General features: G+C 59.5%; 146 protein-coding genes, 5 tRNA genes and 2 pseudogenes (1 of these 153 running past the window's edge). 61 read left to right on the forward strand and 92 right to left on the reverse strand.

The window, feature by feature from the left end; translation table 11 throughout:
* Positions 1 to 7: 7 nt before the first annotated feature.
* From asnB (DVJ77_RS00200) to DVJ77_RS00255, 11 genes are all read right to left on the reverse strand, one after another.
* Entirely contained in the window at positions 8 to 1,864 is a 1,857-nt protein-coding gene (gene asnB, locus DVJ77_RS00200) for an asparagine synthase (glutamine-hydrolyzing) (RefSeq protein WP_318530888.1), read from the reverse strand.
* 81 nt (positions 1,865 to 1,945) lie between these two features.
* Positions 1,946 to 2,218 carry an acyl carrier protein gene (locus DVJ77_RS00205; RefSeq protein ID WP_114843473.1) on the reverse strand — a complete coding sequence of 91 codons (273 nt, stop codon included), beginning with the start codon at positions 2,216 to 2,218 and terminating at the stop codon, positions 1,946 to 1,948.
* A 92-nt stretch (positions 2,219 to 2,310) separates the two neighbouring features.
* On the reverse strand, positions 2,311 to 3,315 hold the full coding sequence (locus DVJ77_RS00210; protein WP_114843474.1) for an AfsA-related hotdog domain-containing protein: 1,005 nt from the start codon (positions 3,313 to 3,315) through the stop codon (positions 2,311 to 2,313).
* A gap of 496 nt (positions 3,316 to 3,811) precedes the next feature.
* Positions 3,812 to 4,759, reverse strand: coding sequence for a hypothetical protein (locus DVJ77_RS00215; RefSeq protein WP_114843475.1), 948 nt, complete (start codon positions 4,757 to 4,759; stop codon positions 3,812 to 3,814).
* A gap of 156 nt (positions 4,760 to 4,915) precedes the next feature.
* On the reverse strand, positions 4,916 to 5,386 hold the full coding sequence (locus DVJ77_RS00220; RefSeq protein ID WP_114843476.1) for an acyl-CoA thioesterase: 471 nt from the start codon (positions 5,384 to 5,386) through the stop codon (positions 4,916 to 4,918).
* 4 nt (positions 5,387 to 5,390) lie between these two features.
* Positions 5,391 to 7,007: a class I adenylate-forming enzyme family protein gene (locus DVJ77_RS00225; protein ID WP_162791295.1), complete on the reverse strand. Its 1,617-nt coding sequence runs from the start codon at positions 7,005 to 7,007 to the stop codon at positions 5,391 to 5,393.
* 82 nt (positions 7,008 to 7,089) lie between these two features.
* Positions 7,090 to 9,975 carry a 3-deoxy-7-phosphoheptulonate synthase gene (locus DVJ77_RS21335; protein ID WP_225427673.1) on the reverse strand — a complete coding sequence of 962 codons (2,886 nt, stop codon included), beginning with the start codon at positions 9,973 to 9,975 and terminating at the stop codon, positions 7,090 to 7,092.
* Between the two features lie 87 nt (positions 9,976 to 10,062).
* On the reverse strand, positions 10,063 to 10,752 hold the full coding sequence (locus DVJ77_RS00240; protein ID WP_114844163.1) for an iron-containing redox enzyme family protein: 690 nt from the start codon (positions 10,750 to 10,752) through the stop codon (positions 10,063 to 10,065).
* 568 nt (positions 10,753 to 11,320) lie between these two features.
* On the reverse strand, positions 11,321 to 13,450 hold the full coding sequence (fusA, locus tag DVJ77_RS00245; protein ID WP_114843478.1) for an elongation factor G: 2,130 nt from the start codon (positions 13,448 to 13,450) through the stop codon (positions 11,321 to 11,323).
* A 118-nt stretch (positions 13,451 to 13,568) separates the two neighbouring features.
* Positions 13,569 to 14,201 (reverse strand): response regulator, encoded by a 633-nt coding sequence (locus tag DVJ77_RS00250; protein ID WP_114843479.1) that lies wholly within the window; start codon positions 14,199 to 14,201, stop codon positions 13,569 to 13,571.
* Complete coding sequence (locus tag DVJ77_RS00255) at positions 14,198 to 17,290, reverse strand: sensor histidine kinase (RefSeq protein ID WP_114843480.1); 3,093 nt, start codon at positions 17,288 to 17,290, stop codon at positions 14,198 to 14,200. The genes DVJ77_RS00250 and DVJ77_RS00255 overlap by 4 nt, the downstream gene beginning before the upstream one ends.
* 138 nt (positions 17,291 to 17,428) lie before the next feature.
* On the opposite strand from DVJ77_RS00255, the gene DVJ77_RS00260 reads away from it, so the two are divergent.
* The 8 genes from DVJ77_RS00260 to DVJ77_RS00295 all read left to right on the forward strand — a co-directional run bounded on the left by DVJ77_RS00260 (position 17,429) and on the right by DVJ77_RS00295 (position 24,553).
* Positions 17,429 to 17,803, forward strand: coding sequence for a hypothetical protein (locus DVJ77_RS00260; RefSeq protein WP_114843481.1), 375 nt, complete (start codon positions 17,429 to 17,431; stop codon positions 17,801 to 17,803).
* Positions 17,804 to 18,045: 242 nt separating this feature from the next.
* The gene (locus tag DVJ77_RS00265) at positions 18,046 to 18,699 is read left to right on the forward strand and encodes a hydrolase (RefSeq protein ID WP_114843482.1); all 654 of its coding nucleotides are present in this window, start codon (positions 18,046 to 18,048) and stop codon (positions 18,697 to 18,699) included.
* A gap of 62 nt (positions 18,700 to 18,761) precedes the next feature.
* Positions 18,762 to 19,040, forward strand: a complete 279-nt coding sequence (locus tag DVJ77_RS00270; protein WP_114843483.1) for a XapX domain-containing protein — start codon at positions 18,762 to 18,764, stop codon at positions 19,038 to 19,040.
* Positions 19,037 to 20,917 (forward strand): amidohydrolase, encoded by a 1,881-nt coding sequence (locus tag DVJ77_RS00275; RefSeq protein ID WP_114843484.1) that lies wholly within the window; start codon positions 19,037 to 19,039, stop codon positions 20,915 to 20,917. The genes DVJ77_RS00270 and DVJ77_RS00275 overlap by 4 nt, the downstream gene beginning before the upstream one ends.
* A gap of 31 nt (positions 20,918 to 20,948) precedes the next feature.
* Positions 20,949 to 21,380 (forward strand): DoxX family protein, encoded by a 432-nt coding sequence (locus DVJ77_RS00280; RefSeq protein WP_114843485.1) that lies wholly within the window; start codon positions 20,949 to 20,951, stop codon positions 21,378 to 21,380.
* 72 nt (positions 21,381 to 21,452) lie between these two features.
* Positions 21,453 to 22,373, forward strand: a complete 921-nt coding sequence (locus DVJ77_RS00285) for a glyoxalase (RefSeq protein WP_225427675.1) — start codon at positions 21,453 to 21,455, stop codon at positions 22,371 to 22,373.
* Between the two features lie 11 nt (positions 22,374 to 22,384).
* On the forward strand, positions 22,385 to 23,809 hold the full coding sequence (locus DVJ77_RS00290; RefSeq protein WP_225427677.1) for an alginate export family protein: 1,425 nt from the start codon (positions 22,385 to 22,387) through the stop codon (positions 23,807 to 23,809).
* A gap of 72 nt (positions 23,810 to 23,881) precedes the next feature.
* Positions 23,882 to 24,553 carry a YoaK family protein gene (locus DVJ77_RS00295; RefSeq protein ID WP_114843486.1) on the forward strand — a complete coding sequence of 224 codons (672 nt, stop codon included), beginning with the start codon at positions 23,882 to 23,884 and terminating at the stop codon, positions 24,551 to 24,553.
* Positions 24,554 to 24,605: 52 nt separating this feature from the next.
* On the opposite strand, the gene DVJ77_RS00300 is transcribed toward DVJ77_RS00295, so the two are convergent.
* Positions 24,606 to 25,430: an alpha/beta fold hydrolase gene (locus tag DVJ77_RS00300; protein WP_114843487.1), complete on the reverse strand. Its 825-nt coding sequence runs from the start codon at positions 25,428 to 25,430 to the stop codon at positions 24,606 to 24,608.
* A 444-nt stretch (positions 25,431 to 25,874) separates the two neighbouring features.
* Here DVJ77_RS00300 and DVJ77_RS00305 point away from each other — a divergent pair, with 444 nt between their 5' ends.
* The 7 genes from DVJ77_RS00305 (at position 25,875) to DVJ77_RS00335 (ending at position 73,716) form a co-directional block, all read left to right on the forward strand.
* Positions 25,875 to 27,518, forward strand: a complete 1,644-nt coding sequence (locus DVJ77_RS00305; protein WP_114843488.1) for an acetolactate synthase large subunit — start codon at positions 25,875 to 25,877, stop codon at positions 27,516 to 27,518.
* 30 nt (positions 27,519 to 27,548) lie between these two features.
* Positions 27,549 to 28,994, forward strand: a complete 1,446-nt coding sequence (locus DVJ77_RS00310; RefSeq protein ID WP_114843489.1) for an aldehyde dehydrogenase family protein — start codon at positions 27,549 to 27,551, stop codon at positions 28,992 to 28,994.
* 261 nt (positions 28,995 to 29,255) lie between these two features.
* Positions 29,256 to 30,131, forward strand: a complete 876-nt coding sequence (locus tag DVJ77_RS00315; RefSeq protein ID WP_114843490.1) for an efflux RND transporter periplasmic adaptor subunit — start codon at positions 29,256 to 29,258, stop codon at positions 30,129 to 30,131.
* Between the two features lie 117 nt (positions 30,132 to 30,248).
* Positions 30,249 to 69,971: a tandem-95 repeat protein gene (locus DVJ77_RS00320; protein ID WP_114843491.1), complete on the forward strand. Its 39,723-nt coding sequence runs from the start codon at positions 30,249 to 30,251 to the stop codon at positions 69,969 to 69,971.
* Positions 69,972 to 70,079: 108 nt separating this feature from the next.
* Positions 70,080 to 70,784 (forward strand): hypothetical protein, encoded by a 705-nt coding sequence (locus tag DVJ77_RS00325; RefSeq protein WP_162791298.1) that lies wholly within the window; start codon positions 70,080 to 70,082, stop codon positions 70,782 to 70,784.
* A gap of 108 nt (positions 70,785 to 70,892) precedes the next feature.
* On the forward strand, positions 70,893 to 72,317 hold the full coding sequence (locus DVJ77_RS00330) for a hypothetical protein (RefSeq protein ID WP_114843493.1): 1,425 nt from the start codon (positions 70,893 to 70,895) through the stop codon (positions 72,315 to 72,317).
* A 4-nt stretch (positions 72,318 to 72,321) separates the two neighbouring features.
* Positions 72,322 to 73,716, forward strand: coding sequence for a hypothetical protein (locus tag DVJ77_RS00335; protein ID WP_114843494.1), 1,395 nt, complete (start codon positions 72,322 to 72,324; stop codon positions 73,714 to 73,716).
* 229 nt (positions 73,717 to 73,945) lie between these two features.
* On the opposite strand, the gene bamE is transcribed toward DVJ77_RS00335, so the two are convergent.
* Positions 73,946 to 74,260, reverse strand: coding sequence for an outer membrane protein assembly factor BamE domain-containing protein (gene bamE / locus DVJ77_RS00340; RefSeq protein ID WP_114843495.1), 315 nt, complete (start codon positions 74,258 to 74,260; stop codon positions 73,946 to 73,948).
* 387 nt (positions 74,261 to 74,647) lie between these two features.
* Here bamE and DVJ77_RS00345 point away from each other — a divergent pair, with 387 nt between their 5' ends.
* From DVJ77_RS00345 to DVJ77_RS00370, 6 genes are all read left to right on the forward strand, one after another.
* Positions 74,648 to 76,057, forward strand: a complete 1,410-nt coding sequence (locus tag DVJ77_RS00345; protein WP_114843496.1) for a TolC family outer membrane protein — start codon at positions 74,648 to 74,650, stop codon at positions 76,055 to 76,057.
* Positions 76,054 to 77,979, forward strand: coding sequence for a GAF domain-containing protein (locus DVJ77_RS00350; protein WP_114843497.1), 1,926 nt, complete (start codon positions 76,054 to 76,056; stop codon positions 77,977 to 77,979). Before DVJ77_RS00345 ends, DVJ77_RS00350 begins: the two co-directional genes overlap by 4 nt.
* Before the next feature lie 24 nt (positions 77,980 to 78,003).
* Positions 78,004 to 80,148, forward strand: coding sequence for a peptidase M50 (locus DVJ77_RS00355; RefSeq protein WP_114843498.1), 2,145 nt, complete (start codon positions 78,004 to 78,006; stop codon positions 80,146 to 80,148).
* Complete coding sequence (locus DVJ77_RS00360) at positions 80,141 to 82,129, forward strand: preprotein translocase subunit SecA (protein WP_114843499.1); 1,989 nt, start codon at positions 80,141 to 80,143, stop codon at positions 82,127 to 82,129. The genes DVJ77_RS00355 and DVJ77_RS00360 overlap by 8 nt, the downstream gene beginning before the upstream one ends.
* Positions 82,130 to 82,259: 130 nt before the next feature.
* A complete protein-coding gene (locus tag DVJ77_RS00365) occupies positions 82,260 to 82,652 on the forward strand; it encodes a hypothetical protein (protein WP_114843500.1) in 393 nt (130 codons plus the stop codon).
* A 17-nt stretch (positions 82,653 to 82,669) separates the two neighbouring features.
* Positions 82,670 to 83,449 (forward strand): hypothetical protein, encoded by a 780-nt coding sequence (locus tag DVJ77_RS00370; protein WP_114843501.1) that lies wholly within the window; start codon positions 82,670 to 82,672, stop codon positions 83,447 to 83,449.
* A 20-nt stretch (positions 83,450 to 83,469) separates the two neighbouring features.
* Here the strand turns inward: DVJ77_RS00370 and DVJ77_RS00375 are convergent, their stop codons facing one another.
* From DVJ77_RS00375 to DVJ77_RS00430, 12 genes are all read right to left on the reverse strand, one after another.
* Positions 83,470 to 84,381, reverse strand: a complete 912-nt coding sequence (locus tag DVJ77_RS00375; RefSeq protein ID WP_162791299.1) for a type II secretion system minor pseudopilin — start codon at positions 84,379 to 84,381, stop codon at positions 83,470 to 83,472.
* The gene (locus DVJ77_RS00380) at positions 84,378 to 85,088 is read right to left on the reverse strand and encodes a prepilin-type N-terminal cleavage/methylation domain-containing protein (protein WP_225427679.1); all 711 of its coding nucleotides are present in this window, start codon (positions 85,086 to 85,088) and stop codon (positions 84,378 to 84,380) included. The genes DVJ77_RS00375 and DVJ77_RS00380 overlap by 4 nt, the downstream gene beginning before the upstream one ends.
* Positions 85,089 to 85,138: 50 nt before the next feature.
* Positions 85,139 to 85,579 carry a prepilin-type cleavage/methylation domain-containing protein gene (locus DVJ77_RS00385; RefSeq protein ID WP_225427681.1) on the reverse strand — a complete coding sequence of 147 codons (441 nt, stop codon included), beginning with the start codon at positions 85,577 to 85,579 and terminating at the stop codon, positions 85,139 to 85,141.
* 125 nt (positions 85,580 to 85,704) lie between these two features.
* Positions 85,705 to 86,994 carry a substrate-binding domain-containing protein gene (locus DVJ77_RS00390; protein ID WP_162791300.1) on the reverse strand — a complete coding sequence of 430 codons (1,290 nt, stop codon included), beginning with the start codon at positions 86,992 to 86,994 and terminating at the stop codon, positions 85,705 to 85,707.
* Between the two features lie 278 nt (positions 86,995 to 87,272).
* On the reverse strand, positions 87,273 to 87,668 hold the full coding sequence (locus tag DVJ77_RS00395) for a hypothetical protein (protein ID WP_114843505.1): 396 nt from the start codon (positions 87,666 to 87,668) through the stop codon (positions 87,273 to 87,275).
* A 120-nt stretch (positions 87,669 to 87,788) separates the two neighbouring features.
* A complete protein-coding gene (locus tag DVJ77_RS00400; protein WP_162791301.1) occupies positions 87,789 to 100,295 on the reverse strand; it encodes a filamentous haemagglutinin family protein in 12,507 nt (4,168 codons plus the stop codon).
* Between the two features lie 742 nt (positions 100,296 to 101,037).
* The gene (locus DVJ77_RS00405) at positions 101,038 to 101,664 is read right to left on the reverse strand and encodes a hypothetical protein (protein WP_114843507.1); all 627 of its coding nucleotides are present in this window, start codon (positions 101,662 to 101,664) and stop codon (positions 101,038 to 101,040) included.
* 8 nt (positions 101,665 to 101,672) lie between these two features.
* On the reverse strand, positions 101,673 to 103,421 hold the full coding sequence (locus DVJ77_RS00410) for a putative porin (protein WP_114843508.1): 1,749 nt from the start codon (positions 103,419 to 103,421) through the stop codon (positions 101,673 to 101,675).
* 61 nt (positions 103,422 to 103,482) lie between these two features.
* Positions 103,483 to 104,154, reverse strand: coding sequence for an energy transducer TonB family protein (locus DVJ77_RS00415; protein WP_225427683.1), 672 nt, complete (start codon positions 104,152 to 104,154; stop codon positions 103,483 to 103,485).
* Positions 104,155 to 104,159: 5 nt separating this feature from the next.
* Positions 104,160 to 104,564, reverse strand: coding sequence for an ExbD/TolR family protein (locus DVJ77_RS00420; RefSeq protein WP_114843510.1), 405 nt, complete (start codon positions 104,562 to 104,564; stop codon positions 104,160 to 104,162).
* Positions 104,565 to 104,576: 12 nt separating this feature from the next.
* Positions 104,577 to 106,415 carry a DUF2341 domain-containing protein gene (locus DVJ77_RS00425; protein WP_114843511.1) on the reverse strand — a complete coding sequence of 613 codons (1,839 nt, stop codon included), beginning with the start codon at positions 106,413 to 106,415 and terminating at the stop codon, positions 104,577 to 104,579.
* Between the two features lie 98 nt (positions 106,416 to 106,513).
* On the reverse strand, positions 106,514 to 108,139 hold the full coding sequence (locus tag DVJ77_RS00430) for a ShlB/FhaC/HecB family hemolysin secretion/activation protein (protein ID WP_225427684.1): 1,626 nt from the start codon (positions 108,137 to 108,139) through the stop codon (positions 106,514 to 106,516).
* A 694-nt stretch (positions 108,140 to 108,833) separates the two neighbouring features.
* On the opposite strand from DVJ77_RS00430, the gene DVJ77_RS00445 reads away from it, so the two are divergent.
* Together DVJ77_RS00445 and DVJ77_RS00450 are read left to right on the forward strand one after the other, a co-directional pair.
* Positions 108,834 to 109,145 carry a hypothetical protein gene (locus DVJ77_RS00445; RefSeq protein ID WP_191983645.1) on the forward strand — a complete coding sequence of 104 codons (312 nt, stop codon included), beginning with the start codon at positions 108,834 to 108,836 and terminating at the stop codon, positions 109,143 to 109,145.
* A gap of 61 nt (positions 109,146 to 109,206) precedes the next feature.
* Positions 109,207 to 111,006, forward strand: coding sequence for a GGDEF domain-containing protein (locus DVJ77_RS00450; RefSeq protein ID WP_225427686.1), 1,800 nt, complete (start codon positions 109,207 to 109,209; stop codon positions 111,004 to 111,006).
* Here the strand turns inward: DVJ77_RS00450 and DVJ77_RS00455 are convergent.
* Positions 111,003 to 111,845 carry a helix-turn-helix domain-containing protein gene (locus DVJ77_RS00455; RefSeq protein ID WP_114843515.1) on the reverse strand — a complete coding sequence of 281 codons (843 nt, stop codon included), beginning with the start codon at positions 111,843 to 111,845 and terminating at the stop codon, positions 111,003 to 111,005. The genes DVJ77_RS00450 and DVJ77_RS00455 overlap by 4 nt on opposite strands.
* Positions 111,846 to 112,001: 156 nt before the next feature.
* Between DVJ77_RS00455 and DVJ77_RS00460 the strand changes: the two genes are divergently transcribed.
* Positions 112,002 to 112,994 (forward strand): alpha/beta fold hydrolase, encoded by a 993-nt coding sequence (locus DVJ77_RS00460; protein WP_114843516.1) that lies wholly within the window; start codon positions 112,002 to 112,004, stop codon positions 112,992 to 112,994.
* Positions 112,995 to 113,118: 124 nt separating this feature from the next.
* Positions 113,119 to 113,424, forward strand: a complete 306-nt coding sequence (locus tag DVJ77_RS00465) for a hypothetical protein (protein WP_162791303.1) — start codon at positions 113,119 to 113,121, stop codon at positions 113,422 to 113,424.
* A gap of 33 nt (positions 113,425 to 113,457) precedes the next feature.
* Here DVJ77_RS00465 and DVJ77_RS00470 read toward each other — a convergent pair whose 3' ends face one another.
* The 4 genes from DVJ77_RS00470 to DVJ77_RS00485 form a co-directional block, all read right to left on the reverse strand.
* On the reverse strand, positions 113,458 to 114,480 hold the full coding sequence (locus tag DVJ77_RS00470) for a FecR family protein (RefSeq protein WP_114843518.1): 1,023 nt from the start codon (positions 114,478 to 114,480) through the stop codon (positions 113,458 to 113,460).
* Between the two features lie 5 nt (positions 114,481 to 114,485).
* Complete coding sequence (locus tag DVJ77_RS00475) at positions 114,486 to 115,031, reverse strand: RNA polymerase sigma factor (RefSeq protein ID WP_114844168.1); 546 nt, start codon at positions 115,029 to 115,031, stop codon at positions 114,486 to 114,488.
* 10 nt (positions 115,032 to 115,041) lie between these two features.
* The gene (locus DVJ77_RS00480) at positions 115,042 to 115,704 is read right to left on the reverse strand and encodes an STN domain-containing protein (protein ID WP_162791304.1); all 663 of its coding nucleotides are present in this window, start codon (positions 115,702 to 115,704) and stop codon (positions 115,042 to 115,044) included.
* Positions 115,705 to 115,888: 184 nt separating this feature from the next.
* Positions 115,889 to 117,433, reverse strand: coding sequence for an MFS transporter (locus DVJ77_RS00485; protein ID WP_114843520.1), 1,545 nt, complete (start codon positions 117,431 to 117,433; stop codon positions 115,889 to 115,891).
* A 225-nt stretch (positions 117,434 to 117,658) separates the two neighbouring features.
* On the opposite strand from DVJ77_RS00485, the gene DVJ77_RS00490 reads away from it, so the two are divergent.
* A complete protein-coding gene (locus DVJ77_RS00490; RefSeq protein ID WP_114843521.1) occupies positions 117,659 to 118,585 on the forward strand; it encodes a LysR substrate-binding domain-containing protein in 927 nt (308 codons plus the stop codon).
* Here DVJ77_RS00490 and zipA read toward each other — a convergent pair.
* The 16 genes from zipA to abc-f all read right to left on the reverse strand — a co-directional run bounded on the left by zipA (position 118,552) and on the right by abc-f (position 141,345).
* The gene (gene zipA / locus DVJ77_RS00495; protein WP_225427688.1) at positions 118,552 to 119,562 is read right to left on the reverse strand and encodes a cell division protein ZipA; all 1,011 of its coding nucleotides are present in this window, start codon (positions 119,560 to 119,562) and stop codon (positions 118,552 to 118,554) included. The two genes, DVJ77_RS00490 and zipA, sit on opposite strands and share 34 nt — an antisense overlap.
* A gap of 12 nt (positions 119,563 to 119,574) precedes the next feature.
* Positions 119,575 to 123,084, reverse strand: a complete 3,510-nt coding sequence (gene smc, locus DVJ77_RS00500) for a chromosome segregation protein SMC (protein WP_114843522.1) — start codon at positions 123,082 to 123,084, stop codon at positions 119,575 to 119,577.
* A gap of 146 nt (positions 123,085 to 123,230) precedes the next feature.
* Positions 123,231 to 123,494, reverse strand: a complete 264-nt coding sequence (locus DVJ77_RS00505; RefSeq protein WP_114843523.1) for a BolA family protein — start codon at positions 123,492 to 123,494, stop codon at positions 123,231 to 123,233.
* Positions 123,491 to 123,796, reverse strand: coding sequence for a YciI family protein (locus DVJ77_RS00510; RefSeq protein ID WP_114843524.1), 306 nt, complete (start codon positions 123,794 to 123,796; stop codon positions 123,491 to 123,493). The genes DVJ77_RS00505 and DVJ77_RS00510 overlap by 4 nt, the downstream gene beginning before the upstream one ends.
* Before the next feature lie 75 nt (positions 123,797 to 123,871).
* Positions 123,872 to 124,309 carry a hypothetical protein gene (locus tag DVJ77_RS00515; RefSeq protein WP_114843525.1) on the reverse strand — a complete coding sequence of 146 codons (438 nt, stop codon included), beginning with the start codon at positions 124,307 to 124,309 and terminating at the stop codon, positions 123,872 to 123,874.
* Between the two features lie 6 nt (positions 124,310 to 124,315).
* On the reverse strand, positions 124,316 to 125,860 hold the full coding sequence (gene lysS, locus DVJ77_RS00520) for a lysine--tRNA ligase (RefSeq protein ID WP_114843526.1): 1,545 nt from the start codon (positions 125,858 to 125,860) through the stop codon (positions 124,316 to 124,318).
* A gap of 73 nt (positions 125,861 to 125,933) precedes the next feature.
* A protein-coding gene (gene prfB / locus DVJ77_RS00525) for a peptide chain release factor 2 (RefSeq protein WP_114844170.1) occupies positions 125,934 to 127,059 on the reverse strand; the annotation gives its coding sequence in 2 pieces (ribosomal slippage) (positions 125,934 to 126,983 and positions 126,985 to 127,059; 1,125 coding nt in all).
* Positions 126,982 to 127,143: a hypothetical protein gene (locus tag DVJ77_RS21305; RefSeq protein WP_191983662.1), complete on the reverse strand. Its 162-nt coding sequence runs from the start codon at positions 127,141 to 127,143 to the stop codon at positions 126,982 to 126,984. Before DVJ77_RS21305 ends, prfB begins: the two co-directional genes overlap by 78 nt.
* 110 nt (positions 127,144 to 127,253) lie before the next feature.
* On the reverse strand, positions 127,254 to 127,874 hold the full coding sequence (locus DVJ77_RS00530; protein ID WP_162791306.1) for a TetR/AcrR family transcriptional regulator: 621 nt from the start codon (positions 127,872 to 127,874) through the stop codon (positions 127,254 to 127,256).
* A gap of 27 nt (positions 127,875 to 127,901) precedes the next feature.
* Positions 127,902 to 131,060 (reverse strand): efflux RND transporter permease subunit, encoded by a 3,159-nt coding sequence (locus tag DVJ77_RS00535; protein ID WP_114843528.1) that lies wholly within the window; start codon positions 131,058 to 131,060, stop codon positions 127,902 to 127,904.
* A gap of 29 nt (positions 131,061 to 131,089) precedes the next feature.
* Complete coding sequence (locus tag DVJ77_RS00540) at positions 131,090 to 132,253, reverse strand: efflux RND transporter periplasmic adaptor subunit (RefSeq protein WP_318530889.1); 1,164 nt, start codon at positions 132,251 to 132,253, stop codon at positions 131,090 to 131,092.
* 217 nt (positions 132,254 to 132,470) lie between these two features.
* Positions 132,471 to 133,931 (reverse strand): DUF1996 domain-containing protein, encoded by a 1,461-nt coding sequence (locus DVJ77_RS00545; RefSeq protein ID WP_225427689.1) that lies wholly within the window; start codon positions 133,929 to 133,931, stop codon positions 132,471 to 132,473.
* A gap of 573 nt (positions 133,932 to 134,504) precedes the next feature.
* A complete protein-coding gene (asnB, locus tag DVJ77_RS00555) occupies positions 134,505 to 136,175 on the reverse strand; it encodes an asparagine synthase B (RefSeq protein ID WP_114843530.1) in 1,671 nt (556 codons plus the stop codon).
* A gap of 318 nt (positions 136,176 to 136,493) precedes the next feature.
* Complete coding sequence (locus tag DVJ77_RS00560; protein ID WP_114843531.1) at positions 136,494 to 138,311, reverse strand: DHH family phosphoesterase; 1,818 nt, start codon at positions 138,309 to 138,311, stop codon at positions 136,494 to 136,496.
* Positions 138,308 to 139,321: a phosphoglycerate mutase gene (locus tag DVJ77_RS00565; RefSeq protein ID WP_225427691.1), complete on the reverse strand. Its 1,014-nt coding sequence runs from the start codon at positions 139,319 to 139,321 to the stop codon at positions 138,308 to 138,310. Before DVJ77_RS00565 ends, DVJ77_RS00560 begins: the two co-directional genes overlap by 4 nt.
* A gap of 56 nt (positions 139,322 to 139,377) precedes the next feature.
* Positions 139,378 to 141,345: a ribosomal protection-like ABC-F family protein gene (abc-f, locus tag DVJ77_RS00570; protein WP_114843532.1), complete on the reverse strand. Its 1,968-nt coding sequence runs from the start codon at positions 141,343 to 141,345 to the stop codon at positions 139,378 to 139,380.
* A gap of 210 nt (positions 141,346 to 141,555) precedes the next feature.
* Here abc-f and DVJ77_RS00575 point away from each other — a divergent pair, with 210 nt between their 5' ends.
* The 4 genes from DVJ77_RS00575 to DVJ77_RS00590 all read left to right on the forward strand — a co-directional run bounded on the left by DVJ77_RS00575 (position 141,556) and on the right by DVJ77_RS00590 (position 145,299).
* A complete protein-coding gene (locus tag DVJ77_RS00575) occupies positions 141,556 to 141,897 on the forward strand; it encodes a hypothetical protein (RefSeq protein WP_114843533.1) in 342 nt (113 codons plus the stop codon).
* A gap of 94 nt (positions 141,898 to 141,991) precedes the next feature.
* On the forward strand, positions 141,992 to 143,029 hold the full coding sequence (locus DVJ77_RS00580; protein WP_114843534.1) for an agmatine deiminase family protein: 1,038 nt from the start codon (positions 141,992 to 141,994) through the stop codon (positions 143,027 to 143,029).
* 51 nt (positions 143,030 to 143,080) lie between these two features.
* The gene (locus tag DVJ77_RS00585; RefSeq protein WP_114843535.1) at positions 143,081 to 143,971 is read left to right on the forward strand and encodes a carbon-nitrogen hydrolase; all 891 of its coding nucleotides are present in this window, start codon (positions 143,081 to 143,083) and stop codon (positions 143,969 to 143,971) included.
* 92 nt (positions 143,972 to 144,063) lie between these two features.
* Positions 144,064 to 145,299 carry a TraB/GumN family protein gene (locus DVJ77_RS00590; RefSeq protein ID WP_114843536.1) on the forward strand — a complete coding sequence of 412 codons (1,236 nt, stop codon included), beginning with the start codon at positions 144,064 to 144,066 and terminating at the stop codon, positions 145,297 to 145,299.
* Positions 145,300 to 145,341: 42 nt separating this feature from the next.
* Here DVJ77_RS00590 and DVJ77_RS00595 read toward each other — a convergent pair whose 3' ends face one another.
* Entirely contained in the window at positions 145,342 to 146,553 is a 1,212-nt protein-coding gene (locus tag DVJ77_RS00595) for a glycoside hydrolase family 18 protein (protein ID WP_162791307.1), read from the reverse strand.
* Positions 146,554 to 146,703: 150 nt separating this feature from the next.
* On the opposite strand from DVJ77_RS00595, the pseudogene DVJ77_RS21340 reads away from it, so the two are divergent.
* A pseudogene (locus DVJ77_RS21340) lies at positions 146,704 to 147,021 on the forward strand (c-type cytochrome); the annotation flags it as partial.
* 78 nt (positions 147,022 to 147,099) lie between these two features.
* Positions 147,100 to 147,381 (forward strand): annotated as a pseudogene (locus DVJ77_RS21345) (c-type cytochrome); the annotation flags it as partial.
* A gap of 67 nt (positions 147,382 to 147,448) precedes the next feature.
* On the opposite strand, the gene DVJ77_RS00605 reads toward DVJ77_RS21345, so the two are convergent.
* Positions 147,449 to 148,057 carry an NfuA family Fe-S biogenesis protein gene (locus tag DVJ77_RS00605; protein ID WP_114843538.1) on the reverse strand — a complete coding sequence of 203 codons (609 nt, stop codon included), beginning with the start codon at positions 148,055 to 148,057 and terminating at the stop codon, positions 147,449 to 147,451.
* 168 nt (positions 148,058 to 148,225) lie between these two features.
* On the opposite strand from DVJ77_RS00605, the gene DVJ77_RS00610 reads away from it, so the two are divergent.
* Both DVJ77_RS00610 and DVJ77_RS00615 read left to right on the forward strand, forming a co-directional pair.
* Positions 148,226 to 148,567: a 4a-hydroxytetrahydrobiopterin dehydratase gene (locus DVJ77_RS00610; RefSeq protein WP_114843539.1), complete on the forward strand. Its 342-nt coding sequence runs from the start codon at positions 148,226 to 148,228 to the stop codon at positions 148,565 to 148,567.
* Between the two features lie 2 nt (positions 148,568 to 148,569).
* Positions 148,570 to 150,093, forward strand: coding sequence for a CPBP family intramembrane glutamic endopeptidase (locus tag DVJ77_RS00615; RefSeq protein WP_114843540.1), 1,524 nt, complete (start codon positions 148,570 to 148,572; stop codon positions 150,091 to 150,093).
* Here DVJ77_RS00615 and DVJ77_RS00620 read toward each other — a convergent pair.
* Complete coding sequence (locus DVJ77_RS00620) at positions 150,064 to 151,062, reverse strand: RluA family pseudouridine synthase (RefSeq protein ID WP_114843541.1); 999 nt, start codon at positions 151,060 to 151,062, stop codon at positions 150,064 to 150,066. The genes DVJ77_RS00615 and DVJ77_RS00620 overlap by 30 nt on opposite strands.
* Positions 151,063 to 151,262: 200 nt before the next feature.
* Here DVJ77_RS00620 and DVJ77_RS20975 point away from each other — a divergent pair, with 200 nt between their 5' ends.
* Positions 151,263 to 151,400 (forward strand): hypothetical protein, encoded by a 138-nt coding sequence (locus DVJ77_RS20975; protein ID WP_162791308.1) that lies wholly within the window; start codon positions 151,263 to 151,265, stop codon positions 151,398 to 151,400.
* Entirely contained in the window at positions 151,397 to 154,612 is a 3,216-nt protein-coding gene (locus DVJ77_RS00625) for an Rne/Rng family ribonuclease (protein WP_114843542.1), read from the forward strand. Before DVJ77_RS20975 ends, DVJ77_RS00625 begins: the two co-directional genes overlap by 4 nt.
* Before the next feature lie 86 nt (positions 154,613 to 154,698).
* Here DVJ77_RS00625 and DVJ77_RS00630 read toward each other — a convergent pair whose 3' ends face one another.
* A complete protein-coding gene (locus DVJ77_RS00630; RefSeq protein ID WP_114843543.1) occupies positions 154,699 to 155,355 on the reverse strand; it encodes a response regulator in 657 nt (218 codons plus the stop codon).
* A 246-nt stretch (positions 155,356 to 155,601) separates the two neighbouring features.
* Here DVJ77_RS00630 and DVJ77_RS00635 point away from each other — a divergent pair.
* A tRNA-Leu gene (locus DVJ77_RS00635) sits at positions 155,602 to 155,688 on the forward strand.
* Between the two features lie 134 nt (positions 155,689 to 155,822).
* Here the strand turns inward: DVJ77_RS00635 and DVJ77_RS00640 are convergent.
* The 11 genes from DVJ77_RS00640 to DVJ77_RS00690 form a co-directional block, all read right to left on the reverse strand.
* Positions 155,823 to 155,896, reverse strand: a tRNA-Cys gene (locus DVJ77_RS00640).
* A 79-nt stretch (positions 155,897 to 155,975) separates the two neighbouring features.
* Positions 155,976 to 156,051 (reverse strand) — tRNA-Gly (locus DVJ77_RS00645).
* 144 nt (positions 156,052 to 156,195) lie between these two features.
* A tRNA-Gly gene (locus DVJ77_RS00650) sits at positions 156,196 to 156,271 on the reverse strand.
* A gap of 60 nt (positions 156,272 to 156,331) precedes the next feature.
* The gene (pgsA, locus tag DVJ77_RS00655; RefSeq protein WP_114844175.1) at positions 156,332 to 156,934 is read right to left on the reverse strand and encodes a CDP-diacylglycerol--glycerol-3-phosphate 3-phosphatidyltransferase; all 603 of its coding nucleotides are present in this window, start codon (positions 156,932 to 156,934) and stop codon (positions 156,332 to 156,334) included.
* Positions 156,935 to 157,281: 347 nt separating this feature from the next.
* A complete protein-coding gene (gene uvrC / locus DVJ77_RS00660) occupies positions 157,282 to 159,108 on the reverse strand; it encodes an excinuclease ABC subunit UvrC (RefSeq protein ID WP_114843544.1) in 1,827 nt (608 codons plus the stop codon).
* A 34-nt stretch (positions 159,109 to 159,142) separates the two neighbouring features.
* On the reverse strand, positions 159,143 to 159,601 hold the full coding sequence (locus DVJ77_RS00665; RefSeq protein WP_114843545.1) for a low molecular weight protein-tyrosine-phosphatase: 459 nt from the start codon (positions 159,599 to 159,601) through the stop codon (positions 159,143 to 159,145).
* 2 nt (positions 159,602 to 159,603) lie between these two features.
* Positions 159,604 to 160,380, reverse strand: coding sequence for a 3-deoxy-manno-octulosonate cytidylyltransferase (gene kdsB / locus DVJ77_RS00670; protein ID WP_114843546.1), 777 nt, complete (start codon positions 160,378 to 160,380; stop codon positions 159,604 to 159,606).
* Positions 160,381 to 160,384: 4 nt separating this feature from the next.
* Complete coding sequence (gene aroA, locus DVJ77_RS00675; RefSeq protein ID WP_114843547.1) at positions 160,385 to 161,695, reverse strand: 3-phosphoshikimate 1-carboxyvinyltransferase; 1,311 nt, start codon at positions 161,693 to 161,695, stop codon at positions 160,385 to 160,387.
* Complete coding sequence (pheA, locus tag DVJ77_RS00680) at positions 161,692 to 162,795, reverse strand: prephenate dehydratase (RefSeq protein WP_114843548.1); 1,104 nt, start codon at positions 162,793 to 162,795, stop codon at positions 161,692 to 161,694. Before pheA ends, aroA begins: the two co-directional genes overlap by 4 nt.
* A gap of 78 nt (positions 162,796 to 162,873) precedes the next feature.
* Positions 162,874 to 163,959, reverse strand: a complete 1,086-nt coding sequence (gene serC, locus DVJ77_RS00685; protein ID WP_114843549.1) for a 3-phosphoserine/phosphohydroxythreonine transaminase — start codon at positions 163,957 to 163,959, stop codon at positions 162,874 to 162,876.
* 154 nt (positions 163,960 to 164,113) lie between these two features.
* On the reverse strand, positions 164,114 to 164,881 hold the full coding sequence (locus DVJ77_RS00690; protein ID WP_114844176.1) for an FHA domain-containing protein: 768 nt from the start codon (positions 164,879 to 164,881) through the stop codon (positions 164,114 to 164,116).
* 99 nt (positions 164,882 to 164,980) lie between these two features.
* Here DVJ77_RS00690 and DVJ77_RS00695 point away from each other — a divergent pair, with 99 nt between their 5' ends.
* Both DVJ77_RS00695 and infA read left to right on the forward strand, forming a co-directional pair.
* On the forward strand, positions 164,981 to 165,256 hold the full coding sequence (locus tag DVJ77_RS00695; protein WP_114843550.1) for a polyhydroxyalkanoic acid system family protein: 276 nt from the start codon (positions 164,981 to 164,983) through the stop codon (positions 165,254 to 165,256).
* An 83-nt stretch (positions 165,257 to 165,339) separates the two neighbouring features.
* Complete coding sequence (infA, locus tag DVJ77_RS00700; protein WP_114843551.1) at positions 165,340 to 165,558, forward strand: translation initiation factor IF-1; 219 nt, start codon at positions 165,340 to 165,342, stop codon at positions 165,556 to 165,558.
* A gap of 140 nt (positions 165,559 to 165,698) precedes the next feature.
* Here infA and clpA read toward each other — a convergent pair whose 3' ends face one another.
* Positions 165,699 to 167,969, reverse strand: coding sequence for an ATP-dependent Clp protease ATP-binding subunit ClpA (gene clpA / locus DVJ77_RS00705; RefSeq protein ID WP_114843552.1), 2,271 nt, complete (start codon positions 167,967 to 167,969; stop codon positions 165,699 to 165,701).
* A 63-nt stretch (positions 167,970 to 168,032) separates the two neighbouring features.
* Positions 168,033 to 168,359: an ATP-dependent Clp protease adapter ClpS gene (clpS, locus tag DVJ77_RS00710; protein ID WP_114843553.1), complete on the reverse strand. Its 327-nt coding sequence runs from the start codon at positions 168,357 to 168,359 to the stop codon at positions 168,033 to 168,035.
* A gap of 145 nt (positions 168,360 to 168,504) precedes the next feature.
* On the opposite strand from clpS, the gene DVJ77_RS00715 reads away from it, so the two are divergent.
* From DVJ77_RS00715 to hflD, 3 genes are read left to right on the forward strand one after another with little or no spacing between them, the layout of a single operon-like run.
* On the forward strand, positions 168,505 to 168,993 hold the full coding sequence (locus DVJ77_RS00715) for an NUDIX hydrolase (protein ID WP_114843554.1): 489 nt from the start codon (positions 168,505 to 168,507) through the stop codon (positions 168,991 to 168,993).
* On the forward strand, positions 168,990 to 170,141 hold the full coding sequence (gene mnmA / locus DVJ77_RS00720; RefSeq protein WP_114843555.1) for a tRNA 2-thiouridine(34) synthase MnmA: 1,152 nt from the start codon (positions 168,990 to 168,992) through the stop codon (positions 170,139 to 170,141). The genes DVJ77_RS00715 and mnmA overlap by 4 nt, the downstream gene beginning before the upstream one ends.
* Before the next feature lie 10 nt (positions 170,142 to 170,151).
* On the forward strand, positions 170,152 to 170,775 hold the full coding sequence (gene hflD / locus DVJ77_RS00725; RefSeq protein ID WP_114843556.1) for a high frequency lysogenization protein HflD: 624 nt from the start codon (positions 170,152 to 170,154) through the stop codon (positions 170,773 to 170,775).
* A 35-nt stretch (positions 170,776 to 170,810) separates the two neighbouring features.
* Here the strand turns inward: hflD and DVJ77_RS00730 are convergent, their stop codons facing one another.
* Positions 170,811 to 171,743, reverse strand: coding sequence for a LysR family transcriptional regulator (locus tag DVJ77_RS00730; RefSeq protein ID WP_114844177.1), 933 nt, complete (start codon positions 171,741 to 171,743; stop codon positions 170,811 to 170,813).
* 273 nt (positions 171,744 to 172,016) lie between these two features.
* Here DVJ77_RS00730 and acnA point away from each other — a divergent pair, with 273 nt between their 5' ends.
* Together acnA and DVJ77_RS00740 are read left to right on the forward strand one after the other, a co-directional pair.
* Positions 172,017 to 174,767, forward strand: coding sequence for an aconitate hydratase AcnA (gene acnA, locus DVJ77_RS00735; RefSeq protein WP_114843557.1), 2,751 nt, complete (start codon positions 172,017 to 172,019; stop codon positions 174,765 to 174,767).
* Between the two features lie 246 nt (positions 174,768 to 175,013).
* Positions 175,014 to 176,708 carry an AMP-binding protein gene (locus tag DVJ77_RS00740; RefSeq protein ID WP_114843558.1) on the forward strand — a complete coding sequence of 565 codons (1,695 nt, stop codon included), beginning with the start codon at positions 175,014 to 175,016 and terminating at the stop codon, positions 176,706 to 176,708.
* Between the two features lie 65 nt (positions 176,709 to 176,773).
* On the opposite strand, the gene DVJ77_RS00745 is transcribed toward DVJ77_RS00740, so the two are convergent.
* Positions 176,774 to 177,082 carry a PilZ domain-containing protein gene (locus DVJ77_RS00745; RefSeq protein WP_225427789.1) on the reverse strand — a complete coding sequence of 103 codons (309 nt, stop codon included), beginning with the start codon at positions 177,080 to 177,082 and terminating at the stop codon, positions 176,774 to 176,776.
* An 837-nt stretch (positions 177,083 to 177,919) separates the two neighbouring features.
* Here DVJ77_RS00745 and DVJ77_RS00750 point away from each other — a divergent pair.
* The 4 genes from DVJ77_RS00750 (at position 177,920) to arsC (ending at position 181,737) form a co-directional block, all read left to right on the forward strand.
* The gene (locus DVJ77_RS00750; RefSeq protein WP_225427692.1) at positions 177,920 to 178,822 is read left to right on the forward strand and encodes a segregation and condensation protein A; all 903 of its coding nucleotides are present in this window, start codon (positions 177,920 to 177,922) and stop codon (positions 178,820 to 178,822) included.
* An 81-nt stretch (positions 178,823 to 178,903) separates the two neighbouring features.
* Positions 178,904 to 179,830 carry an SMC-Scp complex subunit ScpB gene (gene scpB, locus DVJ77_RS00755; RefSeq protein WP_114843560.1) on the forward strand — a complete coding sequence of 309 codons (927 nt, stop codon included), beginning with the start codon at positions 178,904 to 178,906 and terminating at the stop codon, positions 179,828 to 179,830.
* On the forward strand, positions 179,827 to 181,377 hold the full coding sequence (locus DVJ77_RS00760; RefSeq protein ID WP_114843561.1) for a pseudouridine synthase: 1,551 nt from the start codon (positions 179,827 to 179,829) through the stop codon (positions 181,375 to 181,377). The genes scpB and DVJ77_RS00760 overlap by 4 nt, the downstream gene beginning before the upstream one ends.
* Positions 181,378 to 181,383: 6 nt before the next feature.
* Positions 181,384 to 181,737: an arsenate reductase (glutaredoxin) gene (gene arsC, locus DVJ77_RS00765; RefSeq protein ID WP_114843562.1), complete on the forward strand. Its 354-nt coding sequence runs from the start codon at positions 181,384 to 181,386 to the stop codon at positions 181,735 to 181,737.
* A 53-nt stretch (positions 181,738 to 181,790) separates the two neighbouring features.
* Here the strand turns inward: arsC and DVJ77_RS00770 are convergent, their stop codons facing one another.
* From DVJ77_RS00770 to DVJ77_RS00780, 3 genes are all read right to left on the reverse strand, one after another.
* Complete coding sequence (locus tag DVJ77_RS00770) at positions 181,791 to 182,594, reverse strand: amidohydrolase (protein WP_114843563.1); 804 nt, start codon at positions 182,592 to 182,594, stop codon at positions 181,791 to 181,793.
* On the reverse strand, positions 182,582 to 183,727 hold the full coding sequence (locus DVJ77_RS00775; protein ID WP_114843564.1) for a pyridoxal phosphate-dependent aminotransferase: 1,146 nt from the start codon (positions 183,725 to 183,727) through the stop codon (positions 182,582 to 182,584). The genes DVJ77_RS00770 and DVJ77_RS00775 overlap by 13 nt, the downstream gene beginning before the upstream one ends.
* Before the next feature lie 87 nt (positions 183,728 to 183,814).
* The gene (locus tag DVJ77_RS00780) at positions 183,815 to 184,774 is read right to left on the reverse strand and encodes a LysR substrate-binding domain-containing protein (RefSeq protein WP_114843565.1); all 960 of its coding nucleotides are present in this window, start codon (positions 184,772 to 184,774) and stop codon (positions 183,815 to 183,817) included.
* A gap of 114 nt (positions 184,775 to 184,888) precedes the next feature.
* Here DVJ77_RS00780 and DVJ77_RS00785 point away from each other — a divergent pair, with 114 nt between their 5' ends.
* Positions 184,889 to 185,488 carry an FMN-dependent NADH-azoreductase gene (locus DVJ77_RS00785; RefSeq protein ID WP_114843566.1) on the forward strand — a complete coding sequence of 200 codons (600 nt, stop codon included), beginning with the start codon at positions 184,889 to 184,891 and terminating at the stop codon, positions 185,486 to 185,488.
* Positions 185,489 to 185,511: 23 nt separating this feature from the next.
* On the opposite strand, the gene DVJ77_RS00790 is transcribed toward DVJ77_RS00785, so the two are convergent.
* The 3 genes from DVJ77_RS00790 to DVJ77_RS00805 form a co-directional block, all read right to left on the reverse strand.
* On the reverse strand, positions 185,512 to 187,191 hold the full coding sequence (locus DVJ77_RS00790; protein ID WP_114843567.1) for an amidohydrolase: 1,680 nt from the start codon (positions 187,189 to 187,191) through the stop codon (positions 185,512 to 185,514).
* Positions 187,192 to 187,893: 702 nt separating this feature from the next.
* The gene (locus DVJ77_RS00800) at positions 187,894 to 188,502 is read right to left on the reverse strand and encodes a hypothetical protein (RefSeq protein ID WP_114843568.1); all 609 of its coding nucleotides are present in this window, start codon (positions 188,500 to 188,502) and stop codon (positions 187,894 to 187,896) included.
* 116 nt (positions 188,503 to 188,618) lie between these two features.
* Positions 188,619 to 190,760, reverse strand: coding sequence for a rhamnosyltransferase WsaF family glycosyltransferase (locus DVJ77_RS00805; protein ID WP_162791309.1), 2,142 nt, complete (start codon positions 190,758 to 190,760; stop codon positions 188,619 to 188,621).
* Between the two features lie 702 nt (positions 190,761 to 191,462).
* On the opposite strand from DVJ77_RS00805, the gene DVJ77_RS00810 reads away from it, so the two are divergent.
* From DVJ77_RS00810 to DVJ77_RS00845, 8 genes are all read left to right on the forward strand, one after another.
* Positions 191,463 to 192,272: an ABC transporter permease gene (locus tag DVJ77_RS00810; RefSeq protein WP_162791310.1), complete on the forward strand. Its 810-nt coding sequence runs from the start codon at positions 191,463 to 191,465 to the stop codon at positions 192,270 to 192,272.
* Positions 192,273 to 192,288: 16 nt separating this feature from the next.
* Complete coding sequence (locus DVJ77_RS00815; protein ID WP_114843571.1) at positions 192,289 to 193,056, forward strand: ABC transporter ATP-binding protein; 768 nt, start codon at positions 192,289 to 192,291, stop codon at positions 193,054 to 193,056.
* Positions 193,053 to 194,468, forward strand: a complete 1,416-nt coding sequence (locus DVJ77_RS00820; RefSeq protein WP_114843572.1) for a class I SAM-dependent methyltransferase — start codon at positions 193,053 to 193,055, stop codon at positions 194,466 to 194,468. The genes DVJ77_RS00815 and DVJ77_RS00820 overlap by 4 nt, the downstream gene beginning before the upstream one ends.
* A gap of 66 nt (positions 194,469 to 194,534) precedes the next feature.
* Complete coding sequence (locus DVJ77_RS00825; RefSeq protein ID WP_162791311.1) at positions 194,535 to 196,232, forward strand: AMP-binding protein; 1,698 nt, start codon at positions 194,535 to 194,537, stop codon at positions 196,230 to 196,232.
* Position 196,233: 1 nt separating this feature from the next.
* A complete protein-coding gene (locus tag DVJ77_RS00830) occupies positions 196,234 to 196,485 on the forward strand; it encodes an acyl carrier protein (protein ID WP_114843574.1) in 252 nt (83 codons plus the stop codon).
* A complete protein-coding gene (locus tag DVJ77_RS00835) occupies positions 196,482 to 197,951 on the forward strand; it encodes a tetratricopeptide repeat protein (RefSeq protein ID WP_114843575.1) in 1,470 nt (489 codons plus the stop codon). The genes DVJ77_RS00830 and DVJ77_RS00835 overlap by 4 nt, the downstream gene beginning before the upstream one ends.
* 24 nt (positions 197,952 to 197,975) lie before the next feature.
* Positions 197,976 to 200,255, forward strand: coding sequence for a glycosyltransferase family 2 protein (locus DVJ77_RS00840; protein WP_114843576.1), 2,280 nt, complete (start codon positions 197,976 to 197,978; stop codon positions 200,253 to 200,255).
* Positions 200,256 to 200,455: 200 nt separating this feature from the next.
* A complete protein-coding gene (locus tag DVJ77_RS00845; protein ID WP_225427694.1) occupies positions 200,456 to 201,010 on the forward strand; it encodes a GNAT family N-acetyltransferase in 555 nt (184 codons plus the stop codon).
* A gap of 107 nt (positions 201,011 to 201,117) precedes the next feature.
* On the opposite strand, the gene DVJ77_RS00850 is transcribed toward DVJ77_RS00845, so the two are convergent.
* Positions 201,118 to 201,408 (reverse strand): hypothetical protein, encoded by a 291-nt coding sequence (locus tag DVJ77_RS00850; protein WP_114843577.1) that lies wholly within the window; start codon positions 201,406 to 201,408, stop codon positions 201,118 to 201,120.
* Between the two features lie 859 nt (positions 201,409 to 202,267).
* Here DVJ77_RS00850 and DVJ77_RS00855 point away from each other — a divergent pair.
* Complete coding sequence (locus DVJ77_RS00855) at positions 202,268 to 202,696, forward strand: hypothetical protein (RefSeq protein ID WP_225427696.1); 429 nt, start codon at positions 202,268 to 202,270, stop codon at positions 202,694 to 202,696.
* 651 nt (positions 202,697 to 203,347) lie between these two features.
* Here the strand turns inward: DVJ77_RS00855 and DVJ77_RS00860 are convergent.
* The 13 genes from DVJ77_RS00860 to tpiA form a co-directional block, all read right to left on the reverse strand.
* Positions 203,348 to 205,576: an eCIS core domain-containing protein gene (locus tag DVJ77_RS00860; protein WP_114843579.1), complete on the reverse strand. Its 2,229-nt coding sequence runs from the start codon at positions 205,574 to 205,576 to the stop codon at positions 203,348 to 203,350.
* A gap of 1,326 nt (positions 205,577 to 206,902) precedes the next feature.
* Entirely contained in the window at positions 206,903 to 207,412 is a 510-nt protein-coding gene (locus DVJ77_RS00870) for a tetratricopeptide repeat protein (protein ID WP_114843581.1), read from the reverse strand.
* Between the two features lie 113 nt (positions 207,413 to 207,525).
* Positions 207,526 to 212,127, reverse strand: coding sequence for an RHS repeat-associated core domain-containing protein (locus DVJ77_RS00875; protein WP_225427698.1), 4,602 nt, complete (start codon positions 212,125 to 212,127; stop codon positions 207,526 to 207,528).
* Positions 212,128 to 212,988: 861 nt separating this feature from the next.
* Complete coding sequence (locus DVJ77_RS00880) at positions 212,989 to 213,561, reverse strand: hypothetical protein (protein WP_162791313.1); 573 nt, start codon at positions 213,559 to 213,561, stop codon at positions 212,989 to 212,991.
* A 23-nt stretch (positions 213,562 to 213,584) separates the two neighbouring features.
* Positions 213,585 to 216,371: a class I SAM-dependent DNA methyltransferase gene (locus tag DVJ77_RS00885; protein ID WP_114843584.1), complete on the reverse strand. Its 2,787-nt coding sequence runs from the start codon at positions 216,369 to 216,371 to the stop codon at positions 213,585 to 213,587.
* Between the two features lie 161 nt (positions 216,372 to 216,532).
* Complete coding sequence (locus tag DVJ77_RS00890) at positions 216,533 to 217,051, reverse strand: hypothetical protein (protein ID WP_191983646.1); 519 nt, start codon at positions 217,049 to 217,051, stop codon at positions 216,533 to 216,535.
* A 25-nt stretch (positions 217,052 to 217,076) separates the two neighbouring features.
* Positions 217,077 to 217,304 carry a helix-turn-helix transcriptional regulator gene (locus tag DVJ77_RS00895; protein ID WP_114843585.1) on the reverse strand — a complete coding sequence of 76 codons (228 nt, stop codon included), beginning with the start codon at positions 217,302 to 217,304 and terminating at the stop codon, positions 217,077 to 217,079.
* 188 nt (positions 217,305 to 217,492) lie between these two features.
* Positions 217,493 to 218,188, reverse strand: coding sequence for a hypothetical protein (locus DVJ77_RS21350; RefSeq protein ID WP_225427700.1), 696 nt, complete (start codon positions 218,186 to 218,188; stop codon positions 217,493 to 217,495).
* A gap of 10 nt (positions 218,189 to 218,198) precedes the next feature.
* Complete coding sequence (locus tag DVJ77_RS00905) at positions 218,199 to 218,474, reverse strand: hypothetical protein (protein ID WP_114843586.1); 276 nt, start codon at positions 218,472 to 218,474, stop codon at positions 218,199 to 218,201.
* Between the two features lie 140 nt (positions 218,475 to 218,614).
* Complete coding sequence (locus tag DVJ77_RS00910) at positions 218,615 to 219,844, reverse strand: tyrosine-type recombinase/integrase (protein WP_114843587.1); 1,230 nt, start codon at positions 219,842 to 219,844, stop codon at positions 218,615 to 218,617.
* Between the two features lie 181 nt (positions 219,845 to 220,025).
* Positions 220,026 to 220,110 (reverse strand) — tRNA-Leu (locus tag DVJ77_RS00915).
* 22 nt (positions 220,111 to 220,132) lie between these two features.
* The gene (gene secG, locus DVJ77_RS00920) at positions 220,133 to 220,576 is read right to left on the reverse strand and encodes a preprotein translocase subunit SecG (protein ID WP_114843588.1); all 444 of its coding nucleotides are present in this window, start codon (positions 220,574 to 220,576) and stop codon (positions 220,133 to 220,135) included.
* Between the two features lie 24 nt (positions 220,577 to 220,600).
* Complete coding sequence (gene tpiA / locus DVJ77_RS00925; protein WP_114843589.1) at positions 220,601 to 221,350, reverse strand: triose-phosphate isomerase; 750 nt, start codon at positions 221,348 to 221,350, stop codon at positions 220,601 to 220,603.
* 129 nt (positions 221,351 to 221,479) lie between these two features.
* Between tpiA and DVJ77_RS00930 the strand changes: the two genes are divergently transcribed.
* Complete coding sequence (locus DVJ77_RS00930; RefSeq protein WP_114843590.1) at positions 221,480 to 222,286, forward strand: SDR family NAD(P)-dependent oxidoreductase; 807 nt, start codon at positions 221,480 to 221,482, stop codon at positions 222,284 to 222,286.
* Between the two features lie 15 nt (positions 222,287 to 222,301).
* Here the strand turns inward: DVJ77_RS00930 and DVJ77_RS00935 are convergent, their stop codons facing one another.
* The 6 genes from DVJ77_RS00935 to orn form a co-directional block, all read right to left on the reverse strand.
* Complete coding sequence (locus tag DVJ77_RS00935) at positions 222,302 to 222,805, reverse strand: hypothetical protein (protein ID WP_114843591.1); 504 nt, start codon at positions 222,803 to 222,805, stop codon at positions 222,302 to 222,304.
* 80 nt (positions 222,806 to 222,885) lie between these two features.
* Positions 222,886 to 223,821 (reverse strand): isopenicillin N synthase family dioxygenase, encoded by a 936-nt coding sequence (locus DVJ77_RS00940; protein ID WP_114843592.1) that lies wholly within the window; start codon positions 223,819 to 223,821, stop codon positions 222,886 to 222,888.
* A gap of 108 nt (positions 223,822 to 223,929) precedes the next feature.
* Positions 223,930 to 225,288 carry a phosphoglucosamine mutase gene (gene glmM, locus DVJ77_RS00945; protein ID WP_114843593.1) on the reverse strand — a complete coding sequence of 453 codons (1,359 nt, stop codon included), beginning with the start codon at positions 225,286 to 225,288 and terminating at the stop codon, positions 223,930 to 223,932.
* A 130-nt stretch (positions 225,289 to 225,418) separates the two neighbouring features.
* On the reverse strand, positions 225,419 to 226,327 hold the full coding sequence (gene folP / locus DVJ77_RS00950) for a dihydropteroate synthase (RefSeq protein WP_380037805.1): 909 nt from the start codon (positions 226,325 to 226,327) through the stop codon (positions 225,419 to 225,421).
* A gap of 24 nt (positions 226,328 to 226,351) precedes the next feature.
* Positions 226,352 to 226,981, reverse strand: coding sequence for a YiiX family permuted papain-like enzyme (locus DVJ77_RS00955; protein ID WP_114843595.1), 630 nt, complete (start codon positions 226,979 to 226,981; stop codon positions 226,352 to 226,354).
* Complete coding sequence (orn, locus tag DVJ77_RS00960; RefSeq protein WP_114843596.1) at positions 226,978 to 227,535, reverse strand: oligoribonuclease; 558 nt, start codon at positions 227,533 to 227,535, stop codon at positions 226,978 to 226,980. The genes DVJ77_RS00955 and orn overlap by 4 nt, the downstream gene beginning before the upstream one ends.
* A gap of 95 nt (positions 227,536 to 227,630) precedes the next feature.
* On the opposite strand from orn, the gene sbcB reads away from it, so the two are divergent.
* Positions 227,631 to 229,079 (forward strand): exodeoxyribonuclease I, encoded by a 1,449-nt coding sequence (sbcB, locus tag DVJ77_RS00965; RefSeq protein ID WP_114843597.1) that lies wholly within the window; start codon positions 227,631 to 227,633, stop codon positions 229,077 to 229,079.
* Between the two features lie 15 nt (positions 229,080 to 229,094).
* Positions 229,095 to 229,781: a DUF2461 domain-containing protein gene (locus DVJ77_RS00970; RefSeq protein ID WP_114843598.1), complete on the forward strand. Its 687-nt coding sequence runs from the start codon at positions 229,095 to 229,097 to the stop codon at positions 229,779 to 229,781.
* Here the strand turns inward: DVJ77_RS00970 and DVJ77_RS00975 are convergent.
* Positions 229,770 to 230,686, reverse strand: the 3' portion of a protein-coding gene (locus DVJ77_RS00975; protein WP_114843599.1) for an MFS transporter. Its footprint extends 400 nt past the window's final position; 917 of the gene's 1,317 nt are visible here — the last part of the coding sequence; the start codon falls outside the window, past its right edge; the stop codon is at positions 229,770 to 229,772. The two genes, DVJ77_RS00970 and DVJ77_RS00975, sit on opposite strands and share 12 nt — an antisense overlap.

Here is a 230,686-nt window from a genome sequence, read left to right on the forward strand (position 1 = left end):
TGCCCTGTTACACCGCAAGATCCACGGCGTACTCGCTCATCCACCTATTGAGCGACAAGGTGGCCTCAAGGCTTCCCCGGTTATAGGGCTGACTAGTGGCTGCCTCGGTGCGCTTTATCAACGCACCCGCCTTTTTCATATCCAGCAATGCATGAGTCGGAGCGTTATGGTCAGCCACCAGCTCTGCCAATTCCTCGCGCAATCCATTTTCGTACTGTGGATCCTGGGTGGCGGGGTACGGGCTCTTGACGCGGTTATAAATCGCGCTCGGCAACACGTCTTTGGCGGCGGCACGAAGCAGACTCTTCTCGCGGCCGTCGACATTCTTCATGTGCCACGGGACATTGAACACATACTCGACCAGTCGGTGATCGCAGAACGGAACCCGAACCTCCAGGCCTACCGCCATGCTCATCCGATCGTTCCGATCGAGCAGCGTCTGCAGGAATCTCGTCAGATTGAGATAGGTGATCTCCCGCATGCGCCGATCGGTTGCCGATTCACCGGGCAATACCGGCACTTCTTTCAAGGCATCGCTATATCGATCTTTGCGATAGGTTTCGATATCAAGCTGGCCGAGCAGCTCCGGGGCCAGCAGGCCCAGGCCGCCGAAATAACGGGCGGAGCCGGAGGTCAGCCACGGAAAGGTATTAGCCTGGACCGCCGCCGGATTATGGAACCATCGATAGCCACCGAAGATCTCATCCGCCGCCTCGCCCGACAACGCAACGACCGAATGGCGCTTTATTTCGCGGAACAGAAGATAAAGCGATGGCCACATATCGCCCCAATACACGGAGGGCATATCCAGGGCCCGCAAGACTTTGTCCCGCACCGATTTGTCTAGAAGCTCGCTGCTGTCGAGCAGAACTTCGGTGTGTGCCGCACCGACATGCCGCGCAAGCTCTCTGGCGAACGGCGCATCGGGTGCGCCGCGAACCGCGTCCACCTCGAAACTTTCCATGTTCGACTTGAAGTCCACCGAGAACGAACGAATCTTTTCGGGTGAGCGATTCTTCGCGGCAAACGCAGTGACCGCGGAGGAATCGAGCCCGCCGGACAGCAGTGTGCATACCGGGACATCGGCTACGAGCTGGCGGTTTACCGCATCGGAAAGAATATCCCTGACCGTGCGGACGGTCGTATCGTAGTTGTCCACATGCGGAGTCGCCTGCAGGGACCAATAGGCCTCTTTCGACAAACCCTTCCTGCTGAATCTGACGATATACCCTGGACGAACTTCGTACATGCCGTCGTAGACCGTCTGCTCGGGGGTCTTGACCATGTCGAAAATTTCTCTGAGCCCGTTCAGAGAAACACGCCGTTTCACCGAGGGATTGGCCAGTATGGCCTTAGGCTCCGAGCCGAACAGGATCCCCTGCTGCGTCTGGTAGTAATACAAGGGCTTCACGCCCATGCGGTCCCGTATCAGCACGAGTTCGTCGCGGCGGCGGTCCCATATGCCAAGTGCATACATGCCATTCAACCGGGTTGCCATACCCTCGCCCCATTGCAGATACGCTTTGAGGAGAACCTCCGTATCGCTTTCGGTTTCGAACGTAAAGCCGGCTGACTGCAACTCCTTCCGCAGATCGCGGAAGTTGTATATCTCGCCGCAAAAAGTCACAACCGCCTGATCCGCCCCTATCGTACCGGCCTCCATCGGTTGCCGGCCGCCGGCAAGATCGATGACCGACAAACGGCGGTGTCCCAAGGCGGCATGCGAGTCATGCCATATGCCCTCTGCGTCCGGCCCGCGGCTGGCTAGTGACTTCGTCATCTCCTTGAGCACACCGAGCTGAAAATTCATATCTAATTCAAAGTCAACCCAACCGGCAATTCCGCACATTTCGCCTCCGAACATGTTTTACGAAGAGACTGCACCATCACGCCTTAAGCAATCAGGCTTAAGAAATCAGGCCTTAAGAAATAAGACCCTGGGCAATCAGGCAATCTTCCTTTTAGCCATCAGATGCGATTGAACCAATAGAAACAGTTCGTTCGGCGTTTTCGCATCGGTGACCGCGGCAAAGCCAATACCGATGGAGTATTTTTTCTCGATATGAACGACCACATTAAGCAACGTAAGCGAGTCCAGGCCAAGCTCTTCAAAGCTTGAATCGGCATCGTCTTCGCTGACGACAACCGTGGCCGACTCGTCTTGTTCGCCAGCCTCTTTAAGCAGTTCGATCAAATCATCAAGTCGAAAACTTTCCATTTTATTATCCTAGATTAAATTTATGATGCGTCCGCAAGTAACCGATAAGAACATCGGTGCTTATGGGCGTATGGAATTTACGGGCACCGCGGTCAGGCAATAGGCCTTACGCCCACTTCAAAAACGGAAATCTGCCTATCCTGCTGGCTTATCGCCAAGGACACGGATGCCCGATGCGTGCCGGAGTCATCCGCCTTCACGGTTGCCTGCACCCTGGCAGGAAGATTCAGCTCGCCAACCGTAAGAAAGGTGGAATCGCACTTCCAGACTTCCAAATCAAAAGCTTCGATGCCCAGAGCCTTGGAAGCGGCATACAAAGCCAGTTGGCGACACACCTCAATCTGGATCATTGCGTAAATGTGCTCGGTCGAACGATCAAACAGCACCGGATGCCGAGTATCTATCCTGGCTTCGGCCTCGTACGAATGTTCGCCAAGCCGGCGCAGGCCGTGCAAAACGACATTGTGCGGGTTGGTACGTGCCACTTCACTTGGCATCAACTCGCTGTTCGGCGCAGCCGGAATCTCAAGATGAGAAGATATGCCGCGCTCGCGACGCATGATCTCGCGTATTTGCCGCCATGCGCTCCTTTCGAGCCAGGTCTGCTTGATCTTGATCTGAGCGACTTGCACTCCATCCGGGGTGGCCAATGAATAAAACCATTGCAGCCCGAATGTTACGCCGCTCTTCTTTTTCCATTCTTTCTCGATCGTGCTTCTTACAACGAGTTGAATGGGCTGGCTTCCCGCTTTCTCGCCGAAGGCTTCCGATCGCGTACTGACCATGGTCGCGACCAGCTCCTGGAACAGGAATTGATATCCGTTGCCCTCCAGCGGAACGCCAAACTGGGTGTGTGCAACGACAAAGCAGGCTTGCCGACATATTTCAATCAACGCCGCTATATCGTAGTTTTTGGCCTCAACCATGTTTTCGCAATAGAAACCGTGCGATCGCGGAAGCTGCGCTGAAAGCAAGGTTCCATTATCCGGCTCCGGCATGTACCCGGTCAGAAGCACTTGGTCAATAGATGCCTTATGAACCAGCTTCTTTGAAAGTGTCCCATCGAAATCAAGCTTAGCGATTGACTCAACAGTCATAAACCGTCTCCATTTTGTTTCAATTCGAAGAAACCTGCCTGCACTTCTAAATCAAAAAAACATTTCCACCAGTACCACCAGCATGCAAATGAAATCGGCGCACGTGCACAAAATAGAGGTTACGAATTATTTATAAAATAGACGTTTAGGCATACATCGCATCGCCATAATTTACGCATCTTAAAATTCTCGACAGCCGCCATCGACGCGCCATTTCAATTAGCGGAAGTTATTTTCCCCACAGCGACACTCCTGGATGGACAGCGTTCATATTCCAGGCAAATTAGACTTTGACCAGATTTGCACTGAAGTATTCGTCAGATGCAGGTCGCTTGGTAGACGCATGAAAGGTATAACAGTTATCAAGAAATTCTGTAGGTCCAAGCTAGCCGCCGCGGCTATCGCACCTGGCGCACAGTCAGGCGCTGCGTCACGCACCATCGCCTGACGGCGCTGGCAGCTCGACGCGGGTTACTCGGAAATCTTGAACAGGCTCTTAGAGCCTCCCGCCACACATGCCGATCATGATGGCCGTAGCGATGCAAGCTGCAAACAACGCGCCACCGATCATGACGCGATTGGCAAGTTTCGCCTGCGCACCGTGCGTCAGCATTACCTGGCGCGCCCCAGCGAAGAGGTGCGATAGAACGAAGAATATGCCGAGCGCATAGTGCGGCAACAATCGTATGTTCCAAGCATCCTCAATCAGGCCGGTCGGCGCGCCTATGGCGAAGTTCCAGCCGGTGTCGATGCGCTGATAGGTGCGGGCGTAAATGAAAACAGAGTTCATGTGCCCGATGATGTAGAAAGCCAGATAGACGCCCGAGACGAGCTGGAACGTGCGGAAGCGATCCGAGGGTGAGCGGGTGTATTGCCCGACAAAATAAAGCCCGCTGCCAACCTGAAACAGAAACAGGCCGACGATGACGGGCTCCACCAGTCCCGCACGGTAGATCACCCGGAAAGCCTTCATCACAGCCATGTGGTTTTCCGAACCGATCAGGCCGACCAGGTGGTTGACCAGATGGAGTCCGAGGAAAAGAAACAGAATCAATAGTGCGGATATGCCATGAGCCATGCGCCATTTCGCGCTGAACGGCCTGGCGCTGTTGTGTACCTGAGCAGGCCATGGCGAGCGGTTCCCCGCACGCACCACGACCACGGCAACCAGACCCCAGAAAGCAACCAGGCTCCAGACGTCGGAAACCGGGTCACCAAGCATGTACAGCACGACGCCTGCGAAGGTAAATATCGTGGGTGCGGCAACGGCCAATATCGCCGCCCGCCTCGCATACAACTGCGCCATGGTTGGCGAGCTGATGACCGAGAACCGCATGGCAAGCGCCATGGCCATGGCCGGTACCGCAAACGCCATGACCAGAAAGAGGACGACCCCCATCCATGGCAGGACACCACCCTGCCCCGGCATGGAATGCAGCGCCATCACGCTTGCATGAAACCCCTTCAGAGAGAAAGGGTAAAGCGCAGCTGCCAGCGGAGACGCGACCTGAAGAACCCGCTCCCTCCATGTAGGCGAATCCGATTCGACGGAAGTTCGGACTATCGTGTCCAAGGGCTTGCTCCGATTCGCGCCCATGCCTTATCCGACACGCCCCACCCGGCGCAGCGACGATCCAAGAACATCTTGCGGTGCTTCTTCGACGAGTTCATTCAACTCCGGCGGCAACGGCCGCGCCTTGAGGGATTGCGCCGACTCACTCCACGAAGCGCAGGCTACAACGATTCGCGCCTGTGCAACGAGCGTTGCCGCTGCCGCGCCGAGTACGTGAATGGCGTACATGTATTCGATCGTCTTCTCGGATTTGCGCACCACCAAGAGGTGAATTTCCAGCTCGTCGCCAAACCGGGCAGGCTTCAGGAACGAGCATTGAGCGTCTATGCGCGGCCAGACCCATGCATGGTCGGCGCGATGCAGCGTCAATCCCAAACTGCGCAGGAATGCCGCCTCGGTGATCTCGCAGTAGCGGAAAAAGTTCGAGAAATGAACCACGCCGGCGCTATCCGTCTCGTGGAACTCCACCAGGCGTCTTAGTTTGAATTCGAATGCCATAGTGTTAGCGAGAACCGATCGGTGTCGTTGAGGATTCGCTGCGCAGTTTTCGCTTCAACTTCTTTCCGGTCAGCCCCACATGCTCATGGGCGCTTTGCTTGAGTATCGAAGTGAATACCGGGTGCCCCCAGCTTTCCATAAGCTTGTTGATGCGTGGCGCAAGCTCGCCGACGGTGTCTTCTTCGCGTGGCTGCAATTCAACCAAAAGGGTCAGCGCCTTGCCTTCCGAACCACTCACTTCGACCACCGTACATTCAAATACTTCAGGTACGTGGCGCATGATCCGTTCTTCCAGTGCGCAACTGAACAGGGTGTCGGCACTCAGGTCGATCCGGTCCGAAATACGGTCGACATGGAAGTATTGGCCATCGTCCGCACGATAAGCCAGGTCGCCGGTAAGCCAATAGCCTGCCAGCCGGGTGCGCTGGGTGGTCACTGAGTCGTTCCAGTATCCAGCGGTCACCGATGGCGAACGCACACCAAGCAGACCGACCTGACCAGGCTTGACCAGTGTGCCCTGCGTGTCGAGGATGGCCACGTCGATCCAGTCGAACGGCAGGCCGATGCAACGGCCATAGTTGTCAGTGTCCAGGGAGTGGACATTGCGGAAAATGGCATAGCCGAATTCCGAGGCACCGAAGTTATCGATGAAGAGCGAGCCTTTGCGGCGTATGCCTTCGACGGAACGACTGCCTTGGCGCACCAGTTTCCGAATGTGAGACTCGTGGTTGGCATCGCCGGTACTCAGCCACCACGACACCGAACTCAGGTCATAGGCGTCCAGATCGAGACGGCAAAGATCGACAAAGACTTTAGGAAATGCGGCGAACATCTCCGGCTTGAACTTCTCGATGGCGGCGACCAGGCTCGCCGGATCGCGCTGGCTCTGCAGCAATATCTGACCGCCGCGTAGCAAGATCGACATCAGCACCGAAATGCAGGATGCGTGAGACAGCGGCAGCGTGCACAAAACCCGTCCGCCCATCGTCTTGCCGAACTGGCGCCGCACTCCGTGGAAGAATCCCTGATGATTGAATTGAACGGCCTTGGGGATCCCGGTTGTCCCGGAGGTATGGGCCAGCAGTACCGGATCGTCATCGTGATGGCGGTAGGCGGCGACCGATTTGGAGGCATCGGCGAGCTCAATGACGCCGAAGTCGTATAAAGAAACAGTTTCTGGCAAAGCTTCGGTATGGCTCAAGATCTCGATGCGTGCGGCATCGGCGATGACGGCTACAGCACCGATGCGGGCGATATAGGCACTGGCGATATCGCCCGATAGACCGCTATTCAAGAAGGCAGGGATCGCACCGATATGGTTCAACGCCAAGTAGCACAGCAGATAGCCGGCACTTTCATCGAGATAGACCGCCACCGGATCTTTGGCGCGGATGCCTAAATCGAACAGGCTTGCCGCGAGCCGGCAGCTCAGCACCTTGATTTGCAATAGCGACAATTCATCAAGGCTTTGCTCTCCCTGCACCACCAATGGTTTATCGAGAAAGATCTTGGGCGCCCTGACATCGGTGGTGGCGCAAGCATGATCGAGAAAATTTCCCGCACCGATCGTCTCAGGCGGTGTGGAAATGGTCGTCGCAGAGAGCGATCGCGTCGGTGTCACTGTTGTGCGCCTTTTCATAGGGTGATGATCGAGGTCGACGCCATCGATTCCATGTCAACGATCTTGCTTTCGTGAAGGAAGCCTAGGCTTCCAACTCGGCGGGAACGGCCTCACTACTGCCCAGCATCTGGGTGGCCAGGGCACTCAGCGCACGGCGATTGGGCTTATTGTTTGCGGTCAACGGCATGGTCTTGAGAGCCAGGTAGAAGGCTGGCCGCTGATAGCGATCGAAATGCTGTTCCAAGATGTCTGCCGCCGTACTTGCCATCACTTCAAAACCGCCCTGGTCGAAACCGCCCTGGCCGGCATGCAGAAAGAGCACCGAGCGCAACTCGCCAGCGGCATCCTGCGCACTCACTAGATAGGTATCGCCGAGCTCCGGTGCGTGCCGGGCCAGTGTGTTCTCGATTTCTACCGGCACCACCCAGCGTCCGAAAATCTTGAAGCGGTCATCCTCCCTGCCATGGAAATACAACCGGCCGGAGAGATCCTGGCTAAACAGATCGCCAGTCCGGTACCAGCCTGGACCGAGCAGCGAATCGGCAAACTGCCTGTAGCTTGCATCGCGCTTGCTCCAGTAGCCAAGGGCTGCGCTGGATGCCTTCACCAGCAATACACCTACCTCGCCAACGGCAACCGTTTGGCCATCCGCATCCACAATCGCCGTCTGCCAGTCGCCGACGATGCGGCCGATGCTTCCGGCTCCTGCAGCATCTGGATAGGTGGTAGCGAAAACGTGACACAGTTCGGTCGCACCGATACCGTCATGCAGGGGAAAGCCGAAGCGCGCCGACCAGGCGCGCGAAATCACCTCCGACAGAGGCGCACCCGCCGAAAATGCCAGGCGGACCGCGCATTCATCCGCCTGCAGCGGGCTGTCCAGCAGCATGCGATAAATCGTTGGCACCGCGAAGAAAACATTCGGACGACAGCCGCGAAGATTCTCGACCACGCTATCGATCGTCGGCCAGCGCGAATCGAGCAGCGCGGTCGCCCCGAGATACAGCGGGAAGAACAAACTATTACCCATGCCGTAGCCGAAGAACGTCTTGGGGACGGAATACAACACGTCATCCGTCTTCAACCCAAGCTGTCGACTGGCAAACTGTTCGCAGGCGGCGAGAATGTTTCCAGCCGAATGAACAACGCCCTTGGGCATTCCCGATGTGCCGGATGTGTATTGAATGCAAACCGGATGCTGTTTCTCACTGCGCACATAGGCATCCCAGGTGACGCCGGCGCCCAGCGGTTGCCACGCTGAAAAATCACGCATGCCCGCCGCGTCGACGCAGGTATGCGCAATCTTGCCCGCCGCCTCGCAAGCAAGCCTTGAAACCTCAACGCGGCTGCTCTTTCCGAACAATCGTATCGGCGCACAATCTCGCAGCACATAGGTCAGTGCATCCGTATCCATGCTCGGATTTAGTACGACCGGCATCGCGCCCATCGCCAGACTGGCGAAGAAAATCACCGCAAGCTCAGGACTATCGTCCATGGCAATCGCTACGCGATCGCCGGCAACAACACCTAGCAACAACAACGCCGAAGCAGCACGCCGAACTTCCGCGTCCAAACGTGCGTAGCTGATATCGCCTGCCGGTCCGATAAAACAGCTCTTCTCACGCCACCTGTTCATGGAAACCAGCCGCTCGGCCAGGTTGACGCCAGCATTCAACTCCGGCCCTTGCGCAAGCTGAGAGGCAGTGATGCCGCCAGACGCGAGACTTGATCCAGATACCGACGGCAAAGCCGGCAACCGGCTCGTGCCCGCCAAGGCCGAAGCGAGCCATTGCGCGACTTCGATCGACTGCTCGGCATTCAGTCGCGGATCGCACAGTGTTGTGTAGGTGCGCTCCAGGTCGGCTTCAGAAAGACCGGTACTGCCGCCGATGCACTCGGTCACCGGCTGGCCGGTCATTTCAAGATGCACCCCACCGGGATATGTACCTATGTTGCGATGGTGTCGCACATAAGCTTCGATCTCCGCGACGATAGTGCCGAAATCCCTGGTCTTGATGCCCTTCGCCGTCTTCAAGCCATTGCCGTGCATCGGATCACAAAGCCATCCCACCTTGCGTCCCGCGCGGTTAACCGCCTCAAGCAGCGAGGGCAGCCGATCAATCGCATTGAAGCCGAGGCGGGCGATCAAGGTCAGGCGCCCTGGCGTGTTGTCTGGGTCGAGTCGCTCGATCAAGCGCAACAGTTCGCCCTCATCCATGCCCGGACCGACTTTGAGCCCGATGGGATTCGCCACGCCGCGCAGAAATTCGACGTGAGCCCCGTCAAGTTGCCTGGTTCGATCACCGATCCACAGGAAATGTCCCGAACACGCATACCAGCGCCCGTCATCCTCATTGAGGCGCAGCAATGACTGCTCGTAAGGGAGCAGCAGTGCCTCATGGCTGGTGAAGTAGCCGGCCGCATCCAGTTGCTCGTCGTCCGAACCCAGGATACGCAGGGAGTTCAGCGTAGCGGCGGCCATGTAATAGGCGATTTCCATCCGCGCCGGATCGTGACGCCGCGCCTCGGGCGAAAACTGATTGCCGTTGATGATGTCCCCGCGATAGCTGGGCAGTTCGATATCCCCCAGGCGCTCGCTCTGCTGGCTGCGTGGCTTGGCGTACTGGCCGGCTATGCGACCTATCCGCACGACGGGGCGTTGTGTAGCCTGGCTTATCCGCGTCGCCATATCGCTCAGCAAGCGGTAATGGCTACCGATCATTTCCGGCTGAAAGTCGTTGAAGCTTTCGGCGCAGTCGCCGCCTTGAAGCACGTATGCATGCCCTGCCGCCGCCTGCGCCAACCAGCCATGCAACTGTTGAATTTCAGCCACCGACACAAGGGCGGGATAACCGCGCAAACGTTCCTCTACGCTGGTGCAATCGGCTGACGATAAATAGTGCGGAATCTGGTCGCTGCGATACGCTCGCCAACTATCCGCAGACCATCGTGAAAGATCAGTAGCCATAGTCGACACGCATATGATGTGTATGGCCCCGACGTCCCGTCTCCCAGGCAAACCACCCCAGATTTAGACTTCTATCGGAGAATGAAATTACTGCTCCAGTGCGTGCCGGAGGTTCGGCGCCGCATGGCTGTCAGGTAACGGCAGGGTGAGGCCGGGCGCTGCAAGAGATAGGTTCTGGATACCGCTCCAGACGGCATCGAGCATGCCGCTGCGTTTATTGATGATGTCGATGCCCACAGCCTTGGCACGTGCGCGTGCATCCCGATCGTGCCGCGTCATCCTGGTAAGGATGGAAAGCATGGTCAGCGCATGGTTTTCATCTTCTTCAATGTGAAGCTTGAAGAATTCAGTCGCATCGCTGCCGAAATCGTGAGCGACCAAGGCGCTCTGGATCGGGCGATAAATCAACGGGACAATCGCCTCCGCCCCAAGGCACAAGGCCGCCAGACCGTTGATCGGGTCCGGCGAGCGACAGTATCCAATCATCGTACGCACCACATCTTGCGTTTCAGCAAGGGGCGGCTGACTGGCTGGATCGGCCCCGACGGTGCGCAGCGATCGCTGGAAAAGTTCGGCGTGGGTGACTTTATCGTCGCCATCAAGCCCCATTTCCTCAAGCAAATTCTCCATCAGACAGTGGATATCGTCCATGCTCGACATCCGACTTATCAATGCGCAGAGATAACGCGTGAAGTGCCGTGAGTAGTGGTAATGCTGAATAAGCAATATCCGTAAATCGGATATATCGACCTCACCCCTGGACATCGCATTGAGCATGGGATGATCGGCCAGGCACGTTAAATCCGCACTTTCGAACCATTCGGACCAGATCGGACTCAGCACCGATACGGCAGCGACCGGTGCGTCACTTATTATGCTGTTCACTGTGCATGCCTTTTAATAATGCGATGGCGTGGCGAAATTGACCTGACTAATGAGTAATCAAACAAGAGTGAGACACCTGCTGACACCACCCATCCATCAAAAACAAATGCCGGCAGCCAATGATCGATACGGCATAAATTCAAACGATTATTTATCCCGGTTATAGTTGCGCAACTTCTTGCCGCCTGGTAGACGCGTCGTAGACATAAGCGGTATTCAAAAAACGCATAGCAGTCCGCGCCCCGTATTTCCAAGTCGCTTGGAAATAGAGCGTGGTGGCGAGGCGGCGCTAACCGGAGTTTTGGACAGTTCTAAACGAGAGTCGGGCCGCTTCCGGGTCGGTCAGCAGCAGATCCAGGCGATGGACGTGTGTGCCGATCGAATCGACCACAAAAAAAAACCGATAGCGCCTGGGCGCTATCGGTTTTTGGTACCGCTAAAGCAAACGGACGGCGATGTCTTACTTCGCCTCCTTCTCCATCAGCTTGTCGACCAGGTTGGCCGGCACTTCTTCGTAATGATCGAATTCCATCGTGAACGTGCCGCGGCCACGGGTGGCCGAGCGCAAGAAGTTGATGTAGCCGAACATTTCCGCCAGCGGCACGAAGCCCTGCACGGACGCCTGCAAGCCCTTCTGCCCCTGGTCGCTGACCGTACCGCGGCGGCGGTTGATATCACCGATCACGTCGCCCAGGTAATCAGCCTCGGTGACCACTTCAAGACGCATTACCGGCTCAAGCAGCTTCGGCTTGCTCATGCGCTGCGCTTCGCGGAAGCACTGACGGCCGGCGATTTCAAACGCCAATGCCGACGAGTCGACATCGTGGTATTTGCCGTCGATCAGGCGTGCCTTGAAATCGAGCACTTCGTAGCCGGCGATCTGGCCTTCGCGGGACTCGACCATGATGGCGTGCTCAACGGCCGGGATGTACTCGCGCGGCACGCGGCCGCCGACGATTTCGTCAGAGAACACCACACCGGTGCCTGCCGGCATCGGCTCGAAGATCACCTTCACTTCGGCGAACTGACCCGAACCACCGGACTGCTTCTTGTGCGTATAGGTGTGTTCGACGGTGTTGCCGAACGCTTCGCGGAAGCTGACCTTGGGCTTGCCCATCGTCGCATCCACGCCCAGCTCGGTGCGCATACGGTCGATGGTCACTTCCAGGTGCAGCTCGCCCATGCCCTTGAGCACGGTCTGTCCGGTTTCCTTATCCACTTCCAGGCGCAGCGAGGGGTCGGCCTTGACCATCTTGTATAGCGCGGTGGACATCTTGTCGATGTCGTTGCGGGTCTTGGGCTCGACCGAGACGCTAATCACCGGATCGGGGAAGCGCATGCGCTCCAGCAGGGCCGGATGAGCAGGGTCGGACAGCGAGTCGCCGGTCTCGGTCTCTTTCATCGAGACGAACGCGCAGATGTCGCCGGCGCGCACTTCATCGATGTCCTTGGAGGCGTTGGCCTGCACTTCGACGATACGTCCCACGCGCTCTTTCTTGCCGCGGGTAACGTTGAGCAGGGTGTCGCCCTTCTTGATGACGCCGGAGTAGATACGGCAGAAGGTCAAGGTACCGAACTGGTCGTTGATGACCTTGAAGGCCAGCGCGCGGGCCGGGGCTTCGTCGATCACGCCTTGGTCGCCGATGATATGGCCGTCCTCGTCCACCATCGCGATACCGCCGTTCTCACCCGGATACGGCAGGTAATCGACAACCGCGTCCAGCAATTGCTGCACGCCCTTATTACGGTAGGACGAGCCGCAGAACACCGGCACCAGTTTGCCGCTGACGCAGCCCTTGCGGATGCACTTCTTGAGCGTCTCCTGATCGTATTCGCCGCTCTCGATCAGTTTCTCGAATGCGGCGTCGTCCATAGCCAGCGCGCGCTCGATGGTTTCCTCGCGCAACTTGGCCAGGTCGGCTACCCATTCCTTATCTACCGTGGCGGTAAAGTTCACGCGGCCGGCGATCTCATCCAGCGGCACGGTGTCCCACGGGCTGTCTTTGTCGTCGCCCTTCCAGATATAGCCGACGCCGGCAACCAGGTCGGCCATGCCGATGAACTCATCGTGGCTACCCAGCGGCACCTGGCAAAGCAGCACATTGGCGCCCAGGCGCTCGCGGATGCCTTTTACGCAATGCGCGAAGCTGGCGCCGATGCGGTCCATCTTGTTGATGTAGCACACGCGCGGGACGTTGTACTGGTCAGCCAGGCGCCAGTTGGTTTCGGTCTGCGGCTCCACGCCGGCCACGCCGTCGAACACCACCACGGCGCCGTCGAGCACGCGCAGGCTACGATTCACTTCGATGGTGAAATCGACGTGCCCTGGGGTGTCGATGACGTTGATCTGGTGGCCCTTCCACTCGGTGGACACGGCCGCCGACTGAATGGTGATGCCGCGTTTGCGCTCTTGCTCCAGGTAATCGGTGGTGGTGGAGCCTTTACCGTCCTTGGTGTCGTGTACGTCGACGATCTGGTGCTTTTTGCCGGTGTAGTACAGGACACGTTCGGTGGTGGTGGTCTTGCCGGCATCGATATGAGCAATGATGCCGATGTTGCGGTAAAGCGAAAGCGGTTTCTGACGCGCCATGAGGCCGGTTCCGATTGGGTTTGGGTAAACGGCTGATTTTACGCCAAACCGCGACTTACCGCAGCGGTCTATGTATTACACCGATATCCCCCGTCCAAATAGCATGCTCCCTACCCCTTTACGGGCCGATGACGCCTCTACGCAGCCCAATCGTGACCGCATGGGTCCGGTCCTTGGCATCAAGCTTGGCCAGAATACTTTTCATATGGGCCTTGACCGTTTCCTCGGAGATCGCAAGCTCAGCGGCGACCGCCTTGTTGGAGTTGCCGGCGGCGACGCAAGTCAGCACGGCGATCTCGCGCGGAGTAAGCGCGTCATCGACGGCATGGTCGGCGATCTCCATGGCGATCTCCGCTGGAATGGCCCGCTTGCCCGCATATAGATGGCGGATGGTGTCCAGCAACTCTTTGCGGAGCGCGCTTTTCAGCAGATATCCCTGGGCGCCGGCTTTCAACGCGCGCAGCGCCTGCACATCGCCCTTGTAGGTGGTCAGGACCAAGATGCTGGCCGCAGGAAATTCCTTGCGAATGAGGGTGATAGCATCGATCCCGTTCATCTCGGGCATCTGCAGATCCATCAAGGTCACATCCGGCCGATAGCGGCGAAACTGCTCCACGGCCTCACGGCCGTTGCTGGCTTCAGCCACCAGCACCATGTCCGGCTGCCCTTCGATGACGGCGGCGATCCCCTCCCGCAGCATCGGGTGATCGTCAACCGTAAGGATTCGAATGCGCGATTCGGCCTGACTCATGTATACCTTCCTCCGCTTACGATACGGCGTAACCAGTTCAACCACGATCGATTGCCGTCGCAGTAAACGGCATGGGCGGGAACGCGCAAGTCCACTTCGGTGCCCGAACCTGCGCCTGCCCAGATATCGAGGGTGGCGCCTATTCGCGTAGCGCGCTCGCGCATCCCGGCCAGACCCCAATGTCCCGGCTTGCGGCCGTGCTCAAGAATAATCGGATCGATACCTTGGCCATCATCGCGCACACGCAGGCGCAAATGATCGGTGGCGTGATCTATCTCCACTTCAATGGCGTGGGCCTTGGCATGCTGGAATGCGTTGAGCAGCGCCTCTCTCCCGATTCGATAGATTTCCTCGCGCACGATGGGGTTCAGTACGCGCGTGGCGCCTCCCACGATGACGCGAAAGGCTACCGGATAATCCTGCGCCAGTTCCTCGCCAACCAGGGCCAGCGCGCGCGGAAGATCCCGAATGGTTTCAGCGGTTGTACGCAAGTCGCGCACCCGGTCGCGGCCTTCGATCAGCACGTCGTCGGCGCGGTCGAGCGCTTTATCGATCATCAAGCGAATAGGATCTCTGGCGGGAATCCGCTCCGCCACCGCCTGGAAGCGCAACACCAGACCTTGAACGGCCTGCAGCAAGGTGTCATGCAATTCACGGGCAATTCGTTCGCGCTCAGCGTGGCGCTCCTCCAAGCGGTCATGCAGCAGCATGGTCATTTGCCGCAGACGCAGTAAGAAAAGCATCAGCAACAAGGCAAGGCCAACGAGTACGCATAGCACAGTGAACCAGCGCGTCTGGAAAAACATCGGCGTAATGGTGAAATCTATGGATGCGCCTTGCCGGTTCCACAAGCCATCGTCATTGGCCGCGATCACGCTGAAATGGTAAGCACCCGGTTCGAGGTTGGTATAAAACGCTTCGCGGCGATGGCCGGCGTCCTGCCACTGATCGTCGACACCATCGAGTTTGTAGCGAAACTGCACGCGTTCGGGAATCGACAGACTCATGGCGGTGTATTCGATACGCACATTGGTGGTGCGTTCGGGCAAAGTCAGTACAGCAGACGGCATATAACTGCGGCCCATCGCCGTAAGCGAGCGGATCGCAACCGGCGGAGGGACCATGTTGCTGCGGATCTTCGCCGGGTCGATCCACGCCACGCCTTGATTGGTGACAAACCAGAGCCGCCGGTCCGAGTCCACCGCCACGGTGGGCGTTTCATTGGCCTGCAGCGCCACGCCGGGTAAGCCGTCCTGGTAATCGAATAGCCTGTAATCGAAGCGTTCGCCAGGGTGATCGAAAGCGTGCTGAAAATCCTTGGCGAAGATGCGTACCACCCCTTTGCTGGTGTTCAACCACACGTCGCCGTTCTCAAGCTGGATGATGCCCGAGATACCGCTAAATGCATCGATAGTCTGGGATGGAATCGATTGAAAGCGCCCGTGATAGAAACGAGCCAACCCGGATTCGCCACCGACTAAGGGGATGGCCCGCGTGGGATCGATCACGGTGATATTGCCTATCTGCAAGCCATCCCTGGAGGAAAAGCTACGCACCGCGGTACCGTCGAATACGGCGACGCGGCTATCGGAGTAGCCAAACCACACATCGGAACCGGTGCCCATGGCAATGCTGCCTGGAATCAGCGAAGTCAGCTTGGGATCGACGCGCCACGGGGACCATTTTCCTGCGCTGAAATGGAAAACACCCCGATCTACCGAAGAAACCCAAAGTCCGCCCTGGCGATCGGACGTCATCGCCCGGCGCTTTGTATACGGCTCGCTATCAAACAACGGAATCTTGGCGGACCGGCCATCGGCCACGCGCAGTAGCTCAAGGCCGCTTAGCCACAGCACCCCGCGCTCCCCTTCGAGAACGGCCTGAACGTCTGGCAAGCCGTGCATCACGGCGACCGGCTGGGTGTGGTCCATGCGATACAGCGTGCCGCGATTGGCAATCCATACCACCCCCTGGCTGTCTGCTGTCAAGCCAAGACCCGACGACGGCCCCACCACGCTAAGGTCTTTAAGCACCCCCACGCTGTTGCGGCGGAAGCTGCTGAGACCGAGATTGCTGCCAACCCAGATGGTCCCCTCCCTGTCTTGCAGCACCGGTACGGCGATATCCGAAGGTAGGCCGTTCTGCCGATTGAACACCTCCGTCATTTCATCGGAACGCACCGCATGTCCGTCGTGGTTACGCTCAGGTGCGGCCAATTGATAAACGCCGCCGCGATTGGCATCCGTGGCCCAAAGCTGCCCTTCGTCATCGAACAGCATCCGCTTTGCGTGAGCAAAGGCGGTACGCGGCAAGTCATTGCCTGCATCGATGTCCCGATCTACGGCGGATAGTCCAGGCAAAGGCCGGGTGCCATGAACGTTATCGGATATCCATAACAGCCCATTCGGTGCGCGTGCGAGTATCGCGTAGCGCCCCGTCTCGATGCCGGTGCGCTCGAACTGCCGCGAACCTTTGCGCAGGAAAACCATGGTCTCGCCGGTCGTGACCCAAAGCGTTCCGTCGGCATCCAGCAAGAGCCAGTCCGCCCGTTTCACCGGGAAATTCCAGTCCTTCCCAACGACCTGCCAGCGCCCGCCTTCGAAACGCACCAGACCGCCTGATGTCGCAGCCCAAAGTGTCCCGTCGCGGTCCTGCGCGAAGGCGAAAACCATGGCCTCGGGGAAGCCGTCCTGCAAGGCATAGTTCGTCATCCGGTCGCCCTTGATGACGCATGCCCCGCCGGAGAAGAAGCCGATCCATAGGTCGCCATTGGGCAACTGGGTCAGTGCGGTAATGTTGTTCGACGGCAGTCGTTCGCCGGAGGGCAGTTCAAAGCGCTCGAATTTCACGCCGTCGAACCGGTACAGGCCACTGCCGGTACCCAGCCACAGATAACCATCCTTGCCCTGGATCATGGCCCAGATGTCAGCCGGCGCACCGTCTTTAAGTGTCCAGGTGGAATGATGAAACAGGCCACTGTCGCGATTGGCTTCGGCGGCGAAAACCGGGCACGCGAACGAGATCGACAGCACCAGGGCATATACAGCAGCAAAGACATACCCGATTGCCGATGTTCGTTTATTAATCATGACCGCCTTGATGTGTTCGTCGTCGTGAAAGCGATCTGGATAGCCTGTCTGGCCCGAATCGAAATCACCCTAATGGGTTATCCACCACTCCCCCGCTTACGGATTTACGCCCTGGATTGGCACCGTTAGCCTCCTGGGATGCAACGCCTCTTCTCCATGTTTCCCCTCGGTGGTCCGGGCATGGGCCTGGTGCTGTTGCGGCTCTCGCTGGCCAGTTTGCTTGTGCTCGATCGCGATAGCGTGGGCAGCGCACTGCCCGATCAGGTCATCCTAGCTTGCCTGATAACCGTGGCCGCAGCGGTACTGCTTGGCCTGCTGACCCCTATCGCGACATCGATCAGTTTTCTTGTCGGCTGTCTCGCACTTTTCCATGCGGGCATTTTCGGTACGTGGTACGCCTCGCTGACTCTACTCAATGCCATCGCCTTGTTTTTGCTTGGGCCAGGAGCGTACTCGCTGGATGCGCGTATTTATGGGCGCCGCATTCTGGTTCTCCCATCCAAGAAAAGCTAGGCCAATGCATAAGCCAAAACACTGTCTTTGCTTTTGATCTCCCTAAATCGAGGTAGTCATCACCCCCGCTAACCGGGATTTTGCGACGGCGCCGATCGCGTCACCATCTGCGCAGGCCACTCCAGACGCCCTGACTTCGCCTCAGATGCGATCGAGGGGCTCAAGCGTTTTCGGCAACCATCTGTCATTCGAGCAATGACCTCGCGATCGCTCTTGATCGGTCCATCCCAAGGAGACTAAGTATGTCCATCACCGCTACTCCCACTCCCGGCTCCCAGCTACTGACGCCGAAAGATCACGCGCTGATCCTGATCGATTTCCAGTCGCAGATGGCCTTTGCAACACACTCCATCGACGCAACTACGTTGCGCAACAATGCTGCACTGGTGGCGCATGCGGCTGCCAGCTTCCAGGTACCGACCATTCTCACCACGGTCGCGGAGAAAAGTTTTTCGGGGCCGATGTTTTCGGAAGTGACCGATCCTTTTCCCGGGCTGCCGTTGCTTGACCGTACGTCGATGAACACCTGGGAAGATGCCGCCGTCATCAAGCGCGTCAACGAGATCGGCAAGGGCCGCCTGGTGTTCGCCGGCCTGTGGACCTCGGTGTGCATTGTCGGCCCGACGCTTTCGGCGATCGAACAGGGTTACGAGGTCTATGTCATCGCCGATGCCTGTGGCGATGTCTCTGCCGAGGCGCATAACCGTGCCCTTGAGCGCATGATCCAGGCCGGGGTGCGTCCGATGACGTCACTGCAATACCTGCTTGAGCTGCAACGTGACTGGGCGCGAACGGAAAGCTATGCCAGCACCACCGGTGTCGCCAAAATGTTTGGTGGCTCCTATGGCCTTGGCATCATTTACGCGCAAAGTATGTTCAGCGCGCACGAAGGCTGACGACTGCCTGGGCGGCCGTTCACGCGGCCGTCGATTTCTTCTACCGCAGACGGGATGCTCCGATGAAACCCTATCTTTTCTCGCTTGCCGCCGGCTTGCTCGTAGGCATTATCTATAGCCTGCTCAATGTCCGCTCGCCGGCACCGCCGGTGATTGCGCTGGTCGGCTTGTTTGGCATTCTCGGCGGCGAACAGATTCCACCGCTGGTCAAGCACTTGCTGCACCGGGATACCTCCACTGCGGCCTGGGTGGGCGATCAGGTCAAGCCCCATATGTTCGGCCAGCTTCCCGTGTGCAAGCGTACGTCCGACACACCCCCGGATAACGAGTTGAAGTCATGAATGCGCCAAACCTGATTCTTCATCACGGTCTTTTCACGACACTCGATCCCTCGCTACCGAGCGCAAATGCCGTGGCGCTGACCAACGGCGTATTCACTGCCGTCGGACGCGATGAAGAGGTGATGCAACTCGCCGGCCCCCAAACGAAGCTGATCGACCTCAAGGGGCGCCGCGTACTGCCGGGTCTGATCGACAACCACCTGCATATCATCCGTGGCGGCCTCAACTTCAATATGGAGTTGCGCTGGGACGGCGTGCGCTCGCTCGCCGACGCCATGGCGATGCTCAAGCGCCAGGTAGCCATCACGCCACCGCCGCAATGGGTACGCGTGGTCGGCGGCTTTACCGAACACCAGTTCGCCGAGAAGCGTCTTCCCACGATCGACGAACTCAATACGGTCGCACCGGATACTCCGGTATTCCTGCTGCACCTGTACGACCGCGCCTTGTTGAATGGCGCCGCATTGCGCGCGGTGGGCTATACCAAAGAGACACCCGAGCCGCCGGGCGGCCAGATCATTCGCGACAGCGCAGGCAACCCGACCGGTCTGTTGCTGGCCAAACCCAACGCGGCGATTCTTTACGCCACCCTGGCCAAGGGGCCGAAGCTGCCGATCGAGTATCAGCTCAACTCCACTCGCCACTTTATGCGCGAACTCAATCGCCTTGGGGTCACCGGGGCGATCGACGCAGGCGGCGGCTTTCAGAACTACCCTGACGACTATGCCGTCATTCAGCAACTTGCCGACGATGGATTGCTGACCATCCGTCTTGCCTACAATCTTTTCACGCAAAAGCCCAAGGCGGAAAAGGAAGATTTCCTCAACTGGACCCGCACCTCCAAGTACAAGCAGGGTGACGATTACTTCCGTCACAACGGCGCCGGTGAAATGCTGGTTTTCTCGGCCGCCGACTTCGAAGACTTCCGGCAACCCCGACCGGACATGCCGCACGACATGGAAGGCGATCTTGAGCAAGTCGTGCGCGTGCTGGCCGAAAACCGCTGGCCCTGGCGCATGCATGCCACCTATGACGAGACGATCAGCCGTGCGCTCGATGTCTTCGAAAAGGTCAATCAGGAGATTCCACTGCAAGGGCTGAACTGGTTCTTCGACCATGCCGAAACGATTTCGGAGCAGTCGATCGACCGCATCGCGGCACTCGGCGGCGGCATCGCCGTGCAGCATCGCATGGCTTATCAGGGTGAGTATTTCGTCGAGCGCTACGGCGCAGGCGCGGCCGAGGCGACACCGCCGGTCGCGAAGATCCTGGAAAAAGGGGTCAAGGTATCCGCCGGCACCGATGCCACGCGCGTCGCTTCTTATAATCCATGGGTTTCGCTGGCATGGCTTATCACCGGCAAGACGGTCGGCGGTCTTAGCCTCTATCCGCGCCGCAATTGCCTGGATCGCGAGACAGCCTTGCGCATGTGGACAGAGAACGTCACCTGGTTTTCCAATGAGCAAGGCAAGAAGGGGCGCATCGCGGTGGGCCAGTTGGCCGACCTGATTGTCCCCAGTCGCGACTTTTTCACCTGCGCCGAAGATGAAATTGCCGATATGACCTCCGAATTGACCATCGTCGGCGGCAAAGTGGTGTACGCGGCTGGCGAGTTCTCGCGCCTGGACACTTCGGCTCCGCCACCGGCCATGCCCGACTGGTCGCCGGTGCGAACATTCGGCGGCTATGGCGGATGGGGGGATGCCAAGCGCGTTGCGTCTCCTTCGCTGCGACAAGCGGCCGCCATGCAGTGTGGCTGCACGCATGCCTGCGGGGTCCACGGTCATGACCATGCCAATGCGTGGTCGAGAAGTCTTCCCATCGCCGATCTCAAATCATTCTGGGGGGCATTGGGCTGTGCATGCTGGGCTGTTTGACTGCGCATCTATTCAAGCCGGGGATTAGGCCATGACTTCCAGGTCACCGAAGTACTTATCGCTAATTTCTCCACTGCGTGCCGCGTTCACGACTCGGGTCGTGCATGGGCTGGCTTTATTGGGATTGTGCGCGGCCTATCTGCAAGGTGGCATCGATAAGGTCATGGATTTCAACGGCGCAATCGCCGAGGTGAGTCACTTCGGACTTGCGCCGGCGATGCCCATCGCCGCTGCAACGATTTGCCTCGAACTCGGTGCGTCGCTATTGATACTTAGCGGCTTCTACCGTTGGGCCGGTGCGCTGGCACTCGCCGGTTTCACCGTCTTCGCCACCTTGCTGGCGAATCGCTTCTGGGACATGCCGCCCGCCGGGCGGCTGATGGCAGCGAACGGCTTTTTTGAGCATCTCGGCCTGGTCGGCGGATTCCTGCTGGTCGCGTGGCATGACTTGCGAGAACGCTAGTCGGCGCGAGACGCCATGCCGACTCATTTCAAAGATCTGATTCTTTCGTTTTACGCTACAGAGGATTTCCCGATGCGCATCAAGTCTCTCTTTCTTGCCACGATATGGAGTATCGGCACGCTCGCGCTAGGCCAGCTTGCCTTCGTAGCTCCGGTACAGGCGCGAACGACATCGAATACGGCCGCTGTTGCGGTGGGCTCGCAGTACGACACCACGCATGTTTACGTGGCGTCCGCAGATGTCGATCCATTCGTAACCAGTTTCCTGGCGACGTTTGGCGGCCAGAGCACCAAGCAGGTCGTGGCGACCGTTACGCCGACACCCAGCAGTACCACGTCGCAATTGCTGCAGACGCCGGTAGGGACGGTTTCTCTGTTCGGTTTCAAAACGGGTATTCCTTATCCGTTTGGCGCAGAGCGCACTGGTTACCTGGTAACCGATATGGACACGGCGATCACTGCCGCACGCGCCGCGGGCGCCGATGTGATCGTCTCGCCGTTTCCTGATCCGATCGGTCGTGACGCGGTGATTCAATGGCCGGGCGGCGTCAATATGCAGCTTTATTGGCACACCACGCCGCCGGCCTATGCGGCATTTCAGACCGTGCCGGAGAACCGCGTCTATATCTCACCGGATCGCGCGGCCACATTCATACGGAGTTTTGTTGCTTTCTCGCACGGCAAGATTGCATCCGACGACGCGCACGCGCCGGGTATCGAGATCGGCCGCCCCAACGATACGTATCGCCGCATCCGCATCGAGTCGACCTTCGGCAAGATGACGGTCCATGTCACCGATGGGCACCTCCCCTACCCCTATGGGCGTGAGCTGACCGGCTATGAAGTGACCCATCTCGGCGACACGCTGAGCAAGGCCAAAGCCAGCGGTGCGAAGGTCTTGGTGGAGCCATACAGCAGCGCTGGGCGCGATGCCGCCCTGGTCCAGTTTCCGGGTGGTTATATCGCTGAAATCCATGCCGTTGGCGGCAAGTAAAGCGCGTGCATGTGGGATCTCTCTTTAAAGAGACACCCTGGGTGCTGGTCTGCGCCGTACTGCTGCTGAGTCTTCCGGCAGCAGCGCAGACCAGTACAGCGCAAACGCCGGCCACCGCCTCGGTACGCCCATCGATCCGGTCCAATCGATGGCAAGAGGATTGGTCGCCACTGGCCGATCCGGCCTTGCGGACGCAACCCGGCGATAGCCTCAAGTACATCGCGCTGAATGCGGACAACTCCCAAAGCTATGTGTCGCTAGGCGTGAATCTACGCGAACGGCTGGAATACAACGGCGTGTCTGCCTTCGCGGTCGGCGACTCCCGCAAGAACACTTATCTGCTGCAACGGCTTCAACTGCATGCAGACGTCCATTTCAACAAGCAATGGCAGTTATTTGTTCAATGGGAGGACGCGCGGGCGGTCGGCAAGCAGATCACTACCCCGGTAGATCGCAACCCCGTCGATCTGCGCCTGGCCTTTCTTGCCTATTCAAACAGCTTTGCCGGCGGAACATTCAAGGCACGCGTGGGACGGCAGGATTTCGCTTTCGACCTGCAGCGCTTCGTGTCGCTGCGGGACGGACCCAATGTGCGTCAGTCGTTCGATGCGCTCTGGGCCGATTGGGAAACCGGAAGCTGGCGTTTCATCGGCTTCGTCAGCCAGCCCGTTCAATATCAGGACAAGACATCATTCGATGACACGTCCAATCGGCATTTTCGCTTTGACACCTTGCGGGTCGAGCGGCTGGTTTTCGGCCATGACGAACTGTCGGCTTATTACTCGCTGTATATGCGCGACAACGCCAAATATCTCGATGCCGCGGGTCGCGAGCGACGGCAAGTATTCGATGTCCGTTTTGCCGGTGGATGGCAAGCCTTCGATTGGGATCTCGAAGCCATGGGCCAGGGTGGCCAAATCGGCAACAAAGACATCCAGGCCTGGGCGGTCGGATGGCGCGCCGGCTACAGCCTCGCCGAACAAGCTTGGCAACCGCGCCTGGGGCTGCAATTCGACGTCGCCTCTGGCGATCGCCATCGAAACGATGGCACGGCTGGTACGTTCAACCCGTTATTTCCCAATGGCTATTATTTTTCGCTGGCGGGATACACCGGCTACGCCAACCTTATTCACGTGAAACCCTCGGTGACCCTCAAACCGTTGGCGAAACTCACCTTGCTGAGCGCCATCGGATTGCAGTGGCGGCAAACCACCGCCGATGCCGTGTACACACAGCCCAATGTACCGTTACCGCGAACAGCCGGAGAAAAAGGACGCTGGACGGGTTGGTACGGACAAGTGCGCGCGGACTATGCCTTCAATGCCAACATCGCAGCGGCCGTCGAGGCCGTGCACTATGCCGTCGGCGATGCCATTGCGCGGGTCGGCGGCCACGACAGCAATTACCTGGGCATCGAATTCAAATACACCTGGTGAGAGCTTTGATGCCCCAGGTGCAAGCAGTGCTGTTGAAAGCATGACGCCTATCAGCGAGACGGAAATAAAACCATGAAACCTACGGTTCCCCTACTTCTAAGCATCAATGCCGGCTATGTCGATACCGCCGGCTTTCTGGCACTGCATGGACTGTTTACTGCGCATGTCACCGGCAACTTCGTCACGCTCGGCGCTTCGCTGGTACTGGGTACCACCGGGGCCATCGCCAAGCTGCTGGCGCTGCCGATGTTCTGTGTCGTCGTCGTACTCGTCAGGCTGCTCAGGTATGGCTTCATCGCTCGCCATATACCCGTGATGAAAACGATGCTGATGCTGATGCTTCTGTTGCTCATCATCGGTGGAGCGTTGGCTATCGGATATGGTCCGTTTACCGAAGGCGATAGCGCAAGCGCGATCATTACCGGACTCACGCTGGTATCGGCCATGGCGATCCAGAATGCGGCCCATCGCGTACATCTGGCCAGCTCGCCGCCCTCGACCCTGATGACGGGTACCACCACGCAGATCATGCTTGATCTGGCCGACAAACTGCACGGGGTGCCCACTGACCAACGCGCCGCCATCCATACCCGGCTCTCGCATATGGCTGCGAGCGTGCTCGTCTTTGCGCTTGGCTGCGCGGCGGCGGCGCTGAGCTATGCGCTGGTCAATGTGTGGTGCTTCGCGATTCCGCCGCTGTTTGCGATCTTCGCCTATGCCACTTACGAGGAAACGCCGGCCTGATCGACCGGCGTTAGGTTTGCATCGGCTAAGACGTCGTTTAACGATGCCCTGCCTAGCCCTTTGCGAACGCCAGCAGATCCTTGTTGAACTCGTCCTGGTGGGTCGAGACCAGGCCATGCGGCGCGCCGGGATAGACCTTCAGCGTGCCGTGCTTGAGCAGCTTCACGCCAGCTTTGGCCGAAGCATCGATAGGCACGATCTGATCGTCATCGCCATGGATCCACAGCACCGGAACCTGGATCTTCTTGAGGTCTTCGGTGTAGTCGACCTCCGAGAACTGTTTGATGCAGTCGTACTGGCCCTTGAGGCCGCCCATCATGCCTTGCAGCCAGAACGAGTCGCGCAAGCCCTCCGATACCTTGGCACCGGCACGGTTGAATCCGTAGAACGGCGTGCTTAGATCTTTGAAGAACTGCGAACGATCATTCCATACTCCGGTGCGAATGCCATCGAACACATCTTTCGGAAGGCCGCCCGGATTGGCCGCCGTCTTGAGCATCAGCGGCGGTACCGCCCCTACCAGCAAGGCCTTGGCAACGCGCGAGGTGCCGTGACGCCCCATGTAATGCGCGATCTCGCCGCCGCCGGTGGAATGTCCGACCAGGATGATGTCTTTCAGATCCAGCTTCTCGATCAATGCCGCCAGGTCATCGGCATAGGTATCCATATCGTTGCCGGAGAACGTCTGAGTCGAACGGCCATGGCTGCGGCGGTCGTGGGCAATCGCGCGATAGCCGTGCTCGCTCATGAACATAAGCTGCGCATCCCAGGCATCGGCCGACAGCGGCCAGCCGTGCGAGAACACTACCGGCTGCCCCTTGCCCCAGTCCTTGTAGAAGATCTCGGTACCGTCTTTAGTCTTTATGGTGCTGCTCATCGGATGGTCTCCAGCATGGTTAGTAGCAGATGGTGAAGGGAATGCATTGGCCGTCATCGACAGTAACGGCATGGCTATACCGGCAGCGGTAGTAGCGGCCAGGCCAACAAGAAGCTTTCGTCGCGGCACACTGATCTGTTCGACGGTTTTGTCCGTACTCATACGGGTTGTTCCTCGCGGAATGGCTAGAAGGTGAACATCGATCGTCGACCGTCGCGAAGCTGAAGCTGCGTGGCGTAGCATCATTTATGGCGATTCAGCGGCAAACGAGAGCAAGGTGATGTTGCTCCGCTCAGGTCCAACTGCGCACCCCCAATAGACCTAATGAGACGATCCCCAAATCGAGGGATCGAACGGCGAATTCCACCGCCACTGGAAGCAGTGACCGCAGTCGACCACACTACCCCTGGGCGCAACCGATGCGCCCATCCCAAGGAGCCTTACATGAAGGCAGCGGAATTGTTCGTGAAGGCCCTGGAAGCCGAAGGCGTGCGCTGTATCTTCGGTGTGCCGGGCGAAGAAAACCTCGATATGGTCGAGGCACTGCATCACTCATCGATCCGCCTCATCGTCACTCGCCATGAGCAGGCCGCCGGCTTTATGGCGGCGACCTGGGGCAGGCTTACCGGCAAGGCCGGCGTCGCCCTGTCGACGCTTGGTCCCGGCGCCACCAACCTGGTCACCGCCGCTGCCTATGCCCAGCTCGGCGCGATGCCGATGTTGATGATTACCGGACAAAAACCGATCCGCACGCACAAACAGGGCTTGTTTCAATGGGTCGACGTCGTCGACATGATGCAGCCGCTGACCAAATACACTCGCCAACTGGTATCCGCGCCGACGATTCCGGCACGGGTCCGTGAAGCGTTCCGGCGCGCGGAGGAAGAACGCCCCGGCGCGGTACATCTTGAATTGCCCGAGGACATCGCCAGCGACGAAGTGGCCGAGGCGATCCTGCTGCCGACCGGATATGCGCGGCGCCCTTCCCCCGATGATGCCGCGCTGGTGCAGGCCGCCGAAGCGATCAGCAGCGCCAGGCATCCGATTCTGATGATCGGCGCCGCAGCGAATCGCCAGCGCACCACGGTGGCCTTGCGCGCCTTTATCGACAAACTGGGCATTCCATTCTTCACCACTCAGATGGGCAAGGGCGTTATCGACGAGGATCACCCACTGTGGCTGGGTAACGCGGCGTTGTCGGACGGCGACTTCGTGCATCGCGCCATCGACGCTGCCGACGTCATCATCAATGTCGGCCACGACGTGGTGGAAAAGCCGCCGTTCTTCATGCACAAGGGCCGGCGCACGGTGATTCACATCAATTTCTCCTCCGCCGAGGTGGACACCGTTTACTTTCCGCAGATCGAAGTGGTCGGCGATATCGCCCACACGGTAGAGCGGCTCACCGACGCGCTACAAGCGCAGGCGCATTGGAACTTCGCGTTCTTCGACAAGGTGCGCCAGGCATTTCATGCCCAGTTGTGCGGAAACGCCGATGACGCCCGCTTTCCGATGCACCCGGTGCGGATCGTCGACGATACCCGCAAATACATGCCCGACGACGCCGTGCTATGCCTGGACAACGGCATGTACAAGATCTGGTACGCACGTTATTACCGCGCGCGCCAACCCAATACGATCCTGCTCGACAACGCGTTGGCGACGATGGGTGCCGGCCTGCCTTCGGCGATGGCGGCCAAGATGGTCTATCCCGAGCGCAAGGTGCTGGCGATCTGCGGTGACGGCGGTTTCATGATGAACGCGCAAGAGCTGGAGACCGCCGTGCGCTTGAAGCTCGACCTGGTGATTCTGCTGCTGCGCGACGATGCCTACGGAATGATCCGCTGGAAGCAGGCCGAGCTTGGCTACGCCGACTACGGCATGGAATTCGGCAATCCCGATTTCGTCGCCCTCGCCAAGGCACATGGCGCGCATGGTCATCGCCCGGCCAGCGCCGATGAATTTCTGCCTACGCTGAAACACGCGTTCGATGCCGGCGGCGTGCACCTGATCGACCTGATGATCGATTACTCCGACAACCATCGCATCCTCAATGAAGAGATCCGCCAGCTCAGCGCGGCGGTCTGATCGTGTTCAGTTTCCCTTCTGGAGATCAGCATGCCAACTAACTTCAAGCTTGAGAAAAGCTACCCCTATTACCTGGCCAACAAAGCACAGACATCGAAAGAAAGCATGGATGTGCTGGACAAATACAGCGGCAAGCGCGCTACGCGAGTCGCGGTGCCGGATGCCGCGGCGGTAGAAAAGGCCATCGCCGCCGCGGCGAAAGCCACCGTACCAATGCGCGAATTCAAGCCGTGGGCGCGCCAGGCGGTACTACAGCATTGCGCCAAGCGCTTTGCCGAGCGGCGTGACGAGCTGGCCTATGCGCTATGCGTGGAGGCGGGCAAGCCGATCAAGGACTCGGCTGGCGAAGTAACCCGGCTGATCGAGACTTTCACCATCGCCGCCGAGGAGGCGGTGCGCATCAACGGCGAGACCATCAACCTGGAAATCGCCCAGCGCCTGGACGGCTATCACGGCTATACCCGCCGGGTGCCGCTGGGGCCGTTGTCCTTTATCACGCCGTTCAATTTTCCATTGAACCTGGTGGCGCACAAGGTGGCCCCGGCCATCGCCGCCGGCTGTCCGTTTGTACTCAAGCCTGCCGAACGCACCCCGATCGGCGCGTTGATTATCGGCGAAGTACTGGCCGAAACCGACTTGCCCAAAGGGGCGTTCTCCATTCTTACCCTGGACGGCAAACATGCCAGTCCGCTGGTCGAAGACCCGCGTTTCAAGCTGCTGTCATTTACCGGCGGCCAGATCGGCTGGGACTTGAAAGCGCGTGCCGGCCACAAAAAGGTGACCTTGGAGCTCGGCGGTAACGCCGCCTGTATCGTCGACGGCGACCAGGGCCCGCACCTGGATCGGGTCATCGAGCGGCTGATCTTCGGCGCCTTCTACCAGTCCGGCCAGAGCTGCATCAGCGTGCAGCGTATCTATGCGCACGACGCGATCTATGACGAATTGAAAAAGCGCCTGGTCGCGGCGGTGAAAAAACTTAAAGCCGGTGATCCAAAGGACAAATCGACGTTCCTCGGCCCGATGATCGACGAGGCCGCCGCCGAACGACTGCAGGGTTGGATTGAAGAAGCGCGCAAAGCCGGCGGCAAACTACTCAGCGGCGGCAAGCGCAAGGGTGCGATGCTGGAAGCCACGCTGATGGAAGACGTACCGACCGATGCCAAGGTAAATCGGCTGGAAGTGTTCGGCCCATTTGCCCTGCTCGCCCGCTACAAGAATTTCGATGCAGCCATCAGCATGGTCAACGACTCGGACTTCGGTCTGCAGGCCGGCATCTTTACCGACAGCCTGGCTCACGCGATGCGCGCCTGGAACGAGCTGGACCAAGGCGGCGTGGTGGTCAACGACGTTCCCAGCTTCCGCGTCGACAATATGCCTTATGGCGGCGTGAAACTTTCCGGTGTCGGCCGCGAGGGCGTGCGCTATGCGATCGAGGATATGTCCGAGCTGCGCCTGATGGTCATGCGCGAGCTGTAAAGCATGCGCTGCCGTCCCGGCTTCCCTCCGGGGCGGCAGTCGTGCGTGTCATCGGGCGAAACGTTTTTGGCGCATTAACTTGCGCTTATCTATGCCTGGTCGGCGCCAGGCACAGACGCATAGCGGGATTGCCGATAATCGCAACAAGTTACGCTCGATTGCCACTTGCCGGTCACAGAATTACTCGATAATTTACGGCACGCAGGGCTGCGATCAGCCGTGTGCTGACGCAATATCTACCGCGCTACAGGGGACAACGGAATGGTTCTTGGGCCCAGATCGGTTCTGGGGGTTGGATGTGCGCGGCATCGAGCTTCTCGACTCGCAATTCTTTGCGTGGCATCGCTGCTGGGCATCGGTCCTTCTCTGTTACATGCAACAGCGACGTATGACTGTTTGATCGAGCCCATGCAGATGGTTGAGCTCGGAGCACCGGTCAGTGGTCTGCTTGAGCGTGTCACCGTCAAGCGAGGCGATCGAGTCACTCGCAATCAAGTGCTGGCATCGCTGGAATCGCATGCCGAGCAGGCCGGGGCTGATCTCGCCCACTACAAATCACAGTTGGTCGGCCCTGCCCAACTCGCGCAAAGCAAGATCGAATTCTCATCGCGCAAGTTTGCCCGTCGCCGGGATATGGCGGCGGAAAAACTGATGTCCAAGCAAGACAGCGACGACGCCGAGGCCGAGCTCAAACAAGCTCAGGCCGAACAAGTGGTGGCGAAAGAGAATCGCGAGGTCGCTCGACTGGAATATGTCCAACAGTCGAGCCAGCTCAATCTGCGTACGATTCGCAGCCCGTTCGATGGCGTGGTGGTGGACCAGATGATGTGGCCCGGCGAAATTTTCGAGCCGGGGGCCACCAAACATGCCGTGCTCAAGCTGGCCCAGCTCAATCCGCTGCGCGTGCGCGTGGTATTGCCGATGCGTGCCTTCGGCGAGCCGGCACTTGGCATGGACGCCAAGGTCGCGCCAGAAATTCTTCCGAATACGACGTATAGCGCGAAGGTGTCGAGTATCGACCGCATCATCGATGCGGCGAGCGGCACCTTTGTCGTGTTTCTTGATTTGCCTAATCCCAAGCTGGACATGCCTTCGGGCGTGAAGTGCAAGACCACTTTCGGCAACACCGCTAAATAAGCCAATGCGGCGTCTACCGACGCCGCAACGTCGCACTCGTGTCCGCATTGGATCCGAGGCTCAAAGACATCAGACACGCATGACGCGGTTGTCTTGCGGGTCGTACAGGGGAACAACATGGAACAGTCGAACGGCAACAGCTCCGCTCCCGAAGTTATCGGCAACGCTGCATCAGGCAGTGTTGCACCCACCCCGGATTCGACCACGCGCAATAGCGCGCCGGCGATTCGCTTTGAAGCACTGGAGCCGCGAGTACTGCTTTCGGGCGATGTGAACCCCGCAGCCATCTCGATTACCGGGTCGCTGGATCTCCCAGGGCAGCAGAATCACTACCAGTTCAGCGTGCAGGACAGCAAACGCGTTGTCTTCGACAGCCTGACCAACCGCAGCGATATCAGTTGGACGCTATCGGGCCCGAACGGCCAGGTGGTGAATCGCCAGTTTTCCAATGACGGCAATGGCGCCTCGCCTGCATTCGATCTGACCACCGGCACATACACGCTTACCGTGAATGGATCGGGCGATGCCGTTGGCGGTTATGCCTTGCGCATCGTGGACGCCAGTGCGGCAGCCGATTTGACGCCAGGCACCAAGGTTACCGATTCGCTGACGCAGGGTAACGAAACCAGCGTATATCGCTTCAACGCCAATGCCGGCCAGAAGTTTTACTTCAGTGCGGGTGGCGTCACTGCCAGCTCCGGTTATGAGTACGCCAACTGGCGCCTGATCGATCCTTATGGCCAGCAGGAAGGCAACGTCAACAACGTCGCCAGTGATCTCAATACCTTTGCAGTAAAAAGCAGCGGCGAGTACCTGCTCCTGGTTGAGGGCGCGCAAAACAATACCGTGCCTCTCAACTACAGTTTCACCTTGAACCCGGTGAGCGATAGCAACACGGCGCTCACGCTCGATCAAGCCACCACGGCGGTGGTAAATCAGTCGGGCCAGACCAGCAATTTCAATTTCACGCTGAATTCGGCGACGTCGGTGATTTTCGACAAACTGACCAATGCGGATTTCAACTGGTCGTTGACCGGCCCGCTTGGCCAGGTAGTGCAGACACATCTTGCCGGTTATGGCGGTGAGCCGATCAATCGAATGAACCTCGTCGCGGGCAGCTATACGCTGGCCGTCAATGTCAATAACGGCGCCACCGGCAGCTACGCTTTCCGTCTGCTCACGGCGGCATCGGCGACGTCGCTGACCAGCAATACCCCGGTATCGGGCAGCCTCGACCAAGCCAATGGTTCGCAGATCTACAAAGTCGCACTGACCCAGGGGCAAAAGCTTTATCTGGACGGCCAAACGCCCACTGGCGGGTCGGTTAGTTGGCGCTTGTTCGATCCGTATGGCGTGAAGCTCACCGGCAACACCCTAGGCCAGAGTATCGATCCTTTCACCGTGACGGCCAGCGGCGATTACTGGCTGGTCATGGATGGCGCGGACTCCAATCCTGTTACCGCCACCGTGAACTATGCGTTCCAGTTGAATCTGGTTCCTGACCTGTCATCGACCCTCACCGTAGGTTCGGCAACCACCGGTTCGGTCGGTGTCGCCGGTCAGTCGGTGGTGTATACCTTCCATCTGGCGGCAGCGACGCAACTCGCGTTCGACACGCTTAGTGCGCGCGAAGACATGCTGTGGTCGCTCAGTGGCCCACGCGGACTCGAAGTACAACGCCGCCGCCTGGGCGACAGCGATGGCAATAGCAACTTCAGCGTGATGGCATTGCCCGCCGGCGACTACAGTTTGACCATGCAAGGCAGCGGCGACGCCACCGGCGCCTATGCGTTTGCCTTGATGGACTTGGCCAGCGCGTCAGCGGTATCGCTCGGTACCGCGTTCAGCGGCAGCTTGACTCCCGGTAACAGCAGCGCGGCGTACAGCTTCAGCGCATCGGCCGGAGACAGCATCAAGCTGCACAGCGTAAGTGTTGCCGGCGGTGCCGCAAGCTGGCGCCTGGTCGATATGTATGGCCGCAATGTCGGTGGCCCAGCGGATCTGGCAACGGACGGCACACCCATCACGGTTGCCGCAAGCGGCACTTACACCTTGCTGATCGAAGGTGCGGCAAGCAACACGGCAGCGGTCAGCTTTCAGGCCGAACTGGACAATACCGGCAACGTCGCGCCGACACCGCTTCCAGCCGGCGACGCATTGACCCTCGGCAGCGTAACGGCGGGCACGCTGGCTAGCTGGGATGCCACCAAGACCTATCGATTCACGCTAACGGCCAATACGCAGCTACTGCTCGACGGCCAGACCGTCAACAACGTCATCTGGACACTGGTAGGCCCACGCGGCGTCGAAATAAGCCAGCGCGCACTCTACGGCACCGATCCTGTCTTCGCCCTGCCCCCCGGCGATTACGCGCTGACCTTGCAAGGGGCGTTGTATCCCGGTTGGTACTCGGGCAATGGCGCCTATGCGTTCCGTGCGGTCGACCTCTCCAGTCTGCCGGCCTTGCAGCTTGGTCAGTCGACGACGGTCAATCGCTCACCGGCCAACGCCACCGTGGGCTATCGCGTGCAAGCCAGCGCCGGAACCCGGCTTATTTTGAATGTGGACCGCGTCAGCAGCTATTCGCCGAATTGGCAGTTGGTCAATCCGTATGGCCAGGTGCTTGCATCCTCAACGGGCGACGCTGTGGGCACCGCTTTCGACATTCCCGCCGATGGTGTCTATACCTTGCTCGATATGGGCCAGCCGTGGGACCAGGGCTCGTCGAGCAACGATACATTCACACTCAGCCAGCAAACGCTATCGACCGCGCCGCTTGCGCTCAACGATGCGATCAGCGGGTCGCTGTCCGGGCGACAGGATCTGGCGCAGTACAGCTTTACTCTCGACCATCCGAGTACCTTGTTCCTCGATGCATTGGCAGGATCGGCCGGCATTCCCAACAACGTGCAATGGATGCTGCGCTCCAGTTCGGGAAGCGTCGTCAACTACTGGAACTCGCTTAGCAACGACTTCGGCAGCGGCAACATGTTGGCGGCGGGCCAATACACCCTGGTCTTGCGCAACACGCAAGACACCCCTACCAATTTCAGCTTCCGCCTGCTCAACCGCGATGTCGCCAGCGACTTGGCGATGGACGCGCCGACACACGTTGTCATGGCGGGAGACAAGACCACGCTGTATCGCTTCAATGCGACGGCCGGCGATCATTTCTACTTACAGAGCGCCGCTAGCAATAACTACTACGGCGTCTATTGGCAGCTACGCGATCCGCTCGGCAACAGCATCGCCTCGAGTTACCTCAATCCGAATTACAACATTGCCGATATCGCCGCCACGTTCAGCGGCGAATACCTGCTCTCGCTCTATCCAAATCCAAACAATGGCTACTCCAGCAGCACCAGCTTTCCCGTCGATTTCACCGTGGGTCATCGCCGCACCGACAACGCGGCACTGACTATCGGCGCGGACAATACCGGCACCATCAGCCAGCCAGGCCAGAGCATCCAGTACAGCTTCACGCTGAATGCACCCACGACGTTGCTGATGAATACGCCGACGATAGGCACCTACAACCTGCAATGGAGCCTGCTCGGCCCGCGCGGCGTCGAGGCTTCCTCGCGCAGCTTCTCCGATAACAACAGCAACCTGATGTCGCTACCTGCCGGTACCTATGTGCTGACGGTCGGCTATGGCGATCTCTCTGTCGGCAACTTCGATTTCAGTCTGCTCGATCTTGCCGCCGTGAACAGTTTGCCCATCGCCGAGGTGAGCAGCGACCCGATCCAGAGCGTTACCATCAGCCAGACCGGCAAGGCGATACCGTACGCCTTCAGCATTGCCAACGACGGCGACTACAACGTCGATGTGCCCTATTCCAATACGGGCGCGCGCTGGGACATCAGGAATACCCAAGGGCAGAATGTCGTCAGCGGCTACACCAGCAATACCGGCATGGCCCCGTTTCACCTGGCCGCCGGGCGGTACTTTCTGACCTGGGAAAACACCTCGCAGGGCAGCCAGGACACGACGCTTAATTTCGCTTTGCGGCATATCGTCACCACCACTCAATCGCTGGTCCTGGGTACACCGGCAAGCGGCAGCATCGACCGCTTCGGGCAGCGTTACGAGTACGACTTCAATCTTGCCGCGCCCACGCGCGTGTTGTTCGACAGTCTCAGCGCCCGCACCGATATCACCTGGCAGTTGATCGGTCCTAACGGCAGCATCGTCAATGCCACCGAACTGGGCAGCACGGATGAAACAGCCGCAGGCGCGCCGCTGGTATTGAATGCCATCGGTGCTTATCGCCTGATGGTGATCCCCGACGGACATGCCAGCGGATCGTTCGCCTTCAACCTGATCGACCTTGCTACGGTGCCATTACTGCCGACCGGCAGCGCACAGCCGATCAAGCTCAGCCCAGGCAACGCAACGGCGGTCTATGCGATCGATGCCAATGCAGGCGATTACTTCAAGCTGCAGATCGACAGCCTTACCGGCGGTCGTGCCAGGGTCTGGTTGGTCGATGCCGCCGGAACCAAGATTATCGCGCCGACGCTGTTGAACGGATCCGATGCGCTCACCGTGGCATGGCCGCATAGTGGGCGTTACCAACTGGTGGTCGAAGGCGATATCGCCAACACCACAGAAACCGATATCACCTATGACGCGGCGCTAGTGACGCCAGCGCGCGCTGCGTTGACTGTGGGCAGCGATGTTCAAGGCACCACGACAACCGTGGGCGTGCCCGATCAATATCGCTTTGCGCTCAACGTACCTACGACGGTGATCGTCGATGGCCTGACAGGCCTTGGCCAACATTGGCTGCTTCGCGCCAGCGACGGCACCGTGGTGCAGTCCGGTCAATTGGGTACGGTCACGCCGAGCGTGCTCGGTCCAGATGTCTATACCCTCGAAGTGCAGGCCGACAGCGCGGCTGCGCTCGGTGCTTATGGTTTGCGCGTGGTCGACCTGGCCACGGCTGCCAACCTGCCTATCGGCCAGGCCACGAATGCCGGGGTGGTTGACGGGCATGCCTTGGTGTACCGCCTTGCCGCCACCGTGGATCAGGCCGCGCTGCAACTTCAGATCGATGCCGCCGCCGGGGCGGGTGCCTCGATCAGCGTGTTCGATGCTGCGGGGCATCTGGTGACCTCGGCCAGCGGGAGCCTGGCTCTCACGAGTATTGCCAATGGCGTCAATACCGGCGCCGTACGTTATGTGGTCATCGACGGCGGTACGACGGCCTCCTATACGCTCAATGCCACGCAGACGGTTGTGCCGCCACCGGCACCGCTCGCCTTGGGCAACCCCATCAGCGGGACACTGGTCCACAAGGGCGACATCGCGAGCTATCGCATCACCGTCGCTTATGGTCAATCGCTTCCACTTGCCCAGCTACTGCGCGATCTCGGCTCCCAGGGTATCCACTGGCGTTTTACCGCCGTGGGATCGGCGAGTGCGCCATGGCAGGATCAAAACCCTGCCGCCTATCAGTTTCTGCCGGTCGCCGGCGACTACGATCTGACCATCGAGGCGACCGCCGACGCCGCCAGTTACACGTTGCAAACGGTCGATAGCGCCCAAGTTCCGTCCATCGGTAGCAGCGCGACGAACGGCACGTTGGCCAGTGCGCAACAGGCAGCGATTTATCGCTACGACCTGAGCAGCCCCGCTGCGCTGCAAGTGACCTTGAACAGCGTCGATCAGACGGCAACATGGGCGCTCTACAACGCGCAAGGCGTGATGATCGCCAGCGGCCCCGGCGGCAGCATAGCCACCACGGCGCAGCTCGATCGCGGAATCTATTCGCTGTTGATCTCCCGAGCCGGAGATTTGAGCGCAAGCACAAGCTTTGCACTGACCGTGCAGCCGCAACCGTTGCCGGTTGCGGCCGCCAATGCGCTCATTACCGGCAACCTCGATGCCAACACAGCGTTCAGCGTGTACCGCATCGATTTGGCGACGGCGATACGCCTGCAATTGCACAACGCAGGCTCCGATGCCGGTTTGACCTGGAGCATCGTGCCGGTCGGCAGCTCGCCCAACTGGAATGCGCTTACCGGCCCGGAAGACAACCAGCCCTACACGCAAAACCTGGCGGCAGGCAAATACGAGCTATGGATTCGCGGCAATGGCAGCGCCGCGCACTACGCTGTGCAATGGCTGGATCTGACCGATGCCCCGCCGCTACCGGCCAGCGCAACCGCAGGCACCCTGGTCACCGGCTATACCGCGATTGCGTATAGCCTGAACCTGTCGCAAGCCAATGGCTTACACCTGAGCTTTGGCGCCAGCGATCCACTGTCATTGGGCTGGAGTCTGCTCAACGCCAGCGGGCAAGCGGTAGTACAGAGTTCAAACGCCGCCGATTTCGATACCGACGTGCTGCCGATCGGCAGCTATACCTTGGTGCTGCGGGCCAATCCTTCCAATGGAACGGCAAGCGACCTTAGCTACAACGTTTCGGTTAGCCCCTTCACGCCACCTTCTTGCAGCCTGGGCCAAACGCTGAGCGGTACCCTCGACAGCGCCAGTCTGAGTACCAGTTATCGGCTCAGCGTGCCCAGCGGCGGCACGTTATTGCTACAGGACAGCGGCAGCGACAGCTCGACCCGGATCGATATCTTCCAGGATGGCCAGCTCATCTACAGCAACAACGGATCGGGAGCTATCCGCGTACTCGCGCCGGGCAACTACGACATTCGCTTCAGCGGCAACACCACGGGACAGCATTACAGCTACGCGCTGATCGATTTCTCGGCCACGCAACCGCTGGCATCGAGTCCGCTGCAAGGGCAGCTCGCCGTGGGGCAAAGCGCGGCGCTTTATAGCTTCAGCAGCGATGGCATCACGCCGTTGAACTTGGGCGGCGCAACCACCGATAGCGCCGGCATAAGCTGGACGATATACGACGCGTCGAACAATCAGGTCAGCAACAGCTTGTCGGGCGGTATGACGCCCAAATTGCTGACGAGCGGCAGCTACACGCTGCTGTTGTATCGCAGCGGATCGACCAGCAACGCCCTCAGCTATAACGTGGCGGCCACTCCGATCGCGGTCCCCACCTTGCCGCTTTCTTTGGGCAGCAATCAGTTACTCACGCTGGACCCTGCCTCGGCTTACCGAGCGGACTACACCTTTACCCTGGCAGCGCCCGGCCGCTTCATCCTGGTCGCACCCGACGCATCGAATATCTATGCCAACTACAGCATTGTCGATGCTCAAGGCCAGAACTGGCTCAACGGCAATCGCAGCCTTTCCGGCGCCAATCCCACGCCGTTCCAGCTACCGGCGGGTACCTACACGCTCCGTTTCGGCGACAGCAATCAGAACAATACGGCAGCGGTCAGCGCAAACTTCCGCCTGGTCAATGTCGATGCCAGCACGGCGCTGACGGTTGGCACACCGGCATCGCTGACGATGACCTCCAACAGCGATGTCGAAATGCTGCGTATCGCCGCGAACGCCGGTGACACGCTCAATCTGTCGACCGTGGTTACGAACAGCAATACCGACAATATCTATGCGTACTGGATTGTCTTTGATGCCGACAATAATCAGGTCACCAGTAGTTATGTTTATCGGTCGGGCGGCAATGCCACCCTGCAACTGCAAAAGAGCGGCAACTATGTCTTGGTCGTGGCCTATGCCAGCGAGCCGCTGACTGTCACCTTCAATGCGACCTTGCAAGGGCACACCACCGTGCCCTCGCCCAGCACATCGGCGCTGGTGATCGGCCAGGACACCAAACAAACGCTCAACCCCAACGGTATCCAGCGCTATACCTTCAGCCTGACCGGCAAATCGCTGATCTCGGTGTCGGGCTCTTCAAGCCTGTACGGAACACAATGGCAGTTGCTCGGTGCCAGTGGTCAACTGTTGAGCGGCAACTTCAATCCTGGCTCCGCCTCGGTCGACACGACACTGCTGGCGGCAGGCGACTACACGCTGCAAATCACGCAGAACCAGTCGACTGCGGCCAATATCGATTTCACCGTCGCCACACAAGCACAGGTCAGCGTTCCCGCCGCCGGCGTCCTGGATCTTCCGGCCAGCCAAGGCATCTATGCCATTCCCGTCACGGCCGGACAGGACTACTACATCAGCGGCACCCAGTGGGTGCAGTACAACGTCTATCGCCCGGATCTCTCGCTCGCCCTGTCCGATAACACCAACTACAGCAACAACGTGCGCAAGATACACGCCGATGCGGACGGTGTCTGGTACGTAGCCGTGACACAGCGTGGCAATGGGACTCATACCTCGCTGCGAGTCGCACCATCGGCACCGATGACACTGGGACAAGTGGTCAACGGCTCAGTGCCCGGCGATGGCGGCTCGGACGTCCATACGCTACAGATCGACAGCGATCAGCTTATCTATCTGGCAGTGCCGTCGAACAATGGAAATTTCAACTTCATCTTGACCGGCAATGGCATCGCGCCGGTGACCTTCAGCAGCAACAACAGCACCACCATCCGGCTGCGCCAAGGCACTTATTTCATCGAGGCGGATTTCACCGGCAATGGCGGCGGCAACAACTTCGCGGCTACCGCCACGACCCATATCGTGTCCGGTGGCGGCACGGGAAGCACGACAGTCGCCTATAGCCTCTCGGCCTTGTCGTTGGATGCCGCGCCGCAGCTCACGCTCGACACCGCGCAAACGCTGTCGCTCGATCCCAGTCAGCTCGCTACTTATCGCATTCAGGGCCTTGCCGGGCAGCGGCTGTATTTCGTGCCGCAGGACGGCCAGTCCGCCGATGCACAGTGGACGCTTTACGATGCATTCGGCCGTTCGGTATATGGCGACATCGCGACAGCGACCGACACGCTTCCACGCTTCCCCGGTGACGGCACTTATTACCTGGTGTGGAACCGCACGCAAGGCGCCACCGGGACAGGCACCTATGGGTTTAGCCTGAATACGGCAGCGGCATCGACACCCACGCCGGTAACGCTTGGCAACACGCTCAGCATCGACGCATCGGGTCCGACCAGCACGCGCACGTACAGCCTGACGCTGAACGGTCCGACGCGTTTGGTACTCGATGCCCTGGCGGCCAGTGCCAGCGGCTTTGACTGGCAACTCACTCAGCTCGACTACTTCGCCGGTAGCGGTCATTGGTCCCCAAGTGCCTTAGGTCCGCAAACGTTCGACCTGCTTGCGGGCACGTATACATTGACCATACGTCCTACCGATGCCACGGCTGCGCATTTGTCGCTGTTGCTTGCCGACGCGGCGGCCGCAACCGCGTTGCAGAAAAACACTACGGTCAGCGATAGCGTGGCTCCCGGCAGCGCACGGGTGTACAGCTTCGATGGCGTCGCAGGTGAAAGTCTCAACGTTACGCCCATCGGCATCGGCACGTTGAGCGGTCAATGGACCCTGCTCGATCCGAACGGGCAAAGCTTGACCAGCGGCGACATCGCTACGACCGCCAGCCTCAATCTGTCGGTTAGCGGGCGCTATGTACTGGTGTGGAATACCAACACGTCCACCGATGCGACCCCGGTACCGTTCCAGTTTGCGATCGACTCGGCCCAGCTCACTCTCGGCGCCTGGCTCACGCCGCAACAGCCGCAGAGCTACAGCTTCACCCTGCCCGCCGCGACCCATCTGCTGCTCGACATCGGGCAGTTTGGCTATGGCTACTTTCCGTGGGCAATTACCCGCGATGGCCAGCAACTGTTCGGCAATAACCTGACCAATGCACAGCAAAGCGTTCCGCTTGAGCTTACCGCCGGCTCCTATCAATTCACCCTGCTGCCCTCGCCTTATGGCTTCAACAACTTAAAGCTTCGTCTGCTCGATCTCGGCAGCGCGACGCCACTGATTCTGGGCGCGGCCACCAGCGGCAATACCATCGCGGGCGAAGCCGACGCCTATCGCTTTACCGCTCAGGCGGGTGATGCGGTGTCGCTGAGCAGCAGCGATACCAATTTCAACTGGTCGCTGTACGACGAGTTCGGTCACCTCGTAAAACAAGTGCAAAACGTCGGTTCGATCACCGCTCTGCCGCGCAGCGGCACGTACTATCTGGTGCGCGATACGCAGGGCGACGGCACCACGACATCGCAGACGTTCAATTTCACGGTAACCGTCTCTCACGACTTACCCACGTTCACGGTCGGCCAGCCGGTTACCGGCCTGATCGAAAACGGCAACCTCAGCTATCGCTTCGACGTCGCCCAGGCCTCGACTCTGTGGTTCACCGCACTGAGTAGTTATCCCAACGTGCATGCGGATATCTACGATGCCCAAGGCGTGCTGGTTTACTCCGCCGATCCCATCGGCAGCCCGCCCAGCTTGAGCCGGGCGATGATTTTGCCGGCCGCCGGCAGCTACACGCTCAAGCTGAGCGATATCAATGGCTATACCGACGCACATCAAATCAATTTCATTCTGACGGATCTGGCTGCAGCCACGGCGATTGCCTCCGATACGCTGACCACCGGCAACTATGTGCCAGCCAACGGCATCGTTGCCTATAAGTTCAGCCTGGCTCAGGCGGGCAATTTCGCATTCGACACCGCAAACAATGTTTACGGCAACGGCATTCTGTCCTGGCGCCTGGTGTCGTCTTACGGTCAACAGATTGCGTCGGGGCGGATGAGCTACGAGGGTGCATCGCTGCCACTGGCTGCCGGCGACTATTTCCTCTTGCTCGATGGCGCTCAAGGCCAACAGTCGAACCCGATCAGCTATCACTTCGCGATCAATACCGGGCAGACCGTATTGCCGCTCAATACGGTCATCAACGGCACGTTGCCGATCGGTGACGTACCCATCCGCTACAGCCTGCATCTGGATAGCTCCGGCGTGCTGGCCTTCGACAACCTCGGCTTGTCGACCACGACGACCTGGCGCCTGGAGGGTCCGAACGGCACCGTCTTCAATCAGCCGATGAAGACGAATTACTACTACAGCAACTACTACAACTACGACTTTTCCGGCCTGCTTCCCGCCGGCGACTATGTGTTGACGATTGGCAGCACCGGCACCACGGCCGATCCATATAGCTTCCGCGTACTGGACCCCAGCGCAGCCACGGCCGTTACCGTGGGAACACCGGTAAATGCCAGCATGGCGCCGATCAACGGCATGCAGCTTTACAGCTTCGACGTGCAGGCGGGCGGGCATTATTTCCTCGACGCGGTGCCGGGGGCGCTCAGCACGGTCTATGGCAGCGTACCCACCTGGACCCTGCTCGATTCGCTCGGCCGCACTATCGTCAGCCAGCAGTCGATGGGCTATGAGTCGTCGCAGTGGAACAGCACGACCAACACGTACAACTATGTATTCAATGGCGGCGGTATCGACCTGGGCAACCTGGCGGTAGGCGGTCGCTATACCTTGGTCTTGGCCGAACCGAATGCGGTGACCGGCCCATCGGCGAATGTCGCCTTCAACGTAGTCAAGCTACCGGATAGCCCGCCGGTCATTCTGGACACCTTGGTGGTCACGCCGGCACCGGACCTGACCGTCAATAGCGTCAGCGTCACGCCGGCCGGTACCTTGCAAACGGGTCAGACCGTCGATGTGCAATGGGTGGTCGAGAACCGCGGCGCCTTGCCGACCAACGGCAGTTGGAACGACCGCGTGGTGGTGCGCAATACCGCCACCGGAGTCATCCTGGCCGATGTCACCCTGCCCTACGACGCCACCGATCCGGCGAATGGCCCGATGGCCGTGGGCGATGTACGCACCCGCCATGTACAGATACGTTTGCCCGATGGCGCGTTTGCCGCCGGCACGGTCAGCTTCACCGTGCTTACCGATTCGGACAATGTCATCAAGGAAAGCAATGCCAGCGGTACCGGCGAGAGCAATAACTCCGGCAGCGTGAATGTCACGGTACAACTGGCGCCGTACGCCGACTTGGCCGTACAGAACTTCAAGCTCGATCCAGGCGGCAACTATCAACCTGGGCAGACCGTCAACGTTAGCTGGACCACCAGCAATCTCGGCAATATCGATGTTGCGCATGCATGGAGCGAGACGCTCGAAGTGCGCAACCTGTCCACCGGAAAAGTGGTGGCCACGGTAACGCTGCGCGACACCCTCGATCAGGGCGCATTGACCGCTGGCGGCAGTCGTCAGCGCGCGACCAGTTTCGCGTGGCCGACCGGCGTGGATGCCTCCGGCAATTTCTCGATTCGAGTGATTGCGGACAGCCTCAACGAGATTCCCGAGTCGAACGCGCAAGGCACCGGCAAGACCAACAACGTCGCCGAGATCGATCAAGCCGTCGGGCCCGATCTGCAAGTCAAGAATCTGCAAGTACTGAGCACCGGCATTCAGGCCGGCGGCATGGTCACGATTAGCTGGGAAGATTGGAACCTGGGTGCGAGCGCCACCGGCGTCGGCTTCAACGACCGCATCACCGTCACCGGTGTCGATTCCGGGCTGACCCTGCTCGATACCAGCACGTTCTATGATCCGAGCGCACTGACCAACGGTCAGATGAATGGGCCGATCGGCGCAGGCGAACATCGTCTGCGCAGCTTTACCTTCCGTTTGCCCGATGGTCTACGCGGCACCGGCAATATCGGCATCACGGTGACCGCCGACGAAAACACCGCCGGCATCGGCGTGCTGTACGAAACCAATCTGACCCATGACGCCGAGAGCAACAACTCGGCGGCCACCGCCATGGTCTCCGCCGCGGTTCCCTATGCCGACCTGCAAGTAAGCAATGTCAGCGTGCCGCCCGCCGGCATCGGCGGCCAGCCGGTGAGCATTAGCTGGACGGTGAACAACCAGGGCCAGGCACCGACCAGCGCCGCGTGGAACGACGAGATCATCCTGAGCACCGACGGCGTTATCGGCAATGCCGACGACATTGTGATCGGCACGATCCGTCATAGCGGCGTATTAGCGGTGGGACAAAGCTATGCGCAGACGGCCATGGTCAATCTGCCGGTGCTGCCCGACGGGCATTACTTCATCGTGGTCCGCAGCGATGCGAATGCCGAGGTGCTCGAACCCGATACGCGCGCAGACAGCACCAGTGCGCTCAGTGCGATCACGGTCGCCGCGCCATACGCCGATCTTGGCGTAGTCTCGGTCAATGCGCCGACTACCGCCTTGAGCGGCGAGAACGTGCGCGTTACCTGGACCGTCAACAACACCGGCAATGCGCCGACCAACCTGGCGCTATGGAACGACCGCGTGGTGCTGTCGCGCACCGGCATACCGTCGGCCGATGACATCGTACTGGCCGGCTCGGTGACCCATGCCGGCATTCTCGCGCAAGGCGACAGTTATACCGGCACCGCCACGCTGACCCTGCCGCGCGACCTGACCGGCGATTACTACATCCTGGTCATCACCAATCTCAACAACCAAGTCATCGAGAACGGCCACACCGCGAACAATGCGCTCGCCAGCAGCGTGCCGTTGCATATCGCTCTGGCGCCGGTTCCCAATCTGACCGTCACCGACGTCAATGGCCCCACCGTGGCGCGACCGGGCGATGCCGTCAGCCTTACCTATGTGGCGCACAACATCGGCAACGCCGATGCCATCGGCGCCTGGCGCGACCGCATTTACCTGGACGAAGGCAACGGCAACCTCGTCGAGGTCGCCAACCAGTTCTATACCGACGGCCTTGTCGTCGGTGGCACAGCCACCCGCACGGTCAATTTCAATCTGCCTGCAGGCATGGCCGAGGGCGTGTTCATGTGGGTCGTGCGCACCGATGCCGACAACAGCATCTATGAGCGTGACGGCGAAAACGACAATGTGACGCGCGCAGCGAGTACGGTGACGATCGCTCGCCCGGATCTCGCCGTGACTGCAGTCAACGGACCGACCCTGTTGTCTTCGGGCAGCACGCTTCACGTGCAATGGAGCGTCAACAACCTTGGCGGCATCGCCAGCGGCAGTTGGGTCGACCAGGTATTCCTGTCGCACAACGGCAGCTTGCAGAAGATGGCCGAAGTGATTCACAGCGGTCCGCTGGCTACCGGCACGGGTTACGACGCCAGCGCCGATATCCAGCTACCGCTGGATGCCAACGGCGAATACGAAATCGTCGTGGTCACCGACGCCGGGCGCGTGCTGGACGATCATTCGCGCGACAACAACACCGCCCAGCAAGCGTTGACGGTGCAACTGGCGCCCTACGCCGATCTTGCAGTGAGCGCCGTGCAGGCGCCGGCCACCTTGATCGCCGACCCGGCCACTTTGAACGTGAGCTGGACGGTGACCAATAACGGTACCGGTGCGGGCAACACGTCGGCCTGGGTCGATCGGGTCATTCTTTCGACCGATGGCGTGCTCGGCAACGGCGACGATATCGTGGTGGGCGAGGTGAGCCACAACGGCGCGCTGGCGGTCGGCGCCAGTTACAACGGCCAGCTCAGCGTGATGTTGCCGCCGGGGATGACCGGCCGCTACAAATTGTTCGTGGTCACCGATGCCACCAAGCTGGTATTCCAGAACGGCGCGACGGCAAACGACAGTGTGATGCTCGATCACAATGTCGACGTCATGCCCAAGCCGTATGCCGATCTGCAGGTGCAATCGGTTACCACCCAGGGCAACCCCATCAGTGGGCAATCCCTGCAGGTGAGCTGGAACATCATCAACAACGGCATCGGCATCACCGATACGTCGGAATGGTCCGACCAGGTGTGGCTGAGCAGTAATGCCGATGGCAGCGGCGTTATCGCGCAATTCGGCAGCGCCAACCATATCGGCCAGCTAGCCGTGGGCGATGCCTATGCGCGCAGCATCAATATCACCTTGCCGAACGGCATTCAGGGCAACTACTACATCAATGTTCGCACCGGCGGGCCGTTCGAATTCATTTACGGCGACAACGATACCGGCCACAGCGTGGCGATTCCGGTGCAACTGGCGCCCTCGCCCGACCTGGTGGTGCAGTCGGTAAGCATGCCGAGCACCGCACTCGAAGGCTCGGTGGTCGATGTCGCCTGGACGGTGAACAACCAGGGCGCGGCCGATGCGGTCGGCCCCTGGGTCGATACGGTGAAATTGGTGCCGACCAGTGGTACCGGCGCAGCCATCGTGCTGGGCAATTTCACTTATGACCGGCCGCTCGCGCCGGGCATCAGCTATACCCGTACCGAACAGCTACGCCTGCCCTCGAAGATCGAGGGCCTGTATCGGCTTGAGGTCATTACGAACTCCAACCTTGGCGGCTCCGGCGCACAGGTTTACGAATACGGCAGCGCCGGCAACAACAATCTTTTCATTTCCAGCGACGTCACTCAGATCAGCTTGCAGAGTCGTCCCGACTTGCAAGTAGGCAGTGTGATCGTGCCCGCGCATGTCACGGCCGGCACCAATGTCGGCATTCAATACACCATCGAGAATCTGGGTGCGGCGCCGGCCAGCGGGCATTGGCGCGACAAAGTTTATCTGTCACTGAGCGGCACCCTCGACGGAACCGCGCAACTGGTCGGCGTGTTCGATAACGGCAGTGCCTTGGCGCCGACGGAGAGCTATTCCAATATCAGCGGCACGATTGATGTGCCGCTGCAGTTCCGTGGCGACGCCTATCTCATCGTGGTGACCGATGCAGACAATGTCATCGACGAATACCCGAACGAGAACAACAACATCAAGGCGGCCCACTTCTATGTGGACCCGGTGCCATTCGCCGATCTAGTGACCAGCAATGTGGTTGCGCCCGACCAGGCCGTGCACGGCGCCAGCATCGACGTGCGCTACAAAGTCAGCAACCTCGGCAGCGCCACCACGCGCGGCCTTACCGCCGACGTCAATAGCTGGACCGATACGGTATGGCTGGCTAAAGACCCGCGCCGTCCCGGCGCCAACAAGGGCGATGTGCTGCTGGGTTCGACCGTGCACACGGGCAACTTGGCGGTAGGCGACAACTATCTGGGCGACCTGCAAGTCACCATCCCGGACGACACCTTCAGCGGTCAGTACTACATCACCGTGTGGAGTAATGCCTACGGCACCATCCTGCAAGACACGCTGGCCTCCAACATCAATCCAGACGACCCCAACCAGGTCAACAACGACAATTACAAGGGCCGGCCGATCAGCGTGCTCGGCATCACGCCACCGGACCTGGCGGTAACTCAGGTCACTGCTCCGAGCACGATCGATGCCGGCGGCAACCTTAGCTTCAGCTATAGCGTGCAGAACCAGGGCGACCTGTTCACCGGGCAATGGACCGACACCGTCTATGTCGCCGACAACGCCGATCTGAGCCTGGCGACCAAGATCTGGACTATCGCCAGCTACACGCAAAGCCGCACGCTCAACAACGGCGAGAAGTACAGCGTCAATCAAACCGTGCAATTGGCGCCGTCGATCACCGGCCGCTACGTGGTCGTGAAAACCGATGCGTACAACCAGCTACGCGAGCTCAGCAAGGCCAACAACACCAATGCGGTCGCCGCCAATGTGCTGCCGCATCCGGCCGATCTGCAAGTCACTGCCGTGCAATGCCAGCCGCAGAATTTCTCCGGCGAACTGACGCCGATTACCTGGACGGTGACCAATCGCGGCGAAACGGTTTGGCCGGGGACGACGGGCTGGATCGATTCGGTCTACATCAGCACCGATCCGGTGCTGATCCCGAGCCGCGCCACCGCGCTGGGCGCGTTCACGCATTACAACGTGAACGGCCTGGCCGCCGGCGCCAGCTACACCATGACCGCCAATGTGCAGTTGCCGCCTGGAACCAACGGCCGCTACTACATCTACGTGGTTACCGACGCCGCCAATGACAACAACAGCCTGGCGACACCGGCGCCCACGCTCAGGCCCAGGCCGGCCGACGAAGGCCTTAACGGCGGCATCAATGACTCGCAGCTCGCCTTCTACGGCATCTCGGCTTATGAAGGTGCCCTCAATAACAACAATATCGGCAGCGGCGCGCTGGATATCACCTACCGCGAAGCCGATCTGCAGATCGACAGCATCAACATTTCCAATCCGCAGCCGCAATCGGGCGATCTGGTGACGCTGACCTGGACGGTGACCAATCGCGGCAACCGCGCCACCCGAGTCAGCCAATGGGCGGACGGCGTGTATTTGTCCAACGATGCTTCGCTGGACGTCACCGACTATCCGCTGATCGAGGGTACGCAATACGACAACCCAGGCCGGGTGCAGGCGATTTCGCTGACCGATGCCAACGGCAATCCGCGCTTCTTGCAGGCAGGCGAGTCGTATACGCAGTCCGCCACCTTCCATTTGCCGCAATCGATCAGCGGCAACTTCCATGTGATCGTCAAAACCGATACATCGACTGTGAAGGACTGGTACTTCAGCGAGCCCAGTTCGATCCGCAGCGGTCTGGACGTCGTCACGGGCGACGGCCCCGGCGCGGTGCTGGAGTTCCAGAACGAAGGCAACAACGTTGCCTCGATCCCCTTGCCGATCACCCTGGCCACACCGCCTGATTTGCAGGTGTCGCAGGTTACCGCGCCGGTGTCCGTCGTCGCCGGGCAAAGCTTTACCGTTGACTATCACGTCATCAACGCAGGCGGCGCCACGCCCAGCGATCAAAGCCAGTGGAGCGACCTGGTCTATCTTTCTCGCGACCGCTTCCTGGACGTCAACCAGGATCGCTATCTGGGTTATCTCTCGCACACCGGCGGACTTGCGGCAGGCACTGGCTACGACGGCCGCTTCACCGTCACCGCGCCGCGCGATCTGGATGGCCCTTATTACGTTTTCGTCATCACCGATCCGGCCAACGCATTCGGCAACGGCCCGTATGGTCAGGTGCTGGAATTTGGCAACGACCAGAACAATGCCACCGCCGCCGTGCAGCCGATGCTGGTGCAGACGCCGCCGCCGGCCGACCTCAAGGCCACCAACGTCACCGTGCCGCCGCATGCCAATGTCGGCGACCCGGTCACCGTGACCTACACCATCATCAATGACTCCACCAACCCGGCCTACGGCCAGTGGACCGACGCGGTTTATCTGTCGCAGAACAACACCTGGAGCATCAACGACATTCTGCTGGGCAAGGTCGCGCACGTCGGCGATCTCGCCGGCGGCGCGAGCTACAACGGCACGCTCACCGCCAAGCTGCCGCCGCTGAAGGACGGCAACTGGCGCATCATCGTGCGCCCGGATCTTTATAACGAAGTGTTCGAGGGCGCGATTACCTATGGCCCCAACGGCCTGGTCATGGCACCGGGCGAAGCGAACAATCTCACCGCGTCGGCCGCCACCATCCAGACCCAGGTACCGCCGCTGGGTATCGCCAACCCATTGCAAACGGTGCTCTCCGCCGGCGATGTGCAGTTGTACAAAATCACTGTAGCCGCTGGCCAGACACTGCGCGTCCTGCTCGACTCCAGCGCGGCCATCGGCGACAACGAGCTGTACATCCGCTATGGCGATATTCCCACCACGTTCGCCTACGACGCGTCTTACAGCAACGCGTCATCCGCCAATCAGCAAGCGTTGATCCCAAGCACCCAGGCCGGCGACTACTACGTACTGGTGCGTGCCCGCAGTGGCAACGCCGTGCCGGTGACGCTGCGTGCCGATCTGTTGCCGCTGTCGATCACCAAGGTGACACCGGACAACGGCGGCGTCAGCGATGACGCGCATCGTTGGGTCACGCTGGATATTTACGGCTCCAGTTTCCAGGCCGGCGCCATCGTGAAGCTCTCGCGTCCAGGCGTCTACGAGGCCGAGCCAGATCGCTGGCAAGTACTCGATGCCACGCATATCCGTGCGATTTTCGATACCCGCGCGTTCCCGCTCGGCTTGTACGACGTGAGCGTTATCAACCCGAACGGGCAAAGCGTCACCGAGGCGGATCGTTATCTGGTTCAGCGCGGTATCCAGGACGATGTCACCATCGGCATCGGCGGACCGCGCAATCTCAATCCGGGCGACAGCGCCACTTATACGGTTTCGCTACAAAGCCTGACCAATGTCGACACGCCCTACGTGCGCTTCGACATTGGCGCGGCGGAAATGGGCTACAACCAGTACCTGTTGGGTGGGCTGAACCTGCCTTATGCATTGTTCGGCTCGAACGTCGGCGGCTCGCCATTCGGCGATAGCAGCACTGCGCCGGCGAATACTCAGGCCTACGGCCAAACGCCCAGCACGCAATCGCGTACGGATATTCCGTGGGCATCGCTGGATGGCACGCTCAATACCAGCGGCTACAACCTGGCCCCCGGTTATGCCTTCGACGTCGCCGCGCATGGCTTCGTCGGCATGAGTTTCCGTCTGCAGACCTATCCCGGTTTCACCGCATGGCTCAACAGGGATTTCGACGGGCTGCGCGATGCGCTCTACGCCACCCATCCCGATTGGAAAGCACAGGGCATTCTCGACGGTGGCGTCAGTGGCCTGGACAAGATCTCGGCAGGGCTGACGGCGAGATTCCTGTCGCCGGACCCCGAGGATCGGCTGAGCAAGCTCGAAGCGCTGTCCGAGTCGTTCCAGATGAATGTGGTGGCCGCCGCTACCGCACTCACGCGCGATGAATTCGTCGCCGAACAAACCGCCTATGCCATGCGTTTGCGCACGGCGATACTGGCCGACGCCAGTGCGCCGAGCAATCTGGCGGTGTTGGCCGCGAATGCTTCGCAATGGGTCAACGGCTGGTTGGCCGCGCTGCAGACCGCAGGCATGTTGCTGCCTGCCGATCAGGCGCCGCCGATTACCACCAACCCGCAAGTCGTCAGCCTCAATGCCACGTTGGCGGCAGGCATCCTGTTGTCCAAGGGCGGCGACAATTACCGCACACAGGCCGACATCCTCGGCTTCTTCAACAAAGTGCAACAGTGGTATGGCGATACCGCGCGCTATTCGGGCGATCCCAATGCAGCCAAGGGGCCGATCGATCATTACGAAGAGCGCCACACCGACGAGGGCGACAGCATCGAAGTGCCGGTGCCGAGCCTGGCTAACCCGGCGGACTACGATCAACATGCCGGTCGCACGCTGCAATTTGAAAACTTCCAGATCTTCGTCGGCGGCCGCGCCGAATTGGAGTATCTGCGCCAACAAGGCCTGCTCGACGATCAGTTCAATCCGCTGCCCGGCAAGAGCCTGAACCTCGCGCAGTATTTGCAATTGGTGGCGCAACAAAAGGGCGTCGCCAATACGGCGATCAGCGTGCAAGGTCCGCAAGGCAGCGCCGTGGCAACCGACGGCAGTGTCTATGTGCCGGCGGCAACGCCGCTGCCCTACACCTTTGCCTTCGGTAACCCCGGCAAACAAGGTGTCGGTCAGATTCGTATCGTCACCCAGCTCGATCCCAGCTTCGATCCGCGCTCGCTGCGCCTGGGCGACTTGAAGATCGGCGACATCAATATCCACGTGCCGGCGGACCGCTCCAACTTCCAGGCCGATTTCGACTTCAGCGGCAGCAAGGGCTATATCCTGCGCGTCAGTGCGGGTATCGATGCCGAATCACGTATCGCGACCTGGTTGCTGCAGGCCATCGATCCGTCCACCGGCGAGGTCATGCAAGACCTCAGCCGTGCCCTGCTGGCGCCGTTGCAGAACAGCACCGCGCAGCAAGGCGGCTTCGTCAGCTTCACCGTGGCCGCGGCAGATGGCGCCGTATCGGGTGCGCATATCCAGACCCAGGCGCGCATCTTCTTTGACGGTGCGCCGCCGATCGACAGCTCCATCCTCAAGACCACCCTGGACAGCAAGGCGCCGACCACCACGGTGACAGTCACTTCGCTGGGCAACAACGCCCAAGGAGCGCCTACCTTCGACGTCAAGTGGAACGCGCAGGATGACGCCAGCGGTATCCGCTTCGTCACCGTCTACGTCGCCACCAATGGCGGCGACTTCAAGATCTGGCAGCGCCAGGTCGATCCGAGCCAGAGCGAGGCGGTGTTCACCGGCGAGGCCGGTAGCCATTACGAATTCCTTGCTGTCGCTACCGACAAGGCCGGCAACCGCGAAGCAGCCCTGGTCACCAACGCGGTGCTGCCCGACGACGGCGCGCGGCAAAAAGTACTCGATGGCCTTGGCGTCACACCGGGCGTGGATCAGAGTGCGACAGTGCCGCAGGCACCGGTCGATCGTCAGTACCCCAACAACCCGCTGTTCCAGCAATCGACCCAGCTATTGCCGGGCCAGGTGGCCAGCGTGGGCGCGGGCGATCTGAAGAACGTACTCGCCCCGTTCGCGGCGCGCGGTTTCGCCGATGGCTTTGCCACGGGTGCGGCCGATATCGGCGCGATGGCGATGGTGGAGCTGGCCGATCACAGCGTGCTGGTCAGTGCCGGTGCGCAGCGCAACGAGGTTTACCGCTACAGCAAAGACGGCGGCCACAGCACCACGCCGTTGTTCACGCTCGATTCGCCGGTACTCGACATGGCGGTCGATACGCTTGGCCAGCTATGGGTGATGACCGGCAACGAACTACTCCAGGTCGACGCCAATAGCGGTGCCATCGTGCGCCGCCTCCAGGGCCCGAATCAGCAACCGCTGACGCATGCCTTGGCGATCCAGCCAGGTACCGGCGACATCTTTGTGTCCGACGCCAGCGGTATCGAAGTGTTTCATCCGAATCAGGCCGATCCGAATCTGGCCTGGCAGCATTTCAGCAATACCCGCGTGGGTGATCTCGCCTTTGGTCCAGACGGCCGTCTGTGGGGCGTGCGCTGGACCGGCAGCGATATCACCGCGGCCGACCCGAATGGCACTACCGATATCGTCAGCTTCCCGATGAGCGGCATCACGCTTGGCCGGGCCGAACTCGAATACCGCTTGACCGGTGTCGTCGACAGCATCGCCTTCGGTGCAGCCGGCACCTCGCTGGATGGCTTGCTGATCGCTTCCGGCGGTTTGCCCCAGCATGTGCAGGTGGCCGGCGTTCCCGACACCACCCATGGCTCGTCCGTATGGATGATCGAGCTGCAGTCGCGGCGCGTATTACAGCTAGCCGGCGGCGGTACCCAAGGCGAAGCGCTGCTGACCACCGCCGATGGCCGCATCCTGGTCGCACAGACTAATCACATTGATGAACTGGCGCCGGCACATGCTCCCAAGGTACTCGCCACCAGCGTTCCCGACGGCGCACTCGTGCCCTTGCCGCTAGGGCAGATTGCAGTGCAATTCGATCAGGCGATGTGGTTGGGCAGCGATGCGCAATCGGCGCTTAGCGATGCCTCCTGCGTGCTCGACGCACAAAACTACACGCTGCTCTCCAGCGACACCGGCGCCACGGCGATCACACCCAAGAGCGTGCGTTGGGATGCGGTGACGCACACCGCCTATCTCGACGTCAACGGCCTGCCGGCCGGCCACTACCAACTGACCATCAGCGGCAATCTGCGCAGCAGCACGCAACTGCGCATCGGCCAGGATACGGTGAGCGGTTTCACCGCCTTGCTCGATATGAGTTCGCAGGTGCATCTGACCTTCGGCAACACCCGTGCGGATGTCAGCACCGGTGCGGTCAGCTATGACGTCAGCCTGACCAATATCGGCACCGACGATCTGCACGGGCCGTTGATGTTGCTGCTCGATCCGGGCATGTACTTCGGCAGCAGCATCGTGGGCGCCACCCAAGGCACGGGCGACCAGGCCAATCTATGGGTACTCGATCTCACTGCCGCGTTGCAGGCACTCGGCGGCAAACTCGCTGTAGGCGTGACACTCGCCCATCAGACCATCAGCGTAGTGCCGGCTAGTCATTTCGGTGGCCCGGGCGGCCTGGCCGATCTGGCCAAATTCAATCTCGGCCATGGCATCTACGCGGTGCCGTTGGCTAACTTGCCCCCTACCATCGGGCTAGTAGTGCCACCAGCGCCCGTAAGTGTCGATGACGGTAGCGGTAGTGACGACAATATCGGCGACCCCGTCGGCAACGGTGATCCGGTTGGCGCTACGATCGACTACAACGCCAACACCTTCAGTGCACCAGCGACCGTCGGTCAAAACTGGACCGCGCAAGTCGATGCCACCGACAGCGACGGCACCTTGTTCTATTGGCAAGTCGTGCAGGCGCCCGCCGGATTCACTTTGACTCCGCCCAGCAGCTATACCACCGCTGCCGATGGCACTTACCACTCCACCGCCACGCTGAGCTGGACGCCCGATGCAAACGCCTCGACCGACAGTGTGGTCGTGCTGCGTGTACAAGATAGCCGTGGCGGTGTCGCCATGCGCACGCTGCATCTGCCGGTGATCCATGGCAACCACGTGCCGACGCTGGCCGCGCAAGGCAATGTGACGCTGAACGAAGGTCAATCCCTTTCATTGCCGCTGAGCGCAGCCGATGCCGATGGCGATGTACTGACGCTCAGCGTGAGTAACCTGCCGCCCGGCGCCGTCTTTGACGCTCGCACCGGTACGCTCAATTGGACGCCTACCTACGACCAGGCCGGCACTTACAGCAATGTCACCGTCACCGTCAGCGATGGCAAGAGCACGGTCAGTGAACAATTTGATATCGTCGTCAAGCAAGCCTGGGCAAAGCCTGTGCTGGCTCCTGTCAATGCGCAGACGCTGCGTGAAGGCGATGCTTTTGCCTTGCAACTATCCGGCAGCATGCCTGGTGGCTTGCAGCGCGCCGATGGCTCGGTGGTGAAACTGAGCTATACGGTTGCCTCGTTACCCGGTGGCATGAACCTAAACAGCGATACCGGTTGGCTGAGCTGGACACCAGGCTATGACCAGCACGGCAACTACAGTGTGCAAGTTACGCTGACGGCTACGTGCACCTTGCCTACCGGCGAAACGGTAGTCACCAGCACGCAGCAGATCGTTCAACTGAATGTGCTCAATGCCAACGGCGCGCCTAGATTCGATGCCAATCTTGGTAGCCCGTGGAACCTGCTTGAAGGCCAGCCACTGCAGATCAGTGTGTTCGCGTTTGACCCTGACAATCCCGGTTTTGCACCCAAGATCCGTCTGTCACCCAATGCCCAGCCGGTCGATCAGGGCAGCAGCACCGCGCCCACGGTGACCTATCAAGTCATTGGCTTGCCGCAAGGTGCGACCTTCGACCCTGACACGTTGCAGATTATCTGGACCCCTGGTTACAACCAGGCCGGTACATATCACGTCACTGTCATCGCGACGGATGATGGCGACGGCACCGGCACACCGGCGGTTACCCAGGTAACGATCCCGATCATCGTGGCCAATAGCAATCGTGCGCCGGTTATCGCACCGATCAGCAACGCGTTTGTCGATAAGGGGGCCACGCTCGATATTCCTGTGGACATCACCGATGCCGACGGCAATCCGATCCTGCTGAACATCAACGGCCTGCCCCGTTTTGCCACTTATACCCAAAATCCGTCCAGCGGAAACGGGCATGTCACCGGCACGATTCATTTCGCGCCGGGCGACAACGATCGCGGCGACTACACCATCACCCTCATCGCACGGGACAATGGCGACGGCGATGCCAATCGCGTACTGGCCCAATCGGTGAGCTTCGTAGTGACCGCGCGCAGCGTCACCGAACCGCCGGTATTCAGTTTGCCGCAGCAGATCGTCGCCATCGCCGGTCAACCGATCAGCCTGCCGATCACAATAAGCGACGCCGATCAAGATGCGCTTCATCTCAGCGCCACCGGTTTGCCGCTGGGTGCGCAACTGAACCTGCTGACGCAGTACGGCCACGCCATGTTCAGTTGGACGCCGACCGCCGACGATATCGGTCCGCACGACATCGTGCTTACCGTGACCGACAGCGGTTTGCCGCCACAGGATCAGGGCTATACCAATCCGGCCAATCCGATACCGAACGTGGTCAGCCACACCATCCGCATCCTGGTACGCGCATCCGATACCGCGCCGCAATTGCTCGGCGTGCAGCTCAATGGCAATCCGGTCACCGACAGCGGCGATGCATCGATACCGGTCGTGCTCAACACCAGCGAAGGTGCTCCATTGGCACTGGACCTGTTCGCGCACGATGCCGAGGCAGACCTGATTAACTGGACCGCCACCGGCCTGCCCCAGGGCATGACGATGGATGTGCCCAGCGCCGCCAACGGTGGCCGCGCCACCTTGCGCTGGACCCCTGGCATGTTTGCCGCGCAGAGCGACAACATCGGCGGCACCAGCCCCGGCACCTATCGCTTCAGCATCACCGGCAGCGATGGCGCGGCCAGCTTCACGCGCAGCTTTGAAGTGCATGTGGCCAATGTCGACCAAGCCCCGGTGATTCTGCCGATGCCGCTGCAACTGGTGAACGAGGGCAGCACGCTGTCGTTCAATGTGCGCAGCCTCGATGCCGACGGCGACCCGGTACACGTCAGCTTGATCTATGACGACAACACACCGGCGGGAATTTCGTTCAATAACGCGACCGGCTACTTCGAATGGACACCTGGCTACGACGTGGTGAACAACGCCACTGCCAACAGTCGCGATTTCGCGCTTACCTTCAATGCTACCGACGGCACGCTGACCACGACCCAGACCGTGCATATCCGCGTGTTCGACGTCAATCGTGCGCCGATCGTTGCAGTAAGCAGCCATGCGGTAACCGTCGGACAAAGCCTGATTTTGCCGATTCAACTCGGCGGCACCAATAGCGGTCTTGGCATCTACGCCAATGACCCCGACGGCGCGGCGCAAACCCAGGCGCTGACAGTCAGCTTTAACGGCTTGCCGGAGGGGGCGAGCTATGACGCCCAAGCTCATCAACTCCATTGGATACCCGGCCCCGGCCAGGTCGGCGATTTTGTCATCGCCGCCCAAGTCGACGACGGCATGAGCACAGTGCAACAGACCTTTACCGTGCGTGTCGTCGCCGATGCCGCGGCGAATGCGCCAAGTATTTTGATCGATAGTGTGCCCAGCACACCTTCCCTGCCTGGCCAGACCGTGTTGGTCACGGTACGCGCAAGCAGCTTCAGCGCCATCGCCAACATGATGGTGCAAGTGCGCGGCAGCGCCCTCGGTAGCGACCAGTGGCAGACGGTGGCGTTGGATAACAGCGGACGCCTGCGCCTGCAATCGACTCAGCCAGGTTTGATCGATGTACGTGTCACGGCAACCGACACCGATGGTTTCAGCCGTACGCAAGACAGCCAGTTGCGGGTGAAGGATCCCGCCGACACACAGGCTCCGGCACTGGCCTGGAGTGGCGCGCTAGCGGGCGCGACTGCCAATGGCAAACCGGTCGAAGTCGATACGGCAGCCGCGTTGCAAGCCACCGTGCAAGAACTCCAATTAATGGGCTATCGCCTGCAGATCGCGGCGGCCGGCAGCGATAGCTGGCAGAGCTTGACCGAGCAAAGCCTGGATACGGCCAATATCAACCAAGCCTTGGCGCTGGCCACGCTGGACCCGGCGCAGTATCGCAATGGCGTGTATCAACTGCGTTTGACCGCATGGGATCTCAGTGGCCGCACCAGCGAGATCGATGCGCGCGTTATCGTCGACACCCTGCAAAAGAGCTTTGCTCAGAACAATGTTGCCGATGTCACCTACCAGCTTGGCGGCCATGCCTTCACCGTCAACCGCACACTCGACGGACGCAGCGGCGTCGATTTCGGCAATTGGGGTGTCGCCAGTTTCGCCACCGGCCTGTCGACCGATCAACTGGCTAGCACCGCCAGCGGTGCAACGGCGGCTTGGGCTGAAGGTGCACGTGTCTGGTTGCGGATGCCGAGCAACCTCGGTGATGCCAATGCGCCGATCCAGAACCTCAGCTTTACGCTTGGCACGATAGGTACCGCCTTGCCCGGCGGCCCAGGCGCGCCAATCGTTTATCGCGCCAATTTCGGCAGCGATCAAGGTTGGCAGTTACAAGCGATGGGGGGCGATACGCTGCAGCGTCAAGGCAGCCATCTATACAGCCAGATCACCGGCTTGCCCTGGGTGCCTGGCGGTTATGTGCTTACCGCCCCGGATGGTACCCACTACAGCCTCGATGCCAACGGCAAGCTCACCAGTGTCAGTTTCAGTGATGGTGCGCAGTGGCTGGTGTCCGATGCAGGTATCGCACTGGTCGGCGGCACCTTCGCCGATCGCATCAGCATCGTGCGCGATGCGTCGGGCCTGGTCTCCCGTATCACCGGCCCACTCGATGCCAGCGGCAATAGTCGCAGCATGATTTATCGTTACGATGCACAAAACCGTTTGATCTTCACCCGTGCGCTCGACAGCGGCAGCCTCGGTACGCCGTATGGCTATGACGGTACCGGTCAGTTGTATACCGACACCGTCACCGCCAACCTCGGAACGGCAGCAAGCTGGCTTGGCAACAGCACAGCCAATCAATGGAGTGGCAGCCTGCAAGCGGGGCAAACCACGACACTGGCCTTCCAGATACGCGACAGCGAACTGGCCTCGACCGTCAAAGTACCGGGTGGTGCGGGCGCGATCATCGTTGCGATCAGCGCACAGTTCGATAGTGCGCAATCGGATCTCCAAGTGATTGGCGCCGATGTACTCGGCAGCACGCTGCACAACGGTATGCGAACGGTACTGGTGCGGGTGACGGCGGCAGGGCTCAAGCTGATTCGCATCACTGGCAGCGGTAACGCGACGATCAGCGTATCCATTGCAGGCGACCTCAACCACGACGGTCGCATCGACGGCAGCGACAGCGCGGCATGGGCACAGGATGCCGCCAGCGGCAATCTCGCCGGCGATCTCAATGGCGACGGCGTGGTCGATCAAAGCGATCGGCAGATTCTGTATGCCAACTACGGTTGGCGTGCCAACCTTGCGCCGATCCAGGCCGCTACATTGCCTGCAGTGCTTACCCATACCGATCTCGGCACCAGCATTGCACTGGCATCGATCGCGCAGGACTACGAGGGCGATGCGCTGTTCTGGCGCGTGCTCAACACCACCCACGGTACGGCCAAACTCAGCAGCGACGGCCTCTCGGTGATCTTCACCCCAGAGCCCGGCTATAGCGGTGTGGCGAGCATCTTCGTCAGTGCCGACGATGGCTACAGCTCCAGCGCGCCAATTCAACTGAACATCACCGTGAGTGCGGCCAAGCTCACCGGCATTCACTTGCAGCCCTTACCCAACCCTGGCCCAGGTCAGGCGATGCAAGTGAAGGCCACAGTGGACTTCGAAGATCAGCTTGGTGTGGATGTCAGCGCCGATCCGGCCTACCTCAACCTGTCCATGGCCGATCTCAGCGGCATGGGCATGGTCGGGGCTGCACCGGCTAGCGTGAACAATAGTCGTGGCCTGATCCTTTGCAGCGCAACCGGCCCTGCCCTGCTCATCGCCACTCATACCGATGTCGATGGGCATGTGGTGCGCGCGGTGCAGGCGTTCAACATAACCCTGGCATCGGATACCGCCGACACCGGCACTCTCCTGGTTCAGCCCGACGTCTATCCGAATACGTTGTCGTTGACACCCGATGGCACACGGCAGCTCAAAGTGCATCTGGTCGAGCCGATTACCGGCGTACAAACCGATATAAGCCAGGTGCATCCGACGCCAACCAGCGGCACGATTTACCTGTCCAGCGACGATAGCATCGCCAGCGTCAGCAGCACCGGCTTGATTACCGCGCATCGCACCGGTGTAGTCACCATCACCGTGGTGTATCTGGGCAGCAGCCTTGCCGATGACGGCAGCGGTAACGTCGTCGCGCAGCGCATTGGTCAAGCCGATGTCACGCTACACATCGAGGCGGCGCAAACCACCGACCAGCAAATCGAAGTCAATAAAGACCAGGGCGGTATCGTCAGTTCGGCCACCGGCGAAACGGTGATGATCGGCGCCGGCGCACTTGCCGCCGATACAGCGGTATCGATTCACCGCATCGATCTGGCCAGCCTGCCGATGCCGGCTCCCGCACCGAATGTGCTGCAAGCCGTGGGAGCATTCACGCTCGATATGAGCGGTGCCACCAGCACCTATCCGCTGCAATTGGCCATTCCGGTACAGGCATCTGCCACGGCACAACCCGGCGATGAGGTGGTGTTCTTCCGCAAGGGAACCGTGCTGACCGCCGATGGCACATACAAAGACACCTGGTGGCTGGTCGACAATGGTTTCGTCGGCGCCGATGGTGTCGCTCGTACCGCAAGCCCGCCCTATAGCGGCCTGGATAGCTCGGGTCAGTACATGGTTTGCCGCCGTCTCCCCGGAGTCATCGGCAGCAGCTTCGATCTTGGTATCGGCGCCGGTGACTGGGCGTCGTTCGGCGGCCTGGGCATCAGCCTTGCCGGTGGCCTTGTCGGCGCCGATATTTACTCGGACATGATCGGCATCATCGCCAGTGCGGCGACGGGTATCACTGCGGGCAGCTATCACTTTGGCGTGCCGCAGTTCGCCGACATCACCTTGCCGCAGGTAGCACCAGGCGATATTTACCATCTCAACGTAAGTGCCGCGCTGCCGGCGGTGACTACGCCTTACGGCAACCTGGTCATTCCCAACCTCACTAGTGCCAGCGCCGACATCTCGCAGGGCGTGCTCAACTTTACAGTTGACAATCCCAATCCAGGTGCGTTCGCCGGCACGGTCGTGTTGCGTGCGATCTTCACCGATGGCTCGCACCGCGATGTGCAAACCCTTGCTGGTACCGTCAGCGGACAGATCACTATTACGCCACCGGCGGACCTAGCCGTGGGCAGCGTCCGTTGGCAATTGGTGCGGAAAATATCGACTCAGGTGTTGACCGGCTCGGGCAATATGTCCGACAGCGCGCCGCTGGAATTCGGTGGCAGCATCCTGAGTATTGCGCCGCAATCGGGTATGGCCGCGGTACTCACCCGTACCGGGGTGCAATTTGTTCGCGAACACGATCAATCGGTGGTTGCTCAGGTAAGCCTGCTCGATCTACTCGGCACGCCTAACGATTTCGGCGGTACCTACCTCACCGGTAATAAGGTGCAGGACGTGGCGTTCTCAGGTGACCTCTCCCGCTGCTATGTCGGCGGCAAAGGGGTCCTGTATGTCATCGACATGGTGACCTTCAAACTGATTAGCACCGTCACCATTCCCGCCGGTAAAAACATTACCAGTCTCGTCTCCGTTGGCGACCTGCTATTTATCGGCGAGGGACAAAGCTACGGCAGCGGTGCCGCCAACAATCAGCTACGCGTCATGGATATCGACCCCGGCAGCTCCACCTACAACCAGGCCGTTTCGATTCAGGGCACCGGCATCGAAAATTCACCGCTTGGTGTGAGCGGAATGACCATAGGTCCCGACGGCAGGACCTTGGTCGTCGCCGTACCGCAAAACCCAAACAGCGTCATGCTGGGCGACCGCAATAAGCGCGGCAATGTGTTTGTATTCGACCTTGCCACGCTCAACTTCCGTACCGGCAAGATCAACCCACCGGTGATCGCGCAGCTACCCGACGACGGTTTAAGCGGCAAGGCGCCGCAAATCATCAGCGCGACGAAGGATCCGGATCGTTTCCTGGTAACCGATGTCGCCGATTACAACCGTGGACTATCGACCCTGGTACTGACTCGCGATGCCAAGGGCGCCATCACCAGTGCCGTGATGAATGCGATCACCATGTCACAGCCCGACAGCGCCATTCGCATCGATCGTCTGGATATTCAGCGCGCGCAGAGCGCTGTGCTGGTTGAACAGGATGGTGTGGAGTACGCCATCGTTGCCGACGATAACTACAACTTCAATGATCCGTACTGGAAGGCGATGTTCGAAGTACCGGATTTCATCTACTCGCCGTTCGGTCCGCCGATCGCGGTAGGCGGTAGCGCCAGCGCCAGAAAAGTCGCCGTTGGCGGCAAACTCGGTATCGTCAAAGACCCCTTCGGTTTGAACGGAACACCGCAATACCTCGGTGCCACCCTGCCGCTGGATGGTTACGGAATCGTCAACCTAAGCGTTTCCGAGGACGGTCTCGTGCTGCTGGGGCAACTAAAAGGCGGCTTCGGCACCGATCTCTTCCAGAGTCAGCAAAATCCCAATCAGAACCACGCCTGGGATGTGAAAGCGTTGATCCAGGCCGCACTGGCTATGGACGAGCAAGATCGTCTATCCAAACATATAGTGTTGCCGACCAATGCCGAGCAATTGATTCCCTCTCCCACCGGCGGCGCGGTCGCGGCTCCTGCAAGCACGACCTTCGATCCCGCCGACGTGGCGGTTTCAGTCGATAACGGTCGCATGGGCGATGTCATCACCGTCGATCTGAAAAAACTGGTCGCTTACCAATTGCTTGGCCTGCCCTCGCCCAGCGGGCCGTTGACCGATGCGCAGAAACAGCTAATTGCCGGCAAGCAAGCGCAAATCGACGAATTGATGGCCAATCTGGACCAATTCAGTTTCGTCAGCGGACAAGTGGATAAATTCACCGGCGACGCCACCCAAGAAACCCGTGGCATGACCTTGGTGACACGCGGCACCGACAAGAGTGTCGTCAGTACCGGCACCGATGGTTTCGCCACGAACGGTACGTTCTATGTCACGCCGAATATCTCTAAAGCAGATGAAGCCGATCTACGGCTAGGCAAAGGTTTGCCGCCCAAGACCTCTGATTTCTTTCTTACCTATCACCTGAAAAAAGATGTCGCGGGCATTACCCAAGGCGATGGCAAGATCACTCTGACCGTCAAAGCAAGCGACGCGCCGGGCGCGGGTACCACGACATTTATCGGTGACCGTAACCTCGATAACCCGGGCTACAACAGCTTCCAACTGTCGGGTGATCTGAAAACCGGCGACGACATGACGACGGATGCGCAGGCACTCGATGTCTGGCGCGTCGAACAACGGCTTAAATATCTCGGCTTTCCAGCGATGGAGATGGCTGCAGCAAGCGCGGGTGCGCCGGCGGAATTCAAAGTGGGCGAAAAATTCGGCGAAGCCGAAGGTCGGGCCTTGCAGTTGTTCGAAAAGATCGTCAACTACGGCGGCACCACCACGACTTTTGGTGCCTATACCTCGGCCTCCATTGTTGCCAACTCCACCAATCTGGCGTGGCTCAACGCCTACAACGCGCCGCACTGGATGCAGTTCTTCGATAAAGGCAAGGACGCCAACGGCAACGATGTCTATATGTCGACCAATGATCGTCTGGGTGCGCATTGGAAAAACCTGCAAACATCGCTGGCCACCGGTGCGGTATTCGGCACCAGTTGGACGTTCGACCTGATGCGCGCCGCGGCCAATGCCATGGTGGCGTCACAAACCAACCAGTTGCTGTTCAATGGTGCAGACGATGCCAACGGCCAAAGCAAGGGCGCCAAGTTCGCTCTTGGCATGTCGCTGAACCTGGCGATCGATCCGCTCTATGTCTCCACCGACAATCAGACCCGAGTGGATGGCAAGGACAAGATTCTTGGCGTAGGCGCAGCACCGACCGGAACCGATCATCCCACCGTCGTCACCGGCGCCGACAATATCCAGGCTTACAAGGACAAAGTCTGGAGCTACGACAACGCGGTCAATCTGTCCAGCCTGCTGTTCAATCCAAACGTAGCCAACACTACCGGAAACACCGACAGCAACAGCCGCGGCTTGAATAATCAACGCGACGCACTGCGTGATTTTCTGTCGTTCTATACCGCGACACAGAGCGATACCAGCAGCACCCCGAACGGTTCGTGGGAGGAGTTACCGCTTGACCCATCGCACACGGCCGATGCCGATACCATCCGTAAAGCTTTGTTCGGCACAGGGCAACAAGCGAGTGGCCTGATCGACAAGGACAAGGTGAAGCTCGGTGGCGGCGCGGCAGGCGCCGGCTTCAAACTGACCAAGGACACCTTGGACGCGATCATGGGCACGCCCAATATGGCTTCGTGGGTCGAGCCGCTGCAAACGGCGATGACGCAATTCAACATTGTCACCCCGAGCGAAATTGCCGCGTTCCTGGCCCAGGTGAAGATCGAATCGGGCGGCATGAGCAAGATCAAGGAAAGCCTGATCTACAGCACCCCGGAACGCGCCGCGGCTATATTTGTCTCCGGCTTTACCAACAAGGGTCCGAATGACACCGATAATCCGCATGTGGCGGTTATCCCGGCGGGCAGCACCAGAGCTCAAATAAATGAACTCAAGTTACAGGCGCGCATTTTAAATGCCAGAGACTTCTATGCAGCGGTAATCACCCCAGCGGTTGCTGCAGAAGGTGGCTTTACCGACGCGGTGCAGGAGCTATTGGCAAACCGCGTCTATTCCAGCGACATCGGTGCCAAAACCAATGGCAACGGAGATCACACTACCCGCGATGGCTGGTTGTTCAGAGGCCACGGCTTGATTCAGCTCACCGGCCGAACCTTGACGGTGCGCTTCGCCAATTACATTCACGCCAACTACCCGACTCTGGATCCTAGCGGTTTTCTTGCCACCGACCCCGATCAGGTCTTTACAAACACCGATACCGGCAGGTTGCTTTCGACCTTGTCCGCCGCATGGTTCTGGAACCAGAAAACGATTGTATTGGAGCCCGATGGCAGGACTCCCTCGCCCGACAGCGGCAATTCGCTCAATACGGAAGCCAACAATATCGGCACGGCACTGTCCGATACGGCAGGACAAGACTTGCTTCGATTCAAAAGGATCACGCAATCGGTCAATGGCGGCCAGACCGGTGAAACCGAACGCGAAAATGCCTACAAGGTGGCCTGGAACGCGATCTTCAAAACCGGCACCCCCGCCGACAAAGTCGGCAATCCATTCGAAAGTATGCAAGATGTGCTTTCGCGGCTAGGCATCAAAACCACCAGCGCTCAGGATTACCAAAACCAGTTCGGTATCACCCTGCGTCGCCCAACCACGGCACCAGTGCCGATTGGCCCCAGCAAACTTAGCGATGGCGGCAACAACGTCGGCGCAGACGCGCCGGCGACGCCAAGCCAAGCAACCAGCTTCGAAACAGCCAGTTCGCTATGGAACGTGGCGGCAAGCAACGGCACCGGACTGGATGCGGTGATCGTGCAAGCCGGTGCTGCGGTCGGATCGTTCGTGCCGCTCGCTGCCGGTGCCATCGGCGAAACCACCGGTGAAGGCATGGATGCGCGTATTGCATTGGATTCCAATGCCGCTGGGCATGGCTGGTTCGTGGACCAAACACCGGACGACAACGCGGAGTTCTTACCCACCGCAGACCCGACCGTCTGGATAGCCAGGCCGGGTAGTGATGCCGCAGGAAAGATGGATTTACTCAGCGTACTGCTGCATGAGTACGGCCATGCGCTTGGCTTCGAGCACACGCTGGACGATCGCGACTTCATGGGCGCAACGCTCACCGCAGGCGTGCGCCGTCTACCGACGCCGGCCGAACTGACGCTGATGCGCCAACTTATCAGCCAACTGAAAAACAACGGCGTCACAGCTCCTGCCTCCACCAGCCCTCAAGGATTACCGGTAACGGCCGGTGCTGTTGTGGGCACTACGGCTCCGCCGACAACCGCGGTAACCGGAGGCGGCACGCAGAGCTACGAAACCGCCGCCAACCCAACCTTGCAGAACGGGCAGCTCAATGGTGTAACAAGTTGGACGACACAAGGTAGCGTGAGCTTCGGCAATGCTAGTGCGACCCTCAACGAAACCAGCAACAGCCAAACCCGCCTCAACCAGGTCTTCGTCGTCGGCGCGCAAGACAACTTCCTCCGCTTCACCGTCAGTGGCGTAGCGCTGCAGAACCCCGGCGATATGCCCGAGGACGCCTTCCAGGCAGCCCTGCTCGATGCCGGCACCGGCGCCTCGCTGGGTGGCGCGATCGGGCTGAGCCTCACCGACGCACTGCTCAACCTGCAGGGCGATGGGACCTCGTCGGTGGCGCAAGGCGTGAGCTTTGTGACCAACCCCGATGGCAGCCGCACCTATCTGGTCGATTTGCGCGGTATCGCGGCCGGCACGGCAGTGAATTTATCGTTCGACCTGATCGGCTTCGGTCCAAGCGGCAGTCATGTCAGCGTCAGCGATGTGGCGCTGATGGGTCTGCCGCAGGCAGTTAACGACACGACGACCGGTCTTGAAGACGGCGTCACTCACGTCGATGTGCTGAGCAACGACGTCAACGCCATCGGCTATACGCCAGTCGTGGTCACCGGGCCGACGCACGGCACGCTGAGCTTCAACCCGGATGGCAGCTTCAACTACACGCCGAATGCGCTCTACTACGGCAGCGACAGCTTCAGCTACGACCTCGACAACGGTAAGGCGCAATCCAATGTGGCCACGGTGAATCTGACCGTGACCCACGTGAATCACGCGCCGACGACCCACGATGTGTCGATGACCTTGGCCGAAGATGGCAGCGCCATGGTCGACCTACGCCCGTTGAGCGCGGATGTCGATGGCGATGCCTTGAGCTTCCGCATCGTCAATGCGCCGCTGCACGGCACCTTGAGCCAGAACGCCGATGGCACCTTTATCTACGTGCCTGGCCCGCTGTTCTACGGCAACGACAGCTTCAGCTACGTCGCCAACGATGGCACGGTGGATTCCGCGGCAGCCACGGTGAGCCTCACCGTGACTCACGTGAACCACGCACCCACCGCGGCGAATATGTCGGTGACGCTGGCCGAAGACGGCAATGTCGTGATGGATCTGCGTCCGCAGATCGCCGATGTCGACAAAGATCCGTTGAGTATCCGCATCGTCAGCGCGCCGCTGCACGGCAGCTTGACCCTGAACGCGGACGGCACTTTCACCTACGTGCCCGGCCCGTTGTTCTATGGCAGCGACAGTTTCAGCTATGTCGCCAACGATGGCATCGTGGATTCCGCGGCGGCTACAGTGAGCCTCACCGTGATGCATGTGAATCACGCACCTACCGCGGCGAATCTTGCAGTGACCCTGGCCGAGGACGGCAATGCCGTGATCGACCTGCATGCGCAAACCGCCGATGTCGATGGTGATCCGCTAAGCATCCGCATCGTCAATGCGCCGCAGCACGGCACGCTCACGCAGAACACCGATGGCACCTTCACTTACGTGCCCGGTCCGCTGTTCTACGGCAGCGACAGCTTCAGCTACGTCGCCAACGACGGCACCGTGGATTCCGCGCCAGCCACGGTAAGCCTCACCGTGACTCACGTGAACCACGCACCCACCGCGGCGAATATGTCGGTGACGCTGGCCGAAGATGGCAACGCCGTGATGGATCTGCGTCCGCAGATCGCCGATGTCGACAAAGATCCGTTGAGTATCCGCATCGTCAGCGCGCCGCTGCATGGCAGCTTGACCCTGAACGCGGACGGCACTTTCACCTACGTGCCCGGCCCGTTGTTCTACGGCAGCGACAGCTTCAGCTATGTCGCCAACGATGGCATCGTGGATTCCGCGGCGGCTACGGTGAGCCTCACCGTGATGCATGTGAATCACGCACCCACCGCGGCGAATCTGGCCGTGACCCTGGCCGAGGACGGCAATGCCGTGATCGACCTGCATGCGCAAACCGCCGATGTCGATGGTGATCCGCTGAGTATCCGCATCGTCAGTGCGCCGCAGCACGGCACGCTCACGCAGAACACCGATGGCACCTTCACTTACGTGCCCGGTCCGCTGTTCTACGGCAGCGACAGCTTCAGCTACGTCGCCAACGACGGCACGGTGGATTCCGGCGCGGCCACGGTAAGCCTCACCGTGACGCATGTGAACCACGCGCCGGTCGCTCATGACGCCAGCCTGCAAACACTGGAAGAGCAAGCGATCAATGGCCGCCTGACCGACTACGGCACCGATGTCGATGGCGACCCGCTCAAGGCCAGCGTCGTCAACGGTCCGCAGCACGGAGCGCTGAGCTTCAATGCCGACGGCAGCTTTACCTATACGCCTAACGCGTTGTATCGCGGCGACGACAGCTTCAGCTATCAATTGAACGATGGTTCGCTGAACTCCGGTATCGCCACCGTCACCATCCACATGGCCCCGGTGAACCATCCGCCTGTCGCCAACGATCTGGCAGCGACCGTCGCCGAGGAAGGCACCCTGCTGCTCGATCCGCGCACGCATGCCAGCGATCCCGATGGCGATGCCTTGACCACAGTGATCGTGAACGGACCGCTGCACGGCACGCTGACGCGCAACGCCGACGGCAGTTACAGCTATGCGCCCAATGCGCTGTATCGCGGTACGGATAGCTTCACTTACAAGGTCAACGACGGCACCGTCGACTCCAATATGGCCACCGTCACCTTGACGGTGACTCCGATCAACCACGCACCTACCGCGCAGAATGTCGCCCTCAGCGTCGCCGAAGAGGGTTCGGTCGCAGTGGATCTACGCCAGAGTGCCAACGATGTGGACGGCGATCCGCTCAGCACCATCATCGTCAGCGGCCCACTCCACGGCACCCTGAAACAAAACGCCGATGGCAGCTACACCTATCTGCCCAACGCGCTTTACCGTGGCATGGACAGCTTCAGCTACAAGGTCAACGACGGCACCGTCGACTCGAACATCGCCACGGTGAACCTGACCGTGACGCCGGTGAATCATGCGCCGGTGGCGCAGGACGCCAATGCCAGCCTTCCCGAAGATGGCTCACTGGTCGTCGATCCGCGCCTCGATGCACACGATGTCGATGGCGATCCGCTCTCCGTCGCGATCGTCAGCGGCCCGGCGCACGGCAATCTGGTGCGCAATGCCGATGGCAGTTTCACCTACACACCGACGACGTATTTCGCCGGTGGCGACAGCTTCACCTACAAGATCAACGACGGCACGGTCGACTCCAACGTCGCTACGATCGTATTGACCATCACCCAGGTGAATCACGCGCCGGTCGCGGTCAACGATACGGCGGCCACCGATCAAGGCAAGCCGGTGGTGATTAACGTGCTGGCGAACGATTCGGACATCGACAACAGCACGGGCCTGAATGCCGGCTCGGGCCGCGCGGCGAATGCCGGCCTCACGGCCCGCATCATCAGCCAGCCGGCAAACGGTGTGGTGAGCGTAAATGCCGATGGCACACTGACCTACACGCCGACAGCAGCCTTCAGCGGCACCGACAGCTTCAGCTATGTCGCCAACGACGGTCAGCTCGATTCAGCGGTGGCTTCGGTGACCATCACGGTCAAGGCTACCAACCATCCGCCGGTTGCCAATGACGATGTGTTCAACGGCAAGCAAGGCATTCCGTTGAGTTTCAATCCGCTTACCAACGACACCGACGCCGATGGCGATCCGTTGTCGCTGGTGCTGGTCAGCGGCCCCAGCCATGGTGTGCTAAGCCGCAATGCCGATGGCAGTCTCAGCTATACCTCGGACAGCAGTTGGAACGGTACCGATACCCTCACCTACCAGGCCAGCGACGGCAAATCGCTGTCGAATGTCGCCACGGTGCGTTTGATTATCGCAGCGGTTAATCATGCGCCGGTCGCGGTCAACGACAGCGCATCCATCCACAACAACCAGACCGCCATCATCAATGTGCTGGCGAACGACAGCGATGCCGACGGCGACAAGCTCACCACCCGCCTGGTCGATAAGGCCAAGCACGGTACGGTGACCCACAACGCCGATGGCAGCTTCAGCTATACCGCGTCGTGCGGCTATATCGGCACCGACACGTTCACCTACGTCGACAACGACGGCAAGGTCGATTCCAACCTCGCCACGGTGACCATCACCGTGCTTGGCCCGAACCTGCCGCCGATCGCCTTCGATGATTTCGCCCGCACTAACGAGAACGCCGCGGTGAAGATCGATCCGCTGGCCAATGATTGGGATCCGAACGGCGACGTGCTGCATACGCGCGTACTCTGCGGCCCCCAGCATGGCAGCCTGTCGCTCAACGCCGATGGCACTTACACCTATACGCCCAATGCGAACTGGTACGGTTTGGACGGCTTTACCTATGTAGCCAACGACGGTCAATTCGACTCCAATCCGGCCATGGTGTGGATCCGCGTGGCTTACGTGGAACAGCCACCCGTCGCCAACGACGATGCCTTTACCGTGCATGCCGGCCAGACCACACGCCTCGATGTGCTCAGTAACGATACTCACGATGAAGAGGACGACGACGAATTCAGCGCACGGGTGGTCACCGGGCCGAAACATGGCAAGGTCACCCAGAATGACGACGGCAGCCTGAGTTACACCGCCGTAGCCGGTTTCGTGGGCACCGATACGTTCACCTATGTAGCGAACGACGGCGAGGTCGATTCAAAACCAGCCGTCGTCACGCTGACTGTGCTGGCGCCCGATCGTCCGCCGGTAGCGCACGATGACAAGGCAACCACGGCGGAGAACACCGCTGTGCGGGTGGATCTGCTCGCCAACGACAGCGATCCCGACGGCGACGCGCTCAAGGCACGCATCGTCTGCGGTCCCTGCCACGGCACCCTGCATCTCAATGCCGACGGCAGCTACACCTACACGCCGGACAAGAACTGGTACGGCACCGACGGCTTCAGCTATCGCGCCAGCGATGGCCAACTGGAGTCGAACGTGGCGATGGTATGCATCACGGTTACCCCGGTAAGCCAGCCGCCCACGGCATGCAATGCCAGCTTCCAGGTTGAGCGCGATGGCCGTGTGCGCATCGACTTCGATGATCTGGTCAATGACGACGACGGCCATTGCCTCACACTCAGCCTGGGCAAGCCGGGTCAAGGCACGCTCACCCGTAGTCGTGACGGCGACTATATCTATCGGCCGAAGCCTGGCTTCACCGGCATCGATACCTTCACTTACACGGTAAGCGACGGCAAGCTCAGTGCCACCGCCACCATCACCTTGAAGGTGGTCGAAGACGACGATTGCTGGAATGAAGCCAGCGTGATGGTGGTGTCGGGCGCAAGGTCCACCAGCTATAACAAGCCTGACTACGGCTATATCGTCATCAATCAGGGCGGCAAACCGAAGAAGGACGATATGCCGGTTCTGGATTGGAGCTCGCATGGCGATAATGGAATCGGCCGGGCAGAACCTATCGGCGGAAGCTGGTGGAATGCACTACTGGACGAGCCGCTGTTGAGTTCGGCTGATTTGGCTAAGCAGAGTGGTCTGGTGGTGAAACGACCGAACTGAACTGGCCGCCATGGAGAAGCCCCTTGCTGGAGCGGGGGCTTCTTTGCGTCCATCCGATGCAGGGAGTGACTTGTGCCATATGCCCGACTAACCAAGGAATCTTCGCGGATGATGGCTGACTTGCTAACAAAGCATTTGCCTTGGCATAGGCTCTTCATAGGAGCATGCCTACTCGCCATGCCGATTCGCGGCATTACCGCCGATACGACCTATGCATCTATCGATGCGTTTCTTCGATCTCTGCCGAACGCGAGTCTCGAAAAACAAGCGCGAGGCGATCTGAATGGCGATGGGCGAGCCGACTGGGTCGGTTCCATACGGCGGCAACATACCGGTGAAAAGGGTAACGACGAGACCCGGCAAATCTATGTGCTTATGCAAATGCCGTCGGGCACTTATACGGTGGCGGCTCAATCACACGAGGCCATCATCGCCAGTGGAACAGCCAATAACGATTTCGATGAAATCACCCTGTCGGGTAGCAGCTTCTATCTGAGTCAAAGCAGTGCATGGCACGAGTGTGTGAACACCACCACCACCCAGGTTCAATGGCGCCACGGTATGTTGCGGTTGATTGGCGTGGATTATCAATCATCGTTGAGTAGTCAAGACGGGAGCCCGACTCCCCTGAAGACATTTCATCTCAGCAGAAACACACTGACCGGCGTTACGATCGAAGAGATCATTGCAAACGGCAAGCCTGCAGAAACGATTAAGTCGAAAACCGTCATGAAGCCGACTTATCTGCAGGATTATCCCGACGGCGATTTCAATCTGCGTGCAGAAGACTTCAAGCATGATCCTTGTCGCTAGAGGTGAAAGCTGCCGATATAACCGCATTCGAGCAACTCACATCACCTTCACACTCCCTAGATAGCGCGATAGCTACGTTTGCCGGCTATCAACTACGGGGAAACGTGTATGAACGCTACGGCTCTGCTCGACCGCGCACCGATAGAAATACTCAGTCAGCAATTGCGACAGCACGGCAGTTGCAATCTGTTATCGGAAGCACTGGCTGGACTGGTAACGCCGGATGCGCTGCGGCAGGATCAGCTCGACTATGCCAAGGCGCTGGACGGCTATGGCATTCGACACGAGCAGAAGCCTATTCCTTATCAAGGCTTGCCGTATGTCATGACACGGCGAACTTTCGAGAATGCGACGGACCGTTTCCATCGGCTGTTCGACATTCTCGAACGAGTGATCGACCTTTATCTTAATGAGCCGGTGGTACGCGATTTCTTCCGCCTGCAACCGCGGCACGATCGCCTGATTCGCATGGGCGCCGGTTATCGCCCACGCATCCAGTACTGCCGCTACGACTTCACTCTCAATGCTCGCGGAACGCCACGCATCTTCGAGTTGAACAGTCACTCGCCGGCCGCTTCGACTTACGCCGAATATTTCGCTCGCCTGCTGCAAGGCAGCCGCTGCCTGGCCCAATTGCGCAAGCAGGGCCTGCGGCCGGTGCAGACGCCGCTGGAAAGTCCCGGCGCTTTCGCCAAGGCGATGCTGCGTTCGGCCGAGCAGTCGGGTTATCTGCGTGCGGGGCGACAGGTGGCGGTGCTAAACAGCCGTTACCTCACCATGAACACCGAGCTGGATCATATTGCCGAGCAGTTTCGAGCCGAGGGCTGCAACGTCGTGCGCTGCTTCGTCGAAGACTTGCGCTTCGATGGGCAGCATCTTTTCTACGGCGATATTCCGGTCCAACTCACTTTCAACAAATTCGACGATACACATGGGCCAGATGCTTACGAGTGCGCCTTCAGCCGCACCACGGCCGAGGTACAGGCTTATCTGGATGCCTATGAGGCTGATGCGGTCTTCGGGGTCAACTCTTTCCCCAGCATGTATTTGCCCGAGCAGAAAAGCACGCTGGCATTTCTGTGGAGCCCATTACTGCACCCGTATCTTGAACGCGAGGAAATCGAACTTATCGAAGAAATCGTGCCGCACACCGTGCTAGTACGGCATATGTCCAGCAATGAGCTGGCCATAGTGGCTGCGCAACGCGAGCGCTATGTGCTCAAGCGTTCGCTGGATACGCGCGGACGTAGCGTATTGATCGGTCGAGGGGCGACCGAGGCCGAGTGGCGGCAGAGTTTGTCGGCGGCCCGTGCCGAGCCGGCCGGCGACGACTTCGTGCTGCAAGAGCTGGCTCCGGTAGAACATTGCACAACTCGACAGCTCAACGATGGCGAGCCTACCGAGGTATTCACTTCGCTGGCCTGCTTCCTTTTTCAGGGCGACCCGATGGGCGTCGTCGTACGCACGTCGACAGAAGAGACGACCAATGTAGGCCGGCAGGGTTTTGTGCAACCCGCGTTGATTGTCGAGTAATCGCATGGACTCCACCCCCGACCTTTTGTCGAGCAATGTCCTGGATCCCATCCTCTACCCGCTGCCGATAGCCTCGGCGACGGCGCCTGCGGCGTTGCTGAAGGACTTTCGCCAACGATTGCCGCGAACGACCTGGGCCAGCCAAACCCCGGATACCTTGATGGCGCCGGTATGGTCGGCGGCATCTTCGGTAGCGCATTTCGAAGCCCGCCTGCTCGCCCTGTTCCGCGCGCATCTTAAAATCCTCCATGCGCTGCAGACCGAAACCTCGCGTGAAGGAAGCTGGCGGCAATACGCCGATCTACTGAAGATCGTCCGCACCTACAATCGTTGGCCGGTATTGGGCGAAGGCGAACCCTTGCCGGCGGATAGCCTGGTATCGCCCGATGCCGCACGTTTGCTGTATGGACGTCCCGACATCGTACTCGGCGAGGCGGGGCCGATGGTGGTCGAGACCAACTTCGATACCGGGCTGGGAGGCTACACGCGGCCCGACGATATCTGGGCTATCGCCGCCGAGTTGTTCGCACCGCCGGCCGATTTTCTGGTCACCGGCCGTCCCTTGGATGGTTTCGCCGCTTACTTTGCCGAACTGGCAGACGGTTCGCCGTGCGATATCCACTGGATCATGAAAAACGACGACGCGGTCCGACGCGAGCTGGCCCCGGTATTGAACCGGCTCAACCGCCATACGACGGGGGTTGAACACATCATCCATTACGCCGGCGAACCGGTGCCGCCGCTACGCGGCGATCGAACAGCCTGGCTGCATCGGGCCTGCTCGATCTATTCGGTGAATCGCGACCGGGAACACTTCGCCACGTTGCTGACCGAACTGATGCCGCTAGTGCGCGGCTGTACCGTGCCGGTGTGGCTGTCGGTGCTGGACTCCAAATTGTTTCTGGCCTGGCTTAGCGATCCGGCGGCCAGACCCGCCTCGCTATCGGCCGAGGAATGTGAAGCGGTGGAGAGCCTGCTGCCGTGGACACGGGTGCTGTCCTTGTTGCAAGGCGAGGAGCTTGAGCAAGTGCGGCGCAACCGGGCCGATTTCATCCTCAAGAAATCCGATTCATTTCAGGCGAAAGAAGTTCATTTCGGCTGCAATCTTTCAAGCCAGGCATGGACCGATCTGCTGGAGCAGCGCCGCATGCAACCGGCCTGGATGGACGAAACGGCCAATATCTGGATCGTGCAGAAACGCGTACGCCCACGCGCTTACGACTTGATCGAATACACCGATGCGGGCCCGGTCGAACGCCGCACCGGCGTCTCATGCTGCCCTTACCTGCTGGGCGGCAAACTGCGCGGCCTGGAAACCTGGGTAACCCCATTCACCCCGGATATGTCGATGATTCACCGCATGCAGTTCGTGCCGCATTTCATTCGACCAGGGGTGTAGCGACCATCTGCTCCCTCCCCTGCCTGCAGGGGAGGGTTAGGGAGGGGTTGCAACCTTGCGACAAGAATTCACCCTCTTCCAGCCCCTGCAATCGAAGGAAGTCCCTTTTCGGAACAAGCAGAGGGATGGGCAAAACGCAGCAATGCTTTCAAACACATCAGGCATTCCTCACGGAAAGGCCATGGTGTTGCTTCTTAGTTGGCAGCATCGCCAAGCAGATCTACTCGACCTACGACTCCGGCGGTACGATCACCACGCTATGAATACCTTCGCGCTGTGCCAGGCCCGGCCCGAACTGAACCACGTGACCGTCTTTCAGAATCACCGTGTAGTCGGTATGGGTGACGGATATGCGGGAACGGTGGCGAGCGAGATAGGTATAGATCTCGAACTCGGCGACGGTACGCATGGCATCGGGACGGCCGAGCGTAGCGACGACCTGCTCGCGCGTGGTGCCTGGATCGAGTTGTGTGATCTTTTGACCGGTGGTGTGACAACCAGCCAGCGCGACCGCTAATGCGGCCATTCCTGTAATGCGCTTCATGACTCCCCCTGAGACTGGCAACACCGGTGCAACCAGCGCTGCGTTGTGCCAAATGGTAGCGTAAGTTTTGTGGCACGCAGCCCATCGGATTATCGCAATTTCTTGCGACTCGTTGAATGAACCAACAGGCTTGGCACTGTCATCGACGCGGTGCCAGAATGCCCATGCTGCAGGGGGACTACTGGAACAACGCAAGGCCTGTTGCCGCGCTGATAAGGCGTGGCTGTGCGGCTCTTCGTTGCGTTCCGTGATGGACCAGCCTCTCCCTGCGGCCACAGCGAAGGGATTTGAGGTGCGACGCGAAAGTCTTCATGTCTATGGCGTAAGTTCGGGTCACCGTTTTGCGCACGAGGTACTGCCACGCCGACACGTTCTGGGCGGTATGCCATGACGGAGGTTTGCCGCATCGCGCCCTTGCGACTGCTGATCTGCTCTTTAGCGCTGTTGTTTACCGTGCGCGGTGAAGCCACTACGGTGACCTCGCTAGGCGAACTGTTCGCTGTGGCGCACGAAAGCGAGCCAGGTTACCGCGCCGCCAGAGCCAACCTGACGGCATCGCAAGCACGCACACGCCAAGCCTTCGGTGCGATGTTGCCGCAGATCACCGGTACCGCGAACAGCAATGGCAACAAGCGCCGCTACGACACCCGCGATCGGGTGACGCGAACCTTGCATGACCGCTATCACAGCGATGGTGACCAACTGAGTTTGAACCAACCGATCTGGCGACCTGCCAATGTGGCCGCCTGGCGCGAGGCCGAGGAGAGTGCGCGGCAAGCCGGTTATCAACTGGCCGATGCCGAGCAGCAGTTGTATTTGAAGCTGGCCACCGCATGGTTCGACTTGATGGAGGCGCGCGACGGCGTGGAATTCACCACGGCGCAACGCGACGCCTTGCGGGCGCAATGGGATATAGCTCAGCGCGCCACCGAGCTTGGTGCACAGGGTCAACCGCAAGCCGACGAGGCCCGCGCGAAATACGAAGCGGCGGACGCCGACCAGGCCTCCGCCGAATGGGATCAAGCAGCCAAACTCGCCGCACTGGAGCAATGGATAGGCGCCGCCGGCGACATGGTGCAACCGTATTTGCGTGACGAGATGGAGATCCCCGATCTGCTTGGCGGCGATCTCGACGAATGGCTGGAACAAATCGACACGCATAACCCGGCGCTGCATGCCGCGAAGCGCGCCCTGGCCGCGGCCGAGGAAGAAGTGCACAAGCAACGCGCGGGTTATCAGCCGACCTTGGACATGGTGGCGACCTACGGCAATACGGATCAGGCCGTGGGTAACTTTCCCGGCCAGCCAGGCTATGGGATACGCCAACTCGCGGTCGGGCTGCAATTGAACGTACCGTTGTATTCCGGTGGCACTCAGTCGGCCAAAGTGGCCGAAGCCCTGGCTTTGCGCGACAAAGCCATGGAGGACATCGAAGCGACCCGGCGCACCGCCATACTGAATGTCAAAACCGCTTATCTGGGCTGGCGTGCCGGACGAGCCAAAGCCAGTGGCGCCAAGGCCGCCGTAGTCTCGGCGAAGACTGCGCTGGCGGTAGCCGATCGCGCCACGGAGCGTGGCCTGAAGATCAACGCCGATGTACTCACCGCGCGGCAACAACTTGCCGGCGCCCGCCGCGATCTGCGTAAGGGGCGTTATCAGCAGCTCACTTCGTATATCAAATTGCGCGCGGCGCTCGGCGAATTGACGGCGGCGGATGTCGATGACCTCGATCAGTGGTTCGGTGCCGCTCCCACTCAAGCCGTAACGGCAAGTACGACGGAGGCACCGCACCGATGAGCGCACTGCCACCACCGGCCGGCAGGGACAAAGCCGAGCTCGATAAGACTGACTTGGATAAGAGCAGTCCAGACGAGAGCGGTCCTGTCACCGACCCACGCCTGGCCAGTGCCCACGCTCCGAGCGCATGGGAACAGTTTCTGCTGGCGCGCAGCTCTGACGTCTTCTGCCGCGCCTGGCTGGCGCTGATTTGCGAGAAATTTCCGGCAGTGCGTCAAGGCGCCGTGCTGATTGAAGCCAGCGATGGACAGAGCTATGTGCCTATCGCGGTATGGCCGCTGGCTAATGCCGACATGGCCCGCATGGGTGGTGCGGTGCAGTTGACGCTGGCAGAACGCCGTGTCGCCGTGCAGGCCGTCGAGGAGCAACCAGGCTTATTGCATGTAGCGGTACCGATTGCCGTGCACGAGCGTATCGGCGGCGCCGTGGTGCTGGAAGTCGCCATGGAGCGGCAGGCGATCCAGCCGCTGCTGCGTGAAATGCATTGGGGTAGCGCCTGGCTTACCAACCTGCTCGGCAAGCGCGAGCTGGATCAGGCACTGGAAAGCAATGCGCGCTCGATGGGTATTCTGGAGACCATCGCGACCACGCTGCGGCATACCCGTTTTCAACAGGCGTTGTTCGATCTGTGCAATGAATTGCGGAGGCGCTTCGATGCCTCACGCGTGGCGATCGGCCTGGTTCACGACGCAAAGATCCGCCTGGTCGCCTTATCCGAGGCGGCTACCTTTGAAAAATCGTCGCCCTTGGTCCAGGCCTATACCGATGCCATGGGCGAAACCTGCGACCTCGCCCAGGTGGTTCACGCGCGCAAACCCGAAACTAGCGACGGCCCGGTCGAAAGCTATCGCGCGCATAGCGCATTGCTGCAGCGAGTCGGCGCCGATGCCTTACTTTCACTGCCGGTCAGTGAGCAGGCACGCACGGTTGCGGTACTGACGCTGGAACGCACCGGCGGCGAGGACTTCAGCGAGGCCGAGCGGCGCTGGCTGGAGACGTTCGCCGCCTTGTTCGCGCCGGTGCTGACGCAGCGGGTGGATGCCGAGCGCAGCTCATTGCAACGGATGCGCGATGAAGTGATGCGCTTCTGGGGCGCCCTGCTCGGCCCGCGATATTTGCTATGGAAACTGGCCGGCATCGTCGCATTCGTATGTATCGCGCTGGCGGTTTTTTTGCCGGTGTCCTATCGCGTCTCGGCCAAGACCGTCACCGAAGGAGCGATTCAACGCGTGGCCGCCGCGCCTTTCGAGGGTTATCTGGCCGCAGGGCTGGTGCGTGCCGGCGACACCGTGCGCAAAGGCCAGGTGCTGGCCCAACTGGACGATCACGAACTGTTGGTCGAGCGTGCGAAATGGGCCAGCGAACGCGATCAGTACGACAACAAGCTGCGCGAGGCGATGGCCAATCACGAGCTCAGCGCGATTCAAGTGACCAGCGCGCAATTGCAGGAAGCCCAGGCCCAGCTCGATCTGCTGGAAGACAAGCTGGCGCGCGTGCGCGTGCTGGCGCCTTACGACGGCGTGGTGGTCAGCGGTGATCTCAGTCAGCAGATCGGCACACCGGTGGAGGCCGGTAAAAAACTGTTCGAGATTGCCCCGCTCGGTAGTTACCGAATCATTCTGCAAGTTGACGAGCGCGATATTGCCCAAGTGCAAACGGGGCAGACCGGCGAGCTGGTAATGAGCGGACTAGCCGGCAAACCGATGCCGTTCTCGGTCGCGAAAATCATGCCGGTGGCGACCGCGCAGGACGGCAAGAATTTCTATCGTGTGGAGGCGAAGCTGCAACACGATTCACCACTGCTGCTGCCGGGCATGGAAGGTGTCGGCAAGATCGGCGTGGGACGGCGGCAGCTCGGCTGGGTGCTGCTGCATAGCACCTTGGATTGGCTGCGCTTGACGCTATGGAACTGGGGCTTGTGAAGCTGCCCGTACTGGCCAGTTGCCGTGGCGCGTAATCCGTTCAGCCCGTCGTGGCATAGCGTCGCGCTGCTGCGGCCGCGGCTGATGCCTTATGCGCTGGTGCAGCGGGTGGTGTTTCGGGGCAAGCCTTGGTACGTCGTGCAGGATCAGAGCGGTGGCCGCGTCTATCGACTTTCGGCGGCTGCCTATGCGTTTATCGCCGGCATGGATGGGCAACATACCGTGCAGGCGCTATGGGAGCGTGCCAATGGCTCCGAAGTACGCGATGCCTGCACCCAGCCGGAGGTCGTCGATCTATTAGTGCAACTGCATGCGGCCGATCTATTGCAGACCGATGTGGCACCGGATTCCGCGCTGGCCCTTGACCGTCATCGGCGCAAGCGCACCGAAACGCTGAAGCAGTGGCTGATGAATCCGATGAGCTTGAAGCTGCCCTTGCTCAATCCCGATCGCTTTCTCACGCGGCTATCGCCTTATGTTAGCTGGTGCTTCGGCCCGGTCGGCGCCTTGCTGTGGCTGGTCGTGATGCTGCCGGCGCTGTTTTTGGCCGCGCAACACTGGAGCGAACTGACGCATAACCTGTCCGATCGGGTGCTGTCGTCCAGCAATCTGCTGGTCATGCTCGCGGTCTATCCGGTGGTGAAGCTATTACACGAGCTGGGCCACGGCTTTGCGGTAAAACGCTGGGGCGGCGCGGTACGCGAGCTGGGCTTGATGTTTCTTATTTTTGCGCCGGTGCCTTACGTGGAGGCATCGTCGTCCTCCGCATTTGCATCCAAATATCAACGCGCCGCGGTAGCCGCGACGGGGATGTTGGTTGAGCTGTTTCTCTCGGCGCTGGCGCTGCAGGTATGGTTGCTGGCCGAACCGGGCGTACTGCGCGCGGTGGCGTTCAACGTGATGATTATCGGCGGTGTTTCCACCTTGATGGTCAACGGCAATCCCTTGCTGCGCTATGACGGCTACTACATTCTTTCCGACTTGATCGAAATGCCGAATCTGGCCCAACGCGGCCAGGCTTGGTGGACCTATCTGATGGATCGCTACGCCTTCGGCGCCACCGATGCGGTAGCGCCGGATGAAACCCCGGCCGAGCGCCGCTGGCTGGTGCTATACACGCCGCTGGCCTGGTGCTATCGCACCTTTGTGACGGTCTCGGTGATTTTTCTGGTTGCCGGTAAGTTCTTTATCGCCGGCGTGTTGATGGCTTGCTGGAGTGCGTTCAGCCTGATCGCCACGCCGTTGCGCAAAGGCTGGAAGCATCTCGCCAGCAGCCCGGTGTTGCAACGTTGCCGCACCCGCGCCATGCGCCGCACCGCAGTCGCCCTGCTCTGCACGCTAGTGTTGTTGCTACTGGTGCCGTTGCCATTGCGTACCCGTGCCGAAGGCGTGGTGTGGCTGCCGGACCACGCGATGCTGCACAACGGTGAAAGCGGTTTCTTTGCGCGCTGGATGGTTGAACCGGGCAGCGAAGTGAAGCGTGGCCAGCCATTGTATTTGCTGGACAATCCCACGCTGCGCGCCGAGCTGGCCGTCGATCGCGCCAAGGCGGAGGAGGCGCAAGCCCGTTACGATGCCGAGCATTTCAGCGACCCGGTCAAGGCCGCGGTCTCCGGCCGTCAGCTCGACGAGGCACGCGAGGTGCTGCATCAAGCCGAGGTACGCATCGAGCGGCTGGCAGGCTACGCCCAAACGGATGGCCGTTTGATTGTCGCCACCGCACAGGATATGCCGGGGCACTATTACAAAAAGGGTGAGTTGCTCGGTTATGTGCTGCAGGACCACGAGTTATTGGTGCGCGTCGTAGTGCAGCAGGACGACATCGACCTCGTGCATCAACGGCTCAGCGGCGTATCGCTGCGCCTGGCCGATTCACTTGCCCAAACGCATACATCGCGCGTGGTGCGCGAATTCCCCAGCGGTGTCGATGAGTTGCCGACGGCTGCGCTGGGTCTTAATGGCGGCGGTACGATTCCGACCAGCCCGAACGACGCGAACGGCCTGAAGGCTTTGCAGCGCATCTTTATTGTCGACCTCAGCCTGCCCACCGATGCCGCGCCGGCTTTTGGCGAACGCGTGCATATACGCTTCGAGCATGGCAGCGAACCGCTGGCCCGGCAGGCATTGCGGCGCTTGCGCCAGGTCTTCTTAAGTCACTTCAATGTCTGACGTACGCACCCTGCTCGCCTCACGCGACATCCTGCTGGGCGACGGGCCTTATCTTGAGCGGCTGGACAGTGTCCACGCGCCCTGGGAAGAGCGTCTGCGCGCATGGCTGGCACGGCTACCGCGTTTCGATGGTCAACGCGCGCGTACTTTTTTGCAGCACGCACAGACACTGGAAGCCGCCGCACATGGCTGTGATGACAGGCAATTGCATGCGCGTCTTGGTGAAGTCGCCCGGCACATGCATCGCGCCGGGTTTACCGACAATTTGCTGGCGCAAGCATTCGCGCTGATCCGCGAAGCGTCGCGGCGCACCCTGGGCATGCGTCATCACGACGTGCAGTTGCTGGCCGGGCGAACCCTGTTGCAAGGGCGACTGGCCGAAATGTCCACCGGCGAAGGCAAGACGCTTGCCGCCACCCTCGCCGCCTGCTCCGCCGCGGTCACGGGCGCGGCGGTTCATGTGGTAACGGTCAACGACTACCTGGCCGAGCGCGACGCCGAGACCAACCGCCCGCTATTCGACTTTCTCGGTCTGCGCATCGGTGTCGTACTGCAGGATATGGAAGTCGCCAAACGACGCGAAGCCTATGCCTGCGACATCACCTATGTCTCCAACAAAGAGCTGACCTTCGACTACCTCAAAGATTGCATCGCCCTGGGCGAAGCTTCGCGCACGCAGCAGCGGTTGCGCGAACTGGCCGGCGGCCGCCGTGGCGAAGCGCCGATCTTGCGCGGCCTGCATATTGCCATCATCGATGAGGCCGATAGCGTATTGATCGATGAGGCAAGTACGCCGCTGATTATCTCCGAGACCCTGCCGGACGACCTTGATCCGGCGATCTACGACCAGTCCATCGCACTGGCCCGCAGCCTGCAGTCCGGTTCCGAATATGTGCTGGGTACTCACCGCGACATCTGGCTTACGCCACTGGGCAAACAGCGGGTGCGTGAAGTGAGCGCCGGCTATGGCGGCCTATGGCAATCGCCATTATGGCGCGACGAATTCGTGCAAAAAGCGCTATCCGCCGTGTACTGTTTCCAGCGCGATCAGCACTACATCCTGGCCGAAGGCAAGGTGCAGATCGTCGACGAATCGACCGGGCGCGTGATGCCGGATCGGACCTGGGAGCGCGGCCTTCATCAAATGATCGAGTGCAAAGAGCAGGCCGAGATCACCGGCCAGCGACGCACGCTGGCGCAGATCACCTACCAGCGATTCTTCGGCCGCTACCTTTTGCTTTGTGGCATGACCGGCACGGCGCAAGAGGTCGCCACCGAAGTCAAACGCAGCTACGACTTGTCGGTAACGCGTATTCCGACCCACAAGCCGAGCCGCCGTGAACGCCTCACCGACAGCCTTTGCATCAATTCCGAACAGCGCTGGCAAGAGGTGGCCCGGCGCGCAGTGCAGATGGCCAGCACCGGTCGCGCTGTATTGATCGGCACCCGCTCGGTGGAGGCTTCCGAATACTTGAGCGGGCTGCTGGAGCGCGATGGCATCACGCATACCATGCTCAATGCGCGTCAGGACCAGACCGAGGCCGAAGCCATTGCACAGGCGGGTCAGCCTGGATCGATCACCGTGGCGACCAATATGGCCGGCCGCGGTACCGACATCAAACTGGCGCCGGCGGTGGAACAAGCCGGTGGCCTGCACGTGATTCTTACCGAGTTTCACGAATCGGCACGTGTCGATCGGCAACTGTTCGGCCGTTGTGCGCGCCAGGGCGATCCGGGCAGCACCGAAGCCATCGTCAGCATCGATGACGAGCTGTTTCGCCGTTTCATGTCAAGTGCCGAGCGCTGGCTTATGTGCCGATGGGTCACCCGTACCCGGCAAAGCCGCCTGTGGTTGCGCCATTGGGTAACCCATGTGCAGAACCGTGCCGAGCGCCACTACCGTCATCAGCGCACCGAAACCCAGCGCCGCGACGCCGAGTGGATGAAGGCGCTCGGTTTTGTCGGCAAGACACGTCGTTAACTGTGCGGGGCTTCGCAGGGATCGTAAACAGATTCTCTGCGTTTATCGATTAGCAGCGCTGCCTTCTAGTCAAAACGCGCAATCAATATAAAATCTTTGCTCCCCACCCCCACCCATCAAAAGATAAACCATGAAGCAGTTCAGCAGTTTTTCGCATGCCCGATCCAAAATTCTGGCGGGCACCGCGCTTGCGGCCATCATCGGCACCATGACGATGTCGTCTGCATATGCGGCCGCTGTATCCCCGCAACTCGTCAATCAGTACGCCGACATGTGCGCCAAACAGTCGATCAACATCCCATCGCCTTACGGTGAGGCGGATCTGAAAGGTAACCCGAAGCTGGACAGCTACTGCAAATGCTTCGCCGGAAAATTTGCCGAACGAGCCATGGCAACGCTACAAACGGGAGACACCGCGACCTTTACCCCGAACTCTCTTAATGACAGCGTGAAACAGGAAAACCAGATGCGTAACAGTTGCCGGCAACAAGTTGGCTTGCCGCTGCTTAAGTTCGCGCCATGATCGCGATGAAAGCACGGATGAAAGTACTTACCCGCTCGCTGCTGACCCTTGCGCTATGCGCCGCCGCGCCGCTCAGTGCATGGGCGGCAAGCCCCAATGCTCATGCGGTGGCTAACGCTTCGGCACCGCCGGGCGGCGTCTATCTGGGTTATTACCAAGAAGACCCGGCCACCAACCCCGAAGACCCGACCATGGGCTCGGTGTACCTGAACCTGCCGGCGTCCGACAGCAGCTTCTCCGGCAATATGTACTTCACCTATTTCGGCTGTCAGAGCAACAACCTTGGCACCATCTCCGGCACCAAGGCCGCGACATCGCTGAAGGGAACCTGGAGCGGCACCATCGATGGCACGCACCAGACCGGCTCGGTAGCCGGCACATACTCCGCGGCAAAAGGCGCCTACGCCGGAACCTTTACCGTAGCCGGCGGCAAGCAGCACATCGATATTCCATCGTGCATCAGTTACTACATCGCGCCGAACGGCACGTTCGAGCTGTTTGCAGTGGGCCAGAACGTACCGAGCGATTTCTCTGTTTCGCTTAGCGGCAATACGGTGAGCTGGAATCCCCCGAGCGGTGCGGTCATGACCTTGGTTTTTGTACTGGACCCGGCTATTGCAGCTAGCGGCCATGGCAATGCCACCGTGTGGCAGACCTTGGTGCTGGGCCCTCAAGGCACGGCAAACCTCGGCGATATCGGCTTAGTCAGTGGACACGCGTATGTGGTTGCCGTCGGTGCATCGGATGGCAGCTATCGACGACTGAGTTTTGCCAGCACTCGCTTCACGGCACCCTGATCGCTGCGGCCTGAGTTGCGCTACCTCTCTACACCATCCTGCCAGCGCAGGATGGTGTAGAGAGCACCGGTTTTCTTTTGACCAGGGCGCAGGGGTTCAAAACGCACGGTGACCTGCAGAGCCGATCGTGTGCCATCGGTGGTGCTGGCCATGGCATAAATGGTTCTTACATTACCGCTACGCCAGCTACCTACGGGCGTGCCGTTCGGCAAGGTGAGCAGCGGCGAGTGCGGTGCCGCAGCCTCGCGCGCCACGATAAAACGTTGCGCCTTGGCCATATCCATCCCCGGCAGCGTCGACAGCGCCAGTGCGGGCGCGAACAGCGCTGCCGGTTGCGGGCGACGTGACCAGAGTGTGATGGCCGGCTCCACCTTCTGATAAATCGTGGGGGTCATGCCCAGCACGGCCTGCAGATCTTCCAGGCTGACGAACTCGGCATAACGCGGCCCATGACTCAATCCGGCCTGTTTGTATCGCTGCTGTCCATAGACTTGGTTGTTCAACCTTTGCGAGTCGCGCGACTCGATCACGTTGGCTGCCAACGCAACGGCTGCCGCGGCATCGACGCCTGCCGCCTGAAATAGATTTTGCAGTATGTCCGGCGTCGCGGTGTTCAGATCGACCTTGCCGGTTTCGTCGCCGATCCGTATCTGGATATCAGTGTCATCGAGGCGATAGGTATAAAGACGTCCATCGGCAATCCATGACGCCCCTGCCCCTGGCGCAGCTCCGAGGCTCTGGGCCGATTCGTAGATCGCCCGCATCACTCCTGCTTCGGCTAAATAACGCACCTGGGTTTGCGCCAGTTGATAACGCACTTGCGTGGCTTCAAGCCGTGACACCGTGGCATAGCCGCCCAGCAGAATCGCCAGCAATGTGCACGCCCACAACACCACCAAAAGCGCTACGCCGCGCTGCGCTCCGACGTTCAATGAAGCCCCCTTCCGTACAGCAACGGCATCGCCACGGCACGGACATTGATGGCACTGGCCCCTTGCCGGATAGGAATATCCAGGCGCGGCCAGAACACCATGCCATCATCGAGCGTCACCTCGATACGTATCAGGCTGGGCAGCCGCATGGACGGGGGCCATGTCTCCAGCCACTGTTCAGGCTGTTGATCCTTGGTGCTGCCGTAGTAACTGAAATGAACGCTGCGGATATGCGAGACAAGCACCTCCGGTTCACTGCGGGTGTCGGCTGCGATACCGTCGGGCGAGAGCATGGCGAAGCTCATTGCCAAGTGGGTATTGTCTTTGCCTTCTTCGACCAGTGTAAGCGTCTGCAACTGCGGACCGAGCTTGCCGAGATAACCTGGCAGCGGCGCCACAAAGCGTATTTCTTTGGCGCTGCCGCTGAAAACAATCGGTTCATGCTGCGCATTCATATCCCATGGAATCGCCGATGTCTGCGTCAGCTCATGCCTGAGAAATTGTTGCGCCGATCGAATCTGGTCGAGCCTCTCGATCACCGCCGTCCCCGACCGCACGCTATGTGTCGCGGTGCTGATGCCGGCATACACGCCGAGCAGCAGTAAGGCCATCAGCGCGAGCGCGGCGAGCACTTCGAGCAGGCTGAAGCCGGTTGAGCGCAGGGAACAGGGAACGGGGAACGGGGAGCGATGAGCGCGTCGCAACACTACAGCGAGCGAGCTGTTGTTCCCCGTTCCCCGTTCCCCGTTCCCCTGCCTCATTGAACCCGCAACGTGGTGAAATGCGCCGAACGTTCGCGCCGGCCACTGCCCCAAAGCACGTCCAGATCCACGCGATATAGCTGCAGTGGCGTCGTGTCGGCGGCAGCGGATTCAGTGACCTTCAAACGCCAGCGATATTGCGTATCGAATTGCCCTTCGCTTACGCCAACGCGCAATGGCTCGATAACCGTCATGCCGTCGAGCTTGGATTGTCCCCATAGGGCCGCCTTGCTGGCTTCGGCAGCATGACCGGACAGCGCCATGGAGCCGCCGGCCACTTGCATCAAGGCAGTGAATGCAATCGCCAGCAACAGGATGGCAGCGATGACTTCGAGCAAACTAAAGCCGCCGATAAAGCGCGAATACAGAGCACGACGTGGCGTCGCATGGAGCGAGCTGTTGTTCCCCGTCCCCCGTTCCCCGTTCCCCAGCTTCATCCCACAACCCCACTAGCCATAGCCGTAAATTCAATACCAACAACGTGACATTCGCTTGACGCAGATATGCGAATGGGAGGGGTTGCCCCCTCCCATTCACGTTTATCTACTTATTGACGTAGTGCTTAGTTAACGACGCAGGTGTCGATCTGGCTCTGCACAAAACTGGTGCTGAGGAAAGCCAGACCCGTGCCGGAACCGATCGTGGTCGTGGCGCCAGTGATGGCCGAGTTGTACGGAGCGCCAAGCAATTTGCGGACATTGGCGGTATCCGTGCCATTGCCGTTGCTGTTGCCCAACAGGTACGAGACGGCAACGATCGGATAGCCGCTCGGATTCGCATAAGCCGAGGGCTTGACCAAAGCGATGCACGAGGTGCTGGGCAGCGGCGAAAGAGCTGCATACGTGGCTTGACCGGTGGTGGCATCGGCGCCAGTGATTACATTGTTATAGACAACGTCGGTGCTGTTGATCGTTACGCTGTTGGTCAGATCGGCGACCGGATCGAGACCATTAAGAGTTGCGAATTGAGCAAAAATGTTCGAAACGTTGGCCGTCTCGGCATAGCCGATCGCACCGTCGAGGGCTACCACTTTAGCGACCAGATTTGCGTTACCGCTCTGGGCATTCCAGTTAGCCGGGATGGTCGACTGGTATTTCGAAACAACGTTGGTGAACGCCTGATCGGTGATGAAATGCTGGCTGGCAGAGCCGGCGCAAATCGTCGCCAAGTGGTTGCTGAAGGCAAACGTAGTGCCGCTGTTGTCGCCGCGGTAGATCACATTGATCGCGCCAGAAACGCCTGCCGGCACGCCGGCGGCAGCGAGCTGGCTATCGCTCCAATCGCTGATCTGACCGGAGAAGATTTTGCAGACCAAGGCATCGGTAAGGGCCAACGAACTTACATTGGCTTTGTTGAAGGTGATCGCAACGGAACCGGCAACGGCTGGAAACTGCAACGGGCTGCTGCCCGAACGGTTAGTCGTATAGTGGCTGTAATCGAGAGAATTCAGCGGCGAATCCGCACCGACGAAGCTCGGCTGGGTCAGAGTGCCACGACCTGCTGCACCGGCATCGAAACCGTTCGGTGCCGTTGGGCCATCCGGGCAGGTAGTCTGCACGTTCGTGCCTGCAACACCGGCGAGGATATCCTTGCCCTTGCCGCTGCCGGTCTGGCAGTAGGTGGTCGCCGGATTACCCGTTTGAGCCGAGTACGCCGCCAGGAACGAGCCAGCAACGGGAGATGAGGTCAGCCGATGCGTAACGTCACCGGTGTAACCGAGCGCCGGCAACGTCGCGCCACCACCAACCAGGGTAGTGCTGGCCTGAGCAGCCGAAGCCAGTGTGATCATGCCAAGAAACATCGCACCCGCGAGGGTTTTCATGCGGTTCTTACCCGTATATCCGTAAGCCATGATGTACACCTTGCATAAATACCTCCGAATTGGAGGCTGATGCATTTATGCCCGATAACGTTTACATCATCGTTAAAGTAATAAGACTGGATATATGGATAGGCTGTTACATGACTCATGATAATTTAACCAAATGAGTTCATTACAGCTTATTTTACTTAATAATCCACCATGACATGGAATATGCCATATAAATTACATGACCGATCGGTGTTTATTTATGAAGAAAAATTTACTTTAATCTGCATAACCAAGACACGCCATTGACCCTGTCGCCGTCAATCGCCCATCTTGTACACAAGAACTTCACGCATGATGGATGCCACCTCGGGATCGATCTTCGGCTGCGCCGAAAGCTGCACCATGTCGGCATCATCGAGTTCGCGCAGTACACTACGAATCGCCGCACGCCGCCCCTCATTGCACCATGTATTAAATACAGGCGGTAAGGTTGCAATAAAAAGCCCGGCCTTTTTCTCACCTTCCGCATTGCGTCGGTGCAGTCGCTGCCTAATAACGTACGGTATCCGATTAGGTAGCCGATGATAATGCGACACCATCAGGTCGGTTAATGCACTTCGCGTGCAACGGTCGATAAGCCTCTCGGCTAATCGCTCCTGCCTTGCTTCGAATAATTGGCGTAATGTTTCCGCAAGCGCATCCAGGCTGCTCATCCAACCTCCGCGATAGATTCCATATTGCCCATGCCGCCGGCAGCCGCGCGGCTGCCGGCTCGACATGGACCATGTTTTGAATGTCAGCGAGATGCCATGGGCGTCTCGCTCCTTGAGACGCTACTCGGCCAGGCGCTGGCGTTCGGCCAAGGTCAACGTTTGTTTCTTGGCTTCGCTCAGGCGACCAGCGCCTAATATTTGTACCGGGCTATGCGGATCGTAATCAGCACCGCCTGGCCGGCTTTCGATGCTGCTGGTTTTATCGCCGTAACCCAGCACTTGCACCGAGATGATCGACGGCTGCTTATTGCGTGCGTCATCGTTCTGCTGTCGGCTCATGTCTTCGGCGGCTTTGCTTATCGCGCTTGCGGCGGCACTCGCGGCCGATAGCGCACCGACGTTGACCGATTGCACGATGGGCACACCGATCTTTTCGCCCTGCACCTGGATATTGTCGGCATTGGCGACCTGTGCCGCGGCAACCACGAGATTGCCCGATACCCGGATACCGGCGTCGCCCGCATCCACCGTACCGCGCGGCGCAATCAAGTAAACGCTGCCAGTAGGTGCGCCGGCCACACTTTGCAAGGTGGCAATACCGGCGCCGCTGACCTGGCCGCGCGCATCGATACGACACCATGCATCGAGGGAGCAGAGATAGGTCGGCGGTGGAATTTCGGCTGAAGTCTTGGCGCCCTGCCCGGCATTGATATCGCCGTTGGAACTCCACAGCACCAGATCGCCGCCTTGCTCTGTAAAAATGCGGCTTTGCGCCAGCAGCACACTGCGATCGGTAAACATATTCACATGGCCTTGCTCCAGCGTGAGCACACCCATGCTGTTAGGCCCGGCGAGTACCTTGCCTTGATTGTCGGTGATAACAGGAGGCGCCGAAGCACTACCTAGCAGAGCCTGTCCACCCGGCCCGAGAATGCCGATATTGCCGCCTTGCTGGGTCTGAATCGTGGAACTGCGAATATCCAGATTACCGGTATCCACCGTTTGCGCGGCACCATTGATACCGCCTTGGCCACTACCGTTGGCGGTGTAGCCCAGACTGGCCGGGAACAAGCTGCCCAGAGCCGCGTAGCCCCGTACATATTGCTGGTAATACGGGCTGGCCGGATTGTTGTAATCGGCACCGACGATAGCGAGGATCTTGAACAACGCCTGTTGCACAAACATGCGCTGCACATATTCGGGCTGCGCGGCGAACATGGTCCGCGCCTGCGCAGTCGATAGCTGCGTGTGTGGTTGATCTTTCGCATAACCGGTATCCACGACCTGGCCGTCGACACGCTGATTCATGAAGTCGACCAAGTCTGGCAACAAACTGCCTATGCCATCGACACCATTTGGACTATCCACATAGCGCGCAATGAAATCAGCCGTGGCGATACCTGGCTTGACGCCAAACAGTACGTCGATATTGGCGCTCTTATGCGGCAGGTATGGATTGAGTGCATTGCCGATGCTGTCGATACCCGTGGCATTGCTGCCCGTGATCGTATGGTTCGTGGCGATATCGGCCTGGCTGGTGAGCGGACCGATATTACGACCGGCTTCCACCTGAAGAGTACCTGGACCACCAAGCTGCAACGACGGTGCCTGCATATAGGCGCCAGGATCGTTCAAAGCTGGAGCAAAATTACGGTTGATCGCCGTATCGTAGATATCGCGGCCAGCGACAATACGGGTGACATCGGCATCGTGCGTATGCTGACCGGTCAGCGACAGGTTGACGATATCGCGACCGGCATAGAGCAACGCAGATTTGGCGGGTGAAATCACCAGTGATCGGTATTGATAACCGCTGGGCGCGGCGATGCCATCCGTGATATCGCCTTGCAGAGCGTAGATGCGCACCGGCGTGAAATCGTTGCCATGCAATGGTGCTGATTGATGCAGCAGTGCTGGGATACTATTAAAGACATTCGTGTTGATATAACCGAAGATCATCTGGTTGCTATAACTGCTGCTATCGAGACCACCATACGGCTGCAGCGGCGAAGGCAGGAATGCAGCAGGCGCATCAATCAAGCCGAAATTGTACGAACCCACTGCCCCCGTGGCAGTGGGAGTCCCCATGGTGTAGACCTGCTCCGAAAATCCGATCGCGCGATTGGCCAGCAAACTCAAATTTCCATTGGCCGATGGATACAGGCTGCCAGCCCCCAGGATGTTGATATTGCCCGAGAGTGCGGTAAGGCTGAGGCTGGCCGGCAGAATCGAGCCCGGATTGCCCATGCCGACCGAGCTGCCATAGCCAAACAAAAGGCCCGGCACACTTAAGCTATCTAATGTGACATCGCCCACGACCGAGCTTACGTTCAAGGCTGACGCACTGCTGAAACTTTGCGCATCAAAATGTCCGGCCGGGAGAATAGCGCTGACATGGCTGTTCAGCGCGGCATACGACGGGTTGTAGATGCCTCCGATATCGACACCTTGCAGGGCGCTCACATGCCATTGCGTATCCTGCGCCGCCAGCAAAGTCGATACCGGCGTGGTAATACCGCCAAAGGCATAAACCGAACCAGGCACGCTGTAGCTCAGTTCGGCGCCAATGCGCCCGCCTGCATGCAGACTGCCCTGCCCCTTGGCGACAAAATAGCTGCCGCTGAGAATATCGCCGCCAGCTTGCACGTCGAGATTGCCGCCGCCAACCGTGGTTACGCTATTGCCATTGGCTTGCGCATACCAAGTCGTAGGCAGCGATACCGACAACTGATGAATGTCCTGGCCCGCGGTAATGGCGACATTGCCGCCAAGACTCATGATGCCTTGGCCGAAATTGGCGAAATTGATCGACGAGGCCGAGCCGTCCTTACGGTTGCCGGTTTGCATCCAGGGCCACCAGAACTGCGCGATCAACGTGCCTTTGGCACCTTTGGTGACACTGCCATCGGCGTCGACCACTTGCTCGATAGCGTTAATACTGCCCAGCGCGTTCAGACGTAAATCACCCGCATGATCCGGGTTGACCTGACCGTTGACCAATATGCTCGGCACTGTGGCCGGGTCCCGTGAGGTAGTGGTATCGCGCTGCACTAAGACACCGCTACCGGCTGTTGTGCCAGGCTCAGGCTCACCGGAGGTGTAAATCACAGCCGGCGCAGTATGGTCGAGCCAACTGATGTTATTGCTCGATGCGATATCGATCGCGCCGGTGCCGGTACGAACCGTTGTCGGAAACAACAAGGTTTTTCCTGCATACGGACTTTTCAGGTTGACTACATTTGGATCGGTAAGCGTATCGACGACAGCGAAATGGCCGTCCAGATTGACGCTGCCGACGCTGGCCGTGTCGACGGCCAGCGGATTGGCGGCACTTAGCTGAGCACCGGAAACCAGCCGATAGGACGAGCTAGAGCCGCCTAATAGAGTTGCCGACGCCAACGAAGCCGGGTTGCCCAAGCCAGGCATATTGGTCGGGCTGTTATTGGCGGCAGCGGCGGAAATCGGAATTGAAGGCGGCTTGCCGCCGTTCGGATCGCTTGCCGCGTTGGCGGCGGGAGCGAATGGCGCATAAAACAATTGGCTACCGGCAGTGGCGTTGCCGACGTTAAGCGATACGTATTTGTAATACGCGGTATGACCGGCGATATACGCTGCGTAGTCGTTACTGTATTTACTGTAGTCAGTGTCGACCGGCTGCAATAGCGGCGTTGGCGTGGTGATGCGCTTGGCAACGGGGTTGGTGGCGAAATTGCTGGTCAGCCAAGACTGATACGCCGTGACATAGTCCGTATAGTTTGTATAGCTGCCCGGCAACGGTGCCGATAGCTTGGTCGGCTTGTAGACAAGAAAGCCCGTGGTATTGCGTGCAAACGAAGCATAAGCCCAGCCCCGATTGACGCCATCGCCAATCTCGCTGAGATAGGTCTCGTAGTTGGTGTAATAGTTGCTGGACTGCGTTTTCAGTGGCGCTTGTAGCGCTTGATAGGACGGATCGGCCGTGATGCTGATGTTGCCGCCGCCCGGGGTAAAGCCTTGCGCTGCGGAGCCTGCCTTGAGCTTGATCGTGCCAGTCCAGATGCCGTTGGCACTCATATAATTCTGTGACGTGGTGTACGCGGCAACCGCCGCGGCGTAGCCGTTATCGGAAGGCGGCGGCGCGGGCGGTGGCGGCGGATCGGTGAGCACCGCACCGTTGTTCTGCTGATAGAAACCATCGGTGAGGCTGGCCTTGATATCCAGGTCGCCCGCGGCTCGCACGGTCAGGATCGGCGCCATGCCTTGGTAACGATAGGCCAATGCGATGCTGCCATCTTTCTGCGTGATACCGGCGCCAAGGTTCCAATTGGTGAGTACGGCGATCGTGCCCTGTTGCGGACCGGTCGTTGGACTATTCAGTTCGATGCCTGGACGCACTTGTACGTTGGCGATACCGGCATAGCGATTGCCAAAGCTGAAACCTGGCTGCTGCACATAGCTCATCAAGCTGCCGGCGCCTTTGCCGGGATCCGCGCCGATATAACCGTAGAAACTCTGATGCGCGCTGTTCGCGGCGCTCGGAATGAAATAATTCTTGCTGAGGTAATCGCGCAGCGTGGCATCGTCGGCGGGTGCGGCCAACACTTTGCCGCTGGCATCGGCCCAGGTACCGGCCACCATGACTGGCTTGCCGTTCGCATCGTATTGATACCAACCCGAGGGATCGATCAAGCCATCGAAGTGCTTGTTCGGATCAGCCGATTTATCGGTGGTACTCCAGGTCGCATACGGCTCCACGGTGACCACGCGAGCGCCGACGATGCTGCGATTGCCACCATCGATGCTGATAGGCACGTCGCCGTTGCCAAGCAGCGGCGCGCGCAGGCTGACCGAACCGCCGGATGCATCGCTGGAGCCACCGGAGACGTCGATGCGTGCGTTCGGGCCAAGATGGATATAGCCCGCATCTTTCGCCTGGATATTCTGGTAGCCGTAAACGGCATTCAGCGTGCCGTCGCTGCTGCCGCTGGTACCCAGCACGACATCGCCGCCGCGCTGGGCGGGGATGGCGCTGGTTGCGATCAGGCTGCCCTGCACGTCCACGCCGTTGCGGCCATACAGTTCGATATGGCTACCGGCATCGGCGGAGGCATCGATATTGCCGTTTATCAGAATGTGTCCCTGGCTGCTGCCAGCGGCGCCAGCCGCGTTTGCGGCGAGAAAAACCTTTTGCGCGCGCAGGGTGTTCCCCGCGGCCAGCGAAAGGTCGCCGGCGCCGCTGGCAACCTGGATCATCCCGGTGATCCCAGCGCCTTGAGCGATGCCGGCAACGCCATTGAGATCGACAGCATTACCGCTGTTGAGCGTGAAGTAGCCGCTGCGGTAACCGCTGGAGGCATGGCCATCCAGATGTCCACCCAGCAGTGCACCGCTGCCGGCACTGATCGTCAGGCTACCGGCATCGCCGCCCAGGCCAGCGCCGGAGAAATCAATGCTTGAGCCGGGGCGAATATTGACTGAGCCATGATCGGCGCTTAACGAAAGATTGCCACCGGCTGCATACGTGGTGACGTCTTGAAAGGTTTTATTGACGCCAGCGGTGCTTAGCTGACTGCCGGCAGCCAGTTCGAGATCGCCTGTACTGGCGCGCACACTCAGGTTGCCGGCGGGCGCGGCAAGTGCCGTAGCCACTAAGACACTGCCGCCGCCAAGGCTTAGCGAGCCACCCATCGAGGCGCGCTGCAACGCCTGGCCGCCACCGCTTTGCAGGTTAAGCGCGCCGCTGGTGGTCAAGCTGGTATTCGCACCGCTATCGGCCATCAACAAGGGCGCGGTCAAGGTCACACCCAGATTGCCGAAATCCATGCCGCCAGCGCCTTGCCCGACGATGCCCTGGCTGGCCGTCGCCGCGACCTGGGAAAAACCGCGCAGCGTGCTGTTACCCGCACCGAAATCCAGTTCGCCCGCGTGCAGCGAAAGTTGCCCAGCGCCTGCGGCAAAGCCCGGCAGTGTCGCGCCTAATGCATTGCCCAGGCCCAGCGTGCCCGCAGCGATATTCACCTGCCCGCCATCGCTGGTAAACGCACCGGCGCTGAGGTTAAGGCTGTTCGCCAGACTGACATTCACGTTGCCGAGAAAATCGATGCTGCCGCGACTGCGCAGGCTGACTTGCTGAGCGCCGCGCAATAGATCCAGCGTGCGCGGACCGATCACCAATCCATCGCTGACGACGCTGTTGCTGTCGCCGGTAAAGGTGATGTGATTGCTATTGGCGTCGATGGCCTTGGCCGACAACGCGGCGCTGGCATCGACGCGCGTGCTGCCGGTGGCATCCAGGGTGAGTGCATTGCCACCGTCAACCAGTGCGCCGGCACCTATCGTGAGCTGTCCGGTCGTGGCGTTGGAAACCGCATGACGCAGCACCGACGCGGCGCCGTTCTGGGACACGCGCAATAACGCGCCATCACCGCTGATCGCCGCGATCGGATTGCCATTGGCATCCTTGCCGGCATCGCTGCCGAACGACAGCGGCAAGCTGCTTACATTGCTGCTGCCGCGAGCCTGGATATAGCTGCCGTCGGCCAGCACTACGCCCTGCGCGCCTGGGTGGCCACTGCCATTGGCGACCAGCAGAATCTCCGCGCCGGCCAAGGGATGATTGCTATCGTTGGACAGCAGCACGCTGTCGGCGATGCTGTTGATGGCATAGCCATCGCTGCTCAAGCTTCGCGTGCCGCCGATCAGCAGGCTGCCGCTGCCCAGCGTACTAAGACCATCGGCGGACAAGCCGAGATATCCCGCATTGGCCGACTGCTGGGTACCGAGAATCTGAATCGCCTGCGCCGCGATATCGACCTGCGAACTGCGTCCACCCGCTCCGGCCGATGCCGTCAGCGTCGCCCCCAGACCCAGCGATTGATTGGCTGCCAGAACCAGGCGGCCCGCATCGGCCGGCATATACGGCGCTACCGTGCCTGCCTTGCTGGCTTGCGCATTGAAAAAGGTATCCGCATCGCTGATGCGGTATTGCGAATATTGCTGCCAGACCGGTGCCGACTGCAGCAGGAACGAGGTATTGCGCGCCTGACGGGCGCCGTTGAGCGCATCGGCGAAATAACCGCTGACGTTGAGCGTGCCGTCGGGCAATGCTGTCGATAATCCCAATGCGCTGTCGAGTACACCGGTGTTCTGCACCACGCGGTAGGCACCCGGCAACGTCGCGTACTTCGCCGGCAACAAGGTGTAGTAGCCCGCCGGCAATCCTGCCGCACCCGAGAGATACACGCTCTGGCCTATCGCCGGACCCGCGCCGGCGCCTTTTTCCAGCGCGGCATCGTGCGCGCCGATGGCAGCGGTATAGCCTGGGATGATGGCGTAGACCGCGCGCCCGTCGCTGTACTGAGGTATCTGCGTACCACTGATGCCGTCGTTATAGCTGGTGCTGTATTGCGCAAGTACATCGCGACTGCCGCCCGTGCCGGCCGTCCATTCAGAGGCTTGCAGATGACCGCCACCCGACAGATTTACCCCGGCGCCTGCATCCAGCGACAAGTGATTGGCATTGAGGCTGAGTTGCTTCGCTGGCGGCGCGGCGAGGTCGGGCGAGCTGTTGTTCGGATCGCCGCTGTAGCGCCACTCCACCCCATCGACGGTGGTTCCGTAGGGCAGTGTCGCGCCCTCTAGCGATACTGAGCTGAGACTGCCGTTGGCGAGATGTACCGAGTCTGTGACAGCAAGCGGAACCTTGCTCGGGTCCAATCCGAATCCAGTCGCCCCAACGACGGGATCGCTGACACCAAGTACCAAGTTGCCGGAGGGTACACGGATTGTGCCTTGCTGCTCGATGCGATTGGCGCTGATAAGCAAGGCGCCGCCCGCCGACAGCGGCATGCTGGAAGGACCATTGGGAAGAATGCTTACCGTCGTCGTGCGTGCCTGGCCCGATGCATCGGCGATACCCGAAGCGTTTGCATCGATGGCGAAGTGATAGTCGCTGGCCGGATAAAGCTGCGCTGCCTTGAAACTTAGATTGCCGGTAGTGAACAACAGCCCCGGCACGTTCGCGCCCAACCGATAAGCGTAGAGCGCCGGCAAATAGAAGCGGATATCGCCGCTGCTGTTAAAGCTTGCATTCGCCCATTGCTGCAGATCGATCACGCCGCCCAAGTCGATAGCGCTCGCATTGATTTGCAGCGCGCCGTCACCGGCGCGCGCTACCGGCGCCGCGCTCAGTAGCGTATTGCTGGACAAATTGACGTAGGGCGCGTCGATACGCAGCGTGCCGTTGCCGGTGGCGTAGCCGCCTGTAACGCCGAGCCCGGTACTGCCTTGCGCAAGCGCGATGTAGCTTGGCGCGTTGGCGGTAAAGCTACGCCCCAGCGCCAGATTGATATTGCCGGCAAAACCTATCGGCACCGCCAACTGATTGCCCTGCGGCCCGCTGCTGACATCCGGGCCCAGGTTGACTGAGGTGATACCCGAGTCGGTCAGCCGATCAACCGCAAAATGCAGCAGCCCCGAGGGTGTTCCCGATTCAATCGCAACGCCAGGCTGCGAGCCCGCTGCAAGCAGACGCCCCGATGCCTGCAGCAAGATACCTTTGGCTTTGGCCTGGGTACCCAACGGCACCGCCGTACCGATAATGTTGAGACTGCCACCTTCCGCCTGCGCCGCCCCGCCACGCGCCACCAGAGTGGCATCGGCATACAGGCCTGCCGCCGCTGCCATCGTGATGCTGCCGGCGTCGCTCCACACCGGCGTCGCCGCATAGTTCATGCGCTGGCCGAACGTACTGGTCGAAGCGGTGGGCAGGTCGAACGTAGCGGCAGCGCCCGAGACATCGATACGGCTGCCTTGCTCGGCCAGTACATAGCTGGCATTACCGGTAAGCGACACAGCGCCGCCATTGAGTACCGTACCCGTACGTGGCGTAAGCGCGGCCGTCAGGCCCAATCCAGTGGTGTCGTTGAGCGCAACCGCAGCGGCCCAGGGGTCAAGCAAAGCAACACCGCTGGCATCGAGTGACGATAGCGCGCCCAGCCATAGTTGCGGCGTCACCGCTTGCAAGCCCGGCCGATTGACCAGCTTCTGCGTAGCGAGATTGATATGGCCGCCTGGCGCACTCACCGTGCCGAACACCAAGGTGTTCTGGGTGCCGGCCAAACTGACCGTGCTGCCGGCATCGGTAAGAATCGCCGCTCCGGGCGCCAGCGACAGTGTGCCGGTCACGCCAGCGTACTTTGCCGCCCCGGCATTCGGATTGCCGGTCTGGCTGTTCCAGTCGACAAAGCTGCCCGCGCTCAGCGCAAAGCCTGGACCATGGCCCGCGCTTTGACTGGCGGTGACGTAGCGGTGGTAGTCATCGAGCTGCCCCACATGGGTGTAGTCGCGCGAGGGCTGGGTCGCATCGTGAGCGTAAAGATCCGTGCCGCTGGGTGCGGTAAGCAAAGCCTGATAGTTCGGCAGCAAGTTGGCCCGGCTCACTTTGACCTGGCTGCCGGCGGCAACGTTGGCGTCCGTGATCGCGGTGAACGCATAAGCATCGAAACCCTGACCGGCAAAGAAGCCCGGATCGAGATACAAGCCATTGGCCAGCGCCATATCGGCAGGTTTACCACCAATCTGCAGTTGTGCCGCCTGCAGGCTCAATGTGCCGCCGCCACTGAAACCGTAGGCGCGCAATTGGCCGCCTAGCTGAATTGAGCCGCTGCTTAGATCGTTGGGCGCATTCTGGCTCCAGCCAAATTGCTGCCCGCCTTGAATGGAATAAGTCATCAGGCTGATATCGCCGCCGTGTCCGGCGGGAACGCCATGGCTCAAAGACACCTGCCCGTTGCTGCCGATGTAACCGCCACCCGATACATCCAGCATGCTGCCCGTCTGCAACACGATGGAACCGGTACCGTCGATGCTGGACTGACTGCCCGGCTGATAACCCTGCTGGGTGTTCAGACTGATGCTACCGCCGTTGATATAGCGATTGCCGACGATGTCATCCGCCGTGCGTCCGCTGTCGTTGACCCACAGACCGCGTGCGCTGAGCTTAGCTCCGCTACCGATGGTGATATCTGCGCGCAGAGGCTGACCATTCGCATCTTGCAGGCCTGGTACGTTGAGGCCGAATGGACCGGTCGAGGTCAGCGAGATCGATCCTGCGGGTGCGTCGAGGTTACCGAACACACTGATGCGATTGCCGCTTAGATTGATCGCGCCGCTCGGATGTACCGATAGCGTGGTGCCTGCCTGCACCATGATCTGCCCGCCATTATCTGCGGATGTAGCCAGATTGAGCGTGCCAAAACCCGCCTGCTGAATCGTGTTGGCCGATAGCGGCAGCCAGAACTGCAGGCCAGGCTGCGTGTTCAGCACCGTATCCCACGGCGTAGCGGCGTTGAAGCCAGGAGCACGATCATTCAACGACAGCGGCGCTTGCTCCAGCGAAATACCGCTGGCCGGGAAGGATGGCGCATTGGGAATACGCATCGTGGCAACGCTGAGCGAACCGGCGGCTGGCTGGCTGCCGTTGTTGACTTGGTTGCGGCCTGCGAATGCCTGCGCGGAGATATCACCGTCCAACGCCAGGGCACGCGCGGTTCCCACTGTCAGACTGCCCGCATCGCCACCCACGACAAAGCCGGGGTCCCAGCGCGTGGCACCGGCCAGCAGTGAATTACTGTAGTTTTCGGTCACGCCCCAGCGGCTATGGTTGACGCTGTACTGACCGGCAAAACCGACGTAGCCCATTTGCGGGTCGGCGTTGGCGATGTTGTAAATACGCCCATTGGCTCCGAGCAGATTCGGCGTGTCGACCCAGCCGGCTTGATAAGCCAGGTAGCCACCGTCGAGATTCAGTTGCGCGCCGCCGCGCACGATCACTTCGTTGCCGTTGAGGCTTATTGTGCCGCCGTTCGTAAGCATCTGGCTGATGCCGCGCGGTACGTTTTGCACGTAGCCGCCGACATTCAAGATCGGGCTACCGATCCAATTCAGGCCATCGGTACGGGTGCCGCTTTGACTACTGTCGATAACGACATTCTTTTGCGTATAGAGAAAGCTGTTACGCAGCAGCGGAGAATCCGCCAGTTCGTTCTGGCCGATGCGAGAAATGCTGACCAGGAGTGCCGACATCGGCAGACTGACATTGGTCAGCCCCGAGACATCGAGAATGGCACCGCTGTCGACATAGATGCGTCCCGTCGTGGGTCCATTGTTATTCTGGCCCGCATTGATCTGCGCCGTAACCGCTAGATTGGCGCCAGGCGCCTCCAGCAACGAGCCATTACTGAAGGTCACAGTCTGACCGGCCAGCGCGATACCGCCCTGGGTGAAGGCTTTATTCGCCGCCGGAGTCGATGAAGTGGTCGTGCCATCCTTCTCGGGCAACACGGTGGTAACCGAGCCCGGCATCAGATTCAGCGCGCCGCTGCGCTGGTACGTGCCATCAATAAAGCCAACGTCGCGGGCATTCAGTTCGATGCTGCCAGGGTGGCTGATGCTGGTCGATGCCAGCGCCACACCTGCCTGATCGACATTGAAGCCAAGCATATGCACTTGACCGCGCCTGGACTGAATCAGGCCGTTATTACTGGCCAGGCCACCGGCGGGATAACTCAGCAGATCAAAAGGTCCACTGGCATTAAGCACGCTGAGCGCCGCACCATTGTCGCTGCCCGCGGCATTAGTGAATTGAATGCCGGCAGCAAGTATCGCCTGACCATCGTCGGCGACGATGGAGCCAGCATTCGACACATTGGGTGCGGCAATGAGTGCGAAGCCTTGTGGCCCGGTGGTGATCGAAGCGCCCTTTTCAATCACGACGTCGTGCTTGCGGCCATCGGTAAAAGCACCGTCGGTCAGAAAACCCGTTGCAGCGACTTTCGAAGCAATCCCGCCATTCAAGAAACTACTGTTGCTGATACCGACATCGCTGCTGAACAAATTGAGCGATGACGCCAATAGCGAATGCGTATTCACCTGGCTGCCGGCGCCAAACAATATGCCGTTGCGATTAAGCAGGTACACCGAACCTTCGGCTTTGATCTGGCCGAGGATCTGACTCGGCGAACCGCTGGGGTCTTGAATGCGGTTCAGCGCGATCCAGTTGTTACTGCCATCGTTCTGCGCGCCACCGGACTGGTTGAAATAAAGCGTGGTGTTGCGACCGATATTGAAGCTATCCCAGGTGAGGATCGCTTTCTGCGCGGTTTGTTTTACCTCGACCGTGCTTTGTCCGTTGGCCACCGACTGCGTCGGCAAATTGGCGTTTTGCCAAAGGCTGGCATTGCCGGCTACGCCGGCGGCGACTTGAAGGCCACCGCTGGCGATGCCATTGGCGACCGGCGAAATCAACTGCTGCGCGGCCTGTTGCGCCGCTTGCTGGGCAGTGATCTGGGCGGCCACCGCCTGCGCGGCATTATTGAGGTTGGCGATCGACTGCTGCACCACGCGTTGCTGCAGTAATTGGCCCGACGTCTGTGGCGTAAGGCCCGCCGGCAACATGGATGGCGTGCCGCTTGGCGGCGCCTGTATACCGATCTGCTGCTGTTGCGCCAACCATGCCTGACTCAGTGGAGGGTTGCCCGCGTGTGCCTGCATCGCACCCATCGCCAGCGCCGCGGCAATCCACTGCGCCAAGGGGCGCCTGTTGATAACCGCACCGGAATCACCACCGAACCGTACTGGCTTTATCACGAGAACCCCTAACCCTGTCATACGCATGCCTAGCATGCTGCGCGTCAACAACAAACCCGTGACGAATTACTCGCGTATCTCGATATGGTTCGAGCTTGTGAGTCGTTTCGTGAAGGCCGGCGATCATTGCAATACATGCCTTCATCATTGAGACGTCTATTCGATGTGACGACTGAACCGTGTCACTAAAAATTCATCTGCGCGCGGGTTGTGACATGGCTTTGTCATCACCCCTCCCCAACCCTCCCCTGCACGCACGGGAGGGAGCTGACTGAGGCTCTTGCCGAAAACTCACCACGTAAACAGCGCTCAATGCCTGCCCACTGCAGGCGCAAGCAAGGGCAGTGGTGGTGCGGGTGGTGGCCGCTGCGGTACGACTGACCTGTCCAGATTCGCACCCATGCGATGGCTGAATGCGGAAAAGTTGTATTGACCGAGCTGTCGATTGGACGGTTCGGTGACGACGGCATCCATCAACAGCGACGGCGGCGATGCCGCCTTGGGTGGCACCAATGCTTGCCCTAGGCAGTCGTAAGCCAGTGTTGGCCGATCATTGACACTTACCTCGACGCAGCTAGGTGCTGAGGTTGTTGCGACTTGTGGGGCTTCGGCGGCGTGCAGGCATGAGGCCAGGCTTAGTCCTAGCCCGGCAAGGCATGCGACAGAGAGGCAAGACCGTACCCCTCCCCAACCCTCCCCTGCGTACAGGGGAGGGGGCAGGACCCGTCGCATCGGCTTCAACTCACGGGTGACCTGTCGATGTAGCCGTCGGCGCATAGCGCTGCTCGTAGAGTCGATCGCCATAAGCCTGGGCTGCATTCTCAAGCTTGACTCGTGAGGCCGCCGCGAAAGGCTGTCGCGATGACAATACGGTGCCGACGCCGACATGCTCGTAGGCATCGAGAATGTCGTGACCGACCTTGTACAACTCCTGATTTTTGGCGGTGCATGTGCTCAAGCGGCCCTGCACTTCGTTGAGCTGGGTCGTTATGGAGGTCGTTCGCGCCTCTTGCTCGCGTGCCTTTGCGGCAGCCTCCGTCAAGGCCTGTTGACCGTGCTGAAGTTCGTTCTGTGCTTGTTGCCGTGCCGAGCGTTCGGCAATCAGTGCAGAGGCTCCACCGGCTGAGTTGCCGTGTAACTTGGCCAATTCGGCCTGCGCCTGTTCAAGCGCCTTGCGTGCCTGATCGCGCTCATGCTCGGTGCTGGTCTTTTGTGTTTGCCACTGAGCTTGCTCGTTTTGCAGGTCCTGCAATTGGCTGCGCGCCTCGCGTAGCTGTGTACGCAACTGCTCTTCCAGGCTTTGCGCATGGAGTGGCGCGACCAAGACCAGTAAGCCGAGCAAACCGATGTTGCATGCGATGCGCTTCATGGCTTACCTCAGAACTTGCTGTTGATTTCAAGTTGCACGACGTCGATCGCCAACGGCGGGCCATAAACTTGGCGCGCATTGAAGTAGCGCGCCGATAGCCATGTACGCTGAGCGATGCCGTAGTCGGCAGACACGATAAAGCCCTTGGCATTGGTGCCACCGAGATGGAAATTGGTATCGGTCAGGCCATCGAGCACGGCGTCGGGCTGCAGGTATTTGTAACCGAATGCCACATTCCATTCGTTGGCGGCCATCGGGGTGGGCGTGCCGAGAATGCCGCGCACCAGCCAGCCGACCGGGCCGCTCTTATAAGCGCCGAGTGCGTTGGACGCATTGCCGTTCTGATAGTTGTTCACCGGCTGACCGAGGCCGTTCGGGTAGCGCGTGAAGGCGTCGCGGGCGTGGTAGGCCATGTTGCGGGCATAGTCGGCTTGGATACGTGCCTGCGTGTCACCGATCTTGAAATCGAATTGCTGAGTGAGATTGGCGACGTGGTAGTCGTAAGACAAACCAACGAACTGCGGCTGGGCGTAATTACCCGGCGAAGCCGGATCCGGCACGATATTGCGCAGCAGGAAAACCGTATTGCCCTTCTGCATGTATTGCGGCGCGGTGCCGTCGGTACTGCAATAGTTGATGCCGGTGTACAGCGCGCAAGGGCTGGAGAGTTGCCCGCGCATGCTGCCGAAATGGTAGTAGGCCAGCGCGACCTTCCACTGGGTATCTTCATCGAACTGCCAGCTCGCGCCGATCTGTGCCGCCGAAAGCCATTTGTTGTCGCTGCGGTACTTCTGATTGCCGAAGCCCTGCGACGGCGAATCGTTCGAGGTGTATTCGATCGGAAATAATCCCAGCGTGGCAAAACCGTTCAAGCCATCGGCAAGACGTACTTCGCCTTGGCCGGCGACACCGTCGAAGTTCAGCTCTTGCGAGTAAATCAGGTCGGTGGTCATGAAGGGGTTAGCCATGCGACCGGCGGTTATCGACGTTTTCTCAATCGGCTGCCAGCGGATCCATGCGCGATCCAGCCACAGATTCTTCTTGGTCAAGCCACCGCCCAAGGTCTGCGTGGTGGAGACCGGATTGTTGTCGTTGCCTGAACCAAGGCGGATACCGGCCGTAATGGTGTCGCCCAGTTTGACCGAGACACCAAGGTGGGCTTGCAGTCGCATCGTATTGGTGCGGTTCTGCTGCGTATTGAGAATGGGCGGAACCACGCCTTGGCTGATTTTGTTGATGTCGACCGGGCCGTTGCGATTAATGCCGGCGTAGTCGAGAAAGTACGGCGAATTGCTGCGGCTGTAGTACCAGGATTCGTCGCGCACACGCAGGTCGCCCTCCCAGCCGATGCGATCGAGCCACTCCGGCAGTGCGCCGGGCTGCGCCCAATGCTCGCTCTTGGCCTGGGCCACGACTTCTTCCTTGACCTGATCGCGAATGGCGTTGCGCACGCTTTGCGGCACATAGGGCACGCGCACATCGCCGGGCTGCGCACCGTCGTTGCCGGCTACTTCGGTTTTGCGCGCCTGGGTTGCTTCGGCGTTCGCTTGCGCGATCAAGCCATCGGCATCGGCCTGAGTCAGCAGCCCCTTCTTCACCATCAAGCGGATCAGGTTGATCGTTGCATTGGACGAAGGCGCCGCGACATCTTGTGCGACGGCATTGAGGCTGACTCCGCCAAGCAGCATGGCGACAGCGACACACAACACACGCCGGCGCGGGTGCTTGTACTCTTTCAAGACCATCGGGGCATTCATGACTTTCTCCAAAACGGTTCGTTGCCTGCGCGCAACGTGAAAACTAAATAATTGATCGTGTTCATACCGGCCGCCTGCCGCGTATCGCGGTGCGTACCGGCATGCTGAAATTCGCGGGTGGCGGCGTGTCGATGTGCAAGCCAAGCAGTACCTGGCGCAAGGCTTGATCGGTGCTTTCGGAGCCGCTGGATTCCAACAGTTCGACGCGCGTGATGCCGCCGTCGGCGCCTAGCCAGATGCTGGCCCGCACCTCGAACACCAGGCGGCGGGTGCGCTCATCGCGCTGGATCGCCTGCTGCAAGGCATAGCCCAGATATTGCTCATAAGAGGCACCACCGACACCGTTGCCGCCGCCGGCGCCGACCATGCCGCCACCGGCACCTGCGCCGATATTGAAAGAGTCGTTACCTGCCTGCGCGGGTCCGTTAATGGTGACCTGCTTGGCCAGGTCCGGTGCCTGCTTGGGTGCTTCGAGTGGCTTCACCGGCTCGTTCGGCTTGGGCACATCCTGCTTCACCTCTTCGAGTTTTTTCGGCTCGGGCGGTTTTTCTTTCGGCGGCGGCGGCGGTGGCGGCAACGGCGTGATGGTGGCGATGCGCGGCGCGGAGCGACGCACCCCCACTTCATGGCCGGCGAACTTCCATATCGCCAGCGCCGCGGCGAGCAGCAGCACACCGGCGATCAGCCGACTGCGCCAGCGTCGCCTTCGTTCTGCGCGTTCAGAGGCATCCATGGACATCAGCTCGGCGACTTGCCGGTAACCAGGCCAACCTGCGACAGATCCAGCCGGCGCAGCAGATCCAGAATGTCCACGACCTTCTGGTACTGCACATTGGCATCGCCCTTCACGATGATCGGAAACTCCGGCGTGGTTGCCTTGAGCGTGCGCAAGCGCTGCTCAAGTTCGCCCAGCGTCACCGGAAACGCATCGAGAAAAATCTGTCCGCTGTCGGCCACCGTGATGGCCTTGGTCTGCGGCTTGGCCAGGCTGACCGAGGCACTGGCCTTGGGCAGATTGACCTTGACGCCCTGTACCGAGGCCGTTGTCATGATGATGAAAATCACCAGCAGCACGTAGGCCAGATCAAGCATCGGCGTGATGTTGATGTCGTCATAGGGCTTGTCGTCATCGTTGACTTGCATGTCGCGTTCTCCTTAGCCGGCGGGACCGATCACGCTCTTGTCGACGGTGTTCAGATCGGCCTCGCGGTGTAATTCCGCCAGACGGGTCACGAACTCATCGACAAACACCTGCATGTTTGCCGTAACCGACTTATTGCGAGTCAACAAATAGTTGTAGCCGAACAACGCTGGAATCGCGACGAACAAGCCGGCCACCGTCGCCAGCAAGGCGGCGGAAATACCCGGTGCGATGGCGTTGATGTTGACGTCGCCGGCCGCGGCGATGGCGGCGAAGGTAATCATCACGCCGACCACCGTGCCCAACAGACCCAGAAACGGTCCACCGGAAATCGCGATGGTCAGCATCACCATCGAGCGCGACAACTTCTGGTTTTCGCGGACCAAGGTGGAATCCATCACGGCGCGAATCGCTTCGATCGATTCAGAAGCAATCACCAGGCGCCCCTGCCCGTCGCGCCGGCGCCAGACCTCTTTCGCACCGACCTCATACAGTCGATACAAGGACGAGCCGCCCAACTCACGCCGCACATTGGCCTGTTCGCCGGCATCGGCCAGACCAAGCAGGTTGGTGCCGAGATCGCGGAAGCGATCGATAAAACGCTCGTTGGCCGAGCTGACCTGGCTCACGTAGCGAGCCTTGTTCCACATCACCCACCAGGAAATCAGCGCCATCACCAGCAAGATACCGATCACCACCCAGGCATCGACCGTGACCGACTTGACGATGATGCCGAAGTAGCCAAAGCCGAAACCGGATTTCTTCTCGTCCTCGCCGTAAGCAATCAGCCGCGATTCGGCCGCCTGCGATGTCGCATCGAGGCTGATCGCCGTAAGCGGACGCGCCACACGCGACAGCCGCAGCTCATCCATATCGCCGAGAAAATTCGCAAAAGCCACCGTGGCCGATGCTGCGCCCGGCGCCGCCGCCTCGCCACCGATGGTTGCCGCGCTGGTCAGCGCCGGCAAGGCCACCGGCAAGCTGGCGTAAGACTGGCCGTTTACATACAACGTGAGCTTGTCGGCTGCCGCCGAGACAGCCACATGCGTCCATTGCCCAGGTTTCAACGCTTCACCCGCCTGGGTGCGCTGCACCTGATCGCCATCAACTTCGACAAACGGTGCGCCAGCAGCCAGGCCGATCAATAACGCCTTGCCGTCCTGCCGACGTGCATAAAGCAAGGTGGGCGCATTCGGCACACTGTCGACCTTGATCCATGCGCTGAAAGTGAAGCTGCCGCCCGCCGCCGTGTTGAGCGAAGCGCTGACCGGCAAGGTAAGCATGGCGGCACCGTCGAAACGGGCTGCTTTACCGGCAATACCGCCATCGATGATGCGCAGTCCGGTGCCTTGCGCCTGATTGGCGTAGGCGGTGGCATCTTTGGGCGCGGAGCCGGCCGCGTTGTCAAAGTGATAGACCAGACTGTAATCGGGGTCGAAAGTGGCCGCGCCGCTGCTTTGCGTCGGCGCCTTGGCATTGCCGTAATACATCCATACGGTTTGCTGCGCGTTCGCCGCCAGATCGGTCGCATCCAGCCAGATCTGCGCCACCCCGAGCACGGGATCGAAACTCTCGATCTGATAATTCAGCGGTGTTTTTCCGTCGGCCGCGATAAAGCGAATATCCGCACCGTCCTTGGCGACGCCGTCGAATTGAAAATTGCCCGCGTGCAGGCGAATCAATAACGGCATCCGCCCCAGCGCCTGCGATACGTTCGCGCCTTTGCTGGTGGTGTCGATGGTGATCGCTTTACGGTACGACCAATCGTCGTTCCACCAGGCGGCATCCGCAGCCGATGCCGCGCGTGGCAACCAGGCCAGGCATAGCAAGCATGCAAAGATCAGGTAACGCATTGTTATTGAACCCCTGTTCGAGATGAAACTGTTTTGGCTCCGGCCCCTGCGACCGAAGTGAGTCCCTTTTTCGGGACAAGCAGAGGGCGACGCATGTCTTAAATTCCGGCTCTTACGCTAAACAGCCATTGCCCGTCGTGGGCCTTGGTCCGCGTACCGTCCTTGAGCGGATAGGCGTACTCCAGCTCGCCATTGACGTAGCGAAACAAGGTAAAACGCGTACCCACACCGGTGCTTAGCAAGTTGAATCGGCCACGCTGATCTTTCAGCGGATCGATCAGTTGCAATCGCGAACCATCGATAAAAAAGTGGAAGCGCCAGTCGTTGACGAACGGGTCATTGACTAGCCGCCCCAGCCATGTGGCCAGTGAAGGACTACGCAGTTCAGCCGAGGCGATCACACCGTGATCGGCGGTGTTCTCCGCCGACAGATAACCGCGCACCGTGCTGGCGCCGCCGGCCGCGAACTGTTCGCTCGATATCAACGGCGAGTCGGCCCATTGCCCACTGCCGCGCAGCACCAGCGCATAGTCCCCGGCAAAAAAGCGGGTGTAATTAAGGTCGGCGCGCACATAGGCAAAATTATCGCGCGCCTTATAGCGCTGGTTATCGAATGCCGAGCCAGCACTGCCCTGCCCGCGCCAACCGAAGTTGCCTGACAGACTCAGCGCCGTCGTGGATTTCTCGCTGCTGCGTTGACCGGTATAAGTCACGCTGACCGGGTAGTAAGTGATCGGCGCGCGCGAGGTCTGCCCGCCCAGCGTAATGTTCTGATCGAAATGCTTGCGGCTGATGCCGATCGAAATCGATTGACCGTATGCACCCAGCGTAGAGAGCAGACGCGTGGCCTGCAGACTGATCGCATTGCCCTTGCCCAATACCGTGGTGCCGCCGAGGGTGTTGGCATTGCTGTTGGACTTATAACCCGAGCCGAGCAAACTCCATTGCTCGCTCAACGGCGCCATATAGGAGAGCGCATACACTTCGGCCGCATCGCGATGCTGTGGGGCGACGATATAAGTAGCCGAAATGGAGTGACCGAGCTGCCACAAATTGTCGTAACGCACATTACCGATAGTGCGCAGCTCGGGCGTATCGGCACTGTGGTCGTTGTTCACCGTGACGCTGCCATGCAGCGGGTAGGTATCTTCGACCTTGAGCGTGACATCCATCGTCTGCGGCAACACGCCGGGCTTTAGCAGTGGCACCACCTGCTGCCCCGATTGCCGATTAACCTGTGCCAGTTGCGCCTGCGCCTGGGTGAAATTGGGTATCGAGCCTTCAGCCAAGGCCGGTACGGCATCGCGAATCGCCTGCGGCGAGTGGTACTTGGCCCCCTCGACACGCACGCGACCGATACTGTTCTCGACCACCTGCAACAGGATCACACCGCCTTTGACTTGCTGCGGCGGCACTTCCACCACGACTGATTGATAACCCTTGGCCTGGTAAACCTTCTGCAAGGCGTCGCGTGCCGCATGCACTTCGTTGAGGCTGCGGCCGGGCCCTAGAAACGGCTCCACCGTGCTTTCGATATCCAGCGCGTCGAGCAAGGTATTGCCGCGCACCAAGTACTCGTTGACCTCGAAAGTTGCCGGTGCCTCAGCGGTCTGGTTTGCTGGTGTGTCCTGCGCAACCGCCAGACTCGGCGCACCGAACAACAGGCCAATAGCCAGCACCAACGGATGTCTCAGCCTCGCCGGCAGTCCATGGCCCCAGTGCATGCGGCTCTCCACCTCTCGATCCGCCGTCGCCAGCGTAGAAGATGAAGCTAACGCCGCGTTGATAACTGAACGACGACAGGCATGTGTCGAATTGGCCATAACCGCATGCCATGCATGGCCGGACGCCCCTGCACGCAGGGTCTGCCGGATCGCGGATTTTTCCTGCCCGAATTTCTTTGGCCCGAATTTCGTTGGCCCTGTTTGCTTTGGCACGCGACCATCATCCCCAACGGCGGTTTCAGTACCGCACCGCACTCAAGCCGAATCGCCCCCAACACGCCGTCGCGCGACGACTAGCGCGCGGCATGTAAGTCATGAGTGGGCATCCAATGCCCTTCACTTACGTCCATGCAGGGATAGACAGCCCGCTTCTGGGGCGACTGAACTCAAGTCACAAAAAATTCACGCAGAAGGGGTTTCTGCCGGATATGCACCGGGTACTGACACACGAGTGTCATGCCGGCGGTCACGTTCCTTAGACCGGTCGCGACTCATCCTGCAGAAATCCACGGCGGGCCAGCCGGCTTCATGAGAACGTTTACGACGCATTTGAGGGCGTCGGACCACTCGGCTGTTGATATTCAGAGTCGCGAAGCGGGATATGATCGCCAACTCGCAGTCATCCCCGGGGAGGGGGCGGGCCGCGAGTTACCGAATAAGTCCTACAAAAGCCAACTATTTAGGGGGTAGTCCAATGTCGAGCGTAATCGACTTTCTGGAGAGGATGGGTAAGGACGCACAGTTGCGCCATGCCTCACACGATGAGGTGGAGCTTGCCTTGACTCAGGCGCAGATCGACACGCCATTGTGCTCGGCCATTCTTGCCAGAGATGCATCGGAACTACAGGCACTGCTACGTCAAGTCCCGTTTTATTCCATTCAAATGCCGATCGAAGAAGAGGAAGAAGACGAAGGCGAGCACGAGGATGAAGACACCGAAGAAGCTCCGCCGTACGAGGGCAGTCGGGAAACCTCACGGCATGCTGTCTCCTTAACGCACTCGTAGCCGATCCATGTCCTGGGCCGGCGGTACACGCCGAAGTCCATTCATTTGGGTTCTGTGGTTCTTGAGCTTGCTTGCGGGCACGGCTATTGCCGCCGTGCCCGCATCAGGTGACCGCTCGCATTTGATCCAGCTTGCGGACAGTATCAAGACATCGAACCATGTCCAGTTCGTGCAACTGCTGGAGCGGCTCGACCGCGATGCCGCGAGTCTGTCGCCGGAGCAGCTATGGTGCCTGCGCTATCTTGAAGCGTGGCAGATGGCCTATGGCGGCGACTACGACAGTGCAAGTTCGCTGCTGAACACGGTCATCGCACAATCCACCAATGCCACCCTGCGTTTTCGAGCGACCGCCACGCTGGTCGATATCCTGGGCATCGGGCACCGCTATGAAGAAGCGTTCGGGCGACTGAGCCAGCTACTCGACCAATTGCCGCAGATCACCAACAAGCGGGCACGCTTCCAAGGCTTGGGCGAGGCCGCACAACTGCTGATCGCGGCGGGGCAATACGACCTTGCCTCCAGTTACGCCGAGCAGATGCTCGATAATATTCCCGCGGGCGAAAGCGCCTGCAAGTCCATGTACTTCAAACTTCATGCCGAGTTCCGCAGCGGCCGGATGCAAGTGCTGGACCCGGCGTTCCAGACCGGCGTCGACACATGCGTCAAGTCCGGCGAGAACCTCGTCGCCAATGCGATACGCGCCGACATAGCAAGCTTCGATATCCAGCAAGGTCGTTCGGCCCATGCCATTGCCCTGTTGCAAACCAATTACGCGTATGTCCTGCGCGATCAATATCCGAGCCTGACCTCGCAATTCGATGCGCTGCAGGCACAGGCCTACTGGGATCAGGGCGAAATCACCCATGCACGAAAATTCGCCGTCGCCGCCGTCGATAGTGCGATCAAAAGCGAATACACCGAACCGTTGAGCATGGCTTACGAGTTGCTCTTTCGGATCGAAAAACAGCAAGGAAATTTTCGCGCTGCCCTCGCCTACCATGAAAAATATCTGGCGGCGGACAAGGGATACCTCAACGACGTCAGCGCCAAGACGCTGGCATACCAGATCGTCAAGCAGCAGGTGCAGGCGAATAAAGTAGAAGTCGATGCACTGAACAAACAGAACCAGATCCTGCAACTGCAGCGGGCACTGGACCATAAGGCCGTAGAGGCCAGCCGGCTTTACATCATTCTGCTGCTGACCGTCCTGGCATCCATTGGCTTGCTGCTATACCGCCTTAAGCGTTCGCAACTGCGATTCATGGGGCTGGCCCGGCAGGACAGCTTGACCGGGATCAGTAACCGGAAGCATTTCGTCGATGAAGCGGAACAGGCGTTGCGCCAGGCAAAAAGATTCACGCGATGCGCCTCGCTCATTCTTATCGACCTGGATCATTTCAAGCTCGTCAACGACACCCACGGCCATGCCGTGGGCGATCAAGTACTCAAGCGCGCCGTGGTGGCATGCCAAAAGCATCTGCATGCTCGCGATGTATTCGGTCGCCTTGGCGGCGAGGAATTCGGCATTCTGATACCCCACTGCGAACCAGAGCAGGCATCGGACCGAGCCGAGCAAATTCGTATAGCGATCGCCTCGACGCCGCTGAGCGAGGACATGCACGGAGTGATGATCTCGGCAAGCTTTGGCGTGGCCTCGACCGACTCCGGCAATTACGAATTTCTGCGCCTGCTGGCCGATGCCGACCATGCGCTTTATCGAGCCAAGCGCAATGGACGCAATTGCGTGGTGTCGGGCAGCGTGACCGATGGTCTCGTCTCGCCCTACCCGATGGAATCCAGCGAGCAAACGGCGAGCGATAAGGTCCTGAGTGCTTCGGCACGCATCGAGCCAGTAAACTAGAGCGCCGCCGCCGTACTCGCATCGCTGCTGGCAAGCAGGCGACAAAGCTCTATCGTTGCATCGTCGGTCGGAAAGCAGCACTCGATATGCAACTCGTCGATGGTGACATCCCGAGGCGTACCGAAAGTCGTGATGGTCGAGAAGAAACTCAGCTCATGAGCATCCCGCCGAAGCACCGTCGTCAGCAAAGGTGAAGGTGCGGTATCCAGTTCGCGCGTGCGCCATCGCACCGGTACGCCTGGGTAAGCAAGCACTTCGTCGAGCAAGGCGCGAGCCATCGTATCGGTAGGCGCCGCAGCCACCTCGTTGTGGAGGTGGCGGATAAGCTGGCCGGCGACCTCCTCCCAGTTTGCGACGGCCGAGCGAAAGTCATGCGGATCGAAGATTTGCCGCAGCATGTTCTGGTGCGCGCTGGCGCGGCCGCGCATGACAAAGTTACTGATCCGCATCGCCGCCTCATTGGCCATCAATACGTCCCAGTGCCGATTCAGCAGAAATGCCGGGTACGGCTCTTGTTGCGCAAGAATGCATTCGATCGCACGGCGGACCTGGGCAAGCTCAGGCGTACCCAGCGCCGATTCGGGGTATTTCGGCGCATACCCAGCCGCCATGAGCAGCGCATTGCGCTCGCGCAGCGGTACATCGAGTACGTCGGCCAGCCGCGTCACCATCTCGCGACTCGGTTGCGACTTGCCCGTTTCGACACAACTGAGATGACGGGCCGACACACCTGCATCGAGTGCCAGGTCGAGCTGGCTCAGTCGCCGTGCCGCGCGCCACTCGCGCAGCAGCGCACCGATAGGGGATGCGAATGAGAGCGATGGTGAACGTAAGTCCATGGGGTCCAATGGAACAGCGCGATTCCATGGATCATACGGCGCTGCCTACACGAAAACCATGACCTTGGAGGTCATGAAGTCATGACCTCATAGAACATTGCCGACCGCTCTCAAGCCGCTGAATCATAAGCTCCCCTACGACTTCGGAGGTATGAGATGCAACGCAGAGAGTTCATTCAAATGACGGCAGGCGCGCTCGCGGCCGGCGCACTCACCGGCTGCCTGTCCCACGCGGCTCGGCGTGAAGTAACCCCGCCGTCGAGCGCCCGCGCGCCCATGGATGCCGCCGCGTTCCATGCGGCGCGACGTTTCGCCGAGACCCGCTTCGGGAAAATTGCCTATGTCGAGCAAGGCACCGCCCAGAGCGCTGCGCTATTCCTGCATGGCTTTCCGCTCAACAGCTTCCAGTGGCGAGGCGCACTCGATCGACTCTCGCCCTACCGCCGTTGTATCGCTGCTGATTTTCTCGGGCTGGGATATACGCAAGTGGCGGCAGGCCAAAGCGTTGCACCTGATGCACAGGTGGCCATGCTGGTGGCGCTGCTGGACCAACTCTCCATAACAACCGTCGACCTGGTCGCGAATGACAGCGGCGGCGCCATTGCACAACTTTTGCTGGCGCGGCATCCACAGCGGGTGCGGACGCTGCTGCTGACGAACTGTGACGTGGAGAACGACAGCCCGCCGCCTGCGGTCTTGCCGGTCATCGCTCAAGCTCGGGCCGGAAGGTTCGCCGACGAGACGTTTCTTCCGCAATTGGCGAACAAGGCCTTCGCACGCTCAACGCAAGGCATCGGCGGGCTTTGTTACACCTATCCCAACCATCCCACCGACGAGGCTATCGATTGCTACTTTGCGCCGCTGGTGAGTTCTGCGTCGCGCAAGGCGCTAACCAATGCCTACGCCCTCGGGCTTGAGCCCAATCCTCTCGCCGGCATCGAGTCGGCACTCAAGCGCTGTACGGTACCGACCCGTATCGTATGGGGAACCGGCGACACGATTTTTTCGCCGGCGAGCCCGGATTATCTGGCACGGACCTTTGCCCATTCGCGTGGCATACGCCGGGTCGAGGGAGCGAAGCTGTTCTTCCCCGAGGAGTTTCCAGATCTTGTCGCCGAGGAAGCGCGTCAGCTATGGGGTCTTGCTTAAGCACTCTCTAGCTAGCCTCTTTATCAGAGTGTGCTTGGTACTGTCCGGCAATCAGAAGCGCGGTTTCGACTACCATGCCCCGCACCGGGACGATGAGATCGGCTCTAAGGAAGAACGCCCAAAGATGAGCACCGAACAAACGACGACCCGCGCCCCCCTGACATTCTGGAAAGTGTTTTTACTTTCCCTGATCGTCTACGGCGGCGCAGCGCCGCTGGTCTTTTTCACGCTGTTTGGATGGGGCTATATCCAATGGGCGATGTTGGCGGTTCTGGCGATGGTGCTGCTCATCATTCCGGTAGCGAACAAATACCCCATCCATGGCCGCTCGGCGCTAGGTCTCATCATGGGGCTGATCGCCGGCGGCGTTATCTTCATCGCCGTGTTTTTATATTTTCTGATGTCGGCGCTTGAGCAAATGCCGCGCTAGCGAGCGCGGCGTGCAGCGATCGGCTCCATAAGATCAGCTCAACAACACGATACCGCCAGGCAACGAGGTCACGCGGGCATCGAAGGCATCGTGGATCAGAGTGGCGACATCAGCCAATTGATTGAGCGAAAAGCGCGCATGCACCTTACGTGCGGCAAGCGTCCCATTGGTAATGACGATTTTGCCGGGGCGGTAGCGGTTGATCTCGTTGACGACCTCGGACAAAGGCTGGTTGTCGAAGATCAATACTCGGCGGCGCCAGGCCATGGCCAGTTCGGTGTCGACGATGGTTACCGCTGCTATCGTCTGCTCGCTGTAGCTGACGCGCTCACCGGCTTGCAGCGTGACCTTGCGCCCGCGATAAACCAGCTCGGTGGTTCCATCCAGACCCGTCACCTGAACCTGTTTGTCGCTGCAACGGATATTGCATTGCGTGCCGGGGGGCAGATGCACATGGCCGGCGCCGGCCAGCAACGTGAACGGCTCGGCCAATTGCGCCGCCGTTTGTATTTGCACCTCGCCACTGACCAGTTCCATGCCTAGTTGCTGCCCGCGGCTGGCGAGCCGGTTGATGGTGGTCTGTGTATTCATTTCGACCACGACACCGGGGGCGGCTTGAATCTGCCGTTGCTCGCCGGTGTCAGTGCGGTAGTCGGCCATCCAGTCGGACCAGCCGGGCCACAAGCGCAACGGCGGGCGCAGCAGCAGACAGGCGGCCGACGCAGCAACGGCGGCACCCAGAAAGGCACGGCGACTCATGCGTGCAGGTATGGCGACTGGCGACCGGCTCTCATCCCTTACCGGCTCACCCTCTGCGGGCGGCGTCGTCCGGGATAGTTCACGCTGCGATACAGCACGTGCCGCCGGCCCCAGGTTTTCCCATAGCAAACGCGTCTCGGCGAATGCCTGCGCATGAGCGCGGCTTTGGCCGCACCACTGTTTGAAAGCATTGGCGTCACGCGCCGTGGCCTGGCCGGAGGTCAGGCACAACAGCCAATCTCGCGCCTCGCGATGAAGCGCCGAGCCATGGCCAACGATGGAATCGAGGTTGCTCATACTTCTTATGACTCGTTTCCGGCCCCAGGACCGAACCGCTGGACGACCCGACGATCCAGTCGTTCGCCGCAGTGCTCCAGGGCTTTTTTCAATTCTTTGCCCACCATGCGCACGGAAATGCCAAAACGCACGGCGATTTCATGCAGCGGGGCTTCATCCACACGGGCAGCGATAAGAATGGCTTGCCGGCGGGGGCTGAGTTCTTCCAGCGCGCGTTCGAGGGCGGCGACTTCGAGCCGTGCGTGCACGATGCGGGCGGGGTCCAGCGCATCGTCCGCGCTATGCAATAGCTCGTCGATTTCCTCGCCGCTGAGGTAGCGCGAATCGATTTGCCGCTGATCTGCCGCGACATTGAGCGCCATGCGAAATAGATATCCGGCCGGGTTTCTCTCCACACCCGAAGCGTCACCCATGCGCTCGACGCGCAGGTAAGTCTCCTGCATCACATCGTTGACGAGGTCATCCGAGCCCAGGCGGCGCTTGAGTCGCCGACGCAACTCGGGCTGGCTCTCCATAAACAGCCCCAGTAAAGAGGCGGACGGGGCTGGCATCGGGTCGATCTCAGGGCCCCGCTGCAGCACTGGAAAAGCAAGTGAGCGCCCTGCCCGGCAATAGCAGCAAGGTCAGCGGCTGGGGCAATGCAGGTGGCGGCGTGCCTATCATCAGATGATCCATCTGCTTGCGTATCTCGGCATCGCGCGGGTCTGATCCGGTGCTATCGAGCAGATGTATTTGTCCGACCTCGCCGGTGCTGTCGATCCATAACTGCATAGCCAGACGATAGTCGCCCGAACGCGCCAGCTCGGAGCGGCAAAGCGCGCGCTCGATAGCCTTTTGAATAAGGCCCAGATAGCCGTGTTCGACCGCATCGGTGACTGGCCTCGCATCTTGTTGATTGATGTTCGGCAGCTTGCTGCCCGTCGGCGCCAGGGTGAAGGCGTGATCTGAGGCATAGCGTGCCGTCAGCCCGGTTCCATCGAGCAATCGTTGCAAGGCGTCGTTGACCGTGTAGGCCCCTTTGACACCCGGCGATTGCCGACCCGAAGTCAGGCGGTCGTCCACCAATACAGCCAAACCCGTCGCCTCACTATAGGTACGCAACGCTGTCATCAAAGTTTGCGGCTCGATATCGAAACGAGTCAGTTCGGCCTGACCCTCGCGCACCGCCACGGTGGAATATTGCGGCTGAAAGGTTTGCTCCGCATGGAGTTGCCCTGACAGCATGCAAGACCCACTCAGTACAAGCGCGGCGCATGTCCTGACCATTTCACTTCAATACCAGACGCCCCCTGATCAGGCAGCCCATTTAGCCGCACGCCTCTTACCGGATCGTGACAGTGATCCGGTTATATGACAGCGGCGTATCGCCTCCTTCGATTCGCCGGCGCATGCGCGGCGAGAGTCGTTCTCAGCATGCGTTCTCGATCGCGGGGACGGCCATGTCCAGGCTTGCATCGGTGTCATCGTGGACACGTGCGCGCCCCAGCAGTACGAACACCCCTAATGCGGTCGCGACGCAAGCGGCTGCCAGGATGCTCAGCAGCAGCCTGAACGAATCATCGTAGCTTTGCAGCAGCAGTGATTGCCGGCCGGGAAGCAGCATGCCGGCGTGGATGAGATCTCCCAGCGCCGCACGATTGGAGGCTTGCACGACATGGCTGGTGGCGATACCCGGCACACCTTGCAACACACCACGCTGGATCAGGGTCGCCAGCAGCGCTCCGGTCACGGCAATAGCCATTCCATCTGCAGAAACGCGCACCGTGTTGAAAATGCCGGTAGCCATACCGGCACGCTCCTTCTCCACCACGCTGACAGCCATGCCGTCCATTAACCCCCACGGTAAGCCGATGCCGGTGCCGATGAGCGCCATCGACGGCAGCAGGCCAGACCCGGCGCCGCTCGACATCACATGCCCTAGCCATGCCAATCCGCCAGCGACCATCAGCAAACCCGCGCCGGACAAAACACCGGCAGTGATTCGCCGCGCCAGCAAGGCCGCGATGAATGGCACGACCAGCAACGGCGCCGACAAGGCGATCATCATCTGACCCGCTTTCAACGCGCCGTAACCGTCAATGCCGATGAAGCGAGCAGGCAGCATGACGATCAATACGACATAGAAGAATGCAGGCGTGGCCGCCAGCACCTGCACGCCGACAAACCGTGCGTTGCGAAACAGCGAGAGATCGAGCATCGGTTGCGCAACGCGACGCTCGATCGCTACGAACGCAACGAATAATCCAGTGGCTGCCAGCAAGCAACCGATCACCGTTACGCTGCGCCAACCCTCCTCCGGTGCCAGCAAGATGCCGTAAGTGAACAGGGTCAGAGCTGCGGTAAAACTGAGCGCGCCGGGCCAATCCAGCCGCGTGGCACTGAGGTCGCGCGACTCGCCTGCGGTGGTGCTGACCAGGACAAAACCCAATACACCGATGAGCGCCGTGGACAAGAACACCCACTGCCATCCCGCCACTTCGACCATCCATCCCGATACCAAGGGCCCGAAGGCCAGGCCGACGCCGAATGTCGTACCGAGCAAACTGAATACCCGAGTGCGAACCGCGCCATGAAAAGCCTGGGCCAGCGAAGACATCGCACCGGCAAAGGCAGCGGCGCCGCCGACTCCCTGGATCAGGCGCAACACATCCACCCACATCACCGAGGGCGACCACGGGACAGCAAAGGTGACGACGGTGAACAGCGCCAAGCCGATCAGCCAGACGCGCTTGCGCCCAAAGATATCGGTCAGGCTACCCGCGGCCATCATGGCGCTGCCATAAGTCAGGATGTAGCCGTTGATAACCCAGTTAAGTTGTATCGCGCTGCCGCCCAGTGCCCGATTGATCGACGGCAGCACGACCGCCGGGCCCGTGAAGCACAGTGGTATCAGCACAGCGGTCAGGCAGGCGGCCGCGATCAGCAGAAAGCGATGCCAGCGCATCTGCATCATGCAGCCCTCGCGTTATGCGCGGTCGCGCCATAGATCACCTCGCGTAAATCGATGCACGCCGGCAGATGAGCGAATGGAGCGCTGCCGCGTAATGCGGCTAAGGGCGTGAACATGATGATTCCCTCGTTGCTTGGATTTCATCAACGATAGAAATCATTCAACTAAAGAAAAAGCAGGGTACAGTTCCTTTTAATACGGACTGTCAAGTCCTTAATTGGAATCGCCGTGGACAGCCTGAGTGGCTTCATCGTCTTTGTGCAGGTAGCCGAAACGCGCAGCTTTGTCGCCGCCGGCCGCCTGATGGGTGTGTCGGCATCGGCCGTGGGCAAAAGCGTGGCGCGTCTGGAAGAAAAGCTTGGCGTCCGGCTTTTTCATCGCAGTACCCGCAGCATCACCCTGACCGCGGAAGGCGTGCTGTTTTTGCAGCGCAGCCGACGCATCCTCGCCGAAATCGAAGCGGCCGAGCTGGAACTGTCACGCGCTACCGAAGCGCCCCGTGGCCGCCTGCGAGTGAGTTTGCCCCTGGTCAGTTCGCTGTTGCTGCCGGTGCTGGCCGATTTCATGCGGCAATACCCGGAGATCGAACTCGACCTGGATTTCAGCGACCGATTGGTGGATGTCATCGAGGAAGGCTTCGATGCGGTCGTGCGCACCGGTGAGCCGAGCGACTCACGTTTGTCGGCGCGACGGCTCGGTTCGTTCCAAATGCTGCTGGCGGGAGCGCCGGATTATTTCGAGCGCTGCGGTACGCCTCAACGACCCGCTGACCTGGCCGGACATACCTGCCTGCACCTGCGCTTTCCGAACACCGGAAAGCTGGAGGTCTGGCCGTTACGCAGGGAACCTGGCGAACCCGACTTGCACCTGCCGACTTCACTGATCTGCAACAACATCGAGGCACGGTTGTGTTTTGCGCTGCGAGGGCTCGGCATCGCCTGCCTGCCGGACTTCGCCATCGGCGGCGCCCTCGCCGATGGTCGGCTGCGCACGGTGCTCGACGATTACGTCGAGCGCGTCGGCACCTTTCGCGTGCTGTGGCCCGCCAGCCGGCACCCATCACCCAAGCTGCGAGTATTTATCGACTTTCTTGGCGAACGAGTATTCCCCGATGCCGGCTCTCAACGACCGAAGGTAATCTCTTTGCCTTCGTGATCGCGATCCCAGCCGCGAAGCTCGTCGCGGATATGGGCGATGCGCTGGCGTCCTAGCGCGTTGCGCTCTTCGTCCAGCACCTGACCATCGAGCAATTCGGCCAGCCGCTGTGCCGTGGGCAGCATCGCATCCCATGCATCCAGCGCCGGAATAGGCGCCGGCAAGGCCATGAAAAAACTCAAACCCGGCGTGCGCAAGGCATCGAGACGACCCAGATCGAAATTGCCCGGCTTAAGCATATTGGCCACGCTGAAAATCGGGCCAAGCTCGCGCTTGCCGTCGAGCAGGCGGTGGTAAATGCCCATATCGCCGAATTCGAGGCCGGCCTTTTCGGCCGCCACGATCAGATCGGCACCATGGAACGAGCCGCCTTCGCGCGCCACGACGAATAACGTAATGATGCGCTCCACCGGCATTTGCGCCGGGCGGCGGCCGAGATCCGAGCGCGGCGGCAAGGCCGGCGCCGCCGGCGTGGGGGCCGGTGCGGCAGCAGCCGGCGGTGCATGATGCCGATCGCCGGCGGTTGCTTCGGGTTGCGACGGCGCGCGTAGTGCGTCGACGATCGAAGCTGCATGACCGGTCGGCTTGGGCAGGGATGTCGCCGCGGCGCGATCGCCGGCCAAGGTGGCGCCGAGGCGCTCCAGCTCTTCACGCAGCCCTACATCGAGTTCGCCTTGCTGCGGCTTGACCCGCGACAGTGGATCGTCATGCGCATCGCTCAACGCGTTGAACGAAAACTCATCGGCGGCCGCCGCGCTTTCACCTGCATCGCCCATCGTGGGTTCACGCCGCTCGCCGGTTTGCCCGGAAACAACACGCCGCTTGCCCTGCTCTTTCTTCGGTTGGCCGAGCAACCAGATCACCGCGAGCACGATCGCACCGACGATCAATAGCGGAATTCCGACGGCAGGGTTCCAGGCCAAAGCGAGCACGGACTGATGGAATACAGATGGATCGGGCATCGATTGCATGGTCATGGTGTTGATTCCTCAGGCGGCGCCGGCGAGTTTAGCTGCTTCAGCAAGATCGACCTGTACCAAACGCGATACGCCCGGCTCACGCATGGTGACGCCGCACAACTGCGTCGCCGCCTCCATGGTGGCCTTGTTATGGCTGACGAAAATGAATTGCACCTTCTCGCTCATCTCTTTCACCATGGCCGAGAAGCGTCCCACGTTGGCCTCGTCCAGGGGTGCGTCCACCTCGTCGAGCAGGCAGAACGGCGCCGGGTTAAGACCGAAAATAGCGAACACCAAAGACACGGCAGTCAACGCTTTTTCGCCACCCGACAGCAAGGTGATGTTTGAAACGCGCTTGCCCGGTGGGCGCGCCATGATCGATACGCCGGTGTTGAGCAAGTCGTCGCCGGTGAGTTCGAGATAGGCATGGCCACCGCCGAACAGACGCGGAAACAGCTCCTGCACGCCGGCGTTGACCTTGTCGAAGGTCTCCTTGAACCGCTGGCGTGTCTCGCGGTCGATTTTCTTGATCGCGCCTTCCAGGGTTTCCATCGCATCGACCAGGTCGGTGAGCTGGCTGTCGAGGTAGGTTTTACGCTCGCTCTGCTCTGCGTGCTCTTGAATCGCGGCCAGATTGACCGGTTCCAGCCTGACGATTTTTTGCCCGATATCGGTCAATTGCTGGCGCCATTGCGCGGCATCGGCGTTCTCGGCCAGTTCGGCGAGCAACGGTTCCAGTTCAAGGCCGGAAGCGGTAATCGCATCGGCCAGTTGCTGCGCACGAATATGCAGCGCCTGTGCCGCCAGGCGCTTCTCGGAAAGGCTTTCACGCAGGCCGTTTAGGCTTTGCTCGGTGCGCTGGCGCTCTTGCTCCAGGCGACGGAATTCCGCATCGCAGTCTTCCAGCGCGCGGCGCGCTTCGACCAGTTGTTTGTCGACCAGCAAGCGCTGGTCAAGATAGGTCTGTCGCTCGGCTTCGAGTTCGGCGATGGGGTCGGAGCCGGCGGCGAGTTGTTCGGAGATTTCGTTGCGGCGCGCCTCGATCTGGCGGATTTGCGAATCCATGCGGGCCAGCGCTTGATCCAGCGAGGCCAGCGAGGAGCGTTTCGACTCCATGGCCAAGGCTAGCGAATGCGATTGGTCGGCGGCTTCGCGCGCATTCATGCGAGCTTCTTCGCGCGCTTCGAGTAGTGCGCGGCGCTCGTTCTCCAGTTCGCGGCGCTGATCTTCCAGATCGCCCATGTGGCCGACCGACTCATCCAATCGTGCCCGCGCTTCGCGTGTGTGGGTCTGTAGTTCGTCAAGCTGCGCGATCAAATCGGATAGCTCGCCGGCGACCTTCTCCGAGCGCGCCCGCGCGGTTTCGACTTTGCCGCGATGGCTTTGCAGTTGACCGGCCAATTCGGACTGACGACGATGCGCGTTATACAACTCGCGCTGGGCGTCGTCGCGCGCGCGTTCGACTTCAAATTTGCTGGTGCGCAACTGATCGAGCTGCTCGCTCAACGCTTCGAGACGGGCTTCCAGCGTGGTGACTTGTTCGGCCAGCGTGCGAATTTCGCGCTCACGCGCCAGCACACCGACCTGATTGCCTTGCGCGCGACGCACCCGCGCCCAGCCTGGGCCAAGCCATTCGCCGCCACGCGTCATCACCGATTGATACGGCGCTAACGCTGACAACGAGGTGACGCGCTGATGTGCCTGGTCCAACGTCTCGGCGGTAAGCACATGGCCGAGAATAGCCATCGCAGCAGCTGGTCCACGCACGTGGGCGGCCAAAGTGCCGGCGGTGTTGACGCCACCGTCGGCAGCATCGACCAAGGCGATGTCGGCATTCTCCACGCCGCTGAATTCGCTGGCCAGGGTATGCGCGCCATCGACCAGCACGCTATCGAGAAAACCGATCAAAGCGGTTTCGACCGCGGTTTCCCAGCCGGCTTCCACTTGCAGCGCTTCGCCAAGACGGCGTGATTTGTTCAACCCGAGACGGGCCAGCCAGCTACTGGCGGCGCTTTCGTCCTGACCGAGTGCGGCATGCTGCAACGCTTCCAGCGAGGCTTGTCGGCCACGCGCGGTTTGCAGTTGCTGGCGCGCCTCGTTCATGGCGGACTGCACGTGGCGCTCTTCGTCGAGTACTTTTTCGTGGCCGGCCTTGTGCTGATCGAGCAGGCCACCCAGGGACTCCACCCGTTCGCGCTGGGTATCGTGCTCGGTATGCAATTGTTCGGCGGCAGCATCCAGGGCGGCGACATCGGTGGCCTTCTGTTCGGCGTCGAGCGCTTCGCGCCGCCGCGACAGATCCATCGCCTGGCGATCGAGATAATTGAGCTTGGTGCGCTCCACTTCGGCCGCACGGCTGGATTCGCCGGCAGTGCGCGTATAGGTATCCCAGCGCTGCTGCCAATCGGCCAGCTTGGTCTCGGTATCGCGCTGCGCCTCGGCGGTGTCGTCCTGCATTTGCTGCAAGGCTTCGAGTTTCGGCTCGCCTTCGGCCAAGGCCATGCGCAGCGTTTCGATTTGCTCGCGATCGGTGGCGATATGCGCGGCCAACTCGGCGTGTTCGCGCTCGGCTTCGCCGTGTGCGCGCTGCAGACGGTCCGCCGTTTCGCGGTTGTAGCGCACCTGTTGTTCGACTCGGGCAATTTCAGCGCCGACCTTGTATACCTCGCCCTGCACGGCGTTCAGATGTTCGCTGGCGCCGGTGTGACGTTCGCGCACGCTTTCCAGTTGCGCCTCGACATGGCGCTGTTCGGCCAGCCGTTTTTCGATTTCGGTCTCGGCGGCGGACAGGCCTTCGCCTTCGCCGTCATGCTGGCTTTTCAGGCCTCGGTATTCCAGCGCGCGCAGTTCGGCTTCTTTGCGCGTCTGCTCTTCTTTCAAGGCTTTCCAGCGCTCGGCGGCACGAGCCTGACGATTCAAATGTTCGAGCTGTTTGTCGACCTCGTCGCGCACGTCGCGCACGCGGTCGAGATTTTCACGGGTAGCCTTGATGCGACTCTCGGTTTCCTTGCGCCGCTCCTTGTATTTGGAGATGCCGGCGGCCTCTTCCAGATGCGTGCGCAGCTCTTCGGGATGCGCCTCGATGATCTGGCTTATCATGCCCTGCTCGATAATCGAGTAGCTGCGCGGCCCCAGGCCGGTACCGAGGAACAGGTCGGTGATATCGCGACGGCGGCAACGTGCGCCATTGAGGAAATAAGCCGATTGGCCGTCGCGAGTCACCTGACGCTTCACCGAGATCTCGGCGTACTGGTTGTACTCGCCCTGGATGGAACCATCGCTGTTGTCGAAGATCAGCTCGACCGTCGCCTGCCCCACCGGCTTGCGCGAGTTGGAGCCCGAAAAAATGACATCGGTCAACGAGTCGCCGCGCAGTCGACTGGCCGCACTCTCGCCCATCACCCAACGAATGGCATCGATGATATTGGACTTGCCGCAGCCATTGGGCCCGACCACGCCGATCATATTGGTCGGCAAATGCAGGGTGGTCGGATCGACAAAAGACTTGAAGCCGGCGAGTTTGATCGTAGTCAGGCGCATGCGGTCATCAACAGTGAATCTTCATAGAGGGTGCCCAAGAAGGCAGGCGACAAGGCACTGTGCCAAACACAGGCCCATGTCGCAATGCGGTCATAAAATAGATATGACATGAGAAAAGTTACTCATATCATTGATAAATAGTGATTTTATTGTTCAGGCGCTTGTGCGTCGATGGACAACGCATGGATACCATTGTCCATCAGCCCGTCCAGCGCCGCATAAATCAGACGGTGCCGCTTGAGCGGCAACTGCCCGGCAAAGGCCGCGCTAATGATATGCACGTGGTAATGCCCCTTGCCCGCATTGGCATGAGTGGCGTGCTTGTAGCCCTCATCAAGCACCTCCAGCTCAACCGGCGCCAACGCCTGCAGCAGGCGTTGGCGGATCTGCTCGACCATCTCGACGCTCATGCCGCCGGCAGCACTTTGCGGAACGGCTTGATGCTGACCTGCTGGTAAACCCCGGCAGCCACATAGGGATCGGCCTTGGCCCAGGTTTCGGCATCGGCTTGGGAGGGAAATTCGGCCACGATCAGGCTGCCGGTAAAGCCGGCCGGACCGGGATTCTCCGATTCGATCGCCGGAAACGGCCCGGCCAGCAACATGCGGCCCTCGTTTTGTAGCTGATCCAGGCGGGCAAGATGCGCCGGACGTGCAGCCATACGCTTTTCAAGCGACTCGGCCACGTCCTGGGCAATGATGGCAAACCACATAAGCAGACTCCACGCAGGCAAAGCGCGATTTTAACTGACTGCGCCCTACTTGCTCGATCAATCTATTCAATAGGTCTATTCAATAGATTGAAAGTCGCCATCGGCTGGGTCCAAGGCGTCCGTGGTCAATTTGCCATGGGAGCGGTCGACCTTGAACGAGAACAGCCGCGGCGAGGTACTCGGGTCGCCGCCACATGGCTGAGTGTGGTTTTCGTGCACATCCACGCTGTAACTGGTGGCGCCATCCTCTTCGACCATAAAGGAGAGGCACTCGCTGCGCAGGCTGGTCAAGTGATGCCGCTGCACTGCATCGCCGACGCGCTTGATCGCTGCATCCTCGTTGCTCACGAGCAAGGCGGTGTCAGCGACCACCGGGGATGGCGCCGAGGCTGCTGGCGAAGCGGCGTTCGTACCGGCTGAGGCTGGCTTGCCTTGCGGCGTGCTCGGTGAACACGCGGCCAAGGTAAACGCGAAAAGTCCCACCCACAACAATCGTTGCCTGGCGCCAGACATCGGCACTCAGGCTTCCGGCCGCATGTAGGGGAACAGCAGCACGTCGCGGATCGAGGCCGAGTTCGTCAGCAGCATCACCAGACGGTCGATGCCGATGCCCAGACCACCGGTGGGCGGCAGGCCCACTTCCAGCGCGCGGATGTAGTCGGCATCGAAATGCATGGCCTCGTCATCGCCCGAGTCCTTGGCATCGACCTGGGCCTGGAAACGTGCCGCCTGGTCTTCGGAGTCGTTCAACTCGGAGAAACCGTTGGCGAGCTCCTTGCCGTTGACGAACAACTCGAAACGGTCGGTGATGCCCTTGTCGGTATCGCTTTCGCGCGCCAGCGGCGACACCTCGACCGGATGATCGGTAATAAAGGTGGGCTGGATCAGTGTGTGCTCGACAGTGCGCTCGAAGATTTCCAGCAACAGTTTGCCCCAGCCGAAACCGGGCTTGACCTGTGCGCCGAGGCGCTTGGCATGGGCGGCCATCGCCTCGCGATCGCGCAGCTCTTCGCGGCGAATCTCCGGGTTGTGCTCCAGCACGGCATCTTCCATGCGCCAGCGACGGAAGGCCGGACCGACGTCGATCGCGACGCCATCCCAGGTCAGCTCGGTGGTGTGAAGCACATGCTGGGCTGCCTCGCGAATCACGGCCTCGGTAAGGTCCATGATTTCGTGATAGGTGGCGTAGGCCTGGTACAGCTCCAGCATGGTGAATTCGGGATTGTGCCGGGTAGACACGCCCTCGTTGCGGAAATTGCGATTGATCTCGTATACGCGATCGAAGCCGCCCACGACCAGGCGCTTGAGATAAAGCTCGGGCGCCACGCGCAGATACAGGTCGAGATCCAGCGCGTTGTGATGGGTGACGAAGGGACGCGCGGCGGCCCCGCCTGGGATGAGGTGCATCATCGGCGTTTCCACTTCCATAAAACGGCGCGGCGCGGCCTCCAGCCATTGGCGCATAAAGCCGATGATCTTCGAGCGCTTGGCAAAGGTGCTGCGCGCCTCTTCGGTGACGATCAGGTCGACATAGCGCTGGCGATAGCGCTGCTCGACGTCGGCCAGGCCATGCCGCTTGTCCGGCAGCGGGCGCAGGCTCTTGGTCAGCAAGCGCAGTGTGTCCACCTTCACCGAAAGCTCGCCCGTCTTGGTGCGCATCAGCACGCCCTCGGCGCCCACAATGTCGCCCAGGTCCCAGCCCTTGAATGCCTTATAGCTTTCCTCGCCCACCGTACCTTGGTGGATGAATAGCTGGATGCGGCCGCTGACGTCCTGCATCTGCACAAAGCCGACTTTGCCCTGGTCGCGCTTGAGCATCATGCGGCCGGCTACTTTGACCCGGCGCGCCAATCCCTCGATGGATTCGGACGTGTGGACGTCCTTATTGTCGAACTCGTCCTGCAAATCGCCCGCAAAAGCGTCGATTTTGAAATCATTCGGGAACGCGATGCCTTGCTCACGCAGGGCATTGAGTTTTTCGCGACGCTCGGCAATGAGACGGTTTTCGTCTTGCACCGTCGATTCGGCGGTGGCGTCGATTGGCGTTGCGTTGTCGCTATTCATGCGGATTCCCGGAAAACTTTGTAGAGAGTTTCGCGGCAGCGGCCAAGCGGCTGCCGCGTTATTGCGCCGTGTTCTATGCGTCGAGCCGTTTGGCGCCGGCTTCGAGGCCGGATTTCAGGCTGGCCTCGACGAATTCATCAAGATCGCCATCCAGCACCTTTTGTGTGTCCGTACGCTCGATACCCGTGCGCAGATCTTTGATCCGGCTCTGGTCGAGCACGTAGTTGCGGATCTGGCTACCCCAGCCGATATCCGACTTGGTCGCTTCCAGCGCATCCTTTTCGGCGTTGCGCTTTTGCACTTCCAGCTCGTACAGCTTGGCGGCCAGCATCTTCATGGCGCGGTCGCGGTTGGCATGCTGGCTGCGTTCGGTCTGGCAGGCCACCACGGTATTGGTCGGAATATGCGTGATACGCACGGCCGACTCGGTTTTGTTGACGTGCTGACCACCGGCGCCGGAGGAGCGATACACGTCGGTGCGGAGATCGGCCGGATTGATATCGATGTCGATATCGTCGTCGACTTCGGGCGACACGAACACCGAGGTGAAGCTGGTGTGGCGGCGATTGTCCGAATCGAACGGACTTTTGCGCACCAGGCGATGCACGCCGATTTCGGTTTTCAGCCAGCCGTAGGCGTAATCGCCCTGCACACTGAAAGTAGCCGATTTGATGCCGGCCACGTCGCCGCCGCTGACTTCCAGCAGCTCGGTTTTCCAACCGCGCGATTCGCACCAGCGCAGGTACATGCGCAGCAGCATTTCGGCCCAGTCCTGCGCCTCGGTGCCGCCGGCACCGGCCTGGATATCGACGAAGGCGTTGTTGGCGTCCATCTGGCCGGAGAACATGCGCTGGAATTCCAGCTTGCTCACTTGCGCGTCGAGCTTGGCCAAATCGGCGATGACCGCGTTGGCGGTCTCTTCGTCATTGTCGGCGGCAGCCATTTCGATCAGGTCGGCGGAATCGGTCAACCCTGCGGTGAGGGTGTCGATGCCGTTGACGATGGTGTCCAGGCGGGCGCGTTCGCGGCCCAGTTCCTGTGCGCGCTGCGGGTCGTCCCATACATTGGGATTTTCCAGTTCGCGGCTTACTTCTTCCAGGCGCTCGCGCTTGGTGGCGTAGTCAAAGATACCCCCTAAGCGACTCGACACGGCCTTTGAGGTCCGCGATCTGCGCGAGGATCGGATTGGTTTCGATCATGGTGGTGTGCTGGCCTTGAGAGGGCGGCGTCAGATGACGCTGCCAAAGAGCGGGAATGTTAGCAAAGCGTGCTTGATGGCGCATGCCGCCGACCCCAGCCGGCCGTTGCCGGGGCCTGGCAGCCACCGGCCGATCCACAAACAGCGGCAAAAAACGCATGAATGAACGGCAACAGCACAGCAGGCGCTACCGCTTCAAGCGGTAAAAAGGCTTTGCATCAGCCCGCGCAGTGCGCTTTTCAGTGTCGTCCGTTTCAGCCCCGCCTCCAGAATGGCGCGGGCGAACAAGCCGTCGATCATAATGTGCAGCAATAAGGCTCGCTGCCTGACCTGCGCGGGGGAAAGCTCGATACCTTGGTCAAGCGCCCTATCGTGTATCCATTCGCTAAAGATCTCGCGATACGCCTCGTCGGCACGCTGCATCGCCTCGGCAATCGCCGGAACGCGGGTGGCCTCGGCAATGATTTCATGAGCCAGGGCCACATTCACGGTATCGCCGGCGGCACGGGCCCTGCGCCATGGCGCAAAGGCATCCAGGATGCCATCCAGCAACTCGCCGGAGCTGCCGATTTCATGAAAGGCGATGCGAGTTTCTTCCACCTCCTGCTCGATCAGCGCCTGCACGATGTCGCTTTTGCTCTCGAAGTATCGGTAGATCAGGCCAACGCTCATCCCGGCCGTTTTGGCAACGGTGGCCATGCTGGCCGCGTGAATGCCTTCGGCGGTGAAGCTTTTCGCTGCGGCGTCCAGAATGCGCGCGCGCTGAACTTGCGAACGCGCGATGGCTTTGGGTGTCTTGCGCGGCAATTGATTCATGACCTGCACTCCATGCATGGTGAAAACTCACTCACCGACCTGCCCTTCGGCGGCAAGACCGGGCAACGGCTTGCCGCCGACCAGTCGCTGCCGGGTAAACCATCGCTGCACCAGCACAAAAAACAGCGGTGTGAAAAAGATCCCCAGCAGCGTACCGACCAGCATGCCGCCGAGTACGCCGGTTCCGATCGCACGCTGAGCACCGGAGCCTGCGCCGGCGGAAATCGCCAGCGGGACCACGCCCAGGCCAAAGGCCAGCGAGGTCATCAGAATCGGTCGAAGACGCATACGCACGGCGAGCAAGGTGGCGGCCACCAGCTCCATGCCTTTTTCCACGTTGTGCTTGGCGAACTCCACGATCAGGATCGCGTTCTTGCTGGATAACCCGATCGTGGTAAGCATGGCGACCTGAAAGTACACATCGCGATCCATACCGCGCAGCCATGCAGCCAGCACCGTACCGAGGATGCCCAGCGGCACCACCATCAATACGGCCGTGGGAATCGACCAGCTTTCGTACAGCGCGGCCAGGCAGAGAAACACCACCAGCAACGACAGCGTATACAGCAATGGTGTCTGCGCCCCGGCTTCGCGCTCTTGATAAGACTGCCCGGTCCACTCCAGGCCGACACCCTTGGGCAAGTGGGCGACGAGCCGTTCGATCTCGGCCATCGCATCGCCGGAGCTGACCCCCGCGGCGGCCTCGCCGTTGATTTCCATCGCCGGTACGCCGTTGTAACGCTCAAGGCGCGGTGAACCAAAGTCCCAACGGGTGCCGGCGAAGGCGGTGAACGGCACCATGTTGCCTTTGTCGTTACGCACCGACCAGCGCGCGAAGTCCTCGGGCAACATGCGAAATGGAGCGTCCGCCTGCACGAACACACGCTTGACCCGGCCCCGGTCAATGAAGTCGTCGATATATTCGCTGCCCCAAGCCGTCGTCAGCGTGCTGTTGATCGTCGCCACCGACAGCCCTTGCGCAGCGGCTTTCTTGTAATCGATATCGATGCGGAACTGCGGTGCATCCTCTTGTCCGTTCGGACGCACGTTGGCCAGCAGCTTGCTTTTGCCTGCACCCTCAAGCAGTTGGTTGCGTGCCTGGGTCAAAGCCGCGTGACCCAGCCCGCCGTTGTCTTTGAGATAAAAGGCGAAGCCGCCGGAGGTACCTAGATCAGGCACCGCCGGAGGTGCGAAGGCAAATACCAGTGCGTCCTTGATACTGGCAAAGTCACTCATCGCGCGGGTAGCCACGGCACTGGCGCCAAGCTCGCTGGCGTGGCGCAGTTTCCAATCCCTTAGCTGGACAAAAGCCATCGCCGTATTCTGTCCTACACCGGCAAAACTGAAACCCTGCACCGTAAACAGCGACTCGACGCTGTCCTTTTCGTTCTCCAGAAAGTGCCGCTCCACCGTGCGCACGACCTGATCGGTACGCTCCTGCGTAGCGCCGACCGGGGTGGCAATCTGTGCAAACAAAAAGCCCTGATCCTCTTCAGGCAGAAACGACGTAGGCAGACGCAAGAAGATCACCAGCATCGCCAAGACCAGGCCTACGAACAGCAAGATGCTGGGCACGCGCCGACCGAGCATGCCACGCACTACCTGTTGGTAACGGCCGCTGCCTTGATCGAACTTGCGGTTGAACCAACCAAAGAATCCGGTATTCGCCGCGTGCTCTCCCTTGGCGACCGGCTTGAGCATGGTCGCGCACAAGGCGGGGGTGAGTACGATCGCCACCAGCACGGACAAGGCCATCGACGCCACAATCGTCACCGAAAACTGGCGATAGATCACCCCGGTGGATCCGCTCAAAAAGGCCATCGGCACAAACACCGCCGACAACACCATGGCGATACCGACCAAGGCACTGGTGATCTGCCCCATCGACTTGCGGGTAGCTTCGAGCGGCGACAGCCCCTCTTCGCTCATGATGCGCTCGACGTTCTCCACCACCACGATGGCATCGTCGACCAGCAAGCCGATCGCCAGCACCATGGCGAACATGGTCAGCATATTGATCGAGTAGCCCAAGGCGGCGAGCAGCCCCAATGTCCCCAATAACACGACCGGCACCGCAATCGTGGGAATCAAGGTCGCCCGAAAGTTCTGCAGGAACAGATACATCACCAGGAACACCAGCACGATCGCCTCAAGCAGTGTCTTGATGACGCCCTCGATCGACACCTTCACAAACGGCGTGGTGTCGAATGCAATGACCCAATGCACTCCGGGCGGAAACGACGATTGAATCTGCTTGAGTGTGTCTTCCACCCGAGTCGCCGTGGCGAGCGCGTTGGCGCCGGTAGCCAGGGAAACGGCGATACCTGTCGCTGGCTTGCCGTTGAACCGGCTGACGAAGTTGTAATCCTCCAGCCCAAGCTCGACCCGCGCTATGTCGCCCAGCGTCAGCACCGAACCGTCGCTATTGCTGCGGATCACGATGTCGCGGAACTGCTCGGGCGTCTGCAGACGCTCCTGCGCGCTGATCGGCGCATTGATCCGCTGCCCCTTGATCGCCGGCGCACCGCCTAACTGACCCACCGTAACCTGCTGATTGCGCGCGCGCAGCGCGGCGATCACATCTTCAGGCGCCAATCGATAAGTGTTGAGCTTGTCCGGGTCCAGCCAGATGCGCATGGCGTATCTGGAGCCGAACACCTCGATCTTGCCGACGCCATCGACACGGCTGATCGGATCGACCACGCGAGCCGTAACAAAGTCGGAAATGTCATCGCCCTGCAGGCTGCCGTCCTCGGATACAAAACCGACCACCATCAAAAAGCCGGGGTTCGATTTACTGACGGCGATACCCTGCTGTTGCACGATCTGCGGCAGTGAAGGCGTAGCCAACTGCAGTTTGTTCTGCACCTGAACCTGGGCGATATCGGGATCGGTACCGTTTTGGAAGGTAAGCACCACCTCTACTTGTCCGTTCGAATCGCTGGTCGCCGACATGTAGAGCAGATGATCCAGACCTTTCATGTTCTGCTCGATGATCTGGGTCACCGAGTCTTCCACCGTTTTTGCCGATGCACCCGGATAGCTGGCATTGATGGTTACCGAGGGCGGCGCAATAGCCGGGTACTGCGATACCGGCAGGCGCATGATCGAAAGCGCGCCAGCCAACATGATGATGATGGCAATGACCCACGCGAGAACAGGGCGATCGATGAAAAACCTTGCCATAGCTATCGTTTCAACCGAAATAAAATAGTTCAGGCGCCGTGTGGCGCAACGCTCGCGGAGGCAGCGAGTTCGGTGGCATGCACCAGCACACCAGGTTGAATTTTTTGCAGCCCCTCGACGATTACCTGGTCACCGGGAGCCAGCCCGTCTTGCACCAGCCATTGATCGCCGAGCGCATGGCTTACGTGTACCTTGCGCTGCTCGACCTTGCTGTCCTTGCCGATCACCATCGCGATGGCATCCCCTTTGGGGTCATGCGTGATGCCTTGCTGAGGCACCAGCAGCCCGTTCGGATTCACGCCCTTGTCGAGCACGGCACGCACATACATGCCGGGCAGCAGCAGGCCATCGGGATTGGGTACGACGACACGTAGCGAAAAGCTTCCGGTACTCGGGTCGACAGTGACATCGGCAAACTGCAAGCGGCCGTCATGCGTATAGGTACTGCCATCCTCCAGCAGAATTTTCACCGGCGCGTCATCGGTTTCCTTCAGCGCACCATTGGCAAGCTGCTGTCGTAATTGCAGCATTTCATGGCTGGACTGAGTGATGTCCACATAGAGCGGATCAATCTGTTGCACCGTGGCCAGCGCCGTGGGTTGATTGGCGGTGACCAAGGCCCCTTGCGTCACGCTGGATTTGCCGATGCGACCGTTGATGGGCGCAACAATGCGCGCATAACCGAGCACGACGGCGCTGCTTTGCAAGGCGGCCTGAGCCGCGGCGACATCGGCCTCGGCCTGTTTCCAAGTGGCGTGAACGTTATCGTTGTCCTGCTTGCTGAGCACATTGACTTTGGCCAGCGCGGCCGAGCGCTGCGCATTCATGCTGGTCGAGACAAGCGCCGCCTGCGCCTTGGCTAGATTGGCCTTGGCGCTGCCGTATTCGGCGCGATAAGTCGCATCGTCCAACTGATATAAAGCCTGCCCTGCCCGCACCAGGGCACCCTCGGTGAACAGGCGCTGCTTGACGATGCCATTGACCTGCGGCCGTACCTCGGCAATCAGATAGGCCGTCGTGCGTCCGGGCAATTCGCGACGAATCGTCACCGTTTGCGGCTTTAGCGTGACGACGGTGACTTCAGCCACACCGGGTTGCGGAGCGGCATCATGCTGCCGGCAGCCGCCGAGCATCGCGGCACCCAGGATCAATCCGGCAAAAACCAGCGAGCACGAACGTATGCGCACATGCATGTGCGGCCTCTTGCTACATTAAAAAGTGAATGAGCATTCTCTTTTTAAGATGCCGCCAGGGTCAAGTGACGGAAGTCATAGCCAAGTGGTCGCTGACCAAAAAACAAACAACGAAAAGGCCTCCTGCCTGGAATGACAGAAGGCCTTTGTTTCATCGCCTGGAACGCTGCGAAATGCATCACGGCGTACCGGGAAGACTTAACTGATCGACGAGCGATTACTTGAAGAAGAGCATGCCCGGCGAACCGCCTTCACGAGTACCCAGGCTCGTCTCGACATCCTCGGAAATAACGCAGAACGCCACCTCTTTCTGGCCCTTGGCCAATGCATCCTTGACAACTTCCATGACACTATCCGAACTCCTGTATACCGCCTGATCCGAATACCCTATCCAGGTACGAGCAACATACTTGCCACCGCAGGCCGGTGCATTGTTATAGGTCAGAGTCTTTTCGTTCCAATTAGGCTGCACCGCATAGATGTACGCCATGTGGTTTTTATGACCACCGGTGTTTTTACCCCAGAAACGTAGAACGACGTCGTCGTACGGCGCATTCAACAGGGTGTCGTCATCAGGCAGGCGGAATTTCATATAACCGATCTTGGGCTGATGCGTGTTGTTCGTCTGCGTCACCATTTGTTTGGCGCCCGCGTAGTTCGTATCGGCGAATTCTCCGCCGATGACTTGGGCATTTTCGATCGCCTCCGCATGTACCGCGGGAATTTCTTTGTCACAGGGAACGCCGCGATTCAGGCAGAACTTCACTGCAAAGTCCATGGCATCGGTCCGCCATGCATTAAAGAAATCAGCGTGTGCGGTATAGAGGTTTCCCCACATCGGCAAACCCACGCCACGGGCCATCTGCGGATTCATCGACAACTGCAGGTCCGACAGGTCGCCGTTGCCTGGGAGGTAATATCCGATATTAAGCTGCAATTGCGGAATCTTGATCGGATAATTCGCCGGACAGACACCATTTACGTCGTAGGTCGCATTACGGCGGCTGTGATGTCCGCCCCCTACCACCGGCTTGAAATTGACGCCATCCCAGCAGTTCGGGAATTCGAAGGATAGGTTGAACTGTGCTTTCTCACCGTCGAAAAGTGGGCAGGAAGCCGGCACATCGGTGTAATAGCTACCGCCGTCGGCATTGTTCTTGCAGAAGTACAAAACGCCTCGCTTGGCCTGCGTGCTGTGATGATCGCCGACCAGCAGTTGCAACCCCTTCGGAAAAGGTACGACCGGATAGTCCGTCGTCTCATTGCGATAGTAGGTTTTCATCATGAACGGCTTGATGATCTCTCCCGTGTTTGCGTGCCGCATCTGCGGCGCCCAGTACGATGAGCCGTCCGATTTCGACGTGCAGGTAGTCTGCGGCTTCGCCAGCAATGTATCGGCAGTTGAAAAAGCATCCGCATGCACGTTGCCGAAGAAATCATGGACCATCGCCTCGCCGGGGCGGCCGAACATCATGATCGGGTCATCCGCAAGCGTATGGGAATAATCGCATACGACATTGAACTGACCATGCCCACCGAAGACCTCCGACATGCCCATACCACCTGGACTCACTGCATCGGCAGTCGTGACTTGTTCAAGTGGCGATGCGGCAGCCGCGCTGCATGCACCGAAAACAGCAGCGGCTACGGCGGATAAAAATATTTTGCTTTCTTGCATAGATAATCTCCTAGATTAAGGTCAGAAACGACGAAATCCGCGACTCGCCGTCCGCCATACATTCCGTGTCGACGACGCTGTTATCGCCGAACGGCTCACTTGTCTTTGAAGTCCTGTCGACCATCGGCATACTGTCGAAAAAGCACACGACACCGGTCGACGCCACCGGCCGCCATAGCCACCGGTACATCCATTAGTTCACGCTTCCACTAAAAGTCCGGGCGTGCGAGACAGGCCTGATGCCGCTGGATGCGCTGAGCATGCCTAGCTTGATCCGCCTCTATTGACTCACCACTGATGCGAGACGTCATGAGCGCTATGCGCGCCATGACGATTCCCGAACTTGCTAACCCGATAAATCAATAATCAAATTATTGATTGGATTTGCGGTATGCGCCACACCATACGGTGCTAATGGCGAAGCCGTCAGACATGACGACTTCGATGCACAGTTTAATCGGTGGCATAACCTCTTCTCTATGAGAGGATTCTTAAAAACCCTGTCCTAGGAATGTTCTAATCCATTCGACCTGGGCGGCATGATGCCCAGGTCGTGGCTAACACCTACCTCGCTCAGCCGGCTAGCGACTGCTGATGTACGCCCCTCACCGCACGGCCGGATGGATCCGCCGCCGCGGCAAATGCCGGATCCCACGCCAGTGCTGCCGGCGACGAACAGGCAATCGATTTACCGCCCGGCACCGTGGCCGCGCAAGCCTGACCGGGAAAGTGCTGCTCAAAGATGCGCCGGTAAAGATAGGCTTCCTTGGTCGCCGGCGGGTTGTGCGGAAAACGCGTTGCCGCAGCAGCGAACTCGCGGTCGCTCACGGTCTGCTCCGCATGGGCTTTGAGGCCATCGATCCAGCCATAGCCGACACCGTCGCTGAATTGCTCCTTTTGCCGCCACAAGATCGAATCAGGCAACGCACCTACAAAGGCCTCGCGCAATACGGCCTTCTCAATGCGGCCATTGCCCGCCATCTTGTGGGTGGCATCCATGCTCATCGCCACATCCATAAACTCCAGATCCAAAAATGGTACGCGCGCCTCGACGCCCCAGGCCATCATCGCCTTGTTCGCACGCAGACAGTCGTAGCTATGCAAAGCATCGAGCTTACGTATGGTTTCCTCATGAAAAGCTTCGGCCGAAGGTGCTTTGTGAAAGTACAGATAACCGCCGAAAATTTCGTCCGAACCTTCGCCTGACAGCACCATCTTCACCCCCATCGCCTTGATCCGTCGTGCCAACAAATACATCGGTGTGGCCGCGCGGATGGTAGTGACGTCGTAGGTTTCGATATGCCGAATCACTTCGGGCAGCGCATCCAGGCCTTCCCAGAAGGTATAGACAAAGCTGTGATGCACCGTACCCAGCGCATCGGCGGCAACTTGTGCAGCAGCCAGATCGGGGGAGCCGTCCAGACCGATCGCATAAGAATGCAAACGCGGCCACCAGGCTTCGCTGCGATCCTCGTCTTCGATGCGCTCGCGGGCGAAGTGCGCGGCACAGGCGGCCACCAGCGAGGAATCCAGGCCGCCAGAAAGCAGGACGCCATAGGGCACATCGGTCATCAATTGACGATGCACCGCTTGCTCAAAAGCATGACGTAGCTGCTCGGGCGGCACGACATGGCCCTGGGTCACCGCATAGTCGCGCCATGGCTTGTGGTAATAGCGCCGTAGCTCACCGTCGGCACTGTCGTAGACATGACCCGGCGGAAAGGCTGCCACATCCATGCAAACACCGACCAGGGCTTTCATTTCCGAAGCGACGCATAGGCGCCCCTCTCCATCATGCCCCCAATAAAGCGGACAGACGCCGATAGGGTCTCGTGCAATCAAATAACGTTGCGCCTCGCCGTCCCACAATGCGAAAGCGAAAATGCCATTCAGCAGATGCAAGAAATCCGCACCGTGTTCGCGGTATAGCGCGTTCATGACCTCGCAGTCCGAACCCGTGGTGAAGTCGTAGTCACTTGCTGCGCGCAACTGGCGGTGGTTGTAGATCTCGCCATTCACTGCCAGCGCCAATGCGCCATCGCGCGAACGCAACGGCTGCGCGCCACTGGCGGGGTCGACGATAGCCAGCCGCTCATGCACCAGGATCACCCCGGCATCCACAAACACCCCGCTCCAGTCCGGCCCGCGATGACGCTGCCGTTGCGATAACTCCAATGCCTGCTGACGCAAGCCCGCCAGGTCATCGCCTGGTTGCAGATCGAACATTCCGAATATCGAACACATGGCCTTATCCCTCGTCGTTAGCTTAAACACAGCGCAGTTGCGATGACCCCAAAACGACGAAGGCCCGCTCAGTGGCGGGCCTTCGTTGCGTATGTCGGTTGAATCTTGCGTCTACGCGACAGCCCACCCGCTTGTGCAGGTGTTGTTATTGCCGCGATTATTATTGCTACGCGCAAACGCAGGACGGAGACCGTCGATGCGGTAGGTACGGGAAACCTTGGCGTGAGCGGAAGACATGGAGGTGAATAAAGCACGATGAAGCACGCCATGCAAGCGAAATTTTCGCCGCACCCATCCCCGGCCCTGCTGTATGACCTTTTAAGCCGGACTACCCGTATTTCCGGGTTCAAGATGCTTATTGACCGGTTCGATATGCCGCAACAATAAACGGGGTGTTTCACGCCCCTGCCAATCATTGATGGTCAGCTCGTAAGCGGCACGCAGCATCGTTGGCGGTGGCTGGCCTTCGTAGGCATTGAACATCACGGCATCGTGCAACATGCCGTCGCGAGGGTCACGCAGGCTTAGGCGCAAATGGCGCTCGCCCATCACTTTCCAGCTTGCGCATTCGAAGTGGTTGTCGAACAACGGCTCGGGGAAGGCTTGCCCCCACGGACCGGCGTAGCGCAACTGTCGGGCAAGCTCCAAGGTCGCTGCACCGGGCGGCAATTCGCCATCGGTATATAGCACGGCCTGCAGGCGTTCCTCGTCAAGCAACTCACGTGCGACCAGATCGAATGCCGCAGCAAAACGTGGGTAGTCGCTGGTTTTGAGACTGAGCCCGGCAGCCATGGCATGACCGCCGAAACGTTCGATCAAACCCGGATGACGAGTATCGATAACGGCCAACGCATCGCGAATATGAAAGCCACTGATGGATCGACCGGAGCCACGCAGCTCATCGATGTTGTCCTCGCTGGCGGGCGCAAAGGCGATGACCGGACGATGCAGCCGCTCCTTTAACTTGGAGGCAACCAAGCCGACCACACCGGCATGCCAGCTCGGCTCATACAAAGCCACGCCGACCGCATCGGTATGTGCGGCGCGAGCCACCATCACTTCAGCCTCGGCCACCATGGTGGCCTGCAGTTCGCGGCGATCCTGATTAATCGAGCTGAGCAATTCGGCGTAATGGCGAGCCTGGGTTCGGTCGTCGGTAAGCAGACACTCCACCCCCAGACGCATGTCTTCCAGGCGACCTGCCGCGTTCAAACGCGGGCCCACCGCATAGCCAAGGTCGCTGGGACAAAGGGTCGCGACGCTGCGCTGACTGGCTTCGACCAAGGCAACGATGCCTGCACAGCCACGGCCGCCGCGCAGGCGCTTCATGCCGGCCTCGACCAGCACGCGATTATTGAAATCCAGCGGCACCAGGTCAGCCACAGTGCCCAACGCAACCAGATCCAGTAGCTGCGACAAATCCGGCTCACTGACTTGCACGTAAGCACCTTGTTCGCGCAGTTGCGCACGCAAGGCGAGCAACAAATAGAACATCACGCCGACACCGGCCAGCGCCTTGCTCGGAAAGGCCTTGTTCAAGCGCGCGTCTTGCGCGCAACGATCACAAAGCGGGCTGCCATGCTCGCACTTTTCGATAGTTACCAAATTAGGATTGACCATCGCATCGGCCGCCGGCAACTGCTCACCGGGCAAATGGTGATCGGTGACGATTACGCGGATGCCTAGCGCCTGTGCCGCAGCGACGCCAGCCACGCTGGCCACGCCGTTGTCGACGGTGACGATGAGCTGCGGTCGCGGCTGCAGTGATTCGACGAACGCCGTGCTGAGACCGTAGCCATGCACGAAGCGATTCGGTATCGCGTAATTGACGTGCTTGGCGCCAAGCAAACGAAGACCACGCATTGCCACAGCGGTACCGGTGGCGCCATCGCAATCGTAGTCGCCGGCAATCAGGATCGACCAATCGTCGCGGATCGCTTCCTGCAACAAGTCGACGGCGCGCTCCATACCACCCAATTGTTGTGGTGCCAGCAGACGGGTCAAACGATGCTCGGCTTGTTCCGGGGTGAGCACGCCGCGCGCGGCGTAGATCTGCTGCAGCACCGGATGTACCGCATCGCTCCAACCGAGCGGCGAGCCTTGCACTTGACGTCGGCGCAGGGTGAGACGGCTCATCGCTGCATGCCTTTGTTCAAATTCGGCCGGCGCCAGAAGCGCATGCGATGCCAGCGTCGATGCAGCCAACGCTCGCCGCTGGCGAAACAGAGCTGCAGCGATTGACCCTGCGCCAATGCCTGCACGCTCTGCCACCAGCTAGCCTCGATGGCTTCTGGGGGCAGGTCTTGTAGATCGATCAACTCACCAGGCTTGGCCGCCGCCACCGAAGCAAGTGTGCGCTGGCGCATCTTTAGCCCGGCGTGTCGGGCCAGCGCGCCAAGCAGCACGTCGTCGCCAATCACGCCGGCCAGTGTCGTATGAACACGGCTCGGCAAACGCCCACCACCCCACAACCACAGGCTGTTGATCGGCGGTAGCCCGCGCTCGCGGCGCTCGGTATTGAGCGGATGCTGGTGCAACAACACCTGTACTTCGTTGATTAACACACGCCAGCGGCGACCCTCAGTGCCCTGTGGCAGGTGCTGGAACAGATCCTCGCCCAAGGCTTGTTCGGGCGAGGCAAACTCTGGCAACGGGGTGTCTGGCGCTAGACGCAGGTGCCAGCGATCCGGCGAAGACACCTCCAGGATCATACCGGCGTCGCCAAATACCGGCTTCAATGGCTTGGCTAGCGCCTGCGCCTCATCCATGCTGAGCTGCAACTGGCCGCAGGCGAGCAAGCGCACACCGTTGAGGTCGGGCTGCACCCAAGCGGGGTCGGCGCATAACCAGGAGGCATCGGCTGCATCGCCCGCGAGCAAGTCTCGCGTCAATGCGGCGGCGGGCAAGCCATGGGGGCAGACGAAATACGTCGCCAGACCGGCCAGATAACCTTTGGCGCCGTCGTCGAGCCGGTCGGCGCGTACAAGCAAAGATCGCAGGGGATGCGCTGGCTCAAAACGCGATAGCTCGGGCAACCACACTTCCAGTGGACCAGGCCTGATCGAATCGGGCCTGATCGAGTCAGGCCTGATTGAATCGGGTTTGATGGAATCGGGCTTCATGGAATCAGGCGATGTCTTATGCATGCGTCAACGCCTGCTGGTGGTGTCGTGGTACACGGATCGATTTTAGACGCCCCTCCCTATAGTGTCGCGTAAAGCTCCAGCCACTCGGCTTCAAGCGTTTCTTTTTCGCCGCGCAACTCGGTTTGACGTTTGCTTAGACGCAGCATTTCGGTGGTGGGGCCGTTATAGGTGTTGGGATCGGCCAACTGCTTTTCTAGCGCGGCGAGTTCGCTGTCGATCGTGCTCATGCGCGTCTCCAGCTTTTTCACGCGCTGACGCGATGCCTTTTCGCCTTCACGCTGCGCGGCGGCAAGACGACGACGCTCTTCCGGTGACTCGACCGGCACAACCGGCTTGCTTTCGGCTGCCGCCAGCTTGGCTTTCTTGTCGGCTTTCTTGTTAGCCGAGCCGCGGCTGCGCAACCAGCGCGCGTAATCGTCCAGATCGCCATCAAAGCTTTCGACCTTGCCATCGGCGACGCGCCAAAAGCTGTCGCAAACCAGGCCGAGCAGATGACGGTCATGCGAGACCAGCACGAGGGCGCCATCGAAGTCGGCCAGGGCGTCGGCCAAGGCCTCGCGCATGTCCAGGTCCAGATGGTTGGTCGGCTCATCAAGCAGCAACAGGTTGGGCTTGTCCCAGGCGATCAAGGCCAAGGCCAGCCGTGCACGCTCGCCGCCGGAGAAACCGTCGACCGATTCAAACGCACGATCGCCAGCGAAATTCCAGGTACCCAGGAAATCGCGCATCGATTGAGCGCTGGCTCCCGGTGCTTTCTCCTGCAGGTGATCGAACGGGCTGGAGCCTTCATGCAGGCTCTCTACAGTGTGCTGGGCGAAGTAACCGATCTTCAGATCTTTATGCGCCTTGCGCTCACCGCCGAGCGGCGTCAGCTCACCCACCAGGGTCTTGACCAGGGTGGACTTACCCGCGCCGTTGGGGCCGAGCAAACCGATGCGCTCACCCGCCTCCAGTCGAAACCGGACATCGTTCAAGATTACCAAGGCCGTGCCGGAAGCATTCGCCGCATGGGGTGATGCGGGCGCGGCGTCATCGTAAGGGTCTTCACTGGCCGCCGGATACCCAGCCACGATTTCTTCCAACTGCAACATTGAATCGGGTAGCCGATCGGGCACCGCGAACTGGAAACGAAACGCACGCTCCGCACGCACAGCTTCTGTACCGGCCAGCTTTTCTAGCCGCTTGACCCGCGACTGAGCCTGCTTGGCCTTGCTGGCCTTGGCTTTGAAGCGATCGACAAAGGACTGCAAGTGCGCGCGCTCGGCTTGCTCGCGCTCGTGAGCGATCTGCTGTTGCCGCAATTGCTCGGCGCGAAGGCGTTCAAATGCACTGTAGTTGCCGGTATAGAGTTTGCCGCGCCCCTCGTTGAGATGCAGCGTGTGTGAAATGACGCCATCGAGAAACTCGCGATCGTGCGAAATCACCAGCAAGGTGCCTTGATAACGGCGCAGCCATTCTTCGAGCCAAAGCACGGCATCCAGATCGAGATGGTTGGTGGGCTCGTCGAGCAGCAGCAGCTCCGACGGCGCCATCAACGCACGGGCCAGATTGAGGCGTACACGCCAACCACCGGAAAACTCCTGCACGGCACGCTCGTGGGTTTCCGGCGCAAAACCAAGACCATGCAGCAGACGGCCCGCCCGAGCGCGGGCGTCATAGCCGTGCAACTCCTCAATGCGGTGATGCGCACGCGCCATGGCCTCGGTGTCGCCGCGAGCCTGGGCGTCGTTCTCGTCGCGCAAGGCTATGGCCAGCTCCTCGTCGCCGCCCATGACGTAGTCGATGGCCGGATCGGGTAAAGCGGGGGTTTCCTGCGCCACCGTGGCCAGCCGCAGCTTTGCCGGCATATCCAGGTCGCCGGCGTCCGATTCGAGCTTGCCCTGCAAGGCGGCGAACAGGCTGGACTTGCCGCAGCCATTGCGGCCGACCACGCCCAGTCGCCAGCCGCTCTGGATCACCAGATCGATGTCGGAAAGCAGCAAACGGCTGCCACGGCGCAAGGCGAAATGTCGAAAAGCGATCATGTGGGGGATATATCCGAACGGAATCTAAGGAGGGCAGCCTGCTGCCCGCAGCCGCACATCATACCGGCACTGAATGCCCACCCCATCGCAATCGCTGCAGTTTGTCGTGGCTAAGCCCAAATACTTCTGTTACAACGACGCCGCATCGCTGGTTACACGACCGGTTATACGATGTGATGCGGCGAGAGGCTTCGGGGGCTTAGGGGACTTATGCATAAGTACAAATTTAGCGTGTCGATGATGGTGTTGCTGGCGGTAGCCGGTGGCTCGATGCCGTATGCGGCACGGGCAGAAAACCTGCTGATGCATCGCGTGCAGCAAGAGAGCAGCATGAACCTGCCCTCGCGCGGCATGAGCATGGCGCAGGTCGAGCAAAAGTACGGTGCGCCACAGCGCAAACTGACGCCGCGCGGCGGCGACAGCCAGAAGCATCCGACGATCAACCGCTGGGATTACTCGAACTTCATCGTTTATTTCGAGCGCAGCCATGTGATCCATTCGGTGCTCAATACACCGGCGGGCAACAACACCTCGCCTTCGACGGTCAACTGAAGACAAGCGTGTAACGTCGTACAATTCGCGTTTTCGTTGGCCGGGCGGGATTTCCGCCGCGGCCTTATGCCTTTCGAGACGTGAGTTGAAACCGATGACTGATTCCACCCTGCGCCTGCCGGCCGAATGGGAGCCGCAGGCGGCTGTGTTGATCGCCTGGCCGCATGCCGAAACCGACTGGGCCGAGCGCCTGGCCGAGGTGGAGACCACTTATGTGGCCCTGGCTGCGGCAGTGACCCGCTTTCAGCCATTGATCGTGGTGGTTGCCGATGCCGCCCTGGGCGCGCATGCGCAAACCCTTATGCGGGCAGCCAAGGTCGACCTTTCGCGCGTGCGGTTTGTCGAGCTGCCTTATGACGACACCTGGCTGCGCGACTCCGGCCCGATCACGCTCAAAGCCGATGCCGTTACGTTCCAACTGACTGATTTCCGTTTCACCGGCTGGGGCGGCAAATTCGGTGCCGAACAAGACGATGCCTTGATTGGCGGGCTGGTAGACGCTGACGTGTTTAACCATGCCACCCACAAACGTGTCGATTGGGCGCTCGAAGGTGGCGGCATCGAAAGCGATGGTGAAGGGACCGTGCTGACGACCTGGCGTTGCCTGGTCCAACGCCATCCCGTGCAATCGCGCGAGGAAATGAGCACGATTCTGCGCGACAGCCTGCACGCTTCGCGCGTGCTATGGCTGGATTACGGTTATCTCGAAGGCGATGACACCGACGCGCATATCGATACCCTCGCCCGCTTCGCTCCGGGCGAACGCATCGTGTTCCAGGCTTGCGACGACGCCAGCGACCCGCACCACGACGAGTTGCAGCGCATGGCGGCCGAACTGGCTGCGCTGCGCACGGCCGACGGCCGCCCGTACCAACTTTATCCGCTGCCCTGGGCCCGGCCGATTGTCGATGAGAACCGCCGCCTAGCCGCCTCGTATGCGAACTACCTGATCGTCAACGGTGCCGTGCTGGTGCCGGCTTATGGCGATGTCGCCGATAACGAGGCCGCACGGATCATCGGCCAGGCTCATCCGGGCCGGGAGATCGTACAGGTACCGTGCCGTCCGCTGATCTGGCAAAACGGCAGCCTGCACTGCATCACCATGCAGTTGCCGGCCGGCGTGACCGCTTAAGCGGGTCCGCTACACTACGAACCCGCCGGCATGACAGACAGGAAACACGGCATGACCCGCAAGACTCTCAAGGTTGCGCTGCTGCAGGAAACCGACCGCGGCAGCCGTGACGCCAATCTGGACGCCATCGAAGCGGGCTTGCGCGAAGCAGCCGGCGCGGGCGCCGAGCTGGTGCTATTGCAAGAACTGCACAACGGGCCTTACTTCTGCCAGCACGAATCGGTGGATGAATTCGACCGTGCCGAACGCATTCCCGGCCCCAGCACCGAGCGCATCGGCCAGTTGGCTGCGGAACTCAAGCTGGTGGTGGTGGCTTCGTTGTTCGAAAAACGCGCAGCAGGCCTTTATCACAACACGGCCGTGGTCTTCGACCGTTCGGCCGCCATCGCCGGCAAGTATCGCAAGATGCATATCCCCGACGATCCGGCGTTCTACGAGAAGTTTTATTTCACTCCTGGCGATCTCGGCTTTGATCCTATCGACACATCGGTGGGCCGGCTTGGAGTGCTGGTGTGCTGGGACCAGTGGTATCCAGAAGCCGCTCGACTGATGGCACTGGCCGGCGCCGAACTGCTGCTTTACCCGACAGCGATCGGCTGGGACCCCAATGACGAGCAGGCCGAGAAAGATCGCCAGCGCGACGCCTGGGTCACCGTGCAGCGCGGCCATGCGGTCGCTAACGGCCTGCCCTTGCTGGCCTGCAACCGTACGGGGTACGAGCCCGATGTCGCCGGTGTCGGTGCGGGCATCCAGTTCTGGGGCAACAGCTTTGTAGCCGGCCCGCAAGGCGAGTTTCTGGCTCAGGCAGGCACCGATCAGCGTCAGTTGCTGCTGGCTGAGGTCGATATGGCGCGCAGCGAACATGTTCGGCGAATCTGGCCATTCCTGCGTGATCGCCGCATCGACGCTTACGCGGACCTGCTCAAGCGCTTCCGCGATTGAGCGCACGTGGCTGAACATCTTTCCGCCGCGTGGCTTGTGCCGTGCGGCGGCCATCCCCATGCTGGGGTTTCTCACGATCAATTGACCCGCGCATGAGTCTTTCCGACACCACCGACATCTTGCCGCCCGCCCTGCAGGGCCAACCGATCGAGCGGGTCGAACGCGATGGCGTGGAGTACGTGGTGCTCGGCACGGCACACGTGTCACGCAGCAGCGTCGAGGCGGTAGAGGCGCTACTCGCGCACGAACCCTTCGATGCGGTGGCGGTGGAGCTATGCGATAGCCGCGCGCAAGGCATGCGCGATCCCGAAGCGTTCAAGCAGATGGATTTGTTCCAGGTGATCCGCCAGGGCAAGGCCGGCATGGTCGCTGCCAGCCTGGTGCTGTCCACCTTCCAAAAGCGCCTGGCCGATCAATACGGCATCGAGCCCGGCGCCGAGATGAAGGCGGCGATGACAGGAGCCGAACTACGCCATGTACCGCTGTGGCTGATCGACCGCGAGGTCGGCACCACCCTGCGCCGCGCCTGGCATAGCGTGGGCTTCTGGCAGCGTTTTGGCTTGATGGGCGGTCTGATGGCCAGCGTGTTCGAGCGCGAGGCCATTGATGAAAAAGAGATCGAGAAACTCAAGCAAGGCGACATGCTCGAAAGCGCCTTTAGCGAATTCGCCACCGAATCGGCGCCGCTTTACCGCAGCCTGATCGCCGAGCGCGATGCGTTTATGGCCGCTCGTTTGCGTGAACAGGCGTCACGCGCGGATGCTGGCGGCAGTTTGCGCAAGGTTCTGGTGGTGATCGGCGCCGGCCATCTGAAAGGGCTGTGCGAACTGCTGCGCACACAACAGGATAATCCCGCCGGCAAGGTCGCGGAATTGGCGCAGATGCCGCCCAAGGCGCGTTGGCCCAAGTGGTTGGCGGTCGGCCTGGTACTCGCCGTGTTCGTGGCGATCGGCTTTGCTTTCCATCGCAATACCGCGCTCGGTGCGCAGGCGCTGCGCGACTGGGTGTTGTTCACCGGTGGCTTCGCCGCGCTCGGCGCGATCATTGCCGGTGGTCACCCGCTAAGTATCCTGGCGGCCTTTATTGCCGCACCGATCAAGCCGTTTCGCCCCGGCATTCCGTCAGGCGGCATCAGTGCCATGGTCGAGGCCTGGGTGCGTCGTCCACGCGTGGCTGATTTTGAGACCCTGCGCGACGACATCGTGCACTGGAGCGGCTGGTGGAAAAACCGCGTCGCTCGCACCTTGCTGAATTTTTTCCTGGTCTGCCTGGGCACGATCGTCGGCGAATACAGTGCCGGCATCCATATCTTCAAAAACCTGCTTTAGAAAAGTCTGCTTTGGCAGCGCTGGCCGACCCAGCGCTGGCGGCTACGGTTTCCTCAGCCCTTGGCGCACGACATCAAGCAACTGCTCGTCCTGGTCCAGGCTGTGCTCCCAGTACATCATGCCGCCCAGGTTGTTGGCTCTGACATAGGCCGCCTTGGCGCGCAGTGACTGCGGGTCGTCGTAGCTGACAAAGATGTGTTTATCGGCATTCCAAAGATACGGCGCCTGTGCCTGCTCGTCCCAGTAGCGCACATAACCGTTTTTGCCGCTGTCGTTGTCGCCGCCGTTATAGGTACCGACGTTATACGTAATGTAGTCGACCTTTAAGTCGTGCCACGAAGGTGCACCGACAAAGTGGGCGTATTTCTGCTGCATACCATCGTGTTGCGGATCGACATCACCGAAGGCTCGTCCATAAAAGGCCACGCCAAGCACGAGTTTGCGTGCAGGCACGCCGGCGGCAAGAAATTGTTGTACTGCTTTGTCCGCCGCGCGATCGTTGGCTGGAGCCAGTTTCGACAGATGCAAACCGGCATGATGGCCGGTACTTGGCGTCAATCCGTTGTGAAAGTCGTAAGTCATGAGGTTGATCCAGTCGAGTGAACGCGCCACACGCTTTAACTCGATGCCGGCTACAAACTCACTGTCCGCCGCTGCGATGGTCAGCAGGTAGTGTTTCCCGCCATGGGCTGCGCCAAGCTGGTCAAGGCGCTTACGCAATGTCTCAAGCAACAGACTGAAATGGCGCCGATCCTCTGGCTGATGACTGATGCCTGGACCGGCCAGCGTGGGGTATTCCCAATCGATGTCGATGCCATCCAGATCATGTTGATCTAGCAGATCGGCTGCGCTATCGGCAAAACGATGACGCTCGGTGTCGTCCCATGCAGCCTCTGAGAAATGATCGGCACCCCAGCCGCCGACTGAGGCCAGAATCTTCAATCGGGGATTGATCTTGCGCAGGGCCACCAAATCAGCCAGCGACTGGGTGGCGGTCGGGCTTTTCAGCTCGACGTTGCCCGCCGGGGTCAACGTAGCGAAAGCAAAATTGATCGCGTCGAGCTTGTTCGCGCTAATCGATGGCAGCGGCCGGGCATCGCCTACATAGCCAACGATACGATAGTCATGGCCCTGGTCTTTTGCTGCCTGTACGCCTCCCGAAATCAACACCAGACACAGGCCAAACAGTCGCGCGATGAACATCCAGCCACGGAAATAGCCGCTCTGGCCTCGCGTATTCAAACTGCCGCGCATCGCATACCTCGTTGTCGTAGCTGAGAAAGTCCGCTGCAGCGCCGGCCGATCGGCACCGCAAGATAAGCAATATTGTCCCTCCTTGGACGCAACCACTATACTTCTGCGACTTTTCACCATGTACCCGCCGGAATCGTGGGAATGATCTCGATGACTCGACTGCAATTGCTTGGCCTGTCCGTGGCCGCCGCTCTTCTCGCCACTGCCAGCGTGCATGCCGAGGGTGACAAGGCTATCGGACGCAAATTGATCTACACCTGCAATGGCTGCCACGGCGTAGTCGGTTACGAAAACGCTTATCCGCGTTATCCCGTACCGCGTCTCGCCGGACAGAACGAGCAGTACATCGTCAACGCACTACACGGCTACAAGAGTGGCGAGCGCACGCATCCCACCATGGTGGCGCAAGCGCAAAGCCTGTCCGACAAGGACACCGGCGACATCGCCGCTTATCTCTCCAGCCTGGCACCGACGGGACCGGCATTGTCCGATGCCGATAAAACCAAGCTGGACAAGGATCTCAAGCAAATCTCCGAAAACTCCCCGGGTGGCAAGAAGGCCGCCGCTTGCTTCGCCTGTCACGGCGCTGACGGTAATGCGATCGACCCGCAGTACCCACGCTTGGCCGGTCAATACAACATGTACCTGCAGCAGGCGTTGCACGAGTACAAGAGCGGCAAGCGCACTAACCCGATCATGAAAGGCTTTGTTGCCACGCTGTCCGATCAGGACATCGAAGACATCGCCGCGTACTACTCGACCCTGCCGGCCAAGCTCGACACGCCGACCAAACTCAGCACACTGAATGGGCATATTCAGGGCGATTGATAGCTATCGCCTGCTGATGCAAAAAGGCCCGCCTAGGCGGGCCTTTTTATGTTCGGCGACATCACCGTCAGGCCAAAGCCGACTTGCCTTCATGCTTGCTGTAATAGGGGTTGCTGCCGCCGGCATGGTCAGTGGCGTCGCGCACTTCGGTGATTTCCGGCACGCGTTCGCGCAAGGTCTTTTCCACGCCGTTCTTTAGCGTGACATCGACCATGCCGCAGCCGTGGCAACCACCACCAAACTGCAACACCACCACGCCCTCGGCACTGACTTCGAGCAGGCTGATACGACCACCGTGGGCGGCAATCTTCGGATTTACCTCAGCGTCTAATACATAACGCACCCGCTCGACCAAGCCAGCGTCCATGCCCGGTAATTCGCCCTTGATCCGCGGTGCGCGGATATTGAGCTGACCACCTGTGCTATTCGACTCGTAGTCAATGCTGGCGCCATCGAGCCAAGACGCGCTGTCGCCGTCGATATGAAAATTGAAGCCGCTGCATTCGATGGTCCATTCCCCACCGGTCAGCTCGTCCGGCTCGCAGAATTCCAGTTCGCAGTTCGCTGCCGGCGTACCCGGCGCGGTAACCCGCAGGCGGATGCCCTGCCCGTCAATAGCCTGTTGCGAGAGCAAGCGCAGAAAGTGCTGCTGCGCGCGTTCAGTGATGTCGATCATGTGGGCTCCAAATCCAGTCGCCGGATGCTCAAATGGAGCGCGGGCGAAACAGCACCATTTTAGTCCTGTTTTGTTGGCAATGCGCTGGTATTGAGATATCGGGCCTGACTTTGACTTTTGGCCTGACAACTTCGACGCTTGCGCCTTTGAATCGCTTTGGAGTCACGCATGAGCCACACCGAACTCGCCAGCCAGCATTGCCAACCGCGCAAAGGCAAGGAGCACGCGCTTGATGCAGCGCAAATCGCCGCGCTGTTGCAGCATTTACCGGGTTGGCAGTTGAGTGCTGACGGCAAGGCCATCGTCAAAGACTTCAAATTCGCCGATTTCCATCGCACGCTGGGCTTTATCAATGCCGTTGGCTTTATGGCGAATCATGAAGACCATCACCCTGACCTCGAAGCTGGCTACGGTCATTGCCATTTGCTGTGGTCGACCCATGACGTAGGCGGCCTTTCGCTGAACGACTTTATCTGCGCCGCGCGTGTTGAGGCATTGCTCGCGCGTTGAAGATGGACTCACGCCGCTTGCTCGCTGCTGTCAGCTTCGCGCTGACCATGGTCTTATTACTGCTGCTCATCCAGTCGCTGTCGGCCTGGATGACCCGCATGCAGTTGCAACAGGATGCAGCGCATACCTTGGCAACCCTGCGCAATGGTCAACCGCTATGGCAATGGCCGCTGCGTCAGCCCGGCGACTTGATCGCCAGCCGTGCCTTTGGTCAGGCGACCGTGGCACGCGATGGCGATCAGCTTCGTGTCACCAGCCTCGACGGTAGCCCCTACGACCTCGGCCTGCCGCTATCGCAGGCAGTGGATATTGTGCATTGGCCGCTGCTCCGCCTGCATGCTCAAAGCGATGCAAACGGGATACTCGGTCTGATCTGGCAGTCCGAGGATCAAGCCACATGTCTGAAAGTCGATGCTGCCACACTGTCGAAAGGCGCCAACGAGGTAACGCTCGACCTGCGTCAGCTACATGGCCAAACCACCACCGGAAGCGCATGTCCGCCCCCCGGTATCGCGACCTTGCTGCGCCTACACCCGCACCTGCCGGCAGGATCATCGCTGCGACTGAATAAGGCTGAATTGCTCGCGGACATCGCCCCGGCACTGCCTGACACGAGTTCCGCGGCGGCCAGCCTTACGCTCTCAAGTGACCTTGCAACAGCTCAGTCGCAAATCGCGCAATGGAGCAAGCAAGCGAACCCGCCTGCTGTTCCATGGATCCGCCTACCGGCCGATGCGCACGCCGAGACCTTGCTGGCTTTGCGCGACCAACTTCGACCGCACTGGCCCGCCGCGTTGATTGTGCCTGCCGGTGCGACATTGACTGCAAAGGCACGGGTAGCGCTGCCAATATGGACGAGTTGGGCACTATGCAGCGCCTACTTACTGCTACTGACCTGGTTTGCCCTGCGGCCATCTGCCGCATGGCCTGCCCGACCCTGGGTGGATCTGGCCTTGGTACTCACCGGTCCGCTGTGGCTGATCGGCGGGCTGCAATGGGGGCTGCACCTGTCGATCCCAGGCGTGATCGCTTTCGCTGCCGCCCTGCTTTACGCGATGCAAGCGGAGTTACGCCTGCGTCCATGGTCATGGCAATGGCTGGGGCATCACTGGGGCGATTGGCTCTGGCCACTGGCGTTGGTACCCATGGCGATCGGCCTTTGGCTGTTATTCGGCCACGATGCCGTCCATCCCGGATTACGACATGCCATGACCTATGTCGGCTGGGCCTGCTTGCAACAATGGCTGATGCTGGCCGTGGTATCGCGACGGCTGGAGCAGTTACGTTGGCCGCGGGCGGCTCAAGTGGTGGTTATCGCCAGTCTATTCGCCCTGCTCCACACCCCCAACGGCATGCTTATGCAGCTATGCCTGTTGGCGGAGCTATGGTGGGCATGGTGCTTTCTGCGCTCACGTTGCCTGCTGCCGATCGCCATGGCGCACGCGAGCTGCGCGCTCATCGTCGAAAGTGGACTAACCGGCGATCTGCTTCGCTCTTTAGAAATCAGTGCGCGATTTTTCCTGTAGATAGCGCAGCCTTTTTCCTTTTACAGCAAGCACATCCAAGAAATCCTTCAAGTCATCTGGCAAGGGCGCCGAAAAACTGTATGAGCGGCCGTCCAGCTCGAAACTCATATGCGACGCATGCAAAAACAGCCGCTGCAGACCCATATCGCGGAATCGCTTATTCATTTCGCGATCGCCGTACTTGGGATCACCGGCAATCGGATGACCGATATGCGCTGCGTGCACGCGAATTTGATGGGTACGGCCGGTACCTAATGCCGCATGCATCAAGCGGGCGCCCGGATATTGCTCCGCCTCACGGAAAAAAGTGAGCGATGGCTTGCCGTTATCGGACACTCTTACCATCCGTTCTCCACCCTGCATGATCGATTTCTGCAAGGGCACGTTAACGTCGAACTTCGCTTTGGACGGATGCCCCACCATCAGGCACAGATACTCTTTGGTCACGGTGCCGGCGCGGATTTCGGCCTGCAAGCCAATCAGGCCGGCGCGGGTACGGGCAAATACCAGCACCCCGCTGGTATCGCGATCAAGCCGATGCACCAGTTCCAGATGCTCATTGGGGCGGGCCGCACGTAATAGCTCAATGGCACCATGGCTGACGCCACTGCCGCCATGACTGGCAATGCCCGACGGCTTGTCGATCACCAAGAAGTGCTTGTCTTCGAAGATCACCGCATCGGCGACCGAGGCCATCATGCCGCTTGGCGCGCCTTGGTCGGCGGGGCGTTCAGCCACGCGAACCGGTGGAATACGCAGCATATCACCGGCGACGAGACGGGTATCGGGCTTGGCGCGCTTGCCATTGACCCGCACCTGACCCGTGCGCAATATCCGATAAATCATGCTTTTCGGCACACCTTTGAGCATGGTCATCAGCGCATTGTCGATGCGCTGACCGTCCCGCTCGGGGCCGATCTCTACTTGACGCACTCCGTGAGGTGCATCGTGGGAAGTTACCGTCTGCATTGAAAAAAACCTGGCGAAATAGGATACTCGGCCGGCGCTACGCCCTGCCCGTTAATGTTCGGATGGGGCGGGATGCCCGCCCGTGACGTCGGCGAGGATAGCCCCGGGAGCCTCCCAGGCAACCGGTCGCTGCTCCCTTTCATCGTAACGGTTCGGATTGTCGTTGTCCGGTATCAATGGGTACTGGGACGGCAGGCGCAATGCCACGAATAACCCCGACACCAGAAAACGGTGCCGTACTATGCCGCTCTACCGCAGCGGCGCAATCCTCGGCAGGCCGCCCCAACGGCGCCACCGCGGCACGCGACGCGCGGCAAGCCGAGGAAAAATTACAATGAAACGCATGTTGATCAACGCAACTCAGCGTGAAGAGTTGCGTGTGGCCATTGTTGATGGCCAAACTCTTTACGACCTTGATATTGAAATACCCTCCCGCGAGCAGAAAAAAGCCAATATTTACAAAGGCCGCATCACTCGCGTCGAAGCCTCCCTCGAGGCCTGCTTCATCGACTACGGTGCAGAACGCCACGGCTTTCTTCCGCTGAAGGAAATCGCCCGCGAATACTTCGTGCCGGGCCTGGACCCCAACAAAGCCAACATCCGCGAGCTGCTCAAGGAAGGGCAAGAAGTCGTCGTACAGGTTGAGAAAGAAGAGCGCGGCAACAAAGGCGCTGCGCTGACGACGTTCATCAGCCTTGCCGGCCGCTACATGGTGCTGATGCCGAACAACCCCAAAGCCGGCGGCGTTTCGCGCCGTATCGAGGGCGAAGACCGGCAGGCGCTCAAAGAAGCGCTCGACCACCTTACCGTTCCCGACGATGTCGGCCTGATCGTGCGCACCGCCGGCATGGGGCGCGACGCCGAAGAGCTGCAGTGGGATCTGGATTACCTGCTGCAATTGTGGAAATCGATCTCCGCCGCGGCGGGCTCGCAGAAGGCACCGTTCCTGATCTACCAGGAATCGAAGCTGTTTATCCGTGCCCTGCGCGACTACCTGCGTAACGACATCGGCGAGATCCTGATCGACGAGGAGTCGTTGTTCAACGATGCCCGCGAGTTCGTTCAGCAGGTCATGCCCAACGCGCTGCGCAAGCTGAAGCTGTACAAAGACGACACCCCGTTGTTCTCGCGCTACCAGATCGAAACACAGATCGAAAGCGCGTTCGATCGCCAGGTTCGCCTGCCCTCCGGCGGCTCGATCGTGATCGACCAGACCGAGGCGTTGACCGCCGTCGATGTCAATTCGTCCAAAGCGACCAAGGGCGGCGACATCGAAGAAACCGCCTTCAATACCAACTGTGAAGCCGCCGTCGAGCTGGCCCGCCAGTTGCGCATCCGCGATGCCGGCGGCCTGATCGTGATCGATTTCATCGACATGGACAGCCCCAAACATCAGCGCGAAGTCGAAGAGCGCCTGAAAGATGCCTTGAAGCTGGATCGCGCGCGCGTTCAGGTGGGCCGTATCTCGCGCTTCGGCCTACTGGAGATGTCACGCCAACGCCTGCGCCCGTCCCTGGGTGAAGCCACCGAAATCGTCTGCCCTCGCTGCGAAGGCCACGGCCATATTCGCGGCGTGGAGTCGTTGTCGCTGTCGACCCTGCGCCTGATCGAAGAACACGCCATGAAGGACAACACCGGCCAAGTGCTGGTGCAGGCCCCGCCGACCGTGGCGAACTTCATGCTCAACGAAAAGCGCGCCAGCGTGGTCGAGATTGAACTGCGCAATAAGGTGCATGTGGTTATCGTGGCGGACGACAAGCTCGAAACGCCGCACATCGAGATCCAGCGCATCCGCGAAGTCGACATGGGTGAGCACAGCAAGCCCAGTTACGAACGCCTCACGGCCGTCGAAGCCACAGGTGTGCCGAAAATGGGGCAGGCCCTAGGCAGCGGCGAGCAACCGGCGGTCAGCGGCATCGTGCCGGCCACGCCTGCACCGGTTCGTGAAGAGACCGCGGCAACGACCGCTGCTCAGCAGACCGGATCGCGTCGCTCAGCGGCCTCTCCCGCCCCCACTGGCGGTGTGATCTCGCGCCTGCTTGGCTGGTTCCGTGGCAGTGCCGCACCCGAGACCGTAGCCCCCCCCACATCGACCCGGCGCGAAGAATCCAGCTCGAACGCTCGCGGCAATCGTCGCGACGAGCGTGGCCGCCCGGCCCAGGGCAATGCCGGGCGCCAGCAGTCCTCGCGTCGCGAACAGCCACAGCAACAAGGTGCTACCGCGAAAACTGCACAACCAGCCGCGAAAAATCCGCGCCAACGCGGAAATGAGCAGGCACAGCAGCGTCAGCAGCAACAGCCAGCCAACGCCAAGCAAGAACGTCAGCCCAAAGCTGTCGCCGAAAACTCGGCCATGCCGACCGAGCGCAAGCAGGCGCAAGTACAACAGCCGAAGCAGGAGCGCACACCGCGCCCGGCACAAGGCGAACGCCCTGCAGCCGCCCTGCCCGCCGAGGCCGCCAAAGAAGCTCAAGTTGCCAAGCCACTGCTCGAAAACGGTGCGCCTGAGACGGATATCGTGATGGAAAGCGATGGCGCGCAGTCGCGTCGCCGCCGTGGTCGTCGCGGTGGCCGCCGCCGTCGCCGCCAAGAGGATGGCGCCCTGGATCAGGTCAGCAGCAACGCCCAGCATGATGCCGGCGCCAATGGCTTTGATCTCGATGATGAGGATCGTGACCAGGCCGGCAAGCAGCGTCAGGCCGCATCCAAGCCTGCGCAGGCCAGCGAATCCATTAGTCCAGTCGCAAATACGATGCCTGCCGAAGCCATCGCCGCAGGTGCGGTCGTGGGCGCAGTAGCCACCGAGGCGGTCGCCATCGCAGCGAAAACAGAGCATGTCGAGCCGGCGAGTCAGCCACTGCTCGATACTCACCCGCGTCAGGCGGCGCCGGCTAGCGCCGAGCGTTCCGTTGTCGATCGCCCAACCGTTGTCGAAAGACCCGCGCTTGCTGATCGCCTCCCTCCGGTCACACCGCCTGAAGTGAGCACGCCAGCTCCGGCACCGGTTACGTTCAATCTGCCGGTACTGCCGCCGATTCCGACGATGCCGGCAGCTACCGAGGTCCAGCAGCAAGTCACTGCACATGTTGAAGCGCCACGCGTTGAAATACCGCCGGTAACCAACGTGGTAAAGCTGCCTGAGATCACAGCTATTCCATCGCCACCGACTCACATCGAAGTCGCTGTTGTCAGCCCGGCCGCGGCGAGCGTCACGAATGAGCCCGCGGCAGTAACCATAGCTACGCCGGAACATCAGGCCGAGCCCGTTCGCGCCACTGAAGAACTGCCCGAGGTGGTGAAACCGGCCGTAGAGGCGCCGTCAATGGAAGCTCCACCAGTGACTGCTCCAAGCCCGCTCGTACCAGCGACTGAACCTGCACCGATTGAACTAGCACCGATTGAACCAGCACCTGTCGTAGCACTACCAAAACAGGGCGACTTGCTTGCGCAACCTCACCATGAGCCAAAACCGATCGCTACTGACGCGCCGGACCACAGCACATCGGATGACAGCGCGCTGGATGAAAAAAGGGCCGACAAGAGCAATTAACGACCCAGCCCCATAAGGGCATCTCGCAAAATGAAAAAGCCGGACATTGAGTCCGGCTTTTTCGTTTATGCCATATGCCGGCCGACTCAGCTACCGATCCGATTATTATGGGAATCGAGCAAGCCATGCACCGTCATCAGGTGCGCAAGACTGACCAGGTGATCGACCTGGAGCTTTTCCATCAATCGCTGTTTATAAGTCGACACCGTTTTTGGGCTGAGACTTAATTGCTCGCCGATCGAGGTCAGCGGCTTGCCGCGAACCAACATCATCGCGACCTCCAACTCCCTGCTCGACAACGAATCAAACGGCGATTGCTCGCCTTCAAGCGTCGACAAGGCCAACTGCTGCGCGACAGCCGGCGCAAGATAGCGCCGCCCTTTGGCCACCTGCCGCACCGCATTCAACAGCTCTTCTGCGTTGCAGCCTTTCGTGAGATAGCCAAAGGCGCCTGCTTCGAGCAGACGCTTGGGAAAACGCGCATCGTCCACGATAGTCACGATGATGATGCGTGTCTTCATGAGCTTGGAACGGTCGACACGTTCAGTCAATTCGATGCCGCTCATGCCTGGCATATGCACATCGACTAACGCGATATCCGGCTTCAACGTACGAATCAGCTTCAGCCCATCCTCGGCTGTTCCCGCCTCACCGCTCACAGTCATATCCGGCTGCTGTTGCAGAATCATTCTGAAGCCGGTGCGGACTAATTCGTGATCGTCAATCAGTACGAGATTGATCACGTTGCTCCCTCCCTGGGTTAGGTACGTCGAACTTAGGCTTTGCGCCGTGTCATTGCAAGCATCAACCGATGGCGATCTCATGGCGAAATATAAACTCGAAGAATGGTCAGACACGGCATGGCGTTATGCCCGGCAAACGAACATGGCTTTTCGTTGCCCTCAAGTGCACAAGCGACTCGGCAGCACATGTTAAGATACGCGTTCGCGTTGTGACGAGGTAGATAAGCCCCACGCGCTTGACCATCCGCCCGGATGGCGAAATTGGTAGACGCAAGGGACTTAAAATCCCTCACCCGCGAGGGTATGCCGGTTCGATTCCGGCTCCGGGCACCATCGTTTCAATCAGTCATAGACGCCCAGATGCCAGGGGCGGATCGCCGCGCAAAAGTCGCCGCTCCGCTAAGACTGCCCCATGCCGAGCAGACAACAAAAAACCCGCTTTTCAGCGGGTTTTTCACTATAAGCGATGGAGGCCCAGGTCGGAATCGAACCGGCGTACGCGGCTTTGCAGGCCGCTGCATGACCACTCTGCCACCGGGCCATCGCGCGTAAATCCTACCCCAAGTGGCGTGGGATTCACTTAAAAAACAAAACCCCGGATTGCCGAGGTTTCGTGAAACTGGAGCGGGAAACGAGACTCGAACTCGCGACCCCGACCTTGGCAAGGTCGTGCTCTACCAACTGAGCTATTCCCGCATCGGAGCCGTCAATCATAGCAGAACCAGCTCCGTTGTGAATAGCTTCAACGAGCTTTTTGGCAACTGGAACAATCGACGGTTGAACTTGAATAAGTGTAGAAAAAGCAAAGCCCCGCAGATGATCGGGGCTTTGTTTTGAACCTGGAGCGGGAAACGAGACTCGAACTCGCGACCCCGACCTTGGCAAGGTCGTGCTCTACCAACTGAGCTATTCCCGCATTGGAGTCGCGCATTTTAGCGAGTAAATGCGGCCCGTCAAGCTTTTGTCATACGTCTATTCATGCATCGCGTTCGACCGAATCCTCCAACGGCTCGGCATCACGCAACATCGGCCAGGCCGCCCGCAGATAGTGCAAGCCAGACCAGATGGTCAGCACGCCGGCAATAACCAGCAGTACCTCGCCCACGTGATAAAGGCGCAGGGCTTCGGCATCGTGCTGCACGATCAGCACCACCAGCGCGATCATTTGCATCACCGTTTTGAGCTTGCCGATGAAGGCCACCTTGATCGTGGCGCGCATACCGATATTAGCCATCCATTCGCGCAATGCCGAAATGCTGATCTCGCGTCCGACAATCACCGCGGCAGTTACCGCCATCACGATGCCGGGCCAGCCACCACGGTGCGACTCCACCAATAGAAACAGCGTTACCGCGACCATGAGCTTGTCTGCCACCGGATCGAGGAACGCACCAAAAGCGGAGGTCAGGTTGAGCCGGCGCGCCAGATAACCATCGAACCAGTCAGTGATCGCCGCCAGCACAAAGACGATTGCGGCGGTGATGTTATGGCCATGAAAAGGCAGGTAGTACACCACCACCATGACGGGCAGCAACGCCACGCGAAATATGGTTAACCAGGTTGGCAGGTTGATGCGCATCGGTGGGATCGGGCTCATAGGTTCCGGCTCATGAGCGCAGTGTCGCATGCGTTCGTGTCACCGTTGTTGTCGACTGAGTTTTTAGAGCCTGTTTACGGTCACTTAGTGGCCCTCGCCGAGAGCTGTTTGCGCGCAGGATAAGAAAGAACGAAAAAGTGTACGTCGGCACACCACTGAGTGATGACGCAGTCATACAGGCAAACAGCCCCGGCCCGAAGGGTTGCGCCGCGACCGCCATGCGCCAGCGCGCAACGTGACCTGACAGCCAGCCAGGCGCTGCACCACGCACCGCCACCAGACGTCCATAGCAGCTCAACGCGGACCACCCAGAGATCATAAACAGGCCCTCAGGCGTGCAATACGGCATAGATGCGTTCGGCCAGGCCGCGATCAATCCCTTTGACCCGCATTAATTCTTCGATACCGGCGGCCTCCACCCCGGCCAAGCCACCGAAAGCCTTCAGCAAGGCCGAGCGGCGGCGCGCACCGATGCCAGGCACATCCTCCAGCACGCTGCGCTCTCGGGCCTTTTCACGCCGCTTACGATGCCCACTGATGGCGAAGCGATGCGCTTCGTCACGGACCGCCGCAACCAGATGCAGTGCCGGCGATGCCGGCCCTGGATGCAGATTACGGCCAGAATCGGCCAGAATCAGGGTTTCCTCGCCGGCCCGCCGGCCTGGCCCCTTAGCCACGCCGATGACCTGAATGCCGACAACGCCTAGCTCGTTCAGCACATCCAGCGCTTGGGCAACCTGGCCGCTACCGCCATCGATCAGCAGGATATCCGGGCGGGCACCCTCGCCTTCCGCCAGTTTGCGAAACCGCCGGGTAAGCGCCTGATGCATGGCGGCGTAGTCATCACCCGGCGTAATGCCGGCAATATTGAAACGGCGGTAATGCGACTTTTCGGGCCCTTCCGGGCCAAATACCACGCATGAAGCCACCGTGGCCTCGCCCATGGTGTGGCTGATATCGAAACATTCGATGCGACGCGGCGATTCGTCCAGCTCAAGCAATTTCTGTAGATCGTCGAAACGTGCGCCCAGTGTCTGCCGGCTGGCCAGACGCGCGGTAAGCGAGGCTTGCGCATTACGTTCAGCCATTTGCAGAAAGCGCGCGCGTTCACCGCGGACCCGCGCCTTGATCTCCACACTGCGCCCGGACTGCTGGGTCAGTAATTCGGCCAGGATGGCCTCGTCGGCCAACTCCTCGCCGAGAATCAATTCGCGCGGCACGGGACGGTCGAGGTAATACTGCGCGATGAACTGCGTCAGTAGGTCGGCGGGCTCGGCATCCAGCGGTAACCGCGGAAAGAAGTCGCGGGTGCCGAGGCTGATGCCGTTGCGGAAAAAAAGCACACTGACGCAGGCCAGGCCAGACTCGATGCGACAAGCAATCACATCCATGTCGGCACTCGCACCCTGCACATGATGCTGCGCTTGCAGTTGGCGCAATGCGGCGACCTGGTCGCGGATGGCCGCCGCGCGCTCAAACGCCAATGCCTTGCTGGCCTCGTCCATCGCGCCAGCCAATTCATCGATCACCACACTGCTGCGGCCATCGAGAAACATCTCAGCGTGACGCACGTCAGAGCGGTAGTCATCCACCGTAATCAGCTTCACGCAGGGTGCGCTGCAGCGACCGATCTGGTGCTGCAGGCAGGGGCGTGAGCGGTTGCGGAAATAGCTATCCTCGCACTGGCGCACCTTGAACAATTTCTGCATCAAATTGAGGCTTTCACGCACGGCAAACGTACTTGGATACGGCCCGAAGAAACGCCCAGGCAAATGACGCGCACCACGATGAAAAGCTAGTCGTGGATAGTCCTCACCGCCGGACAGGTAGATGTACGGATAGCTTTTGTCATCACGCAGCAAAATGTTGTAGCGCGGCTTGAGCGACTTGATGAGCTGCGATTCCAGCAGCAACGCCTCGCCTTCGGTACGCGTCACGGTGATATCGACACGCGCGATCTGCGCCACCATCGCGGCTATTCGCGGCTCCATCCGCGGCTTCAGAAAGTAGCTGCCGACACGTTTCTTGAGGTTGCCTGCCTTACCCACGTACAACAATTCGCCGGCATCGTCGAAATAGCGATAAACACCAGGCGAGGAGGTCAGGGTTCGGACAAAAGACTTGCCGTCGAAAGCTTGCTGCGGAATGAGTTGCATAAGGCAATTTTAGCCGGTTTGCACCGACGGCATGTCATGCCCGTAGGCGTTTGATAAGACCCGAAACACCGCGCTCGGCCAGGACCACAGCCTGAGCGAAACCCTCGCCCGGACCATCATAGGGATCGGGAAATTCCAACGGTGGTGCCGCGCCGGTCCAGTCAAGAAACAGCGCCAACGTTGCCGTCGCTCGCACTCCCGGCAAACGGCGTACTTCGCGCAGATTGTCGTGATCCATGACCAACACAAGATCGTACGTACTGAGGTCATCCTTACGAACTTGCCTGGCGCGATGATGCGCGAGGTCATACCCTTTCGCTGCTGCGGCAACACACATGCGGGGATCGGCACCTTTACTCACATGCCAGGCTCCAGTGCCACAGGAAGCGACCGCCACATCAAGGCCAGCCTCGGCCAGATGCTTGCGCGCAACAACCTCGACCAGGGGCGAACGGCAAATATTTCCCAGACAGACGAACAGTATTCGCTGCATGTTTAAATCTGCGCCCGCAGCCACCGCTCGGCACGCTCCAGATCGCCGAGGGTATCGATGCCAGGCGGAAAAGGCTCGGGAGACAGACGCACGGCGATCGCGTAGCCATGCTCAAGCACGCGTAGCTGTTCGAGCGATTCGGCCTGCTCGAGCGGTGTGCGACCAAGGCCGGCATAACGTTTGAGGAACCCGGCGCGATAGGCGTAGATGCCGATATGCCGCAAGAACGGCATTTCAGCCGGCAATGAATCGCGACTACTCAAAAAGGCATCGCGTGCCCATGGCAAAGGGGCGCGACTGAAATACAAAGCCCGACCGTTTGCCGCCCGCACGAGCTTAACCACGTTCGGATCGAACAATTCATGCGCATCGATGATCTCGGTGGCCAAAGTAGCCACCGGCGCATCATCCTCGGCCAAAGCAAGCGCCACTTCGCGGATACCGGCGGCAGGCGCAAAGGGCTCGTCACCTTGCAGATTCACCACGATGGTGTCGTCAGCCCAACCGTAATGCGCCGCACATTCGGCCAGACGATCGCTGCCTGAAGCGTGGTCACTGCGGGTCATGCAGACGTCGACGCCCTGCCCCGCCAGCGCATCGGCAATACGTGGATCATCCACCGCCACCACGACTTGCATGGCACCGGCCTGCAAGGCGCGCCGAGCTACCCGCACCACCATAGGCACGCCATCAATCTCGCGCAGCGGCTTGGCCGATAGCCGGGTCGAACCGTAACGCGCGGGAATGGCAACGATAAAGGGCAGTGACGTGTGAGACATAGACTTAATCTGCTTGCGTAAGCGTGAAGCCGCAGCCATTGGCCAATTCAAAAAAACCGGGAAACGAGGTCGCAACATTGCTGCAATCGTTGATCCTGATCGGACCTTGTGCAAGCAAGCCAGCTACTGCGAAGCTCATCGCGATACGGTGATCGCCATGGCTTACCACGGTACCGGCACTGAGCGTGCCACCTTGAATCAGTGCACCGTCAGGTGTTTCTTCGATGGCCGCGCCCACTGCGCGTAAACCCGCAGCCATGGTCGCGATGCGATCGGACTCTTTGACCCGCAGTTCGGCGGCGCCACGGATCACTGTCTGTCCTTTGGCAACCGCCGCCGCGATAAACAACACGGGAAGTTCGTCGATCATGTCCGGCACCAGGGCCTCGGGCAATTCGATGCCATGCAGCGGTGCATGGCGCACGATCAGATCCCCCACCGGCTCGCCGCCGCTTTCGCGTTCGTTCTCGACGCGAATGTCCGCCCCCATCAGGCGCAAGGCGTGCAGCAAACCCGTGCGGCGCGGGTTCAAGCCCACCGCCGACAGATGTAACTCAGAGCCCGGCATGATGCTCGCGGCGACCATGAAGAAGGCCGCCGAGGAGAAGTCGGCCGGCACGTCGACATCGGTAGCACGCAGGGTGTGTTTGCCCGACAAGCGCGCGAACCCTGGTTTGAACACGATCGGCCAGCCGAATGCCGCCAGCATGCGTTCTGTGTAGTCGCGTGTCGGATGCGGCTCGATGACTTCGGTCTCACCCTCGGCATACAGGCCTGCCAGCAATAACGCCGACTTCACCTGTGCACTGGCCACTGGCAAGGTGTAGTGAATGCCATGCAAATTCTGGCCGCCATGCACATGCAAGGGCGGCAAGCCATCCTGGGTATCGATCTTTGCGCCCATTTGCGCGAGCGGATCGGTGACCCGGCGCATCGGTCGTTTCGATAGCGACTCGTCACCGATCAGCGTGCTGTCGAAGGCCTGCCCGGCAAGTAAGCCGGCAAGCAGGCGCATGCCGGTACCGGCATTGCCGCAATCGAGTGCGTGTGTTGTGCCGCGCAGACCGTGCAGACCGACACCTTCAATGACCCGCTCGCCATCGGCAGGCGTTTCGATGTGCACGCCCAACTGAGCCAGCACAGCGGCCGTAGCGCGCGTGTCCTCACCTTCCAGAAAGCCGCGAATGTGCGAACGGCCTTCAGCCAGTGCAGCCAGCATGAGCGAACGGTGCGAGACCGACTTGTCCCCAGGGACACGTAAATTACCTCGCAGCGGCTGGCCGGCATGGCTTTGCCAATCCAGTCGACTACTCATGGCAAGGCTACCGGGTAAGAGCCAAGCACCCGCAATTTTGCGGCGCTCTCGCCAATTTCCTGCACGGCCGCTTGCAGGGCAGCACCTTCGATATGGCCTGATACGTCGATAAAGAACGCATATTGCCATTTGCCGGTATGCGACGGGCGCGACTCGATCCGATTCAAACTGACGCCGTGCTTGGCAAACGGGCTGAGAATGTCGTACAGCGCGCCGGGCTTGTCGTTGACCGTGATAAGCAATGAAGTTCGGTCATTGCCGGAGGGTGGAAACAATGAGCGGCCGATGACCAGGAAGCGAGTGGTGTTATCGGCACGATCCTCAATGGCTTTCGCGACTGTTTTCAGGCCATAGACACGGCCGGCCGTTTCGCCGGCGATCGCCGCAGCTTCGTCGGCATGGCGTGCCAGCCGCGCAGCCTCGGCATTGCTGCTCACCGCAATACATTCGACATTGGGCAGGTTGATGCGTAGCCAGGTCTTGCACTGCTGCAACGATTGCGCATGAGCGTAGACCCGCTTGATGTCTTCTAGCCGCCCTAGCTGCGAATGCAGGCATTGATGCACGCGCAATTCCACTTCGCCGCAAATCGTCGCATCGGAGGTGAGGAACATATCCAGCGTGACCTGGATCATGCCTTGCCCGGAGTTCTCCACCGGCACGACGCCGAAATCGGCATGGCCTGCAGCGACCTCCTGGAATACCTCTTCGATACTGCCTAACGGCAAGCCGTAGGCAGCATGGCCGAAGTGCTTGCGTACGGCCTGCTCGCTAAAGGTGCCTTCGGGACCGAGAAAACCGATCTTGAGAGGATCTTCCTGGGCCAGGCAAGATGACATGATCTCGCGAAACAAGCGCACCATTTCAGTATCGGACAGCGGGCCGCCGTTGCGGTCCACCACCATGCGCAGCACGTGGGCCTCGCGTTCGGGGCGGTAATAATCGATCGCCGAAAGCCCCTCGCCCTTGACCTTGGCGACTTCCTGCGCCCAATTGGCACGCTCGGAAATCAGCTCCTGAATTTGCTTGTCAATGCTGTCGATGCGTTCGCGTACTTGCGTAAGCGGGCCGCTCTTATCGGGTATACGTTCGTCGGTCATGGTACAGCCGTCTGGATAGAAAGATGTCTGATCGGATGGTACATGGCGCCCGCGACGGCGCAAGCGGGCACACTACGATCAACCATGGCGTGCGGCAAAGTCCCGCATAAATGCCACCAAGGCTTCGACGGCTTCGGGCGGCACCGCGTTGTATAACGATGCACGCATGCCGCCAAGAGCCTTATGCCCTTTCAATGCGAGCAGCCCGGCCGCTCCGGACTCCTGTAGGAAGGCAGCGTCCAAGGCATTGTCATGCAGCGTGAATGGCACATTCATCCGCGAGCGCGCCGCAAGATCGATGGGATTGCGGTAGTAGCCGCCGGATTCGTCGATAGCCCGATACAGCAACTCGGCCTTGGTGCGATTTCTCGCCGCCATGGCGCTAAGACCACCTTGCTGTTTCAACCATTGAAAGGTCAGCCCTGCCAGGTACCAGCCCCAGGTATTGGGGGTATTGAGCATGGAGTCGTTCGCGGCGTGTTCGGCATAGCGAAAGATTCGCGCCATAGGCCGCGCAGCTCGTTGCAGCAAGTCTCGCCGTACGATCATCACCACCAGCCCTGATGGACCGATGTTTTTCTGCGCGCCCGCGTAGATCAAGCCGAAGCGGCTGATATCGAGCGGCTCAGACAGGATGTTCGAGGACATATCTGCAACTAGCGGCACCTCGCCGACACTGGGAATGTCGTGATACTCCACGCCATGAATAGTTTCATTTGACGTGTAATGTACGTAGGCGGCGCCGGGGTCGAGCTGCCAGTGATCGCGTGCAGGCAAGCTCAAATAGTGATCGGCCTTGCTGCTCGCGGCGACATTCACCCGCACGTATGACGTTGCCTCGCTGGCCGCCTTTTCACCCCAATGGCCGTTGACGATGTAGTCGGCGCTATCGCCCTCGCCGGCCAGGTTCATCGGGATTTGCGCGAAATGCTGGGTCGCGCCGCCTTGCAGGAAAAGCACGGCATAGTCAGCCGGAATTGCCAGCAGTTCGCGCAGATCGGCTTCTGCCTGAGTCGCCAGCCCGGTGAACAACTTGCCGCGATGCGACAACTCCATCACCGAAGCGCCGCAACCGTTCCAGTCAAGCAATTCGCGTTGCGCGCGTTCGAGTACCGCTTGCGGCAACGCCGCCGGCCCTGCGCTGAAATTCCAAACCCTGCTCACTAGCGGCTCCCTAATAAATGTCGTCGCTGCATTATGCCGTTAGGGGCAGGAGCCGGGGAACGGGGAGAAAGCTTAGGGAGCAAAGGAACAAAATTAAGTGAAGGAACCGAAGCAAAGAACTATCGCATCGGCTCGAACTTCAATCCTTGCTCCTTCAAAACCTCACCAGCAGTACCAGCGCAATGCCCAAGGCAAGCGCTGCTGCCGTCACAATCAACCACCAGACTTCGCCGCGAGGGCCGGCGTCTTCTTCTGGCAGATGTTCGGGGGCTGCCGGCGGCATGACAATTTCGGGTTCTAGCTCCATGCCCGGCGCATCGACCACAAAGCGGTGCATGGCGATACCCAACTGATCGCCTGGTTGCAAAGTTGCCTGCTGAACCTCGACTCCATTAACGCATAAAGGGTAGCGTGGCGAGGACGGCCCCAGCTCAAGCAGCAACTGGCCGTCGCGCCAGAAGATCCGCAATGCAGCGTTCTCCCCTTGCGGCAATTCCAGCGGATAACGCCCCATCGCCCCCAGTGTCAGGGTGTCCTGCAAGGACAACACGCGGCCCGACAACGGCCCCGCCACTGCACGTAAAGCGACCGTGCAACGCCCTTGCTCGGACACGGGTATGGGTGCGCGCGGCATGGTCGGCTCATCCGCGCAAAGCAACATGCGGCAATCGCCCACGCTCAATATATCGCCCGCGCGCAACAGCGTTCGCTCACGCACCGGCCGGGCATTCACATAGATGCGGCCAGCACCAGGCAGCAAGTGCAACACGATGCCCCGGCGATCTTGCTGGATGCGCAAATGATGGGCATGTGCCTGATGGGCCGCCAGCACCAAATCGTTATCGGGCGCGCTTCCCACACTGAGCACACCTTGCTTCCAGTGGAAATCCTCGCGGGCCGAGTGAGGGAATTCAATGCGCATCGGTGAACCGTTCGATAGACGGCGGGACTCTAACAGATGACCGCGATTGTCCGGCATACCGTTATCCTTATGCCATTGCCCCAAACAGCGGAGTTCGTGATGCCTAAGATTGACATACGCCAGCCACACCACCTTTCGCTCGCCCAGGCGCGTGCCGAAGTCGAGCAGGTGGCTGCGCGGATGCATGAGAAATTCGGCATCGAAGGGCAGTGGCAAGGCGAGACCTTCAGCTTCAGCCGTTCCGGCGTGAGCGGCACGATTGCCGTCGAAAGCGATGCCGTCCAGGTCAAAGCCGAGCTGGGCATGATGCTGGCGCCGCTCAAGGGCATGCTTGAGCAGGAGATCCAGCGCAAGCTGGATGAGCATTTCGCTTGATGATTCTTTAACCAAACCATATTCCGTGGCATAATCGTCTGCTTACGCGGCCACAACGGCCGCACACGCACCCACCGGAACGCATGGCCAAAGACGACGTCATTGAAATGGAAGGCACGGTTTTAGAGACCCTGCCCAACACCATGTTTCGCGTGCAGCTTGAGAATAAGCACGTGGTAACCGCCCATATTTCCGGTCGCATGCGCAAGCACTACATTCGCATTCTTACCGGCGACAAGGTGAAGGTCGAAATGACCCCATACGACCTTACCAAGGGTCGTATCACCTATCGCATGAAATAAAACCATGTAGGAGCCCACCTGTGTGGGCGAAAATCAACGGTGCAGTCTTACCGTAGTTTTCGCGCACAGCCTGCGCTCCCACCATGTAAAGAGGCCGCGCAATGCGCGGCCTCTTTTGCTTTCCTCAATACGCGGAAGCCTCAGAACACCGTGGCTGGCAGCTTCTCCGCCGCCTCGGTATTTACCTGCAGTTCACCATCGTGCACGCTCAGCATGACCTTGCCGCCATCGGCCAACTTGCCGAACAGCAACTCGTCGGCCAGCGCACGCTTTACCTTCTCCTGAATCACGCGAGCCATCGGACGCGCACCCATTTGCGGGTCGAAACCATGCTCGGCCAGCCAGCGACGGGCATCGGCATCGACATCCAGCGTCACGTGCTTCTCGGTCAATTGCGCCTCCAGCTCGAACAGGAACTTGTCGACGACGCGCAGAATGTGGTCGAAATCCAATGCATTGAACTGAATGATCGCATCGAGACGGTTGCGGAATTCCGGCGTAAAGCTACGGCGAATCACTTCCATGGCATCCGTTGCATGGTCTTGTTTGACAAAACCGATGCCCCGACGCGATGCCTGTTGTGCACCGGCATTGGTGGTCATCACCACCACCACGTTCTTGAAGTTGGCCTCGCGGCCATTGGTATCGGTGAGCACGCCGCGATCCATGACTTGCAGCAGCACATTGAACACATCCGGGTGTGCCTTCTCGATCTCATCGAGCAACAAAACCGCGTGCGGATGCTTGGTGACCGCCTCGGTCAACAAACCGCCTTGATCGAAACCTACATAGCCCGGAGGTGCGCCAACCAGACGCGATACCGAATGCGCCTCCATGTACTCCGACATGTCGAAACGAATCATTTCGATGCCAAGCTGCATCGCCAGTTGCTTGGTGACCTCGGTTTTGCCCACACCGGTAGGGCCGGCCAACAAGAAGCAACCAATGGGCTTGGAAGGGTCAGCCAACCCCGAGCGGGCCATCTTGATCGACGCAGCCAACGCTTCGATCGCTGCATCCTGACCAAACACGACCATTTTCAGATTGCGCTCAAGGTTGCGCAGCACGTCGCGATCGGACGCTGAAACCTGCTTGGCCGGAATCCGTGCCATCTTCGCCACGATGTACTCGACCTCGGGCACATCTACCTTACCGGTACGCTGATCTTCCGGCAGCAAGCGCTGACGCGCACCCGCCTCATCGATTACGTCAATGGCCTTGTCAGGGAGCAGGCGATCGGGGATGTGCTTTACCGATAAATCCACCGCCGCTTTCAACGCCTCGTTGGTGTAGGCAACGTTATGGTGCTCCTCGAAGCGGGAGCGCAGCCCCTTCAGAATCTCGAAGCTGTCAGCCACGGTCGGCTCCACCACGTCGATCTTCTGGAAGCGACGCGCCAGGGCACGGTCTTTTTCGAAAATGCCGCGAAACTCTTGGAAGGTGGTCGAGCCGATGCAGCGCAATTCACCCGAGGCCAGCATCGGCTTGATGAGATTACTGGCGTCCATGGTGCCGCCGGAAGCCGAGCCGGCACCGATGATGGTGTGAATTTCGTCGATAAACAGGATCGCGCCCGGCTGCTTTTTCAGTTGCGCAATCACGGCCTTCAAGCGCTTCTCGAAGTCACCGCGATACTTGGTGCCAGCCACCAGCGCGCCCAGATCAAGCGACCAGATGGTGGCGCCATCCAATACCTCGGGCACTTCGCCATCGACGATGCGTTTAGCCAGGCCTTCGGCCAGGGCTGTCTTGCCCACACCGGCCTCCCCGACGTAGAGCGGGTTGTTTTTACGGCGGCGGCATAGCACCTGGATGGTGCGCTCGATTTCGTCCTGGCGGCCGATCAATGGATCGATTTTGCCTTCCAGTGCCAGTTCGTTGAGGTTGCTGGCGTATTCGTTGAGCGGGTTGCCCTTGGGTTCACCGCCCTCCTCGCTTTCACGTTCGCCGCCCGGTGCGTTCGAGGTCGGCTCATCACCGATCTTGGCAATGCCATGCGAGATGTAATTGACCACGTCCAGCCGCGTGATCTCCTGCTGATGCAGGAAATACACCGCATGCGAATCCTTCTCGCCAAAGATCGCCACCAGCACATTGGCGCCGGTAACCTCTTTACGGCCAGAGGACTGCACGTGATAGACCGCACGCTGCAATACACGCTGGAAGCCAAGCGTGGGCTGAGTATCCCGCTCGTCGCCGTGCGGCAGCACCGGCACGGTTTCGGCGATGATCTTTTCAAGCTCGGTGGTCAGGCGCGGCAGATCCGCGCCGCAGGCACGCAAAGCGCCCAGAGCTGACTGATTTTCGGTAAGCGCGAGCAATAGATGCTCCACGGTCATGAACTCGTGGCGCTGCTCGCGGGCCTGCTTGTAGCACTGGCCGATAGTGACTTCGAGATCCTTGCTAAACATCCGGACCGTCTCCGCTTAGATGGCTGCGGCGCGTTGCCGCGATGGCTACAACGTGGGGGGCGATCAGAGTTTTTCCATAGTGCACAGTAAAGGATGTTGATTTGCGCGCGAATATTCGTTCACGTGAGTGACCTTAGTCTCAGCAACCTCCCGTGTAAATACACCACAAACACCCTTGCCTCGGGTATGCACATGCAACATCACTTGCACGGCTTGCTCCTGATCCAGGTTGAAGAAACTGCGTAACACTTCGACCACGAAATCCATGGGGGTGAAATCGTCATTCAGCAGTAGCACCTGGAACAGCGGTGGCCGCGCCACCTCCGGACGGGAGGTTTCCAGCGCCAGACCGTGTCCGGTGCCTTGTTCGTTTTCGGGTTCGTGGGCCATGGTGACTATGTAGTAGAGCGTGGTTAAAAGTATACCGCTGCGGCAATGGGACTTAAGTCCTATCGCCGCAATAAACGGCAAGCCACTCCTAGGTAATGGCACAATGTCGTCTTTTCCAGGGCTACCGCCCTCGGCACACCGACTCATGGCCGATTCTTTGACTCCCCGCGCTGTCTGGTCTCCGCATGTCACCGTGGCATGCGTGGTCGCCGATGGCGATCGTTATTTAATCGTCGAGGAACTGGTCAACGGCCGCCTCGTCTACAACCAGCCGGCCGGGCACCTCGAAAATGGCGAGAACCTGGCCAGTGCGGCCCTGCGTGAAACGCTGGAAGAAACCGGCTGGACCATACAGCTTGAGCACTTGATCGGCGTGCACCAATGGCGCAGCACGGAGCATGGCGACAGCGTCCTGCGTTTCAGCTTTGCCGGCCAGCCGCTTAGCCATGATCCACTCAGGCCGCTGGATACCGGCATCAGCCGGGTCTTATGGCTTACCCGTGCCGAAATTGCCGCACTCGGCGCGCAATTGCGCTCTCCTTTGGTGCTGTTGAGCATCGACGCCTGGCTCGCCGGCCAACGATTGCCGTTATCGGTGCTCAATAGCCAGCTAACGGAGGATCCTTACCCGTGAAGGTCATGTTGGGCATCTCCGGCGGGGTGGATTCCTCCGTAGCGGCACTGCTACTGCAGCAGGCCGGCTTTACGGTCGAAGGCCTGTTTATGCAGAACTGGGAAGAAGACGACCGCGACGGCCCCTGCACCACCGACGCAGACCGTAAGGACGCCGTCGCCGTCTGCGGCCGGCTGGGCATTCCGTTTCACGCCCGCAATTTTGCTGCCGAATACTGGGACGGCGTGTTCGAGCATTTCCTTGCTGAATACCGCGCCGGCCGCACGCCAAACCCCGATGTGTTGTGCAATCGTGAAATCAAGTTCAAGACGTTTCTGGACGAGGCGCATGCCTTGGGGGCAGCCAAGATCGCTACCGGCCATTACGCCCGGATCGACCAGCGCGACGGGCGTTACCGCCTGCTGCGCGCGCTCGATGCCAGTAAGGATCAAACTTACTTCCTGCATGCGCTGGGTCAACAACAACTTGCTGCCACCCTGTTTCCACTCGGTGATATAGAGAAAACCCAAGTACGCCGAATGGCCTTGGAAGCGGCGTTACCGACGCACGCCAAAAAGGATTCCACCGGTATTTGTTTTATCGGCGAGCGCGACTTTCGTAGTTTCCTGTCCCAATACATCCCAGCCCGTCCGGGAGCCATGCGCACCCCCGACGGCGCGACCATCGGCGAACACCAAGGCGTGATGTATTACACCCTGGGGCAACGCAATGGCTTGGGCATTGGCGGTCGCCAAGGCGCCAGCAGCGAACCGTGGTACGTGGTCGGCAAAGATGTCGCGGCCAACGTACTCTATGTTGCCCAAGGCGGTGAGAACCATTGGCTGCATTCGCGCCGACTGCGTGCCGAAACGCCTAGCTGGGTCGCTGACGAGGCTCCGGCCGGCGAATTTCGCTGCACCGTGAAGACCCGCTATCGCCAGCACGACCAGAGCTGTACGGTGCATGTGCTAAGTGATGGCGTTGAAGTGCATTTCGATGAACCGCAGCGCGCTGTAACTCCAGGCCAATCGGTTGTGTTTTATGACAACGAGGCCTGCCTCGGCGGCGCGGTGATCGAGGTCACCGATGCGCCATTTGGTGGCTGGACCGATAACGTCGGCAGCATTCCCTTCTCTTCCGTAACAAGCGAGTCAGTCCACGGTGTTTGAAGCTTTTGCCATGAATGAAGAGCGCGTGCTCGCTCTCGCCGGCCTGTTCCAGGCCACCTCCCTAGCGCAGCAACTGGCCAATGACGGGCGTTGCGACGAGGGGGCTATGGATGCCAGCCTGGGCAGCATCTTCCGTATCGATGCCCCATCCGTAGTCGATGTGTATGGCGGTGTTTCCGGGGTCCGCCTGGGCCTGCGCAACCTGATCGCCCAGCTTGACGAGAACGGTCGCGACATGGCGATCACCCGTATGGCTGTCACCGTCATACGCCTCGAACGCAATCTGGCGCGCCAACCCGATTTATTGAACAAGCTGCAGCAAGGCATTGTTTCCGCGCAACGCCAGGTGGAGCACTTCGGCATAGGCTCGACCCAGGTGGTCAGCCGACTGGCCGAGCTGTACTCGTCCACTTTGTCCACGTTAAAGCCACGTGTGATGGTCACCGGCAACCCGCAGCAGTTACAGCAAATGAACATGGTCGAACGCGTCCGCGCCAACCTGCTCGCCGCCGTGCGATCAGCCGTATTGTGGCGTCAGGTCGGTGGCCGCCAATGGCAGCTGGTCCTGTACCGCCGCCAATGCAGCATGCTGGCTCGCGGACTGCTTACGGGCACTACGCTGGATAACGGCTGAGTCCATACCCTGCTCCATTGCCAGCCGGATGAGGGCTAAGGCTCGTCAATAAGCTTCAGGCCCGGTCGCTGTCGGGCGAGTTTGCGCAGCAGCTCGGCAAAGGTCTGCAGATCGTTACGCCATGGCGAGGCTTCACGCCAGTACAAGGCAATCTCCCGACCGGGAGCCTGGCCCTTGATCTTCGTCAGCACGATGCCCGGCATCGAGGCCAGGCGGTCATGGGCCAGAACTGGCACCAGAGCGTAGCCGCCACGCAAGCTGACCAGGGCCGCCAGACTTTCCAGACTGACGTCCTGCACATGGCCATTATCGGTGGCATCGCCAGGCAAGCCATCGGCGTGACTTTCACTCATCAAGGTCGCCTCACCCGCATCGAGTTGCTCCAGGGCCACGCTGCGACGGCTGGCCTGCGGATGATCGGCGCGAAACATCAGCTCCCACGGCTCGAAAAACAATGGCCGCATGGCCAAGCCACTCGCAGCGGTGGCAGGCGGCCCCAACACCGCATCGAGCTCGCCCTCGTGCAAGCGGCGCAGCAAACCTCGCGGCTTGCCCTCGGAAAGACTCAGACGCACGCCGGGAAAATGCTGCGGAAAGGGGCCGATCAAATGCGGTAACAAATACGGCCCCAACGTGGCCGGCACACCTAGCCGTAGTTCACCGCCAAACGCGACCTCGCCCGCACGGGCAGCCTGCTGCAAATGCTCGGCAGCCGCCAATACCGCGTCGATCTGTTCGAGCAGGCGCTGACCGCCCGCCGTGGGCACGATGCGTCGCCCACCGCGTTCGAACAACGGCGATCCCAGCGCTTGCTCGACCTTTTGCACCTGATGCGACAACCCCGACGGGCTGATGTGCATCGCCCGCGCCGCGCTGTTGAAACTGCCATGGCGATGCACGGCTTGGACCAAGGCCAGGTCACGTATCGAAACCGCTGAGAGGGACATCGAAATCATCGAACGCTGCATGTCGTCATATGCGTTTGTCTGGCGAGGCGCGCAGCCCCAAGCTATGCGGCGCAGCATCAGGCACGGCGCACGCCTGGTGAGTGGCGACCAGTGAAGCGCGATTCTAATGCCTGAAGTTGATATCTGCTGCCTCAAGCACCTTCAATCCGTTCGCGGCAACCACAGTTTGGGCGATAATCGCGTTCTTTAGGTCGCCGCAAGCCAACTTTCGGACAGCGCGCCCGCATTGCCCCACACCTATCCCAGCCGCAGGATCCAGCCAGGAGTTATCTGATGAAAGATTCATTTTCGGTACGCGACAGTCTCGAAACCGATGGCAAGCGCTACGCCTTTGCCAGCCTGACCAAACTCGGTCAGCGTTTCGATCTCAAACAGTTGCCCTACTCGCTGAAGATCCTGCTGGAGAACCTGCTGCGCCATGAGGATGGCGTCAACGTGACCGCGAAAGAGATCGAAGCGGTAGCGAACTGGAACGCCAAGGCCGAGCCCGACACCGAGATTTCCTTCATGCCCGCCCGCGTGGTGCTGCAAGACTTCACCGGCGTGCCTTGCGTGGTCGATCTGGCCGCGATGCGCGATGCCGTGGTCAAGCTCGGCGGCGATGCAACCCAGATCAATCCGCTGGCACCGGCCGAACTGGTTATCGACCACTCCGTACAGGTCGATGCGTACGGTTCGTCCAGCGCGCTGGAGAAAAACGTCGAGATCGAGTTCGAGCGCAACCAGGAGCGTTACTCGTTCCTGCGCTGGGGCCAGAAAGCATTCAATAACTTCAAAGTGGTGCCGCCGCGCACCGGCATCGTGCATCAGGTGAACCTGGAGCATCTGGCCCGCGTGGTCTTTACTGCCGACAAAGATGGCGAAAGCTGGGCTTACCCAGACACGGTGTTCGGCACCGACTCGCACACCACCATGATTAACGGCATCGGCGTGCTGGGCTGGGGCGTCGGCGGTATCGAGGCCGAGGCGGCCATGTTGGGTCAGCCATCGTCGATGCTGATTCCGCAGGTGGTTGGCTTCAAGCTCAGCGGCAAGCTGCCGGAGGGCGTGACCGCAACCGATCTGGTGCTTACCGTGACCCAGATGCTGCGCAAGCTGGGCGTGGTGGGCAAGTTCGTCGAGTTCTTCGGCGACGGCCTCAAGCACCTGCCGCTGGCCGATCGCGCCACGATCGCCAACATGGCGCCGGAGTACGGCGCGACCTGCGGCATCTTCCCGATCGATCAGGAGGCGCTGAACTATATGCGTCTGTCCGGCCGAAGCGCCGAGCAGATCAGCCTGGTCGAGGCTTATGCCAAGGCTCAGGGCATGTGGCACGACGAGCACAGCATCGAGCCGCGCTTCACCACCACCCTGGAGCTGAACCTGGCCGACGTGCGGCCATCACTGGCCGGGCCCAAGCGCCCGCAAGACCGGGTACTGCTCGAAGGCGTCAAGCAGAGCTTCCATGACGCCGTAGGTCCGCTCACTGCCAACCGCAAGCCGAAGAACGGCGATACCGCGAACTTTGCCAACGAAGGCGGCGCTACCGCCATCGGCAATTCAGCCAATGCCATCACCAATGGCGGCGTGCGGGTAGAAAAAGACGGCCAGACCTTCGTGCTGGGTGACGGTGCGGTGGTCATCGCGGCCATCACTTCCTGCACCAATACGTCCAACCCGGCGGTGATGTTGGGTGCCGGCTTGCTCGCCAAAAAGGCCGCCGCCAAAGGCCTGACCTCCAAGCCATGGGTGAAGCCCTCGCTCGGGCCGGGCTCGCTGGTGGTTACCGACTATCTGGAAAAAACCGGCCTGTCGAAAGAGCTGGAGAAAGTCGGCTTCTATGTGGTCGGCTACGGCTGTACGACCTGTATTGGCAATTCCGGCCCGCTGCCGACCGAAATCAGCAAAGGTATTGCCGAGGGTGACCTGGCCGTGGCGTCAGTGCTTTCCGGCAACCGCAACTTCGAGGGCCGCGTGCATCCCGAAGTAAAGATGAACTACCTGGCCTCACCGCCGCTGGTGGTCGCGTACGCGCTGGCTGGTACGCTGGACATCGACCTGACCAAGGACGCGCTCGGCATCGGCAACGACGGTCAGCCGGTGTATTTGAAAGATATCTGGCCAAGCAACAAAGAAATCTCCGACACCATCGCCGGCGCGATCAACCCGGCCATGTTCGAGAAGAACTACGCCGACGTGTTCAAGGGCGACAGCCGCTGGAACCAGATCGCCTCCCCGGATGGCGCCCTGTTCAAGTGGGATGACTCCACCTATATCAAGAACCCGCCCTATTTCGACGACATGAGCGCCGAGCCGGGCACGATCGAAGACATCCACGGCGCCCGCGCGCTGGGCTTGTTCGGCGACTCGATCACCACCGACCACATTTCACCGGCCGGCTCGATCAAGAAGGACAGCCCGGCGGGCCGCTTCCTGATCTCCAAAGGCGTGGATGCGAAGGATTTCAACTCCTACGGCTCGCGTCGCGGCAACGACGACGTGATGGTACGCGGCACCTTCGCCAACATCCGCATCAAAAACCTGATGCTCAATGGCGTGGAAGGCGGCTACACCCTGCATGTACCGAGTGGCGAACAGCTAGCTATCTACGACGCCGCGATGAAGTACAAGGCCGAAAAGACCCCGCTGGTCGTGCTGGCCGGCAAGGAATACGGCACCGGGTCCTCGCGTGACTGGGCTGCCAAAGGCACCTTGCTGCTGGGCGTGAAAGCCGTCATCACCGAGAGCTTTGAGCGCATTCACCGCTCCAACCTGGTCGGCATGGGCGTACTGCCCTGCCAGTTCCAGGACGGTGAGAATGCACAGTCGCTGGGCCTGACCGGCACGGAGAGCTTCGATATCGTCGGCCTGGAAGGCGGCGAATCGAAGGTGGCCCAGGTCACCGCCACCGCCACCGACGGCAGCAAGAAGCAGTTCACTGTGAAAGTGCTGCTGCTGACGCCGAAGGAACGCGAGTTCTTCCGCCACGGCGGCATCCTGCAATACGTTCTGCGCCAGTTGGCCAGCAAAAAGACGGCCTGATTCCCCGGCTGTGATCCATAAAAGAACCGCCCTGGAATTCGGGGCGGTTTTCTTTTGCCCGCTATACAAACATAGGACATACGCGGCGAATCATCGTCCCGCAGGCGTGATTCCTGGCGCGAACCTCGCTGCGGCGCGGCTTGCCGCTGTACTTCAGCGTATGCTCCAATGCCTCTCCGTGTTGATGCCAGATGCCTGCCATCGCCATCATTATCGGGTTATCGAAACTGGAGCTTGGGATCAAACATGAGCAATGAGCGTCCGTGGCTGGATCACTATCCGGATGGCATACCCGCACAGATCGACATCAATGAATACGCCTCGGTCGTAGCGGTACTCGAAGAATCGTTCGAACGTTTTCGTGATCGCCCGGCATTCAGCAATTTCGGTAAACAGATCAGCTACGGCCAACTCGAAGAAATGAGTCGGCACTTCGCCAGCTATCTCACCGGCGAGCTCAAGCTTAATAAGGGTGATCGCATCGCCCTGATGATGCCAAACGTGTTGCAGTACCCTATTGCCTTGTTCGGCGCGCTACGCGCCGGCATGATCGTGGTCAATACCAACCCGATGTATACGGCGCGCGAGCTGAAACACCAGCTCGAAGACGCCGGTGCGAAGGCTATTGTCGTACTCGACAATTTCGCGGCGACCCTGCAACAGGTGGTTGCCGAGACCCACATCGAGCACATCGTCACCACCGGCATTGGCGACCTGCTCGGTTTTCCGAAAGGCGTGCTAGTCAATTTCGTGCTCAAGCACGTGAAGAAGATCGTGCCAGCCTTCCAATTGCCGCAAGCGGTGCGTTTCCGCGACGCACTATCGCGCGGCGCGGCACACCCGTCATTGAAAGTGGCACTGAACCACGATGACATCGCTTTTCTGCAATACACCGGCGGCACCACCGGCGTAGCCAAAGGCGCCATGCTCACGCATGGCAATATGGTCGCCAATATGATGCAAGCCGGCGCATGGATCGGTGCCAACGCCAAGTTTGGCGAAGAAGTCATCATCACCGCACTGCCGCTCTATCACATCTTTTCATTGACCGCAAACAGCCTGGCGTTTCTGCGGCTCGGCGGCCTGAACTGGCTGATTACCAATCCGCGTGACATGCCAGGTTTTGTCAAAGAGCTGAAGAAATCCAAATTCACCGCGCTTACGGGTGTCAACACGCTGTTCAATGGCTTGCTCAACACTCCTGGCTTCGCCGAACTCGACTTCTCGCGCCTGCACTTGACCCTGGGCGGCGGCATGGCGGTGCAGCGCGCTGTTGCCGAACGCTGGAAAAAAGTCACCGGCTGCACCCTCGCCGAAGCCTATGGCCTTACCGAAACCTCGCCGGCGGTATGCATCAACCCTCTCAGTATTACGGCTTACAACGGGTCGATCGGCCTTCCCGTTCCATCTACCGATGTAGCCATTTGGTCCGAAGACGGCCAACCATTGCCGATGGGTGAAGCGGGCGAGCTCATGGTGCACGGCCCGCAGGTGATGAAGGGCTATTGGCAGCGCCCGGACGAGACCATCAAGGTTCTCGGCAGTGACGGCTGGCTACACACCGGCGACATCGCCCGAATGGATGCGAACGGCTACTTTTACATCGTCGACCGCAAGAAAGACATGATCCTCGTTTCCGGCTTCAACGTTTATCCGAACGAAGTCGAAGACGCCGTCATGCTGCATCCGGGCGTAGCGGAGGTTGCCGCCATTGGCATCACCGACGAGCATTCCGGCGAGGCAGTGAAACTGTTCGTCGTGCGCAAAGATCCCAGCCTGACCATCGATGAGTTGAAGCAGTTTTGCCGCGACAATCTCACGGGTTACAAACGCCCGAAGATCATCGAATTTCGTGATTCGCTGCCCAAAAGCAACGTGGGCAAGATTCTGCGTCGCGAACTGCGTGACGAGAAGCCGATGCCGGCAGCCACCGCTGGTTGATTTGACGCCTTTAACCGCTTGCGTCTACCTCAAGTAGACGCAAGCGCGTGAACCGACGGCACACCTTAATCGTCCCGCCATTGCTCCAGGATATCGGCGTAGCCGCCAAGCAAATTCCATAACGGCACCTGTTTGTCTTCAGGAATGCGCGTATAGGCCAGGCCAATATGACGACTGGATACACGCGCCACGACCGCCTCCAAATGGATATGCAGGTCATGGCCGAAGATCATGTCCAGCATCCAGCTTTGTCCTGCCTCGCCCTGCCAGCCAAGCGGCCGCCGCAGAAGCACGCCCGTAGCCGATATATCTACCAGTTCGGTGGGCTGAGATTGATTGCCACGGCTCATCAGCACCGTAGTTTCGATGCGCATGCGGGCAGGTCGTAATTGCCCTGAATCGCCGCCCAGAATGTCGTCGGCTTTCGTCACCACCCCTCCTCCGTTCGCACCGCGCATCCCCTGGTACCTGTTGATCCCCATCCAGGAAATCACTCTATTTGTTCAGCGCCGAACCTTGTACGACGCTGTTCACACATGACAAGCAAGTGACGTGCCATGGCATATCATGGCCTGCAGGATCACTAGCACCCTGCAAACGTTACATAAAAAGCCGGACAGCCTGCCGCGTCGTGCAACGGCCCGACGCGGCAGGTCACATGCTGCCCATACATCAAGGGTCATTATCTAACGGTATAAACCATCGCATCACGGCGACGACAGACACTAGCGTGAATATAAGCCTAGACTCGGTTTGGCCGGCTTGGCCCACATACTGGACTTGCCGCCCATCAGCCGTTACTCTGTGACCCACGCTCTAGGTCCAAGGGTGCGAGCAGGCCGGTCATGACTGGCCAATACTGCCCACCCGGCGCACACAGCAACCGCTAAACCGTTCGTGACATAGCTCGTCACAACGTCGCTCGCATCGCCTTTGTTACTAAACAGGGATGCCGCAGCGGTCGCTCACGGCCAACCTGATCGAAACCGTTTCATTAAAGTGGTGCAGCGACGATGGCGTACATCGAGCCTCGGTTGAGCATCGTGCTAATTAGCTTCATAGGGTCCAGCTTCATTGGGGTCATTGGGCCGCCGCTTTGCAGCGCTGCCCGTGTGGGGACATTCCGTAAGCGAATGCCGGTGGAACAAAACGGTTCCTAACGTGTTGAACGCATTACTAGCCGTCCTGAGGCGGCTTCACGACATGTATTGATGAGCACTGAGCCCGAGGCCGTTACAGCACCGCAAGACGCCTTCGCGTCGGTACCGCAACAGCAGGAAATGCCGCTGGCCATTGTGCGCGGCGAGCCGCTACTGCAGATGCCGCAGGATTTGTATATCCCGCCGGACGCGCTCGAGGTCATCCTTGAGGCATTCGAAGGACCACTGGATCTGTTGCTCTATCTGATACGCAGACAGAACCTGGATATTCTTGATATTCCGGTTGCCGAGATTACCCGGCAATACATGACCTACATCGACTTGATGCGCGATGTGATGCGCCTGGAGCTGGCGGCAGAATATCTGCTGATGGCCGCCATCCTGGCTGAAATCAAATCGCGACTGTTGTTGCCGCGCCCCCCCTCGGAGGAAGGCATCGAAGAGGATCCCCGCGCGGAGCTGGTGCGGCGTCTACAGGAATACGAGCGTTTCAAACGAGCGGCGGAGGATATCGAAGCCCTGCCCCGCCTGGAGCGCGACACTGTCGTCGTACAGGCCGACATTGGCGAGCGCAACGTCATCAAGTTGCCACCGCCACTGGACCTCAAGGAGATGCTGCTGGCGCTGAAAGACGTCATGCATCGAGCGGAGTTGTTCGGGCATCACGCCATCAAGCGCGAGGCGCTAAGCGTACGTCAGCGCATGGGTGAGCTGCTTGGCCGGCTCAGCGACAGCAGCTTCCATCGTTTCGAGACGCTGTTCGAGATCAGTGAAGGGCGGCTCGGCATCGTGGTGACCTTTTTGGCCATGCTGGAATTAGCCAAGGAAATGCTGATCGAAATTGTGCAAGAAGAACCTTTGGCGCCGATCTACGTGAAAGCAAAAGTGACGCTTACCGAAGCCATCGACGAAACGATGCCCGATGAAACGGCGTTTTTCGCCGCGTCGGACTAAAAGCAGTCTCTACATTGAAGTTATCCCATTTAAGCGGTACCGGTGCATCGGTACTCATGAATCCGCATCCGACCCAAGGCTATGCAGATCGAGCAACTCAAACCCATTCTTGAAGCAGCCTTGCTAGCCTCTACTCATCCGATGACCGTTCAACAACTGGGCGATTTGTTCAGCGAAGAGGACGAGGTCGGTCGCGAGCAGATCGCTATCGCTTTAGAGGCCCTTGCCGCCGACTGCGAAGGTCGTGGCGTGCATCTGCTCGAAGTAGCATCCGGCTTTCGCTATCAAGTACGTCAAGAAGTGCATCCGTGGATTTCGCGGATGTGGACGGAGAAGCCCAGCCGTTATTCTCGAGCACTGCTTGAGACACTGGCGCTGATCGCCTACCGTCAACCGATCACTCGCCCCGAAATCGAGCAAATCCGCGGCGTGGTAGTGTCCTCCAACATCATCAAGACCATGGAAGAACGGGAATGGATTCGCGTGGTCGGTTACCGCGATGTACCCGGTAAGCCCGCACTGTTCGGCACCACCCGCGCTTTCCTCGACTATTTCAATCTCAAATCGCTGGACGAATTGCCGCCACTCTCGGAAATCCGCGACATGGAAGATCCGCAGATGCGACTGGATCAAGAGCCGATGCCGGTCTACGTCGCGCGCGATTTGCCCATCGATCCCGATGAAGATATAGAAAGTACCGCGACTGACCCGGCCGAAACGGGCATCGCCGAATCGATTCATCACGAGAGCGCTGAAACCGTAACCGATACCGCGGCCGACGAACACGCCCACAGCGACAACGCCGAGGCCCCGGCGATCGAAGCGCCATCCAACGAACCATCGCCGGAGACTGACCCCTCCAGCACGTCATCCAAAACCACAGCAGCCGAACTCGACAAGACTCACCCCGTCGAGGTCACAACAACAGCCACTGCCGACGAGGCAGCGAACCTGGCGGACGCCGAACCCGGCAACGCCGAGCAAGAGACTAAGGAGTACCGCGCATGAATGCGCCGCAAAAATCCGTTCTGACCCTGAAACGCGAACCACGCACCGAAACCAATACACCGCCGCTGGAAGAGCGCCTGCATAAAGTGCTGGCCAATGCGGGCCTTGGCTCGCGCCGCATGCTGGAGCAACGCATCCAAGCCGGTGAAGTCGAAGTCAATGGCGCCGCCGCAGGCATCGGCGCCAGCGTGCATGCCGGCGATCGCGTCGTACTGGACGGCAAACAATTCGTTGTCGCCACTGACAACCGCGATGAGACCGAGGTACTGGTCTATCACAAGCCCGAAGGCGTCGTGACCACGCGCGAAGACCCAGAAGGTCGCCCCACCGTATTCGAGCAGTTGCCGCGCCTGAAAGGTGCGCGCTGGGTCGCCGTGGGCCGCCTGGATATCAACACCACCGGCTTGTTGTTGCTCACCACCGACGGCGAATTGGCCAACGTGCTGATGCACCCCAAGAGCGGGCTGGAACGCGAATACCTTTGCCGCGTCCACGGTGAGGTGCCTGACGAGATGATCGAAAAGCTCAAGGCCGGCGTGGAGCTTGAAGACGGCCCCGCCCGCTTCGACGAAATCGCCGTCATCAGCCGGGGCGGCAGCCATAGCTGGTTCCGCGTAGTGATCCGCGAAGGTCGTAACCGCGAAGTCCGCCGCCTATGGGACTCGCAAGGTTTTCTGGTCAGCCGTCTCAAGCGCATTCGCTACGGCAGCATCGGGCTACCGCGCACACTGCGCCGTGGCGACTGCGAAGCGCTGGGCGAAGACGCCGTCAAACAATTACGCAAGACCATCGGCCTGGGCGCAGCCCAGCCGGTACTGACACTGAGCCCCGTGCTTCATCAGCGTCGCGCCAACCGCCAAGTCACCGAATACAAGCCGGAGCGCGGCACCGGCCAAGCCTGGAGCAGCGGTCACCACGACGAAGCACGCGAACTGCGCGCCTACGACCGTATTCGCGAAGAACCGACCCGCGGCAAGCAACAACGTCGCCGCCCTGGGCAGGAAGTAAACGGCAACGTCGCCCGTCCTGATCGCGCACCGGTCAATACCGGCCGCCGTCCTAGTAAGCGTGGCGTCGCACCGGGCCAGGAGCTGCCCTCGGTACGTAGCTGGTTTGCTGGCGAAAGCCGCACCGGTGAAAGCCGTGATGGTGGCCGTGGTAATGCCGGCCCAGGTGCCGGTGCCGGCGGCAATCGCCGCCATGGCGGCGCCAAGCCGGCCGGTGCACGCAGTGGCGGCGGTCAAGGCAGTAGCCCTTATGGCGGCTTCTCCGGTGGCAACACCGGTGGCGCTCCGCGTGGCAACACGGGCAATCGGCAAGGGCCTGGTCAAGGTCAAGGCGGCCGGCCGGCCCGTAGCGGTGATCGCCCGCAAGGCAGTGGCGGTCGCCCGCAAGGTGGCGGTGGACGCCCACAAGGCAGCGGCGGTGCTCGTCCGCAAGGCGGCGGTGGCCGTCCGCAGGGCGGCGGTCGTCCTCAAGGTGGCGGTGGTGGACGCCCACAGGGCGGCGGTGGCGGTCGTGGCGGTAATCGGTCAGGCAATCGCTAAGCCTGCATGTCCACAGCCGTTCGCATCTATCACAACAGTCGCTGCTCCAAATCGCGGGCAGCGCTGACACTATTGCAAGAGCACGGATGCCAGTGCGAGGTAGTGAACTATCTCGACACACCGCCGAGCATCGAAGAGCTAACCGTCCTGCTCGAACAACTCGGCATGACGGCACGCGAGTTGATGCGCAAAAGCGAACCCGAGTATCAGGAGCTGGGCTTGAGCGAGCCGACCCTGAGTGAGACGGCGTTGATAACCGCGATGACCGAGCATCCGCGCCTTATCGAACGCCCGATTGTCGTCGCCAATGGCAAGGCCGCCCTAGGGCGGCCACCCGAGTCAGTACTGGCCATTTTGTAGAAACCTGCCCGGTTCGCGAACCGGGTAAGTTCTTTATATCGGTGCAAATCAAGTCAGCTCAGGTCGAGCTTGAAATGATCGGCATCCATCCAGGCCGGGAACCTCTCGCGGTGCGCAAGCAACAACGCCGGATCAAGCTTCACCGTCACGACCTGCTCCTGCGCGCCCAGCTCCACCAGCGGCTCGCCGATAGGATCGAGTACCGCACTGTCGCCCGCATAAGGCAAATCGTTGCCGTCCACACCGACACGATTAACCCCGATCACATAGCTTAAATTCTCGATGGCGCGGGCACGCAACAAAGTGCGCCAAGGCTGCCGCCGTGGTGCCGGCCAGTTGGCCACGAACAGCGCCAGATCGTAGTCCATGCCACCCGCACTGCCTTCCAATCGGCGATTGCGCAGCCACACCGGAAAACGTAGGTCATAGCAAACCTGCGGCAAAATCCGCCAGCCCTTCAGCTCGACAATCAAACGTTCATTGCCGCCGCCATAGCGTGTGTGTTCGCCCGCCATGCGAAACAAATGACGCTTATCGTATTGCGCGAAACTGCCATCAGGGCGTGCCCACAACAAGCGGTTGTAAACGGTATCGCCTTCGCGAATCGCCAGGCTGCCGCAGAGCACGGCATCGACCTCACAGGCCAATGCGCGTAACCAGGCCACCCCCTCGCCGTCCATGGTCTCCGCACTGGCGCGGGTGTCATTGCTGAAACCCGACAAAAAGGTTTCCGGCAATACCACCAAGTCGCTTTGCGCAGCCACGCGGCGTATCAGATCGCCGTAGTACTCGCGATTGGCCGGTGCATCGTGCCAGCGGGTCGCACCCTGTATCAGGCTAACGTTTAAAGCTTGCATAGACGCTCCGCCGCCGCGTCCATAGTGGCATCGCTCTTGGCGAAGCACAGCCGCAGCAATCGCGTGTTCGGCGCCTGCTCACAGAACGGTGTCAGCGGAATGGTAGCCACCCCGCCCTGCTTTACCAGCCATTCGCAAAAAGCCGTGTCCGGCTCATCGCGAATCGCCGAATAGTCGACCAGTTGGAAATAGCCACCGGGCACATCGATCAGTTTCAATCGACTGGGTTTGAGCAAGGCACGAAAGCGGTCACGCTTGGCCTGATAGAACGCCGGCAGTTCCAGATAATGCTCCGGCGAGCTGGCCATGAATTCGGCAAAAGCTTGTTGTGCTGGGTGAAAAGTGCAGAACGTGAGGTATTGATGCACCTTGCGGAATTCCGCCGAAAGCGCCTTCGGCGCCACCGCGTAGCCCAGCTTCCAGCCGGTGCAGTGATAGGTCTTGCCAAACGAAGACACCACGATGCTGCGCTCGGCAAGTTCGGCATGACGAAGCACGCTCTCATGCTGTGCACCGTCAAAAACGATGTGCTCGTATACCTCATCGGACAGCACGATGATTTGTGTATCGCGCACAATCGCCGCCAGCTCATCCAGATCGTTCGCCGACAGCACCGCACCCGAAGGGTTGTGCGGACTATTGATGAGGATCATTCGGGTTTTCGGCGTAACCGCCTCGCGCACGCGCTGCCAGTCGATGGCAAACTGCGGCACGGTCAACGGGATATGTACCGCACGCGCGCCCTGCAATTCGATCGCCGGCTCGTAGCTGTCGTAAGCCGGATCGAACACAATGACCTCATCGCCACTGCGCACTACCGCGGCGATCGCAGCGAACAATGCCTCAGTGGCGCCGGAGGTCACTGTAATCTCCGTGTCGGCACTGATGCGACGACCATACATACGCTCGGTTTTCAGTGCGATCTGTTCGCGCAACGGTGCCAGGCCGATACCCGGCGCGTACTGATTGCGGCCCTCGGCCATCGCTCGGGTCACCGCCTCGCGCAAGGCCTGTGGCGGCTCGAAATCTGGAAACCCCTGCCCCAGATTAACGGCTTTGTGTTCCAGCGCGAGCTGACTCATGACGCTGAAAATGGTCGTGCCTACTTTCGGAAGCTTGGTTTCGATCTGCATAGGTCCGGATGTCTGGATGGCTAAACAAGAAAAGTCTGGCGATGCTAACACGCACCATGCCCTCCTTCAGGGAAGGCAAACAATGATTCAGGGCGTCGGGCGCTTGCTGCAATCCTCATGCTGGCGCCAAGTAGCCTCGGGGAGTCGCTCGGCCAGAAAATCGACAAAAGCGCGCACACCGGGCAGCAAGCCACGCCGACTGGGGTAAACAAAATGCATGGTGCCCTCTGGTGCGCTCCATTTTGGCAACAGCACCTCTAACTCGCCCCGAGCCACGGCAGGCGCGCAGACGAATTCCGGCAACAAGGCCACACCGATGCCGGCTCGCGCGGCTTCGAGCAGCACAGCGAAATCGCCGGTAATCAATTGCGGCTGGATATCCACCACGGCACGTTCGCCATTGGCGCCGATCAACTCCCAGCTATGCGAGCCCTCATGCTCGTTCATGGTCAACGCAGGCATCGCGGAAAGATCGGCTGGAGTTTGTGGCCGCCCGGCGGCCTTGAGCAGGGCTGGGCTAGCTACAGGCAACACGCGCGATTGACCAAAGCTACGTATGACCAAGGTGGCATCAGTATCGAGCTTGCTGCGTACGCGAATGGCGACGTCAAAACCTTCGCCGATCAGATCCACCCGGCGATTGGTGGCCTGCAAACGCACCTGAACCTTTGGGTGTTTTGCGAGAAACTCCGGCAACACGTGCGCGACCACCATCTGCGCCAGCGATACCGGGCAGCTCAGTCGCACCACGCCGCGTGGCTCGGAGCGCAACTCATCGACCGCATCTTGCGCGGCCCGTGCCTCTTCGAGCACGGCGCGACAATGGCCATAGAAACGCTCGCCGACCTCAGTGACCACAAAACGCCGCGTGGTCCGTTGCAGCAGCCGTACACCAAGCCGCTCTTCGAGCTGGGCAATGCGTTTGCTTAACCGTGATTTAGGGATGCCAAGCGCTCGCCCGGCCGCTGAAAAACCACCGTGTTCAACCACGGCGGCAAAAAAGTACAAGTCGTTAAGGTCCTGCAGAGCACCGTCCAACATCATCATCGTCGTTTCCATAAAGAAACAATAAGTCTGCAAATCACCGACTTATCAATAGATTGTCCTAAATATACCTTATGCACATCGCCGCTCAGTCCGGCTCGTGTTCAAGGAATCGCCATGAAGCTTCTGCATATCGACGCCAGTGCCTTAGGCAACCACTCGGTTTCTCGCAGCCTGACCGCGGCCATCGTAGCCGAGTTGATCCAGGCCCAGCCTGAGTTGGAGGTCAATTACCATGACCTCGCCGCACACCCGCTGCCGCACTGGTCTCCGGTGGCCGATGCCGGCGATCCTGGCGCTGTGCTGGGTAACGCCGTGATGGATGCTTTTCTCGCTGCCGACGTCATTGTCATCGGCGCACCCATGTACAACTTCTCCGTTCCAAGCCAGCTCAAAGCCTGGATCGACCGCATCATGGTCGCCGGCAAAACCTTTCGTTACACCGAAAACGGGCCGCTGGGCCTGGCCGGTGGCAAGCGGGTGATCATTGCTTCGAGCCGTGGTGGCTTCTATGGCAATGGCAGCGAAGCCGCAGCGATGGATTTCCAAGAGCCGTACCTGCGCACCGTATTCAAATTTATCGGCATCGACCAAGTGGAATTCGTGCGCGCCGAAGGCGTCAATGTCAGCGCCGATCACAAAGTGGAAGCACTCGAATCAGCCCATGCCGCTATCGGTCAAGTGAATCGCAAGCAAGTCATCCGCAAGGCCGCCTGAGTCCTACACTGGCACCACACCGATCAAGGTGTGGTGCCACCCGATTGAGGCGCGTGATAGACAGCTTTGCCATCTACCCACGTGCTTACTGGCTTCAGATCAGCGATAGCCCGCGGAGCGATGCTCATCGGATCACTATCGAGTATCACAAAATCCGCACGCAGTCCGGGCTTGAGCATGCCGACCTCGTTCTCCATGAAAGCGGCATAAGCAGCACCACGAGTGAATCCGGCCAAGGCCTGGAGTCGGCTCACCTTCTGCTCGGGAAACCAGCCGCCCGGCGGCTGCCCGGATAAATTCTGGCGAGTAACAGCGGCATAAATGCCCAGCATGGGATTGACGCTTTCCACCGGAAAGTCAGAGCCGAAGGCAAGTGGTACCCGTTCGTGAATAAAGCGCTGCCAGGCATAGGCGCCCTTGAGACGCGCGACGCCCAGGCGCTGTTCGGCCCAAGGCATGTCCGAAGTAGCATGCGTGGGCTGCATGGAGGCAATCAATCGCAATTGGGCAAAGCGCGGAATATCGTCCAGTGCCACGATTTGTGCGTGCTCGACACGCCAACGGTTATCGTCGGCGGCATCTTTACCCAGCACCGCCTGATAAGTATCCAGCACCATCCGGTTGGCGCGATCACCGATGGCGTGGGTAGCCACTTGAGCCTGGCAACGATGCGCTTTTTCGACCGCAGTCCGATAGGCCTCGGGCGAGGTAACCAGAATGCCGCGATTACCATGTTCGTCGTTGTAGTCGGTTAGCAGCGCCGCGCCACGGCTACCCAGCGCACCGTCCATATATAGCTTGACCGCATGCATCCGCAGGCGGCCACTGGGGTCGGACCAACGCCCGCCTTGCTGGCATAACCATTCCAATGCGGCGTTATTGCCATCGGCCATCTCATACAAGCGCAGCGGAATCTCTCCTGCCGCAGCCATCTTTTGTAGCTGCTTGAAATCAGCCAGGCTAACTCCGGCATCGTGTACTCCGGTGAGCCCGGCCGCCACGGCATCGGCGAATGCGCGCCGATAGGCTGCTTGGGTTTGCTCTGCCGTGAGCGGCGGAATCGCATCACTCACCAAAGCCTTGGCCCCATCGATAAGCACGCCAGTGGCCTTGCTACCGATCCGATGAATGCGGCCTCCATCGGGCTGCCAATTGCCATTCAATGATTGCTTCGCCTGTTTCATGGCAGCGCTGTTGACCCAGGCGGCATGGCCATCGACGCGATCCAAATAAACCGGCCGATCAGGAAACGCCGTATCCAGATCAGCGGCATCAGGAAATTGCTTTTCCGGCCAACGATTCTGATCCCAGCCATATCCGACCAGCCAGGCTCCAGGCGGTAACTTCGCCGCCTCCGCCTTCAAGCGAGCAAGCACCTGCGCCTTGCTCGTGCTGCCGCCCAAATCGACCTGACTGCTCAGAGTGCCAAGAGCCAGCAAATGACCGTGTGCGTCGATCAAACCGGGAATCACCGTGCCGCCCTGCGCATCCACCACTGAAGCATCGGCATAGCGTTGCTTCAAGTCAGCAGCGTCGCCCACCGCAAGCAGTTTGCCGCCGTCGTCCCAGACCAGTGCGGTAGCAACGGGGTGATCCGGGTCCATGGTGTGAATACGGGCATGCGTCAGCAGCGTCGTTGCTTGCAACGGCAACATAGCCACCGTGAGCAAGGCAACCGCAGAGAAACGAACCGACAAGCGCATCGACAAACTCCTAACGAAAGACCGAAACACAGCGCTGTCTATAACGCATCGTCAAGACAAGCACTACTTTCGAATGATCTTACGCATAAAAAGAGTAAATCGCTGCAGCGGCTATCACATCAAACGGCGACAGCAGCTTCCTCCCGCTCGACCACGAAACCATAGCGCGCCAATCGGATATTCGTAGCCGGCCCCGGCATTTCCACGCAAATGACACGCCCCGAACGAAGGTGCTCATCACGCGCTATTTCGCGAGCAAGCTTGATCGCCGGCCCCAAACGCAGGTCACTGAAAAGAGCAAAGCCCGAGCGGCATATGCTCCACCCGCCCGCAGTCGATTGCTTGAGTGAATACGTAATCATGTTGATAAACCCGTGATGGGCGCGCCTTAAGCGCATCTGAGAAGCCCGGGTCATCGGTTGGCGTTAAGGCTGCAATCTACCTGACTCGCCGAGCAGGCATAGCGTGCGCTAGTCAGCGCTGGCGGGCTATCAGCTTAAGGCGTCAGATTGTGTAGGAATACGACTACAAACGAGTCCCGATTGATGCCTTGCCTAAGCATGTAAGCCGCGCCGATCCAATAGACATTGAGAAGCCCACCTGGACGGCAGGCCTCCCTCACATGGCTATCTGGTCATCGGGGGGATCTGGTTGCCCTAAGACTGCCCTACGAAATGTTATGGCCAAAACCAGCCATATCAATCAAGCGGCAACCCGCAACGTCGAGTAGACCCTGCACGCACTGGCTGCCGACGGGCCTCCGTAAACTAACCACAAGCGATAGTCACCCGGTGTAACACCTGACAAGGTTGTCTTGAGTACGTAACCGGAGGTTTTCAGCCCGTCGCTGCCTATCACTTTCGCCACATCCGGCCGCGCGCCACCACCAACGATCTTCACCGCGTAGCTTGCCACGGGTCCTTGCAGCACGAGTAACGCACGAGTCGGCACCTGCCCGTTCGCGTCCCCCATCCATCCGTTGAAAACAGCATTGCCGCCGCTTTTCACCACCGCGCCGGTAGGAATCAATCCACTGCGCGTTGATACCAGGGGAGTCGTTGGTGCGGCACCGTTGATACCTTCCAAAGAGCACTTCCCGGCCAGCGCAATGGTGCTCGGATCGCCACTAAATTCAGTGACGGTCGTGCTTTCCCATGGAAGTACGACCGCCAAGGCGCCACTTGCAGTAGCCGCGCCCTGGCTTTTAGCACTCATCGAATGCGTGGAGTCATTTGCATCGTCGTAACTGCAAGCCACGATCAACACAGACGCCGCAAGCAGGCCAAACATTTTCAATGTATAGATGCCCATGATTCTGCTCCGTCGAGGATACCCATGCGAAATGGCGATGTAATCACGTTACGCAAAAGTCGCCGAACATCGCGACATTGAATACTGGCGTGTTCTAACTGCTTGTTTAAATGAGTTCAAGCACGAAGTTCATTGACAAAATCTGATGCACCCTCTTCTGACATGCCGTTATCAAGCTGCTTACATAGCTCGTCAATGAAGAGATCATCGAATACCTTCTGCCATGAAACAGGTGATGCTACGGCGTAAGCAGGGTTTGTCCTCAAATCGATATCACCGATCTTGCTGACAGCCTCTTGCAGTCCAGCAACTATGTCATCAACGCTTAGATCGACTGGAATCAAGCGTGGGGAACGGGCCTGAATATCCAGCTTGCTTCGGTTTGAAAAGGTATTGGTCACGACTATGGCACCCGCGTTAGCCAATTCATAAGGAATCAGACTGGGGTGCGGTGCGTACATAAGACTCAATCCGATGTCCGCCCCCTGCAACAATTCGACATATGAGTCTCTGTCGACTTTAGGGCATATTTCCAGTGTTCGACCCCACCCAAGGTCGACGTGATGCGGACCGGACAGTGCACCGACGCCGATGAACTCAAAGTCTCTTCCAAAAATATTCTTCGCTATCGCTTCGCGGAGCGCAATCAAGCAAATCTCGGTCAGATTGCGTTGCGCATGGGTCTCCGGCCTGGCGTAAACAATCACCCGCCGCGTCTTGCGCGCCTGTAGCACTAACGATGAAGGCGGCGACACGGGAGTCAGCACGTGTTCGAAAGTAATATAATCGGTCGATTGTTTGTCTTTTTCGAAAACTCCTAGACCTTGCTGCCTGAAGAATTTCTCAAGAAAAACGGAATTGAATAAGGCGATATGTGGCTTCTTGTAGGCCATATCGACAAGAAAATGCGCACTGTCATGGCCATGGAATACCGCCTCGTACTCCTGCACTAAGAATACGAATTTCTTGCTTCGCAGATTTTTTGCGTAGAAACCGGCAGCCAAAGCTTGCCAAGCCGAATACGCTATCAAAACATCATCGGGGCCAAGCAGGAAGGGCGCCTCACTGAATGCCGAGAAAAGTGCGATCTCGTTCTTACGCCTCGTCAGCTCCGAATTCGGGCTCCGATAGCAAAAGAAGTTAAACGAATCGGCGGTGTCTTCGAATAGAAAGAACCCGATCGGAATACCCCGGCAGAGGAATGCCTCAGCCAGATGGACGAGCGTCGAATAGCCACCGAAAAAGAGATCCGGGTTCAGGCGAGGAACAAAAAACCATACCGTTCGGGGCTGTTCTTCGACAAGCCTGTGGCGATGCGGCTTCAATCTGCGTTCAAGCTCCAGAAAGTTCGCGAGAGCTACCGGCTGAGTCAACCCCGGCAGAATCTGCTCCAGACAACGAGTCAGTTCAAACTTAGGTATCCGACCCTCCTTGCGCCCGGCCAGTACGTAATGCTCAAAGCCCGACGATAGCTTTCCAGATGCTACCGCACGCCCAATGTCGGTGTAGAAGGTTCGATAAAACATTTCATCGAATCCAGCATTCGGGGAGTTCCCCGTCTTCCTTCCTATGTGAAGGTAGTGTGTACTCGGCGACATATCGCCAAGCTCATGCTTATACGTTTCCCGATAGTGATCCGCGTCGAATTCAGAAAAGATAAGCTCTTGGTTGATATTGTGAAACCATGGTTGCAATACCGCCGACGCATGCCCCTCGCCCTCCCCTCGCTTGGACACGCTTGGCATATGTCCCATACGCCGCCCATACAGATTGAAAAATTCCCTGGGCGTCACGATAGGCATGGATTTTAGGAACTGACGAACAAGTTCATAATCAAGAAGATAAAAATCGGGATCGAATTGCGCCGGATCGCCTATTTCCTGCCAAGCAATTTGACCAAGCATCTGCTGATTGAACGCCAAATTGGGACAGCGCCCCTCCCGAATTCCGTGATGGACGAAATGATCGAACCCGGACAGAAAATTGCCTTCATCGATTGCAGACGAAACATCAGGATTCTTGGATCGGTAGAAAACCTCGTCAAACCAAGGGTTCGGGCTCAATGCACGCGCTGCGGCGTTGCCTTTATAGAAAGCAACAAGGTCTTCCACTACCGGGTCGATACCTGCCGCCGCCAGTTGAAGTCGAAAGTACTCGGGGTCGATAGTCGCCGCGAGTACATCAGGCTGACTTTTAGGGCGCCCTCCAGAAAGCACGGTTGTAGCGATATGCTTGATTCTGTGACGCAGACTATCCATGCCCACCCCCATAAATCGCTTGGTGTTTCATCGCGAAATCGAACTCTTGGCAAGGCTTCTAAGCAGTCATCAGAAGATCACCCCATGTCTGCTGAAATCGATTTAGCTCATACGCGAAGCGAGTACTGCGGGTGATTACTGAATTTTGCATGAGCTTTCTCTGCATCAAATATGCCAGCAGCCGAGGCGCGCTACATCGATGCCACTCACTTGGGTTCATTAATCAGTTTCCGGGACGCAAAAAACCGGTCTCCCCTGGCACGCGACAATTAGAACACCGCCAGTCGTTATATGCAGACTACCCTTGGTCTTGGTCCAGCTTATATCAGCGTCAGCAAACACAAAAGCATGCTAAAGCTAGATCGATCCAAGCTGCATCTCTATCACGTCGTAATAACATTCACAAAAATTTCGCAACAACCTTCACCACTATCTATTAAGAGATGAGTATTTTGTGTCCGTAACGCGCCGAATCGGCAGACACCTTCAACTACTCACCTGTTTTAGTTCGGCTACTGTAAGGTGCACTTGTTCATCGAAAAAAGGACTTGCAAAGAGGGCGCACGGTGACGTTCAAGGGGCGACCAGGAAGACACTTCCAGGCTCTGTCAGACGATGCTCGATACAGCCGTATGCATGCCTGTATCAAGCTCGCCAAAATTAGAGCGACCAAAAATATTCTCGCATCGGGACCAAATTTCCATGGCTCATCGCCTAACTTCTAGGAGTTGGCAGTTCGCTAAGAGAGATTTCATCGAAGGTGTTGGCGCCTGGCATGTTTGGCTGCCTTTCGGACTAAAGGACATTCGGCAACGTTATCGCCGATCACGCCTGGGACAGTTCTGGATATCCATCAGCACCGGCATATTCATCGCCGGCATCGGCGTTCTTTACGCCGTACTCTTTAAAATTCCACCGCACGACTATCTTCCATATCTGGCGGTCAATTACATCGTGTGGCTGCTGATGGCCGGCATGGCCAATGACAGCACGGCCGCATTTGTGGAGGCCAGTGCCTATCTTCGCCAGGACGCGCTACCCAAGACGATCTACATCATGCGGGTCCTGGTGCGTAATGTGACTATCTTCGCGCACAATCTGGTCGTCTTGCCGTTTATTTTTCTGGTCTTCGGATTCAGAGCAAGCATAGCGATGCTGCTGGTGGTGCCAGGACTTGTCTTATTGCTCATTGCGGGTTTTTTGACCGTGCTCGTATCCAGCTTGTTGAGCACCCGTTTTCGTGACTTCCCGCAGATTGTTCAATCGACGCTGCAAGTCGCATTCTTCGCTACGCCCGTGATGTGGGCACCGCAGCAGATGGGGCCGATAGGCTGGTATTTCGTCCATTTGAACCCATTCGCGATATTTCTTCAGTTGATTGCCGAGCCTATCCGTGGCAAGGCCCCGGATTTAAGTTTATACGTGGGTGCGGGAATCATCATATGCATCCTCCTGATCTTCACTTTGCCTTTCTTTGCACGTTACCGCGCACGTGTTGTTTACTGGCTTTAATCGGAGGACGCGGTCCATGCCATCCATCCAGCTTCGTAGCGCGACGGTCGACTTTCCGATATACAACGCGCGCACTCGTTCGCTGCGCCATGGCTTGCTACGTCGAGTTGGCGGTCGAATCCAACCGCAGGGTGATCTGGTAACCGTTAATGCACTGCGTGACGTCACCTTGTCTTTGCACGCCGGCGACCGACTGGCCATTCTTGGTGGAAATGGTGCGGGGAAATCAACACTTCTACGTGTATTCGCTGGCTCCTACGAGCCATCAAGCGGAACCGCCGACATCAACGGTAGTGTTTCGTCACTCTTGGACATCACACTGGGCATGGACTTTGAACTGACCGGCGAAGAGAACATCCTCTTGCGAGGCGCCTTCGTCGGTATGTCCCGCCAGGAAGTGAAACAGCGAATCCCCGAAATCGCGGAGTTTTCGGAGCTTGGGGAGTACCTGCATCTACCCGTTCGAACCTACTCAAGCGGCATGATGCTTCGACTTGCTTTTGCCATATCGACAGCGCGTGCCCCGGATATTCTTTTGCTGGATGAAATGATTGGCGTAGGCGATCGCGCATTTATCACCAAGACTTCCAAGCGTTTGGAAAAACTGATGGACACGGCCAGCATTCTCGCCCTCGCCTCGCATGACACCGCCACCTTGAGCCGATACTGCAATCGCGCCGTTCTGTTGCAAGAGGGCTCGATTGTGATGGAGGGCTCGTTGGCAACCGTTTTCAAGGCTTATGAAGCCACATCTCCATCGGACAACCTCAGGCAGCCATCATGATGGAAAACCAGAGACTGGAAGTAGCCACCCGAGAGTTCATCGGCAGAGTCGATTCGTACGACAACGAAAACGTCGCAGGATGGGTCATCGACCCCGCTGATCCTGATTATGTGTTCGAGGTGGAGCTGTACGTTGACGATGTATGCCATGGACGCGTGCGGGCAGGTTTTCCTCGCGCAGATCTACTGGAACATGGCATTGGTTCGGGGAATAACGCTTTCTACTTTACCTTGCCACCTGCTCAGCGTGATGAAAGCGTAAAAATTGAAGTGCGCGAATCTTCATCGCAGCTTGTATTAGAAGCCGCCATGATTCTGGCGCGCACCGCGTCTCCTACATTTGCCGGCCTATCCAGCACCGATGCTTCGGCCATGCTTTATAAACCACTGCTCGGGCTTGGCGGCGATGCGATCTCGTTCCGTGGAAATCACCTAACGATCAAAGGTATGTACCTGCCCCCTGGCGGCGATCCCTTTGCGTATGACGTGATTGGCGATGATGGCGTGGTGTTCGAATTGCACCGGCCTTTGCAAGATGTCGAACCGTTGAATTACTTCTGGTTCTGGCCAAACGCAACCTGGAGCATGTGGCGGATCGACATCGACCTCGCGCAGACAAATCACCATGGCTCGGCCTATCGCTTTGAGTTCAGACCCAAGGACGATTCCCGAGATGATTGTGCCGAAGTGCTATACGTACCCAAGGATCTGGGTCTATGGCAGAGCCAACCAAGTCACGCCAGGCGAAGTCGGGTCCAACTTGGCGACTTTCCCGAAGCCAGCCCCATAAGAGCATTGATGCATAGCCGAGCCATCTCCGATATGGCCCGGCGCCATCTGAAAACCCTGGATGGATTGCGGGTCCTCGACTGGGGCTGTGGCTGGGGACGTTTGGCGCGCGTTTTTTCCAGCTCGGAGAAGTTCAGCGAGCTCTGGGGTGCCGATATAGACGAAGACAACCTTGCATGGGCTCGCGCCAATATTCCGAAGGTGACCTTCCTCCAGGTTCCGTTGTATCCACCAACTACGCTGCCATCGGACCACTTCGATCTGATCTATGGGTTGTCGGTGATGACTCACTTGACCCATGAGTCCCAGGAAAAATGGCTGGCCGAAATTCGTCGTGTTCTTCGCCCCGGCGGCTGCGCCATTCTGACATTTCATGGCAGCACGGCACTGGGATTCTCAACGCGATACCTAAATACGAACATCGTGACGAACTTTGCAGAAAAAGGGTTCGACGATGCCCTGGCATGTGGCGATCTCGATACGATTATAGGTACCGGCTATTACAAGAACACATTTCAATCCCATGATGATGTCCGCAAAAGATGGGGTGCCCATCTACGCATTGCAGAGATCGCCGAAGCAGCTATCGGAATTCAAGACGTCGCCGTGCTATTCAAAGACTGAAAGCTAGACCAAGGCAACAAGTGCGATCGGGCCATACCGCTCCGCCCTTACCTTCTTGGAATGCCAATGTTCCTGCTCGAAACATTGCAAAAACACAAAGACCTGGGACGGTTCAAGCCCTTCCTCGTATCGCACGAAGATGGGCTGACCAGGCAGTTTTCGTATGGCGATGCGTTCGATGAGACGCGCCGCTGGGCCGACATACTGAGTCGCAATCTCGTGCAAAAAGGCGACATTGTCTTCCTTGCGCTCAAGCATCGCCATGAAATCTATTTTGGCTTTCTGGGAGCCATGTGGCTAGGCGCCATCCCCGCCATCATCCCCTTTCCAACGCCCAAGCAGGATATGGATATCTACTGGCGCGAATATCGGGCCATGTTTGCGCAGGTCAATCCACGCCTGCTGGTGACTTATGCCGACAACATCCCAGCCATTCGCGATGCACTAGCGAAGCAGCCCTGCACCATTCTCGACATCGATGATCGGTCGCTCGTCTCGGCTACAGCATTGTCCGAACTCAAGCCGGTCTGTGGCGCGTTGAACGACACAGCACTGCTGCAATTCAGCTCGGGCACGACGGGCTTACGCAAAGGCGTGATGCTCTCGCATGGACAACTCCTGCAGCATATGGTCGCGTATTCACAGGCCATAGGCTTTAGCTCCAAAGATATTGTCGCCTCCTGGCTTCCGCTCTATCACGACATGGGCTTGATTGCCTGCTTTCTACTGCCGCTCTATGCCGGCGCCACCATCGTCTCACTGGATGCGTTCGAATGGGTGGCACAACCATGGAAGCTGTTACAAGCACTTGATACCTATCGCGCAACCTTCGCCTGGATGCCGAATTTTGCGCTACAGCATGTCGTCCGCACCTTGCCGGGAGACCTTGTATTCGATCTTCAGCATGTCCGCGCCGTTATCAATTGCTCTGAGGTATGCAGGCCGCAGACGGCACAAACCTTCCTCGATACCATGCGGAGCCACGGCTTGCGAGCCGAGCAGCTACAGACATGTTATGGCATGGCAGAAGCCGTTTTTGCCATTTCACAGTCTTCGCTGGAGACCTCCCCCCGGTCCGTTACAGTCGACAGATATCTGCTCGAACGTTTTTCCCGTGCCCGGATCGTAGATCCGTACTATCGCAACGGACAAACGTTTCTGTCTTGCGGGCATGTTCTCGAAAGTGTCCAGCTAAGGATTGTTCCACTAGCGCCGGCCGATGAAGTTCTATCAAGCACGCTCGATGCCGCTCCCGGCGATATCGACGTAGGCGAGATCCAAATCCGGGGCGGTTATCTTTTCTCTGGATACTTCCGTAATGACGACGCCACCCGTGCAGCAATGACGGACGGTTGGTACAAGACCGGTGATATCGGTTTCATTGAAGCCGAAGAATTATTCATCTGCGGACGCTTGAAAGAAATACTGATCGTCCACGGCCGCAATTACTATGCAAACGACATCGAAGGCATTGTCAGCCAAGTGGATGGGATCAAACCTGGCCGCGCCGTCGCTTTCAGTATCGAGGATGCCGATTCAGACAGCGAGGAAGTGATTCTTCTTGCGGAAAGCGACGCGACCGCCGGTGAGACGCGAACATCCATCCAACGGGCGGTCAAGACCGCTGTCTTTAACCGGATGGAGCTTACCCTGAGGTCTGTCCTACTCGTCGCACCCGGCACCCTAATCAAAACAACCAGTGGCAAACTTTGCCGAGAAACAAACAAAACGCGCTATCTCCATGCAGAGTCGATGAAGGCATGATATGCAAGACCTGACAGCTTCGGTTATATCGGTCATTGCGGAAACCTTTTCCGTCGATGCAAGCAGCATCAGTCGCCATACGGTTGCCGCCGACGTCGATGGATGGGACTCGCTATCGCATACGGTATTGATGATCCGCCTGGAAAAGTGTCTGGGCATGCGCATTGACGAAAGGGTTGCGCTCAAAGCAAACAGTGTGGGCGCACTGATCGATGCACTGCGCAATGAATCTGCTTGCGGTGAAAGTACATGAATCAACCGACAGTGCCTCATGCATCGAATCTGCAAGGTCGCCCGCCGATTGTTGTGCGAGGGATGTCGAATCGCTTGTTCTGTGAGTATGCAGACAGCCCGGCCATCTCCAATATGGCAAGGGATCCACTGTTCTCGACTACGGCCGCAGTCAGATGGAAACGCCAACTCGAAACCCGAGCACGGCTGCTCAAACTGCGTGGTTTGCGGTTGCATATACTCATCGCGCCGGAAGCCCGCTACATCTTTCGGGAAGAAATTCCAACGCACATGGCGCTGTCGGATCGATCGCCCGCCCGTCAATTCAGCGAGCTATATTCGGGCATAGATAATCTGACCATCATCAACCCAGAAGACTCATTGATCGGCGCGCGTGGTGGTATCGACGTCTATCGAACCAACGACACGCACTGGTCTGCCTATGGCGCGTTCGTCGCCTATCGCACCCTGATCGAGCACCTCCCTCCTGACATCCCCATGAATCCCGTAACAGCGGCCGATGTCGGTTATCGGTTTCGACCGACCTATGGCGATATGGGCGCTCTAGTTGAGCCGGAGGTTACAGCCGATATGCCTGTTGCGTCGATACGCGGCGGTGCTACGCGATTAGTCCTGAACTACGCAGGAGACGGTCGCAATGCCTGGAAGCGCTTCGAATCCTCACGCGGGCGCGGTCATGCATTCGTGTTGCGCGACTCGTTTGCGACGGAACTCGGCATTTTCATGAACGAGTCGTTCGCACGCGTGGACTGGCTTGGTGCAACTTCACGCTTGCACCTTGAAGCCATCGATGAGGAAAAGCCCGATCTTGTTATCTGGGAATTAGCCGAGCGCCGACTATTAGTCGAGGTATCGGACCACGCATCCTCGACCGCTTATGAAGTATATGCGTTCGATAACAGCACACCGTACGGAATGGCTGCACTTGAGGCATGTGAGGATAAGGCCGAAGGCAATCTGTCCATGGCATTGACCAATGCCCGAAATGCTGCCAAGCACCCTGACGCGAGTACGGCATACCAATACTTGCTGGCGGACATCCTGCGGGAGAGTGGCATGTTCGAAGAGGCCGAGGCCACGATCAGGCGAGCTATCGAACTTAGGCGGGACCGTCCCGCCTATTGGCATTTATTGAGTGTCGTCTGTCGGCATTCAGGCAAACTAAACGAAGCCATGAATGCCTCGCTGCACGCAGTGAAGCTTGCGCCGCACAACGGCCAGTTCGTCTCTGATTGCGGTTACAACTTACTCGCATTGGGCCGACGAAATGAGGCCATCGATGTCATGGCGACATGCCGCACTCTTGTTTCCGATTCGCCGCATCTGAGTTATTGGCTATCCGTCGCGTACCTGCAGGCAGGCGATGTCGGCAATGCCAGGAAAGAGGCGATGAATGCTTATTTGCTATGGCCGGAGCATCCAGATATCTACGCACTGATATGGCTTATTGAGAGCGATACGCGCTGATACGGTATTCAACAGGTGAAATCCATGCGCAGGAAGGGCAGCAAGAAAAATGGCTTTGGCCAAGCATTGCTGGCTATTGATGCCATTGATTTAGTCGCCAAGCCATTTCGGCGAACTTCGTCGGCCTCGTCCGAGGCGTTCGATGCCGATCCGTCGACAGATAATCTCAGACAATTTCGCTTGAAGCCAAGCTGCGGGGAAACGCTGACGGGGGGATGGTACCTATTCGAACTCGATCTGCCGGTACTCGACCAGACTTTGTCGTGGGCAGCGTTTTACCCCCATTACAGAACGAGCTTGAACGAAGAAAGCCATTTGCCGCTACCGCTGACGGAAACTTCGCCAGGCAAGCATCTGGCCATCGCCAGATTTACCCACGAGCTGGTCAACTTACGGTTCGATATCGTTGCGCGCAGCCAGTTCGAACTGGACCAGGCCCGCCTGAGCAAACTGAGCAAGCTGGAAGCAGCGTATCGGATGCTGTTCACCCTCATACGATCAACGGTCAGCATCAAGAAGAAGATCACCGTGATGTTAACGGCGACGGCCAAACTTTGCCTTAAGGGCCAGAGAGGGTTTGCTACCTGGCTTTACCACGAATATTCCGAGGGACAACAAACACCTCTATGCGGCCGTTACCTCATGTGGGTCCGGCTGTACGGAAACTCGATCCCGACCGACATCAAAACCCGCATACATGCGATGCCCCGCAAACCGCTCATTTCGGTTGTCATTCGCACTTGCAACACCCACGAGGTCGCTCTGCGCCTATGCATCGAGAGCGTTATCGCACAGCACTATCCATGCTGGGAGCTTCATATCGCGGATAACGCATCAGACAAGCCGCATATCCGTCTTCTTTTGAATGAATTCACGCGCAGAGACCCGCGCATCAAAATCGTGCTCATGGAGCATCGCAGCGATAATTCGGACGTATTGAATAGCGCCATCGACCAAGCTCGGGGAGACTACATCACGGTCATCCGGGACCAAGACGAGTTGCATCCCCTCGCGCTCTACCGGATCGCTAACGAGGTGAACAAGCATCCTGAATGGAAGATTGTCTACACCGATGCGGACAAGATCGACGATAGGCGAATCCGATTCGATCCGAACTTCAAGCCCGACTGGAACTACGAACTACTTCTTTCGCAGAACTACATTCGCCATCTATGCGTTTTCGACAGCGCCCTGGTCAAAACCGTCATAGGGTTCCGTCGTGGATTTGATGGTGGAGAAGACTATGACTTTCTTCTGCGCTGCGTCGAACGTCTAGGTTCCGCACAGATCGGCCATATAGCAGCCGTGCTTTACCACGAGCGCCCGGCATCGATATCGCCGAAGAGCAAAGCCATGCATGCCGGCGATACAAAGGCCCTGGAACAGCACTTCATACGCATCGGCGTAGACGCCACAGTAGCGGCAGCAGCAGATGGGATCCGCCGTATCCGCTTCCCATGTCCACAACCCGCCCCAAGAGTCAGTCTTGTCGTACCTACCCGCAATAAGACCAAACTTCTGCGTAGCTGCCTGGACTCAATACTAAGAAGTACTTATGAAAATTATGAAATCATTGTCGTAGACAACGGCTCTACCGACAGTTCTACGCTGCGTTATTTGGACAAGGCTTCCAAATTGTCCAACGTACAAGTCTTGCGCTACGACGCACCGTTCAATTACTCGGCGATCAATAACTTTGCCGAACGTCACGCCACTGGCGACGTCATTGGCTTGGTCAATAATGATATCGAGATAATCACACCGGACTGGATGGAGGAAATGGTCAGCCACGCGATACGTCCCGACGTCGGTGCGGTCGGCGCCATGCTCTATTATCCAGACGGCACAATTCAGCACGCCGGAGTCATTGTCGGTCTGGGCGGTGTTGCCGGACATGCTTACCTGCATCAGCCACGAGGCTACGGCGGAAGTCACAACCGTGGCCTGTTGTTACAGAACTTAAGCGCGGTCACCGCTGCTTGCATGCTCGTGCGGCGTGAGGTTTACAACGCGGTTGGCGGCCTGGACGAGTCGCTGAAGGTAGCCTTCAACGACGTGGACTTTTGCCTACGTGTTCGCGACGCCGGCTATCGCAATGTATGGACACCCTATGCACAGATGTATCACCTGGAATCCGCCTCGCGCGGTTCTGAAATCACTCCCGAACAACAAGACCGTTTTCAACGCGAAATAGAATTTATGCGTTCTCGCTGGGGTAAGCGCCTGCTGAAAGACCCCGCCTATAACGCCAATTTGTCCCTCTCCAGTCACTGTTTCGACCTGGCTTTCCCGCCGCGCAGTTAGGGGCACGAATGACAAAACAAATATAAGCTTGCAAAGAGCCCCGGCTGACCTCAGCCCTCAATCGCCTCAATTGTGCCGCTGAAAAGCCAGCCTTCGGGTGTGCAATACACCGCCCGCGTCGACCGACGTGCGGATTCGACCGTAGTAGGTGCATCTTGGTTACTCAATGGCTTCAACACCCACTGGTCCTCAGGGGCCGCATGGTTGAACTTCGTCCCGTGGAAGAAGAAACCCTGGACGAACTCTTCCATGTTGGCAGCGACCGTGAAATCTGGCGACTGACGTCGGTAAATTACTCCGATCCCGCCATCTTCTACCCAAACTTCAAGGCAGCTTTGCAGGACAGGGAGTACGGCAAGGCCTACCCGTTTCTGGTGTGCCTTGCCGACAGCGGTCGGGTCATCGGCACCACCCGGCTCCTCGATATCCATCCTCAAGACAAGAAGATTGAAATCGGCGTCACCTGGATAGCGAGTGAATTCTGGGGGAGCGGAATCAATACCGAATGCAAGCAACTCCTGCTTGAGTATTGTTTTGAAACCCTCGGTGTAAACCGAGTCCAGTTTCGGGCCAAAGCTGACAACACCAGATCCCGGCACGCACTCGAAAAGATTGGCGCAATGTTCGAGGGCATCCTGCGCCAGGACAAGATTGAATCCAACGGCACCCCCAGGGACACGGCCTTCTACAGCATCGTGCGCGAGGACTGGCCAGGCGTGAAAGCCCGACTCGCCGCCAAGCTTACCGCCCGTTGATGGTGGTCTAACAGCGCGCCCGGCATCAAACTTCACCAACGACATGGCGATATAACGAAAATGCCCCGGTATGTGCCGGGGCATCTTCTATGTAGTTTGCCTAAAGCCTAGGGGCTTTTGAGTCCTGCCACCAGACGCTGGTCGCGCGGGATGGCGGGCGAGACCGGCTTGATGGGGGCCAGCGTCAACCCACTGTCGTTTCGGACACTACTGGCGCATTCGCTAACACAAAAGTTAAATTCGATTTCGCACTGCACAGGCCTCTCGCCTGCGACGATACAGTCTTGGACATGTTGACGGCACAACGAACAAGATTGCGCGTCGGCATGTGCTGGACCGACCGCACCCAGCATGGTGGCAACCAGCAGGCCCGCAGATAAAGCGATGTAACGCATCATCAAACTCTCCCTTTCAGTGGATGTTTCACCCCGGCGGAGATGGTACGCCGATGACCAACGGCTGCAAGGGGATATTCATAGACTGGTGCGCTGATTTACAGGCGCCCAAATGACTCTTATCTGCCCCGTCTTGGCGAGCCCTTTCTACTTAATGACAGCGTCGCTCAGCCCCGCTGATGCATTGGCGTTGCCTTTTACTGACGTCGCCGACTTGCCCTCCCGATCGCAACTAGGCAAGTAAGCAGTAAGGCTTGGACTGAATGCCCCCCCCGAGCCTCTGCAGGTTCAATAACCGGCCAAGGCGGCCAAGCAATGCTTATTTGAAAACACCCTCATTTCATAAGTGGCAGCGAAGATCAGAACATTCATTCCGCATCAAACTGCCACTCACACTAAATTGACAAAACCTTCACGTCAACTAGAGGTGTAAACACATAGGGTTTTGTGATTTTCATATAAGATAATTCGTCAATTCATTTTAAGTGGTCTACTTTTAGGCCACTGTCATCGATAAATAAACTTCATTCAGGCTGCTTTCGTGCCTTTAGCTTTAAATGCACTGAAACTAACCTTATCAATTTGGCTATTACCTCGCTGAGCCACATCCGAGCGCCGAAAAATATTACGGCAGACGCAAGCAGGCCAGCATTGTTGTACATAGCGGTAAATCGGGGAGCCGGTTATTGGCATATGACAGCTATCTGGCCAGAACATCCACGCTGTCTATGAGCCAGGTTCGTATGCGCCAATCCACCTGGAACTGGAGGGAATGGTCAGCAATGAGGCGTCGAACATCAGAAAGGTAGTGCCACGTCTTGCGCGCGGTGTCTTGGAAATTAACCAACTGAAGGAGATAGCTATGGCAACGGCAAAACAAAAGTCCGTGACCGAGTGTCCTTATGAAAGGGTTGTTTTCACCCCCGAAGACCATGCGGTGATGGATGCCGCACTTGATTACAGCCCGGAACTACGCTTGTGTGCCGGCATCGCAAGGGTCGCCCGAAAGTCAAAGCTCAAGTATCCAGTGAAATCTGTACAAGACCTTCTACCGCTATTGCCGAAAAAGCCCGTATTCGCCGAGGGACACCATTTGCGAGCCGGTGGCATTGAGACATACATGCGAAAGGAATATTTCCCGATCGCCGACGAGCGAGAACTTATTTCCCGGTGCTACTTGGCGCTGATGGCGTGTAACGAAGCGATGCGATGGGCAGCCATGGCACCGGCAAACGCCCAAACTCTTCTCAAGGAATACAGGCTTGCATCACAACCGAAGGGAGCACGCTAATGGCTAGTGGAGGAACATTCTGCCCCGCAAGGCAATGGACAACTATCTACCAAGGGCCTAGCTTCGGATTCGTATACGTGACGAATGTCATGAGCATTCCCGTAACGATTAGATGGCGCGCCTACACTGCGTCGCCGTTTTGGTATTCGGATGGATCGACGGATATCAATCCTGGCGAACAGAAGACAGTAGGATTTGGTATCCCCACGCCCTATGTGCAATTTGAGGTCAATCCGCCTTTCGATTCCACTCTTTGGGGTCACTAAAACAACGCCGCGTCATTGTTCCGTTTGGCAGAGGTCAGCAAGGCGCGGCGATGGACGCCACTGGCTCCACGCCGCGCCGCAGCTCCGAAACAGGCTGAGAAAGCCTGATCGGAAACCCATCGCACGCGAACGCTGTGTGGGGTCGTCCGTATGTGGATTGATATAGTGTGAGCTTATGTAAGTAGTGGCGCGCGGCAGCATCTGGATCAATGAGCACTCACCTGCAAAGACGTGCCTGGTGATTTGGCCAGAAATGGCAATCCTTCCATGGTCCTCGCAGGATGCCCGATATAGCAATCTATCCGGCGGAGAGATGCCGACGAATGCCGAAGCAGCAATCTACGAGACCTTCACGTCCATCCTCATCATCACCAATCAATCGCGCCTAATGCGCTGATGCTGTCTGCTTTTTCTCCGCCGCGAGAATCCGGTCCGCCAGGTCCTGCCAATAGCGATTTTGCAGGTCGGCCTTGTCGATGTCCTTTTGAGTGCCCCGGTGCTGCTCGAGATCCGAGACGGCGACCTGAAAATTGGCGACGGACTTCTGAAGCCGGTACATCACGTAATCACGCAGGCCGCCGAGCCATATATCGTGTGCCTTGGCGTATTCGAACATGTCCTCGACCGAGGGGGTCACAAGAGGAATGTCGATAATCAACGTACGCGTGGTCGTCATATGATGTCCGCCGCCGCTGATACCTGACAGGAAGTTTTGCGGAATTGATGGATCCACGGGCTGATAGGCGTAATTGATACTGTCGATATCGATCATCGGCGAGGAATCGCTCGTGATCGGTTCCGGCCCGGCATTGGCTTCGAAAAAGGTGATGACGGAACTATTCAGGAAAACCCAGGCATAGGTCGTCACCTCGGGCGCAAACATCATCTTCTTCAGCGCTTCGTCCGGATGGGCGTTGATCCGCTGTCCCGCAACATGAAGGAGCGCATCGATCTGCTTTTGCGCGATCTTCGCGTCGACGCGCGCCTTCAGGTAGCCGGCAAGCAGAGAAAGGCCCACCGACGCCACACCCAACCCGATGTGCAGCCCCACCTGAGAACCGGCGCCCGCGCCGCCCGTGGCTGGTGTCGTTTCTCCGCTCTCATGTTCGGGCGGGGCGCCGGCGCCACCAGATGCCTTCGTCGCGGTCGGCGGGGTTCCGCTTGGCGGCTCGACATCGCCCTGGGCCTTGGGCGGAGCGCCCGGTTTGCCTTGCCCGCCGGTCGCCACGACCGCTGTCTCGCTATCGCCTTCACCCGCCCCCCCCCCAGCGGGAGGCTGATATTTCCACAGCGCTCCGCCTTGCCTGAACGCCCCGTCGGGAAATGCCTGCGCAGGGATCTCCGCGTCGCCCATGTGTAACGCACAATCCGTGCAGAGCCTGCGGTTCACCCCCACGGCCCAGACGTCGAAGTGATTGGTTTCGGCTCCCCCTTCCAGCAATTGCTCCGCGTCGTTTGGTGCGCCAACGGCTCCACGCCCTTCCGTGCGGGCCGAGGGCTTCCACCGGGTCAGGCCGAGCTGATCGGCGGCCGCATCGATTTCCTTGCTCGAGGCGTTGCCCGAAAGCGTATAGACGTAGCGAGGCTCGTTGGCTTCCGTGTCGCTCTTTTCGGTGACCACTCCAATGGCGATGGTGATATTCCGATAGAGCCTGTAGCGCTCCTTTGGACTGAGCTTCGCGTACAACTGCGTAAACTTGTCCGCGATGTCCGGCATCACGCTCGGATGAACTACCGCCTTCGGTTCCCGCATGACGCGGCTATGCCCCGACTGCTGGATGCTATGCGTGAGCTCATGCGCAAGCAATCGCCTGCCTTCTCCCGTTTCGGGCTGATATTGATTCCTGCCAAACACGATATTGTCGCCGACCGTATAGGCGCGCGCGTGAGTGGCATCCGCCGATCTTGCCGCCCTGTCATTGGCATGCAGTCGAATGGATGCGAAGTCGTATCCGAATTTCGGTTCGAAAAAGGCCCTGGTCGCTGGCGCGAGCGGCTCTCCGGCTGCTCCGAGCACGTCACCCACAATCGGCGGAGCGGCTTCGCGCGCGCCCGCGGTCGATGAACCGATCGTCGAGATGTGAGGCGGATCTCCCGCCGGCGCCCGCATCACGTGCTCAGCCACCTGGTCCGCTTCTCGTTCGAAGGGGTCGTCGGTGGCGCCGATCTCCAGCGGCTTGCACTGTCTATGTCCCCACCTGTCGATCGCTGGTGCGGCTTGTGCCGCTCCCGCGAAATCATGTGATTGAGGCTGGAGCTCCGATTTGGAAATCCTCATCACATGCTCAGCGATCAGGCCTGCTTCCTGCTCGTATTCGTCCCCCGGATTGTTGTTAGCCAGTTCCGTCTGTGTCGCACCCGCTGAAGGAGAATGTATGGGAATCCGGCTAAAATCGTGCCCAAACCAGGGCAATGCCGGTCCGATCAATCCGGCTTCGTGTTCTTGAGCGTCAGCCTGAAGCATCCGCTGATCCGCTTCATTGCCTATCGTGCGCGGTAAGTGAAAGATCGATCTCACCGCGGAACTTTGCCCAGAGTGGTATCGGGTGGGTATCGTGGACTTGGTGGAAGTAGTCTGCTTGGTCGCGTTTGGTTTCTGTGCAAACGTGCGCATGATCCATCTCCATTCATATGCCTAACGCTCGGAAAAGGAGACGGAGGGAAGTATTCGCTTTCAATTGCCGCCCCCTTATCAAGTAAGCACTCTGAGCAGGTTACCTTCAGGCTACGCGACGGAACCGTCCACCACTGGTTTGAACCGGATTGCATCCACGCCCAGCATGTCGTCAAGCCTCGGCCTGCGTATACCGTGTAACGCACCCAAGGGAAAGTACCCATTTCAAAACGCATTTGGCTCTTGGGCAACACAGCCAAGATCGCTTGGACCTATCAATAAAGGTGTAACACGCATGAAAGTGATCCTTTACATCGTGTCCTGGGGGTTTCCGATAGCGGTTGGGTGCTACATGTACTTTCTCTTCACATTCATATCGCGAATAAAGTCCGAGCAGGCCGCGTATTGGGCAAGCATAGGTAACCCGAATAATTCGGTGCCGTCGGGGCAAATTAAAATAATGCGTCTTATCTTTTCGTCCCGAGCGTTGCCAGCCGATTTGTTTGCAAGATACCGCGCGAAAATCTACGGATAAGGATCTCACTCATCGCCGGACTCGTACTGTTTATGGGGGTGCTTGTGTTGGTTTGGATGGGGGCTTACGAACACACCTCATTGGTCGGCGGTAAAGAACTACCCATGCCTTCCGCCCTGCAGGACTAACCGTTAGTGACAGGCCGTTACCATTCGCCAATGCGTAGGACTTCGCGGCCTGGACTTCAGTCAGCGAAGAGGCGAGACGGGGCATAATGAGGAGCCGGCTTGGGTATGTAAGCTGAGAACATACCCAAAAACCTACCTAAAAGCCCAAGCTTCTCTAAGACACCCTGAGATCTCTAGAAACAAAAAACCCCGCAACTAGGCGAGGTTCCGTGTATTTCAGAGACGCCGTGAGACGTCCTGAAACTGTTGTTGGTGCCAAGGGGGGCATCGCATAGAGCCTTGAAAGTCTTGGTACTCAACGATTCCTTCTTTGCGGATTTTCAAGTTACCGTCAAATCTACTGTCAGACGATAGCCACTTGCGACTGCCCGCCTACTTCGAGTCTCGCACAGAGACCCGAACGCCAACGGTTTCCATTCCCCTCACTTTACGTACGCGCGGGCGATGTGGGTGGCATGGCACGGAAACCTTCCGGCCTGCCAGTTCTTTTCTTAGCCGGAACCAGCTCAAGCCGTGGAAACCACACTGGTAACCCGCTATCTGGTAAACATCCGGAGTGTGGATACAGGTTTGGATACCGCCGATCGGGCTCCGCAAACCTTGGGGTAATCTTGGGATGCCCCATCACCCGCATGCCTAAATCCACTGACTAAACCACCCAATCTACTTGCTGAGCTTCTCAATAAGCTGTTCTTTTGTTGTCATACCATCAGGTAAGTATGAAGAATAACTATCTGGAACAAGTAAGCATTCTCTCAATGCCTCTTCTTCGCGTTGCAACTTAATTAGTAGCGCCACCAGATGCATGCGGGAAGCATTGGTGTAAAAGTGAAAGTCTTCTTTCTCACCCAATTTGATCGAACTTGTAAACCTCTCAGCTGCTTCAGGTAGCTGGCCGGATCTCCATAGCGCCACCCCGAGGTCGAAATAATCGCCCGGCTCTGGTGATCCGAGTTCAACAAGAGCCTTTCGATCAGCGACCTCGGATTCTCTATCACGCATATCAGCATAGGTATCCGCTCTTGCACGTAAGCCTGCTTCGCACGTCGGCGAATGAGAAATCAGCAATTGGCAAGCCTCCAACGCGGCAGGGAAATCAGAGGAACTCCTAAGTTTTTCCACGGTGCGCAAGTAACGCTTAAGCTCAACTTCGGTCTGAGGTATCTCTTTCATTTCCGCACCTTGTTGCTACGACTAGCTTGCCAGTCAACCTCGGGTACGTTGCACAAGATCATCACATCGCGCAACACAATGGTGTCCCCACAAACGAACGCATGAGGGGCACGTTATTTAACTGCATTTCCTCCGCATCTCTCACTAACTAATCCCCGCGCACATTGCTCAAGATCAGTGTAGCCACCGGTCACGCCTATTACGCTTCTTTTCTTGCGACGCCCTGCGGCCTGCTGCATCTGTTCATAAATTAATCCACGGCAGACGGTGCGTGCCTGCCGCCATTCCCTCTCACAGTCATCCTCGTTGTCAGAGCCGCACGCACCAGCAGGGGGATGAGGCTCATCCACACATGAATTCACTGTGGCATTCGGCATGACGCAGCCTACAAGAATGCATGCGCCTGCAGCCAATGGGTTCGAACTGCAAAAAGTTGCCACTGCCGAAACAGCGCCCGTCGCCACGGCACCCGGGCTCGGGACGCGCACTCCAGGAGGAAGAACTGGGTCGGCGATCGGTATTGGGCGCACTCCGGGACTCATAGGGCCTATCGGCACAGTGCCCGGAAATCCAGCTAGCTCTCCATCCAATCCCATGGGATCGACGAGGTTCAGTGGGTTGCCGCTGACATAAGCGTAGGTACTCCACTGCCCCCCAAACACCCCCAAGGGGTCACTTTGGGCAAACCGCCCTGTAGCCGCTTCGTAGTCACGATTGACGTTATTGGACAGCCCCGACTCGGCGTCGAAGTACTGCCCCGGGAATCGGAAGTTAAAGGCATAGCCACTGCTCGACGTCGGTGCCAACTCCCCAAACGCATTCCCCACATACGGCCACGACCAAATCGTGGCGCCGGTGCTGCTAGTCACCGCACGCGGCGTGGCGAGACCATCCGCGTGGATGTAGTTCACCGTACTGGCGGTGCCTACGGTATCCACCGTAGCAACCGGAATATCCGCCATCCAGATCGTGTCACGGTTACCAGTACTGGCGTATTCGCCAATCAGATGACTGGCTTCGTCATAAGCGAAACGTTGTGTGAGCGGCGTTGGCAGCGTGGCAACTTTCTGCACGCGCTGATCGAAGGCGTTGTAAGTGTAAGTGCCGACTGTGGCGCCACTGGCCTGCACCACTGCCATGCGGTTGCGGTCGTTATAACCAAACCCATAAGCCTGCCCACCACTCACGCTGGCCGTGGTGTTGCCATTGGCATCGTAGGTTCGCGCAGCATTGCCGATGCTGCTCAGCTGATGAGTGCCAGTGGCGTAAACATAGCTGCCTGTCGCCAGACTACCGCCGGTTTTACTAAGGCGATCACCGGTGGGGTTGTAGGTGAAGCTCTCAACCGGCGTGCCTGCCACATTAAGGCTGGTGAGGCGGTACAGCGAATCGTAGCTGTAGGTCTCCGTCGCCGGGCTGGCACCCTGGGCATTGCCTTCGGCCGTGATGTTGCCCATCGCATCGCGAGCAAAATGCAGATTCAGTGCCGGGCTGGTGAGGTCACTCAGCGCGTAGTTGGCATCGTAGTTGCGCGTGACCGTCTGACCGTTGCCCAGGGAGTAACTGCTGACCGGGCCAAACGGTAGATAAGTGATCGCGCTGACTATCGCACTGGCGGTGCTGCCGCCACTGGGGATGACCTGCACACTGCTGAGCTGACCGTTGGCGTTGTAGCTGTCACTGACCCCGGTGTTGCTCGGGCTGAGCAAGGTACTCAGACGACCGGCCAAGGTGTAGGTGTACTGGGTGGTATCGGTGACGCTACCGATGATTTGCTGTTTCTGGGTGACGTTGCCGCGCGTGTCGTAGCAAAACACAGTGGTGACGCTACTCTCCACCACACGGGTGAGCCGACCGAGCGGACGGGAGGCGGCACAGCCGGTAACGCTATTGGCGTCGTCATAGCTGTAGCTCACGTTGAGGGCTGGAGTACTAGCGTAGACGGTGCCGATCAAACGATTGATGGCGTCGTAGCTGGATGCGCTTACGATGCCGCGTGCATCGGTGTGCGTGAGGCGGTTTCCGGCAGCGTCGTAAGTGTCGCTGCTATTGCTGGTATCCGGGCTTTGTAGCGCGGTGCGATTACCCAGGCCATCGTAGGTGTAGGTCGTGGTAAGGCTGCTGGGATCGGTGGCGCCGGTGAGTTGATCCCGCGCATCGTAGGTGAAGGTACTGCTGGTGTTCTGGGTCGCTGTATCGGTGCCGTTGTAATTATCGAGGGTGCTGACCAGACGATGGAGGCCGTCGTAGCTCTGCTTGCGCTGTACACCCAAGGCATCGGCGGTATGCACCAGATTGCCGTTGGCGTCGTAGCTGTCGCTGTAGCCAGCGTTGAAGACGGCGCGGTTGAGCGCATCGGTGACGGCCGTCAGCTGCCCCAGGGTGTTGTAGCTACGCGACAGCGTACGACGCACGATGCCGGTGCTATCGTAGATGTCTTCTTTGATTTTGTTGCCGGCGGCATCCAGCGTGTAGTGGATGCGGTTGCCCAAGGCATCAGTGATGTCGGTAAGGCGATGGGCCGCATCATAGGTGTAGCTGACGAAGACGCCATCGGGGTCGGTGACCTTGGTGACGTTGCCCACCCCGTCGTAGGCCATCTGCGTCATCGCGTCCTGCGCCGAAGCGGAACCGTCGGCATTAGCGCGCACCGTGCGGGTGAGCAACCAACCGCGGGGGTGATAGCTGAGGTCGGTGATGACGCCGTTGACATCGCGTTGACGGACCACACGACCGTTTTTGTCGTAGGCCACCGTGGTGACCACATGACCGAGCGCATCGGTGATTTGGTAGAGATCGCCGGCGCGGTGGCAGGCGCCACCGGCGGTGCCGCAGCCGGATTCGTCGGTGCTGAGGTAGTAGCGGTAACTTGTGACGTCGGTGACGTCAGTGCGCGGGCCCGCCGTGCTCAGCACCAAGCCGACGAGTGGGCATTGCGTGCTGTCGACGGCGTCGCAATAGGTGGTCGTCCAACGGCGCACGCCCGTGGGTGGGGTGCCGCTGACGGCGCAAGTATATGACGCCGCCGTGGCCGGATCGACCTCGCAACGGGCCAGGACCTGACCCCGCGCGTTGTAAACCCAATCCATCTTAGCGATAAGCGTATGGCTGGCATTGAAGGTGCGGCGCTCGCTCGGCACGCGGAACTGCGGATGCCAATCGGTCTGAATCGTGCGCTTCGCCGACGGGGTGGCAGTGTCGTTAGAGGCTTCAACGCGCTGCGTTTCCAAGCCGCGCGTATCGTCGTAGGTATAGAGGGTGGTGCTGCCGTTGAAGTCCGTTGCATTGGCCGGATAGCCCGCGCTGTCGTAGCTCTTGGACTGCATCGTGAGGCCACAGCTTACGCACGGTGCGGACGCCGCAGTAAGATTTTGAACCCCGTTGATCGTCGAAAACGTGAGTGTGCGGGCCTGTGCGAGCGGATCGGTGACACGCGTCGACCCATCATCGTAGATCCAGAAACTGTTTCGTTCGATCGTTCCATTGGCAATATCCGGTGCCAGGAAGGAGCTGGAGGCATGCCCGCTCCAATCGTAGATCACCGTTTCATAGCGGGAGCTATTCTCATCAAACACGCCGGTGATCGCATTATTGTGATTCGCGTCCTCGTAAACGTAGCGTCGTGTCTTGCCACCGGGATAATCCACGCTGAGCAGATTGCTGAGTCGATCCAGCGTATAGACATACGCCTCCCCAGCGGAGGTGGTCATCAGCACCACCTGGGTCAGGTCATCCGCGATCTGGTACGCAAAGCTCAGCGATCGACCGCGCACATCGGTCACGCTCTGTAGTCGGTTGTTGCTGTCGTAGCTCAGCGTGCGCAAGCCACCCGACTTATCCCACAGAGTGGTCAGGCGTCCCTGGGCGTCGTAGGTCTCGACCAGATCGGTGCCCGAGGTGAAGGTCCAGGAGCCGTCCGCCTGAGGAATCAACGTCTCGACCGGCGTGCCGGCGAAATGCGGATACTCGCTACCGCCGGGGCGAAAATATTTGATGCTGCCGTCCGCCTTCACCACGCTGTGCGTGACATAGGTCGAGCCTGCGATGGCATACAGATGGCTATCGTAGGGCGTGCGCCATAGTCGCCCCAAGATGCCGTTGGCCGCTGCCGTACTTACCGCACCACTGGGCGCCTCATAGCCGAAGCTGTTGTAGTTGCGCGAGAAGGACAACGGCCCGGTGCCCGGCGTGTAGTCGGTTTCCGCGAACAGCTTGGCGCCACCGCCGGGCTGAATGGGATGGCCGATCGCCAAACAAGGGCACGGCTGCGGCGCGTCTTTGATACAGACGCCGGTACTCCCGTCGATCCGATGCGAGCCCATGGGACAAGCAATGGGCTCCTGTTTACTCATACGGAAATCGACGGTGTTGACTTGTGACTGGCAGACGCCCGAGGTATCGGTGTAGTGCGACACATAGGCATAGCCATTGCACTCGGTATTTCCCGGACTCCCTGATCCTCGACACGCATATTCAGAGCTGTACCCCGGAATGGGGTTATGTGACGGAACGAAAGGCTTGATGGGATAGACCGAACCCGCCGCGCAACGGCTCGATGCGCACTCTAACGAGTACAGCATGAATTGCGCTGCGGCGGCCTCGGTGGTGAAGGTATAGGTCGAGTCGTAAGGTGCCGGGGCGACGTTAGGATTCCCCGAGCAAGGCGATAGCGTCTCCGTCGGCGTCGAATAGCGTGGCGCTAACTGCTTGGCCATCGTACAAACCGCCGTACCGCCGTCCTGCACGCAGCTTTGCGCTTCAGCACGCGTGGACCACACATTGATGCACAAGAAGATCAGCAACAATGCGGCTATGTGGCTCCATAGGGAGCGATAGTTCCTAGAGCGTTGCCATGAACGGTCAAGTCGAGAAATGGTCGTCCATCTCTCAAAAACAGACAGGCTCGGCGCTGAAGCCGCCGCTGTCGAATGCATCAAGCTCAAGTCCTATTCCCCTGTCGTGTATCTGATCCTGGTCTGCTCGCGGATATCGTGAACACCCCTTCAGCGTCGATTTATAGCAGATTTGTTTGGCAGATTCGTTTGTGGAAATATCGCGCGCGGCGTCTTACTCGCATGACGCGAAAGGGACGGAGGGCGAATGGATGATTTGCCCTGAATTCCGAGTGAGTGGCGACTTTTCTCGTCCAGCAAGAAAGTTGCCATGTGTCTAAAACGTGATGTGACTTAGTTTGCCGCTTTGCGGCGGTGTCTATTGAATGGATCGTCGCAAGTCTGGTGTGGTGCGAGCTCCGGTAGATATCACCACATGGTTACTGTCGCGCCGTGCGGGTTGCTCGGCTTGCCAAAAACCTCGCGAGCCTCTTAAGGGCTCCGAAAATGTTGGCAGATGCCCCTACGCGCGCGCGATGTGGGCGGTCATGGCATGGCGACCTGTCGGGACATGCTGGCCGGTTTTCTTAGCGGGAACCAGCTCAAGCCGTGGAAACCATACTGGTAACCCGCTATCTGGTAACCGCCCGGAGTGAGGATACCGGCGATCTGGCTCCGCAAACCTAGGGGTAATCTTGGAGTGCCCCATCACCAGCATGCCTAAATCCACTGACTAAACCGCGCTTATCGCATCCCTTGCAATCGTCCGATCAGACGCCGCAGGTAGCCGCTTTCCCGCTCGGCTAGTTCGGCATCGCGGTTGGCATAGTGCTCAAAGGTGCGCCAGCGCATCCGCTTGGGCTTGCACGGCTCACCGAACAGATCGCTGGAGGTGTCGCCCAACTTGCGGCGGATCGCCCAGCGTTGCGCCATGATGCGGTCGCTGCCACTGATGCGCTGGCTTGCATAGGTCGGCTTCGGGTGAACCGTGCTCCGGTGGCAAAACTGTGTAAGGCCGTTCCATTTGTGCAGGATCTGCGCGCGCCGTCCGGTGCGTGGACAGTGCATGTACCAGCGATAGCCGCCGTAGTGCAGCGGTAGGGACGACAACGGAATAGCACAGGCGACGTTCTTCCGTTCGCCGGTATCGCGGTCGGGTGCGGTGTAGAACAGGGTGAGTGTGCCGATGTCGCCTTGCAGGGTCACAGTGAAGCTAACGCTGGCGCCGCTGCTCCACGTCAGCGAGCCGCGCGCACCGTCGTGCAACTGGTCCAGTTTTGCCAGGTGCCGAATGTCCAGCGCCAAGGCGGATTCCATATGCGGGCGCCAGCCGGAACCGCTCATGCAGGCTTGACCATACGCTTGCGGGACGGTTTGTAGGGTGCCGTCAACAGGCTGGACAGTTGCTTGTATCGCTCGAACAGAAAGGCGACGCGGGCGGCGTCATCTCTGCCGCCCCGATAGTTATATGCAGCGTCAACGGCCTTGTCCAGCGAGTGGTGGGCATAGTGCAAGTCGGTGGGCATGGCGTCAGGGGCGTACAGATTCGCCAACGTGGCGCCGGGGTGCGCAGCTCTTGCAGTCATTATCGCTTGTGCAGCTTGCGAAACCGAGACGCGCTTCTCCTCGGGCACGTCCTGCGGCCACGGAAAGTTGTTATAGACGATATGCACGGAATAGCGATAGTCGCTCTTCAACCTGCCTGCCACTGTGCGCATCCATGCGTTGTGCATCGTGCTGGATAGCAGGCCGAAGTCGTACAGCGTTGCGTGTGGCACGATGCGCAGCAGGTCGCTGGCAAGGGTGTCGGGGTTGAAGTAGCCAATGGGGATAAAGTTGCGACGCTCGGATGAGACATATGGGATGACCAAGAAATCCTTGTCCGGCATACATTCGACTTGAAAGCGTCGCGGCGTTTCGGCGAGCTTTAGCGTCGATTTGCGTTTGCTTTTTTTGCGAAAACTACGTACCGCCGCTACCCGCTCCATCGCATGCGGTAACGCCTTGAGTATCGCCGGCTCCACATCGCCCAACCATAAGCACCAGCGTTCGTAACCGTTCAAGAACTCATCGGCACCCAGCCAGCGTCGAAAGTAGGGCTGAGCGCTCGGCTCGCGTTGCAGGAAAGCCGCCATATCTTCGGGCGTGAACAGATAGTTGCCATCGTCGATGGGTTGGTTGCCCGATAGCATGCCAGGCACATCGCACATCGGCTTGCCGCGTCGCTGCAATACCACGTTCGGCGCATCGGCCAGGTACGGATTGATGTTCTTTGCCAACAGCGCAGTCGGCTCGCTCTTGATACCGTCGCCGTAGACGTACAGCGTGCGCTTGGCGGGCTGTTGCAGGCCGAAGCCCACAATTACGCAGTGGACTGCTGCAACGCCCTTGCCTTCGTTACTCCATTGGAATGTACGGTGCGCGAAGCGGATCGTTATGCCATGCCCCAGCAGCCATGGCCACAGCACACCGGCCTGTTCGCCTTGCGCGATACTATTGGTTGAGACGAAGGCGACATCGGTGTCCGGATTCTGCGCTATATAAGCAGCTGCTTTCACGTACCACGCCGCCACATAGTCCAACAGACCACCGTTGGCGAGTGGCGCGAAGATCGGCGCCACGTCGGCGCGCTGGTTGTCGCTCATGTACTTGGCGCCCACGAAAGGTGGGTTGCCCAGCACATAGCAGCATTGTTCCGGTGCCAGCACCATGCGCCAGTCGGTTTGCAATGCGTTCTCGCAGACGATGGTCGGTGCCGTCACCAGTGGCACGGTGGGTCGCGTGGTGCCGAAGCGTTCAGCCGCCTCAAGGTTCATTTGATGGTCGGTGATCCATAGTGCCACGCGAGCGATGTGCGCAGCGGCATCATCGATTTCAATGCCGTAGAACTGGTGTACGTTGACGCGGCACAAGGTGGACACGTCCAACACTCCGCGTTGTTCGCCCCACAGCTCCGCGATCACTTCCATTTCCAGTCGGCGCAAATCGCGGAAGGCAATAACAAGAAAATTGCCACAGCCGCAGGCCGGATCGAAAAAGGTCAGTGTGGGTAGCTTGTCGTATAGGGCGCGCAGCGTAGCCTTGGTACGCCTGGGCGCGTGCAACTCGGCGTGGAGGTCGTCCATGCACAGCGGATTGATGACGCGCAGGATGTTCCGCTCGCTGGTGTAGTGTGCGCCTAACTCGCGCCGGGTGGCTTGCCGCGTGGTCGCCTCGGGGTGCTGTTGTTCCAGTACACCTTGGAACATAGCACCGAAGATCGCTGGCGAGATACCACTCCAGTCCAGCTCGGCGCTCTCAAGCAACAATTGGCGCAGATCGTAGTTGAAGGCTGGAATAAGTGCGTGTTCGGCGAACAGGTTGCCATTGATGTACTCGAACGCGGCCAGGTCTTCGTCCAGCGTGGACTGGCGCTCATCGCGTGGAGTATCGAGTACCTGAAATAGCTCCGCGAGCAGTGAGCCAAGGTCTTTGCCGTCGTCGCGGCTACGTTGCACCAGCCGGGTGAACTGGGCGTTTTCGCCAAAGATCCCGGTGTCATCGGCAAAGAAACAAAACAGCAGACGCGTCATGAACACTTCCAGATCGTGTCCGACGAAGCGCACGTCCAGTAATGCTTGGTGCAGCTTGGAAACCTGATACGCCGCCTTGCGGTCGATCTTGGATTCCTCGGCAATCTCACCCGCTGCATCCTCCACCAGAAACGCGAACCAGTCGGCCCGCTTGGGCAGCTCCTTCAACGTACACTCGTGGGTGGCGCCGATGCGCAGATCGGTCAGACGGAACCGGGCGAAGTCCGAAGTGATGATGTAGCGCGGTCGCTCTCCATCCTTGAGCGCCATGAAGTACTCGCTGGCCTGCTCGAATGCGGCATCCAAGTCCTTGCCTCGACTCTTGTGCTCCACGATCAGCTTGCCGGGGATGAAGCTGTCGATGAAGCCGCGCCCGCCGCCCAGTTTGGCTACGGCCTTTTCGTAGATTGTCGCGGACTCGGGCCTGATGCCGAAGCACTCATAGAACCGCGCCCAGAACAGTTTGGCGTCGGCATTCTCACGGCTGGCATGCTGCCACTCCTTAGCGAAGGCAGAAAGGCGGCGGCGAATCTCGTTCCGTGTCGTTGCGACCATGTATGCGGGTGCCTGTCGTAGGTGACTCGATTATGCGTGCTGGGGCGTGCGCGGCAAACTGCGGACGATCAACGGAGGCACAGACAGCAAGCGTGCCGCTTGGTAGATATATAAAAAGGTGTACGGATTCCGTAGCAGCAACATGGGTCGAAATAGTCATTTTAGGTACGAATTCCGTAGCTAACCGGCTGGCGCTTTCGCTGCGTAGGTACGGATTCCGTAGCAAGCATGACGGAATCCGTACTGGCCTTTTTGTTTTTTTGGGGTCGCTTGAACCGTTCAGTGACCGGCTCGCGCCAGTTGCCTGGCGCAGTGGTTGTTGCCCCGCAATCCAGCTTGCCGCCACATTCGTCGATTGCATGCCACGTTAGCGCGTAGAGGCTGGCCGCGTGTAATCCACCTTGTCGCGTCAGCACGATCAGTCCGTAGTGCCGCAGCTCGCGCAAGGCGAAGTTCAGGGTTTCCGGGCTTGTCCACCCCAAGGGTTTGAGGATGGACATGGATGCGCACAGATCGCCGTTGTTGCCTCCCCGGTACTGCCGGGCCAGATCGCATAGCAGTTTGATGGCCGTGCCGCCGCACGCACGCCAATTTGGACTGTCCTGCACGGTATGAGGTATCAGGGTGAAGCTGCCGCGCTCGGTACGGCCCTTGTGCTTCGCCCGGTTGCGCAGCTTCATGGCTGGCTCCGGTGCGCCCGCACGCTCATGCTGCCATCTTCTCGATCAGTGCGCGGATGTCTTCCACCCGCCATGCGGTGATCCGCTCCCCCAACTTGGTGGGCTTCGGATAGCGGCCACTGCGGACACCTGCCCACCAGGTCGATTTGCTTACCGGGATCAGCGCCGGGATAGCTTGTGCGGTTTCAGTGGCGGGCTTGCCGACGATCTGCGGCAAGCGCAGATAGCCGGTTTCGGGGAGTGATGCTGCCATGTTGCTTTCCTTCGCCTTTGGTTGGGCGTTGCTGGACATGGCTAGTCATTCTGGTCACATTTCGGGCGTTGAATAGCCGAAGCGATTTACCCCTTTCCGTGTCGCGACATCGAAATGGGGTCAGTCCTTTCAAAGCCTTGATGCGAAGAAAATAGCGCAGCTACAGGCTTTGAAAGGGGTATCCCAATCTAGTACGCGCCTCCTTTCCGGCGTCCGGTGCGCAAATCATCCGCTCGCAAAATCGATGCAATCGAGTCAGCCAGCTTTGTGCTCGCGCCAATCGAGGTCAAATACTCGATCACCGCGTTATTGGTGGGTGCGGTGTTGGGTTCGTCTGGATCGTATGTGCTCCACCACTGTGTGGCCGCGTCGGCCAGAAGCTCCAATGCTCTCGTGCTGTGGTCGCCCCACGGCCAGCGCGCGGCGGCGGACGCTTCCGGTTCTTGTGCCACCGACTTGATGCAGACAGGCTGCGGAAGCGGGTAGGTCAATCCTTTGCTTGCACACCATGCCACCAGTGCGAGGGCATCCATCTGCCGTTCCTTGTCGCCACGCCGATTAGTGATTTCCGTGGCGGCCAGTTCACCATGGCCAATAGCCCGGTTGAGTAACGTCTCATAGCGGCTGTAGTCCGCTTGCAACGCATCCGACAAGTAGCCGTCTTCGTAGGGATCGACGCCGAGGAAGGCATGCACCGCTTCGGCGACGGAAAGGGTGGGCGCCAGCGACATGATCCGTTTCCACTCGGGAAAGGGTTTGCTCGGTGCCGTTTCCTCCGCTATCTCGCCATCCAGATCGATCGGGATTTTATGAAAGTTGAGAAGACCGACGATTTCGGCCGGTCGGAAGCCGAAGCGCTCATATTCATCAATGGTGTGGGTCATGTGCGAGGCCCTAAAACGGAATGTCGTCGGTCAACGGTTCCCCATCCCGGGCCGCCGTTCGCAAGAGATCCATGGCCACCTTATGGTCCCGCTCGATTTCCTTCACCCCATCCACCGCACTTTTGAATAGCCAGATGGGCGGGTAGTCCTCCCGATTCATCAATCTCAGGACTACAATCGCTGCTTCTTGGTAGCTGCATTCGTTTGCTCGCATCATGCCGCGTAGCACATCGTGCAGACTGAGGAAATCGCCATCTTCCTTGGCGAGAAATGCTCTTACGTTCATGCGCACCCTCACGCCCTGTTAGAGAGGTGCCGCGCCAATCCGGCAGGGTGTCCGGGTTTTCGGGGATCAACCTAGGCGCGGCGTGAACTGGTTCGCTCTAGATTCCTGCGGTGCTGTCGCACTGAAAGCGACAGCGGGTTTCAGCCAGCTTTACGGTGCATCGGCACCACGTTACTGCCAATCTTCAACGCGTCCAGGTAGTCGGCCCATGCCTGCATCATGCGCTTGCGATCTTCCAGGTACTTAGCTGCGTAGTTGTATGCTCCCTTCACTTCGTTGGGTTCCGCATGCGCGAGCTGGCGCTCGATGGCCCGTTCATCCCATCCCATCTCGTTAAGTCGGCTAGAGGCCATCGCGCGGAAGCCATGGCCGGTCATCGTGTCACCGTGATAGCCAAGACTGCGCAAGGCGATATTCACAGTGTTTTCGCTCATGGGGCGGCTGGCGCCGCGTAGACTGGGAAACACATAGCGCCCGTGGCTAGTTAACGGGTGCAGGTCACGCAATACCGCTACTGCTTGTGTAGAAAGGGGCACAAGGTGATCGACCTTCATCTTCATGCGCGCGCCGGGTATGCGCCACATGTTTCCGTCCAAGTCGATTTCCGGCCACTCCGCGCCGCGCAGCTCACCCGGACGCACGAATACCAGCGGCGCCAGCTTCAATGCGACCAGGGTGACAGGCTGACCGGTGAAGCCGTCGATATCGCGCAACAGTTGACCGATCTTTGCCGGGTCAGTGATTGCGGCGTGGTGCTTGTGCTTCAGCCGCTTGATGGCGCCGCGCAGTGCGGCGGTAGGATCGGCTTCGACCTTGCCTTCCAGGATGGCGAACCGGAAAACCTGCCCCGCCTTGATTTTGGCGCGGCGTGCCGTTTCCTGTTTACCCGCCGCCTCGATTTTGCGCAGGGCGTCCAGCAACACACGCGAGGTGATGGCGCCCAATGGCAAGTGTCCGACCTCAGGAAACAAGAAGGTCTCAAAGAGCCATCTGTTTTTGTTGGCCGTCACCTCGGCCACCTTTTCATGCTCGCGGACCATCCATTCGCGAGTGACCACTTCGAAGGTATCGATGGTGGCTTGTTGCGCCTCGGCTTGCTTGCGTTTGGCATCCTGCCGACTGGCGCTCGGGTCGACACCCTGCGCCAGCAGAGTACGGGCGGCGGCTAGCTTTTCGCGGGCCAAGCTGCCCAATGTCTCCGGGTAGGTGCCCATGCTTAGGGTCTTGCGCTTGACGCCAAATCGGTAATCCCAACGCCACCACTTGGAGCCATTCGGGTTCACCAGCAGGTACAGGCCGTTTCCGTCAGCCAACTTGTATGGCTTATCGGTAGGTTTGGCCTGTTTGAGCTTTAGGTCAGATAACGGCATGACGGTAACTCCCGTGTCGGCATGAACACTACTGGGTGCTACCGTCAAATCTACCGTCATCTGCCGGTAGATTTCAATGGACCGGATTGGACGCCGCCGGACGACGGACAATAAAAAAACCGCCTAAGTAGCGGTTTTTTTAGCCTTTCTGGTCCGCATTGGACCGTTTAGGACTTCTTAATGGTGCCCAAGGGGGGACTCGAACCCCCACGACTTACGTCGCTACCACCTCAAGGTAGTGCGTCTACCAATTCCGCCACCTGGGCAGGTGTCTTACTAATACTGTTTTCAGTTTTTCTTGGCGGGTGCCGGTGCTGGTGTTTGAGCGGCCGGTACTTCGCTCTGATGGGTTGCTGCCGGGGCCGTAGTGGCTTGCGGCACTTCCGGGTTAATCGGAGCAGGTGCCTTAGCCGGTGCCGCAGGCTGCGCATTTTGGGTCGCGGCGGGCGGCTTGGCAAGACCGGACATTACGCCCAGGTCAGCGCCGGTATCGGGTGCGCCGTGACGGCTGAGGTAGATACCCATACCCAAGCTGAGCAGGAAAAACAGGGCTGCCAGTACGCCGGTGGCGCGCGTCATAAAAGTCGACGAGCCGCGGGCACCGAATACGGTAGCGGATGCACCGCCGCCGAAGCCGGAGCCTGCATCGGCACCTGCACCACGCTGCATCAAGATCAGCACGATCATCGATGCCGCGATCAAGATGTAAAAGACGCTGAAGATGACGAACATGAGTTCTCTAAGGGTCTGTTGCGCTCAATGCGCCGCGGCGCAGATTCCGAGGAAATCGTCTGGCTCCAAAGAGGCGCCGCCGATCAATCCCCCGTCTACGTCCGGCTGCGCGAACAATGCTGAAGCGTTCGCCGGCTTGACGCTGCCGCCGTAAAGCAGCCGGGTCAGACGGGCAATCATAGCATCTTCTTTTTCGAGTTGGCTACGGATAAAGGCATGCACTTGCTGGGCCTGCTCCGGGGTCGCGGTTCGCCCGGTGCCAATCGCCCATACCGGCTCGTATGCGATCACCGCCGTGTCAAAGCTGGCAATGCCATTGATTTCAAGCACAGCCTTGAGTTGACGGGCTATCACGGCCTCGGTCTGGCCCGCATCGCGCTCGGCCAAGGTCTCCCCCACACAAAGAATCGGAGTAAGGCCGCCGGCGCGGGCCGCGGCGAATTTGCGGGCGACCTGGGCGTCGCTCTCACCGTGATACTGGCGGCGTTCGGAGTGGCCGACCAAGGCCCAATCCATACCGGCATCGGCCAGCATGGCAGCCGATACCTCGCCGGTATAGGCACCCTGCCCCTCGTGCTCGCTGACGTCCTGGGCACCGAAGCCAAGCCCTGATCCAGCATGTTTTGCCGCCAACGCCGTTACATATGGCAGCGGCGGAAACACCACGACGTCGACCATCGGCGGCATTTTGGCAACGATGTCGCCCACCAGTGCGGCGGCCATCGAGTGGCTGCCATGCATCTTCCAATTACCGGCGACGAGTTTCTTACGCATGCCTAACATCCAACGCGATCAAAGCAGACAAGCTTAGCGAGACGACACCATAGCGGCAACGATAGTGTGCTAGCGCAACAGGCAACTCCCTGCAAAGATCACAGCCCTTGTCGGTTACCAGAGATTGCTATGCCCCCTATACGTCCGCTCAGCTTGATTACCGGGGCTTCGGCAGGTATCGGCGCTGCCTTTGCACGTGCGCTGGCCGCGCGCGGTCACGATCTGGTGCTGACGGCACGGCGGGTGGAGCGGCTGGAAACCCTGGCCGACGAGCTGCGCCGCAAACATAACGCCACGGTCACCGTGCTGCCCAATGACTTGGCCGACCCTGCCGCGCCGCAGCAACTGTGCGACGCGCTTGCCCAACGCGGCTTGCACGTGGATTGGCTTATCAACAATGCCGGCTACGGTGTTCCCGGTACGTTCGAATCCAATAGCTGGACGGCGCATGCCGATTTCATCCAGGTATTGATGACGGCGCCGACCGAACTGGCTTGGCGCCTGTTGCCGGCGATGCGTGAGCATGGCTACGGACGCATCATTAATGTGGCCTCACTGGCCGCTCATGTACCGGGCTCGGTGGGACACACGCTATACAGCGCGTCGAAGGCTTATCTGGTGAAGTTCTCGCAGTCGTTAGCGCTGGAAAACCGGCATCTGGGCGTCAACGTCTGCGCACTCTGCCCTGGCTTCACCTGGTCAGAATTTCACGATGTCACCGGCTCGCGCGACATGATGAACAAGTTGCCGGGGTTGATGTGGCAAACCGCCGAAGAGGTCGTGCACCAAGGTATCGACGCGGTGGAATACGGCAAGGTGGTTTATGTCACCGGCCGGGTCAACCGCATCATCAAGACCCTGGTAAAGCTAATGCCCGATCGACTCTCGCTATGGTTGTCCGCGCGTCAATCGCGGCGTTTTCGCAAGCTGGAATAACTGTCGAGAGCCGAATCATTGGCGCGTACAGGTCAAGGTATCGCCGACCACGAAATCGGCGCCGTTGCGTGCCATTTCCCAGTCCACGCGATAGCTATGCTGGTCGAGCCGGACGTAGACGAAGCGCTGCGCCGGCTGTAGCTCCGCCGCCGACGTCCAGGTCCATTGATTCTGCTTCCAGCCGTCCGAACTGAAACGCCGCGCGCCGCCGAAATTATCCAGAATGGTCGCATTGAATCGCTGTGCCTTGCCGTCATAACCCCAGGCTTCAATGGCGTGATAACGGGCGGGCGGCAAGGTGTCGTCATGATGTTTGAGCAAGGCTGCGTCCTGCAGATCATGCTCATATCGCATCTGTGAAGTAATGCGCTTGCCGCTGGTCGGGAATACGCCGGAGCAAGTCCAATCGCCGACAAAATAGTCCAGCGAACGCATGGGTGAAGGCGCAGGCTCAGCAGCCATCGCAAGGCAACTGCCTGCCACGATCACGGCAAACGAAAAGGCGAACGCGACGCGCATGGGCGGCACTCCATAGCAGGAGTGCAAACGTTAGCCGACTTCCGGCCGATCAACACCGACCGGAAGTCATGCAGCCAAGATCAAATCAATTTGATCTCGCGCAAACGCTGCATCAAATATTCGTGCGAGGTGATCGAGGTGTCGTAGCGGCTGGGGTTTTCCGCCGTGATGCATTGCGGCAGCGGGTCCAGCACCACATCCGGGTTCGGATGCAGGAAATATGGCACCGAGTAACGCGGCTTACGCGCGTTCTCGTTTTGTGGATTCACTACGCGATGCGTGGTCGATGGATACACGTGGTTGGTCAGGCGCTGCAGCATATCACCGATATTCACTACGATGGCATCGCCTTCGGTAGTGATCGGCAGCCACTCGCCCTCGCGAGTCAGCACCTCCAAACCTTCGGCGCTGGCACCGACGAGCAAGGTAATGAAGTTGATGTCCTCGTGCGCGCCGGCCCGCACGTTGGGCACATTGTCCTCGGTAATCGGCGGGTAATGAATCGGCCGCAAGATGGAATTGCCGACCTCGGTCTTGTCTTCGAAATAGTTCTCGGGCAAGTCGATATGCAGTGCCAGCGCGCGCAGCACGCGGGTGCCAAGCTGATCCAATGCATCGAACAACCCATAGCCGTATGACTTGAAGTCGGGGATTTCGGTGGGCCACAGATTGGGCGGCATCACATCAGCGAATTTGGAGTCGCGCGCGATCTCGCGTCCCACATGCCAGAACTCTTTCAAATCGGCGTACTTGCTGTCTTTTGCCGTTTCCACTTTGAACGGCGTGTAGCCACGCGCACCGCCGCTGCCGGCAAGGTGGTACTTCATTTTGGTTTCGGTCGGCAGCGCAAAGAAGCGCTGGAATACGTCATAAGCGCCATCGATCAGCTCACGCGAAATGCCGTGACCGCTGATGCCGCAGAAGCCGTATTCACGGTAGGCCGCGCCAAGCTCAGCCACGAAGGCCGCGCGATCGGTGTCGTAGCGACGGATATCGAGAGTAGGAACCTTTTTCATAACTTGTCCATGGGTAGGCGTGCGGTCAATGAATATCCACCACCGCAAGGGTGGAGCACGTCGGGCCAATCCATGGCGACCTAAGCGAGAGTTCGCGTTACTACAGGTTCACGAGCGTTCGGCGACGGATTTTACGACTTCTGCCAGCCTCTCTGCCAACTGCCGCACTTCAGTCGCATCGGCGGCCTCTACGGTCACGCGTACCAGCGGCTCGGTGCCCGAGGCCCGCAGCACCACGCGACCACGGCCGTGCAGTACACGCTCGACCTCGGCCAGCGCCTCGTGCACTGCGTCACTATCCAGCGCTTTGCGCGCGCCTGCCGCCCGTACGTTGAGCATGATTTGCGGCAGCTTATGCAGGCCTTGCCGCGCATCGGCGAGATCCTGGCCGGCAAGCATCAAGGCCTCCAGGACAGCCAGCGCGGCAACGATGCCGTCACCGGTGGTGGCCCGATCCAGGCACAGAATATGCCCCGAAGTTTCGCCACCCAGCACGCCATGGTGCTGACGCAATTGCTGCAGCACATAGCGGTCGCCCACATTGGCGCGGATCAACGGTACCTGCAGCTCATCGAGCGCCAACTGCAAGCCATAGTTGCTCATCAAGGTGCCGATCACCGGCCCCTTCAACAGCCCCCGCGCATGCCAGCTACGGGCCAGCACGTAGAGAATGTCGTCGCCATCGGCCAGCACGCCATGGCGATCGACCAGCAGCACGCGATCACCGTCGCCATCGAAAGCGATACCAAGATCGGCATGCTGTTCCAGCACCGCCTGCTGCAGCGCCTGCGGATGGGTGGAGCCGACCTCGCGGTTGATATTGAAACCATCGGGCCGGTTGCCGATCACCCCAACGTCGGCACCCAGCTCGGTGAAAACCTTGGGCGCCACCTGGTAGGTCGCGCCATGGGCGCAGTCCAGCACCAATTTGACGCCGTGCAGGCTGAAATCTTCGGCCACGGTCGCTTTGCAGAATTCGACATAGCGGGTGGCCGCGTCGCTGATGCGAGTGGCCTTGCCAAGCTGTTCGGAAGATACCGTGACGAAGTCCGCATCGATTTCGCGCTCAATCGCCTGCTCGATCGCATCGGACAGTTTCTCGCCATGGGCCGAGAAAAACTTGATGCCATTGTCGTGATGCGGGTTATGCGATGCGCTGATGACGATACCGGCCTGCGCGCGCAGCGAGCGCGTCAACAAGGCCACGGCCGGTGTCGGCATCGGCCCAAGCAGGCCGACGTCCACCCCGGCGGCAACCAAGCCAGCCTCCAGCGCCGACTCGAACATATAACCGGATACGCGAGTGTCTTTGCCGATCAACACCAGCGGGCGTCCCTTGCCGCTGGCTTGCTGCCCTAGCACGACACCCACGGCACGGCCCAGACGCAGCATGAAATCAGCACTGATCGGCCATTGTCCGACCAGGCCACGGATACCATCGGTGCCGAAATATTTGCGTTGCGTCATCAATGAATCCTTAGCTTCTTAGCGCCTGTTTTAGAGCCTGTCGAATCTTCCGGCGGCTCGCGCAGGGAAAGGCGTGCGCCAAGCATAACGCCTGGCCTGGCCGCTGATACGGCGAGTTTGAGCGGTGTGTTTATTCGTCGTCCGGCCAGCGCGGAGCGGCCGGGCGGTCGTCTCGCCGCGGCGGGGTGTCGCCGGCCTGCACCGCATGCCATACGGCCAGCGCATCCACCGTGGCGGCGACGTCGTGAACCCGCACCATGCGCGCACCGCGTTGCACGGCAATCAGCGTGGCGGCGACTGACCCGGCTACACGGTCAGTCGGCTCGGTTCGACCGGTCAAAGTACCGATCATCGACTTGCGCGACAGCCCCGCATAAACACCGCTGCCGAGATTGGCAAAGCGCTCCAGCGCGCGCAGCAGGGCCAGATTGTGCTCCAGACTCTTGCCAAAACCGAACCCTGGATCGACCAGCACTTGGCGCTTATCGATGCCCGACAGCTCGCAGGCAAACAGGCGATCGGTGAGAAAGCGATGCACCTCGCCGACCACATCGTCGTAGTGCGGCTCGCTTTGCATACTGCGCGGCTCACCCTGCATATGCATCAGGCAAACCGGCACGCCTAGCGCGGCGGCCGCATCCATGGCGCCCTCGCGACGCAAAGCATAGACATCGTTAATCATGCCTGCGCCGGCGGCGACGGCGGCACGCATCACTTCAGATTTGGAGGTATCGATGGCGATCGGCAGGGTCGTGCGCGCCGCCAGTTGCTCGATCACCGGCAACACCCGGCGCAGCTCTTCTTCAAGCGATACCTCGGCGGACCCAGGGCGTGTCGATTCACCACCGACGTCGAGCATGTCGGCGCCCTCTTGCGCCATGCGCAAGCCATGCGCCACGGCCGCCTCCACGCTGGCATGGATGCCGCCATCGGAGAACGAATCGGGGGTGACATTGAGAATGCCGACCACACGAGGGCGATCCAGCACCAGCTTACGGCCGGCGCAATCAAGAACAGGGGCAAACAGATCCATGGGCATGCCTAATCTCTCGACAAGTAATGACTACTCGACCACCGTGATGAGCAACGACGAACGGTAAATCGCATCGGGGGCGATCACCGGCTCGTCCAGCGGCGGCTTACCGTGATAGCGCTCAAGCATCTTGGCCTGCACCACGGCGCTGTCCAGCTTGAAATCGCGCAGCCGCGACAAGGGCGCCAATGCGATGCCATAGCTGCGTTGATACAGTTTCCAGGCCAGCTCCGAACAATACAGGCGTTGATCGGACCATTCGAAGGTGCTGTCGTAAGACCGCCCAAGCATTCCACTGGCGGTCTCGCGCAGCCGGGCATGAGCCGCATCGGTGTCGATCGACGCATGTTCGCGCAATCGGCGCACGGCATAGCGGCCATCCTTGCCACGGGCAATCCATGGCGCCAGCGGCGTGTAGCGTACTTGCGCCTCGGCCTCCAGCACATACGGCTTGCCGTTGCGATAGACGATCACCCCCATATGACTCCAGCGCGAAGCGGTGGCCTGTTGAATGGCCACGCTTTGCGCCGAGGTGGAGGTCTGGAAGATCAGATCGCCGTCGTTCAACCGGACAGGCTGCGCCGCGTGCGCCAGCAGCGGGGGCCAACACAGCGCGCAGATCGCGCCACGCCACAACGCAGCGGGCGAGAGCCGGCTCATAGGCCGCCCAGCTCACCCATGTGTTCGCGGTAATAGCGCAGCTCCTCGACGGAGTCGCGGATATCGGACAGCGCGGTATGCGCCGAATCCTTATTAAAGCCCTTGCCCACCGCCGGCGACCAGCGTCGTGCCAGCTCTTTAAGCGTGGACACATCGAGGTTGCGGTAATGGAAATAACGCTCAAGGCGCGGCATCTGCCGATGCATGAAGCGGCGATCCTGACAAATCGAGTTGCCGCACATCGGTGACTTGCCGGCCGGCACCCAGCGCCTGAGAAAATCCAGGGTCGCCTGCTCGGCTTTGGCGTGGTCGTCGGTGGACGTCAGCACCTGATCCCATAAACCGGACTTGCGATGCTGATTACGGTTCCACGAATCCATCCCTTCCAGCCGGTCCAAGGGATGTCGTATCGCAAATACCGGCCCTTCGGCCAGTATCAGCAAATCTTTGTCGGTGACGATCGTGGCGATCTCCAGAATCGAATCGGCATCGGTGTCGAGGCCGGTCATTTCCAGATCAATCCAGATCAAGTTGTCGTCGTGCGATTGGCTCATGCGCCCTCCTGGCGGGCAAGTCTAGCAGTTGCTGACTAAGCATCATGCGATTGACTCATGCGATTGACGCCCAGGCATCATGCGATGATTCGCCCATGCAGACTTTTTTCTGGCACGACTACGAAACTTTCGGCGCCGACACACGGCGTGACCGGCCCGTGCAATTTGCCGGTATCCGCACCACCATGGAGCTGGAAATCATCGGCGAGCCGGTGATGTTCTTCGGCAAGCCGCCGCACGAGATGCCGCCGCACCCCGACGCCTGCATGATTACCGGCATTACGCCACAACAGGCCGAACGCGAAGGCGTGAATGAGGCCGAGTTCGCCGCCCTCGTGCACGAACAACTAGCGATGCCAGGCACCTGCGGAGTTGGCTATAACTCGTTGCGTTTCGACGACGAAGTGACTCGCCAACTGCTGTACCGCAATTTCTATGAGCCCTATGGCCGTGAATGGGAAAACGGTAATTCGCGCTGGGATCTGATCGACCTGGTCCGCATGTGCCAGGCGCTGCGGCCGGAAGGCATCGCATGGCCGACCCGTGAAGACGGCTCGCCCAGCTTCAAGCTCGAACACCTGGCCACGGCAAATCATCTGCAGCAAGAACGCGCGCATGATGCCCTCTCCGACGTTCATGCCTTGATCGATCTGGCCCGATTGATCCGCGTGCGCCAGCCCCGGCTATGGGACTGGTACTTCAGCCTGCGCCGCAAACAGAAGGTGTTCGAGTTGCTTGACGTGGTCGGCATGACGCCACTGGTGCATGTGTCCTCGCGCTATCCGGCCAGTCGTCATTGCCTGGCCGTGATCGCACCGCTGGCGCCGCATCCAAGCCGCCCCGGCGAAGTCATCGTCTATGACCTGGCCACCGATCCAAGCGAACTGCTGGCGCTGGACGAAGACGACATCGCCGACCGCGTATTCACGGCCCGCGCCGACTTGCCCGAAGGCGTCGAACGCATTCCGCTACGCACGGTACGAGCCAACCGGGCACCGGCATTGGCGCCGCTATCGGTGTTGAAGGGCGTGGACATGGCGCGATTGCAAATCGATCTCGATCGCTGCATGGCCCATCGTGACATGCTCGCCGCTACCGATGGCCTGGCCGAAAAACTCCGCCGCGTATTCCAGCGCGCCAGCGAGTTTCCACCGGCGGAGGATCCCGAGCTGGCCTTATACGGCGGCTTTCTGCCCGATGCCGACAAACGCCTGTTGACCGAAGTGCGCGCCACGCCCCCGGCCCAACTGGGTCAACGCAGCTTTCCGTTCCGCGACCTGCGTTATCCCGAGTTGCTGTTCCGCTACCGCGCACGCAATTGGCCGGAGACACTCGATGCCGATGAACGCATCCGCTGGCAAGCCTTCTGTCGCGACCGCCTGCTTAAACCCGGCGCACTCGGCGGATTGACCTTGGACGAATATTTCGCCCGTATCGCAGAATTACGTGGCGATCCCGCCGCACAGGGCAAGCTCGCCCTGCTCGATCAGCTACAGGCCTGGGGCGAGCAACTCGCCGCCGAGGTCACTCCTCTTACTGTCTAAGGACCCAGCGGACCTATGCCAACAAGCTACTTCTCACCAGCGACTTTCCGTTTCTTGCGCGCGCTTGATCGTAACAATAGCCGTGAGTGGTTTCACGAGCACAAGGACGATTACGAACGCCATGTGCGCGAGCCTTTCCTGGCACTTATCACCGACCTCAAAGCGCCGCTGGAAAAGATCAGCCCGCACTACCGCGCCGACCCACGCAAAAATGGCGGCTCGCTGTTCCGCATCCATCGCGACACCCGCTTCTCCAACGACAAACAACCCTATAAACCCTGGCAAGGCTCACGTTTCTTTCACGAACGCCGCCACGAGATACCCGCCCCCTCGTTCTACGTGCACATTCAACCGGGCGACTGCTTCGCCGGCGGCGGCATGTGGCATCCCGAATCCGATGCACTCAAACGCATCCGCGATTTTCTCGCCGATAACCCGGCGGCATGGAAACGAGCCACGCAGAGCAAGGTCTTTCGTGAGCACCTTACTTTCTGGGGCGAGTCACTAAGCCGCCCGCCGCGTGGTTTCGATCCGACCCATGAATTGATCGAGGACATCAAACGCAAGGATTTCGCCGTCGGCGAAGGCTTTGACGAGGCGCTGGCCTGCTCTACCGAGCTGTTGCCGTGGATCGTCACCACCTTCAAGCGCACCGCGCCGTTAGTCGATTACCTGTGTGCGGCGCAGGAGCTAGAGTTCTGACTGTTGGCGCGGTTTAACCAACAAATAGGCCGCCACCAAGGTACTGATAAGCGCGGTGATCGCCACGTAGTGCGCCGGTGCCATGCGCCCTACCCGCTCAGCCATGTAGTCGATCAAGGTAGCCGTGCTGGCGCCGAACACCGCGTAGGCGACGTTATAGGCAAACGACAAGCCAGAATAACGAATCGGTGCGGGGAACGCGGTCACCATCACGGTCGGAATCACACCGACTACACCGACCAGAAAGCCCAGCAGCGGGTATAGCCACAGAAAGTACGTACCGCCGTTGGCAAGATCGCCAAACAACGCATAGGTACCCGCGATCAAGGCGAGCGAACCCCATAACAGCGCCATCCGCTCGCCGATACGATCCACCAGCCAGCCATAGGCCAAGCAGCCCAGGCAAAGTGCAAACGCTGCATAGCTGTTGCCGAGAAATGCCGTGTTCTTGTCGAGATGAAACTGCTTTTGCAGCAGATTGGGCAACATCAGAATCAACACCAGGATCGCCGCAGTAAGCATCCAGGTCACCAGCATCGACAACAGCACCGCTTGGCGATGCTCGGCCAGCACCGTGCGCAAGGGCAGTTCTCGGCTTAATTCCTTGCGCTCGCGCATTGCGGTAAACACCGGCGTTTCGCTAAGCCAGCGACGCAGCCATACGGCGACAAAACCAAAGACGCCACCGAGCAGAAAGGGCACACGCCAGCCCCAGCTCAGCACATCGGCTGGCGGCCAATGGTGGTTGATCCACGTAGCGGTCAGCGAGCCGATCAAAATACCTACGGTAAGCCCGGACGTAAGACTGGCGCAGGCGAAGCCCACCCGTCCGGCCGGTGCGTGTTCGGCCACGAAAACCCAGGCGCCGGGCACCTCACCGCCAATCGCAATGCCTTGCACTACCC

The organism is Dyella tabacisoli, assembly GCF_003350925.1.
GTDB classification, from domain to species: domain Bacteria; phylum Pseudomonadota; class Gammaproteobacteria; order Xanthomonadales; family Rhodanobacteraceae; genus Dyella_C; species Dyella_C tabacisoli.

Excerpts from the sequence above, each read along its gene's own strand:
- DVJ77_RS00480 (WP_162791304.1), bottom strand. The coding sequence starts at position 115,704 with ATGCTGTCAGGGCAACTCCATGCGGAGCAAACCTTTCAGCCGCAATAT.
- DVJ77_RS00620 (WP_114843541.1), bottom strand. The coding sequence starts at position 151,062 with ATGCAGACGGTAACTTCCCACGATGCACCTCACGGAGTGCGTCAAGTA.
- DVJ77_RS00665 (WP_114843545.1), bottom strand. The coding sequence starts at position 159,601 with ATGCAGCGAATACTGTTCGTCTGTCTGGGAAATATTTGCCGTTCGCCC.
- DVJ77_RS00955 (WP_114843595.1), bottom strand. The coding sequence starts at position 226,981 with ATGAGCCGGCTCTCGCCCGCTGCGTTGTGGCGTGGCGCGATCTGCGCG.
- DVJ77_RS00370 (WP_114843501.1), top strand. The coding sequence starts at position 82,670 with ATGAAAGTACTTACCCGCTCGCTGCTGACCCTTGCGCTATGCGCCGCC.
- DVJ77_RS00805 (WP_162791309.1), bottom strand. The coding sequence starts at position 190,760 with ATGGATAGTCTGCGTCACAGAATCAAGCATATCGCTACAACCGTGCTT.
- DVJ77_RS00575 (WP_114843533.1), top strand. The coding sequence starts at position 141,556 with ATGCATAAGTACAAATTTAGCGTGTCGATGATGGTGTTGCTGGCGGTA.
- DVJ77_RS00875 (WP_225427698.1), bottom strand. The coding sequence starts at position 212,127 with ATGGCCAAGCAGTTAGCGCCACGCTATTCGACGCCGACGGAGACGCTA.
- DVJ77_RS00780 (WP_114843565.1), bottom strand. The coding sequence starts at position 184,774 with ATGATGATGTTGGACGGTGCTCTGCAGGACCTTAACGACTTGTACTTT.
- DVJ77_RS00610 (WP_114843539.1), top strand. The coding sequence starts at position 148,226 with ATGAGCCACACCGAACTCGCCAGCCAGCATTGCCAACCGCGCAAAGGC.
- DVJ77_RS00870 (WP_114843581.1), bottom strand. The coding sequence starts at position 207,412 with ATGAAAGAGATACCTCAGACCGAAGTTGAGCTTAAGCGTTACTTGCGC.
- glmM (WP_114843593.1), bottom strand. The coding sequence starts at position 225,288 with ATGACGCAACGCAAATATTTCGGCACCGATGGTATCCGTGGCCTGGTC.
- DVJ77_RS00970 (WP_114843598.1), top strand. The coding sequence starts at position 229,095 with ATGCCAACAAGCTACTTCTCACCAGCGACTTTCCGTTTCTTGCGCGCG.
- bamE (WP_114843495.1), bottom strand. The coding sequence starts at position 74,260 with ATGAAGCGCATTACAGGAATGGCCGCATTAGCGGTCGCGCTGGCTGGT.
- uvrC (WP_114843544.1), bottom strand. The coding sequence starts at position 159,108 with ATGCAACTCATTCCGCAGCAAGCTTTCGACGGCAAGTCTTTTGTCCGA.
- abc-f (WP_114843532.1), bottom strand. The coding sequence starts at position 141,345 with ATGATCGCTTTTCGACATTTCGCCTTGCGCCGTGGCAGCCGTTTGCTG.
- DVJ77_RS00785 (WP_114843566.1), top strand. The coding sequence starts at position 184,889 with ATGAAGCTTCTGCATATCGACGCCAGTGCCTTAGGCAACCACTCGGTT.
- DVJ77_RS00430 (WP_225427684.1), bottom strand. The coding sequence starts at position 108,139 with ATGCACTGGGGCCATGGACTGCCGGCGAGGCTGAGACATCCGTTGGTG.
- smc (WP_114843522.1), bottom strand. The coding sequence starts at position 123,084 with ATGCGCCTGACTACGATCAAACTCGCCGGCTTCAAGTCTTTTGTCGAT.
- DVJ77_RS00425 (WP_114843511.1), bottom strand. The coding sequence starts at position 106,415 with ATGCGTTACCTGATCTTTGCATGCTTGCTATGCCTGGCCTGGTTGCCA.
- DVJ77_RS00510 (WP_114843524.1), bottom strand. The coding sequence starts at position 123,796 with ATGTGGTTTGCCATCATTGCCCAGGACGTGGCCGAGTCGCTTGAAAAG.
- DVJ77_RS00935 (WP_114843591.1), bottom strand. The coding sequence starts at position 222,805 with ATGCGCGTCGCGTTCGCCTTTTCGTTTGCCGTGATCGTGGCAGGCAGT.
- DVJ77_RS00840 (WP_114843576.1), top strand. The coding sequence starts at position 197,976 with ATGCGCAGGAAGGGCAGCAAGAAAAATGGCTTTGGCCAAGCATTGCTG.
- DVJ77_RS00905 (WP_114843586.1), bottom strand. The coding sequence starts at position 218,474 with ATGAACGTAAGAGCATTTCTCGCCAAGGAAGATGGCGATTTCCTCAGT.
- DVJ77_RS00360 (WP_114843499.1), top strand. The coding sequence starts at position 80,141 with ATGTCTGACGTACGCACCCTGCTCGCCTCACGCGACATCCTGCTGGGC.
- DVJ77_RS00890 (WP_191983646.1), bottom strand. The coding sequence starts at position 217,051 with ATGAAGCTGCGCAACCGGGCGAAGCACAAGGGCCGTACCGAGCGCGGC.
- folP (WP_380037805.1), bottom strand. The coding sequence starts at position 226,327 with ATGCCCATGGATCTGTTTGCCCCTGTTCTTGATTGCGCCGGCCGTAAG.
- pgsA (WP_114844175.1), bottom strand. The coding sequence starts at position 156,934 with ATGCGCATCAACCTGCCAACCTGGTTAACCATATTTCGCGTGGCGTTG.
- DVJ77_RS00820 (WP_114843572.1), top strand. The coding sequence starts at position 193,053 with ATGATGGAAAACCAGAGACTGGAAGTAGCCACCCGAGAGTTCATCGGC.
- DVJ77_RS00565 (WP_225427691.1), bottom strand. The coding sequence starts at position 139,321 with ATGCATAAGACATCGCCTGATTCCATGAAGCCCGATTCCATCAAACCC.
- DVJ77_RS00455 (WP_114843515.1), bottom strand. The coding sequence starts at position 111,845 with ATGGACTTACGTTCACCATCGCTCTCATTCGCATCCCCTATCGGTGCG.
- kdsB (WP_114843546.1), bottom strand. The coding sequence starts at position 160,380 with ATGTCTCACACGTCACTGCCCTTTATCGTTGCCATTCCCGCGCGTTAC.
- asnB (WP_114843530.1), bottom strand. The coding sequence starts at position 136,175 with ATGTGTTCGATATTCGGAATGTTCGATCTGCAACCAGGCGATGACCTG.
- DVJ77_RS00540 (WP_318530889.1), bottom strand. The coding sequence starts at position 132,253 with ATGCATGTGCGCATACGTTCGTGCTCGCTGGTTTTTGCCGGATTGATC.
- zipA (WP_225427688.1), bottom strand. The coding sequence starts at position 119,562 with ATGACCATGCAATCGATGCCCGATCCATCTGTATTCCATCAGTCCGTG.
- DVJ77_RS00590 (WP_114843536.1), top strand. The coding sequence starts at position 144,064 with ATGAGTCTTTCCGACACCACCGACATCTTGCCGCCCGCCCTGCAGGGC.
- DVJ77_RS00365 (WP_114843500.1), top strand. The coding sequence starts at position 82,260 with ATGAAGCAGTTCAGCAGTTTTTCGCATGCCCGATCCAAAATTCTGGCG.
- DVJ77_RS00715 (WP_114843554.1), top strand. The coding sequence starts at position 168,505 with ATGGCCGATTCTTTGACTCCCCGCGCTGTCTGGTCTCCGCATGTCACC.
- DVJ77_RS00800 (WP_114843568.1), bottom strand. The coding sequence starts at position 188,502 with ATGGGCATCTATACATTGAAAATGTTTGGCCTGCTTGCGGCGTCTGTG.
- DVJ77_RS00385 (WP_225427681.1), bottom strand. The coding sequence starts at position 85,579 with ATGAAGCTGGGGAACGGGGAACGGGGGACGGGGAACAACAGCTCGCTC.
- pheA (WP_114843548.1), bottom strand. The coding sequence starts at position 162,795 with ATGACCGACGAACGTATACCCGATAAGAGCGGCCCGCTTACGCAAGTA.
- sbcB (WP_114843597.1), top strand. The coding sequence starts at position 227,631 with ATGCAGACTTTTTTCTGGCACGACTACGAAACTTTCGGCGCCGACACA.
- asnB (WP_318530888.1), bottom strand. The coding sequence starts at position 1,864 with ATGTTCGGAGGCGAAATGTGCGGAATTGCCGGTTGGGTTGACTTTGAA.
- DVJ77_RS00270 (WP_114843483.1), top strand. The coding sequence starts at position 18,762 with ATGAAACCCTATCTTTTCTCGCTTGCCGCCGGCTTGCTCGTAGGCATT.
- DVJ77_RS00220 (WP_114843476.1), bottom strand. The coding sequence starts at position 5,386 with ATGGCATTCGAATTCAAACTAAGACGCCTGGTGGAGTTCCACGAGACG.
- aroA (WP_114843547.1), bottom strand. The coding sequence starts at position 161,695 with ATGAGTAGTCGACTGGATTGGCAAAGCCATGCCGGCCAGCCGCTGCGA.
- DVJ77_RS21305 (WP_191983662.1), bottom strand. The coding sequence starts at position 127,143 with ATGCGCCATCAAGCACGCTTTGCTAACATTCCCGCTCTTTGGCAGCGT.
- DVJ77_RS00240 (WP_114844163.1), bottom strand. The coding sequence starts at position 10,752 with ATGCTCAATGCGATGTCCAGGGGTGAGGTCGATATATCCGATTTACGG.
- DVJ77_RS00790 (WP_114843567.1), bottom strand. The coding sequence starts at position 187,191 with ATGCGCTTGTCGGTTCGTTTCTCTGCGGTTGCCTTGCTCACGGTGGCT.
- DVJ77_RS00585 (WP_114843535.1), top strand. The coding sequence starts at position 143,081 with ATGACCCGCAAGACTCTCAAGGTTGCGCTGCTGCAGGAAACCGACCGC.
- DVJ77_RS21335 (WP_225427673.1), bottom strand. The coding sequence starts at position 9,975 with ATGGCTACTGATCTTTCACGATGGTCTGCGGATAGTTGGCGAGCGTAT.
- acnA (WP_114843557.1), top strand. The coding sequence starts at position 172,017 with ATGAAAGATTCATTTTCGGTACGCGACAGTCTCGAAACCGATGGCAAG.
- DVJ77_RS00750 (WP_225427692.1), top strand. The coding sequence starts at position 177,920 with ATGAGCACTGAGCCCGAGGCCGTTACAGCACCGCAAGACGCCTTCGCG.
- DVJ77_RS00410 (WP_114843508.1), bottom strand. The coding sequence starts at position 103,421 with ATGAATGCCCCGATGGTCTTGAAAGAGTACAAGCACCCGCGCCGGCGT.
- orn (WP_114843596.1), bottom strand. The coding sequence starts at position 227,535 with ATGAGCCAATCGCACGACGACAACTTGATCTGGATTGATCTGGAAATG.
- DVJ77_RS00275 (WP_114843484.1), top strand. The coding sequence starts at position 19,037 with ATGAATGCGCCAAACCTGATTCTTCATCACGGTCTTTTCACGACACTC.
- DVJ77_RS00835 (WP_114843575.1), top strand. The coding sequence starts at position 196,482 with ATGAATCAACCGACAGTGCCTCATGCATCGAATCTGCAAGGTCGCCCG.
- tpiA (WP_114843589.1), bottom strand. The coding sequence starts at position 221,350 with ATGCGTAAGAAACTCGTCGCCGGTAATTGGAAGATGCATGGCAGCCAC.
- DVJ77_RS00910 (WP_114843587.1), bottom strand. The coding sequence starts at position 219,844 with ATGCCGTTATCTGACCTAAAGCTCAAACAGGCCAAACCTACCGATAAG.
- DVJ77_RS00515 (WP_114843525.1), bottom strand. The coding sequence starts at position 124,309 with ATGTCTGGCGCCAGGCAACGATTGTTGTGGGTGGGACTTTTCGCGTTT.
- arsC (WP_114843562.1), top strand. The coding sequence starts at position 181,384 with ATGTCCACAGCCGTTCGCATCTATCACAACAGTCGCTGCTCCAAATCG.
- DVJ77_RS00310 (WP_114843489.1), top strand. The coding sequence starts at position 27,549 with ATGCCAACTAACTTCAAGCTTGAGAAAAGCTACCCCTATTACCTGGCC.
- DVJ77_RS00215 (WP_114843475.1), bottom strand. The coding sequence starts at position 4,759 with ATGGCGCTGCATTCCATGCCGGGGCAGGGTGGTGTCCTGCCATGGATG.
- DVJ77_RS00205 (WP_114843473.1), bottom strand. The coding sequence starts at position 2,218 with ATGGAAAGTTTTCGACTTGATGATTTGATCGAACTGCTTAAAGAGGCT.
- DVJ77_RS00485 (WP_114843520.1), bottom strand. The coding sequence starts at position 117,433 with ATGATGCAGATGCGCTGGCATCGCTTTCTGCTGATCGCGGCCGCCTGC.
- DVJ77_RS00475 (WP_114844168.1), bottom strand. The coding sequence starts at position 115,031 with ATGCCAGCCCCGTCCGCCTCTTTACTGGGGCTGTTTATGGAGAGCCAG.
- DVJ77_RS00535 (WP_114843528.1), bottom strand. The coding sequence starts at position 131,060 with ATGGCAAGGTTTTTCATCGATCGCCCTGTTCTCGCGTGGGTCATTGCC.
- DVJ77_RS00305 (WP_114843488.1), top strand. The coding sequence starts at position 25,875 with ATGAAGGCAGCGGAATTGTTCGTGAAGGCCCTGGAAGCCGAAGGCGTG.
- DVJ77_RS00295 (WP_114843486.1), top strand. The coding sequence starts at position 23,882 with ATGAAACCTACGGTTCCCCTACTTCTAAGCATCAATGCCGGCTATGTC.
- DVJ77_RS00940 (WP_114843592.1), bottom strand. The coding sequence starts at position 223,821 with ATGAAAAAGGTTCCTACTCTCGATATCCGTCGCTACGACACCGATCGC.
- DVJ77_RS00605 (WP_114843538.1), bottom strand. The coding sequence starts at position 148,057 with ATGATCGACATCACTGAACGCGCGCAGCAGCACTTTCTGCGCTTGCTC.
- DVJ77_RS00265 (WP_114843482.1), top strand. The coding sequence starts at position 18,046 with ATGTCCATCACCGCTACTCCCACTCCCGGCTCCCAGCTACTGACGCCG.
- DVJ77_RS21350 (WP_225427700.1), bottom strand. The coding sequence starts at position 218,188 with ATGACCCACACCATTGATGAATATGAGCGCTTCGGCTTCCGACCGGCC.
- DVJ77_RS00330 (WP_114843493.1), top strand. The coding sequence starts at position 70,893 with ATGAACGCTACGGCTCTGCTCGACCGCGCACCGATAGAAATACTCAGT.
- DVJ77_RS00690 (WP_114844176.1), bottom strand. The coding sequence starts at position 164,881 with ATGCGCATTGAATTCCCTCACTCGGCCCGCGAGGATTTCCACTGGAAG.
- DVJ77_RS00625 (WP_114843542.1), top strand. The coding sequence starts at position 151,397 with ATGAAACGCATGTTGATCAACGCAACTCAGCGTGAAGAGTTGCGTGTG.
- DVJ77_RS00395 (WP_114843505.1), bottom strand. The coding sequence starts at position 87,668 with ATGAGCAGCCTGGATGCGCTTGCGGAAACATTACGCCAATTATTCGAA.
- DVJ77_RS00325 (WP_162791298.1), top strand. The coding sequence starts at position 70,080 with ATGATGGCTGACTTGCTAACAAAGCATTTGCCTTGGCATAGGCTCTTC.
- DVJ77_RS00280 (WP_114843485.1), top strand. The coding sequence starts at position 20,949 with ATGACTTCCAGGTCACCGAAGTACTTATCGCTAATTTCTCCACTGCGT.
- DVJ77_RS00815 (WP_114843571.1), top strand. The coding sequence starts at position 192,289 with ATGCCATCCATCCAGCTTCGTAGCGCGACGGTCGACTTTCCGATATAC.
- DVJ77_RS00300 (WP_114843487.1), bottom strand. The coding sequence starts at position 25,430 with ATGAGCAGCACCATAAAGACTAAAGACGGTACCGAGATCTTCTACAAG.
- DVJ77_RS00595 (WP_162791307.1), bottom strand. The coding sequence starts at position 146,553 with ATGCGCGGCAGTTTGAATACGCGAGGCCAGAGCGGCTATTTCCGTGGC.
- DVJ77_RS00335 (WP_114843494.1), top strand. The coding sequence starts at position 72,322 with ATGGACTCCACCCCCGACCTTTTGTCGAGCAATGTCCTGGATCCCATC.
- DVJ77_RS00405 (WP_114843507.1), bottom strand. The coding sequence starts at position 101,664 with ATGAAGCGCATCGCATGCAACATCGGTTTGCTCGGCTTACTGGTCTTG.
- DVJ77_RS00580 (WP_114843534.1), top strand. The coding sequence starts at position 141,992 with ATGACTGATTCCACCCTGCGCCTGCCGGCCGAATGGGAGCCGCAGGCG.
- DVJ77_RS00775 (WP_114843564.1), bottom strand. The coding sequence starts at position 183,727 with ATGCAGATCGAAACCAAGCTTCCGAAAGTAGGCACGACCATTTTCAGC.
- infA (WP_114843551.1), top strand. The coding sequence starts at position 165,340 with ATGGCCAAAGACGACGTCATTGAAATGGAAGGCACGGTTTTAGAGACC.
- DVJ77_RS00930 (WP_114843590.1), top strand. The coding sequence starts at position 221,480 with ATGCCCCCTATACGTCCGCTCAGCTTGATTACCGGGGCTTCGGCAGGT.
- scpB (WP_114843560.1), top strand. The coding sequence starts at position 178,904 with ATGCAGATCGAGCAACTCAAACCCATTCTTGAAGCAGCCTTGCTAGCC.
- DVJ77_RS00850 (WP_114843577.1), bottom strand. The coding sequence starts at position 201,408 with ATGATGCGTTACATCGCTTTATCTGCGGGCCTGCTGGTTGCCACCATG.
- DVJ77_RS00830 (WP_114843574.1), top strand. The coding sequence starts at position 196,234 with ATGCAAGACCTGACAGCTTCGGTTATATCGGTCATTGCGGAAACCTTT.
- fusA (WP_114843478.1), bottom strand. The coding sequence starts at position 13,450 with ATGGCGCGTCAGAAACCGCTTTCGCTTTACCGCAACATCGGCATCATT.
- DVJ77_RS00885 (WP_114843584.1), bottom strand. The coding sequence starts at position 216,371 with ATGGTCGCAACGACACGGAACGAGATTCGCCGCCGCCTTTCTGCCTTC.
- DVJ77_RS00445 (WP_191983645.1), top strand. The coding sequence starts at position 108,834 with ATGTCGAGCGTAATCGACTTTCTGGAGAGGATGGGTAAGGACGCACAG.
- DVJ77_RS00760 (WP_114843561.1), top strand. The coding sequence starts at position 179,827 with ATGAATGCGCCGCAAAAATCCGTTCTGACCCTGAAACGCGAACCACGC.
- DVJ77_RS00740 (WP_114843558.1), top strand. The coding sequence starts at position 175,014 with ATGAGCAATGAGCGTCCGTGGCTGGATCACTATCCGGATGGCATACCC.
- DVJ77_RS00880 (WP_162791313.1), bottom strand. The coding sequence starts at position 213,561 with ATGGAATCCGCCTTGGCGCTGGACATTCGGCACCTGGCAAAACTGGAC.
- clpA (WP_114843552.1), bottom strand. The coding sequence starts at position 167,969 with ATGTTTAGCAAGGATCTCGAAGTCACTATCGGCCAGTGCTACAAGCAG.
- DVJ77_RS00460 (WP_114843516.1), top strand. The coding sequence starts at position 112,002 with ATGCAACGCAGAGAGTTCATTCAAATGACGGCAGGCGCGCTCGCGGCC.
- DVJ77_RS00250 (WP_114843479.1), bottom strand. The coding sequence starts at position 14,201 with ATGAGTCAGGCCGAATCGCGCATTCGAATCCTTACGGTTGACGATCAC.
- DVJ77_RS00615 (WP_114843540.1), top strand. The coding sequence starts at position 148,570 with ATGGACTCACGCCGCTTGCTCGCTGCTGTCAGCTTCGCGCTGACCATG.
- DVJ77_RS00695 (WP_114843550.1), top strand. The coding sequence starts at position 164,981 with ATGCCTAAGATTGACATACGCCAGCCACACCACCTTTCGCTCGCCCAG.
- clpS (WP_114843553.1), bottom strand. The coding sequence starts at position 168,359 with ATGGCCCACGAACCCGAAAACGAACAAGGCACCGGACACGGTCTGGCG.
- lysS (WP_114843526.1), bottom strand. The coding sequence starts at position 125,860 with ATGAATAGCGACAACGCAACGCCAATCGACGCCACCGCCGAATCGACG.
- DVJ77_RS00210 (WP_114843474.1), bottom strand. The coding sequence starts at position 3,315 with ATGACTGTTGAGTCAATCGCTAAGCTTGATTTCGATGGGACACTTTCA.
- DVJ77_RS00465 (WP_162791303.1), top strand. The coding sequence starts at position 113,119 with ATGAGCACCGAACAAACGACGACCCGCGCCCCCCTGACATTCTGGAAA.
- DVJ77_RS00345 (WP_114843496.1), top strand. The coding sequence starts at position 74,648 with ATGACGGAGGTTTGCCGCATCGCGCCCTTGCGACTGCTGATCTGCTCT.
- DVJ77_RS20975 (WP_162791308.1), top strand. The coding sequence starts at position 151,263 with ATGCCACGAATAACCCCGACACCAGAAAACGGTGCCGTACTATGCCGC.
- DVJ77_RS00530 (WP_162791306.1), bottom strand. The coding sequence starts at position 127,874 with ATGAATCAATTGCCGCGCAAGACACCCAAAGCCATCGCGCGTTCGCAA.
- DVJ77_RS00350 (WP_114843497.1), top strand. The coding sequence starts at position 76,054 with ATGAGCGCACTGCCACCACCGGCCGGCAGGGACAAAGCCGAGCTCGAT.
- DVJ77_RS00825 (WP_162791311.1), top strand. The coding sequence starts at position 194,535 with ATGTTCCTGCTCGAAACATTGCAAAAACACAAAGACCTGGGACGGTTC.
- DVJ77_RS00415 (WP_225427683.1), bottom strand. The coding sequence starts at position 104,154 with ATGGATGCCTCTGAACGCGCAGAACGAAGGCGACGCTGGCGCAGTCGG.
- DVJ77_RS00315 (WP_114843490.1), top strand. The coding sequence starts at position 29,256 with ATGGTTCTTGGGCCCAGATCGGTTCTGGGGGTTGGATGTGCGCGGCAT.
- DVJ77_RS00810 (WP_162791310.1), top strand. The coding sequence starts at position 191,463 with ATGGCTCATCGCCTAACTTCTAGGAGTTGGCAGTTCGCTAAGAGAGAT.
- DVJ77_RS00845 (WP_225427694.1), top strand. The coding sequence starts at position 200,456 with ATGGTTGAACTTCGTCCCGTGGAAGAAGAAACCCTGGACGAACTCTTC.
- DVJ77_RS00745 (WP_225427789.1), bottom strand. The coding sequence starts at position 177,082 with ATGCGCATCGAAACTACGGTGCTGATGAGCCGTGGCAATCAATCTCAG.
- DVJ77_RS00470 (WP_114843518.1), bottom strand. The coding sequence starts at position 114,480 with ATGAGCAACCTCGATTCCATCGTTGGCCATGGCTCGGCGCTTCATCGC.
- hflD (WP_114843556.1), top strand. The coding sequence starts at position 170,152 with ATGAATGAAGAGCGCGTGCTCGCTCTCGCCGGCCTGTTCCAGGCCACC.
- DVJ77_RS00285 (WP_225427675.1), top strand. The coding sequence starts at position 21,453 with ATGCGCATCAAGTCTCTCTTTCTTGCCACGATATGGAGTATCGGCACG.
- secG (WP_114843588.1), bottom strand. The coding sequence starts at position 220,576 with ATGTTCGTCATCTTCAGCGTCTTTTACATCTTGATCGCGGCATCGATG.
- DVJ77_RS00260 (WP_114843481.1), top strand. The coding sequence starts at position 17,429 with ATGCAACGCCTCTTCTCCATGTTTCCCCTCGGTGGTCCGGGCATGGGC.
- DVJ77_RS00545 (WP_225427689.1), bottom strand. The coding sequence starts at position 133,931 with ATGCAAGAAAGCAAAATATTTTTATCCGCCGTAGCCGCTGCTGTTTTC.
- DVJ77_RS00320 (WP_114843491.1), top strand. The coding sequence starts at position 30,249 with ATGGAACAGTCGAACGGCAACAGCTCCGCTCCCGAAGTTATCGGCAAC.
- DVJ77_RS00390 (WP_162791300.1), bottom strand. The coding sequence starts at position 86,994 with ATGGCTTACGGATATACGGGTAAGAACCGCATGAAAACCCTCGCGGGT.
- DVJ77_RS00895 (WP_114843585.1), bottom strand. The coding sequence starts at position 217,304 with ATGGCAGCATCACTCCCCGAAACCGGCTATCTGCGCTTGCCGCAGATC.
- DVJ77_RS00560 (WP_114843531.1), bottom strand. The coding sequence starts at position 138,311 with ATGAGCCGTCTCACCCTGCGCCGACGTCAAGTGCAAGGCTCGCCGCTC.
- DVJ77_RS00855 (WP_225427696.1), top strand. The coding sequence starts at position 202,268 with ATGGCAACGGCAAAACAAAAGTCCGTGACCGAGTGTCCTTATGAAAGG.
- DVJ77_RS00770 (WP_114843563.1), bottom strand. The coding sequence starts at position 182,594 with ATGCAAGCTTTAAACGTTAGCCTGATACAGGGTGCGACCCGCTGGCAC.
- DVJ77_RS00420 (WP_114843510.1), bottom strand. The coding sequence starts at position 104,564 with ATGCAAGTCAACGATGACGACAAGCCCTATGACGACATCAACATCACG.
- DVJ77_RS00730 (WP_114844177.1), bottom strand. The coding sequence starts at position 171,743 with ATGCAGCGTTCGATGATTTCGATGTCCCTCTCAGCGGTTTCGATACGT.
- DVJ77_RS00860 (WP_114843579.1), bottom strand. The coding sequence starts at position 205,576 with ATGCGCACGTTTGCACAGAAACCAAACGCGACCAAGCAGACTACTTCC.
- DVJ77_RS00255 (WP_114843480.1), bottom strand. The coding sequence starts at position 17,290 with ATGATTAATAAACGAACATCGGCAATCGGGTATGTCTTTGCTGCTGTA.
- DVJ77_RS00505 (WP_114843523.1), bottom strand. The coding sequence starts at position 123,494 with ATGAGCGTCGAGATGGTCGAGCAGATCCGCCAACGCCTGCTGCAGGCG.